This window comes from Peribacillus sp. Bi134 (assembly GCF_918698065.1).
Classification (GTDB): Bacteria; Bacillota; Bacilli; order Bacillales; family DSM-1321; genus Peribacillus.
Window position 1 is genome coordinate 346,028 of record NZ_CAKKLN010000002.1, and the last position, 230,686, is coordinate 576,713.

235 protein-coding genes, 1 tRNA gene, 1 other RNA gene, 2 pseudogenes and 4 riboswitches (2 of these 243 cut by a window edge) are annotated in these 230,686 nt (G+C 42.1%); of the genes and pseudogenes, 171 read left to right on the top strand and 68 right to left on the bottom strand.

The genetic code is table 11. The features are described from left to right. From LQ188_RS04585 to LQ188_RS04630, 10 genes are all read left to right on the top strand, one after another. Positions 1 to 1,092, top strand: partial view of a catalase gene (locus LQ188_RS04585; protein WP_230176157.1) — the 3' portion only. The gene continues 516 nt to the left of window position 1, outside the view; the window shows 1,092 of its 1,608 coding nt (coding positions 517-1,608); the start codon falls outside the window, past its left edge; it ends in the stop codon at positions 1,090 to 1,092. A 190-nt stretch (positions 1,093 to 1,282) separates the two neighbouring features. Beyond that, positions 1,283 to 1,513, top strand: coding sequence for a DUF2198 family protein (locus LQ188_RS04590; protein WP_230176158.1), 231 nt, complete (start codon positions 1,283 to 1,285; stop codon positions 1,511 to 1,513). Between the two features lie 218 nt (positions 1,514 to 1,731). Next, entirely contained in the window at positions 1,732 to 3,717 is a 1,986-nt protein-coding gene (gene uvrB, locus LQ188_RS04595) for an excinuclease ABC subunit UvrB (RefSeq protein WP_230176159.1), read from the top strand. 6 nt (positions 3,718 to 3,723) lie between these two features. After that, the gene (gene uvrA, locus LQ188_RS04600) at positions 3,724 to 6,603 is read left to right on the top strand and encodes an excinuclease ABC subunit UvrA (protein WP_230176160.1); all 2,880 of its coding nucleotides are present in this window, start codon (positions 3,724 to 3,726) and stop codon (positions 6,601 to 6,603) included. A 500-nt stretch (positions 6,604 to 7,103) separates the two neighbouring features. Next, positions 7,104 to 8,204 (top strand): DUF4097 domain-containing protein, encoded by a 1,101-nt coding sequence (locus LQ188_RS04605; protein WP_230176161.1) that lies wholly within the window; start codon positions 7,104 to 7,106, stop codon positions 8,202 to 8,204. 552 nt (positions 8,205 to 8,756) lie between these two features. Further along, positions 8,757 to 9,692 (top strand): HPr(Ser) kinase/phosphatase, encoded by a 936-nt coding sequence (gene hprK, locus LQ188_RS04610; RefSeq protein ID WP_101223736.1) that lies wholly within the window; start codon positions 8,757 to 8,759, stop codon positions 9,690 to 9,692. 26 nt (positions 9,693 to 9,718) lie between these two features. Next, entirely contained in the window at positions 9,719 to 10,531 is an 813-nt protein-coding gene (gene lgt, locus LQ188_RS04615; protein ID WP_101223735.1) for a prolipoprotein diacylglyceryl transferase, read from the top strand. Positions 10,532 to 10,558: 27 nt separating this feature from the next. Further along, positions 10,559 to 11,503, top strand: coding sequence for a nucleoside recognition domain-containing protein (locus LQ188_RS04620; protein WP_101223734.1), 945 nt, complete (start codon positions 10,559 to 10,561; stop codon positions 11,501 to 11,503). After that, positions 11,493 to 12,161: a pyrophosphatase PpaX gene (gene ppaX / locus LQ188_RS04625; RefSeq protein WP_101223733.1), complete on the top strand. Its 669-nt coding sequence runs from the start codon at positions 11,493 to 11,495 to the stop codon at positions 12,159 to 12,161. Before LQ188_RS04620 ends, ppaX begins: the two co-directional genes overlap by 11 nt. Next, positions 12,158 to 12,676: an acyltransferase gene (locus LQ188_RS04630; RefSeq protein ID WP_101223732.1), complete on the top strand. Its 519-nt coding sequence runs from the start codon at positions 12,158 to 12,160 to the stop codon at positions 12,674 to 12,676. The genes ppaX and LQ188_RS04630 overlap by 4 nt, the downstream gene beginning before the upstream one ends. Positions 12,677 to 12,712: 36 nt before the next feature. Here the strand turns inward: LQ188_RS04630 and LQ188_RS04635 are convergent, their stop codons facing one another. From LQ188_RS04635 to LQ188_RS04645, 3 genes are all read right to left on the bottom strand, one after another. Further along, a complete protein-coding gene (locus LQ188_RS04635) occupies positions 12,713 to 12,856 on the bottom strand; it encodes a hypothetical protein (protein ID WP_230176162.1) in 144 nt (47 codons plus the stop codon). Positions 12,857 to 12,919: 63 nt separating this feature from the next. Beyond that, the gene (locus tag LQ188_RS04640; protein WP_230176270.1) at positions 12,920 to 13,567 is read right to left on the bottom strand and encodes a class D sortase; all 648 of its coding nucleotides are present in this window, start codon (positions 13,565 to 13,567) and stop codon (positions 12,920 to 12,922) included. Continuing rightward, a complete protein-coding gene (locus LQ188_RS04645; RefSeq protein ID WP_230176163.1) occupies positions 13,563 to 14,621 on the bottom strand; it encodes a processed acidic surface protein in 1,059 nt (352 codons plus the stop codon). The genes LQ188_RS04640 and LQ188_RS04645 overlap by 5 nt, the downstream gene beginning before the upstream one ends. Positions 14,622 to 15,108: 487 nt before the next feature. On the opposite strand from LQ188_RS04645, the gene LQ188_RS04650 reads away from it, so the two are divergent. The 15 genes from LQ188_RS04650 to LQ188_RS04720 all read left to right on the top strand — a co-directional run bounded on the left by LQ188_RS04650 (position 15,109) and on the right by LQ188_RS04720 (position 28,886). After that, positions 15,109 to 16,293 (top strand): ATP phosphoribosyltransferase regulatory subunit, encoded by a 1,185-nt coding sequence (locus LQ188_RS04650; RefSeq protein ID WP_230176164.1) that lies wholly within the window; start codon positions 15,109 to 15,111, stop codon positions 16,291 to 16,293. After that, positions 16,286 to 16,915 carry an ATP phosphoribosyltransferase gene (gene hisG, locus LQ188_RS04655; protein WP_034311625.1) on the top strand — a complete coding sequence of 210 codons (630 nt, stop codon included), beginning with the start codon at positions 16,286 to 16,288 and terminating at the stop codon, positions 16,913 to 16,915. Before LQ188_RS04650 ends, hisG begins: the two co-directional genes overlap by 8 nt. 26 nt (positions 16,916 to 16,941) lie before the next feature. Continuing rightward, positions 16,942 to 18,222 carry a histidinol dehydrogenase gene (gene hisD / locus LQ188_RS04660; RefSeq protein ID WP_230176165.1) on the top strand — a complete coding sequence of 427 codons (1,281 nt, stop codon included), beginning with the start codon at positions 16,942 to 16,944 and terminating at the stop codon, positions 18,220 to 18,222. A 100-nt stretch (positions 18,223 to 18,322) separates the two neighbouring features. After that, positions 18,323 to 18,910: an imidazoleglycerol-phosphate dehydratase HisB gene (gene hisB / locus LQ188_RS04665; protein ID WP_063233950.1), complete on the top strand. Its 588-nt coding sequence runs from the start codon at positions 18,323 to 18,325 to the stop codon at positions 18,908 to 18,910. Between the two features lie 2 nt (positions 18,911 to 18,912). Continuing rightward, positions 18,913 to 19,545, top strand: coding sequence for an imidazole glycerol phosphate synthase subunit HisH (gene hisH, locus LQ188_RS04670; protein WP_101223727.1), 633 nt, complete (start codon positions 18,913 to 18,915; stop codon positions 19,543 to 19,545). Then, positions 19,542 to 20,276, top strand: a complete 735-nt coding sequence (gene hisA / locus LQ188_RS04675) for a 1-(5-phosphoribosyl)-5-[(5-phosphoribosylamino)methylideneamino]imidazole-4-carboxamide isomerase (protein ID WP_101223726.1) — start codon at positions 19,542 to 19,544, stop codon at positions 20,274 to 20,276. Before hisH ends, hisA begins: the two co-directional genes overlap by 4 nt. Further along, complete coding sequence (hisF, locus tag LQ188_RS04680) at positions 20,277 to 21,035, top strand: imidazole glycerol phosphate synthase subunit HisF (protein ID WP_230176166.1); 759 nt, start codon at positions 20,277 to 20,279, stop codon at positions 21,033 to 21,035. After that, complete coding sequence (hisIE, locus tag LQ188_RS04685; protein WP_101223724.1) at positions 21,032 to 21,688, top strand: bifunctional phosphoribosyl-AMP cyclohydrolase/phosphoribosyl-ATP diphosphatase HisIE; 657 nt, start codon at positions 21,032 to 21,034, stop codon at positions 21,686 to 21,688. Before hisF ends, hisIE begins: the two co-directional genes overlap by 4 nt. Positions 21,689 to 22,097: 409 nt before the next feature. Beyond that, entirely contained in the window at positions 22,098 to 23,600 is a 1,503-nt protein-coding gene (locus LQ188_RS04690; protein ID WP_101223722.1) for a tetratricopeptide repeat protein, read from the top strand. A 103-nt stretch (positions 23,601 to 23,703) separates the two neighbouring features. Beyond that, on the top strand, positions 23,704 to 24,651 hold the full coding sequence (trxB, locus tag LQ188_RS04695; RefSeq protein ID WP_034309960.1) for a thioredoxin-disulfide reductase: 948 nt from the start codon (positions 23,704 to 23,706) through the stop codon (positions 24,649 to 24,651). A 556-nt stretch (positions 24,652 to 25,207) separates the two neighbouring features. Continuing rightward, positions 25,208 to 25,666 (top strand): 8-oxo-dGTP diphosphatase, encoded by a 459-nt coding sequence (locus tag LQ188_RS04700; RefSeq protein ID WP_101223721.1) that lies wholly within the window; start codon positions 25,208 to 25,210, stop codon positions 25,664 to 25,666. A gap of 45 nt (positions 25,667 to 25,711) precedes the next feature. Further along, positions 25,712 to 26,611 (top strand): RNase adapter RapZ, encoded by a 900-nt coding sequence (gene rapZ, locus LQ188_RS04705; RefSeq protein ID WP_101223720.1) that lies wholly within the window; start codon positions 25,712 to 25,714, stop codon positions 26,609 to 26,611. Next, complete coding sequence (locus LQ188_RS04710) at positions 26,601 to 27,587, top strand: YvcK family protein (RefSeq protein ID WP_101223719.1); 987 nt, start codon at positions 26,601 to 26,603, stop codon at positions 27,585 to 27,587. Before rapZ ends, LQ188_RS04710 begins: the two co-directional genes overlap by 11 nt. A gap of 67 nt (positions 27,588 to 27,654) precedes the next feature. Continuing rightward, entirely contained in the window at positions 27,655 to 28,608 is a 954-nt protein-coding gene (whiA, locus tag LQ188_RS04715; RefSeq protein WP_101223718.1) for a DNA-binding protein WhiA, read from the top strand. A gap of 20 nt (positions 28,609 to 28,628) precedes the next feature. Beyond that, positions 28,629 to 28,886, top strand: a complete 258-nt coding sequence (locus LQ188_RS04720) for an HPr family phosphocarrier protein (RefSeq protein WP_101223717.1) — start codon at positions 28,629 to 28,631, stop codon at positions 28,884 to 28,886. A 95-nt stretch (positions 28,887 to 28,981) separates the two neighbouring features. Here the strand turns inward: LQ188_RS04720 and clpP are convergent, their stop codons facing one another. After that, positions 28,982 to 29,590, bottom strand: a complete 609-nt coding sequence (gene clpP, locus LQ188_RS04725) for an ATP-dependent Clp endopeptidase proteolytic subunit ClpP (RefSeq protein ID WP_063233960.1) — start codon at positions 29,588 to 29,590, stop codon at positions 28,982 to 28,984. Positions 29,591 to 29,879: 289 nt separating this feature from the next. Here clpP and LQ188_RS04730 point away from each other — a divergent pair. The 15 genes from LQ188_RS04730 (at position 29,880) to LQ188_RS04800 (ending at position 41,324) form a co-directional block, all read left to right on the top strand. Beyond that, positions 29,880 to 29,951, top strand: a tRNA-Arg gene (locus tag LQ188_RS04730). 316 nt (positions 29,952 to 30,267) lie between these two features. After that, entirely contained in the window at positions 30,268 to 31,605 is a 1,338-nt protein-coding gene (gene rpoN, locus LQ188_RS04735; RefSeq protein WP_230176167.1) for an RNA polymerase factor sigma-54, read from the top strand. Between the two features lie 15 nt (positions 31,606 to 31,620). After that, the gene (locus LQ188_RS04740; protein ID WP_101223716.1) at positions 31,621 to 31,863 is read left to right on the top strand and encodes a glutaredoxin family protein; all 243 of its coding nucleotides are present in this window, start codon (positions 31,621 to 31,623) and stop codon (positions 31,861 to 31,863) included. A gap of 139 nt (positions 31,864 to 32,002) precedes the next feature. Next, a complete protein-coding gene (locus LQ188_RS04745; RefSeq protein ID WP_101223715.1) occupies positions 32,003 to 33,037 on the top strand; it encodes a sugar-binding domain-containing protein in 1,035 nt (344 codons plus the stop codon). Between the two features lie 32 nt (positions 33,038 to 33,069). After that, the gene (gap, locus tag LQ188_RS04750; protein WP_076368241.1) at positions 33,070 to 34,077 is read left to right on the top strand and encodes a type I glyceraldehyde-3-phosphate dehydrogenase; all 1,008 of its coding nucleotides are present in this window, start codon (positions 33,070 to 33,072) and stop codon (positions 34,075 to 34,077) included. A gap of 246 nt (positions 34,078 to 34,323) precedes the next feature. Then, on the top strand, positions 34,324 to 35,508 hold the full coding sequence (locus LQ188_RS04755; protein WP_230176168.1) for a phosphoglycerate kinase: 1,185 nt from the start codon (positions 34,324 to 34,326) through the stop codon (positions 35,506 to 35,508). Positions 35,509 to 35,553: 45 nt separating this feature from the next. Then, positions 35,554 to 36,315: a triose-phosphate isomerase gene (gene tpiA, locus LQ188_RS04760; protein WP_101223713.1), complete on the top strand. Its 762-nt coding sequence runs from the start codon at positions 35,554 to 35,556 to the stop codon at positions 36,313 to 36,315. Then, positions 36,308 to 37,843, top strand: a complete 1,536-nt coding sequence (gene gpmI, locus LQ188_RS04765) for a 2,3-bisphosphoglycerate-independent phosphoglycerate mutase (protein WP_230176169.1) — start codon at positions 36,308 to 36,310, stop codon at positions 37,841 to 37,843. Before tpiA ends, gpmI begins: the two co-directional genes overlap by 8 nt. Positions 37,844 to 37,873: 30 nt before the next feature. Then, a complete protein-coding gene (gene eno, locus LQ188_RS04770; RefSeq protein WP_034309992.1) occupies positions 37,874 to 39,169 on the top strand; it encodes a phosphopyruvate hydratase in 1,296 nt (431 codons plus the stop codon). A 269-nt stretch (positions 39,170 to 39,438) separates the two neighbouring features. Then, complete coding sequence (locus LQ188_RS04775) at positions 39,439 to 39,900, top strand: hypothetical protein (RefSeq protein WP_230176170.1); 462 nt, start codon at positions 39,439 to 39,441, stop codon at positions 39,898 to 39,900. A 111-nt stretch (positions 39,901 to 40,011) separates the two neighbouring features. Next, complete coding sequence (locus LQ188_RS04780; protein WP_141992827.1) at positions 40,012 to 40,338, top strand: hypothetical protein; 327 nt, start codon at positions 40,012 to 40,014, stop codon at positions 40,336 to 40,338. A gap of 20 nt (positions 40,339 to 40,358) precedes the next feature. Next, positions 40,359 to 40,553 carry a hypothetical protein gene (locus LQ188_RS04785; RefSeq protein WP_101223709.1) on the top strand — a complete coding sequence of 65 codons (195 nt, stop codon included), beginning with the start codon at positions 40,359 to 40,361 and terminating at the stop codon, positions 40,551 to 40,553. A gap of 58 nt (positions 40,554 to 40,611) precedes the next feature. After that, positions 40,612 to 40,791, top strand: coding sequence for a hypothetical protein (locus LQ188_RS04790; protein WP_230176171.1), 180 nt, complete (start codon positions 40,612 to 40,614; stop codon positions 40,789 to 40,791). Next, positions 40,788 to 40,952 (top strand): hypothetical protein, encoded by a 165-nt coding sequence (locus LQ188_RS04795; RefSeq protein WP_157831060.1) that lies wholly within the window; start codon positions 40,788 to 40,790, stop codon positions 40,950 to 40,952. Before LQ188_RS04790 ends, LQ188_RS04795 begins: the two co-directional genes overlap by 4 nt. Positions 40,953 to 41,012: 60 nt before the next feature. Then, positions 41,013 to 41,324, top strand: coding sequence for a hypothetical protein (locus LQ188_RS04800; protein ID WP_230176172.1), 312 nt, complete (start codon positions 41,013 to 41,015; stop codon positions 41,322 to 41,324). A gap of 317 nt (positions 41,325 to 41,641) precedes the next feature. On the opposite strand, the gene LQ188_RS04805 is transcribed toward LQ188_RS04800, so the two are convergent. Then, on the bottom strand, positions 41,642 to 42,466 hold the full coding sequence (locus LQ188_RS04805) for a M15 family metallopeptidase (RefSeq protein WP_101223707.1): 825 nt from the start codon (positions 42,464 to 42,466) through the stop codon (positions 41,642 to 41,644). A gap of 56 nt (positions 42,467 to 42,522) precedes the next feature. Then, on the bottom strand, positions 42,523 to 43,065 hold the full coding sequence (locus LQ188_RS04810; RefSeq protein WP_101223706.1) for a hypothetical protein: 543 nt from the start codon (positions 43,063 to 43,065) through the stop codon (positions 42,523 to 42,525). A gap of 177 nt (positions 43,066 to 43,242) precedes the next feature. Here LQ188_RS04810 and secG point away from each other — a divergent pair, with 177 nt between their 5' ends. The 6 genes from secG to LQ188_RS04840 all read left to right on the top strand — a co-directional run bounded on the left by secG (position 43,243) and on the right by LQ188_RS04840 (position 48,947). Continuing rightward, the gene (gene secG / locus LQ188_RS04815) at positions 43,243 to 43,476 is read left to right on the top strand and encodes a preprotein translocase subunit SecG (protein WP_034309999.1); all 234 of its coding nucleotides are present in this window, start codon (positions 43,243 to 43,245) and stop codon (positions 43,474 to 43,476) included. A gap of 142 nt (positions 43,477 to 43,618) precedes the next feature. Further along, positions 43,619 to 44,365 (top strand): carboxylesterase, encoded by a 747-nt coding sequence (locus tag LQ188_RS04820; RefSeq protein WP_101223705.1) that lies wholly within the window; start codon positions 43,619 to 43,621, stop codon positions 44,363 to 44,365. 30 nt (positions 44,366 to 44,395) lie between these two features. Then, positions 44,396 to 46,753, top strand: coding sequence for a ribonuclease R (gene rnr / locus LQ188_RS04825; RefSeq protein WP_101223704.1), 2,358 nt, complete (start codon positions 44,396 to 44,398; stop codon positions 46,751 to 46,753). Between the two features lie 66 nt (positions 46,754 to 46,819). Then, complete coding sequence (gene smpB / locus LQ188_RS04830) at positions 46,820 to 47,287, top strand: SsrA-binding protein SmpB (RefSeq protein WP_101223703.1); 468 nt, start codon at positions 46,820 to 46,822, stop codon at positions 47,285 to 47,287. A gap of 123 nt (positions 47,288 to 47,410) precedes the next feature. Continuing rightward, positions 47,411 to 47,772: a transfer-messenger RNA gene (gene ssrA, locus LQ188_RS04835) on the top strand. A gap of 200 nt (positions 47,773 to 47,972) precedes the next feature. After that, a complete protein-coding gene (locus LQ188_RS04840; protein WP_230176173.1) occupies positions 47,973 to 48,947 on the top strand; it encodes a nuclease-related domain-containing protein in 975 nt (324 codons plus the stop codon). A gap of 83 nt (positions 48,948 to 49,030) precedes the next feature. Here LQ188_RS04840 and LQ188_RS04845 read toward each other — a convergent pair whose 3' ends face one another. The 3 genes from LQ188_RS04845 to fdhF all read right to left on the bottom strand — a co-directional run bounded on the left by LQ188_RS04845 (position 49,031) and on the right by fdhF (position 52,902). Continuing rightward, entirely contained in the window at positions 49,031 to 49,306 is a 276-nt protein-coding gene (locus LQ188_RS04845) for a hypothetical protein (protein ID WP_230176174.1), read from the bottom strand. Between the two features lie 161 nt (positions 49,307 to 49,467). Then, the gene (locus LQ188_RS04850) at positions 49,468 to 49,944 is read right to left on the bottom strand and encodes a DUF1641 domain-containing protein (RefSeq protein ID WP_063595796.1); all 477 of its coding nucleotides are present in this window, start codon (positions 49,942 to 49,944) and stop codon (positions 49,468 to 49,470) included. Between the two features lie 18 nt (positions 49,945 to 49,962). Continuing rightward, positions 49,963 to 52,902: a formate dehydrogenase subunit alpha gene (gene fdhF / locus LQ188_RS04855; protein WP_101223701.1), complete on the bottom strand. Its 2,940-nt coding sequence runs from the start codon at positions 52,900 to 52,902 to the stop codon at positions 49,963 to 49,965. 333 nt (positions 52,903 to 53,235) lie between these two features. Here fdhF and LQ188_RS04860 point away from each other — a divergent pair, with 333 nt between their 5' ends. The 17 genes from LQ188_RS04860 to LQ188_RS04940 all read left to right on the top strand — a co-directional run bounded on the left by LQ188_RS04860 (position 53,236) and on the right by LQ188_RS04940 (position 69,645). Further along, the gene (locus LQ188_RS04860) at positions 53,236 to 53,598 is read left to right on the top strand and encodes a DUF2294 domain-containing protein (protein ID WP_095390832.1); all 363 of its coding nucleotides are present in this window, start codon (positions 53,236 to 53,238) and stop codon (positions 53,596 to 53,598) included. Positions 53,599 to 53,652: 54 nt separating this feature from the next. Beyond that, entirely contained in the window at positions 53,653 to 54,450 is a 798-nt protein-coding gene (fdhD, locus tag LQ188_RS04865) for a formate dehydrogenase accessory sulfurtransferase FdhD (RefSeq protein ID WP_101223700.1), read from the top strand. Between the two features lie 148 nt (positions 54,451 to 54,598). Further along, the gene (locus LQ188_RS04870) at positions 54,599 to 55,471 is read left to right on the top strand and encodes a LysR family transcriptional regulator (protein ID WP_101223699.1); all 873 of its coding nucleotides are present in this window, start codon (positions 54,599 to 54,601) and stop codon (positions 55,469 to 55,471) included. A gap of 158 nt (positions 55,472 to 55,629) precedes the next feature. Then, positions 55,630 to 56,556, top strand: a complete 927-nt coding sequence (locus LQ188_RS04875) for an AEC family transporter (RefSeq protein WP_101223999.1) — start codon at positions 55,630 to 55,632, stop codon at positions 56,554 to 56,556. A gap of 262 nt (positions 56,557 to 56,818) precedes the next feature. Next, positions 56,819 to 57,841: a tripartite tricarboxylate transporter substrate binding protein gene (locus LQ188_RS04880; protein ID WP_101223698.1), complete on the top strand. Its 1,023-nt coding sequence runs from the start codon at positions 56,819 to 56,821 to the stop codon at positions 57,839 to 57,841. Between the two features lie 57 nt (positions 57,842 to 57,898). Next, the gene (locus LQ188_RS04885) at positions 57,899 to 58,354 is read left to right on the top strand and encodes a tripartite tricarboxylate transporter TctB family protein (RefSeq protein WP_101223697.1); all 456 of its coding nucleotides are present in this window, start codon (positions 57,899 to 57,901) and stop codon (positions 58,352 to 58,354) included. Positions 58,355 to 58,372: 18 nt separating this feature from the next. Beyond that, positions 58,373 to 59,899, top strand: coding sequence for a tripartite tricarboxylate transporter permease (locus LQ188_RS04890; RefSeq protein ID WP_230176175.1), 1,527 nt, complete (start codon positions 58,373 to 58,375; stop codon positions 59,897 to 59,899). A gap of 79 nt (positions 59,900 to 59,978) precedes the next feature. After that, a complete protein-coding gene (locus tag LQ188_RS04895; protein ID WP_230176176.1) occupies positions 59,979 to 61,571 on the top strand; it encodes a sensor histidine kinase in 1,593 nt (530 codons plus the stop codon). Next, positions 61,568 to 62,275, top strand: coding sequence for a response regulator (locus LQ188_RS04900; RefSeq protein WP_101223694.1), 708 nt, complete (start codon positions 61,568 to 61,570; stop codon positions 62,273 to 62,275). Before LQ188_RS04895 ends, LQ188_RS04900 begins: the two co-directional genes overlap by 4 nt. A 291-nt stretch (positions 62,276 to 62,566) precedes the next feature. Continuing rightward, the gene (locus tag LQ188_RS04905; RefSeq protein ID WP_230176177.1) at positions 62,567 to 63,619 is read left to right on the top strand and encodes a fatty acid desaturase; all 1,053 of its coding nucleotides are present in this window, start codon (positions 62,567 to 62,569) and stop codon (positions 63,617 to 63,619) included. Positions 63,620 to 63,713: 94 nt separating this feature from the next. Further along, positions 63,714 to 64,835, top strand: a complete 1,122-nt coding sequence (locus LQ188_RS04910; RefSeq protein WP_101223692.1) for a sensor histidine kinase — start codon at positions 63,714 to 63,716, stop codon at positions 64,833 to 64,835. Positions 64,836 to 64,847: 12 nt separating this feature from the next. Then, positions 64,848 to 65,456 carry a response regulator transcription factor gene (locus LQ188_RS04915; RefSeq protein WP_101223691.1) on the top strand — a complete coding sequence of 203 codons (609 nt, stop codon included), beginning with the start codon at positions 64,848 to 64,850 and terminating at the stop codon, positions 65,454 to 65,456. A gap of 100 nt (positions 65,457 to 65,556) precedes the next feature. After that, positions 65,557 to 66,078 carry a peptide-methionine (S)-S-oxide reductase MsrA gene (gene msrA / locus LQ188_RS04920; protein WP_101223690.1) on the top strand — a complete coding sequence of 174 codons (522 nt, stop codon included), beginning with the start codon at positions 65,557 to 65,559 and terminating at the stop codon, positions 66,076 to 66,078. A gap of 157 nt (positions 66,079 to 66,235) precedes the next feature. After that, positions 66,236 to 66,931, top strand: coding sequence for a response regulator transcription factor (locus LQ188_RS04925; RefSeq protein ID WP_101223998.1), 696 nt, complete (start codon positions 66,236 to 66,238; stop codon positions 66,929 to 66,931). Further along, on the top strand, positions 66,928 to 68,283 hold the full coding sequence (locus tag LQ188_RS04930; protein WP_101223689.1) for an ATP-binding protein: 1,356 nt from the start codon (positions 66,928 to 66,930) through the stop codon (positions 68,281 to 68,283). Before LQ188_RS04925 ends, LQ188_RS04930 begins: the two co-directional genes overlap by 4 nt. Before the next feature lie 65 nt (positions 68,284 to 68,348). After that, a complete protein-coding gene (locus tag LQ188_RS04935; protein WP_230176178.1) occupies positions 68,349 to 68,897 on the top strand; it encodes a PepSY domain-containing protein in 549 nt (182 codons plus the stop codon). Between the two features lie 265 nt (positions 68,898 to 69,162). After that, complete coding sequence (locus LQ188_RS04940; RefSeq protein ID WP_202190603.1) at positions 69,163 to 69,645, top strand: tetratricopeptide repeat protein; 483 nt, start codon at positions 69,163 to 69,165, stop codon at positions 69,643 to 69,645. Positions 69,646 to 69,870: 225 nt separating this feature from the next. Here LQ188_RS04940 and shc read toward each other — a convergent pair whose 3' ends face one another. The 3 genes from shc to LQ188_RS04955 all read right to left on the bottom strand — a co-directional run bounded on the left by shc (position 69,871) and on the right by LQ188_RS04955 (position 74,118). Further along, complete coding sequence (shc, locus tag LQ188_RS04945; RefSeq protein WP_230176179.1) at positions 69,871 to 71,766, bottom strand: squalene--hopene cyclase; 1,896 nt, start codon at positions 71,764 to 71,766, stop codon at positions 69,871 to 69,873. Between the two features lie 142 nt (positions 71,767 to 71,908). Beyond that, positions 71,909 to 73,558 carry a M14 family metallocarboxypeptidase gene (locus tag LQ188_RS04950; protein ID WP_230176180.1) on the bottom strand — a complete coding sequence of 550 codons (1,650 nt, stop codon included), beginning with the start codon at positions 73,556 to 73,558 and terminating at the stop codon, positions 71,909 to 71,911. A gap of 218 nt (positions 73,559 to 73,776) precedes the next feature. Then, positions 73,777 to 74,118: a DUF1450 domain-containing protein gene (locus LQ188_RS04955; protein WP_157831059.1), complete on the bottom strand. Its 342-nt coding sequence runs from the start codon at positions 74,116 to 74,118 to the stop codon at positions 73,777 to 73,779. Positions 74,119 to 74,389: 271 nt separating this feature from the next. Between LQ188_RS04955 and LQ188_RS04960 the strand changes: the two genes are divergently transcribed. The 5 genes from LQ188_RS04960 (at position 74,390) to LQ188_RS04980 (ending at position 81,255) form a co-directional block, all read left to right on the top strand. After that, complete coding sequence (locus tag LQ188_RS04960) at positions 74,390 to 75,340, top strand: ABC transporter permease (RefSeq protein WP_230176181.1); 951 nt, start codon at positions 74,390 to 74,392, stop codon at positions 75,338 to 75,340. Then, a complete protein-coding gene (locus tag LQ188_RS04965) occupies positions 75,333 to 76,280 on the top strand; it encodes an iron chelate uptake ABC transporter family permease subunit (RefSeq protein ID WP_101223683.1) in 948 nt (315 codons plus the stop codon). Before LQ188_RS04960 ends, LQ188_RS04965 begins: the two co-directional genes overlap by 8 nt. Then, positions 76,274 to 77,032, top strand: coding sequence for an ABC transporter ATP-binding protein (locus LQ188_RS04970; RefSeq protein ID WP_101223682.1), 759 nt, complete (start codon positions 76,274 to 76,276; stop codon positions 77,030 to 77,032). The genes LQ188_RS04965 and LQ188_RS04970 overlap by 7 nt, the downstream gene beginning before the upstream one ends. 209 nt (positions 77,033 to 77,241) lie before the next feature. Continuing rightward, positions 77,242 to 78,189, top strand: a complete 948-nt coding sequence (locus tag LQ188_RS04975) for a siderophore ABC transporter substrate-binding protein (RefSeq protein WP_101223996.1) — start codon at positions 77,242 to 77,244, stop codon at positions 78,187 to 78,189. A gap of 1,098 nt (positions 78,190 to 79,287) precedes the next feature. Then, entirely contained in the window at positions 79,288 to 81,255 is a 1,968-nt protein-coding gene (locus LQ188_RS04980) for an LTA synthase family protein (RefSeq protein ID WP_101223681.1), read from the top strand. Between the two features lie 55 nt (positions 81,256 to 81,310). Here LQ188_RS04980 and LQ188_RS04985 read toward each other — a convergent pair whose 3' ends face one another. Further along, on the bottom strand, positions 81,311 to 81,931 hold the full coding sequence (locus LQ188_RS04985; protein WP_101223680.1) for a regulator: 621 nt from the start codon (positions 81,929 to 81,931) through the stop codon (positions 81,311 to 81,313). A 377-nt stretch (positions 81,932 to 82,308) separates the two neighbouring features. Next, complete coding sequence (locus LQ188_RS04990) at positions 82,309 to 82,488, bottom strand: hypothetical protein (protein ID WP_101223679.1); 180 nt, start codon at positions 82,486 to 82,488, stop codon at positions 82,309 to 82,311. Between the two features lie 118 nt (positions 82,489 to 82,606). Here LQ188_RS04990 and LQ188_RS04995 point away from each other — a divergent pair, with 118 nt between their 5' ends. From LQ188_RS04995 to LQ188_RS05025, 7 genes are all read left to right on the top strand, one after another. Further along, the gene (locus LQ188_RS04995) at positions 82,607 to 82,936 is read left to right on the top strand and encodes a DUF948 domain-containing protein (RefSeq protein WP_101223678.1); all 330 of its coding nucleotides are present in this window, start codon (positions 82,607 to 82,609) and stop codon (positions 82,934 to 82,936) included. 40 nt (positions 82,937 to 82,976) lie between these two features. Then, a riboswitch (guanidine-I (ykkC/yxkD leader) is annotated at positions 82,977 to 83,075 on the top strand. 49 nt (positions 83,076 to 83,124) lie between these two features. Continuing rightward, positions 83,125 to 83,445, top strand: coding sequence for a quaternary ammonium compound efflux SMR transporter SugE (sugE, locus tag LQ188_RS05000; RefSeq protein WP_101223677.1), 321 nt, complete (start codon positions 83,125 to 83,127; stop codon positions 83,443 to 83,445). Between the two features lie 54 nt (positions 83,446 to 83,499). Then, positions 83,500 to 84,033 carry a YhcN/YlaJ family sporulation lipoprotein gene (locus tag LQ188_RS05005; protein WP_101223676.1) on the top strand — a complete coding sequence of 178 codons (534 nt, stop codon included), beginning with the start codon at positions 83,500 to 83,502 and terminating at the stop codon, positions 84,031 to 84,033. 150 nt (positions 84,034 to 84,183) lie between these two features. Then, entirely contained in the window at positions 84,184 to 85,695 is a 1,512-nt protein-coding gene (locus tag LQ188_RS05010; protein WP_230176182.1) for a spore germination protein, read from the top strand. Between the two features lie 23 nt (positions 85,696 to 85,718). After that, on the top strand, positions 85,719 to 86,819 hold the full coding sequence (locus LQ188_RS05015; RefSeq protein WP_230176183.1) for a GerAB/ArcD/ProY family transporter: 1,101 nt from the start codon (positions 85,719 to 85,721) through the stop codon (positions 86,817 to 86,819). After that, positions 86,816 to 87,898, top strand: a complete 1,083-nt coding sequence (locus tag LQ188_RS05020) for a Ger(x)C family spore germination protein (RefSeq protein WP_230176184.1) — start codon at positions 86,816 to 86,818, stop codon at positions 87,896 to 87,898. Before LQ188_RS05015 ends, LQ188_RS05020 begins: the two co-directional genes overlap by 4 nt. 84 nt (positions 87,899 to 87,982) lie before the next feature. Continuing rightward, on the top strand, positions 87,983 to 89,662 hold the full coding sequence (locus LQ188_RS05025; protein WP_230176185.1) for an alpha-glucosidase: 1,680 nt from the start codon (positions 87,983 to 87,985) through the stop codon (positions 89,660 to 89,662). Positions 89,663 to 89,710: 48 nt separating this feature from the next. On the opposite strand, the gene LQ188_RS05030 is transcribed toward LQ188_RS05025, so the two are convergent. Together LQ188_RS05030 and LQ188_RS05035 are read right to left on the bottom strand one after the other, a co-directional pair. Beyond that, entirely contained in the window at positions 89,711 to 91,162 is a 1,452-nt protein-coding gene (locus LQ188_RS05030; protein ID WP_230176186.1) for an amino acid permease, read from the bottom strand. A 96-nt stretch (positions 91,163 to 91,258) separates the two neighbouring features. Then, positions 91,259 to 91,444, bottom strand: a riboswitch (Lysine riboswitch). Positions 91,445 to 91,698: 254 nt separating this feature from the next. Beyond that, on the bottom strand, positions 91,699 to 92,661 hold the full coding sequence (locus LQ188_RS05035) for a LacI family DNA-binding transcriptional regulator (RefSeq protein WP_101223671.1): 963 nt from the start codon (positions 92,659 to 92,661) through the stop codon (positions 91,699 to 91,701). A 678-nt stretch (positions 92,662 to 93,339) separates the two neighbouring features. Here LQ188_RS05035 and LQ188_RS05040 point away from each other — a divergent pair. From LQ188_RS05040 to LQ188_RS05060, 5 genes are all read left to right on the top strand, one after another. Continuing rightward, positions 93,340 to 94,263: a zinc ABC transporter substrate-binding protein gene (locus tag LQ188_RS05040; RefSeq protein WP_101223670.1), complete on the top strand. Its 924-nt coding sequence runs from the start codon at positions 93,340 to 93,342 to the stop codon at positions 94,261 to 94,263. Between the two features lie 12 nt (positions 94,264 to 94,275). Next, the gene (locus tag LQ188_RS05045) at positions 94,276 to 95,031 is read left to right on the top strand and encodes a metal ABC transporter ATP-binding protein (RefSeq protein ID WP_101223669.1); all 756 of its coding nucleotides are present in this window, start codon (positions 94,276 to 94,278) and stop codon (positions 95,029 to 95,031) included. 10 nt (positions 95,032 to 95,041) lie between these two features. Next, positions 95,042 to 95,965 (top strand): metal ABC transporter permease, encoded by a 924-nt coding sequence (locus LQ188_RS05050; protein WP_101223668.1) that lies wholly within the window; start codon positions 95,042 to 95,044, stop codon positions 95,963 to 95,965. Next, positions 95,962 to 96,843 carry a metal ABC transporter permease gene (locus tag LQ188_RS05055; protein ID WP_101223667.1) on the top strand — a complete coding sequence of 294 codons (882 nt, stop codon included), beginning with the start codon at positions 95,962 to 95,964 and terminating at the stop codon, positions 96,841 to 96,843. Before LQ188_RS05050 ends, LQ188_RS05055 begins: the two co-directional genes overlap by 4 nt. Positions 96,844 to 96,990: 147 nt before the next feature. Continuing rightward, complete coding sequence (locus tag LQ188_RS05060) at positions 96,991 to 98,163, top strand: FtsW/RodA/SpoVE family cell cycle protein (RefSeq protein WP_101223666.1); 1,173 nt, start codon at positions 96,991 to 96,993, stop codon at positions 98,161 to 98,163. Between the two features lie 80 nt (positions 98,164 to 98,243). Here the strand turns inward: LQ188_RS05060 and LQ188_RS05065 are convergent, their stop codons facing one another. Together LQ188_RS05065 and LQ188_RS05070 are read right to left on the bottom strand one after the other, a co-directional pair. After that, positions 98,244 to 98,579 (bottom strand): spore coat protein, encoded by a 336-nt coding sequence (locus LQ188_RS05065; RefSeq protein WP_101223665.1) that lies wholly within the window; start codon positions 98,577 to 98,579, stop codon positions 98,244 to 98,246. 13 nt (positions 98,580 to 98,592) lie between these two features. Next, a complete protein-coding gene (locus LQ188_RS05070; RefSeq protein WP_101223664.1) occupies positions 98,593 to 98,871 on the bottom strand; it encodes a hypothetical protein in 279 nt (92 codons plus the stop codon). Between the two features lie 148 nt (positions 98,872 to 99,019). Here LQ188_RS05070 and LQ188_RS05075 point away from each other — a divergent pair, with 148 nt between their 5' ends. Then, positions 99,020 to 99,937 carry a proline dehydrogenase gene (locus LQ188_RS05075; RefSeq protein ID WP_230176187.1) on the top strand — a complete coding sequence of 306 codons (918 nt, stop codon included), beginning with the start codon at positions 99,020 to 99,022 and terminating at the stop codon, positions 99,935 to 99,937. A 49-nt stretch (positions 99,938 to 99,986) separates the two neighbouring features. Here LQ188_RS05075 and LQ188_RS05080 read toward each other — a convergent pair whose 3' ends face one another. After that, complete coding sequence (locus tag LQ188_RS05080; protein ID WP_072273724.1) at positions 99,987 to 100,121, bottom strand: YuzL family protein; 135 nt, start codon at positions 100,119 to 100,121, stop codon at positions 99,987 to 99,989. Between the two features lie 207 nt (positions 100,122 to 100,328). On the opposite strand from LQ188_RS05080, the gene LQ188_RS05085 reads away from it, so the two are divergent. From LQ188_RS05085 to LQ188_RS05185, 21 genes are all read left to right on the top strand, one after another. Further along, entirely contained in the window at positions 100,329 to 102,713 is a 2,385-nt protein-coding gene (locus LQ188_RS05085; RefSeq protein ID WP_101223662.1) for a 3-hydroxyacyl-CoA dehydrogenase/enoyl-CoA hydratase family protein, read from the top strand. 72 nt (positions 102,714 to 102,785) lie between these two features. Further along, on the top strand, positions 102,786 to 103,964 hold the full coding sequence (locus LQ188_RS05090; protein ID WP_230176188.1) for an acetyl-CoA C-acetyltransferase: 1,179 nt from the start codon (positions 102,786 to 102,788) through the stop codon (positions 103,962 to 103,964). 68 nt (positions 103,965 to 104,032) lie between these two features. Beyond that, positions 104,033 to 105,820 carry an acyl-CoA dehydrogenase family protein gene (locus LQ188_RS05095; RefSeq protein ID WP_230176189.1) on the top strand — a complete coding sequence of 596 codons (1,788 nt, stop codon included), beginning with the start codon at positions 104,033 to 104,035 and terminating at the stop codon, positions 105,818 to 105,820. A gap of 140 nt (positions 105,821 to 105,960) precedes the next feature. Then, positions 105,961 to 106,317 (top strand): arsenate reductase family protein, encoded by a 357-nt coding sequence (locus LQ188_RS05100; RefSeq protein WP_063234020.1) that lies wholly within the window; start codon positions 105,961 to 105,963, stop codon positions 106,315 to 106,317. Between the two features lie 96 nt (positions 106,318 to 106,413). Continuing rightward, positions 106,414 to 106,797, top strand: a complete 384-nt coding sequence (gene gcvH / locus LQ188_RS05105; RefSeq protein WP_101223658.1) for a glycine cleavage system protein GcvH — start codon at positions 106,414 to 106,416, stop codon at positions 106,795 to 106,797. Positions 106,798 to 106,889: 92 nt separating this feature from the next. Further along, positions 106,890 to 107,255: a toprim domain-containing protein gene (locus LQ188_RS05110; protein ID WP_230176190.1), complete on the top strand. Its 366-nt coding sequence runs from the start codon at positions 106,890 to 106,892 to the stop codon at positions 107,253 to 107,255. A gap of 3 nt (positions 107,256 to 107,258) precedes the next feature. Further along, positions 107,259 to 107,567 (top strand): thioredoxin family protein, encoded by a 309-nt coding sequence (locus LQ188_RS05115; protein WP_101223994.1) that lies wholly within the window; start codon positions 107,259 to 107,261, stop codon positions 107,565 to 107,567. A 144-nt stretch (positions 107,568 to 107,711) separates the two neighbouring features. Further along, positions 107,712 to 107,819, top strand: a riboswitch (SAM riboswitch). Positions 107,820 to 107,918: 99 nt separating this feature from the next. Next, positions 107,919 to 109,229: an O-acetylhomoserine aminocarboxypropyltransferase/cysteine synthase family protein gene (locus LQ188_RS05120; RefSeq protein ID WP_202190602.1), complete on the top strand. Its 1,311-nt coding sequence runs from the start codon at positions 107,919 to 107,921 to the stop codon at positions 109,227 to 109,229. Between the two features lie 115 nt (positions 109,230 to 109,344). Beyond that, positions 109,345 to 109,457, top strand: a riboswitch (SAM riboswitch). A 153-nt stretch (positions 109,458 to 109,610) separates the two neighbouring features. Further along, a complete protein-coding gene (locus LQ188_RS05125; RefSeq protein WP_101223657.1) occupies positions 109,611 to 110,645 on the top strand; it encodes a methionine ABC transporter ATP-binding protein in 1,035 nt (344 codons plus the stop codon). After that, the gene (locus tag LQ188_RS05130; RefSeq protein ID WP_101223656.1) at positions 110,638 to 111,306 is read left to right on the top strand and encodes a methionine ABC transporter permease; all 669 of its coding nucleotides are present in this window, start codon (positions 110,638 to 110,640) and stop codon (positions 111,304 to 111,306) included. The genes LQ188_RS05125 and LQ188_RS05130 overlap by 8 nt, the downstream gene beginning before the upstream one ends. A 15-nt stretch (positions 111,307 to 111,321) precedes the next feature. Beyond that, positions 111,322 to 112,158, top strand: a complete 837-nt coding sequence (locus LQ188_RS05135) for a MetQ/NlpA family ABC transporter substrate-binding protein (protein ID WP_101223655.1) — start codon at positions 111,322 to 111,324, stop codon at positions 112,156 to 112,158. A 1,357-nt stretch (positions 112,159 to 113,515) separates the two neighbouring features. Continuing rightward, positions 113,516 to 114,301: a Fe-S cluster assembly ATPase SufC gene (sufC, locus tag LQ188_RS05140; RefSeq protein WP_101223654.1), complete on the top strand. Its 786-nt coding sequence runs from the start codon at positions 113,516 to 113,518 to the stop codon at positions 114,299 to 114,301. Between the two features lie 15 nt (positions 114,302 to 114,316). Next, positions 114,317 to 115,618, top strand: coding sequence for a Fe-S cluster assembly protein SufD (gene sufD, locus LQ188_RS05145; RefSeq protein ID WP_101223653.1), 1,302 nt, complete (start codon positions 114,317 to 114,319; stop codon positions 115,616 to 115,618). Beyond that, positions 115,618 to 116,847, top strand: a complete 1,230-nt coding sequence (locus tag LQ188_RS05150; RefSeq protein ID WP_101223652.1) for a cysteine desulfurase — start codon at positions 115,618 to 115,620, stop codon at positions 116,845 to 116,847. The genes sufD and LQ188_RS05150 overlap by 1 nt, the downstream gene beginning before the upstream one ends. Beyond that, positions 116,837 to 117,265: a Fe-S cluster assembly sulfur transfer protein SufU gene (gene sufU / locus LQ188_RS05155; RefSeq protein WP_034310148.1), complete on the top strand. Its 429-nt coding sequence runs from the start codon at positions 116,837 to 116,839 to the stop codon at positions 117,263 to 117,265. The genes LQ188_RS05150 and sufU overlap by 11 nt, the downstream gene beginning before the upstream one ends. A gap of 55 nt (positions 117,266 to 117,320) precedes the next feature. Next, positions 117,321 to 118,718, top strand: coding sequence for a Fe-S cluster assembly protein SufB (sufB, locus tag LQ188_RS05160; RefSeq protein WP_053536753.1), 1,398 nt, complete (start codon positions 117,321 to 117,323; stop codon positions 118,716 to 118,718). Positions 118,719 to 118,913: 195 nt separating this feature from the next. Continuing rightward, entirely contained in the window at positions 118,914 to 119,762 is an 849-nt protein-coding gene (locus LQ188_RS05165; RefSeq protein WP_230176191.1) for a DUF72 domain-containing protein, read from the top strand. A gap of 84 nt (positions 119,763 to 119,846) precedes the next feature. Next, the gene (locus LQ188_RS05170; protein ID WP_230176192.1) at positions 119,847 to 120,674 is read left to right on the top strand and encodes a sulfite exporter TauE/SafE family protein; all 828 of its coding nucleotides are present in this window, start codon (positions 119,847 to 119,849) and stop codon (positions 120,672 to 120,674) included. Between the two features lie 16 nt (positions 120,675 to 120,690). Further along, positions 120,691 to 122,076: a bifunctional UDP-sugar hydrolase/5'-nucleotidase gene (locus LQ188_RS05175; protein WP_230176193.1), complete on the top strand. Its 1,386-nt coding sequence runs from the start codon at positions 120,691 to 120,693 to the stop codon at positions 122,074 to 122,076. Between the two features lie 61 nt (positions 122,077 to 122,137). Then, positions 122,138 to 122,440 (top strand): DUF1805 domain-containing protein, encoded by a 303-nt coding sequence (locus LQ188_RS05180; RefSeq protein WP_101223648.1) that lies wholly within the window; start codon positions 122,138 to 122,140, stop codon positions 122,438 to 122,440. Positions 122,441 to 122,614: 174 nt separating this feature from the next. After that, the gene (locus tag LQ188_RS05185; protein ID WP_230176194.1) at positions 122,615 to 123,712 is read left to right on the top strand and encodes an HD-GYP domain-containing protein; all 1,098 of its coding nucleotides are present in this window, start codon (positions 122,615 to 122,617) and stop codon (positions 123,710 to 123,712) included. Between the two features lie 22 nt (positions 123,713 to 123,734). On the opposite strand, the gene yunB is transcribed toward LQ188_RS05185, so the two are convergent. Further along, positions 123,735 to 124,484: a sporulation protein YunB gene (yunB, locus tag LQ188_RS05190; protein ID WP_230176195.1), complete on the bottom strand. Its 750-nt coding sequence runs from the start codon at positions 124,482 to 124,484 to the stop codon at positions 123,735 to 123,737. A gap of 86 nt (positions 124,485 to 124,570) precedes the next feature. Then, the gene (locus tag LQ188_RS05195; RefSeq protein ID WP_230176271.1) at positions 124,571 to 125,521 is read right to left on the bottom strand and encodes a M23 family metallopeptidase; all 951 of its coding nucleotides are present in this window, start codon (positions 125,519 to 125,521) and stop codon (positions 124,571 to 124,573) included. A gap of 226 nt (positions 125,522 to 125,747) precedes the next feature. On the opposite strand from LQ188_RS05195, the gene lipA reads away from it, so the two are divergent. Continuing rightward, complete coding sequence (gene lipA, locus LQ188_RS05200; RefSeq protein WP_063234033.1) at positions 125,748 to 126,662, top strand: lipoyl synthase; 915 nt, start codon at positions 125,748 to 125,750, stop codon at positions 126,660 to 126,662. Positions 126,663 to 126,700: 38 nt separating this feature from the next. Here the strand turns inward: lipA and LQ188_RS05205 are convergent, their stop codons facing one another. Beyond that, positions 126,701 to 127,363: a YhcN/YlaJ family sporulation lipoprotein gene (locus tag LQ188_RS05205; RefSeq protein WP_230176196.1), complete on the bottom strand. Its 663-nt coding sequence runs from the start codon at positions 127,361 to 127,363 to the stop codon at positions 126,701 to 126,703. A gap of 113 nt (positions 127,364 to 127,476) precedes the next feature. On the opposite strand from LQ188_RS05205, the gene LQ188_RS05210 reads away from it, so the two are divergent. Further along, on the top strand, positions 127,477 to 127,752 hold the full coding sequence (locus LQ188_RS05210; protein WP_101223644.1) for a YutD family protein: 276 nt from the start codon (positions 127,477 to 127,479) through the stop codon (positions 127,750 to 127,752). Positions 127,753 to 127,783: 31 nt separating this feature from the next. On the opposite strand, the gene LQ188_RS05215 is transcribed toward LQ188_RS05210, so the two are convergent. Continuing rightward, positions 127,784 to 128,074: a cytosolic protein gene (locus LQ188_RS05215; protein WP_101223643.1), complete on the bottom strand. Its 291-nt coding sequence runs from the start codon at positions 128,072 to 128,074 to the stop codon at positions 127,784 to 127,786. Positions 128,075 to 128,141: 67 nt separating this feature from the next. Then, entirely contained in the window at positions 128,142 to 128,408 is a 267-nt protein-coding gene (locus LQ188_RS05220) for a DUF3055 domain-containing protein (protein ID WP_098371475.1), read from the bottom strand. Positions 128,409 to 128,835: 427 nt separating this feature from the next. Here LQ188_RS05220 and LQ188_RS05225 point away from each other — a divergent pair, with 427 nt between their 5' ends. Together LQ188_RS05225 and LQ188_RS05230 are read left to right on the top strand one after the other, a co-directional pair. Then, on the top strand, positions 128,836 to 129,273 hold the full coding sequence (locus LQ188_RS05225) for a DUF86 domain-containing protein (protein WP_230176197.1): 438 nt from the start codon (positions 128,836 to 128,838) through the stop codon (positions 129,271 to 129,273). 23 nt (positions 129,274 to 129,296) lie between these two features. Next, positions 129,297 to 130,064, top strand: a complete 768-nt coding sequence (locus tag LQ188_RS05230) for a TIGR01457 family HAD-type hydrolase (RefSeq protein WP_230176198.1) — start codon at positions 129,297 to 129,299, stop codon at positions 130,062 to 130,064. Between the two features lie 44 nt (positions 130,065 to 130,108). Here the strand turns inward: LQ188_RS05230 and LQ188_RS05235 are convergent, their stop codons facing one another. After that, positions 130,109 to 130,606, bottom strand: coding sequence for a phosphatidylglycerophosphatase A (locus tag LQ188_RS05235; protein WP_063234039.1), 498 nt, complete (start codon positions 130,604 to 130,606; stop codon positions 130,109 to 130,111). A gap of 208 nt (positions 130,607 to 130,814) precedes the next feature. On the opposite strand from LQ188_RS05235, the gene yutH reads away from it, so the two are divergent. The 5 genes from yutH to thrB all read left to right on the top strand — a co-directional run bounded on the left by yutH (position 130,815) and on the right by thrB (position 136,326). After that, positions 130,815 to 131,816 (top strand): spore coat putative kinase YutH, encoded by a 1,002-nt coding sequence (yutH, locus tag LQ188_RS05240; RefSeq protein WP_230176199.1) that lies wholly within the window; start codon positions 130,815 to 130,817, stop codon positions 131,814 to 131,816. A 105-nt stretch (positions 131,817 to 131,921) separates the two neighbouring features. After that, positions 131,922 to 132,836, top strand: coding sequence for a L,D-transpeptidase family protein (locus LQ188_RS05245; RefSeq protein ID WP_230176200.1), 915 nt, complete (start codon positions 131,922 to 131,924; stop codon positions 132,834 to 132,836). 192 nt (positions 132,837 to 133,028) lie between these two features. Continuing rightward, positions 133,029 to 134,327, top strand: coding sequence for a homoserine dehydrogenase (locus LQ188_RS05250; protein ID WP_230176201.1), 1,299 nt, complete (start codon positions 133,029 to 133,031; stop codon positions 134,325 to 134,327). Continuing rightward, the gene (thrC, locus tag LQ188_RS05255) at positions 134,324 to 135,385 is read left to right on the top strand and encodes a threonine synthase (protein WP_101223638.1); all 1,062 of its coding nucleotides are present in this window, start codon (positions 134,324 to 134,326) and stop codon (positions 135,383 to 135,385) included. Before LQ188_RS05250 ends, thrC begins: the two co-directional genes overlap by 4 nt. Then, entirely contained in the window at positions 135,382 to 136,326 is a 945-nt protein-coding gene (gene thrB / locus LQ188_RS05260; protein WP_101223637.1) for a homoserine kinase, read from the top strand. Before thrC ends, thrB begins: the two co-directional genes overlap by 4 nt. 189 nt (positions 136,327 to 136,515) lie before the next feature. Here thrB and LQ188_RS05265 read toward each other — a convergent pair whose 3' ends face one another. Continuing rightward, a complete protein-coding gene (locus tag LQ188_RS05265; protein WP_034310199.1) occupies positions 136,516 to 136,752 on the bottom strand; it encodes a NifU family protein in 237 nt (78 codons plus the stop codon). A gap of 152 nt (positions 136,753 to 136,904) precedes the next feature. Here LQ188_RS05265 and LQ188_RS05270 point away from each other — a divergent pair, with 152 nt between their 5' ends. Then, complete coding sequence (locus LQ188_RS05270; RefSeq protein ID WP_101223636.1) at positions 136,905 to 137,228, top strand: YuzD family protein; 324 nt, start codon at positions 136,905 to 136,907, stop codon at positions 137,226 to 137,228. Positions 137,229 to 137,325: 97 nt separating this feature from the next. Here LQ188_RS05270 and LQ188_RS05275 read toward each other — a convergent pair whose 3' ends face one another. Continuing rightward, positions 137,326 to 138,393 carry an NAD(P)/FAD-dependent oxidoreductase gene (locus LQ188_RS05275; protein WP_101223635.1) on the bottom strand — a complete coding sequence of 356 codons (1,068 nt, stop codon included), beginning with the start codon at positions 138,391 to 138,393 and terminating at the stop codon, positions 137,326 to 137,328. Between the two features lie 288 nt (positions 138,394 to 138,681). On the opposite strand from LQ188_RS05275, the gene LQ188_RS05280 reads away from it, so the two are divergent. Then, a complete protein-coding gene (locus LQ188_RS05280; RefSeq protein WP_063234046.1) occupies positions 138,682 to 138,918 on the top strand; it encodes a YuzB family protein in 237 nt (78 codons plus the stop codon). A gap of 169 nt (positions 138,919 to 139,087) precedes the next feature. Here LQ188_RS05280 and LQ188_RS26735 read toward each other — a convergent pair. After that, positions 139,088 to 139,150, bottom strand: a pseudogene (locus LQ188_RS26735) (hypothetical protein); the annotation flags it as partial. 233 nt (positions 139,151 to 139,383) lie between these two features. Next, positions 139,384 to 139,548: a DUF2225 domain-containing protein gene (locus tag LQ188_RS26935; RefSeq protein WP_260358710.1), complete on the bottom strand. Its 165-nt coding sequence runs from the start codon at positions 139,546 to 139,548 to the stop codon at positions 139,384 to 139,386. 254 nt (positions 139,549 to 139,802) lie between these two features. Here LQ188_RS26935 and LQ188_RS05285 point away from each other — a divergent pair, with 254 nt between their 5' ends. Next, positions 139,803 to 140,165, top strand: coding sequence for an iron-sulfur cluster assembly accessory protein (locus LQ188_RS05285; protein ID WP_101223634.1), 363 nt, complete (start codon positions 139,803 to 139,805; stop codon positions 140,163 to 140,165). Between the two features lie 378 nt (positions 140,166 to 140,543). Here the strand turns inward: LQ188_RS05285 and LQ188_RS05290 are convergent, their stop codons facing one another. Then, positions 140,544 to 141,203 (bottom strand): SDR family oxidoreductase, encoded by a 660-nt coding sequence (locus LQ188_RS05290; protein WP_230176202.1) that lies wholly within the window; start codon positions 141,201 to 141,203, stop codon positions 140,544 to 140,546. A gap of 135 nt (positions 141,204 to 141,338) precedes the next feature. Beyond that, the gene (locus tag LQ188_RS05295; protein ID WP_101223632.1) at positions 141,339 to 142,331 is read right to left on the bottom strand and encodes an NAD(P)/FAD-dependent oxidoreductase; all 993 of its coding nucleotides are present in this window, start codon (positions 142,329 to 142,331) and stop codon (positions 141,339 to 141,341) included. Positions 142,332 to 142,805: 474 nt separating this feature from the next. Between LQ188_RS05295 and LQ188_RS05300 the strand changes: the two genes are divergently transcribed. The 4 genes from LQ188_RS05300 to LQ188_RS05315 all read left to right on the top strand — a co-directional run bounded on the left by LQ188_RS05300 (position 142,806) and on the right by LQ188_RS05315 (position 145,953). Further along, positions 142,806 to 144,020, top strand: a complete 1,215-nt coding sequence (locus tag LQ188_RS05300; RefSeq protein ID WP_101223631.1) for an NAD(P)/FAD-dependent oxidoreductase — start codon at positions 142,806 to 142,808, stop codon at positions 144,018 to 144,020. A gap of 204 nt (positions 144,021 to 144,224) precedes the next feature. Continuing rightward, on the top strand, positions 144,225 to 144,704 hold the full coding sequence (locus LQ188_RS05305; RefSeq protein WP_230176272.1) for an NUDIX hydrolase: 480 nt from the start codon (positions 144,225 to 144,227) through the stop codon (positions 144,702 to 144,704). 108 nt (positions 144,705 to 144,812) lie between these two features. Next, complete coding sequence (locus LQ188_RS05310) at positions 144,813 to 145,130, top strand: YuiB family protein (RefSeq protein WP_230176203.1); 318 nt, start codon at positions 144,813 to 144,815, stop codon at positions 145,128 to 145,130. Between the two features lie 130 nt (positions 145,131 to 145,260). Then, entirely contained in the window at positions 145,261 to 145,953 is a 693-nt protein-coding gene (locus tag LQ188_RS05315) for a 3D domain-containing protein (RefSeq protein ID WP_101223630.1), read from the top strand. A gap of 78 nt (positions 145,954 to 146,031) precedes the next feature. On the opposite strand, the gene LQ188_RS05320 is transcribed toward LQ188_RS05315, so the two are convergent. Both LQ188_RS05320 and LQ188_RS05325 read right to left on the bottom strand, forming a co-directional pair. Next, a complete protein-coding gene (locus tag LQ188_RS05320; protein WP_101223629.1) occupies positions 146,032 to 146,820 on the bottom strand; it encodes a cobalamin-binding protein in 789 nt (262 codons plus the stop codon). A 9-nt stretch (positions 146,821 to 146,829) separates the two neighbouring features. Further along, positions 146,830 to 147,312 (bottom strand): divergent PAP2 family protein, encoded by a 483-nt coding sequence (locus tag LQ188_RS05325; protein ID WP_101223628.1) that lies wholly within the window; start codon positions 147,310 to 147,312, stop codon positions 146,830 to 146,832. A gap of 270 nt (positions 147,313 to 147,582) precedes the next feature. On the opposite strand from LQ188_RS05325, the gene LQ188_RS05330 reads away from it, so the two are divergent. Continuing rightward, positions 147,583 to 149,088 carry a leucyl aminopeptidase gene (locus LQ188_RS05330; protein WP_230176204.1) on the top strand — a complete coding sequence of 502 codons (1,506 nt, stop codon included), beginning with the start codon at positions 147,583 to 147,585 and terminating at the stop codon, positions 149,086 to 149,088. Between the two features lie 59 nt (positions 149,089 to 149,147). Here the strand turns inward: LQ188_RS05330 and LQ188_RS05335 are convergent, their stop codons facing one another. Further along, on the bottom strand, positions 149,148 to 149,543 hold the full coding sequence (locus LQ188_RS05335) for a hypothetical protein (protein WP_230176205.1): 396 nt from the start codon (positions 149,541 to 149,543) through the stop codon (positions 149,148 to 149,150). A gap of 254 nt (positions 149,544 to 149,797) precedes the next feature. Between LQ188_RS05335 and LQ188_RS05340 the strand changes: the two genes are divergently transcribed. From LQ188_RS05340 to LQ188_RS05365, 6 genes are all read left to right on the top strand, one after another. Continuing rightward, positions 149,798 to 150,547 carry a GTP cyclohydrolase II gene (locus LQ188_RS05340; protein WP_230176206.1) on the top strand — a complete coding sequence of 250 codons (750 nt, stop codon included), beginning with the start codon at positions 149,798 to 149,800 and terminating at the stop codon, positions 150,545 to 150,547. Between the two features lie 13 nt (positions 150,548 to 150,560). Continuing rightward, positions 150,561 to 151,655 (top strand): bifunctional diaminohydroxyphosphoribosylaminopyrimidine deaminase/5-amino-6-(5-phosphoribosylamino)uracil reductase RibD, encoded by a 1,095-nt coding sequence (gene ribD, locus LQ188_RS05345; protein ID WP_230176207.1) that lies wholly within the window; start codon positions 150,561 to 150,563, stop codon positions 151,653 to 151,655. A gap of 24 nt (positions 151,656 to 151,679) precedes the next feature. Further along, a complete protein-coding gene (locus LQ188_RS05350; RefSeq protein WP_230176208.1) occupies positions 151,680 to 152,777 on the top strand; it encodes an FAD-dependent monooxygenase in 1,098 nt (365 codons plus the stop codon). Positions 152,778 to 152,792: 15 nt separating this feature from the next. Beyond that, on the top strand, positions 152,793 to 153,356 hold the full coding sequence (locus LQ188_RS05355; RefSeq protein WP_230176209.1) for an HAD family acid phosphatase: 564 nt from the start codon (positions 152,793 to 152,795) through the stop codon (positions 153,354 to 153,356). Positions 153,357 to 153,472: 116 nt separating this feature from the next. Continuing rightward, complete coding sequence (locus LQ188_RS05360; RefSeq protein ID WP_101223621.1) at positions 153,473 to 153,871, top strand: hotdog fold thioesterase; 399 nt, start codon at positions 153,473 to 153,475, stop codon at positions 153,869 to 153,871. Positions 153,872 to 153,969: 98 nt separating this feature from the next. Continuing rightward, positions 153,970 to 154,689, top strand: coding sequence for an MOSC N-terminal beta barrel domain-containing protein (locus LQ188_RS05365; RefSeq protein WP_101223620.1), 720 nt, complete (start codon positions 153,970 to 153,972; stop codon positions 154,687 to 154,689). A 53-nt stretch (positions 154,690 to 154,742) separates the two neighbouring features. Here the strand turns inward: LQ188_RS05365 and mnhG are convergent, their stop codons facing one another. Genes mnhG through LQ188_RS05400 form a run of 7 tightly spaced genes read right to left on the bottom strand, consistent with a single transcriptional unit; the run spans position 154,743 to position 160,471 of the window. Continuing rightward, positions 154,743 to 155,081 carry a monovalent cation/H(+) antiporter subunit G gene (gene mnhG, locus LQ188_RS05370; protein WP_101223619.1) on the bottom strand — a complete coding sequence of 113 codons (339 nt, stop codon included), beginning with the start codon at positions 155,079 to 155,081 and terminating at the stop codon, positions 154,743 to 154,745. Further along, the gene (locus LQ188_RS05375) at positions 155,065 to 155,349 is read right to left on the bottom strand and encodes a Na(+)/H(+) antiporter subunit F1 (RefSeq protein WP_034310246.1); all 285 of its coding nucleotides are present in this window, start codon (positions 155,347 to 155,349) and stop codon (positions 155,065 to 155,067) included. Before LQ188_RS05375 ends, mnhG begins: the two co-directional genes overlap by 17 nt. Further along, complete coding sequence (locus tag LQ188_RS05380; RefSeq protein WP_101223618.1) at positions 155,349 to 155,825, bottom strand: Na+/H+ antiporter subunit E; 477 nt, start codon at positions 155,823 to 155,825, stop codon at positions 155,349 to 155,351. The genes LQ188_RS05375 and LQ188_RS05380 overlap by 1 nt, the downstream gene beginning before the upstream one ends. Before the next feature lie 6 nt (positions 155,826 to 155,831). After that, positions 155,832 to 157,313 (bottom strand): Na+/H+ antiporter subunit D, encoded by a 1,482-nt coding sequence (locus LQ188_RS05385; RefSeq protein WP_101223617.1) that lies wholly within the window; start codon positions 157,311 to 157,313, stop codon positions 155,832 to 155,834. After that, positions 157,306 to 157,647 (bottom strand): Na(+)/H(+) antiporter subunit C, encoded by a 342-nt coding sequence (locus tag LQ188_RS05390; protein WP_076368129.1) that lies wholly within the window; start codon positions 157,645 to 157,647, stop codon positions 157,306 to 157,308. Before LQ188_RS05390 ends, LQ188_RS05385 begins: the two co-directional genes overlap by 8 nt. Beyond that, positions 157,647 to 158,069 carry a Na(+)/H(+) antiporter subunit B gene (locus tag LQ188_RS05395; RefSeq protein WP_098371445.1) on the bottom strand — a complete coding sequence of 141 codons (423 nt, stop codon included), beginning with the start codon at positions 158,067 to 158,069 and terminating at the stop codon, positions 157,647 to 157,649. Before LQ188_RS05395 ends, LQ188_RS05390 begins: the two co-directional genes overlap by 1 nt. Further along, the gene (locus tag LQ188_RS05400; protein WP_230176210.1) at positions 158,066 to 160,471 is read right to left on the bottom strand and encodes a Na+/H+ antiporter subunit A; all 2,406 of its coding nucleotides are present in this window, start codon (positions 160,469 to 160,471) and stop codon (positions 158,066 to 158,068) included. Before LQ188_RS05400 ends, LQ188_RS05395 begins: the two co-directional genes overlap by 4 nt. A gap of 332 nt (positions 160,472 to 160,803) precedes the next feature. Between LQ188_RS05400 and LQ188_RS05405 the strand changes: the two genes are divergently transcribed. Continuing rightward, positions 160,804 to 161,361, top strand: a complete 558-nt coding sequence (locus LQ188_RS05405; RefSeq protein WP_230176211.1) for a DUF5366 family protein — start codon at positions 160,804 to 160,806, stop codon at positions 161,359 to 161,361. A gap of 38 nt (positions 161,362 to 161,399) precedes the next feature. Here LQ188_RS05405 and LQ188_RS05410 read toward each other — a convergent pair whose 3' ends face one another. Continuing rightward, a complete protein-coding gene (locus LQ188_RS05410; protein WP_230176212.1) occupies positions 161,400 to 163,259 on the bottom strand; it encodes a transglycosylase domain-containing protein in 1,860 nt (619 codons plus the stop codon). Positions 163,260 to 163,519: 260 nt separating this feature from the next. Between LQ188_RS05410 and kapD the strand changes: the two genes are divergently transcribed. Next, positions 163,520 to 164,143 carry a 3'-5' exonuclease KapD gene (gene kapD, locus LQ188_RS05415; protein ID WP_101223614.1) on the top strand — a complete coding sequence of 208 codons (624 nt, stop codon included), beginning with the start codon at positions 163,520 to 163,522 and terminating at the stop codon, positions 164,141 to 164,143. 40 nt (positions 164,144 to 164,183) lie between these two features. Here the strand turns inward: kapD and LQ188_RS05420 are convergent, their stop codons facing one another. Further along, entirely contained in the window at positions 164,184 to 164,570 is a 387-nt protein-coding gene (locus LQ188_RS05420; RefSeq protein ID WP_101223613.1) for a kinase-associated lipoprotein B, read from the bottom strand. A 178-nt stretch (positions 164,571 to 164,748) separates the two neighbouring features. Between LQ188_RS05420 and LQ188_RS05425 the strand changes: the two genes are divergently transcribed. From LQ188_RS05425 to LQ188_RS05440, 4 genes are all read left to right on the top strand, one after another. Then, positions 164,749 to 165,339 (top strand): peptidylprolyl isomerase, encoded by a 591-nt coding sequence (locus LQ188_RS05425; RefSeq protein WP_098371439.1) that lies wholly within the window; start codon positions 164,749 to 164,751, stop codon positions 165,337 to 165,339. A 135-nt stretch (positions 165,340 to 165,474) separates the two neighbouring features. Continuing rightward, complete coding sequence (locus LQ188_RS05430) at positions 165,475 to 165,699, top strand: hypothetical protein (RefSeq protein WP_101223612.1); 225 nt, start codon at positions 165,475 to 165,477, stop codon at positions 165,697 to 165,699. 171 nt (positions 165,700 to 165,870) lie between these two features. Next, a complete protein-coding gene (locus tag LQ188_RS05435; protein WP_101223611.1) occupies positions 165,871 to 166,347 on the top strand; it encodes a GNAT family N-acetyltransferase in 477 nt (158 codons plus the stop codon). Between the two features lie 40 nt (positions 166,348 to 166,387). Next, positions 166,388 to 167,002 (top strand): PH domain-containing protein, encoded by a 615-nt coding sequence (locus tag LQ188_RS05440; protein ID WP_048687662.1) that lies wholly within the window; start codon positions 166,388 to 166,390, stop codon positions 167,000 to 167,002. Between the two features lie 41 nt (positions 167,003 to 167,043). Here LQ188_RS05440 and LQ188_RS05445 read toward each other — a convergent pair whose 3' ends face one another. Then, positions 167,044 to 167,901, bottom strand: coding sequence for a manganese catalase family protein (locus LQ188_RS05445; protein WP_230176213.1), 858 nt, complete (start codon positions 167,899 to 167,901; stop codon positions 167,044 to 167,046). 142 nt (positions 167,902 to 168,043) lie between these two features. Here LQ188_RS05445 and LQ188_RS05450 point away from each other — a divergent pair, with 142 nt between their 5' ends. Then, positions 168,044 to 168,799: a TraR/DksA C4-type zinc finger protein gene (locus tag LQ188_RS05450; RefSeq protein ID WP_101223609.1), complete on the top strand. Its 756-nt coding sequence runs from the start codon at positions 168,044 to 168,046 to the stop codon at positions 168,797 to 168,799. Positions 168,800 to 168,839: 40 nt separating this feature from the next. On the opposite strand, the gene LQ188_RS05455 is transcribed toward LQ188_RS05450, so the two are convergent. Continuing rightward, positions 168,840 to 170,015, bottom strand: coding sequence for a PatB family C-S lyase (locus LQ188_RS05455; protein ID WP_230176214.1), 1,176 nt, complete (start codon positions 170,013 to 170,015; stop codon positions 168,840 to 168,842). Positions 170,016 to 170,116: 101 nt separating this feature from the next. On the opposite strand from LQ188_RS05455, the gene LQ188_RS05460 reads away from it, so the two are divergent. Further along, complete coding sequence (locus LQ188_RS05460; protein ID WP_101223607.1) at positions 170,117 to 170,377, top strand: DUF1871 family protein; 261 nt, start codon at positions 170,117 to 170,119, stop codon at positions 170,375 to 170,377. Between the two features lie 113 nt (positions 170,378 to 170,490). Here the strand turns inward: LQ188_RS05460 and LQ188_RS05465 are convergent, their stop codons facing one another. Further along, entirely contained in the window at positions 170,491 to 171,333 is an 843-nt protein-coding gene (locus LQ188_RS05465) for an alpha/beta hydrolase (protein ID WP_101223606.1), read from the bottom strand. A gap of 305 nt (positions 171,334 to 171,638) precedes the next feature. Between LQ188_RS05465 and LQ188_RS05470 the strand changes: the two genes are divergently transcribed. After that, complete coding sequence (locus tag LQ188_RS05470; protein ID WP_101223605.1) at positions 171,639 to 172,139, top strand: Lrp/AsnC family transcriptional regulator; 501 nt, start codon at positions 171,639 to 171,641, stop codon at positions 172,137 to 172,139. Beyond that, positions 172,136 to 173,305, top strand: a complete 1,170-nt coding sequence (locus tag LQ188_RS05475) for an aminotransferase (protein WP_230176215.1) — start codon at positions 172,136 to 172,138, stop codon at positions 173,303 to 173,305. The genes LQ188_RS05470 and LQ188_RS05475 overlap by 4 nt, the downstream gene beginning before the upstream one ends. Positions 173,306 to 173,463: 158 nt before the next feature. On the opposite strand, the gene LQ188_RS05480 is transcribed toward LQ188_RS05475, so the two are convergent. Both LQ188_RS05480 and LQ188_RS05485 read right to left on the bottom strand, forming a co-directional pair. Then, entirely contained in the window at positions 173,464 to 173,817 is a 354-nt protein-coding gene (locus LQ188_RS05480; protein ID WP_101223603.1) for a helix-turn-helix transcriptional regulator, read from the bottom strand. Between the two features lie 140 nt (positions 173,818 to 173,957). After that, a complete protein-coding gene (locus LQ188_RS05485; protein ID WP_230176216.1) occupies positions 173,958 to 175,301 on the bottom strand; it encodes a sodium-dependent transporter in 1,344 nt (447 codons plus the stop codon). A gap of 350 nt (positions 175,302 to 175,651) precedes the next feature. On the opposite strand from LQ188_RS05485, the gene yugI reads away from it, so the two are divergent. Then, positions 175,652 to 176,056: a S1 domain-containing post-transcriptional regulator GSP13 gene (yugI, locus tag LQ188_RS05490; RefSeq protein ID WP_063234086.1), complete on the top strand. Its 405-nt coding sequence runs from the start codon at positions 175,652 to 175,654 to the stop codon at positions 176,054 to 176,056. A 155-nt stretch (positions 176,057 to 176,211) separates the two neighbouring features. On the opposite strand, the gene LQ188_RS05495 is transcribed toward yugI, so the two are convergent. Beyond that, positions 176,212 to 176,445, bottom strand: a complete 234-nt coding sequence (locus LQ188_RS05495; protein WP_063234087.1) for a DUF378 domain-containing protein — start codon at positions 176,443 to 176,445, stop codon at positions 176,212 to 176,214. 202 nt (positions 176,446 to 176,647) lie between these two features. Between LQ188_RS05495 and LQ188_RS05500 the strand changes: the two genes are divergently transcribed. From LQ188_RS05500 to LQ188_RS05510, 3 genes are all read left to right on the top strand, one after another. Then, complete coding sequence (locus tag LQ188_RS05500) at positions 176,648 to 177,811, top strand: iron-containing alcohol dehydrogenase (protein ID WP_230176217.1); 1,164 nt, start codon at positions 176,648 to 176,650, stop codon at positions 177,809 to 177,811. 147 nt (positions 177,812 to 177,958) lie between these two features. After that, positions 177,959 to 179,305 carry a glucose-6-phosphate isomerase gene (locus tag LQ188_RS05505; RefSeq protein ID WP_101223600.1) on the top strand — a complete coding sequence of 449 codons (1,347 nt, stop codon included), beginning with the start codon at positions 177,959 to 177,961 and terminating at the stop codon, positions 179,303 to 179,305. Positions 179,306 to 179,523: 218 nt separating this feature from the next. Next, positions 179,524 to 179,928, top strand: a complete 405-nt coding sequence (locus tag LQ188_RS05510; RefSeq protein WP_230176218.1) for a YugN-like family protein — start codon at positions 179,524 to 179,526, stop codon at positions 179,926 to 179,928. On the opposite strand, the gene LQ188_RS05515 is transcribed toward LQ188_RS05510, so the two are convergent. Then, positions 179,925 to 180,917: a potassium channel family protein gene (locus tag LQ188_RS05515; protein ID WP_230176219.1), complete on the bottom strand. Its 993-nt coding sequence runs from the start codon at positions 180,915 to 180,917 to the stop codon at positions 179,925 to 179,927. The genes LQ188_RS05510 and LQ188_RS05515 overlap by 4 nt on opposite strands. Before the next feature lie 244 nt (positions 180,918 to 181,161). Continuing rightward, positions 181,162 to 182,448, bottom strand: a complete 1,287-nt coding sequence (locus LQ188_RS05520; RefSeq protein ID WP_101223597.1) for a glycoside hydrolase family 18 protein — start codon at positions 182,446 to 182,448, stop codon at positions 181,162 to 181,164. Between the two features lie 165 nt (positions 182,449 to 182,613). Here LQ188_RS05520 and LQ188_RS05525 point away from each other — a divergent pair, with 165 nt between their 5' ends. Continuing rightward, the gene (locus LQ188_RS05525) at positions 182,614 to 182,817 is read left to right on the top strand and encodes an alpha/beta-type small acid-soluble spore protein (RefSeq protein WP_057278019.1); all 204 of its coding nucleotides are present in this window, start codon (positions 182,614 to 182,616) and stop codon (positions 182,815 to 182,817) included. Between the two features lie 60 nt (positions 182,818 to 182,877). On the opposite strand, the gene LQ188_RS05530 is transcribed toward LQ188_RS05525, so the two are convergent. Beyond that, complete coding sequence (locus LQ188_RS05530; protein WP_230176220.1) at positions 182,878 to 183,627, bottom strand: glycerophosphodiester phosphodiesterase; 750 nt, start codon at positions 183,625 to 183,627, stop codon at positions 182,878 to 182,880. A 147-nt stretch (positions 183,628 to 183,774) separates the two neighbouring features. Between LQ188_RS05530 and LQ188_RS05535 the strand changes: the two genes are divergently transcribed. The 4 genes from LQ188_RS05535 (at position 183,775) to LQ188_RS05550 (ending at position 188,069) form a co-directional block, all read left to right on the top strand. Next, complete coding sequence (locus LQ188_RS05535; RefSeq protein WP_101223595.1) at positions 183,775 to 184,602, top strand: undecaprenyl-diphosphate phosphatase; 828 nt, start codon at positions 183,775 to 183,777, stop codon at positions 184,600 to 184,602. Between the two features lie 375 nt (positions 184,603 to 184,977). Continuing rightward, on the top strand, positions 184,978 to 186,300 hold the full coding sequence (locus LQ188_RS05540) for an amino acid permease (protein ID WP_230176221.1): 1,323 nt from the start codon (positions 184,978 to 184,980) through the stop codon (positions 186,298 to 186,300). A 149-nt stretch (positions 186,301 to 186,449) separates the two neighbouring features. Beyond that, the gene (locus tag LQ188_RS05545) at positions 186,450 to 187,640 is read left to right on the top strand and encodes an MFS transporter (RefSeq protein ID WP_230176222.1); all 1,191 of its coding nucleotides are present in this window, start codon (positions 186,450 to 186,452) and stop codon (positions 187,638 to 187,640) included. Positions 187,641 to 187,739: 99 nt separating this feature from the next. Beyond that, positions 187,740 to 188,069, top strand: coding sequence for a hypothetical protein (locus tag LQ188_RS05550; protein ID WP_101223592.1), 330 nt, complete (start codon positions 187,740 to 187,742; stop codon positions 188,067 to 188,069). Between the two features lie 109 nt (positions 188,070 to 188,178). Here the strand turns inward: LQ188_RS05550 and LQ188_RS05555 are convergent, their stop codons facing one another. Next, positions 188,179 to 188,322 (bottom strand): hypothetical protein, encoded by a 144-nt coding sequence (locus LQ188_RS05555; RefSeq protein ID WP_230176223.1) that lies wholly within the window; start codon positions 188,320 to 188,322, stop codon positions 188,179 to 188,181. A gap of 146 nt (positions 188,323 to 188,468) precedes the next feature. Here LQ188_RS05555 and LQ188_RS05560 point away from each other — a divergent pair, with 146 nt between their 5' ends. The 3 genes from LQ188_RS05560 (at position 188,469) to LQ188_RS05570 (ending at position 192,551) form a co-directional block, all read left to right on the top strand. Then, positions 188,469 to 189,332 (top strand): STAS domain-containing protein, encoded by an 864-nt coding sequence (locus LQ188_RS05560; RefSeq protein WP_230176224.1) that lies wholly within the window; start codon positions 188,469 to 188,471, stop codon positions 189,330 to 189,332. Between the two features lie 174 nt (positions 189,333 to 189,506). After that, the gene (locus LQ188_RS05565; RefSeq protein WP_230176225.1) at positions 189,507 to 189,944 is read left to right on the top strand and encodes a hypothetical protein; all 438 of its coding nucleotides are present in this window, start codon (positions 189,507 to 189,509) and stop codon (positions 189,942 to 189,944) included. Positions 189,945 to 190,181: 237 nt separating this feature from the next. Continuing rightward, complete coding sequence (locus LQ188_RS05570) at positions 190,182 to 192,551, top strand: penicillin acylase family protein (RefSeq protein ID WP_230176226.1); 2,370 nt, start codon at positions 190,182 to 190,184, stop codon at positions 192,549 to 192,551. Positions 192,552 to 192,605: 54 nt separating this feature from the next. Here the strand turns inward: LQ188_RS05570 and LQ188_RS05575 are convergent, their stop codons facing one another. Both LQ188_RS05575 and LQ188_RS05580 read right to left on the bottom strand, forming a co-directional pair. Next, entirely contained in the window at positions 192,606 to 192,824 is a 219-nt protein-coding gene (locus LQ188_RS05575; RefSeq protein WP_230176227.1) for a hypothetical protein, read from the bottom strand. Next, positions 192,817 to 193,440, bottom strand: a complete 624-nt coding sequence (locus LQ188_RS05580; RefSeq protein WP_230176228.1) for a sigma-70 family RNA polymerase sigma factor — start codon at positions 193,438 to 193,440, stop codon at positions 192,817 to 192,819. Before LQ188_RS05580 ends, LQ188_RS05575 begins: the two co-directional genes overlap by 8 nt. A 156-nt stretch (positions 193,441 to 193,596) precedes the next feature. Between LQ188_RS05580 and LQ188_RS05585 the strand changes: the two genes are divergently transcribed. The 3 genes from LQ188_RS05585 to LQ188_RS05595 all read left to right on the top strand — a co-directional run bounded on the left by LQ188_RS05585 (position 193,597) and on the right by LQ188_RS05595 (position 195,491). Then, entirely contained in the window at positions 193,597 to 193,761 is a 165-nt protein-coding gene (locus LQ188_RS05585; RefSeq protein ID WP_081088496.1) for a YvrJ family protein, read from the top strand. Positions 193,762 to 194,173: 412 nt separating this feature from the next. Beyond that, on the top strand, positions 194,174 to 194,992 hold the full coding sequence (locus tag LQ188_RS05590) for a GNAT family N-acetyltransferase (RefSeq protein WP_101223587.1): 819 nt from the start codon (positions 194,174 to 194,176) through the stop codon (positions 194,990 to 194,992). Positions 194,993 to 195,032: 40 nt separating this feature from the next. Beyond that, the gene (locus LQ188_RS05595) at positions 195,033 to 195,491 is read left to right on the top strand and encodes a DinB family protein (protein ID WP_101223586.1); all 459 of its coding nucleotides are present in this window, start codon (positions 195,033 to 195,035) and stop codon (positions 195,489 to 195,491) included. Positions 195,492 to 195,721: 230 nt separating this feature from the next. Here LQ188_RS05595 and LQ188_RS05600 read toward each other — a convergent pair whose 3' ends face one another. Then, positions 195,722 to 196,207 carry a DUF2798 domain-containing protein gene (locus LQ188_RS05600; protein ID WP_101223585.1) on the bottom strand — a complete coding sequence of 162 codons (486 nt, stop codon included), beginning with the start codon at positions 196,205 to 196,207 and terminating at the stop codon, positions 195,722 to 195,724. Between the two features lie 453 nt (positions 196,208 to 196,660). On the opposite strand from LQ188_RS05600, the gene LQ188_RS05605 reads away from it, so the two are divergent. Beyond that, positions 196,661 to 200,479, top strand: coding sequence for a bifunctional 2',3'-cyclic-nucleotide 2'-phosphodiesterase/3'-nucleotidase (locus LQ188_RS05605; RefSeq protein ID WP_230176229.1), 3,819 nt, complete (start codon positions 196,661 to 196,663; stop codon positions 200,477 to 200,479). Positions 200,480 to 200,630: 151 nt separating this feature from the next. Here the strand turns inward: LQ188_RS05605 and LQ188_RS05610 are convergent, their stop codons facing one another. Next, positions 200,631 to 201,032, bottom strand: coding sequence for a TspO/MBR family protein (locus LQ188_RS05610; RefSeq protein WP_230176230.1), 402 nt, complete (start codon positions 201,030 to 201,032; stop codon positions 200,631 to 200,633). Between the two features lie 200 nt (positions 201,033 to 201,232). Here LQ188_RS05610 and LQ188_RS05615 point away from each other — a divergent pair, with 200 nt between their 5' ends. Further along, positions 201,233 to 202,099, top strand: a complete 867-nt coding sequence (locus LQ188_RS05615) for a DUF4349 domain-containing protein (protein ID WP_101223583.1) — start codon at positions 201,233 to 201,235, stop codon at positions 202,097 to 202,099. A gap of 44 nt (positions 202,100 to 202,143) precedes the next feature. On the opposite strand, the gene LQ188_RS05620 is transcribed toward LQ188_RS05615, so the two are convergent. The 4 genes and pseudogenes from LQ188_RS05620 to LQ188_RS05635 all read right to left on the bottom strand — a co-directional run bounded on the left by LQ188_RS05620 (position 202,144) and on the right by LQ188_RS05635 (position 205,882). Next, positions 202,144 to 203,511, bottom strand: a complete 1,368-nt coding sequence (locus tag LQ188_RS05620) for an amino acid permease (protein WP_230176231.1) — start codon at positions 203,509 to 203,511, stop codon at positions 202,144 to 202,146. Between the two features lie 316 nt (positions 203,512 to 203,827). After that, a pseudogene (locus LQ188_RS05625) lies at positions 203,828 to 203,962 on the bottom strand (endonuclease); the annotation flags it as partial. A 283-nt stretch (positions 203,963 to 204,245) separates the two neighbouring features. Beyond that, on the bottom strand, positions 204,246 to 204,593 hold the full coding sequence (locus LQ188_RS05630) for a phage holin family protein (protein WP_101223581.1): 348 nt from the start codon (positions 204,591 to 204,593) through the stop codon (positions 204,246 to 204,248). Positions 204,594 to 204,991: 398 nt separating this feature from the next. Further along, positions 204,992 to 205,882, bottom strand: coding sequence for a TetR/AcrR family transcriptional regulator (locus LQ188_RS05635; RefSeq protein WP_101223580.1), 891 nt, complete (start codon positions 205,880 to 205,882; stop codon positions 204,992 to 204,994). A 612-nt stretch (positions 205,883 to 206,494) separates the two neighbouring features. Between LQ188_RS05635 and katA the strand changes: the two genes are divergently transcribed. From katA to LQ188_RS05650, 3 genes are all read left to right on the top strand, one after another. Beyond that, on the top strand, positions 206,495 to 207,949 hold the full coding sequence (gene katA, locus LQ188_RS05640; RefSeq protein WP_101223579.1) for a catalase KatA: 1,455 nt from the start codon (positions 206,495 to 206,497) through the stop codon (positions 207,947 to 207,949). A gap of 203 nt (positions 207,950 to 208,152) precedes the next feature. Then, positions 208,153 to 209,685: a glycosyltransferase gene (locus LQ188_RS05645; protein WP_230176232.1), complete on the top strand. Its 1,533-nt coding sequence runs from the start codon at positions 208,153 to 208,155 to the stop codon at positions 209,683 to 209,685. Between the two features lie 79 nt (positions 209,686 to 209,764). Next, on the top strand, positions 209,765 to 210,958 hold the full coding sequence (locus LQ188_RS05650; RefSeq protein WP_230176233.1) for a M14 family metallopeptidase: 1,194 nt from the start codon (positions 209,765 to 209,767) through the stop codon (positions 210,956 to 210,958). A gap of 441 nt (positions 210,959 to 211,399) precedes the next feature. Here LQ188_RS05650 and LQ188_RS05655 read toward each other — a convergent pair whose 3' ends face one another. Further along, entirely contained in the window at positions 211,400 to 211,726 is a 327-nt protein-coding gene (locus LQ188_RS05655) for a hypothetical protein (RefSeq protein WP_230176234.1), read from the bottom strand. A gap of 268 nt (positions 211,727 to 211,994) precedes the next feature. Here LQ188_RS05655 and purT point away from each other — a divergent pair, with 268 nt between their 5' ends. The 10 genes from purT (at position 211,995) to rpsN (ending at position 219,588) form a co-directional block, all read left to right on the top strand. Next, positions 211,995 to 213,152, top strand: a complete 1,158-nt coding sequence (gene purT / locus LQ188_RS05660; protein ID WP_230176235.1) for a phosphoribosylglycinamide formyltransferase 2 — start codon at positions 211,995 to 211,997, stop codon at positions 213,150 to 213,152. A 752-nt stretch (positions 213,153 to 213,904) separates the two neighbouring features. Then, on the top strand, positions 213,905 to 215,272 hold the full coding sequence (locus tag LQ188_RS05665) for an alkaline phosphatase (protein WP_290370093.1): 1,368 nt from the start codon (positions 213,905 to 213,907) through the stop codon (positions 215,270 to 215,272). 22 nt (positions 215,273 to 215,294) lie between these two features. After that, on the top strand, positions 215,295 to 215,942 hold the full coding sequence (locus tag LQ188_RS05670; RefSeq protein ID WP_230176236.1) for a DUF4352 domain-containing protein: 648 nt from the start codon (positions 215,295 to 215,297) through the stop codon (positions 215,940 to 215,942). A gap of 103 nt (positions 215,943 to 216,045) precedes the next feature. Beyond that, the gene (locus LQ188_RS05675; RefSeq protein WP_072272311.1) at positions 216,046 to 216,198 is read left to right on the top strand and encodes a YpzG family protein; all 153 of its coding nucleotides are present in this window, start codon (positions 216,046 to 216,048) and stop codon (positions 216,196 to 216,198) included. A 206-nt stretch (positions 216,199 to 216,404) separates the two neighbouring features. Continuing rightward, positions 216,405 to 216,785 carry a nucleotide excision repair endonuclease gene (locus LQ188_RS05680; RefSeq protein ID WP_170946990.1) on the top strand — a complete coding sequence of 127 codons (381 nt, stop codon included), beginning with the start codon at positions 216,405 to 216,407 and terminating at the stop codon, positions 216,783 to 216,785. A gap of 154 nt (positions 216,786 to 216,939) precedes the next feature. Beyond that, on the top strand, positions 216,940 to 217,110 hold the full coding sequence (locus tag LQ188_RS05685) for a hypothetical protein (protein ID WP_156500230.1): 171 nt from the start codon (positions 216,940 to 216,942) through the stop codon (positions 217,108 to 217,110). Between the two features lie 421 nt (positions 217,111 to 217,531). After that, a complete protein-coding gene (locus LQ188_RS05690; RefSeq protein WP_290370094.1) occupies positions 217,532 to 218,725 on the top strand; it encodes a GTP-binding protein in 1,194 nt (397 codons plus the stop codon). Between the two features lie 22 nt (positions 218,726 to 218,747). Then, on the top strand, positions 218,748 to 218,897 hold the full coding sequence (rpmG, locus tag LQ188_RS05695; protein WP_034310390.1) for a 50S ribosomal protein L33: 150 nt from the start codon (positions 218,748 to 218,750) through the stop codon (positions 218,895 to 218,897). A 66-nt stretch (positions 218,898 to 218,963) separates the two neighbouring features. After that, positions 218,964 to 219,272, top strand: a complete 309-nt coding sequence (locus tag LQ188_RS05700; protein WP_230176237.1) for a hypothetical protein — start codon at positions 218,964 to 218,966, stop codon at positions 219,270 to 219,272. 46 nt (positions 219,273 to 219,318) lie between these two features. Then, a complete protein-coding gene (gene rpsN / locus LQ188_RS05705; RefSeq protein ID WP_101223571.1) occupies positions 219,319 to 219,588 on the top strand; it encodes a 30S ribosomal protein S14 in 270 nt (89 codons plus the stop codon). Between the two features lie 338 nt (positions 219,589 to 219,926). Here the strand turns inward: rpsN and LQ188_RS05710 are convergent, their stop codons facing one another. Both LQ188_RS05710 and LQ188_RS05715 read right to left on the bottom strand, forming a co-directional pair. Next, the gene (locus LQ188_RS05710) at positions 219,927 to 221,570 is read right to left on the bottom strand and encodes an alkaline phosphatase (RefSeq protein ID WP_230176277.1); all 1,644 of its coding nucleotides are present in this window, start codon (positions 221,568 to 221,570) and stop codon (positions 219,927 to 219,929) included. A 174-nt stretch (positions 221,571 to 221,744) separates the two neighbouring features. After that, a complete protein-coding gene (locus LQ188_RS05715; RefSeq protein ID WP_230176238.1) occupies positions 221,745 to 222,131 on the bottom strand; it encodes a VOC family protein in 387 nt (128 codons plus the stop codon). 321 nt (positions 222,132 to 222,452) lie between these two features. Here LQ188_RS05715 and LQ188_RS05720 point away from each other — a divergent pair, with 321 nt between their 5' ends. From LQ188_RS05720 to LQ188_RS05730, 3 genes are all read left to right on the top strand, one after another. Beyond that, positions 222,453 to 222,722 (top strand): DUF1292 domain-containing protein, encoded by a 270-nt coding sequence (locus tag LQ188_RS05720; RefSeq protein ID WP_101223569.1) that lies wholly within the window; start codon positions 222,453 to 222,455, stop codon positions 222,720 to 222,722. Between the two features lie 384 nt (positions 222,723 to 223,106). Continuing rightward, positions 223,107 to 223,535 (top strand): cell wall hydrolase, encoded by a 429-nt coding sequence (locus LQ188_RS05725; RefSeq protein ID WP_230176239.1) that lies wholly within the window; start codon positions 223,107 to 223,109, stop codon positions 223,533 to 223,535. A gap of 147 nt (positions 223,536 to 223,682) precedes the next feature. Next, the gene (locus LQ188_RS05730; protein ID WP_230176240.1) at positions 223,683 to 225,149 is read left to right on the top strand and encodes a PAS domain-containing sensor histidine kinase; all 1,467 of its coding nucleotides are present in this window, start codon (positions 223,683 to 223,685) and stop codon (positions 225,147 to 225,149) included. A gap of 37 nt (positions 225,150 to 225,186) precedes the next feature. Here LQ188_RS05730 and LQ188_RS05735 read toward each other — a convergent pair whose 3' ends face one another. Beyond that, on the bottom strand, positions 225,187 to 226,179 hold the full coding sequence (locus tag LQ188_RS05735; RefSeq protein WP_101223567.1) for an acryloyl-CoA reductase: 993 nt from the start codon (positions 226,177 to 226,179) through the stop codon (positions 225,187 to 225,189). A 162-nt stretch (positions 226,180 to 226,341) separates the two neighbouring features. Between LQ188_RS05735 and LQ188_RS05740 the strand changes: the two genes are divergently transcribed. After that, a complete protein-coding gene (locus LQ188_RS05740) occupies positions 226,342 to 226,782 on the top strand; it encodes a peptidylprolyl isomerase (RefSeq protein ID WP_095679904.1) in 441 nt (146 codons plus the stop codon). Between the two features lie 74 nt (positions 226,783 to 226,856). On the opposite strand, the gene LQ188_RS05745 is transcribed toward LQ188_RS05740, so the two are convergent. Together LQ188_RS05745 and LQ188_RS05750 are read right to left on the bottom strand one after the other, a co-directional pair. Next, positions 226,857 to 227,795, bottom strand: a complete 939-nt coding sequence (locus LQ188_RS05745) for an oxidoreductase (RefSeq protein ID WP_230176241.1) — start codon at positions 227,793 to 227,795, stop codon at positions 226,857 to 226,859. A 106-nt stretch (positions 227,796 to 227,901) separates the two neighbouring features. After that, a complete protein-coding gene (locus LQ188_RS05750; protein WP_137020268.1) occupies positions 227,902 to 228,672 on the bottom strand; it encodes a TSUP family transporter in 771 nt (256 codons plus the stop codon). Positions 228,673 to 228,886: 214 nt separating this feature from the next. Here LQ188_RS05750 and LQ188_RS05755 point away from each other — a divergent pair, with 214 nt between their 5' ends. Next, on the top strand, positions 228,887 to 229,669 hold the full coding sequence (locus tag LQ188_RS05755) for a helix-turn-helix domain-containing protein (protein ID WP_101223564.1): 783 nt from the start codon (positions 228,887 to 228,889) through the stop codon (positions 229,667 to 229,669). Positions 229,670 to 229,732: 63 nt separating this feature from the next. On the opposite strand, the gene LQ188_RS05760 is transcribed toward LQ188_RS05755, so the two are convergent. Next, entirely contained in the window at positions 229,733 to 230,086 is a 354-nt protein-coding gene (locus tag LQ188_RS05760) for a hypothetical protein (RefSeq protein WP_230176242.1), read from the bottom strand. A gap of 182 nt (positions 230,087 to 230,268) precedes the next feature. On the opposite strand from LQ188_RS05760, the gene LQ188_RS05765 reads away from it, so the two are divergent. Next, positions 230,269 to 230,686 carry the 5' portion of a glycoside hydrolase family 3 N-terminal domain-containing protein gene (locus LQ188_RS05765; protein WP_230176243.1) on the top strand. 821 nt of this gene lie beyond the right edge of the window, so the window shows 418 of its 1,239 coding nt (coding positions 1-418); it begins with the start codon at positions 230,269 to 230,271; its stop codon lies beyond the right edge, outside the window.

Here is a 230,686-nt window from a genome sequence, read left to right on the forward strand (position 1 = left end):
AAACCGGATCCGGTCACGAATATTCAGGACGGCAGGAGGATTTTCGATTTTTGCTCGAGTTCGCCTGAAACATTCCATATGGTTACCTTTGTGTTTTCCCCATGGGGCATTCCAGCTAACTATCGCATGATGCAAGGATCAGGGGTCAATACTTATAAATGGGTGAATGAGGAAGGGAAAGCAGTGCTTGTCAAGTATCATTGGGAACCGAAACAAGGGATCAAGAACCTGACACAGCAAGAGGCCAATGAAATTCAAGCTACGAATTTCAATCATGCCACACAGGATCTTTATGAAGCGATCGAACGCGGTGACTATCCTGAATGGGATCTCAACGTACAGATCATGAGTGATGATGATCATCCTGAGTTGGATTTCGATCCGTTGGATGATACGAAGATCTGGCCGAAAGATGAGTTCCCTTGGCTGCATGTCGGTACGATGGTATTGAATAAAAACCCTGAAGACTATTTCACTGAAGTCGAACAGGCTGCATTCGGCACAGGTGTCCTAGTGGATGGACTGGACTTTTCTGATGACAAGATGTTACAGGGACGTACATTCTCTTATTCCGATACACAGCGTCACCGTGTTGGCGCGAATTATCTGCAATTGCCGATCAATGCTCCGAAAAAACGAACAGCCACGAATCAGACTGGCGGACAGATGCAATATGAAGTTGGCAGAGGCAGCCAAAGCCCCCACATCAACTACGAACCATCAACTGTCGGCGGCTTGAAAGAAGCCAAGCAGACGGGCAAGGAGCATACACCTATGGTGGAAGGGAAACTTGTTCGTGAGACAATCGATCGTCAAAATAATACGAAACAGGCCGGGGAAACATTCCGTGAATTCGAGGATTGGGAAAAGGACGATTTAATTTCCAATTTAGTGGCGGCATTGGCTCCTGCCGACAAGCGCATTCAGGAAAAAATGATAGCACTTGCCGAAGAGGCCGATCAAGAGTATGGCCGCAGATTGAAAGAGGGACTGGCCTCGGCTTCTGAACATACGGAATCTTCAAAACCACTGGGCGGGACGGATAACCCTGAGGATGCCGTTAGGAAAGGACATGAAGCGGATCCATATTGATGGGACTAAAAAAGAGGCAAACTTCCCTATAAAGGGGTTTGCCTCTTTTTTTAATGGGCATAATTGATGGAAGTGTGGAAGATTCTTCTGATGATGCCTTGAAAATCAAGTGGGAAATTGATTGGCAAAAAACTTGATAATCATTTAAACTGAAACTACTCTATTTTTCTCTTATAAAGGAGATGAAAAAATGATTAAATTTCTTTCTGCCCTTTTACTTCCTTGTCTACTCGTCATGCTATTTTCAAGGGTCACCTATAACAATGTCGTGGGCCTTGTTTTAACTGTTGCCTTGATTACAGCTTCCGCATATAAAGGTTATACGCATACAAACTTATTGATCATCGTCGATGCCTTATCCCTAACAGTGGGATTTTGGTTATCAAAAAGAATGATGAAACGTACATCCAAGAGCGCCTGACACAAAAGGTGCTTTTTTTGTACCCAAACTTGTCATTCCCCTCAACACATCATGAAGTCCATAAAACAAAAATAGAATGGATGTTCGCTTATTGCTGGTTTGTTTTAAGGCTATTGTGGTAGAATGTGTATATATGCTTTATCAAACCGGAATAAATAGAAGGGATATAGTTATGTCCCGTTTTCATATAAAAATATTTCAATAGGAGGCTATGCTTGGTGAAGGATAAGTTTGAGTTAGTCTCAAAATACTCTCCTCAAGGAGATCAGCCGGCAGCAATTGAAATGCTGGTCGAAGGGATTAAGGAAGGCAAGGAAATGCAGACGTTATTGGGGGCAACGGGGACAGGGAAAACGTTCACCGTTTCCAATGTGATTCAAAGAATCAATAAACCGACTCTTGTCATTGCCCACAATAAAACGTTGGCAGGGCAGCTTTATAGTGAGTTCAAAGAGTTCTTCCCTAATAATGCCGTTGAGTACTTCGTTAGCTATTATGATTACTACCAGCCGGAGGCTTATGTTCCATCCACGGATACATTCATCGAGAAAGATGCAAGCATCAATGATGAAATCGATAAACTGCGTCACTCGGCAACCTCGTCTTTGTTCGAAAGGAAAGATGTCATCATCATTGCCAGTGTTTCGTGCATATATGGACTCGGTTCTCCTGAAGAGTACCGGGAGATGGTCGTTTCCCTCCGAACAGGCATGGAGATAGACCGGAATGCCTTGCTGCACAGACTCGTGGATATTCAATATGAACGTAATGATATTGCTTTCCAACGGGGGACCTTCCGCGTTCGCGGCGACGTGGTCGAAATTTTCCCGGCCTCACGTGATGAACATTGCGTACGGGTCGAGTTCTTCGGGGATGAGATTGACCGTATTCGTGAAGTCGATGCCCTGACTGGCGAAATTACCGGTGAACGGGATCATATCGCCATTTTCCCGGCTTCCCACTTCGTAACCCGCGAAGAGAAAATGCGGGTAGCCATTCAAAATATCGAAACGGAACTGGAAGAACGATTGAAGGAATTAAGGGAAGATGAAAAACTCCTTGAAGCGCAGCGCTTGGAGCAGCGGACCCGTTATGATCTGGAAATGATGCGTGAAATGGGCTTTTGTTCAGGGATCGAGAACTATTCCCGCCATTTGACGCTTCGTCCCGCAGGTGCGACACCATACACTTTAATAGATTACTTTCCAGAGGATTTCCTATTGGTCGTGGATGAATCACACGTAACCCTCTCGCAAATCCGCGGAATGTTCAATGGAGATCAGGCGCGTAAGCAAGTGCTCGTCGATCACGGCTTCCGTCTGCCGTCTGCGAAAGATAACCGCCCGCTAAGATTTGAGGAATTTGAAAAAAAGGTCCATCAATCCATATTCGTTTCGGCAACTCCGGGACCATATGAACTCGAACATACCCCGGAAATGGTTCAGCAGATCATCCGTCCTACCGGATTGCTGGATCCGACGGTGGAAGTGCGGCCGATTGAAGGGCAAATAGATGACTTGATCGGTGAAATACAGGAGCGCGTCAAAAAGAACGAGCGTGTGCTCATAACGACCTTGACGAAAAAGATGTCTGAGGATTTAACTGATTATTTAAAGGAAATCGGCATCAAGGTCCAATATCTTCATTCGGAAGTGAAGACCTTGGAAAGGATAGAAATCATCCGGGAACTTCGAATGGGCAAATATGATGTTCTAGTTGGAATCAATCTTTTAAGGGAAGGCCTCGATATTCCGGAAGTGTCGTTAGTGACCATTCTGGATGCCGATAAAGAAGGGTTCCTTCGCTCGGAACGTTCGCTTATTCAAACGATGGGCCGTGCAGCCCGTAATGCGAACGGCCACGTCATCATGTATGCAGACCGAATCACGAATTCGATGGAACTTGCCATCAATGAAACGAGGCGGCGCCGTGAAATCCAGGAAAATTATAATAAAGAGCATGGAATATTGCCTCAAACCATTCAAAAGGATATCCGCGACTCCATAAGGGCGACTCATGTTGCCGAAGAAGGCGAAGAGTATAAGGAAGACCTTGCACCAAGCCTCGCGAAGCTTCCTAAAAAAGAGCGTTTAAAAGTGATGGCAAGCATGGAAAAAGAAATGAAGGAAGCGGCAAAGGCACTGGACTTCGAGCGAGCTGCCGAGCTGCGTGATTTATTACTAGAGTTAAAAGCGGAAGGGTGACGAAACATGGCAATGGATAAAATTGTGATAAAAGGCGCCAGGGCCAACAATTTAAAGAATATTGATATCACGATACCGAGAGACAAACTTGTTGTGCTGACCGGACTATCCGGATCTGGAAAGTCTTCCTTGGCTTTTGATACGATTTATGCAGAAGGGCAAAGACGTTATGTGGAATCACTTTCCGCTTATGCTCGTCAATTCTTAGGCCAAGTGGATAAACCGGATGTCGATGCGATAGAAGGTTTGTCACCAGCCATTTCCATAGACCAGAAAACGACCAGTCGAAATCCTCGTTCAACCGTAGGGACTGTTACGGAGATCTATGATTATTTAAGGCTGTTATTTGCACGGGTCGGCAGGCCGACCTGTCCCATCCATAATATAGAAATCACCTCACAAACGATAGAGCAAATGGTGGACCGCATTCTTGATTACCCTGAGCGAACCAAGCTTCAAGTATTGGCACCGCTAGTCTCAGGCAGAAAAGGGACACATGCGAAAGTTTTGGAGGAAGTTAAGAAACAAGGATATGTCCGCATTCGTGTGAACGGGGAAATGCATGACCTCAGCGATGAGATCACTCTCGAAAAAAATAAAAAACATTCGATTGAAGTCATCATAGACCGGATCGTCATAAAAGAGGGTATCATGGCCAGGCTTGCAGATTCATTGGAAAGTGCTTTGCAGCTTGGCGAAGGTAAAGTCATCATTGACGTCATGGGTGAGGAAGAGCTGCTGTTCAGTGAACATCATGCTTGTCCATACTGCGGATTTTCGATTGAAGAGTTAGAGCCTAGAATGTTTTCCTTCAATAGCCCGTTTGGGGCCTGCCCGGATTGTGATGGCTTGGGGGCAAGGCTTGAGGTGGACCGTGATCTGGTCATCCCGAATAACGAATTAAGCCTCCGTCAACATGCAATTGCGCCATGGGAGCCGACTAGTTCTCAATATTACCCTCAGCTCCTTGAAGCGGTGGCAAACCATTATGGGATAGATATGGATGTGTCCGTTAAGGATTTACCGGAAGAGAAGATGGATAAGGTCTTGCTTGGTTCAGGCAAAGATAAGATATATTTCCGTTATAAAAATGATTTTGGAAGAGTGCAAGAAGGATATATTCCTTTTGAAGGAGTTTTAAGAAACATCGAAAGGCGCTTCAAGGAGACGAGTTCTGACTTTATTCGTGAGCAAATGCAGAAATACATGTCAGAACATCACTGTCCAACCTGTAAGGGTCATCGATTGAAAAAAGAGAGTCTTTCCGTGCTCATTCAAGGGGTCCATATTAGTGAAACGACAGCTTTATCAGTGGAGGATGCGTTAGTATTTTTCGATGAGCTTGATTTGACTGAAAAAGAAGCTGCAATTGCGAGATTGATTTTACGTGAAATTCGTGAGCGGCTCGGTTTCCTGGCTAATGTAGGTTTGGAATATTTGACGTTGAGCAGGGCAGCGGGAACTTTATCAGGCGGTGAAGCGCAGCGTATAAGATTGGCGACGCAGATCGGTTCCCGATTGACGGGAGTCCTATATATTTTGGATGAACCTTCAATAGGGCTGCATCAGAGGGATAACGATCGATTGATCGAAACATTGAAGAATATGCGCGAAATCGGGAACACCCTCATTGTTGTCGAGCACGATGAAGATACGATGATTGCTGCGGATTATTTGATCGATGTTGGTCCTGGAGCAGGAGCGCATGGAGGGGAAATAGTGGCCGCTGGAACTCCGGAAGAGGTCATGAATAATCCTAAATCCTTAACGGGGCAATATTTAGCAGGGAAGAAATTCATTCCATTGCCATTGGAACGCCGGAAAAATGATGGCCGTGTCATTGAAATAAAAGGTGCCAAGGAAAACAATTTGAAAAACGTTAATGTGAAATTCCCGCTTGGGGTCTTTACAGCCGTAACGGGAGTCTCCGGATCAGGGAAAAGTACATTGGTGAATGAGATCCTCCATAAGTCATTGGCTCAAAAACTGAATCGGGCAAAAGCCAGACCAGGTGATTTCCGTGAAATCAAGGGAATCGAGCATTTAGATAAAGTCATTGATATTGACCAATCACCTATCGGCAGAACCCCACGATCGAATCCAGCTACCTATACGGGTGTATTCGATGATGTTCGTGACGTGTTTGCCTCGACTAATGAAGCGAAGATCCGCGGTTATAAAAAAGGAAGGTTCAGTTTCAATGTTAAAGGCGGCCGCTGTGAAGCATGCCGTGGTGATGGCATTATCAAGATTGAAATGCATTTTCTCCCAGATGTCTATGTTCCATGTGAAATCTGTCATGGTAAAAGGTATAACCGGGAAACTCTTGAAGTGAAATATAAAGGGAAAAACATATCCGACATTCTCGATATGACAGTCGAGGAAGGCGTTAGTTTCTTTGAAAATATCCCGAAAATCAAACGGAAGCTGCAAACGATTTATGATGTTGGTTTGGGTTATATCAAGCTTGGACAGCCTGCCACCACTTTATCAGGCGGTGAAGCGCAAAGGGTGAAACTTGCTTCCGAATTGCATCGCCGATCCACTGGGCGCTCCTTCTATATCTTGGATGAACCAACTACCGGTCTACATGTCCACGATATAGCAAGGCTGCTCCAGGTTCTGCAGCGGCTGGTTGACAATGGGGATACCGTTTTGGTGATCGAGCATAATCTGGATGTCATCAAGACGGCGGACCATATTATTGACCTGGGACCGGAAGGCGGAGATAAGGGCGGTACGATCGTCACTTATGGAACACCTGAAAAAATATGTGAAGTTTCCGAATCGTACACGGGAAAATACTTAAAACCTGTACTTACCCGTGATCAAATCCGCATGGAAAATTGGATTGAAGAAAAAGAAACTGAGCATGAACATGCTTAAAAGAAGCCGGTTGGCTAGTTTCAGTTTGTCCACTAAAGGGGGTTCGGAAAACATATCTTTCATCAAATGGATGTCCGAACCAACTGACCCAAAGCAGTTCAATTCCTTATGTATGGATTTCTAGCTTAATTTTTTTAACGAAGTTGATTGTAGAGGAAGGTGCGAGACTCCTGCGGGAAAAGCGCGTGCCTGGATCGGAAATCAACCTGAATTGTAAAAGTAATATTAAAACTGCAGGCAAACTCGTTTTCTTCGAATTTGTCTACAGTCAGGAACAAGCCATCAGGCTTGTTTTTTTGTAGAAAAATGACAGTGTGCATTTAATCAATCATTTGATTAAAGAATGGGAAAACAAGATATTTCCGGGGAAATCATACATCTTCCTTTTCGGAAATTGTCATTTTCCTTTGTCGAAAGATGGGAAAAACGGTATTTATGAAACTTTTTAGATATCTAGGCGTATGTATGAATAAAATGGTAGAAGAAAGCGAGGAATGTTCATGCAGGAGGAAAGAAAGAAGATTTTAGAAATGATTCAGGATGGAAAGTTATCGGCGGAAGAAGCCTTGGGCCTTTTGGAAGAATTAGAAAAAGCCAGTCAGGAAAGTGAAGCTAAAGAGCAGAAATTGCAAAACGAATTATCGACGGTAGTCGTGGATAAGAAAAGTGAAGGAAGCACTCAGGATACGTTTAAAAAGAATATCCAGTCATCGAAAGAAAAGATTATTGATTTCGTTGAAAGTGCTTTTAAGAAAATCAAAGAAACGGATCTTGATTTCAATTTCGGGAAGTCTGTGGAGGTCAGTCATATTTTTCAGCATGAACATGATTTCCTGGATGAGGTTGATGTAGATATAGCAAATGGGAAAATAAAAATCGCCGCATGGGACCATGATGATGTCCGGGTTGAATGCCAAGCTAAGGTATACCGTGTGGAAGAAATAGAAGAAGCCAGGAAAAACTTTTTGGAAGAAGTCGATTTCACGATTGAAAATGGAAAATTGAAGTTCAAGGTTCGTGAAAAATCCATAAAGGTTGATACAATCATGTACATTCCAAGGAAGGAATATGAGGACATCCATGTAAGGATGTTCAATGGCGCAATCACGACTGAATCACTGAAATCAGAGAAGCTTAAAGCGAAAACGGCAAATGGTGCCATTCATATCATGCAGGGTAAAGGTGATTTCTGTGAGCTTGAAACAGGTAATGGGATGATCACCATTTCAGATACCAACTTTAATGACTTGGAAGCCGAGACCCTGAATGGAGCGATTAATGCTGCTGGATACTTCAAGAAATTGGATGTCCAAACGTTCAATGGGGAAATCATCTGTACGAATTCAGGGATGGATTGCGATTCGATCCATGCTAAGTCAGTCACTGGAAAAGTCCAGTTGACCCTGCCGCCAGGTAAGGCGATCGAAGGAGAATTGAAGTCAAATTTAGGAAGCTTTAATGTAACTTTGGAAGGGATGACAATCATCGAAGAGAAAAGTGATGTGGTTCAGAAGGTCCTTAAGTTTAAGACGGTTAAAGAAGAGGTTCCTGTGCTTCATATTTTTGCAGAAACCAAAACTGCAGCGATAACGGTTTCCTGAAGAAAGGGAAAGGCCGTTGATACCACTGGTGGCTAGAACTGTAGGCAAACTCGATGGAAAACGAGTTTGCCTGCAGTTTTTTTATGGCTTGTTCCAAATTTAATAACAAGTTTGATTGGAGAGGAAGGTACGAGATTCCTGCGGGAAAAGCGCGACTAGGGGAGACCTCGCAGGCGCAAGCCGAGGAGGCTCCACGACCGCCCGCGGAAAACGAGTTTCTTGAGCGGAAATCAACATCCAATTTGTATCGGAACCCATACCTAAGGAGTTGCTTTGGAGTTGGTTCGGGAACATCATTTGATGAAAGATACGTTTCCGATCCCTTTTGTCTGCAAAGTGAGCCTGCCAATATAAATTGGCTGGCTTTCTTTTATTTTGATGTAAGGATTCATGTATGTTCCTCTCATCTCTTTCCAGTTCACTTGGCCCATCCGGGTGGAGTGAATAAAAAAACAATAAATCGATAATGCTTTGTTTGGTTATTAACAGAAAAATGCTAAAATAGAAAAAGTATCTCAAAAAATAGCATCACTCCAAAAGGAGGAAAGATATATGGCAAAAGTCCGTACAAAGGATATAGTAGAAGCGTTCGGTCTAGAACTTATCAGTGGGGAAGAAGGAATTAACAGACCGATCGTCACGAGTGATTTATCTCGTCCCGGACTTGAAATAGCCGGTTTTTTTGATTATTATCCCGCAGATCGAGTACAGCTTTTAGGTATGACGGAGATGTCCTTTTTTAATCGGCTGAATGAACCGGATCGAGTACAGAGGATGGAAGAATTATGCAGGGACTTTACTCCAGGCATCATCATTACGCGTGGTCAGGAAGTGCCGATAGAATTGATCGAAGCGTCTGAGCGGGAGTCCGTTCCTGTGATGAGATCTAATATGAAGACAACAAGGTTATACAGCCGTCTGACCAATTTCCTGGAAAGCAGGTTGGCACCAACTACTGCTGTTCATGGTGTATTGGTGGATATCTATGGGTTAGGTGTGTTGATCACCGGGAAAAGCGGCGTCGGTAAAAGTGAGACAGCCCTGGAATTAGTGAAACGGGGTCATCGTCTCGTAGCCGATGACTGCGTCGAAATCAGGCAGGAAGACCAAGATACGCTGGTCGGGAATGCCCCGGATTTAATCGAACATCTTCTAGAAATAAGAGGATTGGGAATCATTAATGTAATGACACTTTTCGGAGCTGGCGCAGTCCGCAGCAATAAAAAGATCTCAATCGTCATCAATCTGGAACTATGGGAAAAAAACAAGCAGTATGACCGGGTTGGCCTTGATGAAGAAAAAATGAAAATCATCGATACGGAAGTGACGAAAATTACCGTACCTGTCCGTCCAGGGCGAAATTTATCTGTCATCATTGAAGTGGCAGCCATGAATTACCGCCTGAAGCGAATGGGAGTAAATGCAGCGGAACAGTTTTCAGATCGCTTGAACCACGCAATTGCAGATCCGGAACATGATGAATTTTAAAAGGTTATAAGAAAAGAGGGGACAAAATGGAACAAGGAATTCAGCCGCTGAATCCAATAGCGATAGATCTAGGTCCCATCCAGGTACATTGGTATGGACTCATCATCGGTTTCGGTGTGTTATTGGGTCTTATTATCGCTTTAAGGGAATCTGAGCGAAGAGGTCTTGATAAGGAAATTTTTACTGACATGATTTTGTTTGCTGTCCCAATCGCGATCATAAGTGCCCGTATTTATTATGTGATCTTTCAATGGGAGTACTATTCACAAAACCCGGGAGATATCATTAAAATATGGAATGGCGGAATCGCCATACATGGTGCGTTGATTGGGTCGGTACTGACTGCAATCGTGTTTGCCAAGGTCAAGAAAGTGTCATTTTGGAAGCTGGCGGATATTGCTGCACCGAGCTTATTGTTGGGGCAGGCGATTGGCCGTTGGGGTAATTTCATGAATCAGGAAGCGCATGGGGGAGAAATAACAAGGTCATTCCTTGAAAATATGCATTTGCCTGAATTCATCATAAATCAAATGTACATAAACGGTACGTATTATCACCCGACCTTTTTGTATGAATCGATTTGGAATATCCTCGGTGTCATTATTCTCTTAAGTTTACGTAAAGTGAACTTGCGCAGGGGGGAACTGTTTTTAACCTATGTAATATGGTATTCCATCGGACGTTATTACATTGAAGGATTGCGGACGGACAGTTTGATGCTGACGGATTCACTGCGTATCGCACAAGTGATCTCGATTGTATTGGTAGCTGTAGCCATCGCCTTGGTGGTCTTTAGAAGGGTCCGCGGGCATGCAGACAAAAGATATTTAGATGCATAGGTAATATGTGTAAAGGGAGAGGGCATAGTGATAGTAGATTCGGTTAAAAAGGGACTTCTTTCAGGCTTGAATACAACCTGGTCTTTGGGGAAAGTGATATTTCCGGTTACTCTGATCGTCACTGTGCTTCAATATACGCCTGTATTGCCATTCATCATCAACTTGATAGCGCCTTTGATGAATCTCATCGGTCTTCCAGGGGATGCTGCAATTCCTCTTGTATTAGGGAATTTCCTGAATTTATACGCAGCGATTGCTGGCATATTAACGCTTGATTTGACTGTGAAAGAAGTTTTTATCATCGCTATGATGCTATCTTTTTCACATAATTTATTGATTGAGTCAGGTGTGGCGATGAAAACCGGTGTCAAGCTGTGGGTCATCCTAACAGTACGGATCGGGCTTGCGCTTTTGTCCGCGGTCGTCATCAATCTTGTTTGGCAGGGCGGATCTGAAATGGCCCAGGGAACGGCTATCGGGGAGGCTGCAGAGATTAACGGAGCGGGAGCGATCCTTTTGCATGGGGTCATCCAGGCCCTTTCAGGAATTGGCCAGCTGGCGGTCATCGTTATTCCGCTCATGGTGGCTGTTCAAATCATGAAAGATTTAAAGTGGCTGGAAGCCTTCTCGAAAGCCCTTGCACCCTTCATGAAGGTCCTGGGGATGAAGCCGAATGCTTCCATGCCTTTCGTTACAGGCCTGACTCTCGGTTTGGCATATGGGGCAGGGGTGATGATTCAAGCGGCTAAAGAGGATAATGTTTCGAAGAAGGATATGACGATTGCATTCATCTTTTTAGTTGCCTGCCATGCTGTTGTAGAAGATACATTGATATTTATTCCGCTGGGGATTCCGGTCTTGCCGTTATTACTTATTCGGATACTCACTGCCATTGTTTTAACGATGGCCGTTGCGTATATATGGAATCGGGCTGACAGGGTACAGAGAAAGGAAGCTGTATATGAACAGTAACATAACTACATTATTATTTGATCTTGACGGGACGTTGATCAATACAAATGAATTGATCATCGCCTCATTTACAGAAACGTTAAACCACTTTTGTCCTGGAAAGTTCAATCGGGAAGATATCATTCCATTTATCGGACCGACTTTGGTCGATACTTTCTCTTCCATTGATCCAAAACGAGTGGATGAAATGATCGCTTACTATCGGGAGCATAATTGGAGGAACCATGATTTGCTTGTCACACAATTTGACGGTGTGTTCGAAACCGTTCAAACATTGAAGCAGAGCGGCTATAAATTGGCAGTCGTTACGACAAAGAAGCGTGATGTCGTCGAAAAGGGCCTGCGTTTAAGCAAACTGGATCAATTCTTTGATGTGGTGGTCACACTGGATGAGGTGGAAAAAGCAAAGCCGGATCCAGAGCCTTTGGTAAAAGCTTTAAATCAACTCGGTTCGGTTCCTGAAGAAGCGATCATGATTGGGGACAGTTATCATGATATTCTGGGCGGGAAGAACACAGGTACAAAAACGGCAGGGGTCTCATGGTCCATTAAAGGCCGTGAATTCCTGGAAAGCTATCACCCTGATTATATGCTTGAGCAGATGGCGGATTTATTGAATATCGTTGAGGTTGAAAAGCTCACGGAGGCTAGAAAATGAGACGCACGTCCCGCTATCCAGTTGAAGGGGCTAATTCACTATGGCATGTATATAAGACCGTTCCATTCTGGAAAGTCGTCAAGAATTTTGTGGTGATACAGCTAGCGCGTTATACGCCTTTTCTGGGCATGAAGAATTGGCTGTACAGGACTTTTTTACATATGAAAGTCGGAAAGCATACTTCGTTTGCCTTGATGGTCATGCCCGATGTGATGTTTCCGGAAAAAATATCAGTTGGAAGAAATACTGTCATTGGCTATAATACGACGATTCTTGCACATGAATATTTGATTCAGGAATATCGTTTAGGAGATGTAGTCATTGGGGATGAAGTATTGATTGGAGCCAATTCGACCATTCTTCCAGGACTTTCAATCGGAAATGGGGCGATTGTCTCTGCAGGTACGCTTGTCCATAAGGATGTTCCAGAGGGAGCTTTCGTCGGGGGAAATCCAATGAAAATCATATATACCAAAGAAGAAATGCTTGAGAGGGAGCAGCAAACTTCCTTGTGAAAAAAAGGACTTGCCCATATATGCGGCAGGTCCTTTTTAATGGCATTTTGGGTATAACGGAGTCAGTTCATTCTTTAGATGCTCCATGACTTCGTTGATTGATATATATTCCTGGTTCACCGTAGCTTCATACGTTTCTTTTAAAACTCGAAAAAACCTTTCCTGTGCCTGTTTATCCATATTGAGCTTGTCCTCCTATCATCTATTTATCAAAAGGGGGCTGAACAACTTCAGCCCCATATCTCATTTAACTATTTCCGATTTCAATAAATCGGCAACCAATACGTACCGTTCCGGTGCACTACCAATATATGAAAAAGGATAGCAGGTTGTTACTGTAAGTGTGGCTTTAGGCTTGGGAACGATCACGGTACGGTCATCTGCATCGACGATACGAACCTTCCTCACTTTATATGTAAATGAACCGGCTTCTGTCTTGGCAATCAGCAAGTCGCCTTCGCCGACTTCACCTAGATCTCTGAAAATTGTATCTCGGTGCCCGGATAAAACGGAATTATCCTTTTCACCTGGGAGGACGGAGCCTGCATAATGACCGACGCCCTTTTCAAGTTCATCTTCGTCCGTTCCGTGATAAATTGGGAGTGTTGCCTCAATTGTTGGAATATAAAGCTGACCCATCAAATCACCTGTCTCCGGCCGTTCTTCATATAGTTCAAGCCCATCGGGAATATTTGCCTTCGTCTTCGGTTCGGGGAGCTTAGCTGTAGCTTCCGTTGTGTCAGATTCATTCCATTTATACAGGGCATAGCCTTTTAACAGTGTATAGGCGTTTGTCGTTGTAAAATAAAAACCTAAGGTTAAAAAGCAAACAGCAGTGGCAAGTAACCATTTTTTCTTATGCCTGGATTGCCTATTTTTACTCATCTTAATTAGTGAGTCTTGCTTTTCTAATTAATCCGAAAGAGATACCCATCAACACTAAACCGATTAAAGCACCGAATAAGTAATGACCGGCCGTTTTAGGAAGCACTCCGCCTTTTTCCGTTTTGTGTTCAGGTTTTGCGGGTTTCTTCTTTTCTTTTTTTACCTCAGCCACTTTAGAAATGACCTCGGTGGACTGTTTAATGTCATTACCGGTTTCTTTCACTAAATCGGAACCGATCATTTTACCTGTCAACATAAAATCGAGCAAAAAATTGCCGTTTAAATCATAAATCGAAACTAGTAAACTAGCATTCGTTAATTCCTTAAGCTGGAATAAAGCCTCAAGGGATAGGTTTGTTGTGACACCATCCTGAATTAAGGCGAATTTGAATTGAATTTGCAGCAAGCTTTGAAGATCATTATAAATAGAAAGCAATTCAGCCACTTGTTCTGCAGACAATTCATCAATTGTTTCGAAATTATCAAGTTGATTCATTCTATCGGAGATCGCCATTAAACGAGCTTCAAAAGAAGGGTCTTCGATGATAGGCAAGAGATGATTCATGAATCTGTCGAGCTCTTCGTCTGTTAGACCGATATCAGTAAAGAGGCCATCCATTAAATCGATGATCTCTTCCTCATCATAATCCATCGCGTCCTCATCATAATCCATTTCTAAATCGATGATATCCTCAATGTCGTAAATGAACTGGAAGGTATCGATGATGGAATCTCCCTCTTCCAGTTCACCGTATTCTATTAATAATTCCGTTAGTTCAGCTTCTGTCATTTCATATTGTTTAAGTAGATTCTGTAAGGTCTCAGGAGTGACGGCCGGTCCTAATGTATCACGCAACTCTTCTACCGATTTCAGTTCATTCAATGTTAAGTCGTAATAGGATAAATACTCTTCCAATTCTTCTTGTGTCATTCTAACTTCAGAAAGGTATTCATTAAGCTCATCCTGGTTGATCTTAGTTGCGGCAAAACCCATCGTCCCGCTTGAACCCAGTGAAAAAAGAACGATAAGAGCCACAAAAAATGAAAAATATTTCTTCATTCCCATTTCCCCCTAAAATTTTATAATATTACCAAACTCCTAAATATTATAAAGCAGCTATACCAAAAGGTATACATTAATAACAATGAATGGCTAAAGATAGGGAGAAACATCTAGGTGAAAAGGTGTGACTCCCTGAGTTTGGACTTAAACCGATCATGAAGAATATTAAAGACAGCTGTAGTTTGAAGTAATGGAATTAGGCATATTTTCCTTGACGTAAGATGGGAGCGAGAGTAAACTATTAGTAACTTCAACCTGCTACCATATTAGCGAACTAAAGTGATTTAATAGATTATTGTGAGTATTAATATGATTATGTCATTTTATTTGATACTATTTTTATATGTTATCCGAAATTTGGATTTAAGCGTGAAACCTTGGAATGATAAAGAGATAAACAAAATAAGGAATGGATGCATCGGTTTGTGCCTACAGGCGGACCGATTGGATATAGATAGTAATCAATTCAAAAGGATGTGCAGTCGTGACAAAGCCATTTATGTTTGAAAAACCATTAGGCATGAGAGATACATTGCCGGTACTGTATGAAACGAAGGTGTTGGCCAGAAATAAAATGAGTGATGAAATCAAGAAGTGGGGCTATCAATTTATTGAAACGCCTGCTTTGGAATATTATGAAACAATTGGCGAGGCTTCGGCAATATTGGATCAACAGTTGTTTAAACTTCTCGATTCCCAGGGGCATACGCTCGTACTCCGTCCCGAGATGACAGCCCCCATTGCACGGGTGGCAGCATCCAAACTGTTAAAACAGCAAATTCCGCTTCGCCTGGCCTATTCCGCGAATGTATACCGGGCACAGCAGCGTGAAGGAGGCAGGCCGGCAGAATTCGAACAGATTGGTATTGAGTGCATTGGAAATAAGTCTATAAGTGCCGATGCTGAAATGATTGCCCTGCTTGCGGATGCTCTAAAGGCTGCCGGGCTTCAGGAATTTAAAATTTCCATTGGGCATATTGGATTTCTGCAAGAATTTTTCTTGAGCATTCTAGGTACGGAGGAAAGAGCCTCTATATTAAGGAAGTTTTTGTATGAAAAGAATTATGTTGGTTATCGCGAGCATGTTAAATCACTGCCGCTTTCATCCATTGATAAGCAACGGCTTATCGAATTCACCTCATTAAGGGGCAGTGAAGGGACCCTGATAAAGGCGCTGGGGTTGGTTGAAAATAATAAAGGGCAGGATTCTTTGGCTGAACTGAAGGAATTGTCTGCGCAGCTGAAAGAATTTGGCGTTGAACAATATGTGAGCTTTGACTTAACATTGGTCAGTCATATGAGCTATTACACAGGAACTTTATTTGAAGTGTATGCCGGACAAGTCGGTTCGCCAATCGGCAATGGCGGCCGGTATGATAACCTGCTTGAGAAGTTCGGCTGGAATGCTTCGGCCACAGGTTTTGCAATCCGGGTGGATCGTCTTGCAGAAGCTCTTGGGGAGCCGATCCAGCCTGTCGCGCCAGAATGTATTTTATATAGTCCCGAACGAAGATTGGAAGCCATTGAATTTGCAAGAATTAAACGCACCGAAGGAAAATTGGTAACGATTCAGGATATTACGGTCGTCCAAAATGTCGATGCCTTTACACGGACATTTTCTGAAGTTCATTTATTCGTAGGGAATGGGGGGTATGGAAAAGATGAATAATAGCTTTTTAACGATTGCCATGCCGAAAGGAAGAATCTTTGAAGAAGCGGCAGAGCTATTAAGAAGGGCCGGTTTTCGTCTCCCTCCCGAGTTTGATGATTCCCGGAAATTGATCCTTGAAGTGGAAGAGGAAAATCTGCGGTTCATTTTAGCTAAACCGATGGATGTCGTAACCTATGTGGAACACGGCGTCGCTGACATTGGAATTGCAGGAAAGGATGTCATGTTAGAGGAAGAACGTGATGTCTATGAGTTACTAGATTTGAAAATCAGTGCCTGCTATTTAGCTGTAGCTGGACTGCCTGGTACGAAGATAAGTGACATCGCCCCTAAAATAGCCAGTAAATATCCGAATGTTGCCTCCAGTTATTTTCGCGAGCAGGGGGAGCAAGTCGAGATTATAAAGTTGAATGGGTCTATTGAGTTAGCACCGTTAATTGGTTTGGCTGAACGAATCGTCGATATCGTTTCTACGGGGAGGACATTGAAGGAAAACGGTCTTGTGGAATATGCGAAAATTGCCAATGTGACTTCGAGGCTGGTGGCAAACCCTGTCAGCTATCGAATTAAAGAAGCAAGGATTACCGAAATCGTGGAACGGCTAGCAGAAATTATTGAATAGTAAAGAATAGCTAATGAGGTGAAGGTATGAAAATAGAACGGTTTGCTGAAGGGATTTCACTGAAACGCTCGGTTGATGCAGGTACTGCCGATCAAAGAAAAGCGGTTCAGGATATTATTTATGATGTCAGGAAAAGCGGAAACGCCGCTTTACATACCTATACCGAACGTTTCGATGGTGTCAGTGCAGGGGAATTACTTGTATCGGAACAGGAAATGGAAGAAGCGACAGCATCTTTAACTGCTGAGCAGCTTGATATTATACAAGAAGCCGCGAATAATATCCGAATGTTTCACGAGAAACAAATTCGAAATTCATGGTTTACGACTGATGATACGGGAACGATGCTAGGACAAAAATTGACACCTCTTGATGCTGTAGGTGTTTATGTACCTGGAGGCACAGCAGCCTATCCTTCGTCAGTACTGATGAATGCGTTGCCTGCGAAGGCCGCGGGGGTGGAAAGGATCGTTATGGTGTCTCCGCCAGGGAAGGATGGAAAATTATCGCCAGCTGTTTTGGCAGCTGCCAAAATTGCCGGGGTGAAGGAAATCTATAAAGTTGGCGGGGCACAGGCAATAGCTGCTCTCGCTTATGGGACGGAAACGATAAAGAAAGTGGATAAAATAGTGGGTCCGGGAAATATATATGTGGCGTTAGCGAAGCGGGAAGTATTTGGAGATGTCGCCATTGATATGATAGCAGGTCCAAGTGAAATAGCGATATTGGCGGACGAAACCGCCATCGCTGCAGAAGTTGCGGCAGACTTGCTGTCACAGGCGGAGCATGATGCCCGTGCTTGCAGTGTTTTGGTGACGACGTCAACGACTCTTGCAGAAGAAGTGGCCGCAGAAGTGACCAAGCAGGTGGCGTTACTTCCACGCCATGATATTGCTGCAGCATCCATAAGGGATTATGGAAGAATCGTTGTATGCGGGGATATGGCGGAAGCTGTTGAAGCGATTAATGAACTTGCACCGGAACATTTGGAAATTGTGGCCCATGACGCACTTGAAATCATGTCTAAAATCCGTCATGCCGGAGCAATCTTCATTGGCCGATTTAGTTCGGAGCCCGTCGGTGATTACTTTGCAGGTCCCAATCATGTGCTGCCTACCAATGGAACCGCCCGTTTTTCCAGTCCGCTTAATGTGGATGATTTCCAAAAGAAATCAAGCATCATCATGTATAGTGAAACGGCCTTCCGCAAAAATGCAGAAAAAATCGCGGCATTTGCCCGAATGGAAGGACTTGAGGCTCACGCCCGTGCCATTGAATCACGTGGTGTGAATGAATCCGGTAAATAGTCCTGAAATATTGAAATACGCGAAATCATTGATATAAAGACTTTTGACATGCTTTTACATCTTGGGAAAAGGGGTCTTACCCCGTTGAGGAGGAGTTGTAATGGAACGTTTTGCTAGTGTGGAGCGAAAGACGAATGAAACGGAAATAAGTTTGAAGTTTGGTGTGGATGGGGAAGGTAATTCCTCCATTAAGACGGGCGTTCCGTTTATGACGCATATGCTTGATTTGTTCACGAAACATGGGAAGTTTGATTTGACCGTAGATGCAAACGGAGATACAGATGTCGATGATCACCATACAACTGAAGATATTGGCATTTGCTTAGGTCAGACGTTATTGGAGGCCCTTGGGGACAAGCGCGGGATAAAGCGTTACGGAAATGCTTTCGTACCCATGGATGAAGCACTCGCCCAGGTTGTCATCGATTTAAGCAATCGTCCGCACCTAGAGTTCCGGGCTGAGTTTCCTTCGCAAAAGGTGGGTACTTTCGATACTGAACTCGTGCACGAGTTTCTTTGGAAATTCGCTCTTGAAGCCAGGATGAACCTGCATGTAGTCGTTCATTACGGTCACAACACACATCATATGATCGAAGCAATATTCAAAGCGCTGGGACGTGCATTGGATGAAGCTACGACCATCGATCCACGTGTCAAAGGCATCCCTTCGACGAAAGGAATGTTGTAAAAATGATCGGAATCGTCGATTATGGCATGGGGAATTTATTTTCTGTAAGTAAAGGGCTTGAACGCCTTGGTGCCGATTCATTCATTTCCGATGACCCAAAAGAACTTTCAAAGTCGAAAGGAATCATACTTCCCGGCGTTGGATCTTTCAGGGATGCAATGAGCCTCTTGGAAAAACAAAAGCTGGATGAATTCCTGAGGGAATATGTAGCCGATGGAGGTTATCTATTAGGGATCTGCCTTGGTATGCAGCTTCTCTTTGATGAAAGTGAGGAAAATGGACCGGCTAAAGGATTATCCCTCATCCCGGGAAAAGTCGTTCGTTTTAAGGGAGTGGGTGCGAATGACCAGGTTTATAAAGTGCCGCACATGGGCTGGAATCGTCTTGAATTCAAACACGCTTCACCAGTGAATGAGGGGCTGGAAGAGGAGCATGTTTATTTCGTCCATTCCTACTACGTCGATACCGATGAATCATTCGTCACTGCTTCGGCAAGGTATGATGTGGAAGTGCCTGCGATCGTCGGTAAAGGGAATGTGTTCGGCATGCAGTTCCATCCGGAAAAAAGCGGGAAGATGGGCATGTCACTGTTAAAAAATTATCTGTCATTAGTAGAAGGGAAGGAAGAAGCATGAGCAACTTTACTATTTACCCGGCGATTGATATGCGTGGAGGCAAATGCGTCCGCTTAATCCAGGGAGATTACAATCAGGAAACCGTTTATGGCGATTCCCCCTTTGATATGGCAAAAAGCTTTGCGGACCAAGGAGCCGATTGGATACATATGGTCGACCTTGACGGAGCTAAAGAGGGAGTGCGCATCAATGATTCATACGTAATAAAAGCTGCAAGTGAGTTAGGGGCCCGCATTCAAATCGGCGGCGGCATCCGTACGGAACATGATATAGCCCATTACCTGGATAATGGTGTGGAACGTGTCATTCTTGGCAGCACGGCCGTTTCAGACCCTGATTTCACTAAAGATATGATTAGGAAATATGGAAGCCATATCGCAATCGGGATCGATGCGAAGGATGGCAGGGTTGCCACTCATGGTTGGCTTCAAACGTCTGGGACCCTTGCGATAGATCTTGGTAAATTACTGGCCGATGCTGGTGCAGAGACATTTATCGTGACTGATATCGCGACGGATGGGATGCTTTCAGGTCCGAATGTGAAAGGTATTTTGGCCATGGCGGAGGCAACCGGTAAAAACGTTATCGCTTCGGGCGGCATTAGTTCACTTGAAGACCTAATCACCCTCAAAGAGTATGAAGCCCAAGGCATTGCAGGGGCAATCATTGGCAAGGCGCTTTATACCAATCGCTTTACTGTAGAAGAAGCACTAGAAAAGGTGCGTGGTTAAATGCTCACTAAACGAATTATTACATGTCTCGATGTAAAGGAAGGGCGGGTAGTCAAAGGGATACAATTTGTTTCCCTTAGGGATGCAGGAGACCCGGTCGAACTTGCAGCCTTTTACGACCAAGAAGGTGCCGATGAGCTTGTCTTCCTGGATATTTCCGCATCACATGAAGGCAGGGAAACGATTGTCGACGTCGTTCAAGCGGTAGCGGGCAGTCTGGCAATCCCGTTCACGGTGGGCGGCGGCATTAATTCATTGGCGGATATGAAGAAGATCTTACGAGCTGGAGCCGATAAGGTTTCCTTAAATACAGCAGCCATTCTGCGCCCTGATTTAATTAATGAAGGTGCTGATTACTTTGGTTCCCAATGTATCGTGGTCGCCATAGACGCCCGATATGAAGAAGGGCTTGGCTCATGGCGCGTATATACCCACGGCGGCCGGAAATCGACTGAATGGGAAGTGATCGATTGGGCGAAGGAAGCTGTGTCCCGAGGTGCAGGTGAAATACTATTGACAAGCATGGATTGTGACGGCGAGAAACAAGGGTTTAATATCGCTTTGACAAAAGCGGTATCTGAAGCCGTTTCGGTGCCGGTCATCGCCTCAGGCGGGGCGGGCAACGCTGAGCATTTCCAGGAAGCCTTCCAAGAAGGTAAAGCCGACGCAGCATTAGCCGCATCGATTTTTCATTATAAAGAAACATCCGTCAAAGAAGTAAAAGCGTTTCTCAAACAACAAGGAGTGGTTGTACGATGAATCTTGAAACTATTAAATACGACGAAAAAGGCCTGATACCGGCAATTATTCAAGATGCAGGAACCGGCGAAGTGCTGACACTTGCTTATATGAATCAAGAATCACTGCAATTGTCGATTGAAAAAGGTGAAACGGTTTTCTTCAGCCGTTCGCGCAATGAATTATGGCATAAAGGAGCAACCAGCGGTAATACCCAGAAAATCATCGAAATGAAGTATGACTGCGATCAAGATGCATTGGTCGTTCGGGTCGTTCCTGCAGGGCCTGCGTGCCATACAGGGGCAACAAGCTGTTTTAGCGAAACGATTTACCAAAACGGTGAAGCCGGACAAGACGTGAAGGCGAATGTGACTTTCTTGACGGAATTGGAAAAATTGATTGAAAGAAGAAAATCGGAAATGCCTGAGGGTTCATATACTACCTATCTATTCGAAAAGGGCGTTGATAAGATCCTGAAAAAAGTCGGTGAAGAAGCGGCAGAAGTGATCATTGCTGCTAAGAACCGCGATGCAGAGGAACTTTCGATGGAAAGTGCCGATCTCCTCTATCACTTATTCGTTCTTCTTCAGGAGCAGGAGTTGCCTTTCCAAGCAGTGCTTGATGTATTGAAGGCTAGACATGCCGATAAGGATGAACCGAAAGAAACTGAATGAATGGTAAGTGCCCTCCGTCAAGGAGGGCTCAGACTGAAGACAAACTCGATGAAAGTCAAGTTTCTCTTCAGTTTTTTTATGGCTTGTACAATTTGGACGTTGATTATCGATCCAGGCACCCGCTTTTCCCGCCGGAGTCTCGCACAACCGCCCCAATCAACTTTTGCTACAAACTTTTGGTAGAAACCATATCTGAGATTTCAAGGTGTTGCTTTGTTTGGGAACATGAAAGAGATATTTCCCAACCCCTTTTGTGTGTATTTACGACAACGAGATCAATCCTGGCTCCCCATTTGACTAGGAATATACCTCATGGTGATTCCCTTTTTCCATTTTCTTGAATTGTTCGGCAAATTTACTCCAATATGTTATAATACTATGGTTAATCAACTTGAAGATGGAGGATTACATGAGTAAAGACTCTAAATTTGGCCAACAGGCAAAAATTCTAACTTTTCACCCAACAGGTGAGTATTATTTCACCAAGGGTTTAAAAGCTTATCATAGACGAGAACTACCTAAATCAAAAAAATACCTGGAACGTGCGCTGGAACTTGAACCCGCTGAACCGATGATAGCCTGTCAATTGGCAATCACTTGCTCGGAAATCGGAGAATATAATTATTCAAACAACCTCTTGGAAAACATCTTGGATGTGATGGATCCCTATATGTCGGAATGTCATTACTTCCTGGCGAATAATTATGCCCACTTAGGCATGTTCAAGGAGGCTTATCGTCACGCGAGTGCTTATCTTGATAAAGAAGAAGACGGGGAGTTTAGCGATGACGCAGAGGACCTGCTTGAACTGATAACTTTTGAGTCGGATGAGTCAGAAGAAAATCCCTTTAAGCATGATGGGCTCATTACCAAACAGGAACAAGCCCGTGAGTACCTTGAATCAGGCAATTTTCCAAAGGCAATCGAAGTATTGAAAGAGACGATTGCCGAGTACGAGGATTACTGGTCCGCTTATAATAACCTGGCACTTGCCTATTTCTATCTTGGTCAAGTAAATGACGCCTTTGCAACACTTGATGAGGTACTGGAAAAAAGTCCAGGAAACCTGCATGCGCTTTGTAACCTTGTTGTTTTTCATCATTATCAACAAGATGAAGAGAAGGTTGAAGAGCTCATACACATGCTGGAGAAAATTAGGCCGATGCTATCCGAACATCGTTTCAAGCTTGGAGCGACCTTCGCTTTGATAGGAAACTATGCTTCTGCATATAAATGGTTGAAAGTACTGCAAAGGCAAGGGTTCGAGGGAGATGGAACCTTCTACTATTGGTTAACCATTTCCGCTTACCACCTAGGCCATGATCAGGCTGCCAAAAAGGCATGGAAAAAGGTCGTGGAAATGAACCCGGAAAAGGAAGGCATGGAGCCTTGGGGAGATATGAATGCAACTTCAGATGGTTTTGAACATCATTTTCCTTCTATTATAAAAAGGCTGGAAAGTGAATTCATTGAAGAAAGGCTGTTTGCCATTTTCCTTCTGAAACATTCGGTTCATAAACAGAAGCTATTGAAAAACCAGGTCCTCAACCTTAATCAGAATTTCACTGATTTGGAACGTGATTATGCTGAACTTGTTCAAGCTCCTGCTAAAGATCGTCAATTAACACCGATTGATTTTGCCGATCGCACAGCTGAGTTATTATATCAGCATTTCCAACCGATACAATTAAATGAAGCCGGGCTGTATTTAATGTGGTTTTCCGTCTTCATCGAAGCGGTGAAATCAGAGCAAAAACTAAATAATCCAGCAGGATGGGCATCAGCGGTGGAGTACGTGTGGAATCAGCTTAAAAATGAGAAGGCGAGCAAACAGGCAATCGCAGACAAACATTTCATATCCGTGTCCACCTTATCAAAGTACGTAAAGTTAGTTCAAACCCTGCTTGGATGAGCAGATATTTGGACGAAAAATTATTTGTTATATAGGATAATAGGTAGGGAACACTAACCGTAGTGAAGGTTCCATTTGCAATGGAATATGGAGGAGTGAAAACATGTCTGAAAAAATTTATGACGTTGTTATTATTGGAGCTGGTCCTGCAGGGATGACGGCGGCTGTCTATACATCACGTGCGAACCTTTCAACATTGATGTTAGAACGCGGAGTACCGGGCGGGCAAATGGCCAATACAGAAGAAGTTGAAAATTATCCTGGATTCGACACTATACTCGGACCTGAACTTTCAACGAAAATGTTTGACCATGCAAAGAAATTCGGTGCGGAGTATGCCTATGGGGATGTTAAGGAAATCATCGACGGTGAAGAGTATAAAACGATCAAAGCCGGTTCCAAGGAATTCAAGGCACGTTCAATCATCATTTCATCTGGTGCCGAATATAAGAAAATCGGTGTTCCCGGCGAAAAAGAATTGGGCGGCCGCGGTGTATCGTATTGTGCAGTTTGTGATGGTGCATTCTTCAAGCAAAAGGAACTATTCGTTATCGGCGGCGGAGACTCTGCTGTTGAAGAGGGTGTGTACTTAACCCGCTTTGCTTCAAAAGTGACGATCGTTCACAGACGTGACGAACTTCGTGCTCAAAAGATTCTTCAAGATCGTGCATTTGCCAATGAGAAAATTAACTTCATCTGGAATCACACTTTGAAGGAAATCAATGAAAAAGGCGGCAAAGTCGGCGGTGTCACACTAGTTTCCACTGAAAACGGGGAAGAGACAGTGATGGACGCAGACGGTGTATTCATTTATATCGGAATGCTTCCGCTAACTAAACCATTTGAGAACTTGGGCATCTTGAATTCCACAGGCTATATTGAAACGAATGACCGGATGGAAACACGCGTCCCTGGTATTTTTGCTGCTGGTGACGTTCGTGAAAAAACATTGCGCCAAATCGTTACAGCTACAGGCGATGGAAGCATTGCCGCTCAATCCGCTCAGCATTTTGTTGAGGAACTTCAAGAAAAATTGCAGCCTAAGGCTTGATTTCACTAGAATATACAATCGTAATTCCGTTTTAACGATGTTGTAACACGCGTGAAATAATGATTGGGTATAGTATGGATAGAAGTTGACCCCCTTTAATTATAAACGTTTAAGGACACAGATTAAGTTTCTGTGTCCTTTTTTTTTGTTTCCTGCTTTAAGACTAAATCTTTAGTTCCAATTTTTAGGATGTGCCAAATGATTTTTAATGAGAAGTAAGTCCGCCCTTTGCATTTAGGCAGCGAAAGTGGAGAAGAATAGGAGTTAAGCAGGATAAAGGCTTATCTACGTGATTCCTTGGGAATGAATATTCCCCCAATGCAGGAAGTTTACTTTATTGTTAGCTCATTTCAAAAATAGTATAATGTTAAGATATACTAAACATATATATATCTTTCATAATGGTAAGAAGATGAAAAATACAACTTGTTTGAACTATTAGCATTTGTAAATCGCCAAATGGATATCTAGCGGCGGTTTAAGGATATAAACTGAATCTCTTCAACACGGGGGTGAAGGTTTCTATAGTCGAGCAGAGCCAATTGAGGTGAAGAACGTGCAACGTGTCACAAACTGTGTATTGATCAAGGATAATCAAATCCTCTTATTGAAAAAGCCTAGACGCGGATGGTGGGTAGCTCCAGGCGGAAAGATGGAGCCTGGGGAATCTGTACGCGATGCTTGTATTAGGGAATATCGTGAAGAAACGGGCGTTTATTTAAAAAACCCTTCCATCAAAGGTATTTTCACCTTCATTATGAAGGACGGAGATAAGGTATTGTCGGAATGGATGATGTTCACTTTCTTTGCAACGGATTCCGATGGTGTAAATGTTGATGTTTGTGAAGAAGGGGAACTTAGCTGGCATCCGGTCGAAGATGTTAAAAAGCTGATGATGGCTGAAGGTGATTTTCACATCCTGGACTATATGGTTCATGGAACTGGGATCATTTATGGAACCTTTACCTATACACCTGAGTTTAAACTACTTTCTTACCGATTGGATCCAGGTTAATTTTCACATATAAAAAAGATTGCTATACATGGGGGCGGAGAAACTATGAGTACAGGGCAGATCAGTGAAACGCAATTGGTCATCATTACCGGAATGTCCGGAGCGGGTAAGACAGTGGCGGTTCAAAGTTTTGAAGACCTCGGCTTTTTTTGCGTCGATAATTTGCCGCCCACGCTATTGCCAAAGTTTTTGGAGTTAATGAAGGACTCAGGGAATAAGATGAATAAAGTGGCTCTTGTCATGGATTTGAGGGGTAGGGAGTTTTTTGATTCCTTATTTCTTGCACTGGATAATTTAACGGATTCAGCTGCAGTATCACCAAGAATCCTTTTTCTTGAAGCTGATGACGATTCCTTGGTCCGAAGATATAAGGAAACGAGAAGGACCCATCCGCTTGCTCCATTAGGCCGGCCATTGGAAGGCATTAAAATGGAGCGGGAACTATTGGACGAATTGAAGGGAAGGGCCCAGCTGATCTTTAATACTTCCCAACTGAAACCGCGCGAATTGAGGGAGAAAATCGCTTCGGAGTTTTCTGCCGATAAAAGTGTCGGTTTTACAGTCAATGTCATGTCGTTCGGGTTCAAGCATGGTCTACCCATAGATGCCGACCTTGTGTTTGATGTACGCTTCCTGCCAAATCCATATTATATTGACCATATGAGGCCAAGGACTGGCTTGGAACAGGAAGTGTCGAGTTACGTTTTAAAATGGAGTGAGACGCAAAAATTCTTGGAAAAAGTGACCGATTTGCTTGCATTCATGCTTCCATATTATAAACGTGAAGGAAAAGCACAGCTTGTTGTTGCGATAGGGTGTACAGGCGGTCAGCACCGTTCTGTAGCATTGACGGAGTATATTTCAAACCACTTCAAGAAGGATTACAGGGTTCAAGTATCACATCGCGATATCGAAAAAAGTAAGGGGAAAGCAGATGTTAGATAAAAAGAAACAACCTAAGGTTGTGATCATTGGAGGGGGAACCGGCCTTCCCGTTTTGTTGAGAGGGTTAAAGAAGCATCCGGTTGATATAACGGCAATCGTAACGGTAGCTGATGATGGTGGAAGTTCAGGCCGCCTTCGCGAGGATATGGATATTCCCGCTCCGGGTGACATTCGTAACGTGCTGGCTGCGTTATCGGATGTAGAGCCCCTTGTTGAACAAATGTTTCAACATCGCTTTCAGAGTAAAAATGAGTTGTCCGGGCATTCGCTGGGGAATTTGATACTGGCGGCAATGACCTCGCTGACCGGGGATTTCGTCCATGCGATCCAGGAAATGAGTAAATTTCTTAATGTCCGCGGTAAAGTGCTTCCGGCGGCCAACCAAAGTGTGGTTCTCCATGCGGAGATGGAGGACGGAACGATTGTTACAGGCGAATCCAAGATCCCCTTCTCAGGAAAGAAAATAAAAAAAGTATTTCTGTCTCCTCATCATATAAAGCCGCTCAGTGAAACTCTCCAGGAAATCAAACAGGCAGATCTTATTGTCATAGGTCCAGGGAGTCTATATACTAGCATTCTGCCTAACTTACTTGTTCCTGGTTTAGGAGAAGAGGTTGCCCGTTCGAAGGCGAAGAAGGTGTACATTTGCAATTTGATGACACAAGCCGGAGAGACGCTGGATTATAGCGCGAGCGATCATATAAAAGCGATATATGACCATATGGGAAATGCATATATTGACAGGATACTTGTTAATAATGAGGAAATACCAACCGAAATTCAGCAACGCTATCAAGCTGAATATGCTAAACCGGTCATGTATGATGTGGAAAGCTTAAAAATGATGGGGCTTGAAATCATACAAGAACGCATTTTCAGCTATGAAGGGAATGTAATACGCCATGACACGAAAAAAGTGGCGGATTTGCTCTATAATATGCTTGTAAATGAAACAAAAAGCCACATTGCACCGTAGATATAAGCGGGGACGGTTTTTTGATTGATAAAAATAGATTACCTGCGTTCGATTGGGGGTGAAATGGATGTCTTTTGCTTCAGAAACGAAAAAAGAGCTTACTACATTAGAGGGAAAGGATTGCTGCGGTAAAGCGGAATTGTGTGCGCTTATCCGGATGAACGGATCCCTTTCATTTTCTAATCGGAAGCTTGTTGTGGATATTCAAACTGAGAATGCTGCGATTGCCAGAAGGATTTATACGCTGCTGAAAAAAAGTTATGAGGTCCAGGTCGAGCTGTTGGTCCGTAAAAAGATGAAGCTTAAAAAGAATAATGTATATATTGTCAGGATGTCATCTGGAGGGCAGCGGGTTTTAACCGATTTGGAAATTTTAGGCGATGGATTTGAAATTCTCCATGCTATATCCGATACTATTGTTGGGAAGAAATGCTGTAAGCGTTCTTACCTAAGAGGTGCATTTCTTGCGGGAGGTTCGGTGAATAATCCGGAAACGTCTTCCTATCACCTTGAAATTTTCTCACTTTATAAAGAGCACAATGATGCCCTTTGTGAGCTAATGAATAAGTTTGGCTTGAAGGCCAAAACTCTTGAACGCAAGAAAGGGTATATCATTTATTTGAAAGAAGCCGAAAAGATTGCCGAGTTTTTAAGTATAGTTGGCGCCCATTCAGCTTTATTAAGGTTCGAAGATGTAAGGATCGTCCGTGATATGCGTAATTCAGTGAATCGGCTTGTGAATTGTGAAACAGCCAATTTGAACAAAACGATTGGGGCCTCATTACGCCAGGTTGAAAATATCCATTATATCGAGGATACGGTGGGATTAGGCATTTTACCGGATAAGCTTCGGGAAATTGCGGAGCTTAGGATTGCGTTTCAGGATATAACCTTAAAGGAACTTGGGGAAATGGTTTCTGGGGGAACAATCAGTAAATCCGGGATTAATCACCGATTACGTAAGATTGATGAAATAGCTGACAGGCTCCGTGGGGGAGAGGCTATTGCTGCGAAAAAATAAAGCTAACAGGGGAGATCAAGATGGTGGAAAAACAAGTTGAGGTAAAATTGAAAACGGGTTTGCAGGCGCGGCCGGCAGCTCTTTTTGTACAAGAAGCTAACCGCTTTCATTCAGATGTTTTTCTTGAAAAAGAAGGAAAGAAAGTGAACGCAAAAAGTATAATGGGGTTAATGAGCCTTGCCATCAGTTCTGGCGTGACCGTGAAGTTAATCGTCGAAGGACGCGATGAAAAAGAAGCGTTAGAGGCATTGGAAGAGTTTGTTCAGCAAGAGGGTTAAAAGAAAAGGATGCTTAAAAGAGCATCCTTTTTTTTATTATGCAAAAAAGCTCCGGAAGTCGCTAAAGGCGTTCTCCGGAGCCGGTTGTTGCATGATTATTTAGAGTCTTTTTTATCATCAAGGATGCTGCGCGTGATGACTTTGTCGATCAAGCCATATTCAAGAGCTCTTTCGGAAGTCATGAAGTTATCACGTTCCGTATCTCTTTGAAGGACTTCAATAGGTTGACCAGTACGTTCTGCCAAGATTTGGTTCAGTTTATCTTTCAAGTGAAGGATACGGCGGGCAGCAATTTCAATCTCCGTAGCTTGACCTTGAGCTCCTCCAAGTGGTTGGTGAATCATGACCTCACTGTTTGGCAACGCATAACGTTTGCCTTTTTCGCCAGCGGCCAATAGGAAAGCACCCATGGAAGCGGCCATACCGATGCATACTGTGGATACATTAGGTTTGATATATTGCATAGTATCGTAAATGGCCATACCGGAAGTGATGCTTCCGCCAGGGCTGTTGATGTATAGAGTGATATCTTTTTCAGGATTTTCCGCTTCTAAAAATAGTAATTGAGCAACAATGGAGTTGGAAACATTATCGTCAATTGCACTTCCTAGCATAATGATCCGGTCTTTTAATAAACGGGAGTAAATATCGTAGGCACGCTCCCCACGACTTGTTTGTTCGATAACTGTAGGAATTAAATTCATGTTCATTTCCTCCTTCGATTAAGAGAATCATTTAAATTCTTTATGTATGTATGATACACTTTTTGGTCAATTTAGGTCAAACAAAACAAACCCTATAATGGATAATTTGTTCGACAATTTTCTGGCTAAGGCTCCTTTCCGATAGATTACTTTATATATTATGCCGCACAGGGATGAATTTCCACATTACCCATAATACCCAAATGGCGAAGTTTTAAACCTGATAGCCCTTGCAAAGGAGGGGAATCTATCATATAATGAAGTCTGTTGAAAAAATATTTTCTATTACGCCCTCGTAGTGCAACGGATAGAACGCAAGCCTCCGAAGCTTGAAATGCAGGTTCGATTCCTGCCGAGGGCATTACCAATCTTCTGCTTAATAAAGTGGGGGATTTTTTATTGGCCATTTTTAAGAGGGGCCCTAAAATTTTTGGCGAATTCGCTCGATTTCCGTAATATTCCATCGGATCCTGTAATGTAAGCCCTGTCTTGAAAATATACGCGCACACTATTGAAAAATGGTGATTTTTCAATAAAAGTAGTTGTTTAATTTGCATTTCTAACATATAGTATTTAAAACAAATAAACTATTCAGAAAAAAACGTAAGCGTTTTCATGGGTTTTTGTGTAGAATTTTCTCCTGATAATGTAAAATGGAGTGGGGGAGGGATGAATCGATGAGTATGAATATGAAAGCAGGACTTTTTCAACAGCAAACATTAAAGATGGCAATGACGCAGGAGCTTATGCAAGCTATTACATTGCTGCAATATTCCTCGCAGGAGCTATCGGCTTTTTTAGAAAATAAAATGGTGGAGAATCCATTACTGTCCATAGATCAGCCAACATCGGCTTTATTTCAGCCAACTTTTGACCGGAAAAAGGGAAAACGGACTCTTAAGAATACGTATGATGCCAACTATTGGATTGAACAGATCAGTGAAGATACTATATCGGTTGAACAGCATATCATGTCCCAGGTGAATCACCAGCAACTTACCGGTGAGCAGCAGAAGGCGTTGCTGCTATTAATTCATAACCTTGATGAAAACGGTTACTTGAGGACTGAGCTGGATGACATATGTATCCCTGGTATATCTCGGATAGTTTTGGAAGAAAGCCTTTCAATTTTACAGGAACTCGAGCCGCATGGAATTGGAGCGAGAAATCTTCAAGAGTGCCTTTTGCTTCAGGTGCAAGCAGAAGGGGTGAACCTGCTTGCAGAATCGATCATAGAAAACCATTTCCTCGATTTTGCTGAAAAGCGCTGGAAAGACCTAAGTAAGAAAATCGGTGTTACAATGAAGGAGATTCAAGAAGTATTTGATTATGTCCAGACATTGAACCCGCGACCCGCATCACTCTTTTTTCAGGAAAAACCTTCTTATATAGTGCCGGATGTGGTCGTGGAAGTTCGGGATGGTATGCTGCTTGTCGGGAATTATGATGGTAACACACCTAATCTTAATGTGGATAAAGGGTATTTAAACCGTATGAAGAGCCATAAGGATCAGGGGGTTCAACGGTTTATCCAGGATAAGTGGCAGGAATACCAATGGATATCCAGAGGGATCCAACAGAGGAAAGAAACTATATTGAAGGTAATTCAGTGCATCGTCGATAAACAGCCGGCGTGCTTTCATCATGGCCTGAACTATTTGAAACCGATGACGATGAAGGAAATCGCCGACGAACTTGGTATACATGAGTCCACAGTAAGCCGGGCGGTCAAAGGGAAATACGTGCAGACACCATTTGGCACGATAGAGATGAGGATATTTTTCACTACTTCTTTACAGTCAGTCGGCCTTGATGAGGATATGTCGGGCATGCAGGCAAAAAAGAGCCTTCAGGCAGCCATCAATGGGGAAAATAAACAAAAGCCGCTCTCGGATCAGGACCTGGCAGAACGGTTGAAAGAAGAGCATGGAATTATCCTGGCACGCCGAACCGTTGCCAAGTACCGGGAACAATTAGGGATCCCTTCTTCATCTAAACGAAAAAGATATGATTGAAAAGGATGAGTGGTTTTGGAATCAAATGCGTTTGTTTTATATAGTAGGGATAAATGCCCGTTATGCGATAAAGCCAAGCAAGTGCTTGAAGAAGTGAAAGAGGAATCAGGCATAGGCTATAAAGAAATCGATATCCACACCGATGATGATTTGCTTGAGAAATTCGGGCTGATGATCCCTGTCGTTGAATGGAAAGATGATATCGTTCAATTCGGAAACGTTGATAAATCAGCTCTAAATAGGCTTTTGGAAAAATAATTTTTCAAATCATTTGAAGAAACATTCCGTTCCTGCTAGAATAAAATATGTAGCAGGAATATTTTTTTGTTTTAAGTGGGACAGAAAATGACTACGCGGGACATTATACGTCCAACTTAACTTTTTAGGAGTTTTAAATATGCGTACATTACTCGAGGTACAAAGAAAATTATTACCAGATTTCCTTTTGGTTATGCAAAAAAGATATGATATCCTGCGTTATATCAAAATGATGCAGCCGGTTGGAAGGCGCAGTCTGTCCGTGAGCCTTAATTTGACGGAGCGGACGCTCAGAGGCGAGGTTGATTTTCTGAAAAGTCAGAACCTGGTTAACATATTCAGCTCTGGCATGACGCTGACTGATGAAGGGATTGAAATCCTGGATAAGTTAGAAGGAATAATGCGTGAAGTAATGGGTATAGACATAATGGAACGGCAATTGCAGGATTTATTGCAAGTGGATGAGGTCATTATTGTCTCAGGAAATTGTGATGAGACCCCATGGGTGAAAAAAGAATTGGGTAAAGCTTGTGCAATCCGTATGAAACGAGAATGGAACTCAAAGAATATCATAGCGGTTACTGGCGGATCGACAATGGCCGAAGTGGCTGATTCGCTGTCACCTGATGAAGCGTCGAAGAAATTGACATTTGTCCCGGCCCGCGGGGGAATTGGTGAAGCAGTGCAGAATCAGGCCAATACGATTGTCGAAAAAATGGCCCAGAAGGCACAGGCCTCATACAGAGTATTGTATGTACCCGATCAATTAAGCGGTGAGGTTTATGCTTCATTTCAGAAGGAACCTGCAATTAAAGAAGTGATTTCCCAAATCAAATCTGCCGATATGATCATTCATGGAATCGGTGATGCCATGGCGATGGCAGAAAGAAGAAATTCTTCGCCAGAAATGTTAAAGAAGCTGTTAGATGGAAATGCTGTAGGAGAGGCATTCGGTTATTATTACGATGAAAACGGTAAAGTTGTTCATAAAGTTTTGACAGTCGGCATCCAGTTAGATGATCTTAGCCCTGAAAAGCGAGTGATAACTGTGGCAGGTGGTAAAACTAAAGCAAAGGCTATCCGTTCCTACATGAAAGGCGCACCTTCATCAACCGTTTTAATCACGGATGAAGCGGCGGCACAAGAGTTAATTCAGGGGAATTACACCCCTTAATATATTTGCGAACTTAAAAGGAGGAATTTTTCATGGCAGTAAAAGTTGGTATTAATGGTTTTGGACGTATTGGACGTAATGTATTTCGTGCAGCATTGAGTAATCCTGGGGTAGAGATTGTTGCTATTAACGACTTAACGGATGCTAATATGTTAGCGCACCTTCTTCAATACGATACAATTCATGGATCTCTTAATGAAAAAGTAACAGTTGATGGGGATTACCTTGTTGTTGATGGTCATAAAGTCAAAGTATTGGCTGAACGTGACCCTGCACAATTAGCATGGGGTGAACTAGGAGTAGAAGTAGTAGTAGAATCTACAGGACGTTTCACGAAACGTGCAGATGCAGCTAAGCATTTAGAAGCTGGCGCGAAAAAAGTAATCATCTCTGCTCCTGCATCTGATGAAGATATCACAATCGTCATGGGTGTAAACGAAGATAAATATGATGCAGCTAACCACCATGTAATCTCTAATGCTTCTTGTACAACGAACTGCTTAGCTCCATTTGCTAAAGTGCTTCACGAACAATTCGGAATCAAACGCGGTATGATGACTACTGTTCACTCTTATACAAATGATCAGCAAATCCTTGATTTGCCACATAAAGATTACCGCCGTGCACGTGCAGCTGCCGAGAATATCATTCCTACAACAACTGGGGCAGCAAAAGCTGTTGCACTTGTCCTTCCTGAACTTAAAGGGAAATTGAATGGTATGGCAATGCGCGTACCTACTCCAAACGTGTCTGTTGTCGACCTTGTTGCAGAACTTGAAAAAGACACAACAGTTGAAGAAGTTAATGCAGCATTCAAAAAGGCTTCTGAAGGAGAATTAAAAGGAATCCTTGAGTACAGCGAACTTCCGCTAGTATCAACTGACTATAATGGTAACCCATCATCATCTACAATCGATGCCCTTTCCACAATGGTAATGGAAGGAAACATGGTTAAAGTATTATCTTGGTATGATAATGAAACAGGATATTCAAGCCGTGTTGTTGATTTGATCGACTATTTGGCTAAAAAAGGATTGTAATTAGAATAATAAAAAACCTCACCAAGGTGAGGTTTTTTTTATCACACCTCTAAAAAAACTTGGCAGAAGATGATATTATTAGTAAGTCATTAATCAGTCAAGCGTTTACATTTCTTGTTTTTGGATAATTTCCTGGAAACCGACTATAATGAAAAAGAGAAAAGGGGAGTTGGGAAATTTACCCTCTCCCTTTTTGGCTAAAAGAATCAAAAATATGATAACAATATCTAAGGAGGTTCTTGGATTATGAATAAAAAGTCGATTAAAGATATTGAATTAAAGGGGAAACGCGTATTTTGCCGTGTTGATTTCAACGTGCCGATGCAGGACGGAAAGATTTCGGATGATACGAGAATCAAGGCTGCACTGCCGACGATTTCCTATTTGACAGAACAAGGCGCAAAAGTCATCTTAGCCAGCCACCTTGGCCGTCCTAAAGGACAAGTCGTAGAAGAATTGCGTCTAGCGCCTGTTGCGGAAAGACTAAGCGAACTTAGTGGCAAGGATGTGCAAAAGGCAGAAGAAGCATACGGTGAGACCGTTCAATCAATAATTGATAACATGCAAGATGGCGAGATCTTGTTGTTGGAAAACGTTCGTTTCTATCCAGGAGAAGAGAAGAACGATCAAGAATTGGCGAAGTCATTTGCTGCACTTGCTGATGTTTATGTTAACGATGCATTCGGAGCTGCGCATCGTGCACATGCTTCAACTGAAGGAATAGCGCACCATCTCCCAGCCGTTGCCGGATTACTGATGGAAAAAGAGCTTTCAGTACTTGGAAAAGCCCTATCCAACCCAGAACGTCCTTTTACAGCTATAATTGGCGGAGCAAAAGTAAAGGATAAGATAGGCGTTATCGAAAACCTTTTGGAAAAAGTCGATCACTTGATCATTGGTGGTGGATTGGGTTATACATTCATTAAAGCGCAAGGTCATGAAATCGGTAATTCTTTATTGGAAGAAGACAAAATAGAATTGGCCAAATCTTTCATCGAAAGTGCAAAAGAAAAAGGCGTAAAACTTCATTTGCCTATCGATGCAGTCGTAACTGCTGAATTTTCACCTGATGCAGAGACGGATAATGTCGATATCGATGCTATTCCAAAGGATAAAATGGCTCTTGATATCGGACCAAAAACAAGCGAATTATTTGCGGATGTAATCAAAAGTTCCAAGCTTGTCATTTGGAATGGACCAATGGGTGTATTCGAGTTCGATAAATTTGCGAATGGAACGAAAACCGTTGCTAAAGCCTTGGCGGAAGCAAAAGATACGTACAGCATTGTAGGCGGAGGGGATTCAGCCGCAGCCGCAGAAAAGTTTGGCTTGGCAGAAAAGATGTCCCATATTTCAACTGGCGGCGGTGCATCTCTTGAGTTCATGGAAGGCAAAGAGTTGCCTGGCGTTGTGGCCTTGAACGATAAATAAGACTGACCGTTACATATTTCAACTTTAGAAGGGATGAGAAACCAAATGCGTAAACCGATTATTGCAGGAAACTGGAAAATGAATAAAACACTATCTGAAGCGACTGCCTTTTTAGAAGAAGTGAGCAATTTGATTCCGAAGCAAGATGTAATCGATACGGTTGTATGTGCTCCAGCTTTATTTTTGGATCAGCTGGTTCAAGCAGCAAAAGGAACTGATGTGAAGATCGGGGCGCAGAACATGCACTTTGAAGAAAGCGGTGCTTTCACAGGAGAAATCAGCCCGATCGCATTGGCTGATCTTGGTGTATCCTACGTCATACTTGGTCATTCCGAACGCCGTGAAATGTTCAACGAAACGGATGAAGCCGTTAATAAAAAAGCTCATTCCGCTTTTGCCCACGGATTGACCCCGATCGTTTGCTGCGGTGAAACATTAGAGCAAAGGGAAGCTGGCGAAACGAATGATTTCGTAGGCAGCCAGATAGAAAAAGGCCTTGCAGGATTATCTGACGATCAATTGAAACAAGCCGTTATTGCTTATGAGCCGATTTGGGCAATTGGAACAGGAAAATCGTCATCTGCTCAAGATGCTAATGAAGTTTGTTCGCATATCCGCTCGGTTGTTGCCGACAAATTTTCAAATGAAGCAGCTGCAGCCATCCGCATTCAATACGGTGGCAGTGTAAAACCTGAGAATATTAAAGAGTACATGGCACAACCTGATATAGACGGTGCGTTGGTTGGCGGTGCAAGCTTGAAACCCGATTCATTTTTACAATTGCTGGAGGCTGGTCACTATGAGTAAGTCGCCTGTGGCACTTATCATCTTAGACGGTTTTGGCTGCCGTAACGAGGAAAAGGGAAATGCTGTTTTTCATGCGAAAAAACCGAACTTTGACCGTTTTTGGGAACAGTATCCGCATTCCCATTTAACTGCAAGCGGGGAAGCGGTCGGCTTGCCTGCCGGTCAAATGGGGAACTCGGAAGTGGGGCATTTGAATATCGGGGCAGGACGGATCGTTTATCAAAGTCTGACCCGTGTGAACCTGGCTATCCGTGAAGGTGAGTTTGCCAAAAACCCAACTTTGATCGATGCCATGAGCCATGCCAAGAAAAAAGGCACGGACCTTCATCTTTTCGGTCTACTTTCAGATGGCGGCGTGCACAGTCATATCGATCATATGTATGCCCTGCTGAAGTTGGCCGCTAAAGAAGGAGTTAAAAATGTATATGTACATGCATTTTTAGATGGTCGTGATGTCGGGCCGAAAACGGCGCAAGGTTATATTAAGGAAGCGGAAGCGAAAATGAAGGAGATCGGTGTTGGACAGTTTGCGACCATATCCGGAAGATACTATTCGATGGACCGTGATAAGCGCTGGGAACGTGTGGAGAAATCCTACCGTTCGATGGTGTATGGTGATGGCCCTGCTTACTCTTCCGCGATGGAATGTGTTGAGGATTCCTACGAACATGGTATTTTTGACGAGTTCGTGATTCCTTCAGTCATAACGGCGGAAGACGGTAAACCGGTGGCAACGATTAAAGATGATGATGCCGTAATCTTTTACAACTTCCGTCCAGACCGGGCGATCCAGATTTCCAATACGTTCACCAATGAGGACTTCCGCTCATTTGACCGCGGTCCTGGACATCCGAAGCATCTCCATTTTGTCTGCTTGACACATTTTTCAGAAACAGTTGACGGATATGTTGCATTTAATCCGACAAATCTTGATAATACATTAGGGGAAGTACTTTCCCAAAACCAGCTTACCCAGCTTCGTATCGCTGAAACTGAGAAATATCCGCATGTGACATTTTTCATGAGCGGCGGACGTGAAGAGAAGTTTCCTGGTGAAGAGAGGATTTTAATTAATTCTCCGAAAGTCGCTACATATGATTTAAAACCTGAAATGAGTGCTTATGAAGTTACGGATGCGTTGGTGGAACAAATTGAGGCTGATCGCTTTGATGCCATTCTCTTGAATTTTGCCAATCCGGACATGGTTGGTCATTCAGGGATGCTTGAGCCTACCATTAAAGCGATTGAAACAGTGGATGAATGCCTAGGCAGGATTGTCGATTTAATCGTCTCAAAAGGCGGTACGGCAATCATTACCGCTGACCATGGGAATGCTGATGAAGTCGTAACGCTTGAAGGCAACCCCATGACAGCTCATACTACGAATCCCGTGCCTGTCATTATCACTAAAAATCAGGTAACATTAAGAACAGGTGGTATCCTAGGTGATTTAGCTCCAACGATGCTTGATTTGCTTGGAGTCGAAAAACCTGTTGAAATGACAGGGAAATCCCTATTATCTAAATAAAATTGTGAATAGGAAAAGGAGAGATTTATAATGCCGTACATCGAACATGTATATGCACGCGAAGTGCTAGATTCCCGTGGTAATCCAACAATAGAAGTAGAAATCCAAACAGAGTCCGGATACTTCGGACGTGCAATCGTACCATCAGGTGCTTCAACAGGAGAACACGAAGCGGTTGAGCTTCGTGACGGAGATAAATCTCGCTACCTGGGTAAAGGGGTACAAAAAGCAGTCGATAATGTAAATGATATCATTGCTGAAGCTGTCATCGGTTTGGATGTTACGAACCAAGCAGGACTTGACCTCACTATGATTGAATTGGATGGCACTGAAAACAAAGGAAACTTGGGAGCTAATGCAATCCTTGGCGTATCAATGGCTGCTGCCCATGCCGCTGCGGAATTTTCAGGTTTACCATTGTATCGTTATCTTGGAGGGTTCAATGCGAAACAACTTCCTACTCCAATGATGAACATCATTAACGGCGGATCACATGCCGATAACAATGTTGACTTCCAGGAATTCATGATTCTTCCTGTAGGTGCTCCTAGCTTCAAAGAAGCAGTTCGTATGGGTGCAGAAGTATTCCATGCCTTGAAATCTGTCCTTTCTGCCAAAGGCCTGAATACGGCAGTCGGCGATGAAGGCGGCTTTGCGCCAAACCTTGGTTCAAACCGTGAAGCGCTTCAAGTCATCATCGAGGCAATTGAAAAAGCTGGCTACAAAGCAGGCGAAGATATCTACCTTGGCATGGACGTAGCTTCATCTGAATTCTATAACAAAGAAACAGGCAAATATGATCTTGCTGGCGAAGGCCGCAATGGTGTTACATCAGAAGAAATGGTAGCTTTCTATGAAGAGCTAGTGAATGAATTCCCTATTATCTCCATCGAGGACGGCCTGGATGAAAATGACTGGGATGGTCACAAACTTTTAACGGAACGCATCGGTTCTAAAGTTCAGCTTGTTGGTGACGATCTTTTCGTAACGAACACGAAAAAATTGGCTGAAGGCATCGAAAAAGGCATCGGCAACTCCATCCTGATCAAAGTGAACCAAATTGGTACACTGACTGAAACGTTTGATGCAATCGAAATGGCAAAACGCGCAGGCTACACTGCAGTCGTTTCCCACCGTTCCGGTGAAACTGAAGATGCAACGATCGCTGATATCGCCGTTGCAACAAACGCAGGACAAATCAAAACTGGTTCCATGTCCCGTACGGACCGTATTGCTAAATACAACCAACTTCTTCGCATCGAAGATCAACTTGGTGACTTGGCTGTATATGGCGGCTTGAAATCTTTCTATAACTTGAAGAAGTAATTATAGTAATTATCAAGCATAAAATACGTCCGAACTTTGTCATACAAGGCACTTTTGGACACTTTGAGTTATGTAGTACATCAACTCGAACTTAGCAATACAAATGTTTAGTATCAACCCCTGATTTATAAGTGAGTGAAATCGCTTATGAATTGGGGGTTTTTGCGTGTTAATACAGGACTTGTTGAAAGAATTTACATTTAACTTACAAATTAAAAATTATTCCAAGCGAACTATCGAGACCTACAATTACAAAATGGTATGGCCCATTGGATATTGATATTGCTAAAGATATTGACGATAAGGTCAACTTGTTAAAAGAGGAATTGGGAATTGGATATTGGATAGCCAAAAAAGGCAATCATCCAAACTCCAAGGAGTTTATAAAAAAACACAAGGAAATCCACGCATATTATGGCATTCGCTTTAAATATGATGCTTACTGTGCTTATTTAACGAAAACTGAAAGTAAAGTTCGTGAAAGCCTAGAGCTGCCTAAAACTCAAGATGATGCAAAACTTGTGTTCGATATTGTGGCTAGAAAATATAATTTGCAATTAGCAGAAAGGCGACAAATCAACGGTTTCGGTAAAGTGGACAGAGCAATACATCAAGCAAAGATAGATGGAAAGTATGTCCCACAAGCCACGCTTGTTTATGATTACATGGTAGATGGTCATGAGGTGGATGTTAAAAACACAGACGAAAAATCTTATATGCCAAACTTTTAGACCGTTCCAATAGGAATGGTCTTTTTTAGATTGACAGCATAATTTTGGTACTTCATACTTCTATAGTAATAGATGTAACGGAATATTTAGTTAATTATGAGGACGAAAGCCATGAAACCAGAAATCTTATCAACAGCCATCGAAACGCTAACAGGATTGTTTTTCCGTAACAATAATGAAGGAACTGACTTTCTTGCCAAACGCACATTGGACCATTATATAAACGACCTTGATTTGCTTGGTGATATCAACTCTGTAGCTGTGGAAATTGATAAACAGCGAGCGTGGGCTCTCATTCCCAAGCTACGATTATTTGACAGCAAGAGCGCTGATGAAATCGAAGTTGCTTTAGGTGGGTTGGGATATACCGATGCTGAAATTATTGCCAGTGACATAGTATTTGAGGAGTGGAAAAAATCTCAAAAGCACTGCCAATGATTTTAAAAGGAGGAATGCCGATGTGGGGACGATACCTTTGGAAACTCCGATTGTTATTGACCATTCCATATTTGTTATTTGCGATATTAATGTTTTCGTCCATTGGCAACGATAAGGATTATGGTTATTATTGGATGGCGTTTGTGGTCTATGCGATTGTTTCCAATATCATCCTTCATAAAATGGAAAAGAAAGAAAAGATGGAAAAGGAATGAATTTAAGGAGGTAAGCACTTTACCTCCTTTGCCAATTTCATAAATGGAGGTGGATATTATGGGGCTCAAGAACATTTACAAAAAATCATTGTCTATGGCTCTGGTACGGGCTGGACATGACATTCATCATACTATGCCCGATCGAAACAACAAAAAATACCAAGTGTTTGTTTTCATCCATACCGATGAATTAATAAAAGATTTACTGGAGTTAACCAAACGGGAGGTGAGACAATGACTGAACGTTTCTCTATCGCTATTATAATCTCCTGTGTAGCTGTAGTAATGGGCATACTGATTGATTTAGGAATGCTGTATATTGCATTTATACTTCTTGTAATTTGTGTATTGGCTGTTCTTCCCGTCAAGTGGTTTCGTGATTGGTTATGGAGTGACTAAAATATGCTGGTTGTACATCAATTGAATATAAAAATTCAAAAATTGGGAGGTATGTCACCAATGAAAAAATACATAAATATAGTTGGAGCATTGGGCTTAATCGTTTTGATTATGGCAATGCCATTTTTCTACACAACCATTTTTTTGGGTAGTTTTATCTTGGACCCAACACCGCATACGAATCCTCAGCCTGGCCATGAAGACCACAATGCAACAAAAATTTGGGAGGGTATGTCAAAAGAGGAATATCAGAAGATTAAATACGTAGAAGAACATAAATATAAATATGAAAATGAAGAACCTGCATTCAACCCAGATGAATCATCAAGTTTCAACCTATTTGAAGTTGAAAATAAAAACGATGAATATTGAAGGACCCCGCCAATTATGCGGAGTCCTTTTTTCGTTGCTTAAATATGCAATGCTCCAAAATTAGGTTTCGTTCTTTCAGTCGTTGAAATCCATTCACCCAATTATTTGGGGATTCTGCTTCTGACGAGAAGATGGGTTCTGCACAGTAATTTCTTTTCACCTCCCATACAATGTGAGAATACACATTGTATGGGAGGTTTTTTTGCTTATAAAGTTAGCCGCCAGTCACTGATTCCGGCTTGGTTCAGGGCTGATAAAAGGATTTAATCAAACGTTTGATTAATATAAAAAAAGGTGCCGCATCCGGGCACCTTTTTTTATTTACTCGATACAGCTTCCACTGGTACGGCATTATAGTATTCTTCTAATGTAATCTTCGCTTCAAAGATTTCAGTTGCGGTAGCGACACCAACATAACGGATGTGCCATGGTTCGTATTTATAACCTGTGATGTTTTCCTTGCCTTCAGGGTAGCGAATGATAAATCCGTATTCATGTGCATGTTCAGCAAGCCAGGCAGCTTCATTCGTATCACCGAAGCAGTCTTGGGCAGCGCATGCCCCATCGTGGGTCGTGACATCAATCGCCAGGCCTGTTTCATGCTCGCTTGTCCCAGGCATTGCACTGTAGGTTTTCGCCTTTTCTTCCCCGTCCTTAGCCACATAGTTATTAAAGACCTCGATCTGTCTTTGGTGAGAGCGATAAGCGGAAACGCCGGCAAAGTGCATGTTTTCTTTTTCGGCAGCCTGGAACATTACTTCAAGTGCCTTTCCCGCTTCCTCTCGCATCATTCTTTTTTCAATTTTATCTTGAAAGATGAAATCCACTTTTGGGTAGATGAGGTCAGCAGGTTTGTAATCTTCAGGCAGGCTGTATTGTTTATTGACAAGTACAGGAATGCCTTCCGGATGGGCTAATGTCTGAAGGCCAGCCTGTCCGGGTTTAGCCGTTTCATCAACTTCCACCTGGCGTTGGGCCGATTCTTTTGAATCATTATTCTTGTCGGTTTCTGTCTCCGTCTCCTGGGAGCTCGGTTGTTCTTCTTTTTGCTCTTTTTCATGCTCGCTTGTCAGGTCGGATGAACAGCCAGCCATTAGAATGAAAGATGATAGAACAGTTGCTGCAAATATAGGTTTTAACATATGAAAGGCCCCTTGCTTTTAATATAAGTTTCCAATAAAAGTAGTTTTGAAAAAAATTATCGGGATAAGTAATCCCTTGTTAATTCACTTTGATATTTATCAAGAAATAAGCCAATCCAGACGACCATCAATAAAAATGGATAATCGTTACGGACTGCGGTTTCCACAACGGGATCAGACCAAAAGCTCGAAAGGAAACCCGATGACATCCTGATTGTCTCGAATGTGACAAGGGCGTGAAGCGATAACCAAAGAATCGTAAGGGTATTGGTCCCAAACCCAATGACCGCCGCTATGACGCTCAGCAAGGCGGCTGCTGCCCCGATCAGGAGGACATTGAAGCTTGATTGGAAAAAGTCAGTACCGCTATTGGAAAGTCCATTATAAATAATAGCAGTAAAATAAACGGTTGTCGTGATATATGCAGCAAATAATAAGTATCGATTTCCGTGATACTTTGCCAGCAGCAATAAAAGCGGTGATAGGATGATTAATAGGACACTGATAAAATTGCTTCCGCCTGTCCATAAAGAATAGCCGGCAACCGCCGAGAATAGGATGGTCAGGAGATCAAGAATCCGGAGTATGGACTTAAACATGTTGACACCTCTTTCTCTATTTATGCAAATTATCTCAAACTTTGATTCAAAAAGAAAATAAATGACTATGGATTTTTAGGAATTCTTACCATCATAGTATAACAAAGATTGTGGATACTTATTGGGTGTGGTAAAGTTAAAGTAATTGTTTATTGGTTCTTCAGGAGGTGTAATTGCATGCATGCATTTCTCATAACGCTTTTAGTGATTGTCAGTATCGCCCTCATTGTGACGGTATTGCTTCAATCAGGTAAGAGTGCAGGTTTATCAGGTGCGATTGCCGGCGGTGCTGAGCAGTTATTCGGAAAGCAAAAGGCACGCGGTTTGGACCTGGTTTTACATCGTGCGACAATAGTATTGGCGATTTTATTCTTTGCTTTAACTTTACTAGTTGCATACTTTGATGTGTAATGGATCAAAAATGAGTCTAGCTAAATAGCTAGACTTTTTTCTTTGCACAATAGTTACATGAATAGATATAGTGATTTTAGTACTTAATTATAGGATAGGGATGTTTTTAAAATTCTATTTACTGATAAAGGAGCTTAAGATCATGAAAATAAAGCTGCAGCAGCCCTTTACTTTTGAAGGCGGAAAAAGAGCTGTCTTACTTTTACATGGATTTACGGGGAATTCAGCGGATGTACGGATGCTAGGGCGTTACTTGGAGAAACAGGGATACACCTGCCATGCCCCGCACTATAAAGGGCATGGCGTACCCCCAGAGGAGCTGGTGAAAACGGGTCCGGAAGATTGGTGGAAAGATGTAATGATGGCCTACGATTTCCTGAAAAGCAAAGGCCATGAAGAAATTGCTGTTGCCGGACTATCATTAGGAGGCGTATTTTCTCTTAAATTAGGTTACACTGTACCTATAAAGGGTATCGTATCAATGTGTGCGCCTATGTATATCAAAAGTGAAGAAATGATGTTTAAAGGAGTATTGGAGTACGCCAGAGAATTTAAGAAGTATGAAGGAAAAACTCAAGAGCAAATAGAGCTTGAAATGGACCTCCTTGCCGATAAACCGATGAATACATTGAAAGCCCTTCAGGAATTGATAACGGATGTACGAGAGCACGTCGACCTTATATACGCGCCGACATTTGTGGTGCAGGGCAGGCATGATGATGTTATCAATCCAAAAAGTGCCGATATTATTATTGATGCCATTGAATCACCGGTCAAAAAAATCAAGTGGTATGAAGAATCCGGTCATGTCATAACTCTTGATAAAGAAAAGGACCAGCTGCATGAAGATGTATTGGAATTTTTAGAAAGTCTGGATTGGGCCGAATAACAAAAATATACCCTGAATAGGAGGGTTTTCATGGAAGATAACATTCAAGAACATATTAATAAGCTTCTGACATACATGACGGATGAAGCGTATAAGCCCTTAACGGTACAAGAACTGGAAGAGGCTTTGAAAATCGAAGACTCGGCAGATTTCAAGAATTTCGTTAAGGCTCTAGTAAAGATGGAAGAAAAGGGATTGGTGGTCAGAACGAGGAGCAATCGTTACGGGCTGCCGCAAAAGATGAATTTGTTCCGTGGTAAATTAACAGGACACGCTAAGGGATTCGCCTTTGTCACACCTGAAGATAACCCTGGAATGGATGATATTTTCATTCCGCCGAATGAAACGGGCACAGCGATGCATGGAGATGTCGTCATGGTACGAGTATCTTCGGAAACATCGGGCTCAAGGCAAGAAGGCACGGTCATCAGAATTCTTGAACGCGGTATTACACAAGTGGTCGGTACATACTCCGAAAGTAAAAGTTTTGGTTTCGTCATCCCTGATGATAAAAAGATCGCAAACGATATTTTCATTCCGCAGCATGCTTCACATGGAGCGGTAGAGGGCCATAAGGTTGTCGTCAAGCTTACTTCTTATCCTGAAGGACGCATAAGTGCCGAAGGTGAAGTCATTGAGATTCTTGGACATAAAAATGATCCTGGTGTAGATATTCTTTCCGTGATCCATAAATATGGTTTGCCAATGGAGTTCCCGGATGACGTCATGGAACAAGCCAATGCCGTTTCGGATACCATTGAAGAAAGTGAAATTGGAAGCCGCAGGGATTTGCGCAATGATGTTTTGGTCACGATTGATGGAGCGGATGCAAAGGACCTGGATGATGCCGTCACTGTTTCCAAACTTGAAAATGGCAATTATAAGCTGGGTGTTCATATTGCTGATGTCAGCCATTATGTGAAGGAAGGATCACCAATCGATAAGGAAGCCTTGGAAAGAGGGACGAGCGTTTATTTGGTGGACAGGGTCATCCCGATGATCCCGCATCGTTTATCGAATGGCATTTGTTCCTTGAACCCACAAGTCGATCGCTTTACACTCTCTTGTGAAATGGAAATTACGCCAGATGGCAAAGTCGTCAACCATGAGATTTTTGAAAGTGTCATTAAGACGACGGAACGTATGACATATGGAAATGTGAACAAAATCCTTGTCGATAAAGATGAAGAACAGCTCGAACGCTATGAAGCGTTGGTGCCGATGTTCCAGGACATGGAGAAGTTAGCTGCCATCCTGCGCAAGAACCGGATGAACCGCGGTGCGATTGACTTTGATTTCAATGAAGCTAAAGTCATCGTTGATGAAGAAGGCCATCCGACTGATGTGGTTTTACGTGAAAGGTCGGTTGCCGAAAAGCTTATTGAAGAGTTCATGCTTGCGGCTAATGAAACCGTTGCAGAGCATTTCCACCGTCTTGACGTACCGTTCATTTACCGTATTCATGAAGATCCCAAGCCGGAAAAACTGCAGCGTTTCTTTGAATTCATAACGAACTTCGGATATATTGTCCGGGGATCGGCCAATGACGTTCACCCTAAGGCGTTACAGGAAATCATTGAGGCGGTAGCCGGAAAACCGGAAGAAACGGTCATATCCACCGTCATGCTCCGTTCCATGCAACAGGCGAAATATGATCCGGAGAGCTTAGGTCACTTTGGTTTATCTGCTGAGTTTTATACACATTTCACATCGCCGATTCGCCGTTACCCGGATTTGATCGTGCACAGGTTGATCAGGACCTACTTGGTGGAAGGTAAACTGGATGAAGCTACGAAGGAGAAATGGAATGCCAATTTACCTGAGATTGCCGATCATACATCGAAACGTGAACGTCGCTCAGTCGATGCTGAACGGGAAACGGATGATCTGAAGAAAGCGGAATATATGCTGGATAAAATCGGCGAAGAGTATACCGGGATCATTGGTTCGGTTACAAATTTCGGGATGTTCGTCGAGCTGCCGAACACCATTGAAGGACTTGTCCATGTCAGCTTCATGACGGATGATTATTACCGCTTCGATGAGCGTCAGCTTGCAATGATCGGGGAACGTACCGGTAATGTGTTCCGGATTGGAGATGAGATCGACGTACGTGTTTCCAACGTCAATAAAGAGGAACGCGCCATCGATTTTGAAATTATCGGCATGAAGGTAAGCCGTCCGCGTCCATCTGGCGAGAAGAAAATATTCAAAGCCAATTCAGGTGAACGTAAACGCGGCCGTGGAGGCAATGGAGGACGTAATGAAGGTAAAGGCGGCGGCCGTAATGGAGATTCGCCTTCTAATGGGAGAAAATCGAAAAAGAAGAAAAAATTCTTTGAAAATGCGCCAGCTGCCAAGCGCAAGAGAAAACCAAAAAAGAGATAAAGATTGAGGCGGGGGATGATCATTTCATCCTCTTGCCGCGATTGGATGTAAAAAGGGGAGAGTTAGATGCCAAAAGGTTCAGGTAAACAACTAGCACAAAATAAAAAGGCTTATCATGATTTTTTTATTGAACAAACGTTTGAAGCCGGAATCGTTTTGAAGGGAACCGAAATCAAGGCCATCCGTGCGGCCCGAGTGAATTTGAAGGATGCCTTCGCTAAAATAGAAAATGGAGAAATCTATCTTTATAATATGCATGTAAGCCCTTATGAGCAGGGAAACCAGTTTAACCATGACCCGTTGCGGACACGGAAGCTTCTTTTGCATAAGAAAGAGATCAGTAAACTGATCGGTGTAACAAAGGAAACAGGCTACACGATCGTACCGTTGAAAATGTATTTGAAAAATGGCTTTGCCAAGGTTTTAATCGGTCTGGGTAAAGGGAAGAAGCAATATGACAAGCGTGAAGACCTGAAGAAGAAGGAAGCGAAGCGTGATATTGAACGTGCATTCCGTGATCGACAGAAGATGTAGAACTGCCAAGACCTTACAATTGATTTTTTGAGCCAATCTGTTATAATTAATCCTGTACCGATGACAATTGAATATCAGCCAACTTGCTGACTATTCTTCTCTCGTACGCTCCATTTATATCATGGGGACGTTACGGATTCGACAGGGATAGTTCGAGCTTAAGTTGCGAGTCGAGGGGATCGGCCTCGTTAAAACGTCAACGCCTATAACTGGCAAACAAAACAACAACCTAGCTTTCGCTGCTTAATAACAGTCGATAGCTGTTCCTCCCTCCATGGCCCACGTGGTAGGGTAAGGGACTCACTCTAAGTGGGATACGCCGGAATCCACCGTCTGAGGATGAAGGAAGAGACCAATCAGACTAGCTGCTCTGCCGCCTGTCGATAGGCTAATGAGTTCGCGAAATGCGAATATATCGACTACACTCGTAGAAGCTTAAGTGCCGTTATGTCTGGACGTGGGTTCGACTCCCACCGTCTCCACCAATACATATATTGGTGGTTTTTTATTTGGTTTTTTTCGTCGTTTTTGTCGAAAAATCGATAAATCGTATAATTCGCAGATATATCAGGATTTTTCGTTGATATATCTCCAATTTCGAAGATATATTCCCGATTTCGCAGATAAACTGTACAATTTCCATCATTTGCTGTAGAATCCTTTTGAAGAAAATAGGATTGGAGCGATGAAATTGATTGTAAAAAAGCGAAAAGTTCCTCTTGCCGTCCGCAAATTACGTGCATTAGCGTGCAGGCTTCCTCCGAATCACCCTAAAGTTCCCTTAATCATGAATGATCTCAAAAAAAGGGAAGCGGGCTATAAAGGGGAATGTTCCATTGATTTTCCATTAAGCTTTCTTGAACCGAAAAGCAATTTCATCTTCCACGATTTAAGGCTTCAGGATCAATCCCGATTTTTTCAACTGGATACCTTATTAATCTCCAAGAAATATGCGCTTATCATTGAAGTGAAGAACATTGCAGGGGCGATCTATTTTGATCCGCATTTCAATCAGCTCATTCGAACGATAGAAGGAAAAGAAACGGCATTTCCAGATCCCATCATACAAGTCAGCCGCCAGGAATCACAATTGACCAATTGGTTCTTGAAAAACGGTTTTCCCTCACTGCCCATCCTTTCATTGATTGTCATCAGTAATCCCCAAACAATCATCCGTACAGCTCTTGAAAACCATGAACTCCACTATAAAGTTATCCATCGCGATGCACTTCCCGCTAAAATTAATCAAATGGAGCATTCCATAACAGAATCCAGTTTTAGTGAGAAAGATTTGAAAAAATCAATTCGCGTAATGAATAAACACCACATCGATGCGGACTTTTCCATTCTGGAACGATACAATCTTACCGAAAAGGACCTAATTAAAGGAGTGATTTGTGAGAATTGTAAGGGCAATAAATTATTTAGAAGGCATGGCACATGGCTTTGCAATCAATGCCAACTCTCCAGTAAAAAAGCACATATCCCGGCTTTACGAGATTATTTTTATCTATTAGGCTCGACCATAACGAATCGGCAGTTGAGGAACTTTTTAAACATTTCCTCTTCATCCAGTGCAACGAGGATCTTGCAATCATTGAATCTGACAAGCAGTGGTGCGAATAAGGGGAGGGTGTACAGCCTGTATTTTGATGAGTGATTTCTGGGTGATCTTGCCTTAATTATTACCCAGACTACCTTAAAAAAAGGAATAGTTTCTTCACTATTCCTTAATATAAAAAATCATTTCTCTGTATTTACATCAACATTTTGGAAATCCTCCAAAATAATATCTATTACAAATTCTTCCATTTCCATATTTTTTATATCCGCCATTTTTTTTCTCATTTCTTCCTTTGTGGGATAATTTTTTGTGCCGTAAACCCACATGAAAAATCTATCTAACTCACTAACCTCTTGCTCTGTAAAGCCATGTGATAATAACTCATAATACCTAGACTTTAAATTCGGGGCCATACTATCATGTAATTTAAAAAATGCATGCTTCAATAAAAACAATTCGTATTCTAATTCCTTGATTTATTCTTCTTGATTCATTAAATCATCCACTCCAATGCTAATCTTATCCAATACGCTACACTTTCAGCAGTTTTCAGCAACTAAGCCCAATGATAGAACAAAGACTCAAAAGAAGCTTCTCTTGAGTCTTTGTTCCGAGTCTATTCTTTTAATTCCTTGCCCATCCCCTTAAGGAAGTGGACGCCAAAGCCGATCGCCCGGTTTATGTCTGGATCATTCAATGTTTTCATTAAATCCAAAACGCCGATCTTTTTATCGGCCTGAAGGAACTTGTTTCCTTCATCGATTCCTGCAAGTGCACTGTTAAGCAGTTTCGTGGATTGTGCGGCATCGGCATTCATCAAGGCTCCTGTTGCCCCCATAAGGGTATTGATCAGGTTTGTGACAGGTTGTCTTGTGATTTGTTGAAGAGCGATTTTGGCAATTTGTTCTTTTCCTTGAAGCATGGAGGTCGCGGCTTCGAATACTCCTGAGTCATTCAGTTCATTGACGATTTTAAACATATTGTTCAAGGCATCTTCATTATCGGTGATCAGCGTTTTCAGTTCCTCCAGTTTTTGAAGCTTTATTTCTTCCTCAGTAATGGGATTATGGATTTCCGTAATAGGAGCTGCCATGATCTTCACCCTCCTTGTTTATTTATCCGTTAAGTGAACATACCCTGGACGTGCCCACTTACGTTCAACCTCGACACCATTTTGAGGATGGCGTTTTTTGTTCCGTGGATTGGTACCTGGTAATGGGATATCCCCGCTTGCGCTTAATACTTCCATGCGGACCATCGTCTGCTTGTAAGCAGGCGTGCTTGTGCGTTGATCATAGATAGGACCGGTCAGAAAGTTAATGGCAGAGTCTTTATCAACGGAGTTCATCGGTAAAAATAGCTCATTATTTTTAACGCGGTCTGTGATCAGGGCTTTTAACTTAACGGCCCCGAATGGAGACACTAAGCGAACGAGTCCGCCATCACTGACTTTACGTTCTTTGGCAAGTTCTGGTGAAACCTCAACGAAAATATCAGGTACCTTCGATTGGATTCCATTGGATTTGTTCGTCATATTGCCTTCATGGAAATGCTCCAGCATGCGTCCATTATTGATATGAAGGTCATATTCTTTCGGGAATTTATGCGGCTCCACCCAGTCAGCCAGTGCAAAGCGCGCTTTCTTATCAGGGAAGTTGAAGCCATCCACATAAAGAAGCGGCGTGCTTGATCCATCATGGCTTCCCCATAGGAAGCTATTCCATCCTTCCAGCACCTCGTAATTCGCTTGGCTGAATATCGGTGACAGGCTTGCCATTTCATCATAGATTTCACCAGGATGTGTGTAGTTCCAATTTGCACCTAAGCGGTTTGCGATCTCCTGAGTGATTTCCCAGTCTGCCTTAGAATCTCCCATAGTGGGAAGGGCTTTATATAAGCGCTGTACACGGCGCTCCGTATTGGTGAACGTTCCGTCTTTTTCAAGAGATGGAGCTCCGGGCAATACCACGTCGGCATATTGGGCAGTCCTTGAAAGGAAAATATCCTGGACAACAAAGAAATCCAATCCGGATAACACTTTATCAACATGGTTTGCATCTGCATCAACAAGTGCCATATCTTCACCTACAAGATACATGGCCTTCATGTCGCCTTTTTCTATCGCTTTAAGCATTTCAATATTGTTCATGCCTGGTTTGCCATCGATTTTCACTCCATATGCTTTTTCGAATTTAGCACGTGCCACGTCATCGGTAACATGCTGATATCCCGGAAGCCATGTTGGAAGGGTGCCCATATCGCAAGCTCCCTGAACATTGTTATGGCCGCGAAGCGGATAAGCTCCCGCTCCTGGGCGACGGTAGTTGCCTGTAGCTAATAGCAGGTTGGAAATTGCAGCCGAAGTATCGGAAGCACCAGTGTTTTGTGTAACGCCCATTCCCCAAAGAATGCATGTTCCGTCTGCATCGCGAATGGTTTCAGCTATTTGGATCAATGTTTCTTTTGAAATACCTGTGTGTGTTTCTGCATATTCCAGGGTATATTTTTCAAGTACTTCTTTATAATCGTCGAAGAAGTTAACATTTTCATTGATGAATTCTTGATCATGCCAGCCTTGATCGATCATATATTTTGTAACCGCCATCAACCATACTTGATCCGTTCCTTGTTTTGGACTGATATGGATATCGGAACGCTCTGCCATTTCGTTTTTGCGGATGTCAGCTACGATCAGTTTTTGTCCGTGAAGCTTGTGAGCCCGTTTAACGCGTGTCGCGAGTACGGGATGGCCTTCTGCCGGGTTGGCACCAACGATGATGACAAGACCTGCTGCGGCGATATCTTTGATCGTACCAGCATCTCCGCCCATGCCGACTGTACGGAACAGTCCGTCTGTTGCCGGAGATTGACAGTAACGAGAGCAATTGTCCACGTTATTCGTTTCGAACATTTGCCGTGCCAGTTTTTGAATTACATAGTTTTCTTCATTCGTGATCTTGGAAGAGGAAATGAAGCCTACTGAATTTCCGCCGTATTGCTGTTTGATCGAACCGAGTCTGGATGCAACCAAATCAAGTGCTTCATCCCAGCTTGATTCAACGAATCTTCCATTTTTCCGAATCAGGGGCTTTGTCAAACGTTTTTCCGAGTTTACGAAGTCCCAACCGAATTTCCCTTTGACACATGTGGATATCGCATTGACGGGAGCTTCATGAGTAGGTTGGACTTTAAGGATTTTACGGTCTTTTGTCCAGACTTCGAATGTGCATCCTACCCCACAGAACGTACAGACCGTTTTTGTCTTCTTCGTTCGTGTATCACGCATTGCCGCTTCAATCTCCGAAATGGCAAAAATCCCGCTGTATCCAGGCTCCACTTCTTTGACAAGGTCTATCATTGGTTCAAGCATATCGTTTTTCAAACCTGACATGAAACCGGCCTCGCCCAGCATCGATTTTTCCATTAATGCATTACATGGACAAATGGTTACACACTGTCCGCAGCCTACACAAGATGAGTTATTGATTTCCGTTCCTTCATCCCAGATTACCCGTGGGCGTTCTGCTTCCCAATCGATGGACAGCGTCTCGTTGACCTGAAGGTTTTGGCAGACTTCAACACATTGCCCGCATGCGATGCATTGATTGGCATCATAGCGGTAAAATGGATGGGACATATCGACGGCATCCAATTTCACTTTCGGTGTGTAAGGATATTTTTGGTGTTCAATTTCCATTAATTCTGCCGTGTTATGCAGTTTGCAATTTCCGTTATTATTATCACATACAGTACAGTATAAAGAATGGTTTTCCAGGATACGATCCATGGCCTCGGTTTGGGCTTCTTTTGCCTTGCTTGAGTCCAAGGCTATATCCATGCCGCTCACTGCTTTTGTCGAACATGACCGGACGAGTTTCCCATTAACTTCGACGATGCATGTGTCGCATGTTTGGATCGGGTCCACTTCAGGAACATAACAGATCTGTGGATGAGCCATCTCATTTTGGTTGATGACCTCCAATATTGTCGCCCCCTCATTAGTGGTATATTCCTTCCCGTTGATTTTGATGGTGATGTTTGAATCGCTCATTATATTTCCCCCTTTTATAGCCAAAAAGACGCAAAAAAACCACCATGATTACACCTCCGTCTCTGAACGGAAATGTAGGTCATGGTGGAATAGTTTAATAGCAAAGCTTGCCAATATACCAATCCATACCATAATGGATAATTTTAAAAAAGATAGGACAAAACAGTACACTATTATGCTCCCAACTTTCATCATTGTTATTATACCTTTAATTATTAAAAGAAACAATCCTGGAAAGAGGGTATCATTCCCAAATTCCTTTCGTTTTTCTTCGCGTTGATTTATGATAAGAAAATTGAGAACTTAATTTTCTTGAATTGGAGTGACGCAACGGTGTCAAAAGTTATCCATGAATTCAATGATATGATTCGTAAGCTGCGCAAGGAACTATTCGGTAAAGGACCAGAACGCATACACACGGTTTTCGTGGAAAATATGGCCGTTTCTACGTTATATGGAAATTTGACTCCTACGGAAATGTTCATATCAAGATCGGAGGAAGGAAGGGACATGGTCCATTCTGCACGAACCAAGATGGTTCAGGATGTGTATTCGGAGAGTCCTCCTGATGGAATGGAAGAACTGGTTGGAGCTAAACTGCTTCATTTGTTTTCAGACATAAAAATCAAAGAGAACATAGCGATTTCCGTATTCGTTTTTGATAAGAATATAGCGGACAAACTCAACGGGCATTGACCATGTTCCTACATATTGGTCAATTGGCTCCTGGATATTAAAAGGAGTGGGAACATGAAAGCGATTGAAATCAAGAGGGACATCATCCGGATAACCAAAGGTAACACTGAGCGTACGGAAGATGCGATTGTAACGGAGTATCCCGTTACTGTCAAAGTAAATGGCCAGGAATTCGTCACGATGGTTTGTACACCCGAATACATCGAGGATATGGTGATTGGTTATTTGGCTTCGGAAGGCATCATCAAAAAATATGATGAGATAAAAGAAATCTGGGTCCAGGAAAAAGAAGGCTTTGTTCATGTGAAGACAGATAAAGTGAATCCTTACTTCCAGGATTTTCAAAATAAGCGGTATATTACATCATGCTGCGGAATGAGCAGACAAGGTTTCGTCTTTGTGAATGATGCATTGACTGCCAAGAAAATGGATCATATTTCGGTGAAACTGACTCCTGATGACTGCTTCCGCTTGATGAAGGATTTACAAAATTCTGCCGTCACCTTCCAGAACACAGGTGGAGTCCACAATGCCGCTTTATGTGATGTCGATGGCCTCGTATTAAGCAGGATGGACATCGGACGGCATAACGCATTGGACAAAATATACGGCTATTGCCTGAAAAATGGTATTTCGATAGAAGGAAAAGCTATCGTGTTCAGCGGCCGGATTTCATCGGAAATTCTCTTGAAGGTGGCGAAAATCGGCTGTGAGCTGATACTCTCGAAATCGGCTCCAACCGAATTGGCCTTGGAGTTGGCTGAAGGATTGGGAATCACCACGGTCGGATTCATTCGTAATGATTCACTGAATATCTACACATGCCCTGAAAGAATTCAATTGAATGAATGATCATCATTCGCTTAAAAGGTACTTATCGGAAAGTCCTTGCCAACATGGCTTGGGCTTTTTATGTACTTGTAAAAGGATATATCGATCAGGCCTTTTGTGGTACAGTTTGGATAAAACATTCAAGGAAATGCGTATCGGGGGAAGGGTTATGAACGAAAGGGATTGGCATATTTTAAAGGTGTTGCATGAACACAAGAATATTACTAAAACGGCGCAAAGTTTATATATCTCGCAACCTTCTTTAACGAAACGGATTCAACAAATAGAGAAGGAATTCAATCTAAAGATTGTGGAGCGGGGAACAAGGGGAGTGCAATTCACGCCTCAAGGGGAATATTTGGCCATCTGTGCAGATGAGATGCTGATCAGGCTCCGGCAGATAAAAGAGACGGCATTCAATATGGGTCAGGAAATCAGTGGAACATTACGGCTGGGTGTTTCCAACTATATTACGCTGCATAAATTGCCAGGCCTGCTGAAATTATTTCGTGAGCGATATCCCAAAGTGGATTTCCATGTGACAACTGGATGGAGTAAAGAAGTGCTGAACCTCATTTACAAGGAGGAAGTGCATGTCGGAATCGTTCGGGGGGACTATCAATGGTCAGGATCAAGGCATCATCTTTTTGAGGAAACGATTTGCATTGCTTCCAAGGAAGAAATCGAAGTCCGGAACCTGCCTTTTTTGCCGAGGATCGATTATGGGACAGATGCTCTTTTGAAAACAATGATCGATAATTGGTGGAGAGACAATTTTTCCGGACCTCCTTTGGTGGGGATGGAAGTGGACAAAGGTGATACATGCAAAGAAATGGTCAGGAATGGCCTGGGATATGGCATCCTTCCCAGTGTTTTATTGGAGAAGGACCAAAATCTCCGTCAAATGGACCTTAAGGATAAGCAAGGTAATCCCCTTATCAGGAATACGTGGATGTTATATCATGAAAAGTCGCTGGAATTAAAGCTGGTCAAGGAGTTTGTCGAATTTGTCAAAGGCGTCGATTTCATGAGGGACATTTAACCGGAAGCGCAGAAACCTCTGTGCTTTTTTGTCATTCCTTTTTTGAATGGATAACGATAATTTATTGGTATTTTAATTATGGTTATCCCGGCATTATGATAAATGGAGATGTAAATGTAAATCATCAGGTATTGCCTAAGGAATGGAGAGGAAGTCAAGTGAGTGTCCTGTTTCTGATCGTATTGAATGTCATTGTGCCGGTCTTTTTCCTCATAGGGGCGGGGGCCATTCTGCATCGTAAATTCAAGTTGGATATGAATACGCTGTCTAAATTGAATCACTTCCTGCTCATGCCGGCCATTAGCTTTATTAATATTTATCAAAGTAAAATGGGCGGGGGGATGATCTTCCAGATATTCAGCTTCCTTGCTCTTCAAGCAGTAAGTCTCATCATCGTGAGTACAGTGATTGCTAAACTTGCCAGGTTTGATCAAAGCCTTTCGGCCACGTTTAAAAATAGTGTAGTCCTGAATAACTCAGCCAATTTCGGATTACCCGTCAGCCAGATGGTTTTTCACGGAAATCCTCTTGGGCTGTCGATACAAGTCATCGTGATCATCTTTCAAAACCTGTTGACCTATACCTATGGATTGATGAATTCCGTTTCCGTCCATACAAAAAGTGCGAAGGGCGCCATTCGCGAGTTCTTGAAGAACCCCGTCATTTATGCTTTATTACTCGGTTTTCTATTACATTCCTTTTCTTTCGACATTCCGCTGTTCTTATGGACCCCGATTGAAAATATCGCGAGTGCCTTCATAGCCATTGCCTTGATTACATTGGGTGCACAGAGTGCCTATTTGAAAATGACGCAATTTCCGCTTCCGCTTATACTTAGCTTGATTGGCCGTTTAATACTCTCGCCATCCATCGCCTTCCTGATCATCCTCATGCTGGGTTTGGAAGGGACTGTCGCCCAAGGGTTGTTTATCGCAAGCTCATTTCCCACATCAAGAAACAGCGCATTATTCGCTTTGGAATATGACAACCATCCGGAGTATGCGGCACAGGCAGTCTTGATGTCGACTTTATTCAGCAGCATAACGGTAACGATGGTCGTATATCTATCAAAAATACTATTCTAGCAGGGCTGCTCAAAAGTGCAGTCTCTAACTGTAAACAAACTCGATGAAAATCGAGTTTGTTTACAGTTTATAGTGTTTGTAAAACCGAACCGTAATTTCCACTCCAATCACTTTGTTTTATTTAGATAGAACCCCTTTTCCCCCTTTTCCTGCTATAAAACTTTATGAACAATATGGAAGTTATGCATTTTAGTTGGGCAATCAAATAAAAGGAAGATATTTTTGTAGAATTAAGAAAACGCTTTCAAAAAGGGGGATTATTATGTTTTCTCGTAAAAAGATTTCAGCGGTCATATTGGCGGGTTCGTTAGCTTTAAGTTTAGGTGCATGCAGCAGTTCGGGTACATCAGGAGAAAAGAAAGAAAGTACAGGTTATCCGAAAAAAGCCATAACGGTCGTTGCTCCATCGGGCGCAGGCGGGGGATGGGATTTAACCGCCCGTTCATTTACAAAGGTCTTGGGTGAGACAAAACTGGTTAACCAGCCATTAACCGTCGAAAACAAACCCGGTGGCGGGGGCGCTGTCTTCATGGCGGATTATGCAACACAGCAAGCTGATAACAATGACATGCTGTTCGTGAATTCACCGCCTGTCATCATCAATAACCTTAAAAAAGAAGGCAACAGTCCTTATGGATATAAAAATACGACTCCTTTGGCGCAGCTGACAAAGGATTATGGGGCAATAGTGGTAAAGGCAGATTCTGAATTCAAGGATTTGAAATCAGTGCTGGAAGCAGTGAAAAAAGATCCGCGTAAATTGACCTTCGCAGGAGGATCGGCTCCGGGATCCATGGATCATTTGATTTCCATTCTTCCAGCATATGAATATGGCTTGAATCCCACCGAACTTAAATACGTTTCGTACGATGGTGGAGGGGAAGCGATTACGGCATTGCTTGGCGGAAATGCAGATGTGATCGGAACGGATGCATCCAGTGTCAGGGAATTTTTAAAGGCAGGAAAGATTAGAGTGTTGGCCGTAACCTCGACGGAACGTTTAGGTGGAGATCTAAAAGACATACCGACGGCAAAGGAACAGGGTGTTGATGCTGAATTCACGATTTGGAGAGGCGTTTTTGGACCTCAGAATATGTCTGGTGAAGCGAAAGCCTTTTGGGACGGAACCATTGAGAAGCTAGTTGAAACTTCTGAATGGAAAAAGGAAGTGGAAGTTCAAGGATGGGAACAAGAGTATAAAAATAGTGAAGAATTCAGCAAGTTTTTAGAAGAACAGGAGAAACAGGTGCAGCAATTATTGGAAGCCTTAGGCATGGAAAAATAATCGAGAAGAAGGGGGTGCTTTCACCTTCTTCTTATTTTCTGAAATGGAGGGATTGTGATGGATGTTAAATTTGATCGCTTTGCATCTGTAGCCTTTCTGGCTGTCGGAGTGCTGTTTATGATAGGAAGCAGAAAGCTGGCCAGTTCTTCTTATGGAAGTTCGGTAGGACCGGACATTTTCCCTTTTGTATTGGGACTCGTTCTTGCTGTTTTAAGTATTCGCCTGTTTTATGAGGCATTTCGGAGCAATGTACAGGAATCGGGTAAGGGAAAGCTGGAATATAAACCTTTTATCATCATTCTGCTCTCCACCTTGATTTATATTTTGACATTGGAAACGATAGGATATGTCATTACGACCTTTCTGTTTTTGTTTGTTTGCTTTCAAACGATGGAGCGAAATAAATGGGTGACATCGCTCATCATATCCGCAGGATTTTCCGGAATCATCTATTATTTATTCGTGAATGTTTTAAAGGGAACACTGCCGGGTTGGCCAATCTGGTTTTCATAAAGGGGAGGGGGATGTGAAGTGGGCACTTTTGATTATTTGATGCATGGTTTTGAAACGGCACTAACTTGGTATAATATACTTTTTGCATTTGTCGGAGTATTGATCGGTACGGCTGTCGGCGTTTTGCCGGGGATCGGGCCGATGAGCGGTGTGGCTCTTTTAATTCCGGTAACCGCTTCGATTACAGGGGGACTTCCCCCAGAGCAAGCGGCAACAAGCGCCATCATTTTACTTGCAGGTGTTTATTATGGAGCGATGTATGGAGGATCGACAACTTCAATCCTATTGAATACTCCTGGTGAATCTTCTTCTGTCGTCACCACACTGGATGGCTACCAAATGGCCAAGAAGGGAAGAGCCGGGAGTGCTTTATCGATTTCGGCAATCGGTTCCTTCGTCGGAGGGATTGTCACCCTTGTCGCCATGATTGCCTTGGCTCAGCCATTATCGACGATTGCCATTAAATTCGGTCCAGCTGAGTATTTTTCGCTCATGCTTCTAGGGTTGGCGGCAGTCAGCGGCCTCGCGGGAAAATCCGTAACCAAGGCACTGATCATGACGGTTTGCGGTTTGTTGATCGGGACGATAGGCATCGATAATGTATCCGGGATCGCCCGTTTTACATTCGACATTCCTTGGCTGTATCAAGGGGTCGAATTCCTGACGATCGCAGTAGGCCTATTCGCCCTTGGGGAAGTATTCAAGACAATCCTGGAAAAAGACGAGGATGATGGGGAAATTGCAAAGATCAATAATTTGATTCCTTCAAAAGAAGAATTCAAGGAATCTGCAGGGCCGATTGCGAGGGGATCGCTCTTAGGTTTCTTTGTAGGAATCCTGCCAGGTGCAGGGGCCACTCTTGCTTCCTTCTTCTCATACCTTATGGAAAAACGGATATCAAAAAAACCCGGGAGATTTGGTACGGGGGCAATCGCTGGAGTGGCTGGTCCTGAAACGGCCAATAATGCGGCTTCTGGCGGAGCGATGATTCCATTATTGACGCTGGGAATTCCGGGTTCAGGTACAACGGCGATTTTAATGGGTGCGTTGATGATGTACAATGTTCAGCCAGGTCCATTATTATTCGAAGACCATCCCCAGGTGGCCTGGGGACTTATCGCCAGTATGTTCATCGGGAATCTGATGCTCCTCATCCTTAATCTCCCGCTCGTTAAGGTTTTTGCGAAAATCATTGAAACGCCAAAGAAGTATTTGATACCAATCATTATCGCGATCTCCATTTTTGGCGTTTATGCGGTACAAGTATCGACTTATGATTTATTGCTATTACTAGGATGTGGGATCTTGGGATATTTCTTAAGTAAAAATGATTATCCAATCGCCCCGTTGGTCTTAGGACTGGTTTTAGGACCGATGATAGAAAATAATATGCGCAGGGCACTGACGATATCCGATGGTGATTACAGTTTGTTTTTCACTCGGCCGCTTTCGCTGACATTCCTGGTCGTAACGGCATTATGGCTGCTCATTCCGGTTTTACTCAAGAAGAGAGGGAAGGATGTTGTCATCAATATTGAAGGTTAACCGATATTTTCTGAATGTTGTGAAAAAACTCCTTTTTTAAAGGGGTTTTTTTTTATATGATGTAAGTAGAGGTGATTGAATGCGTTTACACACCAAGTTGATGCTGGGCATCTGTACGTTAATCATCTTAATGGGTGGAATCTTTGAAGTTATTTTCATAAATATCCTGGAAAATAACCTGAAGCAGGAAACAGGGGAAAAAGCATTGTCGGTTGCCCAGACCATTTCTTTGCTGCCTGAAATTAAACAAGCTTTTAGAACGGACAATCCTTCTGTAATCATCCAGCCCATCGCGGAAAAAATTCGCAGGCAGATCGATGCGGAATTCATAGTAATAGGGGATGAGAGTGAAACAAGGCTGTCCCATCCAGATCCAAACTTGATCGGGAAGAAAATGGTAGGGGGAGATAACGCCGAGGTGTGGGATGGGAAATCCATCATCACGGAGTCCACTGGGACATTGGGTCCTTCCATTAGGGGGAAATCCCCGATCATCGCCAATGAAAAGGTCATTGGTGTCGTCTCCGTTGGCTACCTTCAGGACGATATTGAAAAAGAATTGTCCAGTATACAAAGAAAGATCGTCTGGATCATCTCTTTTATATTAATCGGCGGTTTATTGGTAGCCTTTTTCATTTCATTCAATATAAAAAAGGCGATACTGGGTCTGGAGCCGAAAGAGATCGCCTGGATGTTTCAAGAGAAGCATGCCATTTTGGAATCCATTCATGAAGGCATCATTGCCATTGATGTTCATGGAAAAATCACGGTCGTCAATGAAACGGCGCATAAAATCCTTCATATCCCTAAGGACGTCATGCTTCGCGGGCAAAAAATCGAAAAAGTCATCACGCATACACATTTGCTAGATGTAGTCAGCACGGCACGGGCCGAGTATGATCAGGAATTCATGATTGACGGTGAAGTTTTTTTGGCAAGCCGGATTCCCATTTTGGATGGACAGGGTGAAATTATCGGTGCCGTTGCAAGTTTGAGAAATAAATCGGAACTATCCAATCTCCTTCAGGAACTGTCACATGTAAAGGCATATGCAGAGGGGCTGAGGGCCCAGACACATGAATATTCGAATCGGCTCTATACACTGCTAGGACTGATTCAACTCGGTTCATATAAAGAAGCGATGGATTTCATATCGAAGGAAGTGGATGTCACCCAAGGCTTCCTCCACTTTCTAATGAAGGAAATACCTGATCCGATTATTGCTGGGTTCATCTTAGGGAAGGTAAGTTTAGCGAGCGAGCTGAAAATTGATTTTACAATTGATAGAGAAAGCAGTTTTAAAGATATTCCGTCCGAAATAGATCGAGATTTATTAGTGACGATCATCGGCAACCTCATCAATAATGCCTTCGAAGCTGTACGGGAAAACGATAGGGAAGAAAAAAGGGTATCGTTGTTCGTCACGGACTTGGGTAAAGAGTTAATCATAGAGGTTGAAGATAATGGAAAAGGGATGAATTCAGATGTTACCGAACTGATTTTCCAGAACGGCTTTACGACGAAAAGCCATCAAACCAATTCAGGTATAGGTTTGAGCCTTGTTCAGGAAGCGATAGATGGATTAGGGGGGTATATCACTTTTTCGACGAAAGAAGGGGAATATACGATATTTACTGTAGCACTGCCAAAAAACAGAGAGGTGATTTCATGATGGCCAATCGCGATATAGAAGTTTTAATCGTAGAAGATGACCTGCGGATTGCCGAAATACAAAAGCTATTCATCGAAAAGCTTGAGGGGTTTCAAACGATCGGGATCGCCTCAAGCTATGACGAAGCTAAAAGCTTCATTGAAATCATGCAGCCGGATCTATTGCTGCTCGATATGTATTTTCCGGATATGAATGGGCTCGATATCCTGAAAGAAATCAAGCAGCAAAGCAAACAAATGGATGTCATTATGATAACGGCTGCTAAAGAAATCGAAAAAGTCCAGGAAGCTATCAAAATCGGCATATTCGATTATATTATCAAGCCTGTCGCATTTGAACGTTTCAAGCAGTCCCTACTCCGATATCAAGAGTATCACATTAAGCTGTCTGAATTGGAAAAGGGCAATTTTCCCGTAACGCAGCAACAGGTTGATAAGCTTTTGCGAAAGGATATGAAAGAAAAAGAGAGGGAACAGGCTTCACTGCCAAAAGGGATTGATCGGATGACTTTGGAGAAGGTGATGGTTGTGTTGGGGAAATCCTCCCCTGGGTTAACTGCCGAAATAGTGGCAAAGGAGATCGGGGTGAGCAGGACAACGGCAAGGCGTTATCTGGAGCACTTGATGTCAGAGGAAAAAATTGATGCCGATTTAACATATGGCACGGTAGGACGTCCTGAAAGGGTTTATGCCATCAAGATATAAATGGGTTCGCCAAGCGGCGGATCCTTTTTTATTTGCTCGAAAAAACGTCAGGCATTTTCTTGGAATCAGATTGATTGGAGTTCATCGTTTTTTTTGAAGTGTAAAAATGATGAAAGAGGAAAAAATAGTATGAAAAGTGTTGAAGCAGACAAGTATATGACAAGTGTCATGGCAGGGAATTGACGTTTATGACTATAGAAAATCGGTTATTATTACTATACTTAAAGAAGAGAAGTAAGCATAACCAATCCATTTAAACACTCCATTCCTATATATTATGAGGAGGAAATCATGAGTAATCATAATCAAAAACAATTGAGAAAAGATATTGCTCCTTTTGAAAAATCCAATACTAAATCAAGCGTGAAACAGCTCATAAATACATTTCCGCCATTTTTCCTGTTATGGTTTTTAGCTTATCAAAGCTTAACCATTTCATACTGGCTGACCCTTTTATTTGCCGTCCTTGCTTCAGGATTCGTAGTCAGGATTTTCATCATTTTCCATGATTGCTGTCATCAATCGTTTTTCAAAAGCAGGAAAGCGAATAGCATCCTGGGTACAATCAGTGGAATCGTTACGTTATTTCCGTATGAACAATGGAAGCATAGCCACTCCATACATCATGCAACGAGCAGTAATTTAAACAAACGCGGTACAGGGGATATTTGGATCATGACCGTTGATGAATATATCGCGGCTACATTCTGGGGGCGTCTTGCTTACCGTTTATATAGAAATCCGATCGTCATGTTTGGATTGGGTCCATTTTATCTATTTCTTGTATCGAACCGTCTGAATAAAAAGGGCGCTAAAAAGAAAGAACGGATGAATACGTATTTGACAAATGCTGCAATCGTGGCAATTTATGGTCTTTTATGCTTGGCTATCGGATGGCAGGCATTCCTGATGATTCAGGTACCGATGCTTTTTGTAACGGGATCACTGGGCATCTGGCTGTTTTATGTACAGCATCAGTTCGAAGATTCTTATTTCGAAGAGGAATCTGAATGGGATTACGTGAAGGCTGCCATTGATGGAAGTTCCTATTATAAACTCCCAAAGGTTTTGCAATGGGTAACTGGTAATATCGGTTTTCATCACGTGCATCACCTTAGTCCAAGAGTGCCGAACTATAATCTGGAAAAAGTCCATGAATCCACCCTGCCTTTGCAGCAGGCAACGACAATCACCCTTAGTTCAAGTTTAAAATCACTTCGCTTCCGCCTTTATGATGGCGAAAACAAGACGTTTGTCAGTTTTAAAGAGATTAAGGACCGTCTAAATGAAACAAAATCAAAAATTGAACTCAATAATGAACGTCCAAGTCTTCAAAAAAAATAAATTGTTCACCAAAAAACCATTCGATTCCCATTGGATGGTTTTTTGATGAAACTCCTTAGTATATACTAGGATAAAAAGAAATAGAGGCGGCGCCATGCAAAGTTGGTATCATATCTTTCCGAAAAACACAGGGCTGAGCCCTTATGTCTGGATCATTTTTTGTATCCTTCCTTTTTATTTCATCTTCAAATCCTCTTCGATGTTGGAGATAGTCTTTGGAATCGTCATGATCATATTGTTTTTCATATCATATGGTCTCTCATTCGTTTCGAAGGGATGGCCCGTATACGTATGGACCGCGATACAAATAATCATTTCGATATCGATGACCATATTTTTCAGCTACATTTACTTTTCACTTTTTTTAGCATTCTTTATTGGGAATGTTCAAAATAAGGTTGGCTTTTTCGTATTATATTCAATCCAGCTATTGGCTACCATCGTGTCTGTCAATATTGGCTTCATCATGAAAGACCCTACCTTCTTTTCGCAATTTCCCTTTATGCTCATTTGTGTGGTAGGTGTGATCCTGCTCCCTTTCAACACGTATAATCGGAATAAACGGGGCATGCTGGAAGAACAATTGGAGGACGCTCATAAAAGAATATCAGAGCTTGGCAAAATGGAAGAACGTCAGCGGATTGCCCGTGACTTACATGATACACTTGGCCAAAAGCTGTCTTTGATTGGCTTGAAAAGTGACCTTGCAGGGAAGTTGATCGATTTGAATCCGGAGACGGCCAAGAAGGAAATCAAGGATATCCGTCAAACGGCGAGGACGGCACTCAAGGAAGTACGTGAAATGGTGTCGGAAATGCGTGGGTCCAAGCTAAGCGATGAAATCATCCGGGTCAAGCAAATATTGAAAGCCGCAGAGATAGAATTCAATTTGGAAGGGACCACGGAATTGCAAGAAACCCCATTGCTTGTTGAAACGGTTTTGAGCATGTGCTTGAAGGAAGCTGTGACCAATATCGTCAAACATAGCGGTGCCGACTGCTGTAATATCGTCATCGAAGAATTACAAACAGGGGTGACGATCACAGTACAGGATAATGGAGTGGGACTTTCACATAGATCAGAGTATATTAAAGGCAATGGACTTCAAGGAATGAAAGAAAGGCTAGAATTTGTTAATGGCAGCCTGGATATTAAATCAACAGAGGGAACGACACTTTATATAAGGGTTCCGAATGCTATAAAAAATAATGGATAGGTGGGATTAACCTTGATTCGAATCGTAATTGCCGAAGATCAGCGGATGCTGCTTGGCGCGTTAGGTTCCATCCTTGATTTGGAAAGTGATATGGAAGTTGTAGGAAAAGCGAGCAATGGGGAAGAAGCAATGAATCTCGTCAATCAATTAAAGCCGGATATCTGCATAACCGATATTGAAATGCCAGTTAAAACCGGGCTCGATGTAGCGGAGGAGATCAAGGATCAAGGCCACCAATGCAAGGTCATCATTTTAACCACCTTTGCACGTCCTGGGTATTTTGAAAGAGCCAGAAAGGCCGAGGTAGGCGGATATCTTCTGAAGGATAGCCCAAGTGACGAACTGGCGAACTCTATCCGTGTCATCATGGATGGTCGGCGCATTTATGCTCCTGAGCTGGTGGATATGGCTTTCGAAGAAGAAAACCCTTTGACTGAACGAGAGTGCCAAGTGCTCAAATTGATCGCGGATGGTAAGACCACAAAGGAAATCGCAAGCCAGCTTTATCTGACCAATGGAACGGTTCGTAATTATATATCGGTCATCCTTGATAAATTGGATGTGAGCAACCGCGTTGAAGCGATTGTAAGATTCAAGGAAAAGGGCTGGTCAAAAGATTGATCAAAGGTAAATCCATGGCGGCCTCGCAAATCAAAAAAGCGCAGTGTCAGAATTGAATATGGTATATTAATTTTTATTACATACGGAGAGGATGACCATTATGCAAAAGGCTACATTTGCTGGAGGCTGTTTTTGGTGCATGGTGACACCATTTGAAGAACAACCGGGGATTGGGGGAATCGTATCCGGTTATACGGGAGGACATGTTGAAAACCCGACTTACGAGGAAGTGAAGACGGGAACTACGGGGCATTATGAAGTCGTGGAAATCACTTTCGATCCTCAGTTATTTCCTTATGAAAGATTGCTGGAGCTATATTGGCAGCAAATCGATCCAACCGACGATGGCGGTCAATTCCATGACAGAGGAAGCCAATATCGGACGGCCATCTTCTATCATGATGAAGCTCAAGAAAAACTGGCTCTTGAAGCGAAAGAAAAGGTAGCAGGCAGCGGGAAGTTCCAGAAACCAATCGTAACGGAAATCCTTCCGGCCCAAACCTTTTATCCTGCCGAGGAATACCATCAAGGCTATCATAAAAAAAACAAAGATGATTATAAAGCGGACCGTGCGAAATCGGGACGTGATGAATTCATTGACCAGCATTGGAACGGTGAATGAAATGGATCGGGTGTGCTTACACATCCGGTTCTTTTTTTGGCCTTTTAAAGGTACAAAAATTTAAATCATTATTTCATCGGATTTTTATGCGCAGGGGTCAATTTCTCATGATATTTTCATATTTCTTCAGTACACTAAGGGGTAGGTGGTGATGATCATGAATAAGAGAATTTTAATAATAGAGGATGAAGAAAAAATAGCGAGGATTCTCCAGCTGGAACTTAATCATGAGGGTTATCAAACAGAATCGGCTTTTACCGGAAAGGCTGGTCTGGAAAGGGCAGAAGCAGAAGAGTGGGATTTAATCTTATTGGATGTGATGCTGCCCGAGTTGAATGGCATAGAAGTACTTAGGCGTTACCGGAAAAAGAATGGATCGACACCGGTCATCCTCCTAACCGCAAGGGATGCTGTGCCAGACAAGGTGAATGGCCTGGACCATGGTGCGAATGATTATGTAACGAAACCGTTTGAAATTGAAGAGCTGCTTGCACGGATCCGTGCTTGTTTTCGTACCAATGTACGGGAGAGCCAATCAGAAGTGGAAGTGGATGAACTAAAAATCCATGATCTGAAGTTGAACCTCGGTACAAGGGACATTCACAGGCAAGGCAATAGGATTGAGTTGACTTCCCGCGAGTTCGATTTGCTGGTTTATCTTTTGCAAAATAAAAATCAAGTACTTTCAAGGGAGCAAATCCTGACCCATGTATGGGGATATGACTTTGCAGGGGATACGAATGTGGTTGATGTGTATATCCGTTATTTACGCAAAAAGATAGATTATCCCTTTGAGGTGCAGCTCATCCATACATACCGCGGGGTAGGTTACAGCTTGAAGGAGCCAGTATGAAGATTCGGACGAAAATCCAATCGTATTCCAGTCTTTTTTTAAGTGTCATGCTTATCTTGTTGAGTATCATCGTTTTAATCGCCTTCCTTTGGATATCGTTAGAGAGGGAACGGGATCTGCTTGAAGATCAAGCTTCATTAATAGAAGAAAATATCCTGACGAAAGATTTGATTTCCGGTGATTCCGATTTAATGGAGCCATATATCCCGGACGATGGAATGGTGCGGATATTCGACACGGATGGAAGGCTGGTAAAATCATTTACGGATGAAGAGGACCTTAAGGGGCTTGCGGTTAAAGCCATTGACGAGAAAGGATATGATTTTGCCAAAGTTGACGGTGAATATGTATTGACCTACCGTTTTCCTTATCCTGATGAGGGGAAGAAGCTGGGGATGATCGAGGTCACACAGCCGCAGGATACCCTCCTTGATAATTTATCGACGCTTGCCCTCGTTTTGGGCGGTGCATCCTTTTTTGTCATTCTGTTATCGATTCTTGCCGGTAAGTGGCTGGCCAACCTGATCCTCAAACCGATATCGGTCATGAGCGGAACGATGAAGGATATTGAGAAAAGCGGGGAATTCAAACGGATACCGCTATCGGATCAATCAAAGGACGAGCTGCAGGTGATGGGGGCGGCATTCAACAGGATGATGGAAAGGCTGGAAAGGAATTATAACCAACAGCAGCAATTCCTTTCAGATGCTTCACATGAATTGAAAACACCGATTACGGTCATCGAAAGCTACTCCTCTCTATTGAAACGCTGGGGCATGAAGGATGAAGCGATTCAGGAAGAGGCAGTGGAGGCAATCCATCATGAAGCCATCCGGATGAAAAAACTGACGGAACATCTTTTGCAGTCAGCTTCCCAAACGGAACCTTCAGAAGATGTGGAAGGGAAAATAGAACTCATTTCATTTTGTGAAGGGATTGCCCAAACATTCAGAAGGACGGGAAATCGTGAAATAACGATAGAGTCAGAGTTTAAGGAAATCTATGCAATGACCATTTCCAGTAAGCTTGAACAGGTGATTGTCATCCTATTGGACAATGCAATGAAATACAGTCAATCAAGTATACAAATCATGATAAAACGGCAGGATAATGAAATTGTCATCGGTGTGAAAGATCACGGTGGAGGGATATCACCAGAACATCTCCCCCATGTATTTGACCGTTTTTATCGCGTTGATTCATCGAGGGCAAGGAAAACGGGAGGCAATGGACTTGGGCTTTCCATCGCCCGGACGCTTGTAGAGTCATTCGACGGTAAATTGGAGATTCAAAGTGAGGTGGGAGAGGGAACGTTGGTGACTCTTACTCTTTCTCATCAAATTCTAATCTAACGCTCATGTTCGTTTCATGAAGGGTGCTTATTATTAAGGTAACAACTTAAAGGAGGAATTCATTCATGAAAAAACAGTGGAGTACGATTAAAGAAGGCATCATTCAAAGGAAAAAGGTAATCATGACGGTGTCCATAGCTTCCGTATTGCTTTTCGGCGGTGCTGCTGGAACGGCAGTATATGCAGTCAATAAGGGGAACCTATCCGAGGATGAGGCTGTCAAAATGATTTCAGAAAAACTAGGCGGGGAAGTTACTCAATTTGAAAAGGATTGGGACCAGCCGATGACATATGAGATGACCGTTAAAACAAAAGAAGGCTATCAAGACGTTGATGTTGATGCTGAAAAGGGAGAGATTCTTTCTCAGGAGATGGAAGACGATGACGATGAGGATATGAGCACACAACAAGCCGTGGAAACTGCAAAAGTCAGCAGTGATCAAGCTGAAAAGATTGCCTTGAAAGCGGTGGATGGTCAAGTAACGGATATGGAGCTTGATTCAGAGAATGGCACCCTTGTGTACGAGCTGGAAATAAAACAAGGACAAAAGGAATATGATGTTGTGGTGGATGCAACCACAGGTAAAGTATTGAAAAACCAATTGGATGATTAATCAGCAATATTTGATATATGAATGCTCTTGAACTGAATTGTATGAAAGGATTTGCCAAGTGGCAGATCCTTTTTTTAATTGCGATTATGAATCTCAAGCGAAATTAGGCGGAAGGAAGTAGAAACTTCCTTTCGATGAAGAGGCCTATGGGTGGGAGAACCAACATGTAGCTGATGATACTCTGAAAACATCTGCGGTTATAAAGGAATTAAAAAGAAGAAACGCGAATAGAGGCAATAAGAATTTATTCAATGGAGGATTGATTATGGGAAATTTGGAAGAGGCACTGTCATTAAGGAAAAGGAAAGAATTCGAAAAATCCAATCGATTATTGATGGGTCTGGCAAAGCAAAATCCCGGTGATGCAGTCATACAGTATCAGTGTGCCTGGAGTTTGGATATTCTCGGACTTGAGGTAAAGGCGGTGCCCTATTATGAAGAGGCACTCGAATTAGGTTTGCCGGAGGAGGATGCCAAAGGGGCCTACCTCGGGTTGGGCAGTACATATCGCACCATAGGGGAATATGAAAAATCAAGACGGACATTGGAATCCGGGCTGGCGAAGTTTCCTGGGGATAAGGCTTTATTGGTATTCAGGGCCATGGCATTTTATAATTTGGGCCAACATGATCTTGCGATGGAATCTCTATTGAAGATCATTGCCGAAACGTCGAGGGATCGAGAAATACAATCTTATGCTAAGGCCATAAAATTTTATAGTGATAAACTGGATAAAGTTTTCACATAATCGTGATCATCCCCAAACTATCCACAAAGCCTGTATAAACAAAGTCATCCTTACATCGCTGAAATGAATTAATCAACAATATGACGGGGAATTTCTTGCATTTTGCACTTTTACGTATAAATGAATGTGGATAACCTCGGATTGTGGATAACTTTCCGGTGTTATTCACTACTTTTCCACAGGTAATCCACATATTCACCTTTAATATGAAAAAAACACTGGCGATTAAGTCTCCAGGAATTTTTTATTGTAATGACTTAAGGCTAAAAGGGGATAAATATAGCGATAGCTATGATAATGGATATACAAAAAATCTGCCATTCCCTGGCCTGCAGGATAATCATTGGTCCAGCTTTCTTGTTGACCTGCACGGATGAGATAGGCAATGCCTTTTTCAATCTCTGCTGTCGGCTTTTCTGATGCCGATATCAACGCATCCACAGCCCAGGCTGTATGTGTCAGTGTGCTAGTTCCGAGGGGGATATATCGTTGCTTGATATCACTGTAACAAGATTCACCCCAGCCGCCATCTTCATTTTGAATTTTCTTCAACCAAGTTAGGGCTTTTTGGATGGATGGATGTCCAGTGGCTTGCCCTGCTGCCTTCATGCCGGTCAGTGCAGACCAAGTGCCATATAGATAGCAGATGCCCCAGCGCCCATACCAGGAGCCATCACGCTTCTGGTCTTCCAATAGCCAATCCACCGCTCTTTTACTGACTTCTTCCGACTTTTTCATATTTGTATAGTTCCCCAGGAATTCCAGCGTCCTTCCTGTCAGATCAGCGGTAGAAGGGTCAGTCAGGAGATATTTCGAACCCTCAATAGGAAGAAGCTGCAGCCATTTATGGTCGTTATTCCGCTCGAAGGCTGGAAATCCGCCATCATCATTTTGCATGGATATCGTGAAGGAGACACCGCGCTGCCAGCTGTCCCGATTATCCGGTTTTGCTTTAAGTTGCTTAGCCAGCGCCCGCAGTGAGGCGGTCGTATCATCGACATCCGGATTCATGGTATTTAAATCCGAGAACCCCCAGCCGCCTGGAATCGCGTTAGGATTATGGATCAGCCAATCTCCATACATATAATGCTGGCGTGACAGTAAGTACTGATTAGCGGACATGACCGCTTTGTCTTTGGAAGGTATGCCCGCTTCTTGAAGGGCGTAGTTTATTAAGGAGGTATTCCAAACATGGGGCGTAGTGAACTGGATATGTGTGTGTCCCTCAATGGAGCAGGCCATCCCCTTCAGACCGGCCATGGCCTTTAGAATCACTGGATCTCTTTTCGAATATCCAATGGAAAGGAGGGCAAAGATCATGAAAAAGGTAGAACCGAAATAATTGTACAGTGTCCCGTCTGGTTCCAGCCTGTCGAGCATGAACCTTTTCGTTGAATCCAATGCTAAGGAATGCAAATAATCCGGATAACCAATCAAGGTTTTAACGCCTGTTTGAAGTTTAGAGAAAAAGGAACGATATTCTTCGGTACGATACTCTTCCCACATACGCTCTTCTGATCGGTCCTCCCTTGTTTGAAATAAATCTTTTAGATTTGGCGTGTCAGGGGTCTTGATTTGAAACCTTTTATGGCCAAGCAATAGCAATGGAATCATGTTGACCCGCCCATATACGGAAAGATCATAAATGCTGACGAAAAAGGTCGGAGGCAGTAAGACCACTTCGAGAGGAATGGGGAATAGGCGGGGCCATTGATATTGTCCGGTGACGGTAAGCATCATTTTCGTTAACATTTTGGCCTGTTTGATGCCGCCCTTGGAAAGAATGAATTGTTTGGCTTTTCTCATATGGGGATGATTCTTATTGCGGAGTCCGCTAAAAAGAAGGCCATAGTAGGCCTCGATCGTAACCGTAACATTGCCGTCCTTCTCGTCTTGGAAAAGTTTCCATGAACCGTTTTCCGTTTGCCTGCTTTCGATTCTTTTTACTAAAGCCTCTATAAGAGGAGTGTCTTCCATATCTAAAATTTTCAATAATATGATCATATAGGCATCTGCCGTTATCCCGGTGTCGAAGGGATAATTCCACGAACCATCAGCGGATTGGTCTTGTTTCAAGCGATGAACAAGGCGGTTGATTTCCAATTGTACATGTTGGTTCAATGACTTTCCTCCTCTAAAAACACATTTTCCGTTAATATGTATATTCAAAACTTGTCGTTGCATTCAAGAAATCAAAGGAGGGGGGAAACTAAAAAACGCTTTGGCAATGAAAGCTGCCAAAGCGTCATTTAGATACTATGCATCATTTAACGGGTAAGGAAGATGGCTGCATATAGCGGTAAATCGGCAATTCTTTTCCCTTGTCAGCCGGGATGAAATTGAATGTCACATAGCTGTCCATGCCTTCAGGTTCGAGGGCAAGGGAGATGAAGTTGGCATCAGGCTGGGCCATGTCGAAAACATAGCTTCCTTTTGGGAAATCCCGGGTTTTTGAAGTAACCGTGGTCGTTACTTCCCTTGTGGAATGTCCGCTTTCCAGTTCAGCGGAAACTTTTAAATCCTTGACCCTATAGCTTTCAACAGCTACTTTCATAGGTTTTTTTAATTTTTTCACTTCCACTCCCAATATCTGAAGTTTCTGGGCGATATTTTTATATTCTGGTGGAAGGATATAAGCTGTCGGACGATCTCTGACAAGGGTAGGGTAGGCATCGGTAGAATCCAGCCAATCGATGGAGGCATCGACCATTTTAGCTTTCGCTAAATCGACTACTGTCAATTTTTGATCCTTAATCAATTTATTTTCGCTGGTGATGACAATTTTATCGTTATCATTTGCTTTTCGCCCTTTTCGCACGACTTCAGTTTCTGCCTGACTAACGGCTTTTTTAACCTTACTGGCCTGTTCGGCTGCCGTTTTGATGAATGCTGCCTGTGCTGTAGCTTGTGCAAAAACACGTCGTTTAAAATCCGTACGGCCGATATTGATCCCCCTTGTTTCAATTAAATAGGTCATTGTATTTTTCAAACCGAGGGCGTTTCGGCCAATCCGGGCTTCTGTGCTTCCTTCTGTGGCGGTAAGGACTCCATCATCAGAAGTGGCCAGTGTATAGTAATCGTGATAGGAAAGCTTTTCTTTTTCCAAAGTTTTAAAAACATTAGGCAAAAGCAGTTCATCGGAAGCTTTTCGAAGCTGTGCGGGAATATTTAAATTCTTGGCTGAGGAGATGAGTAAATCATAGGAAGCGATCGATCCATTTGCTCCCACCTTTTTCAGGGGGGCAGGATTCACTGTATATTCATGTACATCCAGAATGACTTCAGGTTCATAATCATCGATTGACTGATGAATCGTCTGCACTTCAGGATACTCCACTTTTAAGTAGTCCCTATTCGCATCCATGTCATTTGCGGTATATCGTTTGAAATAATAAGAGCCATCAGGATTGACTCGTGGAACGATGGCAACATTCACTTTATCGAGGACATCACCAAGCTTGCCTTCAGCCAGCCATTGTGCAAGGACTAATGTAGATTCACCTGAGGCGGGTTCATTGCCATGGATTTGACCTTGAATCCAAATCAATGGTTTATGGGAATTCTTAATCTGCCTTTTTGAATCCTTGCTGAAAAGAAGCATCGGGATGTCGCGTCCTTCTGTGGATTTACCTATCGTCTTGACCTGGATGTTTTTGTTTTTATGGGAGAGGGACCTGATGGAATCCAACAATTCTTCCTGGCTCGTAAAGGCGATCTTGTTTTGTTTAAAGGCAGGGGTCTTGAAAGAAACATTAGGGTCAGGGAAAAGGTGGGAGAGGTTATCTGGTTGAATGTAGCTTGGACCATTTCCATAATAAGGGGTGAATTCTTCCGCCTTGGCTATAGGGCCAGGCAATCCAGTGACAAGGCCTAGTGTTACGACTGATACGATGGTAGGAATGATTTTTTTCATGGACGTCCTCCTGTCTATCTTTTTCCATAAATTATCATATTTCAAGCTGTTTATACAGTGAAAACGTTTGAAATAGTGAAAAACAGGAAGTAACGACTAGATTAATGATTCCATAGCACAATTCGCAATGCCTTTTAATAGATGTTCATCACCTGTATTCTGTATAATTACAGGTGGGAAGTAAAAATGACACGATCAAGCAATTTGCTTGGCCCGTATCATTTCAATTGATCTTGTAACTTATTTAAAAGATCCTGTGAATCTTCGCCACTCATTATCTGGCCATTCACTTTCGCATAGGGGGTATTCTTACAAAGTTTACACTCACTTAAACATTCATATTCCTTATATTGAATCCTTGGATTCTCTAAGAACTTACCATAATCGGCAACAGTTTGTTCATTAAGGAAGCGGTCAAGATTATTTTGGCAAAATTCAATTTGGATTTTCGCCTTTTTTGAGAACACTTTGGATAACAAGTTTTTCATCATATCGCTTCTTTCATTGGAAGAGTAAATATTTGTTATTTTGATTTTATCATTTCCTGTAACGAAATGCATGATTGGTTCATCCAAATTCATTACAATCTGACTATCCGGAGAATATCAAACTAATTCACTTGTATATATTGACACATATCTGAGAGATGATAGAATAAGAATGACTGATAATGATAATGAATCTCATTATCACGAATGGAAGAACCTTGTAACTATTGCAACTTCATAATCGCGATTTCATTAGTTGACTTTGCGATAGTCTGTATTCAAATATATTTAATTAAAAATATTATCGCTGTATTAAGTGAGATAGGAAGAGTAGGAAATGTAGATGAAGATAAGATATTTATTCATGGCGTTAATTGTTTTATCATTTACGTCATTATTCATTGGTGTAAAAGATATTACCCCCCTGGATTTATTGGATCTAAGTGATGATAAAGTGCAAATCATGCTGCAAAGCCGTTTCCCCAGAATGGTGACCATAATCATTGCCGGTATTGTGATGAGTATAAGCGGTCTGATCATGCAGCAATTGAGCCGCAATAAATTTGTATCCCCAACGACTGCCGGTACCATGGACTCTGCAAGGCTGGGACTTCTTCTTGCCATTATCATTTTTCCATCGGCAGCACTTATTGAGAAAATGGCATTCGCTTTCATATTCGCTTTGGCAGGTACATTCTTGTTCATGAAAATTCTTGATCAAGTGAAATATAAGGATACGATTTTCATTCCATTGGTTGGTTTGATGTTTGGTAATATCATCGGATCCATCTCGACTTTCTTTGCCTATAAATATGATTTGATTCAAAGCCTCAACACATGGATGAATGGGGATTTCTCGATGATCATGTCGGGAAGGTACGAACTTATATATCTAAGTATCCCTCTCGTCATTCTCGCATACTTCTTTGCCAATAAATTCACTGTGGCAGGGATGGGTGAGGAGTTTGCTATCAATCTAGGACTCAATTATAAGCTTATAGTCAATTTTGGGTTGATCATCGTGGCATTATCCTCCACTGTCGTTTTGTTAACGGTGGGAACGATTCCTTTCATAGGGTTGATCGTACCAAATATTGTATCCCTTTACCTTGGTGACAATTTGAAAAAGAGTCTTTCTCATACAGCATTGCTAGGGGCAGTTTTCCTATTGATCTGCGATATTCTGGGCAGGATCCTCATATATCCATTTGAAATCCCGATCGGACTTGTGGTTGGTGTGATAGGAAGCGCCGTATTTATCTATCTGATAATGAGGAGAAAGGCATATGAATAATAAAAGTAGAATCATTATATTGGCTGTTCTTGCAGCTGCTTTAACGGCAGGTTATATCTTTTGGGACCTTGGCCCGAATTGGGATTATGCTCTGCCGAGAAGGGTCATAAAAATCATCGCCATCATCGTGGTAGGCTGTGCAATAGCTTTTTCAACAGTGATTTTCCAAACGGTCACGAATAATAAAATCCTGACACCAAGCATTTTAGGGTTGGACTCCATGTATATGCTGATCCAAACGGGAGTCATTTTCATCTTCGGTTCAACGCATATCATGATCATGAATAAAAATCTCAATTTCCTGATTACACTTGCGGCCATGCTTATTTTTGCAAGCCTGCTGTTCAAGTTCATGTTCAAGAAAAACCGCAATATTTACTTCCTATTGCTGATCGGTATCATCTTCGGAACCTTATTCGGCAGCATGTCTTCATTCATGCAGGTATTGATTGATCCGAATGAATTTCAAATCATTCAAAATAAAATGTTCGCCAGCTTCAATAATGTCAACACGGACCTATTAACGCTAGCTATTATCCTCATGATAGCGGCAATGATATATTTCATGAGATTCTTGAAGTATTTAGATGTCATGTCCCTAGGGAGGGACCAAGCCATAAACTTGGGTGTGGATTATGATTTTGTCACGAAGCGGGTTTTAATCGTCGTTACGGTTTTAATCTCCATTTCGACTGCCCTGATCGGTCCGATCACGTTCCTCGGATTGCTTGTTGCAAATGTGGCTTATCAATTCATTAAGTCCTATCAGCATAAACATATCATCCCGGGTGCAATGCTGATCAGTGTGATTGCCTTGGTCGGCGGCCAATTCATCGTAGAGAGGATCTTTACGTTCTCAACCACATTGAGTGTCATCATTAATTTTGTCGGCGGCGTCTATTTCATCTATCTTCTATTAAAGGAGAATAAATCATGGTAGAAGTGAAAAATTTATTCAAAAAATATAATAATAAAACGGTTGTCGAGGATGTTTCCATTGAAATAAAGAAAGGGAAAATCACATCCTTCATCGGTCCCAATGGAGCGGGGAAAAGTACCGTCCTTTCGATGATCAGCCGTCTCATTACCCGGGATTCAGGAGAAGTCCTGATCGAGGGTAAGGATATGGGGAAATTCAATAGCAATGAACTTGCGAAAAAGATTGCCATCTTAAAGCAGGCTAACCATATCAATATCCGTTTAACGATTCGTGAACTCGTCGCCTTTGGCCGTTTTCCTTATTCACAAGGCAAACTGACTAAAGAGGATTGGAGATACGTCGATGAAGCGATTGAATATATGGAACTCGCTGACATGCAGGATAAGTTTCTTGACCAGCTTAGCGGCGGGCAGCAACAACGGGCCTTCATTGCCATGGTTATTGCTCAGAACACGGAGTATGTACTTCTTGATGAACCCCTGAACAATCTTGATATGAAGCATTCCGTCCAAATCATGAAGGTATTGAGAAGATTGGCCGATGAATTAGGCAAAACGGTCATCATCGTCATTCATGATATTAATTTTGCATCCTGTTATTCCGACTATATTGTCGCATTGAAGGATGGCAAGGTTGTTCATAATGGACCTACCGAACAAGTCATCAATTCCAATGTATTAAAGGAAATCTATGATATGGATATTGAAATCCAAAGCATCAATGACAATAAGATCTGTGTGTACTTCACGTAAGACAATTCCATTTGGTTTTAAATTACTTCAGTATTCGTAGCCGTCCCAGAATATCTCAAACGCACATTAGGCTGTTAAGAGTTGGCGGGCGCCCAGGACTTTAGCCGCCTCCTGTTCATATGGCAGGGAAAGTGATGAAGGTAAACTCTGTGAAGGTGAGGATTCAATATGTAATTTTAAATAAAAAAATACTTTTCGAGGTGACCATAATGATTAAGAAATTATCTTTACTGCTTTTGGTTGCAATGCTGGCTGTAGTGGCTGTAGCTTGTGGATCAGATAAGGAAAAAGAAGAATCAAGCGCGAAAAAAGAAAATGCTAAAAGCGAAGAAATTACAGTTAAGCACCAACTAGGAGAAACGAAAGTAAAAACAAACCCTGAAAAAGTCGTTGTATTCGATATGGGTACTCTTGATACTCTTGATAAATTGGGTGTGGAAGTAGCAGCTGTTCCTCATGATGGCCTTCCAGAATACCTTTCTAAATATGAAGGTACAACTGAAAATGCCGGTGGGTTAAAAGAGCCTGACTTCGAAAAAATCAACGAAATTGCTCCTGACTTAATCCTAATTTCTGGCCGTCAATCTGAAGCATATGAGGAATTAAGCAAAATTGCCCCTACTGTTTTTGTTGGTGTAGATACAACAAAGTATATGGAATCCTTTGAAGAAAACGTAACACTTTTAGGTAAAATCTTCGATAAAAAAGACGAAGCAGCTAAAGAATTGGCAAGTGTTGAAGAAAACATTAATGCTTTGAAAGAAAAAGCTCCAACTGACAAAACTGGTTTAATCGTTCTTTCTAGCGGCGGAAAAGTAAGTGCTTACGGACCGGATTCAAGATTTGGAATCATCCATGATGTATTCGGAGTACCTGCAGTAGATGATAAATTGGAAGTATCGACACACGGTCAAAGTATTTCTTTCGAATATATTGCTGAAAAGAATCCTGACTACCTATTCGTTGTAGATAGAGATGCTGTTGCCGGTGATGGTGCTGCAGCGAAAGAAACGATTGAAAATGACATAGTAAAAAATACAAAGGCATTTAAAGAAGGTAACATCATTTATCTAGACCCTAACTACTGGTACTTATCAGGCGGCGGTTTAGAATCTGTTAACGCTATGGTTAAAGAAGTTTCAGAAGGCATTAAGTAATATAAATATGATTAAAGAAAATCCTGTCCTCGATCGAGGGCAGGATTTTTTTTTTTTTTATAATAAAGCTCGATGAAACCAATATACTAACAAAGGGGACAAAAGAATTCACATATAAAGTTGAGAAACACAGGTAAGCTTATAAGGTCCCCCACGACCAAATTAAGGAGAAATGGGAAAAGGACAAGGTATATTCACACCAGTTGCTTTTTATAGCTTATATAGGCTGAAATCGAAGGAATGTGACCCTACAGCCGATATGAAAAAATTCAGTTTCTTCCTATTATAATGTCAAATCCATGGATACTTGAAGCTTTCCGTTTCCAAGAGGAGTTTTATAAATTGTAATTTAAGTTAATTTTGGTAAATCAAATCTTTTATGGATGATAAAAATTATCCTGAAAGTAAAAATATAAAACTAATATGATCAGGATTTTCAGGAAATATTTTTGAAAAAAGCTAATAAAGAAGCCGGAGGGAATGATGTCGATATTACACGAAATCCATTTGTTATTTTATGGGATTTTGGAGCGGCAGGATGCAATTATGAATGAGTCAAACTTTTGCACGCTTGGGTTTTGAATGGGGTAACAAAAGTGCGGAGGAGAGATGCCATCCATGTATTCGGCAATCCAGTTTCAACTGTCGAATTATCGGGAAAGGAATCCTCGGAATTACAGGTATTTTTCAATAATTGAAGATTTATATCCTTACATATTTTGTAATGTACTGGTTTTTTTATAAAGAGTCGTTTATAATGGAAAAGGTTCAAGGACGTGAAACTAAAACAGTGACTGTCATCCGCAGTCACCCCAAAAAGTTACGGTAATATTTATTGGATTAAGACATGGAGTTCCTATATATTTGTTATAGGTGCGCTGAACATTCGAGACGGGCGAACCTCTGTATTTTTTCAAAGGCTTGTTCATAAGCTAAAGAAGTGTTCTGGATTTAGAGTTATGGATGTGACAAAAGGTGGTTTTCACAATCTTGACTATCCAAGTGAAAGAATGCTATTATAAGGTTTCCGTTTTTCCGTCTTTTGTAAGTTTGTAAAAATTTATATAAATAAACCACTAGATTAATAGAGGTGAAAGCATGAATAATTTTCTTAAAAAAAGCCGGCATTTATTTGCAGATAACATACTAGGCTTTTTCTTTATTGCGGTAGTCTTGTTTTGGATAAAAACTTATATTGGATATCGAATTGAATTTAACTTAGGTCTTGAGAATGGACTGCAACAGTTCTTGCTGTTCATAAACCCGATTAGTTCAGCCATATTATTCTTTGGCTTGGCACTATTGGCTAGAGGCAAAAAATCGTTTAAATGGATCATCAGGTTGAATCTATTGATGTCCCTATGGTTATTCTTCAATATTGTATACTACCGGTCATTTACCGATTTCATTACATTGCCAACCCTGACGCAAGTACAAAATGCCGGGGATTTAGGACCGAGTATTTTAGAATTATTTAAAGGTCATGATGTATTTTATTTCCTTGATACGGTTCTTTTGATCGTATTGTACAGATTCAAAGACTTTAAAGTGGAAGACTTCAAAGTCAAACGCCGTACAGTCGGAATGGTTTACCTAGCGGGACTTGCAATTTTCGCGATCAATTTAGGACTTGCTGAAAAGGATCGCCCGCAATTATTATCAAGAACATTCGACCGAAACTATATCGTCAAATATTTGGGCATGTTCAACTATACGGTTTATGATGCCGTTCAGAACACTAAAACATACGCTCAGCGTGCGACTGCTAACAGCACGGATATCGCAGAAGTCGTCAACTATACGAAAGCAACAAGCGCTGAACCGAACCCTGAGTATTTTGGTGCAGCCAAAGGTAAGAATGTCATCTACCTGCATTTGGAATCAATGCAGAATTTCCTGATTGATTATAAGTTGAATGGGGAAGAAGTAACTCCATTTTTGAACTCACTTGCAGCAGATAAGTCAGATTTCATGCACTTTGATAATTTCTTCCATCAAGTAGGCCAAGGTAAAACGGCGGATGCTGAATTCATGCTTGAAAATTCCCTGTTCGGGTTACCACAGGGGGCAGCATTCACAAACCGTTCCCAAAATACGTATCAAGCGGCACCAGCTATTTTAGGACAACAAGGATACACATCTGCTGTGTTCCATGGTAATTACAAATCTTTCTGGAACCGGGATAATATGTATAAGTCTCTTGGTTTTAACCAGTTCTTTGATGCTAACCATTATAATATGGAAAATAAAGAGGAAGTACTAAGTTATGGATTAATGGATAAGCCTTTCTTTAAGGAATCGATTCCAATGTTAGAAACGCTTAAACAACCTTTCTATACAAAATTCATAACGGTGTCTCATCATTTCCCATATTCGATGGACCAGGAAAAAGCAACGATCGGTAAGCATACGACAGGCGATGCTTCCGTTGATAGTTACTTCCAAACTGCACGCTATGCCGATGAGGCGCTTAAAGAGTTTTTCGATTATCTGAAGGAATCCGGTCTATATGATAATTCGGTAATCGTTATGTATGGTGATCACTATGGTATTTCCGAAAACCATAAAGAAGCCATGTCAAAAGTGCTTGGCAAGGATGTTGGCGCATTTGAGAATGCCCAATTGCAACGTGTACCTTTATTGATTCATGTTCCAGGTGTTGAAGGCGGGGAAATGCACCAATACGGAGGACAGATTGACCTTCTCCCGACTTTATTGCATCTGTTAGGAATTGAATCTAAAGATTATGTACAATTCGGTTCAGATTTATTGTCAAAAGATCATAATGAAGTAGTTCCTTTCAGGAATGGTGATTTTGTAACACCGGATGTCACTTCCATTAAAGGGAAATACTACGATACTAAAACAGGAGAATTGGTCGAGGAAAATGATGATATCCTCAATTATAAAAAGAGAGCTGAAACGATGCTCAATTTATCCGACCAAGTAGTGAATGGCGACTTACTCCGTTTCTACACTCCAAATGGTTTTAAACCGATAGACCCTGCTGATTATGATTACACATATGATGAAGAGGCTTCTAAGGAAGATAAGACCGATAAATAAGGCTAATGAAAAAACAGGCAGGAAGCCATCGCTTCCTGCCTGTTTTTTATATGTGTCATTCTTTATTGGTCATCATGGCAATATACTTTCTAATTTCATCAGGCTTCCCTGCATATTTTTCAGCACGCTGTTCATCCTTCATGATTTTATCCTTCGCTTTATTCAGAATTTCTTCACCCTTTGCTTGTGGCACGACCACGACTCCATCCATGTCACCTATGATGATGTCACCTGGAAGTACCGTGACACCTCCACAGGAAATGGTGATATTTGTTTGGCCTACACCTGCCTTGCCGCTTGAGGCAACCGTCGTCCCTTTGCTGAAAACAGGGAAATTCAATTCTTTAATCGCTTCAAGATCGCGAATGACTCCATCGATAACGAGACCGCCAACTTCCATGGTCTCCATCATGCCGACGACAAAGTCTCCTGCTATAGCCCGGTATGTATCACCCTTGCTGTCAACGACAATTATATCCCCAGGCTTTGCTTCACCAATTGCTTTTAACACGGCTGAATTATCACCGACGGGCATCTGTACGGTCAAAGCTCGTCCGGCCAGACGAAACTCTTCCTTTAAGGGTTTAATCGCCGATTCCAGATTGCTCAACCCGTCCATTGCATCAGAAATCGCCGTGGTGGGCAAATTCCTGAACTGTTGAATAAGAGTATCCATGACTATGATTCCTCCTTAAGAGTTAATGAATATAGCCTAATTATACACAAATCCTGTAATTTTCTAATAACTTTCCGTTTGATAAAATGGCAAATGTAGTGTAAACAATTTATGAAGGGGGAGGGAAGTTCTTCTGTCGCAAGGGGGTTCAAGTCAAATTCCTTTTTAATCAATCGTTTGATTAAACTTTTTAGATCATCGTTATGAAGGAATTGAAATCACTTAGCAGTAAGGGTGAAATCCAACGCGCCGGCCTGTTGCCTGCTTGGTTCCGTATGTACTTCTGAATGTTGCGCATACCCTCGGTGTTTTCCTGATGTGGGTGTCAGCGAAGAAATCCATAACTCAACCAGTGTGCGGGAGGCTAATTACAATCTTCAAAGCAGGAGCAGAATCAAGACGGATGTTGCCAGTGTAAGCCAAAGGGGACTGAAAATTTCTGGATGAATGATTAAAAAAATGATTCCTGCAATAGTGGCAGCCTGCTGTATGGTCATATGTCTGATAAAGTGGATTCCAGCTTTAAAACAGGCTTTAAGCAGAGGCATTTGATTCATTTTCATTCCTCCTTTTTCTTTCAATAATATGACCAGGCATAAAAGAAAATACATAGGGATTCGTTTTCTGCTCAATTATTACGGGTATAGTAAAGGTAAAATAAAAGGAGGAATCTAGGTGGTCATTGTATATATTAGTCTTGCCCTCTTTATCGGAGCGATTATCTATTTAGCGTTTTTTGCTTTTAAAACATTTAAGGATTCCAAACCCACAATTGAAAATGTGACTGAAACCGTTACACGCATCCAGGCCAAAACGGACCAGATTAAATCGGAGACGGACCAACTCGCCATGACACAGCAAGAAATCACTGAAGATGTCCAATATAAAAAAGAGGCCGTGCAATATACGGTTGAGGCGGCTAAAGAAATACCTGAACCCTTTAAAAATATTTGGTTTTCAATTAAAGGTGACAAGTGGAAGCTTAGAAACAGAAGCGATGCATAAGTGTTTGACCGATTTGAAATGTACATGATATAGTATGGAAATAATAAGTTTCTAGGGTTCCTCGGCTGAATTTTACCGGAATGGTCCAAGAGAAACGCGCAGAAACCTGCGTACACGGAGGGAAAAAAGCCCGGGAGGTTATGATTTATGACCTTTCGGGCTTTTTTTTGTAATTGGAGGGAAAATAGATGGCATGGGTTCAATTGGTGATTGCAGGATTATTTGAAGTGGTATGGGCGACAAGTTTAAAGTATACCGAGGGTTTTACGAAATTATTACCTTCTATCATTACGATTGCTGGCATGGTTATTAGTTTTTACTTTTTGTCATCGGCTATAAAAACGCTGCCTATGGGGACAGCGTATGCAATTTGGACAGGGATAGGGGCTCTTGGAGCTGTTCTGGTAGGCATCATCGTATTTAACGAGCCTAAGGATGCGATGCGTTTGGTATTCGTCGGTTTCATTTTGGTGGGAATAATCGGCTTGAAGGTCACTTCTTCTGAATAATCTATCCACTCCTCGCAAATAGTAATGTTAAATGATTTTTGAGGAGTGAAGAATATGAATTATAAAGCGATAGTATCAAGTGCGATGATGGCTTTAGTGATTACAGGTTGTGCGACTAATGATAACGAAGGAGCCAGTGAAAATCTTGGCCTGAATCGTTCCCATCAGGATAATTTAGATAATCCGATGAATGTAAGCGACACAAGGCAAAATGTTAATGATGAAAATAATGCTAATAATAATAATGGTATTAACGGTATGAGAGTCTCCGATGATATCTCAAATCGAGTTGAAGCCATGAAGGAAGTAAGTAATGCGAGTGTCATCGTGACTGAAAATAATGCTTATGTAGGGGCAGTATTAAAAGATGGCGGGGATAAGGATATCTCGAATGACCTTAAAGAAAGGGTTGCTGATACAGTAAGGGGAGCCGATCCATCAGTAGACCAAGTTTATGTGTCGGCAAACCCGGATTTTGTTCAAAGAATGGAAGGGTATGCGAATGATATCGAGAATGGAAAACCCGTTGCAGGATTCGCTGAAGAGTTCCGTGAACTTGTAACACGGATTTTTCCAAGTCAAAGGTAATTGGTTATTATTGAATTAAAGACTTATCCGGTGGATTCCGGATAGGTCTTTTCCTATTTTAAGGATATCGGTGGATCATGACTAACTTTAAATAGGGTGGTTACAATAATCGAATGAACTAAAAAACTTTTGAAAGGTAATGGGGGTGGGATGGTGAGGTTTTTTAAGGGCAGGGGGAAAATGGATGAAGCATCCTTTCAGGTTACTTCCAAGGATTTTCAGGAACTCCTTAAAAAATTTAAGGCATCTGATGATTTTCTTACCTTCCAATTCCCGAATGATGATGGCTATATCATCTCCTACTTCAATTCACTGGTTAGTGCACAACAGCTTCATGAACAAGTATTGGCAGTCATGTCGAATCAACCAAAGAAGGATCTTAAGCAACTAAAAGGCGATATTCCGATGGAAGATATGAAATTGACTGCTGATCTAAAAGACATTCAAAGGTTGGTTTTGGCAGGATCGATCATGATCCAATACAAGCAAGATGATGAAATATTTTTGCTCATTCCATGTGTTCACAGTGTGAAAAGGCAAATTTCCACACCCGAGTCGGAGTATACCGTCGTTGGGTCCAAGGAGGCCTTTGTTGAATCGCTTGATTCTAATTTGAATCTGATCCGTAACCGGTTGCCCACTCCTGAATTGCAGTCCAAGGAATTTCGGGTCGGGAGCATCTCGCAAACAAGGATAGCGGTACTCTACATAGATGGGGTGGTAAATCAAAAGATCATTAAGACAGTCATGCAGAGAATTGAAGATATAGAATATGATACAATCGTCGATATTTCGTTTGTAAGCCAGATGATCACGGATAATCGGAATTCGATGTTTCCCCAATTGATTGACACGGAGCGGCCTGATCATCTGGCCAGTGTATTATCGGAAGGGAAAATAGGGATCATGCTGGATGGGTCTCCTCATGCATTGGTTGGTCCAAATACCATCATTTCATTCTTCTCGTCATTTGAAGATTATTTTCAAATTTGGAATCTCGGTACTTCATTCCGTTTGATTCGGCTTTTCGCAGTGCTGTTTTCCGTTTTGTCTTCACCTCTGTATGTGGCCGTTTTAACCTATCATTATCAAGTGATTCCAACGGATTTGCTGCCAATCTTAATATCATCCAGGGGAGTGATCCCTTTTCCGCCGATCTTGGAAGCGATCGTGCTGGAAGGGACGATCGAATTGCTGAGGGAAGCGGCGGTCAGGCTGCCTGCTAAGGTTGGCTCTACCATCGGCATTGTTGGCGGTATAGTCATCGGTACAGCCGCTGTGGAAGCGGGATTTGTCAGTAATGTCTTGTTGATGCTTGTCGCTTTGGCTGCCTTGGCTTCATTTACGGTGCCGATTTATCAAATCAGCAATACGATTCGTCTTATCCGCTTCCCCTTTCTAATTGCAGCCCAGTTATACGGGCTGTTTGGAATAGCGTTATGCAGTGCCTTCATTTTAAGTCATTTATTGAAATTGACTTCGCTTGGCAGTCCATATTTAGACCCGCTTTACCCCTTAAGAATTCATGACTTTAAAGATAGTCTGATTCGCCTCCCTTTTTCAAAACAGAAAAAACGCCCGCAGTTTCTGCGGACGGAAAATCCAATAAGGATAAGGAAGGAGGCGGAAACGCGAAACTCCCATAATGATATCGATGAATAAGGTATAGAAAGCGGTGAGAAGGTATGGAAGTCAAACCAAATGAAACTAAACAAATATCTCCATTTTTTGTTTTTTTTCTGATGCCGGGCATGCAGATTGGAGTAGGGATATTGGGGTTTGAACGGATCATAGCGAAAGAGGCTGGCCAAGACGCATGGATATCGGTCCTCATATCAGGGTTGATCATAAATGTTCTGCTTTGGATGTGTTTCAAGCTTTTAGGCAGGGGTCCCCAAACAATTGACTTGGTCGCCATCCACAAGGATTTATTTGGTAAATGGGTCGGAAATGCTTTCAATATTTTATTCATCCTCTACTTTATAATGATCTCCATCATTCTTATCAGGACTTATTTAGAAGTCATTCAGGTTTGGATGTTCCCTGGTGTCAATGTCCTGATGCTAACAACCATCATTCTTATGCTCGTGTATAGTTTTGTGGAGGGAGGTTTCAGGGTCATTACCGGTTTTTGCATAATCGGGCTTATTATCGGATCGCCATTATTCCTTTTGAATTATTTCCCATTGAAGTTTGCCCACTTTGAAAATTTGGGTCCATTTCTTGATCATTCCTTTTTGGCAATCATGAAGGCCTGTAAGAAAATGACCCTGAATTACCTTGGCTTTGAATTGCTCCTCATTTATTATCCTTTCATTAAAAATCGTGAAAAATCTCAAAAGTGGGCCCACTTAGGGGCGTTGTTTACTATGTCGATTTATTTAGTATCGATTGTTGTTTCATTAGCCTACTATCATCAAGATCAGCTGAAAGATGTAATTTGGGCAACTTTGACGTTATGGAAAATCGTAGACCTTCCATTCATTGAAAGGTTCGAATACATAGGGATTTCCGTTTGGCTGTTCATGGTGCTGCCGAATGTTTGCATAGGGGTTTGGGCAGCAAGCAGGACAGCAAAAAGAGTATTTGGATTAAGACAGAAAAAGATGTTGGTTTTCATTCTGATCATCATCTTAGTTTCTTGCATTTTTTTGGATAACCGCTATAGAATCGATAAATTTAACACGATCAGTTCGCAAATTGGTTTTTATATCGTTTATTTGTATCTTCCACTCCTATTCCTATGGCAGTCGATCGTCTATAAAGTCAGGGGGCATAAATCATGAAAATCAAACTACTCTTTATAATATTATCAGGCTTTTTGATGACGGCGTGCGGCGTGGAAAAGCAAATATTAGAAGATATATTAATTGCTGAAGTCGTTGGTTATGATGATGCCGAAGAGAAAAGAATCAAAGGTACGGTCGTTGTCAGTGTTCCTCAGCCTGGGGAGGAAGCAGATCTGGGTAAAGAAGTATATGAAGCGAACTCCCATGATATAAAGGCGGCCCGCCAGCAAGAAAATGCAAAAACACCATACCCGATTGTCGGCGGGAGACTGTCAGTCATTCTATATGGTGAAGAATTGGCAAGTAAGGGGTTGAATGATTATGTCGATACATATAGGCGTGACCCAATGGTGGGAAGGGATTTGTATTTAGCGGTCGTTCATGGCAAAGCGGAGGATGTAGTTAAAATGGAGCCGAAGTTGATTAAAACTCCAGGAGTTCAAGTGAAAGAGCTGATCGAACAGAATATTAGGACTAATTTGCCTGATGTAGATCTTCACAGGTATTTATATGCGTATCATGGTAAAGGAATCGATCCGGTCATGCCTTTATTGGAAACAACAGGAGACCAAATACGGGTGAGAGGGATCGCCTTGTTTAAAAAGGATCGTTATATCGGTAAATATATCCCTTATGAAGACGGCTTTTTATATAAAGTCCTTAGTGAAAACTTTAAGCTGGGGAGTTATGAAATTAAATGGAAGGAAAATGACTTTACCGATATCAATAACGTGGAGTCACGTGTCCATTATCATATTTCGAATGCCAATCAAGACCCCAAGGTCAGGATTGGAGTGAAAATGAAAGCGAGTCTGCTGGAGGTCCATGGCTATGACTTGGGCAAAGCGGTCGACCTGAATAGAATAGAGGCCAGGGCCGAGCGGATCATTGGTAAAAAATTAAATGAGATGGTAACCATGTTTCAGGAGAACAATATAGATCCGCTTGCACTCGGTGATCATGCTAAAAGTAAAACAAGAAATTTCGATCAAAAACATTGGGAGGAGGCATATCCCGATATTCCGATCGAGGTCGATCTGGATATTGAAATGATTCAAACGGGAATAGCTGAATAAAAGTAGAATATTCTGGAGTTTCCCCCTTTATAATAGGGTATTGGTGTAATGATTGTGCTAATGCGGCTAAAAAGGGGGAAAAGCATGGACAAAGCATGGTGGAAAGAGGCAGTTGTGTATCAAGTGTATCCAAGGAGTTTTATGGATAGTGATGGTGATGGGATAGGGGATATAAACGGGATATTGATGAAACTCGATTATTTACAAGAACTGGGTGTGAACGTGATATGGCTATCCCCAGTTTACCAATCTCCCAATGATGACAATGGGTACGATATCAGTGATTATAAATCAATCATGACTGAATTCGGGACAATGGCTGACTTCGATAGGTTGTTGACGGCAGTTCATGAACGTGGAATGAAGATCATGATGGACCTGGTGGTCAACCATTCTTCAGACGAACATCCGTGGTTCGAGGAATCGCGATCCTCAAAAGATAATCCGAAACGTGATTATTATATTTGGAAACCTGGCAGGAATGGGAAGGAGCCAAATAATTGGGAGTCCATTTTTAAAGGTTCGGCATGGGAATATGATGAAGGAACCGATGAATATTATTTACATTTATTCAGCAGGAAACAACCGGATTTAAACTGGGAGAACCCTAAGCTCCGTGAAGAAATCTACAGTATCATGACATGGTGGCTGGATAAGGGTGTCGATGGCTTCCGGATGGATGTCATCAACTTCCTATCAAAAGATCAAAGCTATTCGGATGGAGCCGTTCGCCATGAGAAGCAGTTTGGTGACGGAAGCCCATTTTTCCTGAATGGCCCGCGCATACATGAGTTTTTACAGGAAATCAATCAACGGGCGCTTTCTGGGTATGAGGTGATTACGGTTGGGGAGATGCCAGGCGTCACACCGGAGGACGCACAATTGTTCACAGGTAAAGATCGTGGTGAGCTACATATGGTCTTTCAATTCGAACATATGGATTTGGGGAGAGGGCCTGAAGGAAAGTGGAGTAATGATAAGTGGAAGCTTACCGATTTAAAGCGAATTCTTTCCAAGTGGCAGACTGGTTTGGAGGGGGATGGCTGGAACAGTTTATACTGGAACAACCATGATCAGCCCCGGGTTGTCTCAAGGTTTGGTAATGATGGAAAGTATCGTATTGAAAGCGCTAAGATGCTTGCTGCTTGTCTTCATATGCTTCAGGGTACACCTTATATATATCAAGGGGAAGAGCTGGGCATGACCAATGTTGCATTTGAAAGCATCGATGAATACCGGGATATCGAAACATTGAATTCATATGACGAACTAGTCAATTCTCATGGCTGGTCAAAAGAGCGGATGATGTCAGCCATTCACGCCCGCAGCCGAGATAATGCGAGAACACCGATTCAGTGGAATGACTCCCGGAACGCAGGATTCACGCAAGGGACTCCTTGGATTAAGGTTAATCCCAATTTCCCCGAGATTAATGCAGAAAAGGCCTACAATGATCACAATTCCATTTTTCATTTTTATAAAAAGCTTATCCAATTACGCAAGGAACATGATATCGTCGTTTATGGCCGTTTTGAACTGCTGTTCCCGGATGATGAACGAATATTTGCCTACACGAGATCGTTGGAAGAAGAAAAGCTGTTGGTGATATGCAACTTTAAAGAAGAGCAGGCCTCCTATACTTTGCCTGAAGAGCTGCATGCATATTCTGCCACAAAGCTGATCGGCAATTATGATCAGGAGGAAGAAGGAATCTCCAGCAAACCCCTGCAACCATATGAATGCCGTGTTTATCAATTGAAATGAAAAAAGGACCTGTTCTTCTTCGATTAGGAAGAACAGGTCCTTTGCGTATTATTTTGATTTAAGGTCACATTCCTCAAGCGGAATGATTTTCGTTTTGTGCTTAATTTTATAGCCGAACCATAAGACGAAAAATAGAATCAAGCCAATGTAGGAAACGAACATTGAATTCCAGTCGATCCCATCGCTGCTGAAAGCTTGATAGCCTTGTCCGATAATAATGATAATACAAAGGACAAGTGCGAATATAGGCCCGAATGGGAAGCCTTTTGCCCGGAATGGTAAAGCATTCATATCAAGGCCTTGAGCTGCGTAGGCTTTGCGGAACCGATAATGGGCAATCGCAATCCCTACCCAGGTGACGAATCCCGCCATGCCTGAAGCGTTCAATAACCAGATATAAACGACGCCATCACCGAAAAACGAAGCTAAGAATGCAACGCAGCCAACTAAAGAAGTCACGATAAGGGCATTCACGGGTACTCCTCTTTTATCTAACTTGCCTAGGAATTTCGGTGCTTTACCATCACGTGCCAAGTCCCATAGCATACGGGTTGAAGCGTACATGCCAGAGTTACCGGCTGAGAGTACGGATGATAAAATGATCGCGTTCATGATGGATGCAGCAAATGCAAGGCCGGCCCTTTCAAATACAAGCGTAAATGGACTTACGGCAACATCTTCACTCAATAAACGTGAATCGGTAAACGGAATGATCATGCCAATTACAAAAATGGCTAAGATATAGAATAAGATGATACGCCAGAAAACGGATCTGATCGCTTTTGGGATATTTTTTTCTGGATCCTCACTTTCACCTGCAGTCACTCCAAGCAATTCCGTACCTTGGAATGAAAAGCCGGCAGCCATGAATACGCCTAGAATCGTGAAGAATCCTCCGTTAAAGGGACCTTCGCCCATTGTGAAATTGGAAAAACCGATTGGGTCTTTGCCACCCATGATTCCGAGAATGATCAGTACACCCGTGATCAAGAATATGACGACTGTCACGACCTTGATCATGGCAAACCAGAATTCTGTTTCCCCGAAACCTTTAACTGACATGTAATTGATAAGAAACATAATGATTAACGCAATGGCACTCCAGATAATTGAAGGGCTATCCGGGAACCAGAACTTCATAATTAAGACAACGGCTGCCAATTCGGCAGCAATGGTGATTGCCCAGTTATACCAGTAGTTCCAACCAATCGCAAAACCGAAAGACGGATCGACGAATTTGGATGCATAGACACGGAACGAACCGGCCACTGGCATGAACGCTGCCATTTCTGCAAGACTTGTCATTAAGTAATAAACCATGATGCCGATGATTGCGTATGCCACCAAGGCACCGCCGGGTCCGGCTGAATGAATGGCCCCGCCACTAGCTAAAAATAAACCTGTTCCAATCGTTCCACCTAATGAAATCATCATTAAATGACGCGCTTTCAGGCTCCTTTTCAGTTCAGTAGGGCTTGATGGTGATTGTGAATTTGACAATTGATGTTACACTCCTTTTTATTGGAAGGGAACGAAAAATAAAAAAACAGCAGTCGAAAAAGATCGACGGCTGTTTATAATAAACCCGTTTATCCTTCCGAAGATAGCTCCCCACGCTTTTCTGAAAAAACGTGACAGTGGTGTTCCTGTTCGGTTACACCGCCAGCAAGAATATACATGGAATATACCCTAACTTCGGCAACTTATCCTTTCAAACGGAGTCTTTAATTTTCCAGAATCTCGTCCGTTTTACTTTTATAAGCTGCAGCCTCTAACTCATCGGTAAATGAGGAAGTATTCAATTTTCTATAATCGTTTGCGTCAGTTTAATAGGTGACGTCGGACGATTGTACTCATGAAATTCATGCAATCGTTAATAGATTGCTAGTAATTGAGTAAACTTTACTATATCAAAATTATAAAATAACTTCTGGGATATCGCAATGATTATTTTAGGTGGTTATTTTTTCCTAGTTGAATGATGGCAGTAAGGAAGAATTCAAGTGACGATATACTAAAATAAAGCATCCTGATAACTAAACGGTTTTCCTTTTTATTAGGGCGTAGTCCAGTTTTACATGTTTGACCTCTCCAGGATTCTCAAATAGGTCCACTGCCATTTTCCCAATCCATTCCAGCGGTAAGGAAATGGTCGTGATGTCGAGCATTTCGCCAAGGCTATCATTATTGAAGCCGAGAATGGCCACATCTTCCGGTACCCTTATACCCGATTTCTTAGCGGTAAGAATGAATCCTGCCGCCGTGTCATCATTCGTGATGATGATGGCTTCAGGTTTATCCATCATCGAATTCCATTCCTGAAACAATTGTTCACCGTCTTTGATGTGATAACTGCCTTCAAACAGCCATTCTTTATTGTTTATCAGTTGATGTTTACTCATGATATCGTTAAAGGCTTTTGTGCGGTGGGAACTATTTCTGCTTTTTTTACGGCCGAGGCTGTATCCGATTTTCTTATATCCTTTAGCGATCACGTACTCAAGGGCACAGGAGAAAGCTGCATAATGATCAATGCTGATGGATGAGAATTCAGCCTGAGCTGTATCTTCACATAAAATAATCGGTCCGTATTTTTGATATTCCAAGAGGATTTTCATTTCTGAAATCCTTGAACAAACGATAATGCCATCGAGCTGCTTCATTTGCAGCATATTAAAAGCCTGGATTTCTTTCTCTCTATCATAATTTGTTTGAAAGATGACGATATGACAGCCGATTGCATTTGCCTGTTTAGTGATTCCGTTAACGATTGCCCCGTAATATGGGTGATTGTTGAAGGGGATGATGATGCCGATAAGATTGGTCTTGCCTTTTGAAAGATGAATGGCGTTGATGTTTCTCGTATAATTCAAACGATTGATCGCTTCTAAGACGCTCTTTCTTTTATCGGGGCTTACATATGGATGATCATTCAATACACGAGACACTGTTGAGACAGATACACCAGCACATTGAGCTATTTCTTTAATATTTGTCATGGTATCACCGTTTTTTCTTTTTTTTTATTGTACAGTATGAAACCCATTTCAGGGCAAGGGAACAGTGTGGGACTGCTGAAGATTTCTTCAAATAAGGTCTTGTTCTGGTATTGGTTTCATCCTTTAAGATTTGTTTAAGTCTTAGAGGAGGAGGAAATCATGATGTTCCAAACTTTAATCACCCTGGTTGTGCTTTGCGGAATCGAATTGGGATTTGCGTACTTGGCAATTTCATTGAAACAGGAAAAATGAGTGGCAATGCCAGTCAAGAATTCCGCGGTATTACCACGTTTACTCGTGAATTTTGGCATTTTACTCGTGAAATTCACACATTTACTCGTGAATTTCATGTCGTCCAGAAATAGCTCCCCTATATTATATTCACCATTAAAACTCCACAATATAAATATAACTTCATCGTTACGTATCATGTACGGAATGACTGGCTGTCAGGGAGCTCCCTAGTGAGATTCCTGACAGTTTTTATTGTGTGTAAAAGTCATTCGCCTTTTTGAAATGTTTAAAAAATAGTTGCACTTTTTTTGTATATTTGTGTATAGTATAAAATAAGTTGTGTAGAGGAAACTTTTTAGCATTTACGACAATGTAAAAAAATTTACACTTAATTTTGCGTTCGGCAAACATTTTTAGGGAAATGAAAAAGAGGAGGGAATATGGATGGGTTTTCTAAAATCTATTGGGGGTGTGCTTGCTGCATTGCTGATTTTAACGGGGTGCGGTAATGATACAGCCGATAGGGATAAAGGCAATGGCAAGCTAAATGTCGTTACAACAACGGGAATGATTGGGGATTTGGTTGAGAATATCGGCGGTAAACATGTCGAGGTCACCAGTTTAATGGGACCGGGAGTCGACCCCCATCTATATAAAGCGACACAGGGTGATGTTAAGACACTGGATTCGGCTGATATGATTTTTTATAACGGATTGCATCTTGAAGGGAAAATGACGGATATATTTGAAATGATGAGTAAGGATAAACCGACGATTGCCGTAACGGAGGACTTTAAGGAGAACCAGCTTCGTAAAGTGAGTGCAACGGACCATGATCCCCACGTATGGTTTGATGTAAAGCTTTGGATCGTTGCGGCGGAGGCAGTTAAGAAAGAATTGATTGCCAATGATCGGGAACATGAAGCAGAGTATCGTGAAAATTATGAGGAGTACGTCCTGCAATTGGAGGAACTTGATAAATATGTTCAAGAGGAAATTAATAAAGTACCGGAAGATCAACGGGTTCTCGTTACAGCACATGATGCTTTTGGATACTACGGGCAGTCATATGGCCTGGATGTAAGAGGGCTCCAAGGGATCAATACTTTATCGGAATATGGATCAAAAGATGTGACGGATATGCGTAATTATCTTGTGGAGAACAAAATAAAAGCGATTTTCATTGAGTCAAGCGTACCAAGGAAGGCTATCGAGGCTGTCATTCAAGGGGCAGGTAAGCAGGGTCACAAAGTGGAAATCGGCGGGGAATTGTTCTCGGATGCAATGGGTGAAAAAGGGACGGAAGAAGGAACGTATATCGGAATGGTCCGTCATAATACAGACACCATCGTCCGTGCATTGAAATAAGGGGGAGAAACTATGAATCAAGCAGCTTTGAAGGTCGAAAATTTAACGATTGCTTATCATAAGAAGCCGGTTGTCGAAGATGTCTCGTTTGAGGTGCCGGAAGGAAATTTAATTGGTATCATAGGCCCCAATGGAGCAGGGAAGTCCACTTTGATAAAGGGAATACTCGAATTGATTCCAAAAATATCGGGGCAAATCACAATAAAAGGATCTACTTATAAATCGATGAGGAAGAGTATCGGTTATGTACCACAGCGGGAGTCAGTGGATTGGGATTTTCCGACCAACGCACTCGATGTCGTGATGATGGGCAGATATGGTCATCTCGGATGGCTGAAGCGGCCAGGGAAGTCCGAAAGGCAGAAGGGGATGGAGTGCCTGGAAAAGGTGGGGATGGCTGAATATGCTAACCGCCAGATCAGCCAGCTATCAGGCGGGCAGCAGCAACGGATATTCCTGGCCCGTGCATTGGCACAGGAAGCGGATATTTATTTTATGGATGAACCGTTCGTAGGGGTGGATGCCGCAACGGAGAAAGCAATCATACAATTGCTGATGGAATTGAAGGAAAAAGGCAAAACCGTCCTGGTTGTGCACCATGATCTATCCACCGTGAAGGAATATTTCGACTGGACGATGTTATTGAATAAAAAGGTGATGAAAATAGGTCCGACAGAGGAAGTGTTCATTCCCGAATACTTACAGGAAACATATGGAGGCCGCCTAGCGATACTATCAGACACAAAATCCGGCCTTTTATTAAAATGAGGTGTACACGATGAACATACTGGATATTATTACTGATCCAAATACAAGGTGGATATTGCTTGGCACGATGTTTCTCGGATTAAGCAGCGGGGTCATCGGCAGCTTTGCCTACCTCAGAAAGCAGTCTTTGCTTGGTGACACGCTCGCACATGCAGCATTACCCGGTATCTGTGTGGCCTTTATGTTAACTGGAGTGAAATCCACTTCCTACTTTCTAATAGGTGCCGCACTGGCTGGCTTAGTGGCTGTCTTCTTGATCAGTGTGCTTACGAGATACAGTAAGATCAAGCAGGATGCGGCATTGGGAATCGTCTTATCTTCCTTCTTTGGCTTCGGAATTGTCATGCTTACGCAGATCCAGCAGAGCGAGTATGGAAACCAGAGTGGATTGGATACGTTTTTATTCGGGCAGACGGCGTCAATGGTCATGTCCGATGTGTATATGATGATGACGGTTTCTTTTATTCTCATATTCACTTGTACCGTATTTTTTAAAGAATTCAAATTACTTTCCTTTGACCCTGGGTTTGCTAAGGGGATGGGATTACCGGTTGTTTTTCTGGATTATTTCATCATGATGCTGATCGTGGCAGCTGTAGTGATCGGTATCCAGGCTGTAGGTGTCGTATTGATGGCATCTTTACTGATAACGCCTGCGGTATCCGCGAGATATTGGACGGAGCGCCTGCATATCATGGTCATCCTGTCTGGTATATTCGGAATGTTGAGCGGTGTGTCTGGTACGTTGATCAGTACATCGGTCAATGATTTGCCAACAGGACCGTTAATTGTCTTATCCGCGACGGTATGGTTTTTCTTTTCCATGCTTTTTGCACCTAAACGCGGAGTGCTTTCATCTGTATGGAGAAGGGTTTCGACGAAAAAGAAATATTCTCTCGAACAGGATAGAAGGAAAGGGAGCCACACATCATGAATGATTTTTGGATTATCTTAGTCGGAGCATTAGTGGCGGGTTCTTGCAGTGTATTAGGGTGTTTTTTGATAGTCAGGAAAATGACGTTGATTGGAGATGCAATCAGTCATTCCGTTTTGCCGGGAATCGTATTGGCATTTTTAATAACCGGAACCCGTGATTCCGTTCCAATGCTGATAGGGGCTGCTGCGCTCGGATTGCTTACCGTATTCTTGATCCAGCTTTTCCAATCGTCGGGCGTTCAATCCGACGCAGCGATCGGGATTGTATTCACTTCCCTTTTTGCAACGGGGATCGTACTCGTGAGCCTGTATACGCAACAAATAGATTTTGACCTGGAACATGTCCTATATGGCGAAATAGCCTATACTCCCTGGAATACGATGACAATCGCGGGAATCGAGGCTGGACCAAAAGCTGTTTGGATAGTCGGCAGTTGTTTCATCCTGAATCTCGTACTGATCTTCCTTTTCTTCAAACAGTTTAAACTCGTGTCTTTTGATCCGTCACTTGCGGCTGCAATGGGTATTCCTGTACTGTTCTTCCATTACTTATTGATGAGCCTCATCTCACTGACAACTGTAGCTTCTTTTGATAGTGTAGGTTCCATTTTAGTAGTTGGAATGCTCATCATACCTGCGGCAACAGCATACCTGCTGTCAGACCGTTTAAGCAGCATGATATTGGTCAGTATCGGGGTAGGGGTGCTAAGTTCCGTCATCGGCTACTATTCTGCCACCATTTTGGATGCCTCGATTTCAGGCTGCATGGTGGGGTCGGCCGCCATATTATTCGGAATGGCCTTTCTCTTTTCCCCAAACCATGGATTGGTCAGCTTATTGCTGAAACGGAGAAAATCAAAGGAATCACATGCATAGCTCTCTCTGCATACAGGCTTCATGGAAATAACTCCATGAAGCCTGTAAACTATTCTTCTATATAGTTGTGATTTTATTTGTTTAAAGTATAATGAATAAGTGTATTTATAGATATATCGCAGGAGCCTTTTTAAGGGAGAGTTAAGTATGGAAGAACAAAATAAATTTTCATCACGAATAGATTTTTCTTTGGTCACAATATTGCTGTTATTATGCGTTGGAAGTTGCTTAGCAATCTATAGTGCCCAAACGACTGGACAGTACGCTGAAAACTTCTTAATTAAACAAATTTTTTGGTATATAGTTGGAATCGGAATCGTATTAGGTTTCATCACCTTGGATTCTGATCAGTTGAAAAAAATATCTTGGTACGCCTATGGCTTCGGATTGTTTTTGCTTTTTTTGCTGATCATTATGCCGGAAAGCATCGTTCCTGTCCGGAATGGTGCGAAAAGTTGGTTCATCATTCCGGGAATCGGTTCGATTCAGCCATCGGAATTCATGAAGGTTTTCCTCATCCTGGCTTTAGCGAATGTCATCTCAAACCATCATCTCAAAAACACGCTGAAAACGATTCAAACGGATATCTGGCTGCTTATTAAAATCGGTCTTGTGACCGGTGCCCCCTTATTGTTAATCATGCAACAGCCGGATTTAGGCACCTCGCTTGTCATCATGTCCATCATGCTCGGAATGATTTTCATCTCAGGGGTAACGTGGAAGATCCTGCTGCCAATCGTTTCGGGAGGAATTGTCGTCGCTTCAGCGGTCCTGTACTTTGTACTTTGGAAGCCGGAAATCCTGGAAAAATACCTAGGGGTAAAATCCTATCAATTCGGCCGTATCTATTCTTGGCTGGATCCATATAATTATGCCAGCTCCGAAGGATATCACTTAACCAAATCTTTACTGGCCATCGGCTCCGGCCAGACCACAGGCAAGGGAATCGGCTCGAGGGAAGTGTATTTGCCTGAGAGTCATTCGGATTTCATTTTCAGCATCATCGGTGAAGAATTCGGCTTCATCGGATCAAGTATCATTATTTCCTTGTTTTTCCTATTGATTTACCATATAACAAAAACGGGAATGGACACGAAAAATAACTTCTATACATATATCTGTGTTGGCGTTATAAGCATGTTGACGTTTCACGTTTTTCAAAATATCGGCATGACTGTAGGTCTTTTACCAATAACTGGGATTCCGCTTCCATTTGTCAGTTATGGAGGAAGCTCGCTAATGGGGAACATGATGGCCATGGGCTTAATATTCAGCATTCGGTATCACTATAAGAAGTATATGTTTTCAACGGATATCTAAATATAAAGCCGGCCCCCGATGGGCCGGCTTTATTTGTAGCAAAAAAAACAAAAGGAGCAGAATCTCCCCTGAATGTTTGCTTATTGAATGTTCGTTCCAGTTGGAAATTGATTTTTATAACCGGAAAATTGTTGATACGATTGGCTTAAGCTGGTAGCTTGCGCCTTTTCTAAACTATACCAGCCTTTTTCGAACATAAGGTTATAGAGTTCACGCTGCATCTCCTGATTTTCTTTGGCAACGGAGAAAATGTCTTGGAATAAGGCTTGGTTACTCATTTCATGCAGGGCAACGGAAAGGGAGTTGCAAAAGTACTTTTCAGTTGAAAGCATATCATTTATAAAATCCCTGTCATTCATTTGCGGTGTCTTTGCCACGGGAGATTCTGGATTTTGGACTTTGTTTTCATTGGGCATCAAGAACCCTCCTTTACTGGTATTGTTGTTGACCCTGATTTTGGTCGGGGTTCAAATGTTTCAATATGGTATCGTAATGACGTTGATGCATGAGTCCGCACCGATTTAAAGCATCAATGATTTGCGGGTCCTTGCATTGTGTGGCAAAAAAATGTGCTTTTTTAATTGCATTCAGATTCCATGCAAGCATATCGGTTAAGTATAAGCTATCTTTCACCGTAACCATTTCCGGCGGCTGTTTCATAAAGCCGGTGGACTGCTGTTGGCTGTTAAACGAATTTTGCTGTTCCATCATTGCTACCTCCTTAAGTGTTCTTTAAACGAGCTTAATTTTCCCTTCTGGATTTTTTTTATTCTTGATTCTAAATATCTGAAAAGTGCATTAAATGGTAAAATAATCTTGTGCATCTATTTTCCAAAATGATTTGGAGGGGAATGCAGTGGAAAGAATATTGAAAAATCTATTCCTTTTTTTATCAAAGAACAAGGGCATGACAAAGGCAGCGAAAAAATACGGGCTGCGGTTTGGGGCATCTCGTTTCGTGGCAGGAGAATCCTTGGATATGGCATGTGAAGTGATTGCAGATCTTAACCGGAAAGGGCTTGCCGTCACTATTGATTATTTAGGTGAATTCATTGAAGATGAACAAGAAGCAGGGAAGATGGCAGATGAGTGCATTGAAGCAATCCGCATGATTGGCAGAAATGAACTGGATTCACAGTTATCCCTGAAGCTGACCTCGATGGGCTTGGATGTGTCCGAACGAGTCGTAATGAATAACATGCGGAGGATCTTGGATGAAGCTAAAGCCCATCAGGTTTTCGTGACGCTTGATATGGAAGATTTTCCGCGCTGTCAGCCGACTTTGGATGTATTCAAAAACCTGAAGTCTGAATATAATGAATTGGGGACTGTCATCCAAGCTTATCTGTATCGGACTGAGAAGGATATTGAGGAGCTGGATGCATACCATCCGAATCTAAGGCTTGTTAAAGGGGCTTATAAAGAACCAAGGGAAGTGGCTTTTCCCGAGAAAAAAGATGTGGATGAGAATTTCAAGAAAATCATCAAGAAGCATATGCAAAATGGCAATTACACAGCCGTTGCCACACATGATGACAAGATCATTGATTATACGAGGGACTTGGTCAAAGATCAGGGAATTCCCCGTGATCGATTTGAATTCCAAATGTTATATGGCATCCGCAATGAAAAGCAGCTCGAACTTGCTAAAGAAGGATATAAGGTAAGGGTGTATGTTCCTTATGGTACGGATTGGTATGGATACTTCATGCGCCGCCTTGCAGAGAGACCGGCCAATATTGCTTTCGTTTTAAAAGGCCTATTCAAGAAATAGGAAGCGAGATCCGCCCCGGAAAAGGGACGGCTGCTCAAATTAAGAAAGATTATCTTTTGAACTGATTGTTCTGGCTGTTCACTTTATTGATTCCGTGTTGACGTTCAGCTCCAGGGCCGGCATTGCCTTTAACGCTTGCTGCGCTTACGGCTGCTTTAGAAGGATTATCTTTACGCTTCATTATATAAGTCACCTCCACTCCGGTTATTTTTTACTGAACGGAGGAGAAATAACCGAAGGAACTCGGAGAAAAAAATATTTTTTTCCTGTTTAATCATTGCGGAATTTCCAAATATATTCTATATTAGTAATAAGAAAAAATATTCAAAATTTTTTTGAATTAAAAATGAATGAGCATTCATTCAATAAATTGTGTAAGGGGGATATGAACTTGGTTCGACAAATACGAAAGGCTGCTGTTCTAGGGTCAGGAGTTATGGGATCAGGGATTGCTGCACACCTTGCTAACATCGGCATTCCGACTTTATTATTGGATATTGTACCTCGTGAACTAACTGAGGATGAAAAGAAAAAGGGACTGACATTAGATAATAAACAAGTGCGTAACCGCATCAGCCAAACAGCGATTACGAAACTTTTAAAACAGAAACCAGCTCCGCTTTCGGCTAAGGGAAACATTGCGTTGATCGAGGCAGGAAACCTGGAAGATGATATAAGTCGTTTAAAGGATGTCGATTGGATCATCGAAGTGGTCGTTGAGAAGCTTGAGGTTAAGCAAAGTGTGTTCGCCCAGGTTGATCAGCATCGTAAACCAGGAAGCATCGTTTCATCGAATACCTCCGGAATATCAATTGAAGCAATGGCAGAAGGCCGTTCGGAGGACTTTCAAAAGCACTTCCTGGGAACCCACTTCTTCAATCCGCCGCGTTATCTTAAGTTGTTGGAGCTTATTCCAACTAAAGCAACTTCACCAGAAGTGCTCGAATACATGAAACGATTCGGCGAAGATGTACTGGGAAAAGGTGTCGTCGAAGCCAAGGATACCCCTAACTTTATCGCAAACCGAATTGGAACTTATGGTTTATTGGTCACTCTGCGGGAAATGCAAAAAGGCGGATACAGTGTTGGTGAGGTCGATTCGGTTACAGGTCCGTTGATTGGAAGGGCAACTAGTGCGACTTTCCGGACACTTGATGTAGTTGGATTGGATACCTTTGCACATGTTGCCAGAAACGTATATGAACAGGTGGATGGAGAAGAAAAAGAAGTTTTCAAAATACCTGATTTCATGAATGAAATGCTGAAGAATGGGTGGCTTGGAAGCAAGTCAGGCCAAGGATTTTTCTTGAAAAAAGGAAAGGAAATCCTTGAACTGAATCCCGATACCCTTGAATATGATGCACGAAAAAGATTAAAAACGCCTTCCATTGAAATGGCTAAACAGGCCAAGGGCTTTGAAAATAAAATGAAAGCGCTTGTTTATAGCGAAGACCGTACCGGCCAATTACTTTGGAATGTCCTGAATCCGGCGCTTGTGTATTCTGCCCAGCTGCTTGGGGACATCGCGGATGACATCGTGGCGATCGATCAAGCGATGAAATGGGGCTTCGGATGGTCAACAGGACCATTTGAAACATGGGATGCGATAGGGGTAGAAAAATCGGTAGCCCGAATGGAGGCGGAAGGCATCACCGTTCCGCAATGGGTGAAGGATATGCTCGCTAAAGGCATCACTTCCTTCTATAAAGAAGAAAATGGCATAGTTCACTATTATGATAATGGTGAATATAAGGAACTTGTTGCAAATCCTAAAGTGATAAATCTTAAAGCGATAAAGAAACAAAAAGGCGTAATCAAGAAAAACAGTGGTGCAAGCTTGATGGATATCGGCGATGGAGTGGCTCTTCTTGAATTCACTTCACCGAATAATGCAATCGGTCTGGATATCATACAAATGATCAATGCGGCGGTCGACGAAGCGGAAGCGAATTTTAAAGGCTTGGTCATCGGAAACCAAGGAAAGAACTTCTGTGTAGGCGCTAATATTGCAATGATGCTGATGGAAGCACAGGATGACAACATTTTTGAACTCGATATGGTCATCAGCCAATTCCAAAAGGCGATGCTTAAAATCAAGTACAGTGCTGTTCCTGTAGTGGTTGCACCGTTTAATATGACACTTGGCGGGGGAGCTGAAGTATCCCTTCCGGCAGCGCGCATCCAGGCAACGACAGAAACGTATATGGGACTAGTGGAAGCTGGTGTAGGTTTGATTCCAGGCGGCGGCGGGACTAAAGAACTTTATGTGAAGACGTTGAGGAATATGCCGAAGGGCGTCGACTTCGACTTACAGAAAGTGGCCAACCAAGTATTTGAAACGGTCGCCATGGCAAAAGTTTCGACCTCCGCCGAGGAAGCGAGAGGGAACAATTTCCTTAATTCAGCGGATGGGATAAGCGTAAATGCGGATCATCAGCTATATGATGCGAAACAGGCGGTAATTTCCATGCATGAACAAGGCTATATCGCTCCGGCCCGCACAAAAATCCCTGTCGTAGGTGAAACGGGATATGCCGCACTTCTATTAGGGGCGGAATCCATGCGCCTTTCAGGTTTCTTATCAGAACATGACCTTGTCATAGCCAAAGAGCTTGCATATGTGCTGGCGGGGGGGAAACTCCCATTTGGCACGGAAGTAGATGAACAGTACATCTTGAACCTAGAAAAACAGGCATTCCTGAAACTGGTTTCGACTCCGAAATCCCAAGCAAGGATGCAGCATATGCTTGTTAAAGGCAAACCACTCCGTAATTGATGAATGGACGAAGAAATGGCCAAAACGAAGATTAATAGATCAATAGCTTAAAAATGAATAAGGGGGATCCTCATGAAAGAAGCGGTAATAGTAGCTGGAGCAAGGACTCCGGTTGGAAGAGCGAAAAAAGGTTCTCTTGCCAGTGTACGTCCTGATGATTTAGGGGCTCTTGTCGTAAAGGAAACGTTAAAGCGTGCAGGGAATTATGAAGGCACCATCGATGACCTGATTATCGGTTGTGCAATGCCTGAAGCGGAGCAAGGATTGAACATGGCTCGTAACATTGGTGCATTGGCAGGATTACCTTATACAGTACCGGCCATAACGATTAATCGTTACTGTTCAAGCGGGCTGCAAAGCATCGCTTATGGAGCGGAAAGGATCATGCTCGGCCAAAGTGATACTGTCATTGCAGGCGGAGCGGAATCCATGAGCCTTTTGCCAATGATGGGCCATGTAACACGTCCGAACGCGAGACTTGCGGAAACGGCACCGGAATATTATATGGGTATGGGCCACACTGCTGAAGCCGTTGCAAAAAAATACGGCATTTCCCGTGACGATCAAGATGCATTTTCTGTTCGTAGTCATCAAAAGGCGGCGAAGGCCATTGCAGAAGGAAAGTTTTCGGATGAGATCGTACCGGTTGACGTAACCCTTCGTTCAGTGGGACCAGATCTTAAGTTAAAGGAAAAAACATTTACATTTACACAGGATGAGGGCGTTCGTCCAGGCACCACTGCTGAAGTGCTAAAAAAACTAAGACCTGCATTCTCTGTTACAGGCTCCGTAACAGCAGGGAATTCCTCACAAACGAGTGACGGTGCAGCCGCGGTCATGGTCATGGATGGGGAAAAGGCCTCTTCATTAGGGATGAAACCGATGGGTAAGTTCCGTTCCTTTGCTGTAGCGGGAGTACCGCCTGAAATCATGGGTATCGGACCGATTGCAGCCATTCCTAAAGCTTTGAAGCTAGCGGGTCTTGAGTTATCGGATATTGGTTTATTTGAATTGAATGAAGCCTTTGCTTCCCAATCCATTCAAATCATTCGTGAGCTCGGTTTGAATGAAGAGATTGTCAATGTAAATGGCGGAGCCATCGCCTTAGGCCATCCACTAGGATGTTCGGGGGCAAAACTGACATTAAGCCTGCTACATGAAATGAAGCGCAGAAACCAACAGTTCGGAGTCGTGACAATGTGTATTGGCGGCGGAATGGGTGCTGCTGGAGTATTTGAATTATTTGCTTAATCCCCCCCTCCCGGAAGCTGTCATGCTTCCGGCGGATTTACTATCTTAAATACTTAGGAGGAAATAACATGTCCAATCAAACTACAGATAACCTCATTAAAGGCGGAGCCTTTTTAGTAGAAGATATTACGTATGATCAAGTGTTTACACCGGAAGATTATTCTGATGAGCATAAAATGATCGCCAAAACTACCGAGGATTTCGTAGAGAATGAAATTCTGCCGCAGGTTGAACATTTAGAAAACCATGAATTTGACCGTTCCGTTAAATTACTGAAGCATGCAGGTGAAATCGGTTTACTTGGTGCTGATGTTCCTGAGGAATACAGCGGACTGGGTCTTGATAAAATCAGTTCGGCATTGATCACAGAAAAAATGGCACTTTCAGGCGGCTTTGGAATTACGCATGGTGCACATGTAGGTATCGGATCTTTGCCGATCGTATTATTCGGGAATGAAGAACAAAAGAAAAAATACCTCCCTTTACTGGCAACGGGTGAGAAGATTGCTGCGTATGCCTTAACGGAACCAAGCTCAGGTTCAGATGCCTTGGGAGCAAAAACGACAGCGAAATTGAATGCCCAAGGAACACACTATATTCTAAATGGTGAAAAACAATGGATTACAAATGCAGGTTTTGCAGATGTCTTCTGTGTATACGCCAAAATCGACGGCGAAAAATTCTCCGCTTTCATTGTTGAGCGTGATTATGATGGCGTATCAACTGGTGCTGAAGAGAAGAAAATGGGAATCAAAAGCTCATCTACACGTACATTAATCCTTGAAGATGTACATGTGCCAGTCGAAAACCTTTTGGGTGTAGCCGGAAAAGGACATGTCATCGCTTTCAATATCCTGAATATCGGCCGTTATAAATTAGGTGTCGGTGCAGTCGGCGGATCTAAACGTGCCCTTGAGATTACAGCAGCTTATACGAATCAACGTCAACAGTTCAAAACGAAAATTTCCGATTTTAACTTGACGAAAGAAAAACTTGCAACAATGGCATCCAAAATTTATGCAGCAGAAAGCTCTGTATACCGTACCGTTGGCCTTTATGAACAAAGACAAAGCAAATTGACGGATGAGCAAGTGAAAGATGGTAAATCAATGGCTGCTGCAATCGCTGAATATGCCATTGAGTGTTCATTGAATAAATTCTTCGCTTCCGAAGTGTTGGATTATGTTACGGACGAAGGCGTACAGCTTCATGGTGGCTATGGTTTCATGCAGGAGTATGAAATTGAAAAAGCATATCGTGATTCCCGGATTAACCGGATCTTTGAAGGTACAAATGAAATCAATCGATTGCTTGTCCCTGGAACTTTCCTGAAGAAAGCACTTAAAGGGGAATTGCCGCTTCTTCAAAAGGCTCAAAGCCTGCAAGAGGAATTAATGATGATGATGCCGGAAGAACCTGGCGATGAGCCATTGGCACAAGAAAAAATGCTTGTTAGGAATGCTAAGAAAATCGGGATTCTGGCAGCTGGCCTTGCTGCACAGAAATACGGCAAAACTCTTGATCAAGAACAAGAAATCCTCTCCAACATTGCTGATATCGCATCCCTTGCCTATGCAGCGGAATCCGTGGTATTGCGTACGGAAAAAGCAATAGCAGCTACAGGCCTGGAGAAGAACAAACAAAAAGTGCTTTACACAGAAATCTTCGTTCAGGAAGCTTTCAATGAAATAGAACAGCACGCAAAGGAAACGTTAATCGCAGTGGAAACAGGCGATACTCTTCGCATCATGCTTGCGTCGCTCCGTAAGCTGACAAGGCATAATCCGATCAATGTCATTGCGAAAAAACGTGAAGCTTCCGTCAAGGTAATCGAAGCTGAAAAATATGCTCTTTAAGAAATGAATCAAAATCAGTAAAGGGAATGCCCGAGAAGGCATTCCCTTATTTCCTTTGATGAAATCGCATTGGAAATTCAAAAGACAATTCGTTGTATTGCGTGATGAAAACGGGTATTCTATTGATAGGTGGTGAAATGATGGGCTTAACATTATATTGGTACCCAAAATGCGGCACATGCCGTAACGCGAAGAAGTGGCTTGATAATCATGAACTGCAATATGAAGCAATCCATATAGCGGAAAATCCGCCTTCGCGAACAGAAATAGAACAACTATATAAAATCAGCAATTTGGAGTTGAAGAAGTTTTTCAATACTAGCGGTCAAAAATATCGGGAGCTTGGCTTAAAGGATAAGCTGAAAGAAGCTTCTGAAGCAGAGATGCTTGATATATTGTCCACAGATGGCATGCTTCTGAAAAGGCCGATTGTTACGGATGGCACCAAAGTGACGGTAGGTTTCAAAGAGGAGCAATTCGAACAGGTTTGGAACTGAAAATTTCTCGAAATATTTGGTTAATTCCTTACTTAAACAAACAATCTACCTTATAATGGAATAGATAAAATAAGATGTACATATGGAGGGTTAATAATGACAACAACACCAAAAGAACTTCGTTACACAAAAGAACATGAATGGGTCAAAACGGAAGATGGAACAGTGCGCATTGGAATTACAGCTTTCGCACAGTCCGAGCTTGGGGACATCGTATTCGTTGAGCTTCCGGAAATCGGCGATGAATTGAAAGCGAACGAACCATTCGGAAGTGTTGAATCCGTTAAGACCGTTTCTGAGCTTTATGCACCTATCAGTGGCAAGGTTGTTGAAGTAAACGAAGATTTAAGTGACAACCCTGAATATGTAAATGAGTCTCCTTATGAAAAGGCATGGATGGTCGTGCTTGAACCATCTAATAGCAGTGATATTGAAAGCTTGATGAGCGCTGAAGAGTATGAGAGTTTAATCAACGGTTAAAAAAAAGGAGAGGGGGGACTGAAAAGGCCTGCTCTCTTTTTCATTTGGTACCGTGGCAGTTGCACACATAATTCGTGAGATGGAGTGATGACATGGAGTGGGGCGAATTCGATAAAGTGATCATTGTAGAAGGCAGTTCCGATAGAAGAAAAGTTGCCTCCGTTTTAAATGAAGATGTGGAAATTAGATGTACGAATGGGACCATATCATTAACTAAGCTGGATGAATTAGTGGATGAATTGATGGACCGTGATGTTTATCTCCTTTTTGACGCAGATGAATCAGGAGAAAAGCTGCGGAAGCAGTTCCGAATGGAAATGCCTGAGGCGAACCACCTGTATATTAATAAAATGTACAAAGAAGTGGAAAGCTCACCCGAACATCATATCGCAACTGTGCTTCTATCTGCCAATATGAATGTGAAAATGAAATTTTTAAGTCAAAGGGTGAACGACTAATTGATGCAGGAATGGAAAGAAGAAGAGTGTAAGCTTGCTGTTGAAAATGGGGAAACCTTTTGCTTATATTTATATACCCCTTTATGCGGCACTTGTCAGGTTGCCTCCAAGATGCTGACGATATCCTTGGAGCTATTCCCGGAATTGAAGGCAGGCAAAATGAATATGAATTATGTCCAAGCAATTGCCGAATCATATGAAATCGAAAGTGTTCCATGTTTATTGTTTTTCAAAGAAGGACGGCTGCACAAAAAAATATATGCCTTTCAATCCGTTCCTTATTTGTACGGATTGCTTAAGGAAATCAGCTAAGAAACCAATCAGAACCGTGGTTGGTTTCTTTGTTGCGGACATATGAATGCTAGATGAAATTAAACAAAGAATATTCTAACAATTCATTGACTGATTTAATCTAAAATGCTATATTTTGAATTAAGTAACGGCAGAATTTAATAGTTCTTATCAAGAGTGGCGGAGGGACTGGCCCGACGAAGCCCGGCAACCGGTATAAATTTTTATATACGGTGCTAATTCCAGCAGAGTGTTGGCTCTGGTAGATGAGGTGTATTCTTGAAACCTCTTCTTATTGAAGTGGTTTTTTTGTTTATAAAAGGCCAAACATCATATAATTCCAACTAAATCCATAGAAAAAGGTGAAATCATATGTCAGGGAAAAAATTGCGTTTCGAAACATTGAGTGTTCATGGCGGTCTGCAAGCTGATGAAACAGGTGCACGTGCAGTTCCTATCTACCAAAGCAATGCATACTTGTTCAAAGACACCGACCATGCAGCGAATTTATTTGGCCTAAAGGAGAATGGCTATATATATTCACGACTCCATAATCCCACGATCAGCGTTTTTGAGGAAAGAATGGCCTTATTGGAAGGCGGAATCGGCGGATTGGCAACAGCAAGCGGAATGGCTGCCATCTCACTTTCAATCCTGAATATTGCCGCTGCAGGGGATGAGATTGTTTCAGCATCTACATTATATGGCGGTACGTATAACCTTTTTGAAAATACTCTTCCTAAATACGGGATTAAAGTGAAGTTCGTTTCTCCTGATGACCCTGAAAATTTCAAAAGGGCGATTACGCCAAGAACTAAAGCCATTTTTGCTGAAACCATCGGAAATCCAAGTTTGAGGGTGCTTGATATTGAAGCGGTAGCGAAAATCGCCCATGATGCCGGAATACCTTTAATCATTGATAATACCTTTGCGACACCGTATCTATGCAGACCAATTGATTTTGGAGCCGATATTGTCATCCATTCCGCTACAAAATGGCTTCTGGGAAATGGAACTACGCTTGGTGGTGTCATCGTGGATGGAGGGAAATTCGATTGGAACTCGCCAAATTACCCTGGCTTCACAGAGCCTGACCCAAGTTACGACAATCTGGTATACGCCGAGGCAGTTGGACCTGCCGCATTCATAACGAAAGCCCGAGTCCAGTTACTCCGTGATTTAGGACCTGCGCTAAGTGCCCAAAGTGCATTCCAGTTTACGCTGGGACTTGAAACGCTGCATGTAAGGATGAAAGAGCATCTATCGAACACCAAGTCTGTCATTAAATATTTAAAAAACCATCCTGCGGTGACTTGGGTTTCACATCCTGGTGATGAGGATCATCCCGATAAAGCCCTTGCGGAAAAATATTTGCCAAAGGGAGCTGGATCTGTTGTGACTTTTGGGATACAAGGTAATCGAGAAGCTGGGGCAAAACTTATCAATTCGGTGGAATTATGGTCCCATGTAGCGAATGTTGGGGATGCGAAGAGCTTGATCATCCACCCAGCCAGTACGACCCATCAACAATTGAATGAGGCAGGTCTTGCGAAAGCGGGTGTGAGTGCCGACCAAGTCCGTTTATCGATTGGGATTGAAAATGTAGAGGATTTAATAGAAGATTTGGAGCAGGCAATTGAAAAAGCGACGAATATCGTCTCCTTGACATCCAAAACGGTTTAAGTAAAGTTTCTGTATGCTTGTACTAGAAATATTATACATTGCGCTCCTTTTTTATCTATGATAAAATTTCTCCATACTAAAGAACTTAATGATGTACAAATATTCTATATATTAGCTCTTATCAAGAGAGGTGGAGGGATGTGCCCGATGAAACCCGGCAACCGACAAGGAGATTTCCTTGGAAAGGTGCCAATTCACACAAAGTTTAATCACTTTGGAAGATGAGAGGAAGGCCTGTTTCTTCACCTGCCTTTCTGCTCATGCAGAAAGGTTTTTTCTGTTTTAATTGGGTAAACTTTTACATGATATGAGAAACAGACTAATAATGTAGAGAAATCAACTAAGTTCATAGGTTTTATTGGATAAAAGAGGTGAGGGTTAATGATTACATTGACGAAAGTCAGTAAGCTGTTCCGAACAGGAAAAGGAAACAGTGAGACAATCAAGGCTGTAAATAATGTGAATGTTGAAATAAATAAAGGCGAGATTTTCGGTATCATCGGTTACAGTGGAGCGGGGAAAAGTACTTTGATCAGAATGCTCAATGGATTGGAAACACCAACAGAGGGATCCGTTGTAGTTGCTGAGAAGGAAATTTCAAAAATTAAAGGGGCTCAGCTCCGCAAGGCCCGTCAAGAAATCAGCATGATTTTCCAACATTTCAATTTATTATGGTCGAGGACCGTTCAGGAGAATATATCTTTCCCATTGGAAATTGCAGGAGTTTCTAAACCTGAGCGAACCAAGCGTGTGAACGAATTGATCAAGTTAGTAGGATTGGAAGGCAGGGAAAAGGCCTATCCATCACAATTAAGCGGAGGGCAAAAGCAAAGGGTGGGAATAGCCAGGGCTCTGGCAAATGACCCTAAAGTGCTGCTGTGTGATGAAGCGACTTCTGCCTTGGATCCGCAGACTACCGACTCCATACTCGAATTGCTTGTTGACATCAATCAGCGTTTGGGGTTGACGATCGTCCTGATAACACATGAAATGCATGTGATCCGCAAAATCTGCCATCGCGTCGCCGTGATGGAAAGTGGGCAAGTTGTTGAACAGGGACCTGTCCTGGATGTTTTCAAGAACCCTAAAGAACAAATGACGAAGCGTTTCGTGCAACAGGTAACGGAACCGGAAGAAACGAAAGAAACGATGGACCATTTGCTCGAACGCTATCCTGCAGGCAAAGTGATTCAATTGACCTTTGTAGGCGATCATGCCGAAAGCCCGTTGATCACCAAGCTTGTACGTAACTTCGAGTTGGATGTCAATATCGTTCAAGGTAAGATATCCCAAACAAGAAGCGGTTCATATGGAACACTGTTTATCCATCTTGATGGCACTGAGGATGAAATGCTCCGCGCAATCGAATTCATTAAAGCACAACAGGTAGGCGTGGAGGTGATTACTCATGCTTGAAGAATTATTGCCGAATGTTGATTGGGAAGACATTATTGAAGCTACGAGGGAAACGCTTTACATGACAAGCGTCTCTGTAGTGGCAACCTTTTTTATAGGCATAATATTAGGATTGATCCTGTTCCTGACAGGGAAGGGTAATATGTGGGAAAACCGGGCAGTCAACGGGATCATGAGTGCTGTCGTCAATATTTTCCGTTCCATTCCATTTCTTATTTTGATCGTGCTGCTCATTCCTTTCACTAAAGCGCTAGTCGGTTCCATGATCGGAGAGAACGCTGCACTGCCGGCACTTATTATCGGTGCGGCACCATTTTATGCGCGTATGGTAGAAATCGGCCTTCGTGAAATCGATAAAGGTGTAATTGAAGCCGCTAAATCGATGGGAGCAAAAACGAGCACGATCATTTGGAAGGTCCTTCTTCCAGAGTCAATGCCTGCACTTATTTCCGGGATTACGGTAACATCGATTGCATTGGTTGGATATACCGCAATGGCCGGGGTCATCGGCGCAGGCGGACTTGGTAATCTAGCCTATTTGGACGGATATCAAAGAAATCAAAATGACGTTACACTAGTGGCGACCATCGTTATTCTAATTATCGTCTTCATAATTCAAATTATTGGAGATGTGATTACATCTAAATTGGACAAAAGATAAAGGGAGATGAATAGGATGAAAAAGTTTTTAGGATTTGCATTAATTTTAGTGTTGTCTATCGCTTTGGCTGCTTGTGGAAGTGAAAAGGATAAAAGCGGCAGTGATACGGAGAAAGAATCGAAGAAAATAGTTGTTGGGGCATCCAATGTTCCTCATGCTGAAATCCTTGAGAAAGCTAAGCCGCTTCTTAAAGAAAAAGGAATCGAATTGGAAATCGAAACTTTCCAGGACTATGTTTTACCGAATAAGGCGTTGAATGATAAGGAATTGGATGCTAACTATTTCCAACATATTCCATATTTAGAGGGGCAAATTAAAGAAAATGGATATGACTTCGTTAATGCTGGCGGAATCCATATCGAGCCGATTGCTCTATATTCACAAAAATATAAAAGCATTGATAAACTTCCGGAAGGCGCAACAATTATTATGAGCAGCTCTGTTGCTGATCATGGACGCGCTTTATCCCTTTTGGAAAAGAATGGCCTGATCACTTTGAAAGAAGGCGTCGATAAAACGACGGCTACAACTAAAGACATCGTTGAAAATAAGAAAAACCTTAAATTCGATGCTGATTATGAAGCGGCCCTGCTTCCTAAAATTTATGAGAGTGGCGAAGGCGATGCAGTCTTGATCAACTCCAACTATGCAATTGATGCCGGTTTGAATCCGCTTGAAGATTCGATTGCGATTGAAGATTCGGAATCACCATATGTGAATGTCATTGCCGTAAACAAAGGTGACGAAAATAAAGAAGCAATAAAAGCGCTTGTAGAAGTATTGCATTCTAAAGAAATTCAAGATTTCATTCTTGAAGAATACAAAGGTGCAGTTGTACCGGCGGATAAATAATTCAAGAATGGCGACCTGATTTAACTCAGGTCGCAGTTTAAAAACAAAAAGGTTTCGGAATGGTCTCATTCCGAAACCTTTTTGTTTTTATATTGGATTTGAACCGATAATTGTCCTCTTTATTTGTTGTTGAGTGCCGATGGGCAGAGATAACAACTAAAACGCTCATATTACACATAGCCATGGTTGCGGAATCTGCCTCAACAGCTTCAGGTTTTCCAGCTTTCTTAATCACTTGTTCAATCAGAGGCTCTTAATACGAGTATTTCCGGGTGTTACTATCGTCCCAACACAAATCCGTTACGGTCTTCTGACGCATAAATGAATAAGCGAGCTGGTTTGTCCATTCAGCTTTCACATAGTGCGTCGCTCATAATTTTTTTCCGTGCTTAGAGAAGTGAGGCACTTCATTTTGCCTATCTGATTGTTTAGTCTTAGTGGATTGGAACGGAAGGTACGAGACTCCTGCGGGAAAAGCGAGTCAAGGGAGACCCCGCAGGCGCAAAAGCGCCGAGGAGGCTTCCGGACCGCCCGCGGAAAGCGAGTGCCTGAAGTGGAAAGTAACGTTCAAATTTTGAAAACCTAAAAACTCATTGATGATCCAGTTTGTTTTAGTCTGCGGCTTAATTTAATTCATTTCATGTTTAATCAGGAAAGGAAAGGGTATAGAGATAATGCAGGTAATAAAATGATACACAAATTTGAAAGGATGGTTCACTATCAATACTCTGGATTTAAATGTAACAAGCGAAATGGAAAAGGCGATGCAGTCTTCACATGGGATTGGATACAGTGAATACAGTAGAAATTTAGACATCCGTATCGAGGTCGAGAAAGAACGGGATAGGGAACATGTAAAGTGCAACAAAATGGTCCAGGACCTACAACGCAAAATTCACGGCTAAGCATATAAAAGAATTCTTTAAAAGATCGGTCTGTAGAGGTAAAATGGAAAGTGGTCCATAAAATAAGGGTTTCCTTATTGGATAAACTTACATAATACCTGACAGTCCGATTTTTTTCTTTTTAAAGCGGAACGTTCATACCTTGCAATCGAATTCTTCGAACATATATTAATAAGGACGAAGATTTGCCGAATAATAAGATAATTTTAACAAAAGCTAAAATAAGTATGATTATGCAGTAAATAGGCTATATCTGTTAGTATAGTAAGAATTGGGACAGGTTTTTAACATAGAAGAAGTGGAAACCCTATCTATTTAGTTGATTCCAAATTGGATTTGTTATAAAATTGGAATGAGAATAAAGTGAGAATGCTTTTACGTAAATTATAGTGATAGAAAGTAAACTTTACTTTCTGGTAATAAAATTGGAATTAGTTCACGGAGGTATTATTATGTCAGCTTCTACATTAACGGTTAAAGATCTTCACGTATCAATTGAAGGTAAAGAGATTTTAAAAGGGGTAAACCTTGAAGTTAAAGGTGGAGAAATCCATGCGATCATGGGACCAAATGGAACTGGTAAATCCACTTTATCATCAGCGATCATGGGTCACCCTAAATATGAAGTAACGAGCGGAAGCATCTCATTCGATGGTGAAGATGTATTGGAAATGGAAGTCGACGAGCGCGCTCGTGTCGGTCTATTCCTGGCTATGCAATATCCAAGTGAAATCAGCGGTGTTACAAATGCTGACTTCTTACGTTCTTCCATTAACGCACGCCGTGAAGAAGGCGATGAAATTTCATTGATGAAATTCATCCGTCAAATGGATCAAAAAATGGAATTCCTTGAAATGGATGAAGATATGGCGCAACGCTATTTGAATGAAGGTTTCTCCGGCGGAGAGAAAAAACGCAACGAGATTCTTCAATTAATGATGATCCAACCTAAAATTGCAATCTTGGATGAGATTGATTCAGGTCTAGATATCGATGCACTTAAAGTCGTTTCAAAAGGAATCAACGAAATGCGCGGAGAAGACTTTGGATGCTTGATCATCACTCACTACCAACGTCTATTAAATTACATCACTCCTGATTTTGTACATGTAATGATGCAAGGACGCGTCGTAAAATCAGGTGGTCCTGAACTTGCTGCCCGCTTGGAAGCGGAAGGTTATGATTGGATCAAACAAGAATTGGGCATTGAAGACGAAACTGTTGGCGAAGAAGCGTAAGTAGGAGGATTTGCAATGACTACAGAAACGAAATTACCGTTTGAACAAGAGGATATAAGCTCCTATTCAACTAAAAATAATGATCCAGCTTGGCTATCCGAGCTTCGGATTCAAGCGTTTTCTGAATTAGAAAAGCTCCCGATGCCCAAGCCGGATAAAACGAAGATCGATAAATGGAATTTTACTTCTTTCCAGAACCATACGGTTGAAAGTGAAGCTTTTGCCTCTTTAGAGGAGCTTCCGGAGGAAATTAAATCCATCATTGAAGAAAATGAAAACTTATACATTCAACGCAATAATACGCCGGCACATATCAATCTGTCAGCAAACGTGAAAGAGCAAGGCGTCATCTTTACAGATATTTTAACAGCTGCTCGTGACCATGCTGAGCTTGTGCAAAAATATTTCATGAAAGATGGCGTTAAAATAGATGAACATCGTTTAACGGCACTTCATGCTGCATTAGTTAATGGGGGGGCATTCCTTTATGTTCCGAAAAATGTAGAAATCAAAGAGCCGATTCAATCGGTATTCCTGTTGGATAATCCTGATACTACACTTTTCAACCATGTCTTGATCGTAGCGGAAGATAATAGCTCTGTCACATATGTAGAGAATTACTTCTCAAGCGTTGAGTCTAACGAAGGGATTGCCAACATCGTAACGGAAGTATTTGCAAATGCGAATGCCAAAGTCGAATACGGAGCGGTCGATACCCTTTCAAAAGGCTTCACGACATACGTTAACCGCCGTGGAGTGGCAGGACGTGATGCTCGTATTGAGTGGGCGCTTGGCCTTATGAACGACGGAAATACGATTTCAGATAATACAACATATCTAATGGGCGATGGATCTCACGGAGATACAAAAACAGTTGTAGTCGGACGCGGGGAACAAAAGCAGAACTTCACGACTGCCATCATTCATTATGGCAAACGCTCTGAGGGCTATATCCTTAAGCACGGTGTAATGAAAGACGCCGCATCCTCCATTTTTAATGGAATTGGGAAAATAGAGTATGGTGCTACAAAGGCCAATGCCGAACAAGAGTCACGCGTTTTGATGTTAAGTGAAAAAGCGCGCGGAGATGCCAATCCGATCCTCTTGATTGATGAAGATGATGTAACGGCTGGTCATGCTGCTTCCGTCGGCCGTGTCGACCCGCTTCAACTGTATTATTTAATGAGCCGTGGTATTACAAAGAAAGAAGCAGAAAGACTTGTCATTCACGGATTCTTGGCCCCTGTTGTTAACCAGCTTCCAATTGAGGGAGTTAAAAAACAATTAGTAGCGGTCATTGAAAGGAAAGTACAGTAATGAACCCATACGAAATTCGTAAGCTTTTTCCAATATTAGATCAAGAAGTCAATGGTCAGCCATTAGTTTATTTAGATAGTGCTGCAACCTCTCAAAAGCCGGCTGCAGTGATTGAAGCGATTGAGCAATATTACCGCGGATACAACTCGAATGTTCACCGCGGAGTGCATACACTAGGAACAAAAGCTACGGATGCGTATGAAGGTGCTCGTGAAAAGGTACGTAAATTCATTAATGCTTCTTCTACAGAAGAAATCATCTTTACCAGAGGCACAACGACTGCTTTGAATACTGTAGCAAGAAGTTACGGTGGTGCAAATATTAAAGAGGGTGACGAGATCGTCATCTCTTACATGGAGCATCACAGTAATATCATTCCGTGGCAGCAGCTTGCCAAAGAAAAGGGCGCTGTATTGAAGTATATTCCGCTTCAAGAGGATGGCACGATTTCCCTTGACGATGTGAGGGCTACAATTACGGAAGCAACGAAAATCGTGTCCATCATGCAGGTTTCGAATGTACTTGGTGTTATCAATCCTGTGAAGGAGATTGCAAAAATTGCCCATGATCATAATGCTGTTATGGTAGTCGACGGGGCACAGAGCACGCCGCATCTAAAAGTGGATGTCCGTGATTTGGATTGTGATTTCTTTGCCTTCTCAGGTCATAAAATGGTCGGTCCAACAGGTATCGGCGTATTATATGGCAAGAAAGACCTTCTTGAAAAAATGGAACCGATAGAATTCGGCGGAGAGATGATTGATTTTGTAGGTTTGTATGAGTCTACATGGAAAGAACTCCCGTGGAAATTCGAAGGTGGTACCCCAATCATTGCCGGTGCAATCGGCATGGGGGCTGCAATTGATTTCTTGGAAGAAATCGGTTTGGATAATATTGAACGGCATGAACATAAGCTCGCCGCATATGCAATGGAGAAAATGTCAGCAGTTGAAGGGCTGACTATATACGGTCCTAAAGATGCGGAAAAGCGTGCGGGTGTAATTACCTTTAATATTAATGACGTACATCCACATGATGTCGCTACCGTTCTTGATGCAGATGGAATTGCTGTTCGTGCCGGTCATCATTGCGCACAGCCATTAATGAAATGGCTTGACGTATCAGCGACAGCAAGAGCAAGTTTCTATCTATATAACACGGAAGAAGATATTGATAAGCTTGTGTCCGGGCTTGTTAAAACGAAGGAGTATTTCAGTAATGTCTTTTGATAACCTAGATACACTTTACCGTCAAGTCATTATGGATCACTATAAGAAACCGCGTAATAAGGGCATGCTAGAAGATGGAAGCATGACAATCGATATGAATAACCCAACTTGCGGCGATCGGATTCGGTTAACGATGAAAATCGAAGATGGCAAGGTCAGCGATGTTAAATTCGATGGTGATGGTTGTTCGATATCCATGAGTTCAGCTTCCATGATGACTCAAGCCATTAAGGGCAAAGACGTTGATACTGCTCTAGCTATGTCCGAGACTTTTTCCTTAATGATTCAGGGAAAAGAATACGACGATGAGATGGACCTTGGGGATATCGAAGCCCTTCAAGGCGTTTCCAAATTCCCTGCACGAATCAAGTGTGCTACTCTGGCTTGGAAAGCCATGGAAAAGGGATTGAAGGAATAATTAAATTAAAATGAGCTGTTGTAATTCAGCCATTTGAAATGGAGGAATACGAGCTATGGCAAAGAAAATGCCTGATATCGGCGATTATAAATATGGCTTTGCGGATAAAGATGTTTCCATTTTCCGTTCAAAGCGTGGTCTGACAAAAGAAATCGTGGAAGAGATTTCTCGAATGAAGGATGAACCGCAATGGATGCTTGATTTCCGTTTGAAATCATTGGAGCATTTTTACAACATGCCAATGCCTCAATGGGGCGGCGACATGCAGAGTCTTAACTTTGATGAAATCACATACTATGTTAAGCCATCAGAGAAATCAGAGAAGTCTTGGGATGAGGTTCCTGATGAAATCAAACAGACTTTTGATAAATTGGGAATTCCTGAAGCTGAACAAAAATACCTTGCTGGCGTATCTGCTCAATATGAATCAGAAGTGGTTTACCATAGCATGAAAGTAGAATTGGAAGACTTGGGTATCGTGTTTAAAGATACGGACTCAGCACTTCGTGAAAATGAAGATATCTTCCGTGAGCACTTTGGAAAAACGATTCCGCCAACTGACAATAAATTTTCGGCATTGAACTCGGCAGTTTGGTCAGGTGGATCTTTCATCTATGTACCAAAAGGCGTTAAAGTGGATACTCCGCTTCAAGCATATTTCCGGATCAACTCTGAAAACATGGGTCAATTCGAACGTACGCTAATCATTGTTGATGAAGGCGCATCCGTTCACTATGTGGAAGGTTGTACAGCTCCTGTTTATACAACTAACTCCCTTCATAGTGCCGTTGTCGAAATCGTCATCAAGAAAGATGCTTACTGCCGTTACACGACGATCCAAAACTGGGCAAACAACGTGTTTAACCTGGTTACGAAACGTGCCGTTTGTGACGCAAACGCAACAATGGAATGGATTGATGGTAACATCGGTTCTAAACTGACAATGAAATACCCTGCTGTCATCTTAAAAGGTGAAGGTGCACGAGGTATGACATTATCGATTGCCATTGCCGGCAAAGGCCAACACCAAGACGCTGGAGCAAAAATGATTCACCTAGCGCCAAATACATCTTCAACGATTGTTTCAAAATCAATTTCTAAACAGGGCGGTAAAGTAACATACCGTGGTATAGTTCATTTCGGACGTAAAGCGGATGGAGCTCGTTCCAACATTGAATGTGATACATTAATCATGGATAATCAGTCTACATCCGATACAATCCCTTACAATGAAATCTTGAACGATAACATTTCCCTTGAACACGAAGCGAAGGTTTCCAAAGTATCAGAAGAACAATTGTTCTACTTGATGAGCCGCGGAATTTCTGAGCAAGAAGCAACGGAAATGATCGTAATGGGCTTCATCGAACCATTTACAAAAGAACTTCCAATGGAATATGCGGTTGAAATGAACCGTCTGATCAAGTTCGAAATGGAAGGCTCCATCGGATAATGACCGACTGGCCTGCCTGTAAGGCGATTTAGAATAACCATTCATACAAAAGCCTGCCGGGTCTGTCTGGCAGGCTTTTTGTTTTGACATCCGTCTCCGTCACCTTTATACCAAAGATTAGATATGGCTCAATAAGGGTAAAAATAACAATAGAAGTCAGGAAATGGGGCCAGTCCCGAAGGAGTGATGATGCAGATGATCTATGTTGGTGTGACCGGTTGGGGAGATCATGATAGTTTGTATCATGGTGGTGTGTCCCAACGTGATAAGCTTAAAGAGTACGGAGCTCATTTTCCCATTGTGGAGGTGGATGCCTCTTTTTATGCAGTCCAGCCAAAGAGGAACAGTGAAAAGTGGGTATCCGAGACGCCTGCATCATTCCAGTTTGTCGTTAAAGCTTATCAAGGGATGACAGGACATCAGCGTGGGGAAATCCCATTTGAAAGTAAGAAGGAAATGTTCAAGGCATTTTGCGACTCTCTGGAGGCTTATCAGATGTCCGGAAAGCTCGCGATGGTCTTATTTCAGTTTCCGCCATGGTTTGATTGTAAACGTGAAAATGTGAATTACCTGCGATGGTGCAAAGCTGAAATGGGCGATATCCCAGCGGCCATAGAATTTCGGAATCAAAGCTGGTACAGATCTAACGTAGTCCAGCAAACTTTGGATTTTATCGAAAAGGAAGGCTGGTTCCATACTGTATGCGATGAGCCTCAGGCTGGAGAGGGATCCATTCCAGTCGTTTTGCAGGCCACCGATAAAGATAAAACCCTGATACGCTTTCATGGCCGTAACCTGCATGGTTGGCAAAGGCCTTCTTCGGGTGATAATTGGCGTGAGGTCAGGTACTTATATCGATATAATCAGCAGGAATTGACTGAATGGGTGGAGAAAATCAGGATATTGGAAAAGGAATCCAAGGATATATATGTCCTGTTTAATAATAATTCAGGCGGAGATGCCTCCGATAATGCCAAACAAATGATTGAGTTGCTTGGTATAGAATATGAAGGACTGGCTCCTAAGCAGCTTGGTTTGTTTTAAGAGGATATATATAATTAAATAAAGAGATATTGTGACAACTAGTAGAGGTTATATCCTCACAAACAGGTAAAGGCGGATTTCTACATGGTATGGTTAGTATTAGTGGGTAGTGGATTATTTGCGGGAGCGATCGGAGCTCTTGTCGGTCTTGGAGGCGGCATCATCATTGTGCCTTCTCTTTTATATTTAGGTACATCTACAAATATTATCGATGAGCTGACTCCTCAGGTCGCTGTAGGTGTTTCAACCGTAATCATGATTTTTACCGGCTTATCTTCTACTTTATCTTATTTAAAACATAAAGTGGTGGATTATAAGGCCGGCTTAATCTTTTTTATTGGCAGTGCGCCTGGTGGAATAATAGGGGCATATGTGAATAAAAATCTTAACGCCGAAGCTTTTTCATTGTACTTTGGTATTTTCATGGTTTTCATGGCCATTGTGTTATTAGTGAAAAATCGTTTGAAGCCAATGCTTTTCAAGCCTGGAAAAGGGAAAATAGTGAAAACGTATGAAACTGAAAATGGACATTCATTTTCTTATGGTTATCACCCCGTGTTAGCTGTATTGATTTCCTTTGTCGTGGGATTCAGCTCCGGATTATTTGGAATTGGCGGTGGGGCCTTAATGGTTCCCGTCATGATGCTACTTTTCTTCTTCCCTCCGCATATGGCTGTAGCGACTTCGATGTTCATGGTATTTTTATCATCCATCACTAATTCGATTACCCATATTTCCCTTGGAAATGTTAATTGGCCATATGCTTTTGCCCTGATTCCGGGTGCATGGTTCGGTGCTAAATTGGGCGCATTCATCAATACGCGCCTAAAGAGTGCGTCGCTGGAAAATATGTTGAAAATAGTGCTGATAATCATTGGTTTACGTCTTATATACCAAGGTATTACAGGATAAACGAGGAGGAGAAATGATGTCAGAAATCATTCATTTATATCACACCAATGATCTCCATAGTCATTTTGAGAATTGGCCTCGTATTGATAAGTTTCTTAAAGAAAGAAGAAAACTTCATCAAGAAACGGGAGAAGAAGCGATCATACTGGATATAGGCGATCATGTGGACCGCTGGCATCCATATACAGAAGGTACGTTAGGTAAAGGCAATATTGAGCTGCTGAATGAAGCGGGCTACCAATATGTGACCATCGGCAATAATGAAGGGATCACTTTACCTCATGATGCGTTAGACTCCTTATATGATCATGCAAGGTTCAAGGTCTTGGCAGCCAATATTTATTACAGTGATAATGAAAGGCCGGAATGGGCGCTGCCATATTGGATACATACAACGGTAAAAGGCACCAAGATCGCCCTGATAGGTTTGACAGCCTTTTTTCAAAAGTTTTACTCTGCGATGGGCTGGGAAATAACAGAACCGTTCGTGGAGTTAAAGGCACAGCTTGAAAGGGTCAAAACAGAGGCGGATGTAATCATCATCCTTTCCCACCTGGGCATCCATGATGATGAGAGGATGGCAGAGGACTTTCCGGAGATTGACATCATACTTGGCGCGCATACCCACCACATTCTCCACCAGGGGAGATTGATCAATGACACACTCCTTTGCGGTGCCGGGAAATATGGCTTCTTTGTTGGACAGGTGGAAATGACCGTCAATCAGGAAAGGGAAATTAGCCAGAAGAGTGCCATTCTTTATGATACCAATGACTTTTTGGAATTGGAGAATGAACGGTCATGGATTGAAGAGATATACCAGGCCGGAGGGGAAACGCTAAAACAGGTTGCAGTGGACTTACCAAAAGCACTGGATAATGATTGGTTCAAAGTAAGTCCTTTGACGGAAATCCTAGGGGAGGCCCTTAGGGAGTGGAGTCAGGCGGATTGTTCCTTTTTGAATGCAGGCCTCCTGCTTGAAGGGCTGCCGGACGGTCCTGTCACAAAAGGGGATATTCACAGAATCTGTCCACATCCCATCAACCCTTGCGTCGTTGAAGTTAATGGGAATGAATTAAAAGAAATCTTAATGCAATCGAGAAATGCGGAATGGCCACATAATCAGGTGAAAGGTTTCGGTTTCCGCGGAAACATAATGGGAGTCATGCATTATGATCAAATTGAATTTAACGAAATGGAGAATGGTATCGTAAAAGGGATTCTTATAAAAGGAGAGAAACTGCAGGCGGATAAGTCCTATAAACTGGCCATACCTGATATGTTTACATTTGGGCACTTCTTTCCAAGTATCCAGCGCTCCAATCGCAAAACATACCTGCTGCCGGAATTCTTACGGGATATCCTTTTATGGAAGCTGAAAAAAATATACACAAACGCCTAACGCTAAATCACGGTTTCGCCCTTTTTTTCATAAAGTATGGGGAAGAGAGGGGCGAAACCAATTGATTAACATGATACCAATAATTCTTGATAATCATACATTCCTAGCCATTTCTGTCCGACTTCCAAAAACGAATTTACTTGCTGTCGCGTCCGAAAAAGGGTATATAATGTGCGGTGCGTTAGATGTTGGACTGCTGAATGATAAATTGAAACATCGTAAAATCCTTGCAGGGAGGGCTACAGGAGTTAAATCGATTGAAGAGTTATTGGAAGCGCCGCTTGAATCGGTTACCTGGGAGGCTGTGGAAAAGGGCATTCATCCGGGAATGATTGGTAAAGAGGCATTAATCAAAATGATTTGAAAAGGTGGGCTTTCTTTTTTTTAAAGGGGGCCTTATTTTTTTATTTTAAAATGCTGATATTTTTTCAATAAATATATTCAAACAGATTCATTTATCAAAATATTTTCCGATAATCTTTATAAAGGAAAGAAACGGTCGATTTACAAATATTGAATGGGGAGATGGGGTACAAGTATGAGGCTAGCTATTACAAAGTCCCTAAGCCCTGGAGTAAGGCTCGGTAAAAACATCTATAATGAGCGGGGCCATGTCCTATTGTGCGAGGGTCTTACATTAACGCAGAAAATGATCAATCGACTGGTGTCCCTTAATATACCCTTTGTTTACATTCAAGATTCCAGGACGGATGACATCATTCCAATGCCCCCAGTGTCCGGGAAACTTAGAAGAGAAGCCGTTAATACGATTGAAACCACTTTCCTGGACATAAAGAACAAAATGAACCTTGATGGATCATTCACGATAGAGCAGGCTAACGTCAAGTTCACTCAAATAGTCCGGAACATCATGGACGAGCTGAAAAGGAATAAGGAGTTAATGACTTTATTGGCCGACGTTTATACATACGATGACTATATCTTCACTCATTCCTTCAATGTGACCTTATATACCCTGGCGATCGGGATGGAATTGAATATCAATAATAAGAATCTTGAAATTCTTGGGCTGGGGGCGATTTTACATGATGTCGGCAAAATGCTCGTGCCTTTGGAAATCCTCCATAAACCCGGCAAACTGACGGAAAAGGAGTTTGAACAAATCCAAAAACATGCCGATTACGGATTTCATCTAATCAAAAATGTTCATACCGTTTCACTTTTAGTTGCGAACTGTGCCTATCAGCATCATGAAAGGTTAGATGGATCTGGATATCCCCGTGGGATAAAGGGGGATGAAATCCATTATTTCGGCAAGATCATTGCCGTTGCCGATGTGTTTGATGCCGTTACTTCCAATCGGGTTTACCGTAAGGCCATGCTGCCGCATCAAGGTTTGGAAGTTCTTTATGCCGGAGTCGGGAAAAAGTTCGACAATACGATCATCGAGGCTTTCCGCAGGGCGGTTGCCATTTATCCTAATGGTCTATCAGTAGAATTGAATGATGGAAGGAAAGGAGTAGTATCCGCTCAAAATGAGGGGATTGGTGACCGCCCCATGATAAGGATACTGGAAGAAGATGGGGAGCGGATAAAAGAGCCCTATGAAGTGGACTTGAATAAAAACCTGCATTTGCTTATCATGAAATGTCTAAATATACAAGAACCAGCCTAACCTCAAGGATAAGCTGGTTTTGTCATTCCTTATTTTCCTTCATGATCGCAGGTGCCACCGAACCGTTGCCGTTACTAAAATAACTTGGAACATCACCTTCGATCAACAGGCTTCCGACTGTCACTTCCTGACTCACCTTGGTCTCCTTTGTGAAAGAGGGGATGACGATTTGAATATTGACATCAAAATCCACAATCAATTCATAATAAACATTATTGATGCCTGCGTTTGTCAGTTTTGTCCTCAAATCCGATTCAACATTCCCGATGACCGACATTTTCACTGGGATTTCTGGTCCGTAATTGGAAAGGAGGTTATTCCCGGTCACAACACCAAATGGTATATAATAGACCACACTTTTATATTGTTCATCGTTTATTTTGGCTGAACCTGTTTTAAAAGGATTTCCCTGTTTGATGCCAAGTTTCTTTTGAATATCCTTCGTTATGTTAGCCCGCAATTCACTGTATATGACCGGATTGAAGCTATAGGAGGAACTGGAGTCCTTACCACCCTTATTGTTGGTGATGATTTTGTTCATATCGACCTTGGCTATATTTTCATCAACCGATTCATGAATCGTTTCCGTTGCAATCCGTTTGATTTCATATTCGGCTACACTCATGATCACGGGTTCGATTGATTTGTCCACGTACCAAAGAGTCAAGATGCTTGATATGATAAACAGGATGAATGAATAGAGAAATACTTTTCGGGTGGGAAGAGGCCCCTTTTTTCGGAATTTCTTCGGTCGAAATCTTTTTCGGAACACGCTTTAGCCCCCTTTACTAATACCTATGCATCAAGTTCAGGGGTTTATGTTGAAATCAAAAAAAAGCAGCGTAAAATTCACGCCGCTCACTTTCGCTTTTTAGCCAAATCTTTCCTTTCCCATAATTTTAAATAAGGGTAAGGATCAAAGCTCCATTCTGTGATTCCATTGTCTTTGTACATCCCGTAATGAAGATGCGGAGGGAATTTTCCCGAAGTTCCCGGAGGACCGTAACCTGTACTGCCGACACCTCCGATGACTTGTCCGGGCTCGACGATTTGTCCGACTTTCAACCCTTTGGCAAAGCCGCTTAAATGGGCAAAGTAATGATAGGTATTATTTAAATCCCGTATCCCTATCCTCCAACCGCCGAATTTATTCCAGCCTTTCATCTCGATGATTCCATAGCTGGTGGAACGAACGGGAAGGCTATAATCGGCAAAAATATCAGTGCCCTCATGGATTCTCCTTCCGCCCCATCCACGAGCGCTTCCCCATGTATTCAAGTACGTATAATGAGTCCGTACTGGAACAGGGAAGGCCTTTTCATGTAAATCCAACCGGCCATATTTCTTATAAATCTCGGCATTGCCGATAATGATGCTGACTGCTTTATCTCGTTTATAATAATCCCACAAGCCGATCCGGATATTATCTTCATCTGCACCATAAGATTGGAGATGCTTCGAAAAAGCATACAATCGATCGGTATCATTATTGATATCTGCTTTTCCATCACCATTTCCATCCTGGCCCAATCCGTCAAAAAATGTGATCGTGAGCGGGTTCACGTCATTTAAGTCAGGATTGAGGGCCCCGCTCCACTTTGAAGGCTCGATGTGGATGCCTATTAAACCCTTTGCCGGCTCTAAGTCCCTTCGTGCAGCCCTGAGGCTATGCTCATATTGATCTGCTCCAGCAAGGTAATACCACGGGATTTGGAGAGTAGCCTCCATATTTTTATATAGCTCCATTCTCCCGGGATAAGCATCTGGGGTATCGGCAGCATCAGCCACTTGGCCTGGTGCATTCAAAATTAACAAACAAGTTATGGTAAGAAGGAATAATTTATTCAACGGGGCAGGCTCCTTTCATGACATTCTCCGTAATTAAAATACATCAGTCCATCCATCTTTTATAGTTTTGCTGATTTAGCTATAAACATGAAAAATAAATAATGGGAAACCAACTATAACTTGTATAAATGCTTTTTTATTGTTAAAGTAGGGTGTGTTAATTTCTATAGAATGGAGTGGCATTTTCATGTCTTCTACAAATAAAGAAATTCTTCGTAAACCAGATTGGTTGAAAATAAAGCTTAATACTAACGAAAATTACCTCGGTTTAAAAAATATGATGCGCGAGAAAAATCTTCATACAGTCTGTGAAGAGGCAAAATGTCCGAATATTCACGAATGCTGGGCAGTGAGAAGAACGGCTACTTTCATGATCTTAGGTGAAATCTGTACAAGGGCATGCCGTTTTTGTGCTGTTACAACTGGACGTCCGAATGAATTGGACTGGGCTGAACCTGAGCGTGTTGCCGATTCCGTTGTTTTGATGAATTTAAAGCATGTCGTCATTACAGCTGTTGCCCGTGATGATTTAAAGGATGGAGGCGCTGAAGTTTTCGCTGAAACAGTCCGTGCGATCCGTCGCAAAAATCCATTTACTTCTATTGAAGTATTACCGTCTGATATGGGCGGGGTGTTTGAAAATATCAAGACATTGATGGATGCTAAACCAGATATCCTTAACCATAATATAGAGACTGTCAGAAGTTTATCCGACCGTGTACGGGCTCAGGCCAAGTACGAACGTTCTTTGGAGCTTTTAAGAAGAGCCAAGGAACTGTATCCGGAAATCCCGACAAAATCTAGTTTAATGGTAGGTCTGGGTGAAACGCGGGAGGAAATCCTTGAGACCATGGATGACCTAAGGGCTAATAATGTCGATATCATGACAATCGGCCAGTATTTACAGCCGACTAAAAAACATTTAAAGGTGCTGAAATACTATACGCCTGAGGAATTTGCCGAACTGAAAGAACGTGCATTGGAAAAAGGCTTCAGCCATTGTGAATCCGGTCCGCTTGTCCGTTCATCCTACCATGCTGATGAACAAGTTAATGCTGCGGCTAAACATAAGCAAAACAAAGGTGAAGAATTATTGAAATAGAGAAATAAAGGACCGAAAAAAATTCGGTCCTTTTTTATTCAACGGTTATCCATTTTTTGATGGATGTTATCATGATGATCTCTTTTATCGTTAACCATTTCTCCATTTTCATTTTCTGTGTCACTCATTTTGTATCCTTGAGGCGATTTCAGCATTTCTTTGATCGTTTGTTCGATCGTATAGTCAATCCCTTTGCTGCCGGATTTCACTGTAGCGAAATTTTCGACATCTTGGGCAAGGTTTTGATAATCATCACTGACGTAGACATGATAGTAGCGAGGCACGACGGACATGGCAGTACGTTTAACTTGGTCGGCGGTTTCCGTCCGATCCTTGTCATTGGTATCATATACGACAAGTACTTCCTCATCAGTAACGAGTGTAGCGGCGTCATTGACATTTGGAATCTGAACACTAAGTTTTGAAATGACATCAGACAATTGTTCACGGTCAATGGAAGCAGCTTTGTTGGAAATGTTACGGCCGTTAATGGTTGCACTATTGGTGCGAGTAAAACCAAAATCATCACTTTTGTTGTCATTATTACGATAATCCTCATCATAATATTGAGTTGGATTATTTACGTTTGTTGGGTTGCCTGCATTGTTTTTTGCACCGAGCCCCTGGTCTTTTTCTTTATCAGCACATCCGGTTAGTGCAATAATCGAGCTTAAACCTATCGTTATTATCGTTTTTTTCATCAATAACACCCCCGTAACTTTAGGATGAACATATTTCTCTATTTTTCGCTTAGTAATTGATGGGGAATCAGTTATAATTTAAAGAAGAAATGTATTTATGAGAGGTGAAAACAATGATTACCATCAATAACATGACCTACGAAATAATTGAGGATGAAAGGGAAGGCTATAACGAAGAAGCGTTTAAAGCCAGATACAGTGAGATTTTAACGAAATATGATTATATAGTAGGGGATTGGGGTTACGGACAATTGAGGCTGCGTGGATTTTTTGATGATTCCAATCAGAAAGCGACCTTCGATACAAAGATAAGCACGCTTAGTGAATATTTATATGAATACTGCAATTTTGGCTGTCCTTATTTCGTCGTGAAGAAAGTAAAGAAATAAAAAGGCCAGAATTCACTCTGGCCCTTCCACGTTAAGAGTTACCATATCCTTTATATGGAGGCTGTTCATCTTTTTCTGGATCATCATGTGTCGGATGAGCACCAGGATATTGTCGAGGTAAGCCTTCATGCAACGATTTATTTTCATAATTGAAGGCACTTTGATATCGTTGCCCTTCCTGCCACGGTGTGTTTTTATTCTGGACTGGTGCATCTTTTGCAATGGCTGATCCAAAAGGTCCTTCGGGAAATTCTTCAGGAATTAAATAATCCCTCTGTTTTTCGACATTGGAAAAATCGTGGTATTCTTCTTTGTCCAAGATAATCCCCCCTCATGTAATCGATCTTACATTCAGTAGGTTTTCCCGTTTAAGAAAAAAACTTCAGCACTCAGACGATTTCCATTAAAAAGTGACGCAGTTCCTCGGCTTCCGCTTCTGACAACTGAAAGGCGTGCTCAAGATAGCCTTCCTCTTCTAAATCATCAGGCCCAATAATCGCGAAACGGTTACTCTGCATATTCAAAACAAGCTTCTTTCCATAAAACCGATCGGTAGTCGTAATGGCCAAATCGAATCTTGATTCCTCTCCCATGAAGCTTATGAACCGGGTTTTTGAATCAACGACGTCATTGTATAAATAAAAACGATCTTCCATAGTCTCATTCCCTTCTTATCTTCACATTTGTATTTCCATCATAACAAAGTGACTTCAATAGGGGAACAGACATTTTTCTGGGCTGCCGACTGTAGAAATTAATCCCTCCCCATGATGCTTCAGAACCTCGAGCAATCATTGCGTTCATCGATTAGATGAAAGTGGTTAAGAATATAAATGGAATCATGAATTGGTTTTCTTGGAGTGGACGTCGGAAAATGCCCCCCCTGTGAAAAGGCAATGTGTAAGTCAATGCACCTGTTAGTAATTGGATTGTACAATGGGTTGGGGTTGAAGGAATTGAGAGTAAGGGAGAAGCTATGGTATTATCAAGGAATAAGGTTGGTTCGGCACAGGGTCTTAACTATGCCGCTCATTCAACCAATGATTCCCTATATCATCTTAGATCAGAAAGGATCTGGAAATAATGTACTTTGTAGACCGCCAAAAAATTGAACAAATATTAGGTTTTCTTGAAAAGCAGCTTGGACTTTTTGAAGGGCATGATAATTGGGATGGAGACCTTTCGGAACTTATCGCAGAAAGGCTCATACAAACTTCCATCGATTCCGTGTTGGATGTAGGAAATGCGGTAATTGATGGTTTCATTATGCGTGATCCAGGAAGTTATGAAGATATTATCGATATCCTTCAAGATGAAAAAGTGATTTCAGAAGAAAAAGCGAAACAATTCAAAAAGGTTTTGCCATTAAGGAAAATGCTGGTTCAAGACTTCATTGAAGTGAATCACAAAGAACTGCATGCCGTATTTTCGGAAAATATCGAGGCATTCAAGCAATTCCCTGATTTGGTGAGGAACTATTTAACAAATGAATTGGGACCTGTATCAGCTTTTAAAAACTAGCAGCGTTAGGAAGGCGAATTCAAATGAAGTCGTATAAAGGATATTTAATTGACTTAGATGGCACCATGTATCGCGGAACTGAACAAATTGCGGAAGCGGCAGGGTTTATCAATGACCTAAGGAAAAGGGATATCCCTTATTTATTCGTCACCAATAATTCATCCCGGACTCCGGCACAAGTAGCGGATAAGTTAAGAAGCATCGGCATCTCAACAGAGGATGAACAGGTTTTCACGACAAGCATGGCCACTGCAAATTACATAGCCGAACAAAAGAAGGATGCATCGGTCTATGTGGTAGGTGAAGAAGGCATCATCGAGGCTCTTAAGGAAAAAGGAATGAAGCTTGTCGAAGAGCATCCAGATTTTCTGGTAATGGGCATCGACCGCGGCATCAATTATGAAAAGTTGTCAAAAGCCTGTCTTGCTGTTAGAAATGGGGCTGTTTTCATTTCGACCAATGGTGATATTGCCATTCCAACTGAGCAAGGCCTTTTGCCTGGGAATGGTTCCTTGACATCCGTTGTTTCCGTTTCGACTCAGGTACAGCCGATTTTTATTGGAAAACCTGAATCCGTCATAGTGGAGCAAGCACTAAGAGTATTAGGGGTACCTAAAGAAGAGACAATCATGGTTGGCGATAACTATGATACGGATATCCTTGCCGGCATTAACGCAGGGATCGATACACTGCTTGTACATACTGGCGTGACGACAAAAGAACGCCTAAAGCAATATAAGGAGCAGCCTACGCATGTGGTGGACACACTCGACTTATGGAGCTTCGAATGAAAAAAACAGGCCTGCGATTGCAGTCCTGTTTTTTTCATGTCGTTTTATTCTGCATTTTCGGTTCGATGGGCAAGCCGGCTTGAAGCGGCAGCTGCAATCGCTCCAACGATATCATCTAAAAAGGTGTTCACCTTACCTGTGCTTTTATCGTTTAGATATTTTAAGATCCCCGGCTTTTGTTTATCGATGAAACCATAATTGGTAAAGCCGATCGATCCATAAACATTCACAATTGAAAAAGCCAATATTTCATCGACCCCATATAGACCTTCATCTATTTCAATTATGCTCAGCAGAGGCTCCTCGAGCAGTTTTTTCTCAGCTAAAATATCCAACTGAATGCCGGTAAGGATGGCATTTTGGACCTCGCGTTTTGAAAGGACCCGTTCGACATTGTGAAGGCAATCGGACATTTGGAGATTTTCATGGTAGCCAGATTGTAAATACATGACTAGCTCAGCGATATCCTCCAATTTCACTCCTCGTTCAATTAGCCATCTTCGAGCCGTTTTTTCAGACATTGATTGTTCAATATTAGCCATGTCATCACCCATTTCTCTATATTTTAAAGGGATAGTTCTAATGCGGGTAGGTTGATTTGATTAAAATGAAAAGCCATGAAGGATGTTTTGATCCGAATTTCTAATAAGGTTTCGATAATCATTCAGAAAACGGGTTATTCCACATATATATATAAGTATATGATGTCCAATATTTCTATTATATCCATTTGATGAAGGGGGCCATTCCATGATAGAAGAAATCATTTTTAATAATTATGGCATACAGGTGGAGCTTGAAGAAGCCAATAGCAGGTTTCCAAGCTTCCGTTCAGGAAATATGGTTTACAGCATCGTTCCCATTGAAAATATGGAGCAGGAGGAATTAGTGGAACGGTATAAAATGTCTCAACATCTGATTTCACAAGGAGATCGTCACGTATCCGCCTTTGTCCTTGCCAATCATGGAAGTTATGTTTCGGAAGCGGATGAACAATTATTCATCCTTCTTGTCAATCAGGCATTGGAAGGTCCGAAAAATTTCAATCCAGGAAGACGCCTGGCAAGATTTCATCAGCGTGGGAGAAATATTAATGAAACGATTCGAACATGTTCAAGGATCGGTAAATGGAAAGAACTATGGGAACAAAGGATCGATCAGTTAGAAAAGATTTGGCGGGATAAGCTCAATGCCCATCCTGATAACCAGTTTGAAAAATTATTTATAGAAACCTTTCCCTATTATATGGTCCTGGGTGAAAATGCGATTCAATATTTAGTCGACACGGAAATTGATGATACCCCGCAAATTGTCGATAGTGGAACGGTTTGTTATGAACGTTTTTTACATGATACGTGGAAAAGCAATAAGTGGATGAAAAATCCGTTCGATTGGGTATTCGACCATGGAAGCAGGGATGTCGCAGAATGGGTGAGGGAACACTATTTTCAAAATGTGCATACACATCAACGGGGCATTGGCCAATTCTTTCACGAATATCAATCCATAGAACCATTCTCCAGCTTTTCAGCCCGGTTGTTATATTCGAGGATGCTATTTCCCATTCATTATTTTGAAACTGTGGAAGAGTATTTTTCAAAAACGACGGAATCAAGGTCGAATGAGTTGGAGGATAAAATATCTTCCATCACGAAATCCTCACAACAATATGAGTCCTTCCTCAAACATTTTTATGAATTGGCGGAGGTCCCGGCCAAGCAATATGATTTGCCTAAAATTGACTGGATTTAGATAAAAACGGGAAAGAAATATGATTCATCCTTACTTACTATGTTATGATGATAACAAGATTTTTTAGAATAATTAGATATTTAATCACTACGGAAGGATGGGACCATGAAAAGATTGATGATGGCCGCCCTTTTAGCTCTTTTAATCATCCAAACGACAAATCTTGCAAAGGCTGAAACGAAAACAAGTTGCGAAGCAAATCAATTCAAGATTGTCATGAAGTCTGCTGCGGATGTGAAGGAAAAGGCGTCGGCTGCAAGCAAAACATTAATAACTTATAAGAAAAACAAAGAATTATCGGCAAGTGGAAGAACTGGAAACTGGTATAAGGTCTGTCACTCGAAAAAGACAGCATATATCAATTTGGCAGATGCTAATGAGGTTTTCGGTACCAGTGAAAAAGCCCTTCTAAAGAAATTCGATAGTAGAAAAGGCGTTAACCAAGTTGTATCGGTGACAGGAAAAGCGATGAGTGATACAAAGGTTACGATCCAAACGTATGAAAAGAAACAAGGGGAATGGCGCCGGGCATTGAAGAAGATGGAGGGTGTCATTGGAAAGAACGGCTTCACGAAGAGCAAAAAAGAGGGTGATGGAAAATCCCCGGTTGGAATTTATTCATTCGGTACGTCTTTTGGAAGTGGAACGAAGCCAACCGGAATGAAAATGGGTTATAAGAAAACGACCAAATATGACTACTGGATTGACGATCAGACATCCAATGATTATAACAAGTGGAAAACCTATAAAGGAAATCCTGCAGTTAAATGGAAGTCTTTCGAAAGGATGAATCATGAACTCTATAAGTATGGCGCGGTCATTAATTATAATACGAATCCCATCATAAAAGGAAAAGGCAGTGCAATCTTTCTTCATGTATGGAGAGGGGATACAAAGCCGACTGCGGGATGTACAGCCACAGCCGAAAAGAATGTCCTCAGTTTACTGAAATGGATGGATCCCGTGCAAAAACCACATATTGCAATGGGTACAAATGATTCATTGAAGAGCGTTAAGTAATAATCAGCAAAATGGTTTTCCTATAAAAAAAATTAGCTTTACCCGTTCTTACTCGTTCAAGGGATGGGCGAAAAAAGTTCGTGCATCCATCTTTTCTAACTATTGATAATTATTTGAATTAAACTTATAATGTCTACTATACAAATACAAATGTTTTCTTCAGGCAAACAGTTTTTAAGGGGGAACCAAAATATGAAAGCCATCTCGATCGGTTTATTGGGGTTAGGTACAGTCGGTTCAGGAGTCGTACAAATCATTGAAAGTCATCAGGACAAGCTCATGCATCAAGTGGGCTGTTCCATATCCGTTAAGAAGATACTAGTCAAAGACACGACGAAGGAGCGGCTTGTCGAGGTCGATAAAGGAATGTTAACTGACAATCCTGAGGATATCCTTTCGAATCCCGAGATTGATGTTGTAATAGAAGTGATGGGTGGAATCGAAGAAACACGCAGTTATCTGATAGAAGCTATAAAAAATAAAAAGCATATCGTTACGGCCAATAAAGACCTAATGGCTTTATATGGACCGGAACTGCTGGAATTGGCCACCGAGAATCAATGTGATTTATTCTATGAAGCAAGTGTTGCAGGGGGAATTCCGATTTTACGCGGTCTTGTAGATGGATTATCTTCTGACCGCATCACGAAAATGATGGGAATCGTCAATGGAACGACAAACTTCATTTTAACGAAAATGAGCAAGGAAGGCAGAGCTTATGATGACGTATTGAAGGAAGCTCAGGAGCTGGGATTTGCTGAAGCCGATCCGACAGCCGATGTAGGCGGATTGGATGCGGCCCGTAAAATGGCGATCCTATCAACACTCGGGTTCTCAATGAACATTGGTTTGAATGATGTTGAGGTACAGGGCATTACCGAGATATCCGAAGAGGATTTGAGATATAGTAAGAAGCTTGGTTATACAATGAAATTGATCGGCGTCGCTTCCAGGGCAGGGGATAGGGTCGAAGTAAGTGTCCAGCCTGCACTTCTTCCGGAAGCACATCCGTTAGCATCGGTAAATAATGAGTATAATGCTGTATACGTTTATGGGGAAGCCGTAGGGGAAACGATGTTTTACGGACCGGGGGCCGGCAGTCTTCCTACTGCGACTGCAGTCGTTTCGGATATGGTGACGGTCATCAAGAATATGAGGCTGGGCGTAAATGGCCGCAGTGCCGTTTCTCCTCAGTATCCGAAACAATTAAAAGATGCCACTGAGATTTTCGCTAAGTTCTTCATTCGTTTACATGTTCAAGATGAAGTTGGTGTTTTAGCCAGAATCACGAATTTATTTGCCGAGCATGGAGTAGGATTCGATAAAATCCTTCAATTGCCTCTGGATGAAAAGGAATCTTCCGAAATTGTATTGGTTACGCACACTGCCACAAAGGCTGCATTTGAGCAAATAATACAGAAATTACATGATTACAATATGGTAAGAGAAGTGAAAAGTACATACAGAGTTGAAGGAGAGGACATCAAATGAGCTGGCAAGGACTTATAAGCACGTATAAAGAATTTTTACCCGTTAATGATAACACACCTGCACTAACCCTTTTGGAGGGTAATACACCTTTAATCAAACTGAATCGATTATCCGAAGAGTGGGGAATCGACTTACATGTAAAATATGAAGGGGCGAATCCAACTGGGTCGTTTAAAGACCGCGGAATGGTCATGGCCGTCGCCAAAGCGATAGAAGAGGGCAGCGACACGATCATCTGTGCTTCCACAGGGAATACATCGGCAGCTGCAGCCGCTTATGCGGCCCGTGCCAACCTGCGCTGCATCGTTGTCATCCCGGAAGGGAAAATAGCCATGGGCAAGCTTGCCCAAGCCGTCATGTACGGGGCGGAAATCATCTCGATCGAAGGGAACTTCGACCAGGCTCTAAAAATCGTCCGTTCACTTAGTGAGAATTCACCGATAACTCTTGTGAATTCGGTCAACCCATACCGGATTGAAGGGCAGAAAACAGCGGCTTTCGAAATTTGTGATGCCCTCGGATCCGCACCGGATATTTTGGCGCTTCCAGTCGGGAATGCAGGTAATATAACGGCTTACTGGAAAGGGTTTAAAGAATATAACGAATCGAAACAAACGGGTCTTCCTGAAATGAGAGGGTTCGAAGCTGAAGGTGCGGCTGCAATTGTCCGGGATAGCATTATTGAAAATCCAGAAACGATTGCAACAGCCATCCGGATTGGAAATCCTGCAAGTTGGAGCTTTGCTGTGGAAGCAGCAAATGAATCCAAAGGCAAAATTGATGAGGTGACAGACGAAGAAATTCTGGAAGCCTATCATTTCCTTGCTAAAAAAGAAGGGGTATTTGCAGAGCCGGCATCTTGTGCTTCCATTGCAGGCATCTATAAACAATTAAAAAGCGGTGAAATCAAAAAAGGAAGTAAGATTGTTGCCGTTTTGACTGGAAATGGATTGAAAGATCCGAATGTGGCAGTCAATACAAGCACGATTCAGCCGACATTGCTGCCAATGGATGAAGAGGTCATTTTAGAACATCTGCAGGGTGTGAAACAGGCATGAGTGCGGAATCAGAGATGTTCTTGATCCGTGTACCAGCAAGTACGGCCAACTTAGGACCAGGATTCGATTCCATCGGCTTGGCGCTAGGACTTTACTTGGAAATACACGGATCTTCATCAGATCATTGGGAAGTCGTTCCACTTTCAGAGGAAATGTCTGTTTTTCCAACGGATGATCGTAATTATATCGTCCAAATTGCCAAGGAAACGGCGGCATCCTATGGAAAGGAACTTTCCCCATGCCGGCTTTTCGTCTCTAGTGAAATTCCACTGGCGCGTGGGCTTGGAAGCAGTGCCTCTGCCATTGTGGCGGGGATTGAATTGGCGAACATCGTTGGTGAACTTCAATTATCCGAAGAGGAAAAGAATCGGCATGCTTCCCTCTTTGAAGGGCATCCGGATAATGCGGGGGCATCAGTGTATGGTGGATTGGTTGTGGGCCTGCATACGGAGGAAAGAACGGATGTCGTGTCTTTTCCAATCGAGGGAGTTAAGGTGATTGCTGTCATTCCCGATTTTGAATTGCTTACAGAGGATTCAAGAAATGTCCTTCCGAATTCGCTTTCCTATAAAGAGGCGATAAGCGGAAGTGCAGCCGCAAATGTTTTGCTGGCAGGAGTTCTATCTAAAGATTGGAAGCTTGTTGGTGAAATGATGCAAAGTGATCGTTTCCATCAACCATTTAGAGCAGAGTTGGTCCCTCATTTAGCGCTTATTGAAGAAGTTGTCCTCAATGAAGGCGGATTTGGTGCGGCTCTAAGCGGAGCAGGTCCAACTGTTTTATGCTTATCATCCGCAGAAAATAGTGAAAGTTTACTCACAGTATTGAAGGAAACATTTCCGGAATTTCTTGTGAAAGAATTGGAAATCGATAATGAAGGCAGTTATACGGCAACCCTTTCAGAACAGGAAAAAAAGGAATTGAAATTTTTGAAATCGTGAGCCATGCTTCATTCATTGTCCATATAAAAAAGCTGACTCGCGTCAAGCCGTATCAATTTGATAGGGCAAAAGCCGAGTCAGCTTTATTTTTATTGCAGTCCAGAAAAGATTCCGGCCTGTATAAAAAGGTTGAACGTGTATAGATGAAGTGAGCCTACATCCATACGCTGCATGTTATTTAAAGGGCCATTAGAAAACTTGTTCAACTTCCACTACACCAGGAACTTCTTCAAGAAGGGCACGCTCAATCCCAGCTTTTAGCGTAATGGTCGAACTAGGACAGCTTCCGCAGGCTCCTAGTAATCGTAATTTTACAATTCCATCTTCTACGTCAACTAGTTCACAGTCACCGCCATCACGAAGAAGAAACGGACGAAGCTTATCTAGGACTTCTTGAACTTGAACTTCCATTGTTTGTTCAGACATTGCAATCGACTCCTTTCCTAATCATATTATAAAGCGAAGGTAGTAAAAAATCCAACTGTAACTTTGCGGAAATATAATCTATATTATTCTGGTATGATGGAAACAGGTAAAGTTTTTAAACATTATTCAAAATGAAGGAGGAAGAGTAGGTAATGAAAGAAATTGAGATAGAAGTATATGGTGCGGAGCAAATTTGCGCGAGTTGTGTTAATCTCCCTTCTTCGAAAGATACCTGCGAGTGGCTTGAAGCCGCTTTAACGAGGAAGTTTCCTGAGCAGAAATTCAAAATATCCTATATAGATATGTATAATCCTCCAGAAACGCAAAAGCAAAAGGGCTTTGCCGCGAAGATGATCGAGGAAGATTTATTTTATCCACTGGTCCTCATCGAAGGAGAAATCATCGCAGAAGGAAATGTACGTCTCAAAAAAGTGGTGGAAACGATGGAAAAATACGGGTATACAATACAAGAGTGATATATAATGGAAGAAATAAGAAAAACTGACCCATGAATGAGCTGCATGCAGCTCATTGGGCCAGTTTAATATAAAATGTAGTATAGATGGGTTGGAATCAACCGTTATGGTATTTGTACATCCAGAGAATGCCTGATTTCATCAGGCGTGCCACTCTACCGGTGATTGGGCGATTTGCAACAAGACCGAAACCTTGTTTCTTCCCAAGAGAACCTAATGTCCCTTTTAATTTCATTGTCGGGAAGCTTTCAGGAAGTGGTTCATTTGCCCATTTCTTTACAAGAACCTGTACGATTTGCTCAGCTTGGGACTCCGCTAATTGAGCACTAGGTGCATGAGGCAGGCTCGCGCAGTCGCCGACGACAAAGATGCTGTCATCATTAGGAAGGAAATGCTGAGGAGTCAGAACGGCTCTTCCTTGACGGTCTTTTTCTATATCCATATCGCGGATGATCTTACTTGGCTGGATTCCAGCTGTCCATACGATGACGTCGCTTTGAACGGCCTCGTCACCATTATAAAGAAGGTTTGGCTCAACTTTCGTTATATTTGAATGATGGACGATTTCGATTGTATGTTTATCGAACCATGATTCGACAAAGGTGCTTAATCTTTCTGGGAAAGCAGATAGAATATGCGGTCCACGGTCGAATAGCTTAACGTTTAAATCTGAACGGCTTTCAATCAATTCACTTGCAAGCTCAACACCACTCAGTCCGCCACCAACGATAGAAACGGTTGCACCGGCACCTAAATTATTCAGGGCTGAATATGTGCGGCGTGATTTATCGATTGTTTGGATACTGTAGGTATGTGTGTCTGCACCAGGAATATTGTGGTATTTATCTTCGCAGCCAAGGCCAATGACTAAATCATCATAAACGACAGGATCTTGATTTTCTATAATGACTTGTTTATTTTCCATATCGATGGAAAGTACTTCTCCGTATACGTTCTTCAAGCGAGGATGTTCAGGAAATGCAACACGGATGTGCTGATCTGGAATGGTACCTGCTGCTAAAGCATAATATTCCGTTTTTAAGCAGTGATAAGGATTACGGTCGATAAGCGTGATGCTTACATTTTCAGGAAGCTGATTAGGCAGCAATCTTTGCAACATGCGCATACCACCATACCCGCCACCAAGTATGACTAGATTCTTCATATGATTTTTCCCCTTTATTTGATCTCTTGAAAAATTTGACTAGCATTTAACTATAGGATTCCCCCAAATGGTCCCCTTTAAAGTTTAATTAAATATATATACCCCAATTAGTAGCAAGAATAAAAAATTAGATAATTTTCTTTTATTTACGTACCCCGACAAAAGTATAACGAATATAAAAGGAAATCACAACCGATATCTTGAAATCGTCTGATTTTTTATGCGTAAATATTGACTGTAAAAGGGAAAAGTATTAAGATGGTTTGTTAGTAACTGTGAGGTGAAACAATGTACCCGATTATTGAATTTTGTGTAAGCAATCTGGCCAGCGGCGCTCAGGAGGCTCTGGAAAGATTGGAGCGGGATCCAAATTTGGATATCATAGAATATGGTTGTCTGGGTTATTGCGGCAGATGCTCCAGTAACTTATATGCGCTTGTAAACGGTGAAGTGGTTTTTGGTGATACAACGGATGAATTGGTTGATAAAATATATAAGTACATTGATGAATTTGAAATGTTTTAATCATCAACGGTGAATAAAAAGGCTGTTCCTTCGTGGACAGCCTTTTTAATATCAGTGCTGCAGCAACGAGTGGGGTGTGCGCTGCTGCTTGAGTTCCTGAAAGCGGTCCCGCCATCTGGATGATGGAGGCTACCCGGGCATTGTTTTGACCTTCGAATACTAATGAAAAATACTTGATGGCTGCCTTTTCATTTCCTATCTTCCTTGAGATGTCGCCAGCGAGATATAGGATTCTGGCTTCGGATACCTGGGTGCCGCTGAAGTCTCCTGTTGAATAGGATGTGCTTCATATTCCTTTAAGGCGAACCTCAAAAATCTTTCTTCTTGTTCCTTGTTTTTGTTGATCCTATATAACCATGCTATCTGTAAACAGATTCCGGCAAGGATTATATGTTTTTCCTTTTTTAAAGCTCCGCAATAACTCGTCAGCTTGTATGTATTGATCGCGTCTTTGATCTCTCATTGCTAAAATGGTGGGGAACCCACTGGGAGCTTACTTTTTCCATAATGATTTCCATTGTAGTGGGGGAAGTACCGGGAGAAATCCTCCGAATACGAAAAGCCGCAGTGAGGGCAAACAAAGATATTATAGTAAAGTGCGTTAACGGCTGAATCAACATAACGGGGCAAAAGTCCGTGTCATATTTAGCAACTTTTACAAAACTCGACCGTACCTTTTTGGTGGTTGATTTTTGCTTGCATAAAAGGCATTCCATGCTTTTATCTTATAGAGGGTGTATGCCTTCGATCTAATTTTTATTGGTAAAATAGGTGGGGGAATATGAATTTTTTCAAGCTGGAAAATTGAGCGTGGGAATTTCTTTGGTATATACTATAAAGAGTAATAGTTCTATCTCACATATCAGAAGAAGGAGGGATTTATTGTGAGTGAAGTTGTTCAAATAACGGAAGCTGCCGCTTTTCAGATAAAAGAAATGATGAAACAAAATGGTGAAGAGGGTTCCTTTTTAAGAGTGGCCGTTAAAGGCGGAGGCTGCAGTGGATTATCCTACGGAATGGGTTTTGAACAAGAGCCCGGAGAAAAAGATAGCCAGCTGGAACAGTTTGAAATTAAGATCCTTGTTGATGCCCAAGATGCAGATATATTGAATGGAACGGTAATTGATTATAAACAAACGATGATGGGTGGAGGCTTTACGATCGAAAACCCAAATGCTATCGCTTCATGCGGTTGCGGGTCTTCTTTCAAAACGGCTAAAAATGCCGGTACGCCGGAAAACTGCTAAGAAATCTTATCATTGAGAAAAGGGGGGGGCACTTTAACAAGTGCCCCCTTATTATTGGAAAAAGGGATTTGGAATGGTCTCATCCCGAACCAGATTTTAAAACAGGGTCAAGTACGTGGACGGTCGAATAAAGTGCCGTGAAGGTCGAATAAAGTGCGAGAACGGTCGAATAAAGTGCCGTGAAGGTCGAATAAAGTACGAGGACGGTCGAATAAAGTGCCGTGAAGGTCGAATAAAGTACGAGAACGGTCGAATAAAGTGCCGTGAAGGTCGAATAAATTCGAGAACGGTCGAATAAAGTGCCGTGAAGGTCGAATAAAGTACGAGGACGGTCGAATAAATCCCCAGGACGGCCGAATAAACGCTCCAGCTGCTGCTTTAAATATTGTGCAGGGCCTCCGTGATTGGGAGGGTGCCGCTGGAAATCTCGAATGTTTTATTGAATGTTTTTTCTTCTGTGATTGATTTTGCAAGAACGTCGGCGACATCGGCTCTTGGAATGGAATTGTCAGTATGATCCACTTTCTCATCCGCAAATATTTTTCCGATAGCTTGTTCATTTGTCAAAGCAACCGGCAGGACAATCGTGTATGTCAGCCCGCTTGCTTTTAAATGTTCATCGGCATCATGCTTTGCTTCGAGATAATGGTGCATTCCTTCTTGGGCTTGTTCCGGATTATCGGAACCGACAGAGCTTAGCATGACAAAACGTTCGATTCCCTTCTTCTTGGCGGCATCAACCAGTTTAATGGCTCCATTCTTATCCACAGCTGTCGTTTTATCGGCCCCTGTTTTTGGTCCAGATCCGGCTGCAAAAATGATGGCCTCCATGTTATCCACTGCTTTATCCACATTTCCCTCTAAATCAGCAAGGATTGGATGCCCGCCGAGTGCTTTTATTGTTTGGGCCTGTTCCTCTTTCCGGATCATTCCGTAAACAGTCATTTGCGGATTTTTTGATAATTCCCCAATGATCTGCTTTCCTGTCGTTCCATTGGCTCCTGCAATTAAAATATCATTTATGCATTCTCCTTTCATGGCTTCCCCTACTCTTTACCCTTAGAATGACAAGGGTAAGCGCTGTGGATAAGTAATGAAAAAAAGTTATCCACAATAACCGAATTGGGGACAATAAAAAAACCCGGCTATGAAAGTCGGGTTTTTGCGTAATTTTTAAAACATGGAGGAACTATGCATCGGCTGAACTTTTGCTTTTGGGTCAATATATTGTTTGGCGTGATTGACGGCAGTAGGTGCCTCACCAAAACCGCTTGCAATTAATTTTACTTTGCCATCATATGTTGCAATGTCACCTGCTGCATAAATTCCGGGGATATTCGTTTCCATTCTGGAATTCACCAAAATACTGTTTTTCTGGATATCAAGTCCCCATTCCTTGATGGGACCAAGAGAAGAAACGAAGCCGTAGTTAACGATGACTGCATCCACTTCCATCGTCTCTGTATCTTCACCGTTCGTATCCTTGATGACAATTGTATGGATGCGTCCGTCTGTACCAATCAACTCTGAAGGTATGTAAGGAGTCTTTATTTCAACTTTTGAATTTTTAAGTGTTTCTACACTATGTTCGTGGGCACGGAACTTATCTCTTCTGTGAATGATGCTCACTTTCTCGGCGATAGGCTCCAGCATCAGGGCCCAGTCCACTGCTGAATCCCCACCTCCGAAGACCACCACTTTTTTGCCGGCAAAATGGTTGAGGTCGTCGATGAAATAGTGAAGGTTGCCGCGTTCGTATTTTTTTGCATCATCAATTTCGATGCGGCGGGGTTGGAAAGCCCCATTTCCAGCTGTGATGATAATCGTTTTGGAGTAATGGATTTCTTTATCAGTCGTTAACTTGAAAACTCCATCAGCTTGCTTTTCCACTTTTTGAACGGCTTGCTCCAGGACAACATCCTGCTCGAACTTTGCCATTTGTTCCTTCAGGTTATTCACTAGCTCCTGAGCCCGCACTTTGGGAAAACCAGCGATATCGTAGATGTACTTCTCAGGATAAAGGGCAGACAATTGTCCGCCTAATTGTGGCAGGCTCTCGATGATTTTTACGGATGCCTGTCTCATTCCTCCATAAAATGCAGTGAATAATCCAACTGGGCCTCCGCCAATGATGGTAATATCATAAACTTTTTCATTAACTTCCAACGTTATCCCTCCGATATACTAGGTTTGCTGAAATTTATTCTCTTATTTTAACATAGATGGTCTTTGAAAAAACGGAGAATGTTAGAAAAGTGAGAAAGTTTCGACTATATACAGGCGGTTTCATGATGAATGTTCTTTATCCTCTTTCAAAAGTGGGGAAAATTGCCCTTTGCCAATGTTAGCATATCGTAAAAATATGGATAGCAGCCGGGTGAAATGTAACGTTTTTCGGCGTGATTTTAACCCGAAAAAGTTCGGTTTGTTACTTGAAAAAGGTATGGAAAAAGACTAATATTTACTTAGACATCATTTGGTAAAATTTTTATGAATTTTTCATGACAATTACGAAGTGTTACGTGAAATACGTCACAAATGTATAAGAGTGCTTTTTATAATGGAAATTAATAAGATAGACAATATATTTTAGTTATGGAAAGCATCACAAGAAAATATCGTAAAGGTGGAAGAATACTTTTGAAAAAGCCAACTATCGTTGTTTTAGGAGCAGGTTATGGTGGATTGATGACTGTTACTCGCTTACAGAAGGCATTAGGTCAAAATGAAGCAGAAATCGTATTAGTTAACAAAAATGATTACCACTATGAAACAACATGGCTGCATGAAGCATCGGCTGGAACGCTTCATCATGATCGTGTGCGGTATCCTATCAAAAGTGTCATTAACAACAAAGTTAAATTCATCCAGGATTCTGTTTTGGAAGTGAAAACAGAGACCAAAAAAGTCATCCTTGAAAACGGCGAAATTTCTTATGATTACTTAGTGATTGGACTTGGACCTGAATCGGAAACGTTTGGAATCCAAGGGCTAAAAGAATATGCTTTCTCTATTTCTAACGTGAACACGGCACGTAAAATCCGTGACCATATCCAATTGCAATTTGCTACGTACAGTTCTGAGGTCGAAAAGAATGAAGACCGCTTGACGATCGTTGTTGGAGGAGCAGGATTTACGGGAATCGAATTCCTAGGCGAATTGGCTAACCGTGTCCCTGAACTTTGTAAAGAATACGACATCGATTTCCAAAAGGTTCGTATGTATTGTGTGGAGGCAGCACCAGCCGTCCTCCCTGGCTTCGATCCGGAATTGGTGGATTATGCAGTATCTTACCTTGAGAAAAAAGGTGTCGAATTCAAAATCGGGACACCGATCAAGGGAGCGACTCCTGAAGGCATCATCGTGGCAAAAGGCGAAGATGAAGTGGAAGAAATCAAAGCGGGAACCGTAGTGTGGGCAGCTGGCGTACGAGGTAACTCCGTGATAGAGGCTTCCGGTTTTGAAGCTATGCGCGGACGTATTAAAGTGAACCTTGACATGCGGGCACCGGGTCATGACGATATCTTTATCGTAGGGGACTGCGCTTTGATCATCAACGAGGAAATAAACCGTCCATATCCACCTACCGCACAAATCGCGATGCAGCAAGGTGAGGTCATTGCGAAGAACCTGACTAAATTGGTTCGTAACGAAAGTGACCTTGAAACGTTCACTTTCGAAAACAAAGGAACGGTATGTTCACTTGGTGAAGACAACGCGATTGGTGTTGTATTCGGCAAGAAAGTTACAGGTAAGACTGCATCATTCCTGAAGAAGATGGTTGATAACAGAGCGTTGTTAATGATTGGCGGAGCTTCCCTTGTTGCTAAAAAAGGTAAATTCAACGTCCTTTAATTTTTTCTATATATAAATAAAGGCCATTTGGGGAATTTCCCTGAATGGCTTTTTCATTGACATCCCAACAATGGGTGAGCGTGCCATCAATCGGAGTATGCACGGTTCTTATGTGGAATATAATGGGGTTTGGATGACGAAGCTTAATCGTATGGTCTTCTGCTGTTTGAAGTTTACTATGAATATAGGGGGGAGTGGTTCTTGGTGGAACGATGCAAAAATGTTTGGCTTGCAGTGTCCGGCCTTGTGATATCTGATAAGGGTGAATGGCTGGTCGTGAATAAAAGGTATGGCGGATTGAAAGGGCAATGGTCGCTTCCGGCAGGTTTTGTCAAAAGTGATGAAACCGTCGATGAAGCTGTCGTAAGGGAAGTGTTGGAGGAGACGGGTATTCATACAGAAATTGAAGGCATTGTAGGAGTGAGAAGCGGAGTCATTAAAGGGAATATTAGTGATAATATGTTGATATTTTTACTTAAACCGGTCAGTTTTGAAGTAACCGCTCAGTTGGATGAAGTATATGAAGCTAAATTTTATGACCCTGATTTACTCATGCAGGAAGGGAAGCAATCATTACTATTGGAACAGCTTTTAGCTTTTAAAAAGGAGAGAATGCAGACGATGCTTGACGGATTGAACCCGGGAGATCAATTTGGGTATACATCATATAAATTATTCATGTGATTTGGGTAATTATCTTTTCTTCGGAATTATTTGGTATAAGTCGTTGACGCAGCAATTATTTTTTCAGTAAACTAAAGGTGTCGGTTTTTAAGGAGGGTCAAGAATAACATGCCATTGCCTGTTTTAATTATCTCAATACTCTTATTTTTCATATTGTTTTTCGGAATTGGCTTTTTGCTGAATATGCTCTTTCGTTCTTCGTGGATCATGGTCATCTTATTTCCATTTGTCTTCATCATCATTGTCAATGAAACAAAGCTAATAGAATATTTTAGAAATCCGGGAATTTCTTTTTCAAATCTTGGAACGAACCTCACTTCCTTGCATACGGCAGACATCATCATTTTATCAAGTGGGCTGCTTGGCGCGGTTTTAGCTGGTGTGGTCATCAGGATTCTAAGGAATAAAGGATATCAAATGTTTTAATAATGAGAAGGGCCGTCATTTATGGACGGGCCTTTTTTTGTAAGAAAAATTAGATCTTTTCATGCTTTATGAATACTTTCACTCTGGAAGGGGAACAAATATCCTTGTGAGAGGAGTGGAATTAATACATATGAAGATTGTCAAGGCGTTATTTTTGAGGGTTGCTATTATCATATTATTTATCTTGGCCATCGACTCGACCTTAAATCATGTTTTTGGGGCCGTGCCTGTGGATCATCCTTTTGAAGAGGTGATGAGAAAACATCGAATGCTTGGTCTCGAATATAAAGCCATCCATAGTGGAGGTCAAGTGGCGACGCTAATGGCATCCGCATCCACGAGCGATGGTCCCGTGACGATAGCGGAGGCAATCGAGCTTTCGAAATATCCGAAGCATGAAGTCTTGGCTACAGGATATACAGCAGGGTATGAATCTACCGGAAAGTACCCGGAAAGCCCATCCTATGGTATCACTTATTCAGGGGTGAAGGTGAAACGGGATCTGTTTTCCACCATTGCCGCCGATCTTACCGTATTCCCTCTCGGAACCATCCTTTGGATTCCGGGCTATGGATATGGGGTTGTAGCGGACAAGGGTGGTGCAATCAAAGGAAACCACCTGGATCTATACTACGAAACGGTACAAGATGTATATGAGAATTGGGGGAAGAAAACCCTTGAAGTATATGTTGTCCAAAAAGGGAACGGCGAGTTATCCGAAGAACAGTTAAGCAAGTTGAATGAAACCAAGATCAGGCAGGTATTCAAGCCTAAAATCGCTCAGAAAACACTGAACGATAATGTAGCTTCCTTTGCTTTTTAATGATGGACAAAGGTGAAAGCGAAAGGCTGCCTCAATTGAGGCAGCCTTTTTGATTGTCTGTTTTCCGTTCGGGACGCCTTAGTCCATGCTTTTGTAGGCTTCAGGATGCAGAGTCTTTGCCAATTTGGAAAGCCCATCCAGTAATCGCGGGGAGGGGCGGCAGAATAAAGGCTCTTCCATTATGTGAATATTGTTATTCCGGACTGCCTTCATATCAGTCCACCCTTTCCGTTTCTTGACCAGCTCCGGGTTTACTTTTCGTAAAGGGACACCGACCCAAGCTAAGCAAATATGGTCGGGATCCTTTTTTTGGACCTCTTCGGAAGTGACTTGAATGCTTGCCATGTCGACATCTTCGAAAAGGTTATATCCTCCCGCAAGCGTGCTGATCTCGGATAACCAATTAACTCCCCCGGGGCTGAATAAGGGATTAGGCCACCATTCCCAATACAGCGACGGCTTTGTTTCGATTTTGTCTGCGACGTTTTTGTATTGAAGGATGGCATCACGGAATTTGGCAGCCTGTTCCTCTGCTTTTTCCTTAAGATTCATGGCATCGCCCAAGGTCAGTAAATCTTTTGCGATATCTTCAAGTGATTGCGGGTTGAAGATGATATGAGGGATGTTCCGTTCTTTTAGCCCCTCAATATTTTTTTCCATGCCCGGTACACTTAGTGAAGCCAACACCAAATCGGGTTTTAGTGATTCTACATGATCGATATCAATGGATAAATCGGGCCCCACCTTAGGAAGGTGCTGTAAGGTTTCAGGCCAATCAGAGTAGTCATCGATGGCGATCAGCTGATCTTCAATCCCTAGATATGTGCAGAGTTCCGTATTGCTGGGGCAAAGAGATATTATTTTCAAATTGAACACCTACCCTTGAAAGATGAAAAAGTGAAGTGCCAGCGCAATGAATACTCCGGTCAAGGCTCCGAAAAATACCTCGATTGGCTTATGTCCCAACAGTTCCTTTAATTGTTGCTGTTTCTGTTTATCTGCTTTTTTCTGCCAGTTCTTTGCTTGCTCGACAAATGTATTGAAGTCCGTAACGAGCTGGTTCAAGACGGCCGCCTGTTCTCCTGCCTGCCGTCTCACACCTGTCGCATCGAACATCGTGATGACTGCAAAAATCGCGGCAACGGCAAATACAGGGGATTTCATACCGGTTTCGATCCCTACCGCTACGGTTAGGGCTGACACGGCCGCTGAGTGGGAGCTTGGCATACCGCCTGTTGAGTTAATGAGTGACCAGTTCACTTTACGAAATGCTATGAAGTGGATGGGCACTTTAATGAATTGAGCAAAGAAAATGGCAATCAATGCTGCGATTAAAGGGAAGTTGAGTAATAATTCCAAGAGTATCAGCCTTCTTTCTAGTTATAAGTAAAGATGAAAACTATATATGGGTAATTACATCCTGCTCGGAATAAGGCCCTTATTATTAGTTCCATTCAGTCCTGTCGATTCCCTGCTGGTATAAGTATAAATATGATCTTTCTTATACTATTACTCTAAAGTCACTCATTCTAAACAATATCACTTGTTATTATTATATTTGCGGGCCTTATTCGAAAATTTTTGAAGATTTCGTTATAATGAATGTAATCGAATGGAGGAGGTAGCAGAATGTTCACAGTAAAAGATTCCTTGAATATAGATTTGATTGACGAATGCCTGATTCTAGGCGTATTTGACAGACCCGTAAAATTCTCAGGCATAGGAAAAGAAGCAGATGAACGATTGGACGGCCAGCTAACAGAGTTAGTGAAGGAGGGGGAAATCTCTTCCAGGAAAAAATCAGTGGTCAAAATACATACATTAGGTAAATTAGGCATAAAGAGATTGATTTTTGTAGGGTTGGGCAAGGAAAGGGAGCTATCCTTTGAAACGCTCCGCGAAGCGTTGGGAAAAGCTCGTAAGACGATAAAAGAATCCAAGATTACGACACTTTCAATCGCTTTGGATACATTCACGACTGAAAATCTGGATGCGTTGGATGCAGCGCATGCTTGTTCCGAGGCTTTCGAACTTGCTTCCTATAAATTTGACGGATACAAGCAAAAATCGAACCAGGTCGAAAAAAGCCTTGAATCGATTACGGTATACAGCGAATATGATCAAGAAGAGGTCGGTGCCGCGCTTCATGTAGGGAGAATTTTCGGAAGGGCGACGAATTCAGCGAGAACATTGGTCAACACGCCAGGCAATTTGTTGACTTCCACGGATTTGGCGGATTATTCATCTACCTTGGGTGAACGTTATGGTTTTGAAGTGGAGATCCTCGAGAAGGAGGATATGCTTAAGTTGGGAATGGGTGCACTCCTTGCTGTCAATCAAGGTTCGGTCGAGCCTCCGAAAATGATCGTCCTGAAGTATCAAGGTAAGGATGAATGGAAGGATGTTATCGGGTTGGTAGGTAAAGGCATCACATTCGATACGGGTGGATACTCATTGAAAACGAAGGCCGGAATCGTTGGAATGAAGACGGATATGGGCGGTGCGGCAGCTGTTTTAGGTGCAATGGAAATAATCGGCGAATTAGGACCGGACCAAAATGTCGTGGCTGTCATTCCTTCCACTGATAATATGATCAGCGGTGATGCATTCAAGCCGGATGATGTGATCACTGCCATGAGCGGCAAGACGATAGAGGTATTGAATACGGATGCGGAAGGCCGGCTGGTTTTGGCGGATGCCATGACATACGCTAAACATCATGGTGCAGACTATCTTATTGACGTTGCCACTTTAACCGGTGGTGTCATAACCGCACTGGGCATGGATATGACGGGAGCAATGACAAATGACACGGAACTCTATGAACAAGTGGTCAAAGCCTCAGAGGAGGCCGGGGAGCCCATTTGGAGATTGCCGATTACAGAAAAGGATAAAGAGCGGGTACGTAACAGTAAAATAGCGGATTTGAATAATTCACCTGGAGGGGCAGGACATGCGATCATGGGCGGGGCCTTCATCGGCGAATTTGCCGAAGACACTCCGTGGGTCCATCTGGATATTGCCGGAACATCCACCACCTCGAGCAGCTCTGAATTGTGCACGGCGGGGGCTACCGGTGTCATGGCACGCACGCTTGCACTATTGGTTGAAACCTTTGAAACGAAAACAAGATGAACCCAAATATCCGAAGCCGAAAATAGGCTTCGGTTTTTTTACCAAAAAGGTGTTGGACGTTATACATCCCTCCATTTCAAGCTGACGATGATATGGCAATTTTCTTCCCCTGCTTTAGGATAGAAATCAAAACGGATCCCATCGGGGTTATACGTGATATCAGGTTCGTTCTTAATTCCTATCTTTCGGATCATATCGATCACGACATTTTTTTGTGATGCTTGGGCAGCAGTCATCAACCGGTTCGAGAAGGGTTTGGATGTGGCTAAAGTATCCATGACTTTTTTTACATCAACCATTAGGGATTGCGAGGTCTTTGCCGATTTAACTAGCAGATCCGGATTGGTTGCCGAGTAGGGACGCAGTGTTCCTTCCCGTTCCCGATTCATATTCATTGCTCTGGCGTGAGGCGGAAACAGGATAGGGTCGTATAAAAAATAAGGGAAATCCTCCAAAAGGTTTTCTTCCTTTCCTTAAGTCTGTCTATAGACACGTTTTCGTTATACGTTAAAATATGTATAAAGGCCAGCCGATATGATAGCGGTTTGGGAATGACCTTTCTTCTCCAAAAAAACTTCTTGAAAATTATGATCAAAGACACACTATTATTTGTAAACTGCTTCATTGACAGGTATAGTGTATAGTAATATACTTACTTACCTAAAGTAAGGAGAAGGCACACTATAAATTAAAAATAGGTGATGTTAACATGAAAATAACCGAGGAAACAAAAAACCTTTTAATAGATAAAATGAATATCATAAAAACACCGGGAAAAGCTGATATATGCCTTGTAGGGCCTGTGAACCTGCCTGTTGAGCAAGGAGATTTCTCAACGGTTTTCCAATGGTATACATGGCTACAGCTTGATGGCACGGATAATGGCAAGGAAGCGTTGCTTGATTCGCTCTCGGAAGCCAACCTCGCTTTCGGACAGCAATCCTCCGTATTGGTGTATGGTGACTTTAAAAAGTCGGAGGATGCACTTGTCCGGATGCATAGCATCTGTCACACAGGTGATATCTTCGGCAGTAAACGCTGTGATTGCGGCTACCAGCTCCACCAATCTATGAAGATGATAGCCGAGCATGGGTGCGGGGCCATTTTTTACCTTGCGGACCATGAAGGAAGAGGGATCGGCCTGTTTTCAAAATCTCTTGCCTATTTGCTTCAGCAGGAAGATTATGACACGGTCGAGGCGAATGAGGCTTTAGGATTCGAAGATGATACGCGATCTTACGAGGGAGCCATCCGCGTGTTGAGGGAACTCCGCAAGGATCCTGTGACTTTAATCACGAACAACCCCAAAAAGCTGGATGCCCTCATGAAGCATGGACTTGCGGCAAAGGACCATATTCCGCTTTGGGGCGGTTTGACAGAAGATAATAGTTTCTATCTCGATACAAAAGTTAAGAAGTCTGGACATATTCCTCAAAAGAAGCCAACTTTGATTGTATAAGGAGAGCTATAGTATGAATGATGATCAATATTACATGAAGCTGGCACTGGATTTGGCAGCCAGTGCTAAAGGAAAGACGAATCCGAATCCGGTGGTCGGTGCAGTCATAGTCAAAGACGGTGTAATAGCCGGGACAGGGATTCACCGTAAAGCGGGTGAACCGCATGCGGAAGTACATGCTTTCAAAATGGCGGGTGAGTATGCAGAAGGTGCAACGCTATATGTGACTCTTGAGCCTTGTTCCCATTATGGAAAGACACCTCCTTGTGCAAATTTGGTGAAAGAATCAGGTGTCCGGCGGGTTGTCGTGGCTACTCAAGATCCGAATCCGGAAGTAGCCGGCAGGGGGATATCGATCATAAAGGATGCGGGCATTGAAGTGGAAGTTGGCGTCCTGGAAAAGGAAGCTCAAAGGCTGAATGAGCGTTTCATTCACAATATGCTGACGAATCGTCCATTTGTCATATCGAAGTATGCGATGACGCTCGATGGAAAACTTGCAACCCACACAGGTCATTCAAAATGGATAACAGGAGAAGAATCACGTCACTCCGTTCATTTGCTGCGTGATGAGGTGGATGCCATTCTAGTTGGTATCGGGACTGTGTTGGCCGATGATCCATCACTGACGACCAGACTTCCGGAGGGGGGAGGGGAAAATCCGATCCGAGTCATTTTAGACAGTGAATTACGGGTTCCCTTGGATGCCAATGTTGTACAAGCATCAGATGCGAAAACCTTGATCGTGACGCAGGAAAATGCACCTGCGGATAAAATGGACCTTCTACGTGAAAGAGGGATCGAATTCATTTTCGTCCCCAAAAACGAGACGGGACTAAATCTAAGGGCTTTGATGGAAGAGCTGTATAAAAAGGGGATTACGGATGTCTTGCTGGAAGGCGGAAGCGAAGTGAATGCCTCATTCCTTAGGGAAGGGCTCATCGATAAATTCTTGATTTATATAGCCCCTAAGCTATTGGGCGGAAGAAACTCACTAACACCGTTTACTGGAATGAATGTGGATACGATGGATGAAGCGATGGATGTTTCCTTCTCTGGCGTGGAAACGTTTGGTGAGGACATACGCATCACGGCTTATCCTAAATAAAAAATAGACAACAGGTGAAGAAGCATGTTGGTTAAATCAGATGTGTGCATAGTCGGATCAGGTCCTGGTGGAGCGCTGCTGGCTTACCTATTGGCCAAGCAGGATATTTCAGTCGTTTTGCTTGAGAGGCATTCTGAGGTTTCGAGGGAGTTCAGGGGCGAGTTCTTGAACGATGAAGGAGAGGGCATTCTTAAAAAGCACGGTTTATTCGAGAGTGTGGAAAGACTTGGCTTGCTAAGGATGGAACAAATTGAATATTGGCATGACGGCGAAATATTCAAAAGGATTTTCCCTGAATGGCCGGTCGATCATGTTGGGATACATGTCCCTCAAAATCATCTGCTTAGAGCTATATTGAATCAAGCCATAAAGCTGGACTCTTTTAAATTGATGATGAATACGAAGGTTACTGACTTGATACAGGATGAAATGGGCCGTTTTACGGGAGTCAAGGCTCGAAATGGCGGAAATGACCTGGAAGTGCAGAGTTCATTAATAATCGGAGCGGACGGCAGATTTTCCATCGTTAGAAAAAAAGCGGAGATACCAGTAGTGATTAAAAATCATGGCTATGATTTACTGTGGGCAAAAATTCCTGCTCCGGAGGGGTGGAAGCCTTCGATCAAGATGGCATTGGTCAATGGTTCCCAGGTTGCCCTCTTTACCCAGGCTGGAGGTTTCATCCAAATTGGCTGGAATATAGAACATGGTTCATATCCCCATTTGCGAAAACAGCATTTTGAACCGTTCATAGAAGATTTGCTTTTTGCCTTCCCTGAATTAAAAAAGGTTGTGTATGAAAATATCCGCTCTTGGCAGGACTTCATTTTATTGGATGTTTACAGCAGCTATTGTGAAACGTGGACAAAGGATGGCGTTGCTCTATTAGGTGATGCAGCCCATACGATGACACCTACAGGTGCGTTCGGACTCAATTGTGCCATGAAGGATGCTGATATATTGGCCGAGCTTATTTCTGGCTGCATCCTGCAGGGGGATACTGGCTTCCTTGGACTTAAAATGGCTGAGCCAAAAAGAAAAGCCGAGATTGAAAGATTACAGGCCATTCAGGTGGACAAGGAAATGTCCTTCGCATCACAGTTTGCCGCAGCTTATGTTTGAATAGGAGTGAAGGATATGAAATTCGGTTTTGATATTGACGATACCCTTATTAACTTGAGGGAGTTCGCGTTCCATCTTTATAATGAAAAGCTTAAGACGAATATAGAGTTAACGAAATTCAGAGCTTTAAAGACGTTGGAGATCCATGAAGCTTTCGGGCTTGATAAAGAGGCTGGGGGCAAAATGTGGAACAGCCTTGCCGATGAAGTGTATTATTCATCCTGTCCAGCCTTTGAGGGCGCAGTGGAAACGCTGCAGGAGCTTGAGCGTGATGGCCATGAAATCTATTACATTACCGCCAGAAAAGCGGAGCATGGTGAACGGACGAAAAAATGGCTGATTGAAAACGGCTTTCCGGTTAAGGATGACCAATTTTACTGTGGGATGAAGGATCATGAAAAAATTGATACGATCCGCAAATTGGAATTGGATTATTATTTTGATGATAAACCGGCGGTGCTGGAAACGTTATTGGATATTCCAACGAAAGTGTATGCAATGGATAACTCCTATAACAGGGAATTGGATATTCCGAGACTGACAAGCTGGTTTGAATTAAAAGAAATCCTCTCCAAATAATACATTTACATTATTGACGGATGACTTGATAGACTTGGGTCATCCTTTTTATGTATACTATTATGAATAGTGATTCATTTTTTGGTAAAAAAAACATGAGAGTCGGGGGTAATGGGATGGAGAGAAATATTGAAAAGTCATTGATAGGCACGCTTGGGATTGAAATGAAAGAAGTCGGCGAGGGGAAAGTCATTGCGACGATGCCTGTGGATGAACGGACTAGGCAGCCGTATGGTTTATTGCATGGGGGAGCGTCCGTTGCCCTTGCGGAATCCGTTGCAAGCTTTGGAGGAATGATGCTGGTAGATAGTACAAAACAAGCTGTCGTCGGCCTTGAAATCAATGCAAATCATGTTAGGGGCGTCCGTTCCGGTGTTGTTACCGCAGAAGGGAACATCATCCATCGCGGGAAGACGACGATGGTGTGGGACGTGAAAATCCGTGATGAAGAGGATCATCTTATCTGCATTTCACGCTGTACATTGGCGGTTATCGACTTACCAAAGCCAAAGTGAATCAAAAGGACGATTTCAATAAAGGGACGCAATGATTCTACAGTGTCCGGTTTAAGTATAAGATGGCAGTAGACTATTGTATGAAAAGAGGTTTTTTTATGCTGGTGGGTCATATACAAGAAATCACCCGTCATCCTGTAAAATCATTCACTGGTGAACAGGTACAGAAAACGAAGGTGATGGACTATGGACTATATGGAGATCGCAGCCATGCCTTTAAAGATAAAAATGGGAAGTTCCTGACGATAACCCAAGTCCCGGAAATGGTCCGTTATCAAGCTGTTTTTTCTGGTGAGGAAACCCTTGGCCAATATCCGGAAATCAAAGTGAAGACTCCTTCAGGAAACGTGCTGACATGGGGAGAGGGAGCCTTTCAGGAGGAAATGGACCGATTGTTGAAACAGGAGGCAGCACCCGTTGTTTATCACCCTGCACATATTCCGTTAGGAGCGATTGAAGAAGAAAACATCCTGCTTGTCAGTGATGCCTCGATTGGCGAATTGACAAAACTTTGGGGAAAAGAACTGGATGGCAGGAGATTCAGGCAAAATTTAGTGCTATCTCTAGTGAACAAAACGCCCTTTGTAGAAGAGAAATGGTTCGGAAAAAGGATTCTAATCGGAAATGAAGTGGAATTGGAGATCAAAAGGCATTGTGAACGCTGTATGATCATAACTGTCGATCCAAGCGATTCCCAGAGAGATCCATCACTTTTGAAAACTGTGGTCAAGGAAAGGAAAAATCATTTTGGCGTATATGCCTCGGTCATGCAAACAGGTGAAATCAGAGTGGGCGATGAGGTATTTTTAAAGGATTGAGGCAGAAAAGAGCTGCTCCTGTAATCAGGGCAGCTCTTTTGCAATGGCAGGAATCACCGGGTTTTCTTTAAATCATCCTGTACACTCCGATCCCACATTTTTACGCCAGTATGGTAAGCCGAGCGCATGATTAAATGTCCGGCAACAGGGCTGGTCATGAAGATAAAGATGATTGCGAGCACGACCCTGAAATCGAAATGGCTATGTTTATAATAAAAATATAACAAGGTGCCGATCAGGATGAACATGATTCCAAGTGTCGAGCTTTTTGAGGCAGCGTGATTTCTTGTATAGACGTCGGGCAGCCGGATGATGCCGAAAGCCGAGACTAAAAAGAGAAAGACTCCCATTAATAGGAATAGGGCCGATAGGATTTCAGCGATTGCGGTCATCTTCGATTATCTCCCCTTTCTCAAGGAATTTGGCGAAAGCGACCGTTCCGATGAAAGATAGGATTCCGAGCAGAAGAATGGCTTCCAGATATGCGCTTGTATCCATGACAATGGAGGCAAGAGCAACGATTGCGATAAGATTGATTCCCATTGCATCGAGTGCGATGACCCGATCCGGTACGGAAGGCCCTTTGATTAAACGGTATAAGAATCCAATCATGGAAAGCGAAACACCTAGCAGCGCGATTTTAAGCATTAGATCGAACATTATTTGCTCACCTCCATAATCGCTTTTTCAAATGTATTTTTAATGCTGTCCACGGCCTCGACCTTGTCGGCAATATCCATCGCGTGGATATAAAGAATCCGATTATCTTCCGATACTTCAACGACAAGTGTTCCTGGTGTCAGGGTAATTAGATTCGATAGTATCGTAATTTCCCAATCCTTGGTCAGCACGGTTTCAAATGCGAATATGCCGGGTCTCATATCCAGGTTCGGTTTAAGCACGGCCTTAAGGACGCTAATGTTGGAAAGTATGAGTTCCCTTGCGAATATGAGCAGCAATATAAAGACGGCATTCACCCTTTTCAAGTAAAAACGATCATTGAAAAAATGACGGAAGACGAACATGATGCCGAGCCCCAATATATATCCGATGATAAAAGTGCTCCCGTTAAACTCATTTTTCAAAAACATCCAGATAACCGCAAGGAACACATTCAGTAAAATTTGGAATGACATCAGGCACTACTCCTTTAAAACCGCTTTGTTATAGATTTCGGGATTCATTAATGAATCTACAGCTTGCGTTATGAATGGGTATATTGATTCTGTTCCTACTCCGAATAAAACGGAAATGATGACAAGGAGTACGGCAGGAACCAGCATTTTATTTACCGTTTTATTAGTTAAGGCATAATCAGCTTTTGGAGTTCCCCAAAAGCCATTCATGAATATTTTCATGACGGAATATAGGACCATCAAGCTCGAAAGCAAGACAACGGCCATTCCTAAGTAGGCCCCATTTTCTGCTGCTCCTTGAAGAATCAGGAGCTTGCCGGCAAAACCGCTGAACGGCGGAATTCCCGCCAATGATATGGCAGCTATGAAGAAGGTCCATGCGACGGCCGGGTATTGCTTGATCAGGCCGCCCATGTTCCGTAGATCATCCGATCCGCTGATTTTGATCATGATGCCAACCAGAAGGAAGAGTGCAGCCTTGATCAGCATGTCATGAATGATATATAGAATGGATCCCGATAAAGCCTGTTCATTCATTACGGAGATGCCGAATAGGATAACCCCGACTGCGATGATGATATTGTAAATGATGATTTTTTTTACATCCCAATAGGCTACCGCACCAATGACACCGATGATGATGGTCAAGATAGCAAGTATCGCAAGGAAAGTATGGGTGAAATCCTGGTCATGATAAAACATGAGTGTATAGGTCCTGAAAATGGAATAGATCCCGACCTTTGTCAGCAATGCCCCGAAAAGGGCCATCACTGGAATGGGCGGAGCATAATAGGAACCTGGAAGCCATTGGAAGAGCGGGAAAATGGCTCCCTTCAAACCGAATACGATCAGAAACCCAATCGCTATCACCGAGATGATACCAGGCTGGTTGACTTCCGCTATCCTCTGGCTGATGTCAGCCATGTTCAATGTGCCTAGAACTGAATAAAGATACGCCACCATAATGACGAAAAAGGAAGAGGATAGTACATTGACGATGATATACTTCAATGATTCCCTCAGCTGGATTTTCGTACCTCCCAGTACCAGCAGCACGTAGGAAGCCATCAGCATGACTTCGAAAAATACGAATAGATTGAAAAGATCCCCCGTTAGGAAGGCACCGTTCACTCCAATCAGTAAAAATTGAAATACAGGATAATAATAATGTCTTTCACGTTCTTCCCCTATGGAGTAAAACGAGTAAAGCAGTATTGCAAATCCAATGACATTCGTGGTCAGTACGAGCAGCGAAGAAAGAATATCTGCGACGATCACGATCCCGAATGGCGCATCCCAGCTGCCGACACCTAAAGTCAGGATCCCTTGAGTATGGACCGTAAATACTAGATATAGGGAAATCACAATCCCGATAAGAGAGGAAGTAAGGGATATCCCTCTTTGCAGCTTGATTTTTTTGGCAAAGAAAATGAGAAGGATGCCTGTGAAAAGCGGCCATAAAACAGGCAGGAAAGTAAGATTATTCATTCGCTTCCGTACCTCTCATTTCTTCCATGTCATCCGTACCGAGTTCCTGGTAGGTCCGATAAGCAAGTACCAGCAGAAATGATGTGACTCCGAAACTGATGACGATCGCCGTCAAGATAAGCGCTTGCGGAAGCGGGTCGACATAGGATGCAGCTTCATCACTTAGCAATGGAACGGAACCGCCTTTCAAACCGCCCATCGTCAAAATCAAAAGGTGGGCGCCGTGACTTAGAAGCCCTGTACCGATAATGATTCTTAATATGCTTTTGGAAAGCATTAAATAGGTCGCACACATAAATAGTATTCCAATGACAATGGCCATTAAAAGTTCCATTATTCACTCTCCCCTATCGTTTGAATAATGGTCATCGTTACACCAACAACCACAAGATAAACACCTAGATCAAAAAGTACCGCGGTATGAAGCGAGATATGCCCAAGAAGCGGTAAATCAACATAATGATAAACATGTGTCATGAGGGGCACCCCGAACACCAGCCCGCCGGCCACGGTCAGGCTTGATATGAACAAGCCTGACCCGATCATTAATTTATAGTCAATCGGCAAGATGCCGGTGACGGTTTTAATATCGAAAGCGAGCAACAGCAGGACTATGGCGGCTGAAGTCATTAAACCGCCGACAAACCCGCCACCTGGCGAATAATGCCCGCCTAAAAAGATGGCCACCGCAAACAGCAAGATAACAAAGGCGGCGACTTTCGTAACCGTTTGGAGAATCAGGTCATTTTGCTTCATGATTTATCTTTCCCCCCTGTCAAACGCAATTTGATCATCGCGAATATTCCGAGCGCAGCGATGGAAAGGACACTGATTTCAAACATCGTATCAAGTCCGCGGAAGTCAACGAGAATGACATTTACGACGTTTTTCCCGCCTGCTTCCTTATAAGCATTTTCAAGATAGTAACTGGAGATGGAATCAAATAGTTTATTGCTATGTGCCGATAAGGCAATCAATGTCACGATGACTCCTACACCAATGGATATCAGGGCATTATTCAACTTGAATGTCATCCGTTCTTCCTTCCTGCTTGCCATTAACGGAAGGTGGAAGAAACAGAGCAAAAACAGCGATACCGAAATCGTTTCGATGACTAGTTGAGTCAAGGCTAAATCCGGTGCCCGCAGCAAAACGAAAAATAGGGAAATCGTATAACCGACGGCTCCTAAGACGATAATGGAAGTTAAACGGGATTTTGCAAACAGAATGGCGATCGAGCCAATCACGATGATCGCAGCTAATATCAATTCATATATGCCGATCGGGGCAAAATTCCCTGTATCCAATTTAAATGCATCCTTCCGATAGAGCGAAAAGCCCAAGGAAAGAATGAAGAAAAGGAAGATTGAAAGCAGATAAGTCCGAATCGAACCTGTCATTAACACTTTCATGACGATGGAAGCTGAGCGTTCGAGCCCTCTAACCCCGTTATCATACAACGCATTCAGGGATATACGTTCAGGAATCCACTGGGTGATCTTTTGCCACTTCGGAAGCGTTTTGTATAAAAGGATTCCAACTGCTATGATGCCGATGGTCATCCATACTTCAGGTTGGAATCCATGCCAGAAGGCGATATGGACTTGGAAGTCCGGTCCCGCCAAGCTTGGCTGTATGCCGGCTACCGCAGGTTTAATGATTGATGAAGATAGCAAGTTTGGAAAAATACCGAAAACGATGACCAACGAAGCAAGGATGATCGGGGATATCAGCATCCCGATCGGCGCCTCGTGGGGCTTCTTGTCCAATAGTTGTAACTGAAGTTTGCCTGTAAAGGGTTTGAGCACGACGATCATGCTATAAATAAAAGTGAATACACTGGCTACCCATGCCACCACAGGGAACAGGACCCCCCATGTCTCCATATTGAAGATATTCAATTCCAATACATTCACCATGCTGGCCAAGAACATTTCCTTGCTTAAAAAACCATTGAAGGGCGGAAGTCCAGCCATTGAAAAAGCACCTATGACAGCGACGGTGAAAGTGATCGGCATCAACTGCATCAATCCGCCTAGCTTTCTGATATCACGTGTACCGGTTTCATGATCAATGATGCCTGCAACCATGAAAAGGCTGCCTTTGAAGGTCGCATGATTAATCAAGTGGAATACTGCTGCAACAGTAGCTGCCAAGTATATATTTTCCCCTAAAGATTCATAGTGAAGGGCCGCCGCACCAAGTCCCAAAAGCGACATGATCAATCCGAGCTGACTGATGGTGGAAAAAGCGAGAATCCCCTTTAAATCAGTCTGCTTGATAGCAGAGAATGAACCCCAGAACAGGGTGATCAATCCGGCGATCGAAACGAGCCAGAACCATAATCCTGATTCTGCAAAAACAGGGCTTAATCGGGCAACCAAATAAATTCCGGCCTTGACCATTGTGGCGGAATGAAGGTAAGCACTGACCGGTGTCGGGGCTTCCATAGCGTCAGGAAGCCAGATATGGAAAGGAAACTGTGCGGATTTAGTGAACGCGCCTAGCAGCACAAGCAAAAGTGCAGGAACGAAGAGCGAGTGGTCCATAAGTTCCCCGCTTTGGGCAATCAATTCACGTATGCTGAATGTGTTCCCCATAACGGAAAGGAGAATGATGCCACCAAGCATGCTTAAGCCTCCAAGCACAGTGATCAGCAGGGATTTCTGCGCTCCATAACGTGAACGCTCCCTTTCATTCCAATATCCTATCAATAGAAAAGATGATAAACTCGTGAATTCCCAAAACGAATAAAGGACAATTAGGTTATCGGATAGGACGACACCAAGCATTGCTCCCATGAAAAGTAAAAGGAAGACGTAAAATTGGTTCAGCTTTTCTTTCTCTTTCGATAAATAGAAAATTGAATACAGAACGACGAGTGAACCTATACCTGTAATGAGCAAGGCGAACAAAAGCCCTAGTCCATCTACATAGAAATCAACATGAATTCCGAGAGAAGGAATCCATGTTGCCCTTTCCATAATGATATCCCCTTGTTTGGTCAAGGAAATGAACCTTGAAAAATAGGTGAAAAGGAGAATCGGTAAAATCAAAACAAACCATCCTGTATGTATTTGTCGAAATAGTTTGTACAATATCGGTACAATAAGTGCTAATAGAAACGGTGATAATACCGCCCAATGAAGTAAAGACATAAACTCCCCCCTTTTTTAAAACGAAGTCAGTCGTCTTATTATGCTTTTTTCGCGCAATCCTAGACGTTAGGAAATCTTCGTTGAATATGTATTTTATTATCGAATGCTTGTCTCGCTTAAAAGTATAACGCAATTTATGTGGGTTTGCATGGCATTAAAAACGGTGAAGGCCAACTTGAATGATGTTTTATATATAGGTAGAAAAGGAGGGGAAACCGTCCTGAAAAATTTATTGAAAAAAGTTTTTCCAGGGTGAATTAGTAGAGTATTCATTGTGAAATGATGGATTATCTTGCATAATATAGGATAAAAGACGCGTGGATGGAGAAATCATGAAAAACACATATTTACTTAGCTATTTACCAATCATTTCAATTCTACTATTCAGCCTCTCCTTTTCTATTTATGGGGAAATGCAAATGCTCTCTTTATTTGGGAATTTGGGAATCTACCAAGGGATGCTGGAGTTTTTTTCTGAAACCGGCATTAAGCTGGCGCTGCTGATCGTATTGCTCTTATTATTCTTTATGGTTTTTGCCACATTGAAGCTGATCTCAGATACGATATTGGAGCTGTCTTTATTATTCTTTTCCAAGGATTCTGAAGGTAAAGCCCTGAACAGTGTAAGAAAGGGGTCTGTCATATATGTGATTGGCGGTGCCTGTTCATTGTTCAGTGTTCAATTCATCATCGGGCTTTGGTCCATCTTTATCGCAACGAATGTCGTTGCATTAATTTATTTTGTCAATAAGTTAAGCTCGAGCCTGAACTTGTCGAGGTTAGTGGGATTGGTTTTCTTTCCAATCTTCGTTTGGACGGCACTGATTTCAATAGTCACTTATGCAGGGTTGAAGCTTTATAACAGCGTCATTGCAAGCCTTCCCATATAGCCATAAAAAAGAAGGTGCCATTGCGGCACCTTCTTTTTTCACTCGGCAGTCTGGCTGATATCTTTCCAAATCAATACATGGGGTGTATGTGAATAAATTGATTGTAGATTGGATGGCTTGTCCCTTCCAATCCAAACCCCCGTTGTATAGTTTGCTGTCAGGCCGACAAACCAAATGTCTTTCACATCATTGGTCGTACCGGTTTTACCGCCGACATATTCTGTAGGAAAGTAGGCTTTGCGGGCTGTCCCGGAAATGATCGTTTCATGGAGCAGCTGCCGCATCTTGGCTACGGTGCTTTGGCTCCAAATCTCCTTGGGGCGGTCTTTCCATTTATAAAGGACTTTACCTTCTTGATCGGTGACTTTAATAATGGCGCGGGCCGGCTGATAGTTTCCGTCATTGAAGGAAGTATAGGCATTTGTCAGTTCAAGGGGACTCATGCCATATTCGAATCCGCCTATGGCCGAACTCGTATGGTGGTCTTTTTTGCTCACCTTTTTAAATTCGAAAGCATCGAGGTACTTGAAACTCGTTTCCACCCCCGTCTTTTCAAAAATTCTTATGGCGGGTGTATTATAGGACTGAGCGAAGGCAGTTCTTAGTGTGACCATCCCGTAGCTGTCACCGCTATAATTCTTTGGACAATAGCTATTGCTGCAATAGCTTGCACCGCTAACTAGCTGATTGATGTCAGCATCCGTTTCCTCCAAATAGGGAGCATAATCGAGAAGCGGCTTAATGGCTGATCCTGGCTGCCTATAGCTTTGGTATGCACGGTTGAAAGAATTTTTTTTATAATCTTTTCCCCCAATCAAAGAGACAAGCTCGTGCGTATGATGCTGTATAACCACTAAAGCTCCCTCGATATCATTGACACCGATTTTTGATTGTAAGGCAGTCTTTGACTGTGATTGCAGCTTGGTATCGAGTGCGGTATGGATGGTTACACCGGAATTCAAAAGCTTTTTGACCTTTTTATCCAGCTCAGCTTCCGCTTTCTTACGGATGGCGACTTCAGGGCTTTGCAGAGATTTATCAAGACCCTCGGAGGATGCCACCAGGTTTTTCAATTCCTGATGAACATATGCCACATAATCGGGATATAAGTCGACCGGGGTGGACAAGTCTAATTTAATCGTACTTTTGATAAGCTTCTCGTACTCGGCCTGCTCTAAATCACCTTCGGCCACCATTTGTTTCAGTAATCTTTCCTGGCGCTTTTTCGTCTCATCGAAATGTTTAAGAGGGTTATAGTTTTCCGGATTATTAGGGATTGCGGCCAGGAAGGCAAGTTCCGCCTTGGATAACTCTTCAGTCGCTTTACTGAAATAATATTGGGAAGCAGCTTCGATTCCATAAGCTCCATTACTGAAATATATGGCATTCAAATACAGCTCCATGATTTCCGGTTTTGATTTTTTTCGCTCTATCTGATAGGCGTAAATGAGTTCACTGAGTTTTCGGTTATACGTCCTATCATGTGAAAGATAAACATTCCTGGCCAGTTGCTGGGTAATGGTACTGCCGCCTTGTTCGATTGTTTTATTTTGCGAATTGATAAGAAGCGCCCTGCTTATGCCGGATAGGTCAACGCCTGCATGATCATAAAATTTCTGATCCTCTGTAACGATGAATAGATTTTCCAGGAATAGGGGGATGTCTTCAAGTTTAAGGTAAGTCCGTTTCTCACCAGTGGAAATTTCACTGATGACCTTTCCATTTGCGGCCTTTATGTAACTATCCTGAGCCAGTTCTATCGATTCAATGGGAATTCGCTCGTCGAGTACATGATAGGGAGATTGCGCTAAGGACCACTCCTGATAGGAAAGGAAAATGAAAAGGATCAAGACGGGAATCAAGAGGGAAATCGTGATATAACCAAGATACGTGCGCATAGTTCAACTTCCTAACTAATATATTTTTAGTATGTCCTAGGATTGAAGGAATGAAAAAATGGTACTTTTGATTCATTCATCCATCATAATCCAAATAAGGTAGACAATAAAGAGTTTTGGATAAATTAGGTATGACGGCAATAGCTATCCAGATGGTGTGTTACGAAAAACTTTCTAAATCTTCTGTTATAATAGTCTATGAGAAAAAAACCATTTTTTGTTTATATGTTGATGTCACGAATATGAAGGGGGTCATAAAAATGGAGGAACAACAGCAATATGTATTCATTGATTTTGAATTTACGATGCCGGAAGGAAAAGCCAATCCAGTAGGGTTTTATCCGGAAATCATTGAGGTGGGCTTAGTCACCGTCATTAATGAGACCATTCAGGAACAATTCTCATCTTTTGTTAACCCAATGAAATTTCCAGTTTTAACGGGAAGATGCAAAAAGTTCTTGAACATTACCCAGGATCAGGTGGACCAGGGGATTTCATTTGAAGAGCTGGTTAATTTATTGAAGAAAATAGATGAGCAGCACCCGACGACGATTGTTACCTGGGGAAATATGGACATGAAGGTACTTCGCCAGAACTGTCAGAAAGCAGGATTGGATTTCCCTTTTTCAGGGAAACAAAGTGATCTTTGCCTGGAGTATAAACGCTTTTTCGGTGATCAAAATCAAACCGGGCTTTGGAAAGCTGTACAGGCCTATGGCAAAGAAGGGACAGGCAAGCATCACCGGGCGCTGGATGATGCGATTACGACATATAATATCTTTAAGTTAGTGGAGAAAGATAAAAGTTATATGAAAAATCATGAACCGACGACAATTGGCGATCGCATTGATTTATCAAAAGTATTGAATCATTTAGCGTTATAAAAGCCAAATCATATACTACTGATTTGGCTTTTATCATGCTTTATTTAAAATAATCCGTCTCTAGATCTTCAAGCAACTGTAAGCTTTTATCATTCCACTCTGTTTGGACTTCGCTTAAAGTGCCTTTCATTTTCTCAACAGCTTCTCTTAAGGATTCCTTATACTCAGGAATCTCCTCATTAAAGTTCCTGACCATATTCTTTGGTACATTGGTTTGCTCCCGGTAAGCTAGAGCACGCCGCTGATGGAACATGGACACTTCCGTTTGCTTCGGGTTATGAAGATCTCCCTGCATGGGATGCTTCAAGACAGCCAACACTTTAACAAGATATGCAGCAGGTCTGATATCGGTGACTTCCCCGATGTATTTTCCAGTTTTATATATGGCGGTAACCTTATCGCCGATTTTAAAATCCTGTTCTGACATTTCCCTACCACCTTTCTTTTAACTTCCTTCATGATACATAAGAACGACGATTTTTCACAGCGAATTTGTTCAATTTCGTAAAGATGCTTTTTTTATGAAAATCGTGTAAAGTGTACAAATGAAGATGAAAAATGGTGTTTCATGCCATTTAATTTTAAAAAGAAAGAGGTTATGAACAATGACAAACTTTCCACAATTAACAAGTGAAGTTTTGGAAAATGAAAAAGCGGTCATCATGCAAACGACGATGGGCGATATTAAAATTAAACTATTCCCTGAACTGGCTCCGAAGACAGTGGAGAATTTCTTGACACATGCTGAAAACGGTTATTACGAAGGAATCATCTTTCACCGTGTCATCAAGGATTTCATGCTACAAGGCGGAGATCCGACAGGCACTGGAATGGGTGGAGAAAGTATCTGGGGAACTCCATTTGAGGACGAGTTCTCCATGCAATTATTCAATTTGCGCGGAGCTCTTTCCATGGCAAATGCAGGCCCGGGAACAAACGGCAGCCAATTCTTCGTCGTACAAGCCCAGCATGTAGACAGCAGGATGGGTGAGCAAATGAAGCAAGCCGGTTATCCGGAAGAAATCATCAGTGCTTATATGGAGCAAGGCGGCACACCATGGCTGGATCATAAACACTCTGTCTTTGGACAAGTGGTCGAAGGCATGGACGTTGTTGATACGATTGCTAACGTGGAGACAGTTGCGGGAGACAAGCCTGCAGTGGACGTGGTCATAAAAGGGATCACCATTTTATAAATAAAAGAGAAGCGAGGGGCTCAGTGCCTCTCTTTTTTTTCGGGGTTTAGTGGATTAAGCCCACTAGTGGATTGTTCTGGTAATTGATATAATGGGATAATGCAGTTTAATTCCCTATCAGGAAGGATGTATCGGATGGATTTTCTCAATCATGCTTTACTAGGTTTGTTTCTTTACTTTCCGGAAGACAAGACTGAATATATCTCAGCTGGTATAACTTGCTTCATTTTTTTAGTGGCAGCCGTTTTTACGATGAGGGCAATTATAAGATATTCAAAGAAGGAAGAAATGAAAACGAAGCAATTCGAAGATGAGGTCACCAAAAGGAACCAGCGTTTAAAGGATGATACCATCTCTTGAACCCGGAAGATGCCGTGCATCACTAGGGTGCCCCGTTTTTTGAATATTGATTATCTGAATATGAATGGTATTATGTTTTGTTAGAAGGGCGTAAAGAATTAAATGTTCCCTTATCAGCATAAGCATTTTATACTATAAGCATAGAGAGAAATTTTGGGGGCGTAATTGGTTATGCAAATCGTAGCTAAAAGAATGATTGCGGCAGATACGGTCAAGGATTTTTTCATTCAGCACTGGGAGACGACCCAAGTCGTTTTTTCAAGAGGCTTGTTTCATTATGCGGAACTTGAGGGCTTTGGGGTAATGGACGAGAATGAAAAAATCACGGGGTTGGGAACTTACAAATTATCCGACCATGTATGTCAGATCATCTCTTTGAACAGTGAGCATGAGAATCAAGGTGTTGGCTCATCATTGCTTTATGTGATGGAAAATATCGCTAAGGAAAAAAATTGCCATACTATTAAAGCGATTACAACGAACGATAATTTAAAGGCATTGAAGTTTTTTCAAAAGCGTGGTTATGTCATATCGGAAGTCGTTAAAAATGCCGTGGAAGAATCACGGAAAATCAAGCCGGAGATTCCATTTTACAGTTTTGATGGAATTCCGATCCGAGACGAGATAATACTGGAGAAATACTTATAAAAAGGTGTAATTCACCTGGATATTGATAGGGGGAATAGGGATGTTCAAGAAAATGGCGGCAGATGCCCTTGGTCTTAGTGATATTGGAAGTGTGATTAGTCCTGCTGATTATGACAAGGTAGATGCAGATGACTATATCATGCATGAAGATGGGGAAAAAATTTATTTCCTGATTAAATCAAAAACGGATGAGTACTGTTTCACTAATCAAGCGTTCATACATTTGGACGGCACTAGTGCGATAAGCAAAAAGCGTACACTTACAAGATATAGCTACAGCCAGTATACTATATCAAATGCCACGCTTGAAACCGCAGGGACCGTGGATTTGGATGCGGAAATTAAATTTTCGATCGGTGCAAAGACTTTCTCCATTGATGTTCATAAGAAATTCATAGAAGAATTAAAGGACTTGTTCAAATCACTCGTGAAAATATCGGAAATTTGCCATGAGAATGAGTTTGCCCTTCAATATGCCCAACAAAGCGTAAACCTTGCTTCTTCCACTTTGAACCAGGTTCGCACTGATGGAAGCCAAATGGCTGCAAGCTTCAAGGAAATTAATTCCGCAGCTTTCGAATGGTTGATGGACAGCCGGAAAAAGTACCATGTGAAAGATTTTGGCTTTGTTTTTGAAAAATATATCAATAATTAAAAAAGAAGGCGAACACAGTATGATGTGTCCGCCTTCTTTTTTTAGTTGTTCAAATCACTCAAGCCAGGGCTATGTTCATTTGGCATATCCGGCATTTCAGGTACCGGGAATCCTTTTGGCGGCTCTGTAACAGCAAGGTTTCCGCCATTTCGGCTCGGTGTTTCCCCTTTGAAAATATCGCCGATTTGAGTTGGATCCAATCTGAAATTGAATTGGGCATTATGGTAGCCTAAATCCACATATTTGCGGCATTCAGGATATTTGTTCAAATCATAATTAGGTACAGGGAAGATTTTCCCCCAGTCGACCCCAAGTGTTTCCAATGCCTTGGCAAATGCATTTTGGTGGGCATTGTCGCGAACCATTAAAAATGCCAGTGTTTCGCGCATTGTTTTATTGGAACTCATTTCATAAATCCTGGACTTTTGCAGGACACCAGTAGATTCAAGCATGACATTGTTCAAAAGGTTTGCCACAAGATTACCGTGATCATAAACCCATGATCCATTCCATGGATTGCCGCCAGCATCGACAGGTAGGGAGGCTTTTGCTCCGATGATGAAATGGTGAGGGTTTGCGCCGCCTTTGATGACTTCATCCAATGGGGCGCCGTCGGTAGCGACATCTCCAGGCATATCCCCGCCAGCACCATTCAGCAGCTGGTTGATGGTTGATTGGACAAGTTCAACGTGGCTGATTTCTTCCAAGAAAACACCACGGAGTAAATCACGATATTGTTTAGCCTTGCCACGGAAATTGGCGCTTTGGAAAGAATACTGCATCATCGTCCGCATTTCACCGAATTGCCCTCCAAGTGTTTCCTGAAGTACTTTTGCTGCATTCGGATCAGGCTTATCGGGAACGATCATATTGATTAAATCTTCCTTATAGAAATACAAATGGAAGCCCTCCTTGAAATTAAAATTTCTAATTTAGCTTCTGTTATCTGAATTAAATTATTCCTAAGGTAAAAAGTACCTTTATGGAATGGCGGGAAGAGAGAAATACTAGAGGGAAGAACGATTTGAAAGGATGTTGCACATGCTATCCAATCAGCAGCTTAAAGAATTTCAACAGCAATTGCAGCAAACGAAGCAAGAGTTGGAAGAGCGATTAAATGATTCAGGCAACTATGATTTAAGAAGAAGCCTGGAGGATTCGACTGGTGAGTTATCGAGTTACGATAATCATCCCGGAGATGAAGGAACCGAGTTATATGAACGGGAAAAGGATTTGGCCCTTTCCGAGCATGATCGGGATGAAATAAGGGATATTGAAAGGGCGCTTTCTGCCATCAAGACAGGTGATTATGGAAAATGCCAGGTTTGTTCAAAGGAAATACCTCTTGAACGTTTGAACGCCATCCCTACTACGACTTATTGTGTCGAGCATACCCCATCACAGGAAACTTCGGACAATCGGCCGGTCGAAGAGGAAGTTTTGGGACCGCCGTTTGGAAGGTTTGATTTTGACGACCGTCACGAATCGGTTGCGTACGACGCGGAGGATTCTTGGCAGGATGTTGCCAGTTATGGAACATCTGAATCGCCTTCCGATTTTGTAAATCCGCCAAACGATTATGAAGATATGTATGTGGAGTCCGAGGAAAATGTCGGCTATGTCGAAAATTATGAAAATTTCGTTGGTGTGGATATATACGGTAAAGAGATAACGGTTTATCCGAACTCGCAATATGAAGAATTGAAGGAAGAACTATTTGAAGAAAATATCCAAACCTCATTTGGGGATTTGCCCCGATATGAGCATGATCCTTATGTGGATGAAGAAAAAGATTGAAAAAGAAGAACCAGGATTCTAAGCCTGGTTCTTTTTTTATTTAAGAAAAAGCCAATTTCAAACGGTTTAGCCCATCCATCAGAACGCTGCGTGAACAACCGAGATTCATTCTGACGAAACCTTCTCCGCCAGGTCCGTATTTAGAACCAGGCTCCAATGCGAGCTTCCCTTGATGGATAAGTCGATCCTTGATTTCCTTGTCGGTCAATCCAAGGTCACGGCAGTCAATCCATAAAAGGTAAGAGGCATCCGGATGCATGACATGCAGTGAAGGAATTTCGGCTGCAATGAATTCCTCTGCCACTTTTATATTCTCCTCAATGTAGCCAATCATTTCTTCAAGCCATTCCAAGCCCTCCCGATACGCAGCTTCCATTGCTGTTAAGGCAAAGATGTTAAGACCATGGAAGGCCAGTTTCGTTTGAGCCTTTTGCAAAAGCTTCTGCAACTTTTCATTACTTGTGATCAGGAATGAAGCCTGAAGGCCGGCAATATTGAATGTTTTGCTTGGCGCCATCAATGTAACGGTTATGTCCGCTAATTTTTCTGAAAGCGAGCCGATCGGATAATGCCTTGATGTTGTATGGAATAAATCAGCATGTATCTCATCACTGACGATGACTACATCATATTTTTCACATAGCTCCCCGATCCGTAAGAGTTCATCCTTTGTCCAAACGCGTCCGCCGGGGTTATGCGGACTGCAAAAAAGGAATAGTTTCACTCCGCTTTTCAGCTTGTCCTCAAAATCAGTGAAATCGATCTCAAAGCGGTCATTTTCAATGATAAGGGGACTATTGACCACTTCCCGGTCATTATTTTTGATCATATCAAAAAATGGTGTATAAACGGGAGATTGTAACAATATTTTATCGCCCGGGTTCGTGAATGCTTGGATCGTTGTTCCGATTGCGGAAACTACGCCGGAGCTGAATGAAATCCAATCTTTATCGATTTGCCAGGAGTGCCGGTCTCTAAGCCAGCTTTGAATTTCAGTGAAGACCGTTTCAGAAGGGACGGTATAACCGAAAATCGGATGATTCAAGCGTTCCATCAATGCCTTTTGAATGCCCTCAGGAGATGGGAAGTCCATATCGGCAACCCACATTGGCAGAACATCCTCGCGCCCATATAAGGATGTGAGGAAGTTTTTATCCCATTTTGCAGACCCTGAATTTTCCCTGTTGATTTGTTCTTCAAATATTGACTTGTTCAAAATATCCACCACCGAATAAAATTTGTCGTCTTCGCGAAAAGCCTGTTGTTATGATACTATGATATCATGTTCTTTGAAAATATTGAGCAGGTGATGATTTTATGGATACACAGCAAATGAATTTAGCATTGGTTGCCGTTTTGCAAGAATGGGACCCTTTCAAGATAGGATGGGATCTATATGAGCCGGAAATTGCCGATACGGTCGTAGCAATCCGGAATATAGATGATCCAAAGGAACTGGCGGAAAAGATAAAATCCATTTACGAGTTCTCGTTCGATGAATCCGTTCAGATGGATAAGTGCCTGGAAATTGCTCAAAAGCTGCTGATCATTAAGAATGATGCCAGCTGTTCGATCTAAAGGTGACAAAGGGTGTACCCAGAAATCAGGGGCACCTTTTTTACGGTTTTTTTTGCTCTTTACTCGAGAGTTTTGCTGTTTTACTCGAGAGTTTCGGCGATTTACTCGTGAGTTTACGTTGGGGTGGCCACCCCAAGAAACCCCTTAATTAGTTGATACACTTCTTCCGGTTTCTCCTCTGGAAGAAGGTGCCCGGAATCCTCAATGACAACAAGCTCGGAATTAGGAAGGTCTTCATGGAGCCTTTCGCCAATACTCAAAGGCACCACTCGGTCATGCCTTCCCCAAATAAGCAGGCATGGTGTATGAATACCACTAAGGTCCTCCTTCAACAAATCGATTTCCTTATCTCGAAGCATCCTCCCCAATGCCCGGAAAATATCATGCTTCTTAATGAATGGCCCTAGGTATCCCTGCCGCATTTCATCGTCAATCATCGCCGGGTCATGGACGACATTTTTCAAGTTCTTTTCGATACCTGACTTTTGCAGATACCGTTTTATCCCGTATGAAAAGAAAGGCAGGTAACTGACCATCTTCATTTTTTCCGAATAGCCGGGCTGATAGCCTGAGCCGGCAAGTAGAATGGCATGGTCTGCAAGATCAGGATATGACTTGATGAGCTGCAGGGAAATCTGCCCGCCCATGGAATGGCCGATGATACTGAATTTCCTGATGCCTTTTCCCTCCAAGAATAGAACGACGGATTTAGCGATGTTTCGGAATGAATATGTATATCGATAATCTTTTCCGCTTTGCCCGAATGGCGGGAGGTCGATGGAGATCACATTGTATTCCTTGATTAAATAGGGGACTAATTTACGGAAACTGAAGCTCGATGACAAAAATCCGTGAAGCAGGACAAGGGTGGGGAGAGAATCATCGATTCGGTCATATTCAAAATAGATTTCGATGTCACCCACCCGTTCGACACCTTTGATTGTATGACTTTCCAAAAAAAGCTCCTCCTCCGTTATTGGTCAATGATAAAAACCCATGTTAACCTGAATATTCCAAAAAAGGTCCTTTAATACTGTTGCATAACAGTAATTGTAATAATAACAATGAAAAAATACAATTACTATAACAGGTCACCAGCCAATTTTGATATAATAGTGTAAGTTTATCCTGACAGCATAGGACTTATTAAATTATATTGTCATATAGGTTTTTTAAAAAGTCTAATAAGGTAATTCGTGAGACTATCTGCCAGCCAAACCATCACAGCTAAATTAGTGAATTCCAAAAGGGGGGTTTTCCAATGCACTTGAATGAAGAGGAATTGGAAGTCTTGAGAATCATTGAAAATAACAGCCGGATTGATCTGAAGGATTTGGCTAAAATGACCGATCAATCAGAATCGGACATTGAAATAACATTGAAGAAATTAGAAGATATGCGGGTCATTGTACGTTACTTAACAGTCATTAACTGGGCTAAAGTGGATGAATACCATGGTGTCACAGCGATGATCGATGTAAAAGTCACTCCAAAACGCGGCGTCGGTTTCGATGATGTTGCAAAAAGGATTTACAAGTTCAAAGAAGTCGAGTCCGTTTATTTAATGTCTGGGGCTTATGATCTTTCAGTCATTGTCGAAGGACGTTCGATGAACGAAGTGGCAAGCTTTGTTTCGGAAAAACTTTCGACACTGGATTCCGTCATTTCTACGACGACTCACTTCATTATGAAAAAGTACAAGCATGATGGCACCATTTTTGATCAAACTGAAGAAGATAAGCGGATAGTGGTGTCACCATGATTAAAACGAGTTATGTTTCAAAAACGATTGCAGAGCTTAAACCATCAGGCATCCGCCGCTTTTTCGACTTGGCAGCCAATTTGGAAGGGGTCGTCTCGCTTGGTGTGGGTGAACCGGATTTCGTTACATCTTGGGCAGTAAGGGAAGCGGCGATCAACTCCTTGGAGGAAGGATATACCTCATATACGGCCAATGCCGGATTATTTGAATTAAGGTCGGAAATCAGCTGGTATATGGAGAAGCAGTTCCATGTTTCGTATAGACCGGACGATCAAATCATTGTCACTGTCGGAGCAAGCCAGGCCCTGGATATTGCCCTGAGGACCATCTTGAATCCAGGTGAAGAAGTCATTGTCGTCGAACCTTGTTTCGTCGCCTATGCACCGCTAGTGACCATGGCAGGGGGAATACCGGTCACAGTCCAAACATCCAAGGAAGAAGACTTTAAGTTGACTCCCCAACAACTCGAAGCGGCTATCACACCTAAAACGAAGGCCGTTTTAATCTGTTCACCGAATAACCCGACGGGAACCCAGCTTGGGCAGGAAGAATTAGTGATGCTTGCTGACATCGTTAAAAAGCATGACTTGCTGGTGATTTCCGATGAAATCTATGCCGAACTTGCTTATGATGAGGAATTCACTTCTTTTGCTGCCATTGACGGCATGTTTGAGCGGACAATCGTCATCAATGGGTTTTCGAAAGGGTTTGCGATGACTGGATGGCGTCTTGGGTTCGTTTGTGCACCTAAGGAAATTTCGGAAGCGATGCTTAAGCTTCACCAATATGCGATGATGTGTGCGCCGACCGTTGCGCAGCATGCTGCATTGGAAGCATTAAAGAACGGTATGCAGGATGTGGAAGAAATGCGTCGCAGTTATCGGAGAAGACGAAATTATATCGTGAAATCATTTAACGATATGGGGTTGGATTGCCATAATCCTGGCGGGGCTTTTTATGCTTTTCCATCAATCGAGAAGACGGGGATGACTTCGATGGAATTTGCTGAAAAACTTCTGACGGAAGAACTTGTTGCCGTTGTACCGGGAGATGTGTTCGGGGAAAGCGGTGAAGGCCATATCCGCTGTTCTTATGCATCCTCGATGGAACAGCTTCAAGAGGCGCTTCGAAGAATGGAACGTTTCATGAAGAATCATTGTCAATAAAAGCAAAAAAATAGGGATCCGGCCTTTAGCAGCCGGATCCCTTTCCATAGGGGGAATTAGAAAAAAGAGTTAATCTAATGGATTAACATAGAAAGTGTTAATCATAGTATATCCAGTACCGTGAAAAAAAATACACATACTACGACCCATTTTTTGAATTAAGCTTGTGTATTATATAAAGTATGCATAACTTTCAGAATTTGTTCTTCGCTAAAGTCCTTAGCTGTTCTTAGAATGAGCTCCGCTTTTTTGGTTCCGATTTCGTCAATCAGTTTTTTTATGTCCTCGTCGATACCAGCTGGGTTACCGGTTTGGGCATCTTTCAGGAATTCTGAAGCCGGAATGTCAAGAACGGTGGAAAGCCGTAAAATGGTTTGTGTATCAGGAACCGATTCACCTGATTCATACTTTTCGATTTTCTTCGTGCCGATGCGCAATTTCAAAGCCAGTTCCTGTTGAGTGAGGTTGTGATCTTCTCGGTATTGCCGGATATTCTTCGCGATATTTGACATGGTCAGACACTCCTTTTTCAGGAAATATATTTTTATTATGTAATTATTTTACCATATTATTACTTAGGGGAAGTAACGGAATATGTAGGTTTTGTGAAAAAAATGCCGCATCGATAAATATCGAAACGGCATGTTGAATGTTAAATGAGATTAGTTGACTTAAGGAATACGAGTATGATCATGATCGGCACGATGTAGCGAATCAGGAAGTACCAAAGTTTAAAAAGTGATCGTCCGGAATCAGCGCCTGATTCGAACTCCTTTTGTACCTCGATCCTTTTCATTTGATAGCCGATGAAAAGGGATATGAACAAGGCGCCGACTGGCAGCGCGATATTGCTTGTCAGATAATCAGCGAAATCAAATATGGATAAATTGAAAATCTTCACATCCGAAAGCACCCCGAATGATAATGCGCTTGGAATCCCAATTAAGAAGACTGTGATACCAGCTATCCAAGAAGCCTTCTTACGCTTTGCAGCATCACCCTTTATCATGGCGGCAACGACGATTTCGAGAATGGAGAATGCCGTCGTAAGGGTGGCAAATAATAATAATATGAAGAAAATGAACATGAAGATCCCACCAAGAGCCATTTCATTGAAAACGGCTGGCAACACGACAAATACCAGTCCAGGCCCGCTCGAAGGGCTGAAGCCTAGTGCAAAAACAGCCGGGAAGATGACCAAACCAGCCAGCAAGGAAATGAAGATATTCAGTCCAACTACCGAAAAGGCCGATTTTGTAATATCTTCTTTTTTGCTTAAATAGGACGCGTAGGTTACCATCACGGAAACACCGACACTTAGTGCAAAGAAGGATTGGCCCATTGCCAATAGGATCGTTTCCCCTGTTAATGCGGAAAAGTCCGGCTTCAAGAAGAATTTAACACCCTCCATCGCTCCATCCAGAGTCAAGGAACGGATAAGAAGAATGATGAAAAGGATGAACAAGGAAGGCATCATATATTTATTCGCTTTTTCAATTCCCTTGGAAACGCCGCCTTGCACGACCCAAATGGTAAAGACCATGAATAATAACTGAGCGATGACCGTTTCATAAGGATTACTGATTATCTTATTGAAGAAGTTTCCATATTCTTCTTGAGTCAAGTTTGAGAGGGAACCTGTAAAGCTTCTCGCTAAATAAGAGATGATCCAGCCTCCAACAACACTGAAGAAGGAAAGCAGAATGATGGAAGCGACGACACCGCCATATCCGATCAATGCCCAAGGCTTCCCCGGGGCGATATGTTTATATGCGCTAATGGCATCTTTCTGTGCATTGCGGCCAATCGTGAATTCCGCTATTAATATCGGTGCACCGATAAGCAGGGTGAATAAAATGAAGAGCAGGAAAAAGACCCCTCCTCCATTTAGCCCAGTCATATATGGGAGCTTCCAAATGGCGCCCAATCCAATAGCGGATCCCGCGGCTGCCAGGATGAACCCGAGTTTTGAAGTCCATTGATCTTGTTTTGACATGATGGAAAATCTCCTTTAGATGTAAAAAAAATATCTAGCTGCATATTACTAAATTTTTAAAACATTTTCTCATCTTACTATGATTATGCGGAATTGAATAGTGTTTTAATATTACAATCTTTAGAAAAATGAGTAAATAAATTAAGGGAAATAGAGGTTATTTGCAAATTATTAGGATAAGTTATAAATAAAGATCTTATAATATTTATTATTTCCAAAAAACAAACATTTTTAATGAGTAAAATCCTAAAAAGTATGGTATACTTAACTTTGATTATTTTCCAATTATGTGATATAATTTTTTATTGCGTGAAAAGACGAAAAAATATATATAAAATAGGAGTGTTACCATGTCTGAAAAATTCGAAATTGGTGCGGTAGTTGCTGGTAAAGTAACTGGTATTCAACCATACGGTGCATTTGTTGCTCTAGACGATTCAACTCAAGGTTTAGTTCATATTTCTGAAATTACTCACGGCTTCGTTAAAGATATCAACGAACATTTAAAAGTGGGCGATGAAGTGAAAGTTAAAGTACTTTCCATCGATTCAGCTGCTGGAAAAATCGGCTTATCGATCCGCGCTACAGAAGAAGCTCCTGAGCGTACTGAAGCTCCGAAAAAAGCTCCGAAAAAACGCCAAGCATCTGTTAAAGCGACATCTCACATCGAATCTACTGAAGGTTTCAACACATTGAAAGACAAACTTCAAGAGTGGATTGAACAATCTCAACGCGAAGACTTAATCAAAAAATAATTTTTTTTGAACCGGCCGATCCTTAGATCAGCCGGTTTTTTTGTCCATTGTCATGGCTGGTAGCAGGGCATATGAATGAAATAAAGCCGGGTCATGAGTTTATCCATGGTCCGGCTTTATTTTATCGAACAGAGACATTGTCCATTGTCATGATCTCAACGAGTCGGTTTGGTTTCAGGCTCTCTGGAAATTTCAGGACTTGGTTTGAAGAGAAGACCAAGATTAATGAGACCGGCAATTCCAACCAATCCATAAACGATACGGGCCAATCCAGCATCTTGCCCTCCGAAAATCGAAGCGACTAAGTCAAATTGGAAAAAACCTATTAAACCCCAGTTGATTGCCCCAATTATTGTAAGAACAAGTGCAGTTCTTTGTATTCCACTCATTGTACAGCCTCCTTTTTTGAAAAAATCAGTTCTTTACTTATCATGCTTTTCCATCATGTAAATATACATCTACTCAAAAGTTCCGGGCGGATATTTTGTATTTAAATGGAACATTGGTCATAATGAATAAAAGAAAAACTAGCACTTGGCACTGTCGACAATTCAAAAAAGGAGTCAATGTGTCATAAAGGAGAGATATCCATTGGAGAATTTCACTTATAAAAATCCTACTAAAGTAATCTTCGGGAAAGGTCAGCTTGAAAGCCTTAAAGCTGAAATTCCTGCGTATGGCGATAAAGTTCTACTTGTATATGGCGGGGGAAGCATAAAGAAAAATGGCTTATATCAAAAAGTGGTCAATGTCTTGAAAGAAATCGATGCAGAGGTGCACGAACTTTCCGGAGTTGAACCGAATCCACGCATCTCAACAGTCCGTAAAGGTGTTGACCTTTGTAAAGAATATGGTATCGAATTTGTCCTTGCCGTTGGAGGAGGAAGCGTCATAGACGCTACAAAGGCCATCGTTGCAGGTGCTAAATATGAGGGAGATCCATGGGATCTTGTCATCAAGAAGGCACCAGTCGAAGAGGCCCTTCCATTCGGAACGGTACTGACTTTAGCTGCAACCGGCTCTGAAGCGAATTCCGGATCTGTCATAACAAACTGGGAAACGAAAGAGAAATATGGATGGGGAAGTCCGTTGGTATTTCCGCAATTCTCCATTTTGGATCCTGAAAACACTTTTTCGGTACCGAAAGATCAAACGGTATACGGAATGGTCGATATGATGTCACATGTATTCGAAACGTACTTCCATCCGGAAACGCATGCGCCGCTTCAAGACCGTTTTTGTGAATCGCTGTTATCGACGGTGATTGAAACCGCCCCTAAGTTATTGGAAAACCTGGAAGATTACGAGCACCGGGCCACTATCCTATATGCTGGAAATCTAGCCTTGAATGGGTCGCTTGGGGTTGGTTACAGCGGTGATTGGGCAACGCATAACATTGAACATGCCGTTTCAGCTGTTTATGACATCCCGCATGCAGGAGGATTGGCCATCTTATTCCCTAATTGGATGAAGCATGTGCTCCATGAAAATGTCGCACGCTTTAAACAAGTTGCAGTCCGTGTTTTCCATGTAGATCCGGAAGGTAAAACGGATGAGGAAGCGGCCCTTGAAGGCATTGAAAGACTTAGGGCATTTTGGAGCAGCTTAGGGGCACCGACCAATCTTTCGGACTATGGCATCGATGACTCACAATTGGAAGTCATGGCTGATAAAGCGATGAACAGAGGGGAGTTTGGACGATTCAAAGTCCTGAACCGTGAAGATGTCCTTGCCATTTTACGGGCTTCATTATAAAAAAGTGATATGATCCTTTCTCCCGCCTTGTCAGGTGGGAGATTACTTTATAGTCATAATTCGTTATTTACTTGATCGATTTCTTGATTATGAGAATTACATCAGATAAAGTGAAAGGGAAACTAAAGAATCCAAGGAGGAATTTGAATGGCCCATATTCGTTTCGATTATTCAAAAGCCCTGCCGTTTTTCGGGGAGCATGAGATTACCTATTTACAGGATGCTGTAAAAGTGGCACACCATTCCCTGCATGAGCAGACAGGGGCAGGCAATGAATATCTTGGCTGGCTTGATTTACCCGCCAATTATGATAAAGAAGAGTTTTCAAGGATCAAGGAAGCGGCAGCGAAAATAAAAGAAGATTCAGATGTGTTGCTGGTTATCGGTATCGGCGGATCATACCTGGGAGCACGAGCGGCAGTTGAGATGCTTCAACATAGTTTTTATAACATTTTACCGTCGGATAAAAGAAATGCACCGCAAATTTTATTTGTGGGTAATAATATAAGCTCTACATATATGCAGGACGTAATGGACCTATTGGAAAATAGGGATTTCTCGATCAATGTCATCTCTAAATCCGGTACGACCACGGAGCCTGCACTGGCATTCAGGATTTTCCGGAAACTGCTGGAGCAAAAATACGGTGTTGAAGAAGCTAAGAGCCGCATTTATGCGACCACTGATAAAGAAAAGGGCGCATTAAAAACGGTAGCAACGGAGGAAGGTTTCCAAACTTTCGTCATTCCTGATGATGTTGGCGGACGTTACTCGGTCTTAACGGCTGTAGGACTGCTTCCGATTGCGGTCAGCGGGGCGGATATCGATCAAATCATGGAGGGAGCCGAGCGTGCCAGGACGGACTTCAGTTCTTCCGAGCTAGGTGAGAATCAGGCATACCAATATGCGGCGGTTCGGAATATCCTTTACAATAAAGGGAAAACGATTGAAATGCTGATAAACTATGAGCCTGGACTTCAATACTTCTCTGAGTGGTGGAAACAATTATTTGGAGAAAGTGAAGGAAAGGATCAAAAAGGGATATTCCCTTCATCGGCCAACTTTTCGACTGACCTGCATTCATTAGGGCAGTATGTTCAGGAAGGACGGCGTGACCTTTTTGAAACAGTCATCAAAGTGGAGAAGGCCCGTCATGAAATCTTGATTGAAGAAGCGGAAAATGATTTGGATGGCCTGAATTACCTTACAGGTGAGTCGGTGCAATTCGTGAATAATAAAGCATTTGAGGGTACGCTGTTAGCCCATACGGACGGTGGCGTTCCAAACCTGATCGTAACGGTTCCGCAACTCGATGCTTATACTTTTGGCTACCTTGTATATTTCTTCGAGAAAGCTTGTGCGATGAGCGGATACTTATTGGGTGTAAATCCATTTGATCAGCCTGGAGTGGAAGCCTATAAGGTGAACATGTTTGCTCTTTTAGGCAAGCCTGGTTATGAAAAGAAAAAAGCTGAGCTCGAACAGCGCTTATAATAAAAAAGGCATCAAGCTGGAAATACATCCAGCATGATGCCTTTTTCTCTGTTTGAAAAGCAAAAGCAGTGTCAGGTGAAGAGAAGGAAACTTCACAAAAGCGTAAGGATTGCTTGGAACGCCCATTCCTTTTTCCAATTGAAGGAACAATAAGGCCAGGTTTTTTTTATGGCACTTTGGTTAAGCTAATAGAAAATTAGCGAAAGAGGTTTTATACAATGATTAAAATTTCTTCTCAATTGGAAGGGAAAACATTCGGTTTGTTCGATCTGGAGACGAAGTTAAAACCGGAAGGATATGCGATTGGCGGAGGATGGGATTATGACCACGGGTCTTTTGATTATAAGATTGATGACAGTGATGGCTACCAATTCTTGAGAGTCCCTTTCAAGGCTGTTGATGGTTCACTCGATCAGGACGGGGTAATGGTCAAACTCTTACAGCCGTTTTTGTTATCTCATAAGTACGAGGACGGGATTGATGATGAAGGAAATATCGGAAACCTCTCCGCTTCCTTCAATCAATTTGCCGAGCCTGAAAATCCGGATGCCGAATTTCCGGAAAACTATATCTCATTAGGAAAGACGCTTGTCCGGGATTTGGAAAAGCTTTTATTACATTAATCATCAATGATGATTAGAGTGTCATCACGATGTATGATTACATCTCCGGGGGGCTTGATTAAGGTCTTGCCTCCTGAAATGATGCCGACCAATAAAATGTCTTGATCGAATAGCTTAACGTTCAGCTGTTTAAACGTCAATTCCACCCAGTCATCCTGGATGGGCAGCTGTTTGAGGCTCAATCCATCCCGCTCATTTTGTTCTCTGGCTTCCGTTATGATCCCCTTCGATAAGCAATCCTGCATATATTCACTCGCGAATTTATTCGTTTCGACTATCCCGTCCGCTCCAGCCCGTAAAGCATTTTCCTTTTGTTCATGCGTCAATATTTCCACAAGACAATACACATGCGGATTCAGCCCTTTGACGGCCAGTAACGTTAAAATCGAGAACATATCCGTTTGCAGCTCGTCTTGCTTAAGGTCAGCCGTAATAAGGACGCGAATGGCTTGTTTAATATTGGCTTTCTGCAAAACGGAATCCAATGTAGCTTTTCCTTGGATAAAGTGGATATTCGTCCTTGGAAGCGGGTGCTTTTGCAGTGTATCATCGATAAGGACAATGGATTGATGGTGCTTACGATCATGAATGTTTTGGATGATTCTCTTGGAACGGCCATTCCAGCCCACAATGATAATATGTCCGCCGCCGCCGAATACTTTCTTTCCTGTTAGAAATTGCTGTTCATTGGATATGGAAATTTTAGCGATGTACGCAAAATAAGAAGTAATCAGGCCGGCCCCTGACAAAATGAGGACCATCCCAATGATTTTGCCAAGATTGGTCACGGGAGTGAAATCTCCATAGCCGACCGTTGACATCGTCACGATTGCCCACCAGATGCCATCAAGTAAGGTGGGGAATCTCTTCGGCTCCACAATGTGGATCAAGACCCCGAATGATAGTAAAAATAATGCGATGATGGAAAGCAATCTGATGAAACGCGGAAATCTGGGAACGGTGCTGATGTATGGACCGATTCGAATCATTTTTTTCACACCCTTTGAGCTGTTCCTTATAGTATGGTCAAAAAAGGCTTGGCTCATAAGGGTCCGGACAGACAAACTTTGAATGATGAATATCGGCATCTTGCCTATCGAATTATAGTAAATGATAAAAGCCCTCCGGAAGATGTCGGAAGGCTTTTGGTGCTGAGTCACGTATCCTGAATGGACTTCATGCTCGATGATTGATTATATGCCCGTTTGAGCTTCGGTATTCCTTTATCTTTTCTTAAACCCTTCTCCGTACGTTGAAGTTATCACTGATGAGCAGCCAGTTTTGGGGGAAGGCTAAGCCGAGCTTCCAATAACTCATTCCCCTTAAGTTCAATTCTTTGAGTAAATCGAATTTTGCCTGAATCGATCTGGCATCTTCAAACCACACCTCATGCTTCCTATCCTCAATATCGGTATAATTGAAGTGCGGGGCCTGTGCGGTTTCATCATACTCGATGGAAACATCATTGTCCGCCGCAATCTGGATGGCTTGCTGCGGACTCACGGCCCTTGCAGTGGATCCCTGTACAAAAGGCAGGGTCCAATCATAGCCATATAGATTTTGCCCCATCATGATCTTGTTGGAAGGAATATCGGTGACGGCATATTCGAGAACATCCCGAACAGGTCCAATTGGTGACACTGCCATTGGGGGTCCGCCGCTATATCCCCATTCATATGTCATGATGATGACGAAGTCGACGATTTCACCATGTGCTTTATAGTCATGGGCCTCATACCAACGGCCTTTTTGCTCAGCACTTGTTTTAGGGGCCAGTGCCGTGGAAATGAACCATCCTTCCTTCTTGAAGCGATCCCTGGCTTTTCGGAGAAATTGATTATAGGCTTCTCTGTCGGCTGGGCGTAAATACTCAAAGTCAAAGTGGATATCGCGGAAACCATATTTCTTTGCCGTTGTAACGATATTGTTCAGGAACTTATTCTGAACGGAAGTATTCGTTAAGATGATTCGCCCGAGCTCATCGCTGAATTGGTCATTCTCCTGATTCGTGATCACCATCATCAGGACATTTTTATTTTCCCTGGCGATGGCAGGGAATTCATTGAGCAATGGCTCTTTTAAGGAGCCGTCTCGTAGCGCCTGGAAGCTAAAAGGGGCTAAGTAGGTTAAATAGGGTGCTGCTTCCCTGGCGGCCGTCTCAAGGGCCGGTGCAACCGTCGTACCCCTTGGCTCGACATAGCCGTTGAATTCGGCGGTCCTTTTCCTCCGAGCTGGAATATAGAGCCGGTATCCAACGGATAGGATTTGATTTTCGGAAATGCCATTTATATTTGCCAATTCTTGAACAGGGACATCAACCCTTTGGGAAATGGAATAAAGACTATCACCCGGTTGAACGAAATAATAACTGCCGACGATTGGAATGACAAGGGCCTGCCCCGAAACAAGATTATTTGGGTTAGGGATCTTATTTGATTCAACGAGCCTGTCAACGGTTACGCTGTATGTCTGGGCGATGCCATATAACGTCTGGCCTGGCCTAACCACATGTATTTGCAATTCTTTTCCCTCCTACTGAAAGTTTCCTAACAGTTTATGAGCATAAAATGGAATTCATGATAAAGAGCTAAGGATTGTGAGAAACACAGATGAAAAAATACAATAAATTGGCAATAATAATTTAAGCCTAAAATGCTAATTAATATTAGTAGGAGGTGAAAACACATGGCAAACAACAATAACAGCAATCAACTAGTAGTAGCTGGTGCAGAGCAAGCTCTACAACAAATGAAAAATGAAATCGCTAGTGAATTTGGTGTAAACCTAGGTGCTGACACTACTTCTCGCGCTAACGGATCTGTTGGTGGGGAAATCACAAAACGTTTAGTGCAAATGGCTGAGCAACAATTAGGCGGATATTCTCGTTAATTAACTGAATAAAAATGGATTAGAAAGAGAAGGAGCATCGCTCCTTCTCTTTCGCATTGTTCAGCTAGTTGCCTGCCTTGCCTTTAAAATCTTGATTGCCCTTTCAGGGAAATCGGTCATGATAACGTCGACACCCAACTCTGCGAGCCTGACGATGTCGGCTTCATCATTGGCGACCCAAGGCCGGATTTTATATCCAAGTTTTTTCGCTTTTTCATTAACTGCTGGAGTCAGGCTGTTTTTATCTGGATGAAAACCCGACTCTTTTTTATCACGTAAGATTTCTTCGAAGTTTTCAGGTAGTCCCTCGAACAATAATGCACGTTCAAGATCTGGGGCAAGCATCTTCACTTTTTCAATGGATTGATGGTTGAAGGAAGAGAGGATCACCCGATTTTCCATTCCATATTGACGAATTAAATCAATGATCTTCTGTTCAATTCCTTTGTAAGCGAGTTTATCCGTTTTGATTTCGATATTCATCAATAAAGCATTTCCCATAGCCCAGTCGAAAACGTCCATTAAAAAAGGAATCCGCTCCCCAAGGAATTCATTGGAAAATTTACTCCCGGCGTCAGCCGTTTTCAGTTTTTGTGCCGAATGATCTTGTACATAACCTGTAAGGGTGGTCGTTCGATCAAGTGTTTCGTCATGGATGATGACCAATTCCCCGTCAGAACTGAGGTGGACATCGAACTCGATCCCCTCTGCCCCGATTTCTGCCGCCTTTTGAAATGCTGCCATGGTATTTTCAGGATGCGTACCCTTGGACCCTCTATGGGCGAAAATCAATATGTTTTGCAAAATCATCACTTCCCCTTTAAACTTTATCTTGAACCCTATCATACATGTACGCTTGAATTGTTTCAGCAATGTTTAATAGACAATATTTTAAACAACGAGTAAAATACATATGATATTTCCATAAATAGGTGTTCGAATTATGAGGTGAATAAAATGAATATGTGGGAAATTTTTGTTGCAGTTATCCTTGGTCTTGTAGAAGGATTAACTGAATTTGCTCCTGTATCGTCTACAGGGCATATGATTATCGTTGATGATTTATGGCTGAATTCGAAAGAACTTTTCGGGAGTGAAGTGGCCAATGCCTTCAAGGTGGTTATCCAGCTTGGTTCGATACTCGCCGTTGTCGTGCTCTTCTGGGGACGATTCATGGACTTGCTTGGTTTAAGGAAGCTGAAAGGCACATCGGCTGTGAACGGCCAAAAGCTTAACCTATTGCAGATCATTGTCGGATTGTTGCCGGCGGGCGTTTTAGGTCTATTATTCGAAGATTATATTGATGATCATTTATTTACGATGAAGACGGTTATCGTCGGATTGTTCTTAGGCGCATTTTTGATGATTGCTGCGGATAAATTCCGTCCAAAGCTGACTGCAGAGACTGTTGACCAAATCACTTATAAACAGGCCTTTGGTGTAGGGTTAATTCAATGTTTGTCACTATGGCCGGGATTCTCACGTTCAGGCTCGACCATTTCAGGTGGAGTGCTTTTGGGTATGAGCTATCGGGCGGCTTCCGATTTCACATTCATCATGGCAGTGCCGATCATGGCTGGTGCCAGCTTGTTGAAAATCGTGAAATACTGGGAAAGCTTCACACCTGAAGTTCTGCCGTTCTTTATTGCAGGTTTCATCAGTGCATTTATCTTTGCATTATTCTGTATCCGCTTTTTCTTGATTTTAATCAATAAAGTTAAATTGACTCCTTTTGCCATTTACCGGATAGTCTTGGCGGTTGTGCTTCTATTCATTATTTGGTAATACGAAATGAAGCTTGAAAGAGGAGAGTGACCACCCCGTCGATGCGGGGTGGTTTTTTTTTGTGTCCGAAAATAGGCAGGATTCCCATGAAATTCATGACGAATGATAATTGGGTTTTTGAGTTTTTAATTCGTTATTATTGAGTTTAATATCAATAATTCCTTTTATAATAAAAAAATATTCGGTTTTTAGTGTAGTTCCAGACATAATTAGTAAAAAAAATATAAATGTAATAAAGCTCCCTGAGCGTAATGGTACCAACGTGTTTGGGTATTTTTTGTAATATTCAAATGATTACATAAACTATTTCCGTATAATTTATATGATATAATTTTAGTATAAATAAAGTACATGTGTACACCTGGGGAGGACAACATGAGAAATGACCAATTGAAGAAAACGATTGGCTTTTGGGTTGGAACATCTATTGTAGTTGGAACAGTTATCGGTTCTGGTATTTTCATGAGACCTGGTGACGTGCTTGAGTTAAGCGGTAATTCAACCATGGCTTTGTTAGCTTGGCTGATAGGCGGTCTGATTACCCTTGCAAGCGGGTTGACGATTGCAGAAGTGAGTACACGGATTCCTAAAACGGGCGGCTTATATGTCTATATGGAAGAAGTGTACGGTAAAGCATGGGGATTCCTATGCGGCTGGGTTCAGACATTGGTATACGGACCTGCAGTCATGGGCGCACTCAGTTTATACTTCGGGTTATTAGTTGCAGGAATATTTAAGATCGCTTCAAGCTACTCTTTGGCGATAGGGATTCTTACGATCGTATTCATAGCAGGCATGAACTTGCTGGGTACAAAATACGGCGGTATCATCCAAACCTTATCAACCGTTGCTAAATTGATCCCAATTATTTTCATAGCGGTGTTCGGTATCGCACAAGGTGATATGCCTGTATTCAATGTCGATAGTGAAAGTTCAATGAAAATCAGTATGGCCGGTGCGATTTTGGCTACGCTCTGGGCGTATGATGGCTGGATGAATGTCGGCTTCATGGCAGGGGAAATGAAAAATCCGCAGAAAACGCTGCCGCGGGCAATCATAACGGGATTGGTCGTGGTCATGGTCGCTTACTTGGGTGTGAATCTTGCCATGCTTTCTGTATTGGGGGCGGAGGGAGTCATAGCGCATGGTACGAATGCAGCGAATGTTGCGGCAACGCTTTTATTCGGTGAATTTGGCGGGAAATTGATATCGATCGGAATTGCGATTTCAATCTTCGGTTGCTTGAACGGAAAGCTTTTGACCTTTCCACGCATTACCTTGGCGATGGCGACTGATAAAATGATGCCAGGCCATAAACAAATCGGAAAAATATCGCCCAAGTTCAAAACGCCTATAAATGCGACGGTATTGCAAGTGATCATTGCAATCATCATGATGGTTGCAACAGACCCTGACAAACTTACCAATATGGCCGTATTCTCTGTCTTCTGTTTTTATGGATTAGCTTTCTTTGCGGTCTTCATCTTACGCAGGAAAGATCCGGATGCAAAAACGTATAAAGTGCCGTTTTACCCATTCATCCCCATCGTGGCGATTGCTGGCGCAATATACATTGTTTTAAGCACATTAATCCAAACACCTTTAAATGCCCTGTACTCTGTGATCATCCTCATTATAGGTATGCCAGTGTATTGGCTCCTTAAGAAAAGTGAGCGGGATGGTAAACGTTCATATTAATGAAAAACCCTTCACTGCGTGCAGTGGAGGTTTTTTTTATAAGTTGCTGGAATGAAATTTTCCCGTTGGACAAAAGTGGTGAAATAGACAACTCGGGAAGTTCGTATTAACATAGGGGGGAAGTTAAATAGTGAAGGGTCTGAACAAAAGTGAATTATATCGAGCCTGCTGGTAAATCATTCAGGAAAACAATCTTGGCTTTATTTCTTGGTAGCTTTGTAACGTTTGCGGATCTGTATAGTACCCAACCGGTCATTCCGGTTTTCGCAAAGCAATTCGGAGTCTCTCCTGCAATGGCAAGCCTTACATTATCTTTCGCAACTGGAACGCTTGCACTCTGTTTATTGCTTGTTTCTTTTTTCTCAGAAAATATCGATAGGAAAAAAATAATGGGGACGGCGCTCACCTTGTCTGCATTGTTATCCATATGTGTCAGCTTCATCCAGGATGATCTATACATCCTAATTGCTATACGGGCGATTCAAGGAGCCGTGCTTGCAGGTTTCCCGGCAATTGCGATGGCCTATATCAATGAAGAATTTCATCCGAAAAGCCTTGGCTATGTGATGGGAATCTATGTGAGCGGTTCGAGTATCGGGGGATTGGCTGGCAGGCTGATTGTCGGCGTGCTGACCGACCATTTCTCGTGGAACATAGCGATTGGAAGCCTTGGGGCTTTAAGTTTGATCATCAGTCTGGCCTTTTGGTGGATGCTTCCGCCTTCACAGCATGCCGTCCGCGCAGGAGTCTCTTTGTCGAGAATCAAAACCTCCCTGATCAATAACTTAAGGAATAGCGGACTAGTACTCTTATTCGGCATGGCCTTCCTATTAATGGGCTCGTTCGTTACTGTTTATAACTTTGTGGGTATACCTTTAATGGGACCGCCATATCATTTATCACAAACATTGATTGGCTTCATTTTCATAATCTATCTTGTGGGGACATTTAGTTCAACATGGATGGGAAAGCTCGCCGATCAATATACTCGAAGGATTGTACTTCTTACCGGAATCGCTATTATGCTGATGGGCGCCCTTTTAACCCTATTGGATCCGCTTTTGCTGAAAATAATGGGGCTTGCACTGTTTACATTTGGCTTTTTTGGAGCACATTCAATTGCGAGCAGCTGGGTCGGAAGCTTGGCTGATAAGAGTGAAAAGGCACAAGCATCCGCTTTATATCTCCTGTTTTACTATGCGGGATCAAGTATAGTGGGGGCATCAGGCGGTATATTCCTGATGAAGTTCGGCTGGGGAGGGGTCATCTCGGCTGTCTCGATCCTGATCATCCTGGCTGCCGCTTGTGTGGTGATGGTTGAAAAGAGAATCGTTAAATAAAATGATCTTTTCTATCATGTTTTTCCGGAATGCTGAATATAATCTAGTGAAAATGGATATTGAATAATAGATTGATAAGAGAAGAGGGTAATAGATAGAGTGAATCGAAAAGCAGTAATTCTCATTGGGTTAATAGCCGTTTTAATTATATTATTCGTTGTATACTTAACAAGTCCGGGCAGATTGGAAAAGGTGGAGATTGTTGAAAAATACTATCCTCATTTCTCCGATGGCAAGGCAGTCGGTTTTAAGACGAACGAAGTCATTGATGTTACGGAAACCGAAGAGGGATCCAATTGCGCAATGAAATTCAGCAATGGGAAAACGTTGGAAATTGATTGTGACCGTTATTTAACATACAAAATTGATGAAACAGTCTATATTACCACTGAAGGAAACCATGTGAAGGAAATCCGGAGAAAAAGGTAGTGGCTTTTCAATAGTTAATGACGGGAGAGCTGAGATTGCTTAATACAACAAACTCAGCACTTTTATTTTATCCAATGAAAAAACCCAGACCATTTTGGACTGGGTTTTTTCATTTTTTATCTGTGCTTTTACTTTTAGCCTTTTTATTACGCCGTAGTACATCCAAGATTCTGCGGCTGTTATTTTTACTGTTTATGAGTTCTACTAAATCGCTCATGTTTTCAGATTCGAAGTCTTGTTGATCTTTTTTCATGATAATCCCTCCAATGTCATATAGCATAATACCCTTATAAAGAAAAGGGTAAACGTCTATTATCATATTGGTAATAGAAGGATGTTATATCCTTAACCATTCATTATTTGATAAAATGTGATAAAAGCCCTGTATGGGAGGTCTACATGGAAGAATTAAGAATGATCGGTGAAAAAATTGAAAAATTTAAATATATCTTAGTGGAGCATATCGAGTTGTTTGAAGAAGAGGAACCGCTCTATGATTTTGAAACCAGTAAAGAGGTACGGTCAAAGCTTATTCAAATTCATGCTGATGCCTTGATTCATGGAAAGGCACAGGCAATGGAAAGTATGAAAATAACGGGTATGGAAATAGGTAAGCGCATCGTGGATATGGGGATTCCTTTAGATAAGAATATTGAGGAAGCTCAGCTTGTGCGTAACCTTTTCTGGAGTTTCATTGAAGAAGAAGTAAGCAATCGCTATTACTCGATTGAAATTCTGCTAAAGGCAAGCTCGATAATTGATGCAATCCTGGACCAGTTCATACACTGTGTGAGTATCAGTTACGTGAATCATTATAAAGAAATGGCGAAAATGGCAAACGATTCTTTGCAGAAGATAAAAGAAAACCAAGAAGTCATGGAAGAATTGTCCACCCCGATCGTTCAGACCGTATTAAAGGATGTGCTGCTCCTACCGTTGATCGGACGAATTGACGATTGGAGAATGGAGTCGATGCAATCGACGGTACTGCAAAAATGTGCAGATCTGCATGCGGAAGTACTGATCATGGATTTCTCCGGAATTAACTTTACGAAGGAAAGCAATATGCTCTCCCTGTTGGATCAATTAGTGGGGGCACTGGCGTTGATGGGTACGGAAACGATGTTTGTCGGCTTTGCCCCTGATGCCGTGAAAGAGATCGTCAAACTTGATTTCGCAAATCAGGTAAAAGCCTTCCTATCATTCAGGCAGGCACTGGAATATCTGTTTAAACAAAGAGGGCTGGCTCTTCAGCCAGTATGATGGAGGTATCCTATTTTAGGGTATCTTTTTTCTATGTCATGTAGTTCCCAGGAAGCTTTCATACTTTATCGTCCATCGATATTTCTTCATGATATAGTTAATGGCGTAAGGGCATGTTGATTTTCATTTAAGTAAAGTGAATAATGTAAAGCGTGTAAGGAAGGTGGACGAAGAGTGTTTTTTAAGAAAAATGAAGAACCTGATCATAACGAAAAATGGTATTGTGTAGGAATCATGACGGATAAAGGGTTGGAGGACGAAGAATATGATATTTTGTCCAAACGCATCCTCGACTCGGTCCAAAATGTCTCGGTCATATCGGACTTGGTAAGGGTCGAATGGGATCGGGATAAATTGCGAGCCTTGAACGAGCGTTTTCGGGACCCCTCATTTTCCGACCCATGTTTTATCATTAATGAATTCATACCAGAGGATATAAAAAAGGAAAGAAAACTTCTCGAGAAAACTCATAAATGGAAGAGGCTACTTGGTCTCCTTTCCGTGATTGAATACATGGAAGCCGAGACGAAGGCGGCCCATGACTTTGATAAAGCTCTCTTTTATACTGACGATGCAGATAAAGTCATTGAATACATTATTGCAAATAGCTAGAATTCCCTGCCACATCGATACATTGTATCGGTGTTTTTGCATTTGATTTAATGTTTATCGGAGCAATTTCGCGGTAGAAATTCGACCTTGCCCAGGGAAAATTCGTCCTTGAACCTTTCCAGCCTTACTGAAATAAAAAGAGAGAATGTAAGGATGTTGGTAGGAAAGATGGGTGGAAACGCGGAATATCTTAAATAGAAAGAAAGAGAGTTTTGGGAGAGAGAGGGAGATGAATCGATGGAAGTTGCCGTACCTCAGCAAAAGCCAAAACGGAAGTGGAGAAAGCGGGTGCTATGGAGTTTTGGAATCATGATGATACTTTTGCTGTCTGTCTTGATTGCTGCAAATGTATTTCTTTCAAGATCCTTGCCGGAAACGAAGGGGGAAATATCGCTTCCAGGTCTTTTGAAACCGGTTACGGTGGTGAGGGATTCAAGTGGGGTCCCGCATATCAACACAGCGAATGAACATGATTTGTATTTAGCCCAAGGGTATATCCAAGCACAGGATCGTTTATTTCAAATGGATTTAAGCAGGCGTCAGGCTTCAGGAAGATTGAGTGAAGTGATTGGTGAGAAAACCGTCAAAAACGATAAGTATTTCCGTACACTTGGGTTGAGGCGGGCGGCTGAAGCCTCTTATGCAGCGTATTCAAGTGACGGGAAAGATGCCTTGGATGTGTTTGCCGAGGGGGTAAATCTTTATATCAATGAATTGAAGGAGAATGGGAAATGGCCGGCGGAGTTCACTCTGCTTGGATACGAACCAGAGCCGTGGACACCCGTCGATTCTCTGACCATCGGTAAATATATGGCCTTTGATTTAGGTGGGAACTGGGAAGATCAGGCGTTTAGGCAGTATTTGCTGCAAACGTTCCCAAAGGAAAAAGCATATGATTTATTCCCTAATTATCCAAAGAGCGCTCCATATATCATCAGCAAGGAAGAACTGGATATTGAAAAAAGTTTTGCCGGGGCCGTTATTCCTTATGAATTCAACGGCAGCAATAACTGGGTAGTTTCAGGCAAGAAAACGGATTCCGGTCAGCCGTTATTGGCCGATGACCCCCATCTGGGATTAGCTACACCGTCCGTTTGGTATCAAATGCACTTGGAGGCCCCGTCGGTCAATGTGAGCGGTGTTATTTTTGCCGGGATTCCGGGCATCATCCTCGGTCATAACGAAAAGGTGGCTTGGGGTGTGACCAATACCGGTCCGGATGTACAGGATCTGTATATTGAGAGGAGAAACCCGGAAAACGAGAAAGAATTCTCCTACAAAGGTAACTGGGAAAAAGCTGAAATCTTGGACGAACCCATAAAGGTGAAGGGTGGTAAAACACTCGACTATAAAGTGACGGTTACCCGCCATGGACCGGTTGTCTCCGAGTTTGCTGGGAAAAGCGGAAAAGATACCGTGCTTGCATTAAGGTGGACGGCACTTGATCCATCTGCGGAGCTTGAAGCGGTACTGAATATGAATAAAGCGGGAAGCTGGAAAGAATTCGAAAAGGCCCTCTTGCAATTCGAAACGCCGGCCCAGAATTTTGTCTTTGCCTCAGTCGACGGGACCATTGCCTATAAGGCGAATGGGAAAATCCCAATCAGGAAAAAAGGCGATAGTATGCTGCCTGTACCTGGCTGGACGGATGAATTTGAGTGGAAAGGCTATATTCCCTTTGATGAACTTCCAAAAACGGTGAATCCGGAAGAGGGATTCATTTCGACAGCGAATAATAAAGTCATCTCAGATGATTATCCTTACCACATCAGCAATAACTGGGCACAGCCGTACCGTCAGATGAGGATACAGGAGTTTTTAAAAGCCAATAAAAAGCTTACGGCCGAGGATATGCAAAGCCTGCAGATGGATACAGTGAATTTGCAAGCTAAGGAGTTTGTTCCTCAATTCGTGGAGGTATTGAAAGGTCCATCTGGGAAAAAGGAAGACCAGGCACTAACGATTCTGAAAAAATGGAATCATATTGATTCCGTTGATGAAGCGGCACCGATGATCTTTAATGTCTGGATGCGAAAAATAGGTGATGTTCTGCTTAAGGAAGAAATACCGGAGGAAACCCTCAACCTCTTTAATGGAAGGCGGTCGGCCGTCGATGAACTACTAAGGCGGGCACTGGACGGTAAGCCAGGCCCTTGGATTGATGAGGCGGGCGGACTTGAGCAGGTGCTTGCCAAGTCGCTGCAGGAGACATTAACGGAACTGGGAGAATCACAAGGTGACGATATAGCTGATTGGGAATGGGGAGACTATCATCAGGTCAGGTTTAACCACCCGCTCTCGAGTGTCGCCCCATTAAATTATGTATTTAACAGCGGCGGCGGAATGCCGGTAGGCGGCAGCAGTGTCACCGTACAGGCGGCGGCATTTTTAGATGATGGAACCGTTAATCATGGCGGGTCCTGGAGATTTGTCATCGACCTGGCCGACATGAATCAAGGATATCACCTTGTTGGCCCTGGTCAATCAGGTAACGTGAAAAGTGAGTGGTACCACGATCAGCTTGATGATTGGGCAGAAGGTACTTATCATAAAACCACTTTAGACGACCCAAAAGGTGATACGCTGACATTGAAACCATCATACTGATATTCAGAAAAAAAGTACCAAGCCCAGCATCCTTGCTCTGGACTTGGTACTTTTTCATTGTTTTTGCCTAGTAAGGAATTCTGCAAGGAACTCCTCGAAATTTGGGGCCTCGATTGCTGCGATTTTTTCATATGATTCAATGATCTTAAGTTTAATTTCTTGCTCCAGATCATTCCGGTCTTGATAGTTCGTGTTTTTTAACGATTTTTTTATTTTAGGATTCAAAGAGTCGATTAGATCCATTAATTCTTCTTTTGACAGTTTTTTATCCACAATGGCTTTTCTCCTTTCTAACATATACCTCATCCATATAGTGCTTTCGAAGTTTTTTTAGAGCTTGTTTACGGATGCTTGAGATATTCTGTGGCGACTCATGGAAATAGGCAGCAATTTCCTTGTTGGATAGGCCGTAGGAAAAGATCATGGTCAGAACCAGGCTTTGTTTGGCTGTTAACTTTTTCAAGGCTTTTATCATCTCTTCATCACTTATGTGTGAAGCGAGTTCTTTCGTTTCCCCCATCTTTTCAAGTTGAACGTCCATAGTGCCGATTCGATCGATGAATCCGCCAGTATCCCTTGGTGCCGCATCAAGTACCATTCGATAGCGTTCCCGCTGTTTCCGTGCCCTTTTATCAAAATCAACAGAGAAAAAGTAAATTAAGGAGCACATGTATTTGTATACTTTAGCCCGGTAATAGAAAATTTTGAAAGTCTCGTTGAGATGGCAAATGTTGTGGGAAGAAGGGGAATCAAGAGTTTCAGTGAAAATCTTTAAATGCTCTGGGTTCTGTAAAAATACTTGAATGATGGGTTGTTCAAAGAAAGATGAGTACTGTTGCTGCAGAAACTCCAATGAATGAGAAAAAAAATGAGAAGTTAAATGGTTCATTGTTATCCCTCCTTTAATTAATAAAGTGATAGACAAGGGGAATAAATCAATTATATACGAACATTCGTTCTTTTTTCCATGAATCAATAGTGCTAGATTGATTTTTTTAAACAAGTTTCACTTTAGATATCAGATACAAGAAAAGGGGTGAAGAGGATGATGATTGAGGATGCTACTATGTGGGTTTCATTAGTTAGCGAATTTGGCTATCCATTCGTCGTTTCTATGTTTTTGCTCTTCCGCTTCGGTAAACAATTAAAAGAACTGACAACGGACGTAGAGAACTTAAAAAAGTCCGCTCATAAAACGAAAAAACGATAACCTCAGGGCGTATGTGCCAGGTGATAAACACCGAATTTCGGATTCTATTCAAAAAAGGGTCCGGAATTCGGGTATAAAGAAATGGGTACTATCTGAAAATCAAGACTTTGCTAAACCCCTCCCTTACACTCAAATAAAAAAATAATAAACCATTATTTGGAATATAGCACAAAATAGGTAAAAAATAATCGTCATTTGGAATCATTTTACTACTATAATTCATCCGTCAATGGAATTAGATAGGAAATCCTCCCCTCATACGATTTTAGTTTTATGGATTAAAGTGAAAATACTTTTAAAAAAACAACATTCATCAATAAACTTATAGAAGTATGCGGCATCCGAGTAAAAGGGTGCTGCTTTTCTTATTGTTTGGTAATAAACTGATAATATGGAAAAGGGGTGGGAAAAAATGAAAAGTCAACAGCTGGAAGATATTCAGATCCTGCAGCATGAATGTGAACGGGAAGGTTTTACTTTAAAGCTGAACTGGGAAACGCTTCGCAGTCGAAATGGTGTGAATAAGAATGACTTTTTTCACTATGATGGATTGAAGCTTGTTGGTTTTCTAGGTCTATACGATTTTGGAAACAAAGTGGAGATGTGCGGAATGGTGCATCCTGATTTCCGTAGGCAAGGCATTTTTACAAAGCTGATGGAAGAGGCCATAAGGAGTGCCGCAGAGCGCAACTATAAGTTGATTCTTTTGAACTCACCTGCTCAATCCCATTCAGGGACAGGATTTTTGAAGCAGCTCAATTGTGAGTTTGCTTTTTCTGAGTTTCAAATGAAATGGTCCGAAACGGAGCTTGATGATTATGGTGATGCAGTCGTTCGCCCTTCACGGAGGGATGATGAGGAAACGGAAATTCAGCTGGATATTCAATGTTTCCAATTTACGAAACAAGAGGCGAAGGATTATTATCAGCGCATCCTCTATGAGGATACTCTGAAAACCATGATGATTGAAAAGGGTGGTCTTGCAGTCGGTAAGATCCGTGTTGATCACTCTGGCCGGGAAGCGTGGATTTATGGATTTTCCATTTTGCCAAAATACCAGGGAAAAGGACTTGGCAGAAAGGCATTGAAAAAGGTCGTAGCCGAACAATGCCAGTTGGGATATGATATTTTTCTCGAGGTAGAGGCGACTAATGGGCATGCTTTAAGACTCTATGAATCTTGTGGATTCAAAACCATTCAAAGACAGGATTATTATCAATACAAAGGCTGAAGGATGCTTGACGACAAAGAGTGTTAGGAGGCAGGGATGGATGTTGATCTTATTCAATTATAACTGGCAGGTGCGAAATGAGTGGTTCAAGTGGTGCCGGTCCTTACCGAATGAGGAGCTGAAACGGCAGCGCACAGGAGGGATGGGGAATATATTGAAGACACTCGCCCATATTATCGATGTCGAATGCAGCTGGATCAGGGCCATACAAGGGAAGCCTGATGTCGCGATCGATTTGGAAGCTTATGATACGATCGAAAAGGTCGAAGATTTATCCGCTAGTTATCATTCTGAGATCATTGAATATTTGAACTCGCATGCTATTGAAGAAGAGAATGGAATGATTCAGCCAGCTTGGATGGAGGGGACATACGAAAAAGGCAGGATACTGCGCCATCTGATAGCGCACGAAATTCACCATATAGGCCAGCTGTCCATTTGGTCGAGGGAGATGGGCATCGAACCGGTATCCGCCAGTTTAATAGATCGGGATTTATAGTCTTTATGTTTTAAAACTGGTAATAAAAAAAGGGATTATGGAAGGAGGACAAGCAGGGAATCCATATTGGATATAATGGTCGCTTCACAGGAAAACGCCTTGGTCTGGATGGGACAGGTCAATTCATGATTCGTCTTAACGCAGTAGGTTATAACATATTAAATAAAAAGGATTAGCGTATTAGCTTAATCCTTTTTATTTATTTGTCATATATATTAATATTTACGCACTCAAACTTTTGTTAATTTTGGCTTTTGTGTCGCTGGTTTAATGTATTTAGTTAATAACCAGCGTGAGATTGGTCCAACAATCAGTAACTGTGATGGTAGCGCCACGATAAAGTTTAGACCAACTGTTTTAAGGTAAGCTATGAAGATTGAACCCTCAATCCCCATCATTAAACTAGTTAAAATAAGCCCATATACTGACATAATAAGGACCATTACAGGGACCATGCAAAAGGCAATTGCAATAATAAAGTTGGATTCTTTCGATTTATCATAAGGCAGTGATAATGCAAGTTTACGCGCCTTCGGTTCAACTATTGACTCTGCAATAAAAGCGACGATAAATGTTACCGCAAATTGAATTACTGCACCCCCTACGGTAAACGATGACAAGCCGTGTAAAGCTGTGTTGTAAACTGACATAATAAGGACCATACCAAAACACATAAAAAGTCCAAAGATTATGCCTTCCTTTTTATTACTAGGCAAATAAAAACATCCTTTCTTTTAAGCATAAATGTAATTATATATGCCGAAAAATTTTTACATAAGTGACATTTTTATGACTTTTATTTTGAGTTACGTTAAATTACTCTTTTGTTTTGATGAAACCTAGTTTATAGAGGCTTGGCAAAAAAAACGAATGAAAAAAATTAATAGATGAAGAAAACGATAAAGAATAGTAACGAATTTAATTTGTTTCAATGGTTTAGATGATTTATTGGATTCTTCAGTAAGCATTTCATTAAGCAGGCTGGCTCATGTGCATGGGCCAGCCTTTATATATATTTGAAGGAAAAAAGGTCCGTGTTCACTGAATGAAAATAGGTAAAAGGTACCGTTTATTCAAAATTCGTAATATTAAGGTAAATTTTGGCGTTTATTCGACAAAATCATGATATATTATTCTAGCATTTTACAAAAATAGAAGGGTTGTGAAGTATGTCGTTCAAAATGCATGTTAATAAGATGCTCGCCCCGATTCTTGCTGTGAGTTTAATTACAGCCCCATTTGCCGTACCGGGGGAGACATCCGCCAAAGAGTCTAATAAGAAACCGGCCAAGACTGAACCATTTACGATTTCAGCTCCTACTGTTAATTACTCAAAAGGCACCAAAGCGACTGTAACGGTCACACCGAAAAAAGGGAACAAAGGAAATGAAACCGTTGTCTTTCAATTAATGAATGGGACGAAGGTCATTTCACAGTCAGCCATTGAGGCGGATATTAAATCGGCCCAAAAGTTCTCTGCGTACTTCAACTCGTACAAATCGGGTTATTGGATCAAAGTATCGGTTGTCTCCAAGTATAACGGCAATACGAGTAACTTCGGCAACAGCCTGGCAGCCTCCGTTTCGGATGCACCTTTTGAACTAAGGATCATGGAAACGACAGATATACACACTAATCTGGTGAGCTATGATTATTATAAGGATGCCGTATCGGGCTCTGTCGGCTTTTCCCGCACGGCTTCTTTAATCAAACAGGCACGAAAAGAAGTGAAAAATAGCGTTTTAGTGGATAACGGCGACCTTATTCAAGGGACGCCGCTAGGTACGTACAAAGCGAAAATAGCGCCGCTGAAAAAGGGTGAAGTCCATCCTGTCTATAAAGCGATGAACTTGCTAGACTATGATGTGGCCACATTCGGCAATCATGAATTCAATTATGGTTTAGCTTATTTGGAAGAGGCCATCAATGATGCGAACTTCCCTTATGTCAATGCCAATGTTTATAAAAAAGATAAAGACAATGATTCAAAGAATGATAAAAATAAATATACTCCTTATAAAATCGTCACAAAGAAAGTAAAGGACATCAATGGAAAAGAAAAATCAGTAAAAATAGGCTACATTGGATTTGCCCCTCCGCAAATCATGGATTGGGATAAAACGAACCTTGAAGGTAAGGTCATTACAAAAGAAATCATCACGACTGCAAAAAAATATGTACCTGAAATGAAGAAAAAGGGCGCGGATGTCATCGTGGCGCTCACGCATTCCGGATTTAATGGCGATACCAAGAATACCGAGGATGTCATCTATTCATTAAGCAAGGTATCCGGCATCGATGCCATCACGTTCTCCCACACGCATAAGGTCTTTCCGGCACAAGATGAGGCTTCTTTAGACAGCCTATTCAAAGATAGCCAAGGAAAAGTCCTTAAAGGCGTGGATAATAAAAAGGGTACCATCAATGGTGTACCAGCCGTTCAAGCAGGATATGGCGGCAGTAATCTCGGGATCATCGATCTTGATATCCAGAATATCAAGGGGAAATGGAAAGTCGTCAATTCCGATTCATCAACACGTGCAATCAACGATAAAATAACAGGAAAAAAAGCGGCTGAAGATGCATCTGTCGTCAAAGCCGTGAAGAAGGATCACGAAGGAACGATCAAGTATGTCAACACGCCAATTGGAACGACTACAGCTCCAATTCATAGTTACTTCGCCCTTGTGCAAGACGATCCTTCCGTACAGGTCGTGACGAGCGCACAGAAATGGTATGTAGAAAAATACATCCAAAGCAACCGTCCTGAATACAAGGACTTGCCGATTCTCTCTGTAGGAGCCCCTTTCAAAGCGGGTCGCAATGGAGTCGAGGAATTCACCGAAATCAAGGAAGGCGGACTGACCATTCGCAGCGCCGGTGATTTATATTTATACGATAATACCTTGAAGGCAATCAAGATCAAAGGGTCAGTTGTTAAAGAGTGGCTAGAAATGTCTGCCGGGAAATATAATACAATCGATCCTGCCAAGTCTGAGGAACAGGAGCTGCTTAATGGAAAGTTTGCCGTTTATAACTTTGATGTGATTGACGGCGTTACGTATCAAATCGATGTCACCAAGGCTCCGCGCTATGATGAAAAAGGGATAAAAGTGACGGATTCAAGCAGGATTGCAGATTTGAAATATAATGGTGAACCAGTGGACCCGAATCAAGAATTCATTGTCGTGACGAATAATTACCGTGCTTCGGGCGGGGGGAATTTCCCGGGAGTCAAGGGCAGCGAATATGTAGTTGACTCTGCGGATGAAAATCGCCAGATCTTGATGGATTACATCACACAAGAGGGTGAGATCAATCCAACTGCTGATAATAACTGGTCGATTGCCCCGATTTCAGGTAAGGTGGACGTTACTTTCACCTCATCACCTAAAGGTGCGGAATATTTAAATGAAGACAGCCCGATTTCCTATACAGGCAAAAAGGATGATAAAGGCTTTGGCATTTACAAATATAATTTGGGAAAAGAAAACGTTAAGGTGCAACTGCTCGGGATCAATGATCTTCACGGCCAGCTTGATACCACTTCCGATTTTGGCGGTATCAAACAAGGGCGTGCCGATTATTTAGCTGCGCACTTGAAGCAGCGTAAAGCTGAAAACCCTGAAAATACACTTTTACTTTCGGCAGGGGATGCTGTAGGTGCAAGTGCACCCGTTTCTTCTTTAATCCAGGACAAACCGACGCTTCAGTTTTTGAATGATATGAAATTCGATGTCGGAACTGTCGGGAACCATGAGTTCGACAAAGGGGTAGAAACCCTGATGGCTCAAATCAATGGCGGAAAGTCGCCAACATCCGATGTGGTATTCGATAAATTGAACTTTCCATATGTAGTTGCCAATGTCGTATATAAAGACACGAAAAAACCGATTTTGGACCCTTACGTCATAAAAAAGGTCGGCGGGGTTGATATTGGGTTCATAGGTGTAGTCACGAATGCCACACCTCAAAAAGTAAGTCCGGATGGCATTAAGAATGTAGAATTCATAGAACAGGCACCTGCCGTAAATAAGGCAGTTAATGAGTTGAAAGAAAAAGGCGTCAAATCGATTGTGATCATCTCACATGACCCAGGCACTGAAAAGGAAGGGGTCATTACAGGCGAAGTGGCTGATCTTGCTAATGCAGTGGATGATGAAGTAGATGTGATCTTAGCGGGAGATAATCATGCGAAGGTCAACAACTATGTGGATAATAAATTGATTGTACAAGCTTACTCTTATGGAACGGCTTTTGAAGATGTGGATTTGGAAATCGATCCAAACACAAAGGATATTGTCAAAAAGTCAGCTGAGATTGTCACGGTTACACAAGATGGCATCACACCTGATGCCGGGACGACGAAATTCATTAACGACTATCTAGACATGTTCCCCGAGTTGAAAGCCCCGCTTGGGACAACGGATGAGAAAATTTTAAGAACCGATGCGTATACGCAGGAAACGGGCCTTGGGAATTTAATTGCCGATTCCATGAAGGCAGATTTGAATTCCGATTTTGCCTTCATGAATCCAGGCGGAATTCGTGCAGATATTCCAAAGGGGGAAGTCACTTTTTCCGATTTAGCGAAAATCCAGCCGTTCGGAAACGTATTGGTTAAGCTGGAACTGACTGGAGCGGAAGTGAAAACGCTGCTTCAACAGCAATGGATCGTTGAAGGATCTCCGAAAACCTTGCAAATTTCTGGACTGAGCTATACAGCCGACTTCAGTAAACCTGTCACGGAACGCGTCACCTTATTGGAGAAAGCGGACGGAACACCTATCAAGGATACCGAAACATACACGGTGGCCGTCAATGATTTCATGGCAAGCGGCGGTGATAACTATACCGTCCTGAAAGGAAAAGAGCGTGTGTTTGGACATGCTGACCTGGAAGCATTCGTTAACTATGTAAAAGAAACCTTTAAAGGCGGAAAGATCACGGCTGAAATTGAAGGCAGGATTACGAATATCAATAATTAATAGAGGTTTACTCGTGAAAACTGAGCATTTACTCGTTCGTTAAGCGGATTTACTCGTGAAAATTGCACATTTACTCGTGAGTTTTCAATATTTACTCGTGAAACCTAAAAGAGAGCGCTCCTTAATACAAGGGGCGCTTCCTTTTTTGTGATTAATTATTCCTGAAGATGGAAAAGTTCAATCCCAATGCAAAGGTGACCCAAGCAATATAGGGAACCATCGCTAAACCGGATGTACGGTCTATTTTATAAAACTCGAATGCCGTTAATGTAATCAAGGTCAGCAGTGCAGCCATTTCAATAAAAGCTGTTCCGCGCAAGCCCCATTTGAAGAATAAAAAAGACCATAAGAAATTCAACCCTAGTTGAGTATCATAGAGGCGTTCAGCGGACTTCGATTCTTTTTCTTTGGATGCAATGCGATATTTCGCTATTCCCATGATTGTATAAAGGCTGGTCCAAGCAACGGGGAAAGTCCAGGAAGGAGGAGCAAAAGCAGGTTTCTTGAGTTTGTCATAAATTTCTTTTGAATTCCTTGTGGCGAATATCCCCACAAGTGAGCCTCCAACCACAGTACCAATACACTTTTAGCTAATTTTCCGTAGTTCATAAAGCGATCCTCTTCTTTCTTCATTATTTGTATGTTCTTATACCTTTACCTTCTCACTCTGAAAATAAAACATCCCCTTTAATCAAGAAGTGTAACTTTCTTCCAAGCTTTACGTCGGTACTATTAAGAAAAGGGGGAATACCGATGAACCGTAAAATAGTGATGTTTATGTTCAGTTTGTTCCTTTTACTTGCTGGATGCAGCAGTAATGAAAAAAATGATTCTGCATCTGAATCACATGGTGAAAAGGCGGAAAGTAAAATGGACGCTTCAATTTCCGGGAATATGGTGCAACAGGAAGAAGCGGCGGAAAAGGAAGGGGTGACGGATGAAAGAAAGGTCATCCATCAAGCCCAGCTTGAGTTGAAGGTGAAGAACCTCGAAAAGGCACAAATGAAGATTGAGAATAAGGTGGCTGAATATGGCGGATATGTTGTCGAGTCCAATGTATACAGGGAAGATGAAGAACTGGTGGAAGGAACGATCACTGTTCGGGTCCCTGAAGCCCATTTTCAGGATTTTCTAGCCGATAGCGAGGGTGAGGCTTCAGAAGTGGTCGGAAGGAATGTGACAGGACAGGATGTAACGGAGCAATATGTAGATTTAAAAGCAAGATTGAAGTCAAAGAGAGCAGTAGAGGAAAGGTTGCTTGCATTCATGAAGGATGCTGAGAAGACCGAAGATTTGTTGAAAATATCATCCGATCTTGCCGTGGTGCAAGAAGAAATAGAGCAACTGACCGGGCAAATGAAGTATCTTGAGAACCAGACCTCATATTCGACGGTTACCATCACGTTATCACAGGACCGGATATTTGTGCCGGGCATTGATAATAAGGAATTGAATACATGGGAAAGAACGAAGAAACAACTTGCAACAAGTGCGAATCTATTACTTAAAGCGGGTTCAGGAATCATTGTTTTTATAATAGGAAACTTGCCTATCCTCATTATTTTAGGCGGAGCTGGTGCGGCGGTCCATTGGGGGATCAAAAGAAGGGGTAAAAGGTGAAGGCAGAAAGAGAGGGTGCCAATTAGATTGGCACCCTCTGACATTTATCTTTTCCGTTTATGCAAGCCGGTCACATAATACAGGGCTACCAACAGTAAGATCCAAATCGGACCAACGATTAAAGCGATTCTTGTATCTGCTGAAAAACCGAGTACTACCATTACGAATACTAAAAAGGCTAAAGTTAAGTAAGAAGTGAATGGGAAAAGAGGCATTTTGTAAGACAAGCCTTGTTTTTCTCCCTGACTCATTTTCCGTCTAGACATGATCTGTGTGGCAAGTATGGTTCCCCATGTCCAGAGTGCACCGAATGTAGCGACACTTGTGACGTAAGTGAAAACTTTATCGGCTTCCATGTAGTTAAGGTAAACACCGAAAAGAAGCACGATAGCCGAAACGATAATGGCAACGCCAGGAACGCCTGACTTTGTTGTACGTTCGAAACTTTTTGGTGATTCACCTTGCTGCGCTAGGTTGAATAACATTCTTCCTGTACTGAAGATCCCGCTGTTACAAGATGAAAGGGCTGCTGTCAGTACGACAAACTGAATGATTCCTGCTGCGCCTGGAATACCGATTTTATCAAACATCATAACGAATGGGCTGTTTTCCCCATTCATTTCATCCCATGGAGTGATTGATAAAATGACTGTCAGAGCTAAAACGTAAAAAAGTAAAATCCGATAAAAAACGGTATCGATGGCTCTTTTTAAAGATTTTTCAGGGTTTTTAACTTCACCTGCGGTAACACCGAGCATTTCAATTCCCAAATAGGCGAACATGACCATTTGGAACGAGAGGATGACACCAGAAATTCCATTCGGGAAAAATCCTCCATTTTCAACAAGGTTGCCGAATCCGACTGCGATTCCGCCATTCCCCAGTCCAAAGATGATCATTCCAAAGCCAAGGACGATCATTAGGATGATCGTTACGATTTTAATAAGGGCGAACCAAAACTCCAATTCACCGTAAGCTTTTACAGCAAGAAAGTTAATCGTTGTCATGATGGCGAGTGCGGCTAACGCCCAAGCCCATTGCGGAGTATCAGGGAACCAAAACTGCATATAGATTCCGACTGCAGTAATTTCAGCCATACAAGTGGCGATCCAAACGAACCAGTAATTCCATCCGGTTATATATCCGGCAAGAGGACCGACAAATTCGCTTGCGTAGCGACTGAAAGAGCCTGCGACTGGATTTTTTATCGCCATTTCACCTAGTGCACGCATGATAAGATAGATCATAAGTCCGCCAATGGCATAAGAAATGATGATGGCTGGACCAGCTAATTTAATCGCAGATGCCGAGCCGAGAAATAATCCGACTCCAATGGCTGCGCCAAGAGACATTAATGCGATATGTCTTTCTTCCAAACCTCTATGTAGTTGAGATTCTTTGGAGTTTTGCATAATTTTCCCCTTTTCTATGTTGGAGTTTAATTTTCTCTATCTAGCATTTTATCACTAGTAGAGGAGAATACATATTATTTATTGATTTTTCACATAATATTACAACTAAATAATATATTTTAATAGGAAGAATGTAAAGTAAAAAATGAAAACGCTTACTACGAAAGTGATCCTATAATTTTTCATCGTATAATAATCTTTCGAAACTAATTATAATGCTATACAAACAAAATAAAATTATGTGATTTTTCTAAAAATTTAGACATTTAACAGTGGACAAGCTGTCCCAAAAATAAGGAACAGCTTGTTCGTTTCATCATTGCCACATGGCGGAGGCCCATTCAGGATGATCAATGAAAGGGTTGCGATTATGCTGATATTGATTATAAGTGATCTCATTTCGGTTACGCTCGAAGGCATCTACAGGATCCTGTTCATTCCACTCCGGTAAGAAGCCATTCCATTCCATGAATCGATTGATACTGATTTCCTGAGAAGTCGATTTGATTTGTATAGTTATGGGGAAAGTATTGTCAAAAAAGAGAAAACAGCTAGTGGTGCTTAGCGAAATTTAGGGGAATAGCCCGGGAAATATCGAAGGCTGTTATGAAAATGAAAATGATACGAAAAACCGTCACCATTCGACTTACTGTTTCAGTATATAGATCCTAAAAAAACTTTAGACAAATTCAATTTTATATCGAGTTTGTCTAAAGTATGAAACCGTCAGTATGCTACTGACGGTTTTTTTTACTCTGTTTTATAAGAAGACTTTGAATGAAACTCAATAACAATGATCCGATTAAAGCTCCCCAAAAAGAATTTATTACAAAGCCACTGACGGCATAGGAAGTGATTTGGAATGTGAAGGCATTGATAATGAAAGAAAACAACCCGAACGTCAGGATGGTGATCGGCAATGTGATAAGCTGGAGAATGGGCCTAACCAGCAAGTTCATGATTGATAATATGAAAACCGCCAGCAAGGCTGTTCCGTAAGATTTAATCGTGATGGAGTCGAGAAGCCAGTCAATAACGAGCAATACCAGCCCGTTGATAAGAAAACGCATAATTATGTTCATGAAAAACTCCTCCTGAAGTCACCTTAACTACAAGTCATTATACTAAAATTTCATGAATTTCAGTTATATGTTTGCAGAATTGTCACAAAAAAAGAGGAATACGATATGTATTCCCCAAGATTGGAAAAAGGTCCATTTAAGGGTCTTAGAGCAGTTTATCTTTAAAAAAAGTCCAGTTGATTGGAACGGAAGGTACGAGACTCCTGCGGAAAGCGAGTGCCGTAGAGGAAATTAACGTTCCTATTTTACAAACCCTCAAAAAGAACGTTTCAGCTAGTTTTCTTCAATCCATTGAGGATTTAATAAAAGTAAAAAACCATTTAGTATAACTTAGTTTTGTTGTGAAACCATGGTTTGGGATAAGACCATTCCGAACCCCATTTGTCTTCTTTTTCTATTTAATTGTTGGCAATGATCTTTTCGAATTCACTTAGTTCCAATGTGTTTTTCAATTTTGGATTGGTGTTTAAGGAAAGCAGGGCACTTTCAATTAGAAAGGTTCGCGGTTCAACGTTTTGTAATAATTCCTCTTGGATAAAGTGAATCAATTTTAGGTTTTTAACCCGTTCTGCTTCATCATCTTGGCATAGCCTTAGAATCATCTTTTTTAGGTCGTTTGCAGAGTGCAGGAGTGCAGTATGAAAATCCTGCTGTGAATGGAAGCACTCTGGCAGCCATTGCTTAATGAGATCGGGTTCCAAAAGCTGTGCATTTGACTGGCTGACATCTTCGAAAATCGATTTAATCCTATCGACGCAATAACGGATAATTTCAGTAGGGTTGAAATCTGGCTCTTTAGCCAAAGCATTAAAATGAATCGTTTGATGCATCATTCCCGAGTAAAGAATGGCACAGTCCAAAATATAGGGTTTTTTATCAGCACCGAAAATGTCCAGAAACCGTTTTGATAGCCAATGGATATGCTGGAATTTAGCATGTGTGATGAAGTTCTTAAGTTCGGTATCATTTGAAATCATTACTTCTTCATATAAGAAAAAGATTTTATTGTTTTTGTTGGAGTGCATTTGTAATTCTGATTGTTTGATGAATATCTCAATATCTGCAAGGTTTTGCCCAATAAGCAATTCATTCCGCTCTTTTTCGAATTTTTCTTGCGAAGTTAGGAAGACTGCCTTAAGCAATTCGCTTTTAGAAGAAAAATAGTTATAAAATGTTCCTTTTGAAATGCCGCTATAATCTAAAATATCCTGAATGGAAGTTGCTTGATATCCCTTTTCAATAAATAATTGGTGTGCATATTTAACTACCAATTGCTTGCGCTCATTCATATATATCACCCTTACTCTTATTGGACGGTCATTTTAACGTAATAGTATCTTATTTTCTATACGAACACAAACCAACACAAACCAGTATGTTTACAATTTCTCTAGCAAAATAAGGGGGAAGGCCATGTACTAGAAGAGGTCTGCTGAAATAAAGGTCCACAAAAGCAATGAAAATTCGGTTTCTATGCATCCTTATATTCACCATGTAAATAAAGGCAGATGAAGTGAACAAAGTCACAGGAGAACACTTAGGTTTGTTATAAGATAAATAGAAGGAGATGGGTGAAGTAGCGCAAAGTATCTATGAATATTCGGCATCATTATCGATTACTAACCCATTGGTAGGAGAAATGATAAAATCACTCGGTGTGAAGGAATATTGGTTATAAGGGTCGTATACCATTATTAGGAATGTGATTATGGCAATATGCTGACCATTCAACGGTTTATATCACTATACATTTCCATATTCTGGAGGTTGTTGAAGTCATAATATAAATAAAAAAACAATGGATTGATTATTATATTAAAATTATTATAAATAAGTATTGATTTTTTTCTGAGAAGCTTTATCATTATATACATAAATAATAATGAAAAGGTGGTTCAATTATGACAAATAAGAAAAACCTTACTACAAGCTGGGGAGCACCAGTTGGAGATAATCAAAACTCGATCACTGCCGGCGAACGCGGCCCGGTGCTCATTCAAGATGTACACTTATTGGAAAAACTAGCCCACTTCAACCGTGAACGTGTGCCTGAACGTGTAGTTCATGCGAAGGGTGCCGGTGCATTCGGAACTTTCGAAGTAACGAACGACCTTTCTCAGTACACGAAAGCTAAACTTTTCAATGGTGTGGGCAAGAAGACAGATCTTTTTATCCGTTTCTCCACAGTTGCAGGTGAATTGGGTTCTGCTGATACAGTCCGTGACCCGCGTGGATTTGCTGTTAAATTCTACACGGAAGAAGGAAACTACGATATCGTCGGTAATAATACGCCTGTATTCTTTATTCGCGATGCGATTAAGTTCCCCGACTTCATCCATACACAAAAAAGAGACCCTAGAACACATTTGAAAAACCCTACGGCTGTTTGGGATTTCTGGTCACATTCACCGGAATCGCTGCACCAAGTGACGATCCTGATGTCCGATCGGGGCATTCCTGCTACACTCCGTCATACACATGGTTTCGGAAGCCACACATTTAAATGGGTGAATGCTGAAGGAAAAGGCGTTTGGGTGAAATACCACTTCAAAACAGAACAGGGCATCAAAAACCTTGATGTGGATCTAGCTGCAAAACTAGCAGGTGAAAACCCTGATTACCATACGGAAGATCTTTTCAATGCCATTGAAAAAGGGGACTTCCCTGCATGGAAATTGTATGTTCAGATCATGCCTTTGGAAGATGCGGATACATACCGTTTCGATCCATTCGATGTGACGAAGGTATGGTCTCAAAAAGATTATCCGCTGATCGAGCTTGGTCGTATGGTATTGAACAGAAATCCTGAAAACTACTTTGCTGAAGTGGAGCAAGCCACGTTCTCACCAGGAACATTCGTACCGGGAATTGAAGCTTCCCCAGACAAGATGCTTCAAGGACGCCTATTCGCATATGGAGATGCACACCGTTACCGTGTGGGCTCGAATCACAACCAACTTCCGGTTAACCGTCCGAAAGTGGAAGCGAATAACTATCAGCGTGATGGCTTCATGCGTGCTGATGACAATGGCAAGGGATCTGTTTATTATGAGCCGAATAGTTTTGGAGGCCCAGCCGAATCAACAGAAAATAAAGTCACTCCTTTCGAGGTGACTGGGCAAGCTGCACAAGTCGGTCATAATAGTGATGATCACTACACCCAAGCAGGTGACTTATACCGTCTATTAAGTGCCGAAGAGAAAACCCGCCTTGTTGACACGATCGTGGGCGCAATGAAACCTGTGGAATTGGAAGAAATCAAGCTTCGTCAAATCGGCCATTTTTACAAAGCCGATCCGGAATACGGAACGCGCATTGCCGAAGGTTTAGGTTTACCTGTACCGCAAGAAGCGTAAAATATGGGACTACCAATCTAGTAAATGCAAACAGGCATCCATTCATGAATGGATGCCTGTTTTGGTTTATGCATGGCTCCATTATATAAATGACACCCGACAAGTTCGGTAAGAATATATAGTTATAAATGGTTTGGAAAAAAGTCATGCTGTCAGATTAATTGGGGGCAAGTTACTTAAATTATCGGTAAAGGGTGGAATTTATGGCTAGTAAAAAAAATCGGGTGTTAGTAGGCAGTCCGATTTACCAGAAACCAGATATTTTACAAAAGTTCCTGCTCTCACTTAAAAGGCTGGATGTGGAGGGACTGGAGCTTGGCATTTTCTTCATTGATGACAATGAAGATGAGCGATCAAGCAGAATGATCGAGGATTTCAGTCAGGAGCGGAGCAATGTCAAAATACTGGCATCCAATCAAAGCGATGTATACGTGTGTAATGGCATTACCCATTACTGGAATGAAAATCTGGTATGGAAGGTCGCTGATTTCAAAAATATGATGATTGAACACGCGATTAAGGAAGACTATGATTATTTATTTCTTATCGACTCGGACCTCCTGCTATACCCTCTGACCATCAAGCAGCTTATTTCTGCCAAAAAGGATATCATCTCTAATATTTTCTGGACAAAATGGCAGCCTGATGCCGAAGAACGGCCTCAAGTATGGTTATATGATGAATACACCCAATGGGAGATATCACGCGGTCAACCGTTGGCGGATTCGGAGATCACCACACGTTATCAGTCGTACATCCGACAGATGAGAACACCTGGTGTTCATAAAGTTGGGGGATTGGGTGCCTGTACACTCATCAGCCAAAAAGCGTTGAAAGCAGGTGTGAATTTTAAAATGATCGAGAATCTATCATTTTGGGGTGAAGACCGGCATTTTTGCATTCGTGCCGCAGCTTTAGGATTTTCCATGTACGTTGATACCCACTTGCCCGCTTATCATATATACAGGGATTCGGACTTGGACGGTGCGATGGAATTTCTTGATCGGACGGATAATAAGAGGGAAGCTTCAGGGGTATCCAGTCCCAAATTAACGCTGAGCATGGTCATCAAAAATGAAAGTGACCGTTATCTAAGGAAGGTTTTAGAGGGAATTCGTGATTATATTGATGAAGCCGTGATTATTGATGATGGCAGCACGGACGATTCCGCAGAGGTTTGTTTAGAAGTATTGAGGGGGATGCCGGTACGCATCATCAGGAATGATGTCTCCAAGTTCTCCAATGAAATAGAACTTCGTAAACAGCAATGGTCGGAGACGGTGAAGTCGAATCCCGAGTGGATTTTAAATCTTGACGCTGACGAAATGTTTGAAAAAAGATTCAAAGAGGTAGTCAAGCAGCTGATAAGTGATCAAGAAGTCGATGTATATTGCTTCCGGTTATATGACTTTTGGAATGAAACCCATTACAGGGAGGATGATCGCTGGTGCGCACACCGGTATTACCGGCCGTTCCTTGTCAGGTATCGGGAGGGGTTTGAATGCAAATGGAACGATAGGCCGCAGCATTGTGGGAGATTTGCAGAAAATGTCTTTGAATTGCCTCACAAGTTATCCGACATTCGCTTAAAGCATTTGGGCTGGGTCAAAGAAGAAGATCGGATAGCGAAATTCAAAAGATATCAGGAATTGGACCCTGAGGGTAGGTATGGAAATACTGAGCAATATCTAAGCATTCTGGATGATGCCCCCAATTTGGTTCGTTTTGAGGAGTGACTTTTCTATGGGGGAGGGTGCGTAGCGTTGGCAATAATTAAATCAAATCAGCATACATTTGCTTAAGAGGAGGTGCAGTATGGACGTTTTTGTGCGGCAGAATGATTCCTTGTGGTATTATAGCCAATTATTCAAGGTGAATTACCAACTTATCATTGATTCCAATAGTGGGATTGATCCACTTGCACTTATGATTGGCCAACAAATCAAAATTCCTGGCTTTACGACGACCGGCTATAGTATTAAGCAAGGCGATTCGTTATGGGCAATTGCAAGATCACGTAATCTTTCATTGGATGCCCTATTTTTGGCTAACCCCAATCTCAACCCGAATGCCCTGCAAGTCGGTCAGACAATTTCTGTGCCATTAAGGATTACGTGGAGGCTTATTCAAGGAAATCGGGAATATGATTATGAGATGATGATGACCGATGTAAGACGTTTGAAAACTATCTATCCATTTATTAAAACCTCCCCCATCGGGGACTCGGTGCTTGAAAGGGATATCCCCGAAGTGCTGATTGGGAATGGTAACAAACGAGTTCACTACAATGGTTCCTTTCATGCGAATGAGTGGATAACGACGCCTGTGATCATGACCTTTTTAAATGATTATTTACTCGCAATCACGAATCAGGCTGACATCCGCGGTCTATCTCTGTTTCCTTTTTATAAACAGACGATGCTGTCGATCGTCCCAATGGTGAATCCGGACGGAGTGGAGTTGGTTCTTAAAGGCCCGCCTGCAGATGAGTCATTGAGACGACGGCTCTTGGAATGGAATAACGGAAGCGAAGACTTCTCTGGCTGGAAGGCAAATATTAACGGGGTGGATCTGAATGATCAATTTCCCGCCAAATGGGAACTGGAAAAAGAACGCAATAATGTAACGGAGCCAGGTCCGGCAAATTATCCCGGGGAAGGGCCACTTACACAACCGGAAGCCATTGCAATGTCTGAGTTGACAAGAAAACGTGACTTTGGCAAAGTCCTTGCGTTCCATACCCAAGGAGAGGTCATTTATTGGGGTTTTGAAGGTTTGGAACCGCCCGAATCGGAAACGATAGTCAATGAGTTTGCGAGGGTCAGTGGATATGAGCCTGTCAAATCTGCCAATAGTTACGCAGGGTATAAGGATTGGTTCATTCAGGATTGGCGCAGGCCGGGGTTTACCGTGGAGCTGGGCAAAGGAACGAACCCCCTCCCTATATCACAGTTCGATGAGATTTATCAGAAGTCGCTTGGGATTTTCTTGGCAGGGTTATATATGTGAATTTTGACCAAATGAAAAAGCTCAACTCCGTTACCATGGGGAAGAGCTTTTTAGTCTTATACACCATTAGACTTGAAACGATGAGGGCTGCTGCAAAAAATAAGTAAAGTTATGCTTTACTTATCGATTGCATGATTAACTCGCTTTTTAGCCTAAAATTAACGGACATTCTCCATGTCCCAGTAATATTGCAGCCCCTACCAAAAGGAATACTAATAGTTTTGCGGTAAAGAAGATTAACTTCCTTAGCGCTAGTATTGGCCCCACCTACGCCAGATACTTTGACGGCCACGCATGCCATCCAACCTAATTTCATTATAATAGAAAGCGCTTACATTTTCAAAAATAATCGTATTGCAAATTTCGACATACGCATAAATTGTCCCTTACCAGTAGGAGGAGAATGGGCGTATTACTGATAAGGGGCCTATAAGATTCAGGTTAATCTGCAATGAACTCCTGCAACTTTTTAGTTAGTCCGCCACTGCCAAATTTAATGAACTTTGTCTTTCCGGCTGCTTGTGCCGGGGGAGCAGCAAATTCCAAAAAGGCTAAAAGGTTGATCCTTCGGTAAAGTATATGGTCAATGCCATATTGATAGAACCAATTATCGATTGCATTGTAAACCCCTCTATTCAGGGCATATTGCTGCCGGCACCATTCGAAAAATAATCTGTCGGGCAGATTGATGTACTTCATATCCTCAAAGCGGCCATTTTTCTTCTCATTCAAAATAGGGAAAATGGGCCTAACCGATTCCTTTTGCATAGTGTATTTCCTCCCTTATTGATAAAAACGAAAAGGCTCCCTATTCATGTTGAATAGGGAGCCTCCAGTGAACTGGTCAGCTTATATATTTTCATCCAGCATAAAGCTTATTATTCCTATTCGTCAAGTGAGTTTTTAGAAAAACTCAAATTAAATAATTTTTTTAATGTTTTTGGTGTAATACAAATGAAAATACGAATAAATATTTATGTTTATTCGTTTATAGTTCGTATATAATGATTTTGAGGAATTAAGGAGGAGAGACTGAATGTATAAATCAAAAAAGATTTTATTATTGGGCTCAGGTGAATTGGGGAAAGAAGTCATACTTGAAGCACAGCGGCTTGGTGTGGAGACCGTTGCTGTAGACCGCTATGAACATGCCCCTGCCATGCAAGTCGCTCATCGCAGTTATGTGATCGATATGCTGGATGCGGAACAACTAAGGGAAGTTGTAGAAAAAGAACAACCTGATTTGATTGTGCCGGAAATCGAGGCCATCGCTACATCCGAATTAGTAAAGTTGGAAGAGGAAGGCTTTCATGTCATTCCGACGGCAAGAGCGGCTAAATTGACTATGGATCGTGAAGGAATCAGGAGATTGGCTTCTGAAACTCTGGAGATTCCGACAGCAGCGTACAAATTCGCCGATACATATGAAGAATTTGTCCAAGCTGCCAAGGAAGTTGGCTTTCCCAATGTCGTTAAACCGCTGATGAGTTCTTCAGGTAAAGGGCAAAGTGTGTGTCGCACGGAAGGTGACCTTGAGGATTGCTGGAAAATCGCGATGGAAGGCGGCCGGGTTCAAAATGGCCGGGTGATCATTGAAGAATTTATCCGTTTTGATTCGGAAATCACGCTGCTTACTGTTCGGGCTGTAAATGGTACCATGTTTTGTGCTCCCATCGGCCATATTCAGCAGGGCGGGGATTATATTGAATCCTGGCAGCCGCATAATATGACAGAAGCGCAAATAATGGAAGCGAAAAAAATTGCCCATGCCATTACTGATGAACTTGGTGGGTACGGATTATTCGGGGTTGAGCTTTTCCTCTCAGGGGATAAAGTCTATTTCAGTGAAGTTTCCCCACGTCCGCATGATACGGGGCTAGTGACATTAGTGACTCAGAATTTGTCCGAGTTTGCCCTTCATATTCGAGCGATTCTAGGATTCCCCATCCCGGAAATCAAGCTGATCAGCCCAGGTGCCAGCCGTCCATTAAAAGCTCAAGAAGAGTTATCGGAATATTCTATAGTTGGTGTTGAAAAGGCTTTGGCTTTACCTAATACACAAGTGCGCCTTTTCGGAAAACCTGTTACAAAGGCAGGCAGAAGGGTGGCAGTCGCCTTGTCATCTGCCGATTCAATCGAGGTGGCAAGAGTGAATGCGGCCCGTGCTTTGGAATGTTTAGTTGTAGAGAAATAATAGTGAAAATCCTACAGTTTTTTTCTTTATAACGCGTTAAAGTTGAACTGTCTACCAAGCCTCCTCGCCTTAAGCACCTTTGGTGTCTTCTTTAATTAAGTAGAAGTTTTGTAAAACAGTAAAAAACCATGAAGTATAAACTAGTCTTAAACAGTTCGGGATGAGACCATTCTACAGTTTTTCTTTAAAAACCATTCCAGTTGATTGGAATGGAAGGTGCGAGGCTCCTGCGGGAAAAGCGAGTCCAGGGGAGACCCCTCAGGCGCAAAGAGCGCCGAGGGGGCTCCCGGACCGTCCGGGGAAAGCGAGTGCCCTACGTTTCAATCAATGTTCCAGGTGATTTAAGAAATTTGCTTCCTTTCCGTCCCTAAACTTTTCTTCGAATTTGTCTATAGTCTGACTCTGAAGCATCCTGATTGGATGCTTTATTTTCTTTTCCCCTTTAGCATTTTTAAAATCCTAACCACCGATTTGAAGACGTGGATTGTAAAGAACCCTGTTCAAGATCATTTACCCACGTTGGTGTTAACCAAATCTTTTTCATTCCTCTAAAGCCTGTAATAAGCCCCCACTACTGATGATTTTCCTGAATAACCAACAACTTCATAAAAGTGCATACAATTTCGTGACATTGCTGCCTTTACCTTGTCTTAACAATTATCCTGCTGCTTTTTTACATAGCCTTGACATTGAGTTCATTTTCTTCACCTATAGTTAAATTAAATAGAAAAGATTAACGGGAGGTCATTCATTTGAATAGCACATGGAGTAAAAAGGTTTTACCGATTACACTAGTTTCGGCATTAGCATTTGGAAGTTTATCATGGTCCGCTGCGGATCATGTTTCGGCAAAGGGTAACCCAAAAAAAGAACCGGAAATCAAGAACGTGATTTTCCTGATCGGTGACGGCATGGGTGTTTCCTATACCTCCGCTTACCGGTATTTAAAAGATAACCCGGGTACGAAGGCGGCAGAACGGACCGAGTTTGATAAGTACTTGGTTGGCCAGCAGATGACTTACCCAGAAGACTCTGCACAAAATATAACGGATTCAGCTTCAGCCGCAACGGCAATGTCTGCAGGGGTGAAGACTTATAACGCTGCCATTGCAGTGGATAATGATAAATCCGAAGTCAAAACGGTATTGGAAGCAGCAAAGGAAAAAGGAAAAGCGACGGGATTGGTTGCCACTTCAGAAATCACTCATGCTACACCTGCATCTTTTGGCGCCCATGATGAAAATCGGAAAAACATGAATTCAATTGCAGACGATTATTATAATGATTTAATCAGGGGCAAACATAAAATTGACGTCCTATTGGGCGGTGGTAAGTCCAATTTTGTCCGGCCTGATGTCAATTTGGCGAAAGCCTTCGAAAAAGACGGTTACAGTTATGTGACTGATAAAAACCAAATGCTTAAGGACAAAAATGAACAGGTTCTTGGTTTATTCGCTTCTGAAGGACTCCCGAAAATGATTGACCGCCCAAGTGAAACACCTTCTTTGGAAGACATGACAAGTTCAGCGATCCAGCGTTTGAATAAAGATAAAGATGGATTCTTCCTTATGGTCGAGGGAAGCCAGGTCGATTGGGCCGGACATGATAATGATATCGTAGGTGCAATGAGTGAAATGGAAGACTTTGAAAAAGCATACAAAGCAGCCATGGAATTTGCGAAGAAAGACAAACATACATTAGTGGTGGCTACTGCGGATCACTCTACAGGAGGATTCTCGATCGGAGCCAAAGGAATATATAACTGGTACGGTGAACCGATCAAGGCAGCCAAACGCACCCCTGACTTCATGGCGGATGCCATTGTCAAAGGAGCCGATGTTGAAAAGACGTTAAAGCAATATATTAACCAAAATGAAGTGAAGCTAACTGATGATGAAATCAAAACGGTAACAGAAGCTGCAAAATCAAAAAATGTGACGAACGTCGATAATGCCATCGAAGCTATATTCGATAATCGGACCAATACTGCCTGGACTACTGGGGGACATACGGGTGAAGATGTTCCGGTCTACGCATACGGCCCATATAAAGAACGTTTTGCCGGGCAGGTCGATAACACGGATCAGGCCAAAATCATCTTTGATCTATTAAAGAAGTAATTACACTTCAGGGAGGGATTCAATGAACAGACTGATGATTGGTGCCCTGTTATTAACCGCATTTGGCGCTCTTAATACACAACCAGCTTACGAAGAAGAAACTACAGCTAAAGATAAAACAGAGGAAATTGCACGACCACTGGAAAAAAAGGATGTCTATGTTCCGAATCCACAGCTTCCTGATGATATAAACTTGAACCAGATCGGTCAGAATGTTTCTGATGCCAAAGGCGAATTAACTTTGAAGGCCTATAAAAAGGTGAATGAAACGCTCAATGTTGGCCCGATCGAGGTTAAAGTTAAAGAAATGAAAGTGATGCATGCCACTCCGGATTACAGCATGATTGATTTCTTCCACGGGTATACGCATGATGAAGATTTCGATATCGTAAAAGTGAACGTGGAAATCAAAAACAATTCGGATAAAAAAATTAAGTTTTCCCCAGTTGCTTTCCTTGAAACGGACAGGGGAGAACATCTGACATGGGAAGATGAGATCTACTTGGAAGAACTTACTGGTGAAATAGAAGGAAACGGTTCAAAAAGCGGAAACATTGGTTTCATTCTAAATGATGGAGACATATTGGGCATATCCCTCATGACAAGTGATGCGGTGGATGAAGAAGGGGAAGTCCTTGCAAAAGGCAAGTCAGCTGAATTCGCTTTTTAAAGAATATGTATAAATGGCTTGGAAAAATAAAATACTAGAACAAGTGATGGGGATTACTATCACTGAACGGAATATCCAAATCCTAATGATGAGGTGACACAGAATGAGCTATAAAGATCAATTAGATCCACATTCTCAAAAGTTTCACCATAATTGGACAAGACCTAAGCGTTCAAAATCTCAAGTTAATGGCCACACGCAAGAATCACAAACAAACATTATACTAAGAAGCAATGCAAAGGCTCACAGGTGGTAAAGGATATTTCCGACAAAGAAGGAGGCTCCCAGCGAGTCTTCTTCTTTATATTTAATCCAAAATCATCTAAACCGATCAAGGCATTCATGGCTTTTCACTCATAATTATGATACCATTTACCTTTAAGATTGAAGTGATGAGCTTGGCGTGAAACTGGAGTTTCGATTCCGATTGAAAGTTTCACTTTATACAAATAGAGGACGTGAATTGTAATGATTAAAATTGAAATCCCTGCAGCGGATATAAGCATCAAACAAAGAAAGCAAGTTATAGAAGGAGACGAAGCTGTCATTCCTGAAATTTACGGGTTTATCGATTTTCATTTGATTCCCCGTGATAAAGGCGGCATCATCTTGTTTTACAATGAGAATGATGAACTGATTTTTGTCGGTAAAGCCCGTAAGCTAAGACCAAGGGTCAAGAAGCATTTTGAGGATAATGTTTCTCCGATTAAAGAGCATCGTAATGAAGTCAAGAAAATTGACATTCTTTTAGTCGAAGACGCTATGGAACGTGAAATCTATGAAACGTACATGATCAATAAGCTTCATGCTAAATACAACGTCGACAAAGTGTTTTATAAATAAGAAACACCTATGAAAAGCTGACTGCATATGCACTCGGCTTTTTTGTGTTTATATATGTACAGAAATAATTTCGTACATTTACAGCAGCTACATGTTAGATTAACAATGTTGGTTTATATTTAGAGTATTCCAATACATTCTCAGGAGGAAGCTATTGAAGAAAATACTTTGTAAAAAGGTGTTAGTTATCTCGATCGGGACAGTGATTGCCTTTGGGAATTTAACGTGGTCCATGTCACAAGCTTCTAAGCTGGCGAAACAGAGAGAGATTGAAACTTTTGAACAAAAGACAGTAACATCTTCAGGGTGGGAAATGGCGGAATAAGCTCAGTAACCAATAATTTTTTTCCAATTACAACAAAGAAAAATGTATTGGATATTGGGACGTTGTTGATGAACAGCAGCTTGCAATAAGGAAGTACAATAAATGATAAAACTGCAATGGAGGTTCATTACACATGATGTTATGTGTGATTGGGCTTCCATTTGATTTTTGTTTTTAGTTTCATTAAGAATGTCAGTACCTTTCATTTATCCGTGATTGCACATGCTGCAGGTGTCGGAGCAATAGTGATTACATTTGTTCAGAAAAAGTATTCGGAGGCAATTTTGAAAAAAACTTGCAAATAATAATGATTACGTTTTATTATTAGAGAGTGTTTTTATATGAGTGATGGCTTCGGTGTTTAAATCGTAATCATTTTGATTTACGGACAGAAAAGAAATCAGGTAAAGGAGTGGTATAAATGGAGATGAAGGAAATTCCGGTTACGGTATTGAGTGGATACCTTGGGGCGGGAAAGACGACGCTTTTGAATCATATTCTTGAAAATCGGAATGACCTGAAGGTTGCCGTCATCGTTAATGATATGAGTGAAATCAATATTGATGCTTCACTGGTCAAACAGGGAGGGTTTACCCGGACCGATGAAAAACTGGTGGAAATGCAGAATGGCTGCATTTGCTGTACGCTTCGTGAGGATTTGATGATTGAAGTGGAGAAATTGGCGAAACAAGGGGACATCGATTACATCGTGATTGAATCGACCGGGATAAGCGAACCGGTACCTGTAGCCCAAACCTTCTCCTATGTTGATGAAAGCATGGGAATTGATTTATCGGAATCTTGCCGGCTTGATACGATGGTCACCGTTGTTGATGGGTATAATTTCTGGCAAGACTTCACTTCCGGAGAAACGCTTATTGACAGGATGCAGGCAACTGATGCTGCGGATGGCAGGGAAGTGGTCGATCTACTAATAGATCAGATAGAGTTCGCCAATGTCATCCTGTTAAATAAAATCGATCTGATGGATGCTGATGCCGTTGAGGAATTAAAGGCGGTTCTTCATAAAATGAATGCCGATGCGAGAATTATCGAAACAAACCATTCCAAGGTGCCGCTAAAGGATGTATTGAATACACATTTATTTGATTTTGAAGAGGCAAGCCAAGGAGCCGGCTGGATAAAGGAATTGAATGAAGAGCATATCCCGGAGACCTTGGAGTATGGGATTTCTTCCTTCGTTTACAGGAGGGGGGTACCCTTTCATCCCGAACGGCTGATGGAGTGGTTGGAAAACTGGCCCGTACAAGTGGTGAGGGCGAAGGGATTCCTTTGGCTGGCATCGAGAAATGATACGGCAGGCTTGCTTTCGCAGGCAGGACCGTCATTGACTTTACAAGCAGCCGGTAAATGGATTGCAGCTTACCCTGAGGAAGAACAGCGCCAAATTTTAAAGGAAGCACCTGAATTATTGGAACGGTGGAATGCAGTATACGGTGACAGGATGACGGAGCTTGTGATGATTGGCATTCAAATGAATCAACAGGAAATCGAAACTGAATTAGATCAATGCTTATTGACGGAAATGGAGATGCAGCAGGATTGGTCTCTTTATGAAGATCGATTGCCTGCATTTACGGAAACCGTTCATTAAAAAACTTTAGGAGGAAATAGAAATGAGAGTAAACATTACGTTAGCATGCACAGAATCAGGGGACCGAAATTATATTACGACGAAAAACAAGCGGAATAACCCAGACAGGATCGAATTGAAAAAGTACTGCCCGCGATTGAAGAAACACACGCTTCACCGTGAAACGAAGTAGTTTTAAGGTTTAAATCGTAATGATTATGTTTTATCAAAGAGAATGGATGTAAAAGGAGGGAAGTTCATGTTGGAATGGATCATTGTTGGCGGAGGCATTCAAGGTATCACGATGGCTGCATTTTTACTTAAGTCAGGAAAAACCATAGTGGACCAGCTGGCGATTGTTGATAGAAATGAAGAACCATTGGCAAGATGGAAGCATTGTACGGAAGTCATTTCAATGCCATATTTACGTTCTCCTTCCGTCCACCATCTGGATGTGAATCCATTCAGCCTGCAGAAGTATGTGAAAAAGGAAGACTGGAACAAATTGAAATGGGTTTTTGAGGAATATATCGGGAGCAAGACAGGCAGCGGAACGAATTGTGAATAGTTTATAGATTTAATAAAATCAAGATTTTTAAAAAAGGAGAATTAAAATGGCGAAAAAATCCAAGGTGATAAAAGCGGAAAAACAGCTGGTAATGGTCGAAAAGTATGCAAAACTTAGAAAGGAATTGAAGGAGAAAGGGGATTATGCCGCATTGGCCAAACTCCCTCGTGACTCTTCGCCGACAAGGGTTCACAATCGTTGTGGAGTAACGGGAAGGCCCCGTGGATATATGCGCAAATTCAACATGTCACGTATCGTTTTTAGGGAACTGGCTCATAAAGGGCAACTGCCGGGTGTCAAAAAGTCAAGCTGGTGAAGCGGGGAGTTCTAAATCATTCATTAGAAAAGGAGCCCTTGTTAATCAAGGGCTCCTCAGTTTGGCGACAAAAGGGGTATGGAGTCCGAATAAAGGGCAGTGTAGTGCTTTTTCCTTGTTTATACGGATGAAACCCCATTAGATTGAAGAAATTTGCGACACTCCTGCCGAATAACTGGCTAGCCGAGACCCCACAGCCGCTTGCGGTGAGGAGGCTTGGCAGACAGTCGGCGGAAAGGGAGCGGATTTCTTAAATCAACTGGGACTTTAATTAATTTGTTTACAGTCTGAGGAGCCCTTGTTAAAAACATGGGCTCCTTCCCATTCAAAAGTGTTGCTTACTTGACTGCCTTTAATGCTTGTTCAGATATATAGAAGTCTTTTCCGTTGTAAACAGTTATGGCATTTATTTCCTTTTGCTTAGTGGATTTAGGGGTCTTGCTGATAACGATATTCTTATTTGCAGGCAACTCTACTTTTTGCTGCCCCTTTTTCGCTACGAAAACCGGGTTATTCGGGTCTGTAACATCAATACGGGTTGAATATCCTTTTTTCTCAAAGGAATCTTTAGCATTCATGTATAGTTTATTCGATAAATTTTGTAAATCAAAGCCCATGAATTCGGCCATTTTTTTAGCGAGGTCTGAATTCTCCACTAATCCAGTCGGTTTTGAAGGGCCATAAGAATACAGGAATACGTCCTCCCCTGTATGACCGCCTGTTGTAAAGCCAATGTTGGCACGGTTAGCAAGCAGCTTTGTCATTTCAGTACCTATGTTTTTAGAAGAGGTAAGTTTTGCTGTTTCTTCAGAAGTCAGATCATCAAGTCCATACAGTGCTGCAACTTCTTTTAGATTGGAATGATCTGGTTTTAACTTACTTAAAGCTCCTTCAACAGTCATCTTCGCTTTCTTTAATGGATCGATATAGGCTGATACGGGAGTTTCCGGGTAGGAGGAGTTCGTGTTTACGTTACCCATTGTAATTCCGCTGTTCCCATGGTCCGTTACAGCAATGACCATCGTGTTTCCGTCATTTTTTGCAAACTTAAGGGCTTCGTTCACCGCATCATCAAAAGCTAAAGTATCACTAATCATTCCAATCGTGTCGTTTCCGTGAGCAGCCCAGTCAATCTTGCTTCCTTCGACAAATAAGAAGAAGCCATCTTTATCTTTTTTCAAGGTTTTAAGGGCTTTGTTGGTCATTTCAGCCAAAGTGGGCTCACTTGGCTTTGTTGTTTCACGATCAAAATCATATGCCAGTGCACTTGGTGCAAAGCTGCCCCAAATTTTATTCGATTTAGAGTTTAACAGCTCGTCACGGGTTTCAACAAAATCATACTTGTCTTCATCAAGCACTTCCAAAAGGTTTTCTCCATCAATTCTTGCATTTTTTGTTTTACCAGGTAAAAGGGATTCCTTGCCCCCTCCCAAAACGACGTCAATCCCCTGATAAACCTGCTGTTCCGCAATATCACCATAATTGCTTCGATGTGTCACGTGAGCGGAGAAGCCTGCGGGTGTAGCATGCTGGATTTCAGATGTAGAAATGATTCCAGTAGCCTTTCCGGCTTGTTTTGCACCCTCCAAAACGTTAGCGACTGGTTTATGGGCATTTTTCGGATTAACCGGATCGAGCCCTGGAGAATTAACGATGGCTGGCAGGACACCGACAAATTTATCATTGGATTTATTTCCTGTCGCAAGCGCTGTTGCTGCAGGAGCTGAGTCTGTAATGGCCGATTCAGCAGAATATGTACGCATGCCGCCAGACAGCATTTCGTCCATGGCTAGATTACCGCCTTTATACCACCTTGAAAGGGTTGTGGCTCCTGTACTTGTCCCATCCATCACCATCATGATGACGTTTGTTGGTTCTTTTTTCTTGTCTTTGGCCTGAACATCTTCCTTCATAGTTGAAAGACCCAGTGATGAAATGGCTACCGCGCCCGCTAACGTAATTCCTGCTACCTTTTTGCTCATTTTCCCCAAAATGCATACCTCCAAAAATATTATTACTTTTAGGATAAATGCAGAATATTAAGAAATTACTTCAGTTAAGTAAAGAAAGGTTTTTTATCTGTAAATTTTGCTAAAATATTGAAGAAGCGTTAAAAAAGCAGAAGTCTCTAAGACTCTGCTTTTTTAGTATGCTTTTTACCTTTGGAAAAATTCAATCCACTCTTTTTCCGGTCCATAAACGTAGAAATAGCGATAACCATTTGGAAGGGTGACGATCTCTTCATCAATCAGCTCGGTGTTATCCAAGCTTTTGATCCGGGCATATTCACCTTCGATATCATCCACGGTAATGGCAAAATGGTGGATCGTTGCTTCGGATGGCAGTGTGTCGCTATATCCCTGAATCAATTCTATTTCTGTTTCGTCAGACTCTTCGTAACCGAGGAATGCCAGTTCGATTACCCCATTAGTATGAGTCATGCGTGCTTTTAATTTTAATTCAAGCACATCTTGATAAAAGGCGATGGATTTTTCAAGATCTTTTACAACAACGCCAACGTGATCGACCCTCTTAACAGCCAAGAAATCTTCCTCCTTCATTAAATCCAGATTCAATTTGCTAATATTAGTATATATAAGATTATTCGGAATTAAATTACATTTTTATAGCCGTTTTTAGATAATTTTTTAAATGATGTTAATAAAGGGAAAGTATTGGTAAATAATGAAAAAAGATAAATAGCTTATGGGATAATAGTTTTCTTCCATAATATCTATTGATTGATTCTTTTCATGTAAGAATGAAATTTAACATTTTCCAGGGCAAAAATTTGTTTCTAAATGGATTAGTAGATATACTATGGAAACAACTCCATTATTAATGGATATGAGAGGAGAGGTAGTATGGGAAAAATTCGTGAAGGTGAAATTTTCACCCTTACTGATGACAGTGATGAAGGTCATGAAGTTGAGGTTTTAGGTTCATTGGATGTAGAAGGAACGGAATATGTTGCAGTAGGTTTGCTTGAAGATATTGAAGAGGATACAGATGAAGATATCGATATTTTCTTTTTCAGGGTCGAAGGTGAAGGTGAACTGCTCGATATCGAATCGGATGAAGAGTTCGAAAAGGTATCATTGGCGTTTGAATCGGCATTTGAATCGAAAGAATGACAAGATAAAAGGACTGCACAATGTGTGCGGCCTCAGTTTGCAGACAAAAAGGTTGCGGAATGACACCATTCCGCAACCTTTTTGAGTTAAGCGAGGGCCTGAAGGCAAATTGTACAAACCTTTAAAAAACTGTAGATAAACTCGAATTTCATCGAGTTTGTCTACAGTCCGAGACGCACATTATGTGCCGCCTTTTTTATATGTATAAAGAAAGTATTGGCCCCGCCTTCGCCAAATACCATGATAGCCACGCGTGCTATCCAGCCTTACTTAAGTATAGGGTTGTATTATTGATAGGACGTGTATTTCGTATGAAGATTTTGTTAATAAACGGAGTATTTTTCCATCTGCGAGGCATAGGATAAAAAAAGTGGAGGTGATGGAATGGCCGTTGTAAAGCATACTGATGCCGATATAGCCTTATTGGCAAGATTGCTTAGGGCGGAAGGCGAGGGCGAAGGTGATCAGGGCATGTTGATGATCGGTAATGTAGGGGTCAATCGGATTAGGTCGAATTGTTCCGATTTCAAAGGGCTGAGGACGATTCCAGACATGATCTATCAGGATCATGCCTTTGAAGCTGTACAGAAGGGGTATTTTTATCAGCGGGCAAGGGACAGGGAAAAAAGACTTGCACGCCGGAGTGTAAATGGTGAAAGGATTTGGCCCTCGAAATTTAGCCTATGGTACTTCAGGCCACCGGGAGATTGTCCGGCAACCTGGTATAATCAGCCCCTGGTTGGACGTTTCAAGCTTCATTGCTTTTATGAACCAACAGGTACAGAATGTCCAAATATTTATAATACATTTTAAGAAAGAGGCTGAACCTTATGGGGGGTTGGCCTCTTTGTGCATCAATCCTTAACTTGGAAAAAGCATATGATAAAACTGGCAAATGATTTACTGATACTGTAAAATTGAGACTGTAAATTTCCGGATAAGAAAGGAATAAAAAAATTGATGAGTAAAAGGCTTATTAATTATGGACAAGGGCAAATGGGGGAACAGACGGAGGATAATACCGAGAAATTTAAGTCTTTCATGGAGAACAACCCGGACGCCATTTCCATTGTTGATCTGGAAGGAAAGACCCTTCAAGTGAATGCAGCTTTTGAAGAGTTTTTCGGTTGGACGAATGATGAGCTCATAGGCATGCCGTTTCCAATTATTCCGGATTTCTTGAAGGAGTCAGTCAATGAGTTGCATGACCAGATTAAGGCAGGGGTACAAAGGAAAGGCTTTGAAACGGTCAGGTTAAGGAAGGATGGCCAGTTAATCGATGTAAGCATTTCCCTGTTCAATATCCTTAATGATGAAAATGAGCCGAGTGCCCTCGTTTTCGTTTATCGGGACATCACGAATCAAAAACTTGCTGAAGCTGCCTTGAAGGAAAGTGAGCAAAGGTATCGCAGTTTAGTTGAAGTGTCACCTGAAGCGATTTTTGTACATCGCAATGGGATAATAGAGTACATGAATCCCATGGGGGCAAAAATGCTTGGGATGGATAGTGTCGAAGATATTATCGGTAAATCGGTTTTTCAGTTCGTTCACCTGGAATCCCGGGAAAGTGTACAAAAAAGAATCGAGATCATGAGGGACGATCATCAGGCTGTTGGTTTACTGGAACAAAAGTTCATCCGACTTGACGGACAAGTATTTTATGGAGAAACACTCGGTCTTCCGATTATATATAAAGGTCAACCGGCCATACAGGTATTTTGCAGGGATATTACGGAGCGTAAAAAGACCGAAGAGCTGCTCTGTAAATCCAATATGTTATCGGCGGTAGGACAGATGGCTGCGGGCATCGCACATGAAATAAGAAATCCATTAACTACGGTCAAAGGATTTTTACAATTATTAAGGGAAGATCCTGAGCAAAAGGACTATCTTGAAATGATGGTCAGTGAAGTAGAAAAAATCGAAAACCTGGCAAATGAGTTTTTAAGTTTAGCAGAGCCTGAAGCGAAGGTTTGTGAATTCATTCAGCTTAACGATATATTGGATAGTGTAATTACGTTAGCTGAGTTTCAAGCGATATTGAATGATGTCGAAATCATCAAGGAATATAATACGGATTCGGCATCTGTATTTGGCGAGCCGAATCAGTTAAAACAAGTATTCACGAATGTCGTCAATAATGCGATAGAAGCCATGCCGAATGGCGGCAAACTTCATATAGAGTTAAACCATGAAGGTGACTCTGCAATGATCCGGTTCATTGATCAAGGCTGCGGAATCTCAAATGAGCGCATGAAGCATCTAGGCCAGCCTTTTTATAGCACTTCTGAAAAAGGAACTGGGTTTGGGCTCATGGTCAGCACTAAAATCATCCATGAGCATAACGGGGAAATTCATTTCAGCAGCGAAGTGGGAGAAGGGACGATTGTAGATATCAGTCTCCCTATCAATGAAAGTTCACAATGAAAAGTGACGAGAAGCCATGCTCTCGTCACTTTTTGGATTATAGCTTAACGATCGTTCTGCCTCTTGCTTCCCCTTTTAATAGGGTAGGAAGGACGTCAGGCAATTCTTCAAGTGTAATTTCCTGTTGAATGAGCTGTTCTAAATGCTCGAGTTTAAAATCGGTGGCAAGACGATGCCAAACTTTCAATCTTGTATCCATCGGGCAATTGACCGAATCGATCCCAAGAAGATTAACCCCTCTTAGGATGAAAGGAAAGACGGTGGAAGGAAGGCTTGTACCAGCTGTCAATCCACTGACCGCCACAGCCCCGCCATACTTGATTTGGCTAAGGACCGATGCTAACGGTTCACCGCCGACGGGATCTACCGCGCCGCTCCACTTTTGCTTGCCCAGTGCCCGCAGCTTGCCATCATATACATCTTCTCGTGATACAATGGTCGCCGCACCGATTTTCTTCAAGTATCCATGTTCCGACTCTTTTCCTGTACTCGCCTCAACGGAATAGCCAAGTTTAGAAAGGATCGAGACAGCGAAACTGCCAACCCCGCCAGTTGCACCAGTGACGAGAACGCTCCCTTGCTCAGGAGTGAGGTTATTTTCCTCCAATCGCAGAACCGATAGTGCTGCAGTGAAACCGGCCGTTCCGATGATCATCGCCTCTTTCATTGTAAGGCCATCAGGTAACGGGACGATCCACTCTGCAGGAACACGGGCAAACTGACTATAGCCTCCTGATTGGGAAACGCCAATCCCATAGGAGGTCGCAATGACTTCGTCTCCTTCTTTAAAGCGGGAATCCTCAGATGAAACGACAACACCAGCCATATCAATGCCCGGAACGATCGGATAGCTGCTGACGATGTTTCCGTTCGGAATGGCTGCAAGGCTATCTTTATAGTTCACACCGGAATAATGAACGCGGATGAGCACTTCGCCTTGAGGTAGATCATCAAGTGATAGTTTCTGAATGTTAACGGTGAATTGATCATCTTGCTTGTTCACGACTAAAGCATCAAATTGCTGAATCATGGTACATTCCCCCTTATAATAATGAATCTACTCCATTATAAAAGAAAAAATATAGGAATGTATAATGATACAATTCGAAATAAGTAGCGCTTGCTTTTCTTTCTGCTTCTAAAAGTGGTACTATAAGATTTGATTCAGTTCATATTAAAGGAGATGTTTTACATGGCTAAAAAAGGATACATACTTATGGCAAATGGGGAAAAAATCGAATTCGACCTTTTCCCGAACGAAGCACCGAACACAGTGGCTAACTTCGAAAACTTGGCAAACACAGGATTTTATAATGGTGTGGTCTTTCACCGTGTAATCCCTGGTTTCGTAAGCCAAGGCGGAGATCCAACAGGTACAGGCGCAGGCGGAAGCGGCACGCAAATCAAATGTGAAACAGAAGGAAACCCTCACAAACATGAGGCTGGAAGCCTCTCAATGGCACATGCCGGAAAAGATACAGGCTCAAGCCAATTCTTTATCGTGCACGAACCACAACCACATCTTAACGGCGTTCACACAGTATTCGGTAAAGTGACATCTGGATTAGAAACAGCCAAAGCTATGAAAAATGGCGATAAAATGGAAAAAGTCGAAGTTTTTGACGCTGAATGATGAAGCGAAAAGAGGGGGCATTATGCTCCCTCTTTTTTTTGCACTGTTCATGAAAAAACAGGGGAAATATAGACTCATTTTGGTGTGATGCTTTCAGTGAAACGATATTTGACCTCTGTCAAGGTTTCTGAAATATCCCATAATCTTTTTGAAGTTTCTTCATTATATAAGGTATCGATGATATCGTCTTTTCTAGGAAAGCCTTTTCTGCTCTTCTTTCCATCGGGTCCGATGTACACCCCGCCTGTTAATGTAGGTTCCGTTGCGGCATAAAGGGTAGGCAATGCTCCCATACTTGCCGGCTGGGTGATGGTTTTCGAAAGAAAGTGCACGATTCTATTTATGGGTTTGCCAGATCCGCGTGACATGAGATTAGTATGGGAAAGGCCCGGATGACAGGCAACACTGATCTGACTTGCACCATGCTGGGTGAATTTGTTCTGTAATTCACGGGCGAAGAGTAGATTGGCCAGCTTGCTTTGCCCATAGTATTTCATTGGTTTATAACCGTTTTCACCATTTAAGTTTTCGAAGTCTATATATCCATTGATGGCGGCCAAGCTGCTCAATGTGACCACACGCGATTTTGGCGTAGAAAGGATTAGCGGAAGAAGGAGACCTGTCAAAGCAAAATGACCGAGATGATTGCTGCCGAATTGCAGCTCAAAACCATCCTTCGTCTTACTGTATGGCGGAATCATCACACCTGCATTATTGATGAGGACGGAGAGTGAGTCATAGTTTTCCTGAAAGGAATCAGCAAAATGCCGAATGCTGCTTAAATCACTTAAATCCAGCTGCATCACGCGTACATTTGCCTTATGGTGGACCCCTAAGATTCTATCGACCGCCTTTTCTCCCTTTGAAGCATTCCGGACAGCAAGGATGATTTCTGCCCCCTTACCCGCCAGTGCAAAAGCCGTTTCGAAGCCAAGCCCACTATTGGCACCAGTAATCACAATGGTTTGCCCTGATGCATCTGCCATTTCTTCGCCATTCCACTTTTCAATCATCCAACCACACCTTTCCACACAGTCTATACCTATCATATACCCAAATAATTCCTATATGTCACATACTGTGGCGGGAATCAGGTGCTGAATTCTATTTTTTAAAAAATTAGCCGCCCATTAAGTAATCCATTATATTTTTCATGATCAGAATGACGGTTACTATGATAAATAATACTCTTACATAGGCCACTCCCTTTTTAATAGCAAATTTAGAACCGGCCAACGCTCCTGCTATCATGGAGATCCCCATCGGTATTCCATAGGAAAAATTGACGGTATCAAGGAATATGAACATGATCAGTGCTGCCAAATTACTTCCGAAGTTCAAAAATTTTGCATTTCCTGCAGAGTGCAAAAAATCAAAGCCAATCATTAAAAAGGCAAACAAAATGAAAGATCCCGTTCCAGCGCCCAAAAACCCATCATAAAAACCAATCGCAAATATAGCGAACGCAAATAGTGCAGCCTTTTGCCATGTGAGTTTATGGTAAGTCGATTTCTGGCCCCAGTCCTTTTTAAAAAAGGTATAAATGGCAATAGCTATTAATAGAACCAAGATCATTGGCTTTAATAATTCAGGCGAGACGAAATTGACAACCCAAGCTCCTAGCAGGGAACCTATGAAAATCAATGGGAAAAGTTTGGAAACCAATTTGAAATCAACCTTACCTGAGCGAATGAAGGCAATGGTACTTGTTAAAGACCCCATGGAACTTGCTAACTTATTCGTTGCGATCGCTGCTGACGGGGAAAGTCCTGAAAATAATAAAGCGGGTATCGAAATCAGGCCGCCGCCGCCGACCACAGAATCAATGAATGCTGCCAAAAATCCGAAAAACATCAGCAGCAAAAGTGTTGAAATTTGTATATCTTCCATCTAAGAAGCCTCCGTATCAATGGCATTCAGGCTGGATTGCTTGTTTTGCAGAAGCCATAAGCCGTTTTTATTAGTCACTATTTAGATAGTAACTAATTGAAACCGTTCTGTAAATAAGAATATTATGAGTCATGCCGATTTGAATTCGAAATAGATTTCGATAAGAGATTTGGTATGATAGGCATATAACTTACTAAAAGCACTAGGAGGTACTATGCAAGATATCATTCAAAAACTACAGTCTCTCGGGTTTAGTCAATATGAAGCAAAGGCTTATGTTTCTTTGGTTCGCCAAGGCCCAGCCAGTGCCTATCAAGTAAGCAAGGAATCAGGAATTCCGAGGGCCCGCATCTATGAGATATTAAATGGACTGCAAGAAGAAGGAATCGTCTTAAAAGAGGAAATCAATGACTCGATAAAATATTCACCGCTGCCAGTCGATGTTTTTTTGGAATCGGTTCAATCAAAATGGAACAATACCTATCAATCCATCAGCCATACACTAAAGCAATTCGAGAAAATCGAACCGATGTCCGACAATCGTGTAATGACGCTTAAGGGTGAAGGGCACATCCTATCCTTCTGCCGTACTTTGATTCACAAAGCCGAGAAAAGGGTGGTGGTTTCCTTATGGGACGAGATGTATGAAAAACTTGAACAAGAGCTAAAAGGGGTCGCCGCGCATTGCACTCTCAAGGGGATTGCATTTCAGGTTGAAAACCCATTATCAGGTATAGATATCCATCGCAAAACAAGCTATGTGGAAAATATCGGAGAAAACAAATGGTTCATCTTATCCATCGATGGCAAGGAGACGATTTACGGCCCTTCGCCCGAAACGAGGGAAACGGCGTTCTACACAGATGATCCCATTCATATCAATTTTCTCGAAAATTACATTTGGCATGATATCCTCGTTAACCGGTTGGTTAAAAAGGATGAAGAAGATGCAGAGAAATGGATTTCAAGTGAAAGAGACCGTTTTTTCTCCCTATAAGATTGAAAAAAGCTGATAACCCCATATGCAGGGGATATCAGCTTTTTTATTTTTGTAACGAAGTCATTCGGATAAAAGGGTTTTAGGAAACCTAATGGCCGTGGGCAAGCTGGATTTATCTCGATAAGACCTGTAAGACACAATCGGATGATTATGCGCTTGAACATCCAACTGGAGAACCTGTGAGCTTTTCATTTCCAAATAGTACGTAACGTCTTCTTTTTGTAAATGATAAAAAGAAAAAGGTATACCTAAAAGGTTTTTCCTGATTAGTTTTGTTTCAGGCTGATTGATGATGTGCTCACTCAATTCCGCTATCGTAACAGAAGTTGATCCTGTAAAGGCCGTTATTTTTTCTTTTGCATAATCGACTGCATGACTGAAGGTGACGGCAATATTCTTCAAGATTCCGTACATGGGGGCATCTCCTTTTATTTAGGCTATGTTTGTAGTATGGTACGCGGCTAATGCTTTATTCAAAAAAATCAGCAATGATGATATAGAATTGTCACTTTATGAACATGATTAAGATGTGTACAGAAAAATCAATAAAAGGGCTATCAAGGAAGGACAGAGAAAATGTCAATGAAGGTCAAAGCATGAAGAATAAAAAAAATATATATTGGGGTCTTTTCCTCATCGCAATCCTCACTTTTACAGTGGTGTTCATTCAGTTGAATATGGATGCGAATTACAGAGCGGAAAAAGGGAAAGAAGCAGGTGCGGATAACCATGAAAGAATAGAAAAATTGCTGAAAAAAATGACGCTTGAAGAAAAAATCGGACAGCTTATGATGGTCGGTTTCAAGGGAACCGAAAAGAGCAGTGAAATTACTGAGCTTATCGAACAAAAACATATAGGGGGCGTCATTTATTTTGACCGTAATATGAAATCCCCTAAACAAGTGGCCAGGTTATCCAATTCGCTTCAGCAAATGGCCAATCAAAGTACCCATTCACTCCCGTTGATGGTTGCCATCGATCAGGAAGGAGGGGACATCATTCGGATGAAGGAAC

What these genes read in the sequence shown, in the direction of transcription:
- LQ188_RS04590 (WP_230176158.1), top strand. Translation starts at nt 1,283, where the DNA reads ATGATTAAATTTCTTTCTGCCCTTTTACTTCCTTGTCTACTCGTCATG.
- uvrA (WP_230176160.1), top strand. Translation starts at nt 3,724, where the DNA reads ATGGCAATGGATAAAATTGTGATAAAAGGCGCCAGGGCCAACAATTTA.
- LQ188_RS04605 (WP_230176161.1), top strand. Translation starts at nt 7,104, where the DNA reads ATGCAGGAGGAAAGAAAGAAGATTTTAGAAATGATTCAGGATGGAAAG.
- hprK (WP_101223736.1), top strand. Translation starts at nt 8,757, where the DNA reads ATGGCAAAAGTCCGTACAAAGGATATAGTAGAAGCGTTCGGTCTAGAA.
- lgt (WP_101223735.1), top strand. Translation starts at nt 9,719, where the DNA reads ATGGAACAAGGAATTCAGCCGCTGAATCCAATAGCGATAGATCTAGGT.
- ppaX (WP_101223733.1), top strand. Translation starts at nt 11,493, where the DNA reads ATGAACAGTAACATAACTACATTATTATTTGATCTTGACGGGACGTTG.
- LQ188_RS04630 (WP_101223732.1), top strand. Translation starts at nt 12,158, where the DNA reads ATGAGACGCACGTCCCGCTATCCAGTTGAAGGGGCTAATTCACTATGG.
- LQ188_RS04635 (WP_230176162.1), bottom strand. Translation starts at nt 12,856, where the DNA reads ATGGATAAACAGGCACAGGAAAGGTTTTTTCGAGTTTTAAAAGAAACG.
- LQ188_RS04645 (WP_230176163.1), bottom strand. Translation starts at nt 14,621, where the DNA reads ATGAAGAAATATTTTTCATTTTTTGTGGCTCTTATCGTTCTTTTTTCA.
- hisG (WP_034311625.1), top strand. Translation starts at nt 16,286, where the DNA reads ATGAATAATAGCTTTTTAACGATTGCCATGCCGAAAGGAAGAATCTTT.
- hisD (WP_230176165.1), top strand. Translation starts at nt 16,942, where the DNA reads ATGAAAATAGAACGGTTTGCTGAAGGGATTTCACTGAAACGCTCGGTT.
- hisB (WP_063233950.1), top strand. Translation starts at nt 18,323, where the DNA reads ATGGAACGTTTTGCTAGTGTGGAGCGAAAGACGAATGAAACGGAAATA.
- hisH (WP_101223727.1), top strand. Translation starts at nt 18,913, where the DNA reads ATGATCGGAATCGTCGATTATGGCATGGGGAATTTATTTTCTGTAAGT.
- hisA (WP_101223726.1), top strand. Translation starts at nt 19,542, where the DNA reads ATGAGCAACTTTACTATTTACCCGGCGATTGATATGCGTGGAGGCAAA.
- hisF (WP_230176166.1), top strand. Translation starts at nt 20,277, where the DNA reads ATGCTCACTAAACGAATTATTACATGTCTCGATGTAAAGGAAGGGCGG.
- hisIE (WP_101223724.1), top strand. Translation starts at nt 21,032, where the DNA reads ATGAATCTTGAAACTATTAAATACGACGAAAAAGGCCTGATACCGGCA.
- LQ188_RS04690 (WP_101223722.1), top strand. Translation starts at nt 22,098, where the DNA reads ATGAGTAAAGACTCTAAATTTGGCCAACAGGCAAAAATTCTAACTTTT.
- trxB (WP_034309960.1), top strand. Translation starts at nt 23,704, where the DNA reads ATGTCTGAAAAAATTTATGACGTTGTTATTATTGGAGCTGGTCCTGCA.
- rapZ (WP_101223720.1), top strand. Translation starts at nt 25,712, where the DNA reads ATGAGTACAGGGCAGATCAGTGAAACGCAATTGGTCATCATTACCGGA.
- LQ188_RS04710 (WP_101223719.1), top strand. Translation starts at nt 26,601, where the DNA reads ATGTTAGATAAAAAGAAACAACCTAAGGTTGTGATCATTGGAGGGGGA.
- whiA (WP_101223718.1), top strand. Translation starts at nt 27,655, where the DNA reads ATGTCTTTTGCTTCAGAAACGAAAAAAGAGCTTACTACATTAGAGGGA.
- LQ188_RS04720 (WP_101223717.1), top strand. Translation starts at nt 28,629, where the DNA reads ATGGTGGAAAAACAAGTTGAGGTAAAATTGAAAACGGGTTTGCAGGCG.
- clpP (WP_063233960.1), bottom strand. Translation starts at nt 29,590, where the DNA reads ATGAATTTAATTCCTACAGTTATCGAACAAACAAGTCGTGGGGAGCGT.
- rpoN (WP_230176167.1), top strand. Translation starts at nt 30,268, where the DNA reads ATGAGTATGAATATGAAAGCAGGACTTTTTCAACAGCAAACATTAAAG.
- LQ188_RS04745 (WP_101223715.1), top strand. Translation starts at nt 32,003, where the DNA reads ATGCGTACATTACTCGAGGTACAAAGAAAATTATTACCAGATTTCCTT.
- gap (WP_076368241.1), top strand. Translation starts at nt 33,070, where the DNA reads ATGGCAGTAAAAGTTGGTATTAATGGTTTTGGACGTATTGGACGTAAT.
- LQ188_RS04755 (WP_230176168.1), top strand. Translation starts at nt 34,324, where the DNA reads ATGAATAAAAAGTCGATTAAAGATATTGAATTAAAGGGGAAACGCGTA.
- tpiA (WP_101223713.1), top strand. Translation starts at nt 35,554, where the DNA reads ATGCGTAAACCGATTATTGCAGGAAACTGGAAAATGAATAAAACACTA.
- gpmI (WP_230176169.1), top strand. Translation starts at nt 36,308, where the DNA reads ATGAGTAAGTCGCCTGTGGCACTTATCATCTTAGACGGTTTTGGCTGC.
- eno (WP_034309992.1), top strand. Translation starts at nt 37,874, where the DNA reads ATGCCGTACATCGAACATGTATATGCACGCGAAGTGCTAGATTCCCGT.
- LQ188_RS04780 (WP_141992827.1), top strand. Translation starts at nt 40,012, where the DNA reads ATGAAACCAGAAATCTTATCAACAGCCATCGAAACGCTAACAGGATTG.
- LQ188_RS04785 (WP_101223709.1), top strand. Translation starts at nt 40,359, where the DNA reads ATGTGGGGACGATACCTTTGGAAACTCCGATTGTTATTGACCATTCCA.
- LQ188_RS04790 (WP_230176171.1), top strand. Translation starts at nt 40,612, where the DNA reads ATGGGGCTCAAGAACATTTACAAAAAATCATTGTCTATGGCTCTGGTA.
- LQ188_RS04795 (WP_157831060.1), top strand. Translation starts at nt 40,788, where the DNA reads ATGACTGAACGTTTCTCTATCGCTATTATAATCTCCTGTGTAGCTGTA.
- LQ188_RS04800 (WP_230176172.1), top strand. Translation starts at nt 41,013, where the DNA reads ATGAAAAAATACATAAATATAGTTGGAGCATTGGGCTTAATCGTTTTG.
- LQ188_RS04805 (WP_101223707.1), bottom strand. Translation starts at nt 42,466, where the DNA reads ATGTTAAAACCTATATTTGCAGCAACTGTTCTATCATCTTTCATTCTA.
- LQ188_RS04810 (WP_101223706.1), bottom strand. Translation starts at nt 43,065, where the DNA reads ATGTTTAAGTCCATACTCCGGATTCTTGATCTCCTGACCATCCTATTC.
- secG (WP_034309999.1), top strand. Translation starts at nt 43,243, where the DNA reads ATGCATGCATTTCTCATAACGCTTTTAGTGATTGTCAGTATCGCCCTC.
- LQ188_RS04820 (WP_101223705.1), top strand. Translation starts at nt 43,619, where the DNA reads ATGAAAATAAAGCTGCAGCAGCCCTTTACTTTTGAAGGCGGAAAAAGA.
- rnr (WP_101223704.1), top strand. Translation starts at nt 44,396, where the DNA reads ATGGAAGATAACATTCAAGAACATATTAATAAGCTTCTGACATACATG.
- smpB (WP_101223703.1), top strand. Translation starts at nt 46,820, where the DNA reads ATGCCAAAAGGTTCAGGTAAACAACTAGCACAAAATAAAAAGGCTTAT.
- LQ188_RS04840 (WP_230176173.1), top strand. Translation starts at nt 47,973, where the DNA reads ATGAAATTGATTGTAAAAAAGCGAAAAGTTCCTCTTGCCGTCCGCAAA.
- LQ188_RS04850 (WP_063595796.1), bottom strand. Translation starts at nt 49,944, where the DNA reads ATGGCAGCTCCTATTACGGAAATCCATAATCCCATTACTGAGGAAGAA.
- fdhF (WP_101223701.1), bottom strand. Translation starts at nt 52,902, where the DNA reads ATGAGCGATTCAAACATCACCATCAAAATCAACGGGAAGGAATATACC.
- fdhD (WP_101223700.1), top strand. Translation starts at nt 53,653, where the DNA reads ATGAAAGCGATTGAAATCAAGAGGGACATCATCCGGATAACCAAAGGT.
- LQ188_RS04870 (WP_101223699.1), top strand. Translation starts at nt 54,599, where the DNA reads ATGAACGAAAGGGATTGGCATATTTTAAAGGTGTTGCATGAACACAAG.
- LQ188_RS04880 (WP_101223698.1), top strand. Translation starts at nt 56,819, where the DNA reads ATGTTTTCTCGTAAAAAGATTTCAGCGGTCATATTGGCGGGTTCGTTA.
- LQ188_RS04885 (WP_101223697.1), top strand. Translation starts at nt 57,899, where the DNA reads ATGGATGTTAAATTTGATCGCTTTGCATCTGTAGCCTTTCTGGCTGTC.
- LQ188_RS04895 (WP_230176176.1), top strand. Translation starts at nt 59,979, where the DNA reads ATGCGTTTACACACCAAGTTGATGCTGGGCATCTGTACGTTAATCATC.
- LQ188_RS04900 (WP_101223694.1), top strand. Translation starts at nt 61,568, where the DNA reads ATGATGGCCAATCGCGATATAGAAGTTTTAATCGTAGAAGATGACCTG.
- LQ188_RS04905 (WP_230176177.1), top strand. Translation starts at nt 62,567, where the DNA reads ATGAGTAATCATAATCAAAAACAATTGAGAAAAGATATTGCTCCTTTT.
- LQ188_RS04910 (WP_101223692.1), top strand. Translation starts at nt 63,714, where the DNA reads ATGCAAAGTTGGTATCATATCTTTCCGAAAAACACAGGGCTGAGCCCT.
- msrA (WP_101223690.1), top strand. Translation starts at nt 65,557, where the DNA reads ATGCAAAAGGCTACATTTGCTGGAGGCTGTTTTTGGTGCATGGTGACA.
- LQ188_RS04925 (WP_101223998.1), top strand. Translation starts at nt 66,236, where the DNA reads ATGAATAAGAGAATTTTAATAATAGAGGATGAAGAAAAAATAGCGAGG.
- LQ188_RS04930 (WP_101223689.1), top strand. Translation starts at nt 66,928, where the DNA reads ATGAAGATTCGGACGAAAATCCAATCGTATTCCAGTCTTTTTTTAAGT.
- LQ188_RS04935 (WP_230176178.1), top strand. Translation starts at nt 68,349, where the DNA reads ATGAAAAAACAGTGGAGTACGATTAAAGAAGGCATCATTCAAAGGAAA.
- LQ188_RS04940 (WP_202190603.1), top strand. Translation starts at nt 69,163, where the DNA reads ATGGGAAATTTGGAAGAGGCACTGTCATTAAGGAAAAGGAAAGAATTC.
- LQ188_RS04950 (WP_230176180.1), bottom strand. Translation starts at nt 73,558, where the DNA reads ATGAAAAAAATCATTCCTACCATCGTATCAGTCGTAACACTAGGCCTT.
- LQ188_RS04955 (WP_157831059.1), bottom strand. Translation starts at nt 74,118, where the DNA reads ATGCATTTCGTTACAGGAAATGATAAAATCAAAATAACAAATATTTAC.
- LQ188_RS04960 (WP_230176181.1), top strand. Translation starts at nt 74,390, where the DNA reads ATGAAGATAAGATATTTATTCATGGCGTTAATTGTTTTATCATTTACG.
- LQ188_RS04965 (WP_101223683.1), top strand. Translation starts at nt 75,333, where the DNA reads ATGAATAATAAAAGTAGAATCATTATATTGGCTGTTCTTGCAGCTGCT.
- LQ188_RS04970 (WP_101223682.1), top strand. Translation starts at nt 76,274, where the DNA reads ATGGTAGAAGTGAAAAATTTATTCAAAAAATATAATAATAAAACGGTT.
- LQ188_RS04975 (WP_101223996.1), top strand. Translation starts at nt 77,242, where the DNA reads ATGATTAAGAAATTATCTTTACTGCTTTTGGTTGCAATGCTGGCTGTA.
- LQ188_RS04980 (WP_101223681.1), top strand. Translation starts at nt 79,288, where the DNA reads ATGAATAATTTTCTTAAAAAAAGCCGGCATTTATTTGCAGATAACATA.
- LQ188_RS04985 (WP_101223680.1), bottom strand. Translation starts at nt 81,931, where the DNA reads ATGGATACTCTTATTCAACAGTTCAGGAATTTGCCCACCACGGCGATT.
- LQ188_RS04990 (WP_101223679.1), bottom strand. Translation starts at nt 82,488, where the DNA reads ATGAATCAAATGCCTCTGCTTAAAGCCTGTTTTAAAGCTGGAATCCAC.
- sugE (WP_101223677.1), top strand. Translation starts at nt 83,125, where the DNA reads ATGGCATGGGTTCAATTGGTGATTGCAGGATTATTTGAAGTGGTATGG.
- LQ188_RS05005 (WP_101223676.1), top strand. Translation starts at nt 83,500, where the DNA reads ATGAATTATAAAGCGATAGTATCAAGTGCGATGATGGCTTTAGTGATT.
- LQ188_RS05010 (WP_230176182.1), top strand. Translation starts at nt 84,184, where the DNA reads ATGGTGAGGTTTTTTAAGGGCAGGGGGAAAATGGATGAAGCATCCTTT.
- LQ188_RS05015 (WP_230176183.1), top strand. Translation starts at nt 85,719, where the DNA reads ATGGAAGTCAAACCAAATGAAACTAAACAAATATCTCCATTTTTTGTT.
- LQ188_RS05020 (WP_230176184.1), top strand. Translation starts at nt 86,816, where the DNA reads ATGAAAATCAAACTACTCTTTATAATATTATCAGGCTTTTTGATGACG.
- LQ188_RS05025 (WP_230176185.1), top strand. Translation starts at nt 87,983, where the DNA reads ATGGACAAAGCATGGTGGAAAGAGGCAGTTGTGTATCAAGTGTATCCA.
- LQ188_RS05035 (WP_101223671.1), bottom strand. Translation starts at nt 92,661, where the DNA reads ATGACAAATATTAAAGAAATAGCTCAATGTGCTGGTGTATCTGTCTCA.
- LQ188_RS05040 (WP_101223670.1), top strand. Translation starts at nt 93,340, where the DNA reads ATGGGTTTTCTAAAATCTATTGGGGGTGTGCTTGCTGCATTGCTGATT.
- LQ188_RS05045 (WP_101223669.1), top strand. Translation starts at nt 94,276, where the DNA reads ATGAATCAAGCAGCTTTGAAGGTCGAAAATTTAACGATTGCTTATCAT.
- LQ188_RS05050 (WP_101223668.1), top strand. Translation starts at nt 95,042, where the DNA reads ATGAACATACTGGATATTATTACTGATCCAAATACAAGGTGGATATTG.
- LQ188_RS05055 (WP_101223667.1), top strand. Translation starts at nt 95,962, where the DNA reads ATGAATGATTTTTGGATTATCTTAGTCGGAGCATTAGTGGCGGGTTCT.
- LQ188_RS05060 (WP_101223666.1), top strand. Translation starts at nt 96,991, where the DNA reads ATGGAAGAACAAAATAAATTTTCATCACGAATAGATTTTTCTTTGGTC.
- LQ188_RS05065 (WP_101223665.1), bottom strand. Translation starts at nt 98,579, where the DNA reads ATGCCCAATGAAAACAAAGTCCAAAATCCAGAATCTCCCGTGGCAAAG.
- LQ188_RS05070 (WP_101223664.1), bottom strand. Translation starts at nt 98,871, where the DNA reads ATGGAACAGCAAAATTCGTTTAACAGCCAACAGCAGTCCACCGGCTTT.
- LQ188_RS05090 (WP_230176188.1), top strand. Translation starts at nt 102,786, where the DNA reads ATGAAAGAAGCGGTAATAGTAGCTGGAGCAAGGACTCCGGTTGGAAGA.
- LQ188_RS05095 (WP_230176189.1), top strand. Translation starts at nt 104,033, where the DNA reads ATGTCCAATCAAACTACAGATAACCTCATTAAAGGCGGAGCCTTTTTA.
- LQ188_RS05100 (WP_063234020.1), top strand. Translation starts at nt 105,961, where the DNA reads ATGGGCTTAACATTATATTGGTACCCAAAATGCGGCACATGCCGTAAC.
- gcvH (WP_101223658.1), top strand. Translation starts at nt 106,414, where the DNA reads ATGACAACAACACCAAAAGAACTTCGTTACACAAAAGAACATGAATGG.
- LQ188_RS05110 (WP_230176190.1), top strand. Translation starts at nt 106,890, where the DNA reads ATGGAGTGGGGCGAATTCGATAAAGTGATCATTGTAGAAGGCAGTTCC.
- LQ188_RS05115 (WP_101223994.1), top strand. Translation starts at nt 107,259, where the DNA reads ATGCAGGAATGGAAAGAAGAAGAGTGTAAGCTTGCTGTTGAAAATGGG.
- LQ188_RS05120 (WP_202190602.1), top strand. Translation starts at nt 107,919, where the DNA reads ATGTCAGGGAAAAAATTGCGTTTCGAAACATTGAGTGTTCATGGCGGT.
- LQ188_RS05125 (WP_101223657.1), top strand. Translation starts at nt 109,611, where the DNA reads ATGATTACATTGACGAAAGTCAGTAAGCTGTTCCGAACAGGAAAAGGA.
- LQ188_RS05130 (WP_101223656.1), top strand. Translation starts at nt 110,638, where the DNA reads ATGCTTGAAGAATTATTGCCGAATGTTGATTGGGAAGACATTATTGAA.
- LQ188_RS05135 (WP_101223655.1), top strand. Translation starts at nt 111,322, where the DNA reads ATGAAAAAGTTTTTAGGATTTGCATTAATTTTAGTGTTGTCTATCGCT.
- sufC (WP_101223654.1), top strand. Translation starts at nt 113,516, where the DNA reads ATGTCAGCTTCTACATTAACGGTTAAAGATCTTCACGTATCAATTGAA.
- sufD (WP_101223653.1), top strand. Translation starts at nt 114,317, where the DNA reads ATGACTACAGAAACGAAATTACCGTTTGAACAAGAGGATATAAGCTCC.
- LQ188_RS05150 (WP_101223652.1), top strand. Translation starts at nt 115,618, where the DNA reads ATGAACCCATACGAAATTCGTAAGCTTTTTCCAATATTAGATCAAGAA.
- sufU (WP_034310148.1), top strand. Translation starts at nt 116,837, where the DNA reads ATGTCTTTTGATAACCTAGATACACTTTACCGTCAAGTCATTATGGAT.
- sufB (WP_053536753.1), top strand. Translation starts at nt 117,321, where the DNA reads ATGGCAAAGAAAATGCCTGATATCGGCGATTATAAATATGGCTTTGCG.
- LQ188_RS05165 (WP_230176191.1), top strand. Translation starts at nt 118,914, where the DNA reads ATGATCTATGTTGGTGTGACCGGTTGGGGAGATCATGATAGTTTGTAT.
- LQ188_RS05170 (WP_230176192.1), top strand. Translation starts at nt 119,847, where the DNA reads ATGGTATGGTTAGTATTAGTGGGTAGTGGATTATTTGCGGGAGCGATC.
- LQ188_RS05175 (WP_230176193.1), top strand. Translation starts at nt 120,691, where the DNA reads ATGTCAGAAATCATTCATTTATATCACACCAATGATCTCCATAGTCAT.
- LQ188_RS05185 (WP_230176194.1), top strand. Translation starts at nt 122,615, where the DNA reads ATGAGGCTAGCTATTACAAAGTCCCTAAGCCCTGGAGTAAGGCTCGGT.
- lipA (WP_063234033.1), top strand. Translation starts at nt 125,748, where the DNA reads ATGTCTTCTACAAATAAAGAAATTCTTCGTAAACCAGATTGGTTGAAA.
- LQ188_RS05205 (WP_230176196.1), bottom strand. Translation starts at nt 127,363, where the DNA reads ATGAAAAAAACGATAATAACGATAGGTTTAAGCTCGATTATTGCACTA.
- LQ188_RS05210 (WP_101223644.1), top strand. Translation starts at nt 127,477, where the DNA reads ATGATTACCATCAATAACATGACCTACGAAATAATTGAGGATGAAAGG.
- LQ188_RS05220 (WP_098371475.1), bottom strand. Translation starts at nt 128,408, where the DNA reads ATGGAAGATCGTTTTTATTTATACAATGACGTCGTTGATTCAAAAACC.
- LQ188_RS05225 (WP_230176197.1), top strand. Translation starts at nt 128,836, where the DNA reads ATGTACTTTGTAGACCGCCAAAAAATTGAACAAATATTAGGTTTTCTT.
- LQ188_RS05230 (WP_230176198.1), top strand. Translation starts at nt 129,297, where the DNA reads ATGAAGTCGTATAAAGGATATTTAATTGACTTAGATGGCACCATGTAT.
- LQ188_RS05235 (WP_063234039.1), bottom strand. Translation starts at nt 130,606, where the DNA reads ATGGCTAATATTGAACAATCAATGTCTGAAAAAACGGCTCGAAGATGG.
- yutH (WP_230176199.1), top strand. Translation starts at nt 130,815, where the DNA reads ATGATAGAAGAAATCATTTTTAATAATTATGGCATACAGGTGGAGCTT.
- LQ188_RS05245 (WP_230176200.1), top strand. Translation starts at nt 131,922, where the DNA reads ATGAAAAGATTGATGATGGCCGCCCTTTTAGCTCTTTTAATCATCCAA.
- LQ188_RS05250 (WP_230176201.1), top strand. Translation starts at nt 133,029, where the DNA reads ATGAAAGCCATCTCGATCGGTTTATTGGGGTTAGGTACAGTCGGTTCA.
- thrC (WP_101223638.1), top strand. Translation starts at nt 134,324, where the DNA reads ATGAGCTGGCAAGGACTTATAAGCACGTATAAAGAATTTTTACCCGTT.
- thrB (WP_101223637.1), top strand. Translation starts at nt 135,382, where the DNA reads ATGAGTGCGGAATCAGAGATGTTCTTGATCCGTGTACCAGCAAGTACG.
- LQ188_RS05265 (WP_034310199.1), bottom strand. Translation starts at nt 136,752, where the DNA reads ATGTCTGAACAAACAATGGAAGTTCAAGTTCAAGAAGTCCTAGATAAG.
- LQ188_RS05270 (WP_101223636.1), top strand. Translation starts at nt 136,905, where the DNA reads ATGAAAGAAATTGAGATAGAAGTATATGGTGCGGAGCAAATTTGCGCG.
- LQ188_RS05275 (WP_101223635.1), bottom strand. Translation starts at nt 138,393, where the DNA reads ATGAAGAATCTAGTCATACTTGGTGGCGGGTATGGTGGTATGCGCATG.
- LQ188_RS05280 (WP_063234046.1), top strand. Translation starts at nt 138,682, where the DNA reads ATGTACCCGATTATTGAATTTTGTGTAAGCAATCTGGCCAGCGGCGCT.
- LQ188_RS05290 (WP_230176202.1), bottom strand. Translation starts at nt 141,203, where the DNA reads ATGAAAGGAGAATGCATAAATGATATTTTAATTGCAGGAGCCAATGGA.
- LQ188_RS05310 (WP_230176203.1), top strand. Translation starts at nt 144,813, where the DNA reads ATGCCATTGCCTGTTTTAATTATCTCAATACTCTTATTTTTCATATTG.
- LQ188_RS05315 (WP_101223630.1), top strand. Translation starts at nt 145,261, where the DNA reads ATGAAGATTGTCAAGGCGTTATTTTTGAGGGTTGCTATTATCATATTA.
- LQ188_RS05330 (WP_230176204.1), top strand. Translation starts at nt 147,583, where the DNA reads ATGTTCACAGTAAAAGATTCCTTGAATATAGATTTGATTGACGAATGC.
- LQ188_RS05340 (WP_230176206.1), top strand. Translation starts at nt 149,798, where the DNA reads ATGAAAATAACCGAGGAAACAAAAAACCTTTTAATAGATAAAATGAAT.
- ribD (WP_230176207.1), top strand. Translation starts at nt 150,561, where the DNA reads ATGAATGATGATCAATATTACATGAAGCTGGCACTGGATTTGGCAGCC.
- LQ188_RS05350 (WP_230176208.1), top strand. Translation starts at nt 151,680, where the DNA reads ATGTTGGTTAAATCAGATGTGTGCATAGTCGGATCAGGTCCTGGTGGA.
- LQ188_RS05355 (WP_230176209.1), top strand. Translation starts at nt 152,793, where the DNA reads ATGAAATTCGGTTTTGATATTGACGATACCCTTATTAACTTGAGGGAG.
- LQ188_RS05360 (WP_101223621.1), top strand. Translation starts at nt 153,473, where the DNA reads ATGGAGAGAAATATTGAAAAGTCATTGATAGGCACGCTTGGGATTGAA.
- LQ188_RS05365 (WP_101223620.1), top strand. Translation starts at nt 153,970, where the DNA reads ATGCTGGTGGGTCATATACAAGAAATCACCCGTCATCCTGTAAAATCA.
- mnhG (WP_101223619.1), bottom strand. Translation starts at nt 155,081, where the DNA reads ATGACCGCAATCGCTGAAATCCTATCGGCCCTATTCCTATTAATGGGA.
- LQ188_RS05375 (WP_034310246.1), bottom strand. Translation starts at nt 155,349, where the DNA reads ATGTTCGATCTAATGCTTAAAATCGCGCTGCTAGGTGTTTCGCTTTCC.
- LQ188_RS05380 (WP_101223618.1), bottom strand. Translation starts at nt 155,825, where the DNA reads ATGTCATTCCAAATTTTACTGAATGTGTTCCTTGCGGTTATCTGGATG.
- LQ188_RS05385 (WP_101223617.1), bottom strand. Translation starts at nt 157,313, where the DNA reads ATGAATAATCTTACTTTCCTGCCTGTTTTATGGCCGCTTTTCACAGGC.
- LQ188_RS05390 (WP_076368129.1), bottom strand. Translation starts at nt 157,647, where the DNA reads ATGGAACTTTTAATGGCCATTGTCATTGGAATACTATTTATGTGTGCG.
- LQ188_RS05395 (WP_098371445.1), bottom strand. Translation starts at nt 158,069, where the DNA reads ATGAAGCAAAATGACCTGATTCTCCAAACGGTTACGAAAGTCGCCGCC.
- LQ188_RS05400 (WP_230176210.1), bottom strand. Translation starts at nt 160,471, where the DNA reads ATGTCTTTACTTCATTGGGCGGTATTATCACCGTTTCTATTAGCACTT.
- LQ188_RS05405 (WP_230176211.1), top strand. Translation starts at nt 160,804, where the DNA reads ATGAAAAACACATATTTACTTAGCTATTTACCAATCATTTCAATTCTA.
- LQ188_RS05410 (WP_230176212.1), bottom strand. Translation starts at nt 163,259, where the DNA reads ATGCGCACGTATCTTGGTTATATCACGATTTCCCTCTTGATTCCCGTC.
- kapD (WP_101223614.1), top strand. Translation starts at nt 163,520, where the DNA reads ATGGAGGAACAACAGCAATATGTATTCATTGATTTTGAATTTACGATG.
- LQ188_RS05420 (WP_101223613.1), bottom strand. Translation starts at nt 164,570, where the DNA reads ATGTCAGAACAGGATTTTAAAATCGGCGATAAGGTTACCGCCATATAT.
- LQ188_RS05425 (WP_098371439.1), top strand. Translation starts at nt 164,749, where the DNA reads ATGACAAACTTTCCACAATTAACAAGTGAAGTTTTGGAAAATGAAAAA.
- LQ188_RS05430 (WP_101223612.1), top strand. Translation starts at nt 165,475, where the DNA reads ATGGATTTTCTCAATCATGCTTTACTAGGTTTGTTTCTTTACTTTCCG.
- LQ188_RS05435 (WP_101223611.1), top strand. Translation starts at nt 165,871, where the DNA reads ATGCAAATCGTAGCTAAAAGAATGATTGCGGCAGATACGGTCAAGGAT.
- LQ188_RS05440 (WP_048687662.1), top strand. Translation starts at nt 166,388, where the DNA reads ATGTTCAAGAAAATGGCGGCAGATGCCCTTGGTCTTAGTGATATTGGA.
- LQ188_RS05450 (WP_101223609.1), top strand. Translation starts at nt 168,044, where the DNA reads ATGCTATCCAATCAGCAGCTTAAAGAATTTCAACAGCAATTGCAGCAA.
- LQ188_RS05460 (WP_101223607.1), top strand. Translation starts at nt 170,117, where the DNA reads ATGGATACACAGCAAATGAATTTAGCATTGGTTGCCGTTTTGCAAGAA.
- LQ188_RS05470 (WP_101223605.1), top strand. Translation starts at nt 171,639, where the DNA reads ATGCACTTGAATGAAGAGGAATTGGAAGTCTTGAGAATCATTGAAAAT.
- LQ188_RS05475 (WP_230176215.1), top strand. Translation starts at nt 172,136, where the DNA reads ATGATTAAAACGAGTTATGTTTCAAAAACGATTGCAGAGCTTAAACCA.
- LQ188_RS05480 (WP_101223603.1), bottom strand. Translation starts at nt 173,817, where the DNA reads ATGTCAAATATCGCGAAGAATATCCGGCAATACCGAGAAGATCACAAC.
- LQ188_RS05485 (WP_230176216.1), bottom strand. Translation starts at nt 175,301, where the DNA reads ATGTCAAAACAAGATCAATGGACTTCAAAACTCGGGTTCATCCTGGCA.
- yugI (WP_063234086.1), top strand. Translation starts at nt 175,652, where the DNA reads ATGTCTGAAAAATTCGAAATTGGTGCGGTAGTTGCTGGTAAAGTAACT.
- LQ188_RS05495 (WP_063234087.1), bottom strand. Translation starts at nt 176,445, where the DNA reads ATGAGTGGAATACAAAGAACTGCACTTGTTCTTACAATAATTGGGGCA.
- LQ188_RS05505 (WP_101223600.1), top strand. Translation starts at nt 177,959, where the DNA reads ATGGCCCATATTCGTTTCGATTATTCAAAAGCCCTGCCGTTTTTCGGG.
- LQ188_RS05510 (WP_230176218.1), top strand. Translation starts at nt 179,524, where the DNA reads ATGATTAAAATTTCTTCTCAATTGGAAGGGAAAACATTCGGTTTGTTC.
- LQ188_RS05515 (WP_230176219.1), bottom strand. Translation starts at nt 180,917, where the DNA reads ATGATTCGAATCGGTCCATACATCAGCACCGTTCCCAGATTTCCGCGT.
- LQ188_RS05525 (WP_057278019.1), top strand. Translation starts at nt 182,614, where the DNA reads ATGGCAAACAACAATAACAGCAATCAACTAGTAGTAGCTGGTGCAGAG.
- LQ188_RS05530 (WP_230176220.1), bottom strand. Translation starts at nt 183,627, where the DNA reads ATGATTTTGCAAAACATATTGATTTTCGCCCATAGAGGGTCCAAGGGT.
- LQ188_RS05535 (WP_101223595.1), top strand. Translation starts at nt 183,775, where the DNA reads ATGAATATGTGGGAAATTTTTGTTGCAGTTATCCTTGGTCTTGTAGAA.
- LQ188_RS05540 (WP_230176221.1), top strand. Translation starts at nt 184,978, where the DNA reads ATGAGAAATGACCAATTGAAGAAAACGATTGGCTTTTGGGTTGGAACA.
- LQ188_RS05555 (WP_230176223.1), bottom strand. Translation starts at nt 188,322, where the DNA reads ATGAAAAAAGATCAACAAGACTTCGAATCTGAAAACATGAGCGATTTA.
- LQ188_RS05560 (WP_230176224.1), top strand. Translation starts at nt 188,469, where the DNA reads ATGGAAGAATTAAGAATGATCGGTGAAAAAATTGAAAAATTTAAATAT.
- LQ188_RS05570 (WP_230176226.1), top strand. Translation starts at nt 190,182, where the DNA reads ATGGAAGTTGCCGTACCTCAGCAAAAGCCAAAACGGAAGTGGAGAAAG.
- LQ188_RS05580 (WP_230176228.1), bottom strand. Translation starts at nt 193,440, where the DNA reads ATGAACCATTTAACTTCTCATTTTTTTTCTCATTCATTGGAGTTTCTG.
- LQ188_RS05585 (WP_081088496.1), top strand. Translation starts at nt 193,597, where the DNA reads ATGATGATTGAGGATGCTACTATGTGGGTTTCATTAGTTAGCGAATTT.
- LQ188_RS05590 (WP_101223587.1), top strand. Translation starts at nt 194,174, where the DNA reads ATGAAAAGTCAACAGCTGGAAGATATTCAGATCCTGCAGCATGAATGT.
- LQ188_RS05595 (WP_101223586.1), top strand. Translation starts at nt 195,033, where the DNA reads ATGTTGATCTTATTCAATTATAACTGGCAGGTGCGAAATGAGTGGTTC.
- LQ188_RS05605 (WP_230176229.1), top strand. Translation starts at nt 196,661, where the DNA reads ATGTCGTTCAAAATGCATGTTAATAAGATGCTCGCCCCGATTCTTGCT.
- LQ188_RS05615 (WP_101223583.1), top strand. Translation starts at nt 201,233, where the DNA reads ATGAACCGTAAAATAGTGATGTTTATGTTCAGTTTGTTCCTTTTACTT.
- LQ188_RS05620 (WP_230176231.1), bottom strand. Translation starts at nt 203,511, where the DNA reads ATGCAAAACTCCAAAGAATCTCAACTACATAGAGGTTTGGAAGAAAGA.
- LQ188_RS05630 (WP_101223581.1), bottom strand. Translation starts at nt 204,593, where the DNA reads ATGAACATAATTATGCGTTTTCTTATCAACGGGCTGGTATTGCTCGTT.
- LQ188_RS05635 (WP_101223580.1), bottom strand. Translation starts at nt 205,882, where the DNA reads ATGAATGAGCGCAAGCAATTGGTAGTTAAATATGCACACCAATTATTT.
- katA (WP_101223579.1), top strand. Translation starts at nt 206,495, where the DNA reads ATGACAAATAAGAAAAACCTTACTACAAGCTGGGGAGCACCAGTTGGA.
- LQ188_RS05645 (WP_230176232.1), top strand. Translation starts at nt 208,153, where the DNA reads ATGGCTAGTAAAAAAAATCGGGTGTTAGTAGGCAGTCCGATTTACCAG.
- LQ188_RS05650 (WP_230176233.1), top strand. Translation starts at nt 209,765, where the DNA reads ATGGACGTTTTTGTGCGGCAGAATGATTCCTTGTGGTATTATAGCCAA.
- LQ188_RS05655 (WP_230176234.1), bottom strand. Translation starts at nt 211,726, where the DNA reads ATGCAAAAGGAATCGGTTAGGCCCATTTTCCCTATTTTGAATGAGAAG.
- purT (WP_230176235.1), top strand. Translation starts at nt 211,995, where the DNA reads ATGTATAAATCAAAAAAGATTTTATTATTGGGCTCAGGTGAATTGGGG.
- LQ188_RS05670 (WP_230176236.1), top strand. Translation starts at nt 215,295, where the DNA reads ATGAACAGACTGATGATTGGTGCCCTGTTATTAACCGCATTTGGCGCT.
- LQ188_RS05675 (WP_072272311.1), top strand. Translation starts at nt 216,046, where the DNA reads ATGAGCTATAAAGATCAATTAGATCCACATTCTCAAAAGTTTCACCAT.
- LQ188_RS05690 (WP_290370094.1), top strand. Translation starts at nt 217,532, where the DNA reads ATGGAGATGAAGGAAATTCCGGTTACGGTATTGAGTGGATACCTTGGG.
- rpmG (WP_034310390.1), top strand. Translation starts at nt 218,748, where the DNA reads ATGAGAGTAAACATTACGTTAGCATGCACAGAATCAGGGGACCGAAAT.
- LQ188_RS05700 (WP_230176237.1), top strand. Translation starts at nt 218,964, where the DNA reads ATGTTGGAATGGATCATTGTTGGCGGAGGCATTCAAGGTATCACGATG.
- rpsN (WP_101223571.1), top strand. Translation starts at nt 219,319, where the DNA reads ATGGCGAAAAAATCCAAGGTGATAAAAGCGGAAAAACAGCTGGTAATG.
- LQ188_RS05710 (WP_230176277.1), bottom strand. Translation starts at nt 221,570, where the DNA reads ATGAGCAAAAAGGTAGCAGGAATTACGTTAGCGGGCGCGGTAGCCATT.
- LQ188_RS05720 (WP_101223569.1), top strand. Translation starts at nt 222,453, where the DNA reads ATGGGAAAAATTCGTGAAGGTGAAATTTTCACCCTTACTGATGACAGT.
- LQ188_RS05725 (WP_230176239.1), top strand. Translation starts at nt 223,107, where the DNA reads ATGGCCGTTGTAAAGCATACTGATGCCGATATAGCCTTATTGGCAAGA.
- LQ188_RS05730 (WP_230176240.1), top strand. Translation starts at nt 223,683, where the DNA reads ATGAGTAAAAGGCTTATTAATTATGGACAAGGGCAAATGGGGGAACAG.
- LQ188_RS05735 (WP_101223567.1), bottom strand. Translation starts at nt 226,179, where the DNA reads ATGATTCAGCAATTTGATGCTTTAGTCGTGAACAAGCAAGATGATCAA.
- LQ188_RS05740 (WP_095679904.1), top strand. Translation starts at nt 226,342, where the DNA reads ATGGCTAAAAAAGGATACATACTTATGGCAAATGGGGAAAAAATCGAA.
- LQ188_RS05745 (WP_230176241.1), bottom strand. Translation starts at nt 227,795, where the DNA reads ATGATTGAAAAGTGGAATGGCGAAGAAATGGCAGATGCATCAGGGCAA.
- LQ188_RS05750 (WP_137020268.1), bottom strand. Translation starts at nt 228,672, where the DNA reads ATGGAAGATATACAAATTTCAACACTTTTGCTGCTGATGTTTTTCGGA.
- LQ188_RS05755 (WP_101223564.1), top strand. Translation starts at nt 228,887, where the DNA reads ATGCAAGATATCATTCAAAAACTACAGTCTCTCGGGTTTAGTCAATAT.
- LQ188_RS05760 (WP_230176242.1), bottom strand. Translation starts at nt 230,086, where the DNA reads ATGTACGGAATCTTGAAGAATATTGCCGTCACCTTCAGTCATGCAGTC.